This window comes from Bacillus sp. MMSF_3328, from assembly GCF_030733525.1.
GTDB lineage: Bacteria > Bacillota > Bacilli > Bacillales > Cytobacillaceae > Bacillus_AB > Bacillus_AB infantis.
Genome location: NZ_JASHIV010000001.1, coordinates 1 through 230,686, shown reverse-complemented (window position 1 = coordinate 230,686; position 230,686 = coordinate 1). Strand labels below are relative to the sequence as shown.

The 230,686-nt window shown below is 46.8% G+C and carries 220 protein-coding genes, 1 tRNA gene, 1 other RNA gene, 1 riboswitch and 4 other annotated features (1 of these 227 cut by a window edge); of the genes, 26 read left to right on the top strand and 196 right to left on the bottom strand.

Annotation, left to right across the window (positions count from 1 at the left end; genetic code table 11):
- Window positions 1-133, top strand: the 3' portion of a protein-coding gene (locus tag RBB45_RS01110; RefSeq protein ID WP_148949022.1) for a YqfQ family protein. Its footprint begins 440 nt before the window's first position; 133 of the gene's 573 nt are visible here — the last part of the coding sequence; the start codon falls outside the window, past its left edge; its stop codon occupies window positions 131-133.
- 195 nt (window positions 134-328) lie between these two features.
- On the top strand, window positions 329-1,270 hold the full coding sequence (locus tag RBB45_RS01105; RefSeq protein WP_009791417.1) for a 4-hydroxy-3-methylbut-2-enyl diphosphate reductase: 942 nt from the start codon (window positions 329-331) through the stop codon (window positions 1,268-1,270).
- Between the two features lie 36 nt (window positions 1,271-1,306).
- Here RBB45_RS01105 and RBB45_RS01100 read toward each other — a convergent pair whose 3' ends face one another.
- The 27 genes from RBB45_RS01100 to rpsU all read right to left on the bottom strand — a co-directional run bounded on the left by RBB45_RS01100 (window position 1,307) and on the right by rpsU (window position 27,119).
- A complete protein-coding gene (locus RBB45_RS01100; RefSeq protein WP_224951527.1) occupies window positions 1,307-2,422 on the bottom strand; it encodes a Nif3-like dinuclear metal center hexameric protein in 1,116 nt (371 codons plus the stop codon).
- A complete protein-coding gene (locus tag RBB45_RS01095) occupies window positions 2,409-3,131 on the bottom strand; it encodes a tRNA (adenine(22)-N(1))-methyltransferase (RefSeq protein WP_009791415.1) in 723 nt (240 codons plus the stop codon). Before RBB45_RS01095 ends, RBB45_RS01100 begins: the two co-directional genes overlap by 14 nt.
- A gap of 171 nt (window positions 3,132-3,302) precedes the next feature.
- Window positions 3,303-3,668 (bottom strand): cytochrome c550, encoded by a 366-nt coding sequence (gene cccA / locus RBB45_RS01090; RefSeq protein WP_009791414.1) that lies wholly within the window; start codon window positions 3,666-3,668, stop codon window positions 3,303-3,305.
- Between the two features lie 194 nt (window positions 3,669-3,862).
- On the bottom strand, window positions 3,863-5,002 hold the full coding sequence (locus RBB45_RS01085) for an acyl-CoA dehydrogenase family protein (protein ID WP_306009024.1): 1,140 nt from the start codon (window positions 5,000-5,002) through the stop codon (window positions 3,863-3,865).
- A 96-nt stretch (window positions 5,003-5,098) separates the two neighbouring features.
- The gene (locus RBB45_RS01080) at window positions 5,099-5,620 is read right to left on the bottom strand and encodes a hypothetical protein (RefSeq protein WP_035401200.1); all 522 of its coding nucleotides are present in this window, start codon (window positions 5,618-5,620) and stop codon (window positions 5,099-5,101) included.
- Between the two features lie 96 nt (window positions 5,621-5,716).
- Window positions 5,717-6,841, bottom strand: coding sequence for an RNA polymerase sigma factor RpoD (gene rpoD, locus RBB45_RS01075; RefSeq protein WP_009791410.1), 1,125 nt, complete (start codon window positions 6,839-6,841; stop codon window positions 5,717-5,719).
- Window positions 6,842-6,889: 48 nt separating this feature from the next.
- The gene (gene dnaG / locus RBB45_RS01070; RefSeq protein WP_009791409.1) at window positions 6,890-8,701 is read right to left on the bottom strand and encodes a DNA primase; all 1,812 of its coding nucleotides are present in this window, start codon (window positions 8,699-8,701) and stop codon (window positions 6,890-6,892) included.
- Between the two features lie 45 nt (window positions 8,702-8,746).
- Entirely contained in the window at window positions 8,747-9,214 is a 468-nt protein-coding gene (locus RBB45_RS01065; RefSeq protein ID WP_224951682.1) for a YaiI/YqxD family protein, read from the bottom strand.
- Window positions 9,215-9,492: 278 nt separating this feature from the next.
- Window positions 9,493-10,311, bottom strand: coding sequence for a pyruvate, water dikinase regulatory protein (locus tag RBB45_RS01060; RefSeq protein WP_009791407.1), 819 nt, complete (start codon window positions 10,309-10,311; stop codon window positions 9,493-9,495).
- A 24-nt stretch (window positions 10,312-10,335) separates the two neighbouring features.
- Entirely contained in the window at window positions 10,336-10,968 is a 633-nt protein-coding gene (ccpN, locus tag RBB45_RS01055) for a transcriptional regulator CcpN (protein WP_009791406.1), read from the bottom strand.
- Between the two features lie 190 nt (window positions 10,969-11,158).
- Complete coding sequence (gene glyS / locus RBB45_RS01050) at window positions 11,159-13,231, bottom strand: glycine--tRNA ligase subunit beta (RefSeq protein WP_306009023.1); 2,073 nt, start codon at window positions 13,229-13,231, stop codon at window positions 11,159-11,161.
- Window positions 13,218-14,114 (bottom strand): glycine--tRNA ligase subunit alpha, encoded by an 897-nt coding sequence (gene glyQ / locus RBB45_RS01045; protein ID WP_022544204.1) that lies wholly within the window; start codon window positions 14,112-14,114, stop codon window positions 13,218-13,220. Before glyQ ends, glyS begins: the two co-directional genes overlap by 14 nt.
- 722 nt (window positions 14,115-14,836) lie before the next feature.
- Window positions 14,837-15,598 (bottom strand): DNA repair protein RecO, encoded by a 762-nt coding sequence (gene recO / locus RBB45_RS01040; RefSeq protein WP_009791403.1) that lies wholly within the window; start codon window positions 15,596-15,598, stop codon window positions 14,837-14,839.
- A 29-nt stretch (window positions 15,599-15,627) separates the two neighbouring features.
- The gene (locus RBB45_RS01035; protein ID WP_009791402.1) at window positions 15,628-15,771 is read right to left on the bottom strand and encodes a YqzL family protein; all 144 of its coding nucleotides are present in this window, start codon (window positions 15,769-15,771) and stop codon (window positions 15,628-15,630) included.
- A gap of 156 nt (window positions 15,772-15,927) precedes the next feature.
- The gene (gene era / locus RBB45_RS01030) at window positions 15,928-16,857 is read right to left on the bottom strand and encodes a GTPase Era (RefSeq protein WP_009791401.1); all 930 of its coding nucleotides are present in this window, start codon (window positions 16,855-16,857) and stop codon (window positions 15,928-15,930) included.
- The gene (locus RBB45_RS01025) at window positions 16,850-17,248 is read right to left on the bottom strand and encodes a cytidine deaminase (RefSeq protein ID WP_009791400.1); all 399 of its coding nucleotides are present in this window, start codon (window positions 17,246-17,248) and stop codon (window positions 16,850-16,852) included. The genes era and RBB45_RS01025 overlap by 8 nt, the downstream gene beginning before the upstream one ends.
- A gap of 312 nt (window positions 17,249-17,560) precedes the next feature.
- Entirely contained in the window at window positions 17,561-17,956 is a 396-nt protein-coding gene (locus RBB45_RS01020) for a diacylglycerol kinase family protein (protein ID WP_224951532.1), read from the bottom strand.
- A complete protein-coding gene (ybeY, locus tag RBB45_RS01015; protein WP_009791398.1) occupies window positions 17,934-18,404 on the bottom strand; it encodes an rRNA maturation RNase YbeY in 471 nt (156 codons plus the stop codon). The genes RBB45_RS01020 and ybeY overlap by 23 nt, the downstream gene beginning before the upstream one ends.
- On the bottom strand, window positions 18,401-20,581 hold the full coding sequence (locus RBB45_RS01010; protein ID WP_101550337.1) for an HD family phosphohydrolase: 2,181 nt from the start codon (window positions 20,579-20,581) through the stop codon (window positions 18,401-18,403). Before RBB45_RS01010 ends, ybeY begins: the two co-directional genes overlap by 4 nt.
- Window positions 20,582-20,775: 194 nt before the next feature.
- The gene (locus RBB45_RS01005) at window positions 20,776-21,738 is read right to left on the bottom strand and encodes a PhoH family protein (protein ID WP_129612071.1); all 963 of its coding nucleotides are present in this window, start codon (window positions 21,736-21,738) and stop codon (window positions 20,776-20,778) included.
- The gene (yqfD, locus tag RBB45_RS01000) at window positions 21,735-22,928 is read right to left on the bottom strand and encodes a sporulation protein YqfD (protein ID WP_129612072.1); all 1,194 of its coding nucleotides are present in this window, start codon (window positions 22,926-22,928) and stop codon (window positions 21,735-21,737) included. The genes RBB45_RS01005 and yqfD overlap by 4 nt, the downstream gene beginning before the upstream one ends.
- 70 nt (window positions 22,929-22,998) lie before the next feature.
- Window positions 22,999-23,283 (bottom strand): sporulation protein YqfC, encoded by a 285-nt coding sequence (gene yqfC / locus RBB45_RS00995; RefSeq protein ID WP_022544206.1) that lies wholly within the window; start codon window positions 23,281-23,283, stop codon window positions 22,999-23,001.
- Between the two features lie 82 nt (window positions 23,284-23,365).
- Window positions 23,366-23,833: a hypothetical protein gene (locus RBB45_RS00990; RefSeq protein ID WP_306009022.1), complete on the bottom strand. Its 468-nt coding sequence runs from the start codon at window positions 23,831-23,833 to the stop codon at window positions 23,366-23,368.
- Between the two features lie 35 nt (window positions 23,834-23,868).
- Entirely contained in the window at window positions 23,869-24,867 is a 999-nt protein-coding gene (gene floA, locus RBB45_RS00985) for a flotillin-like protein FloA (RefSeq protein WP_009791392.1), read from the bottom strand.
- Window positions 24,868-24,918: 51 nt separating this feature from the next.
- Window positions 24,919-26,259, bottom strand: coding sequence for an NfeD family protein (locus tag RBB45_RS00980; RefSeq protein ID WP_094767035.1), 1,341 nt, complete (start codon window positions 26,257-26,259; stop codon window positions 24,919-24,921).
- Window positions 26,260-26,484: 225 nt separating this feature from the next.
- Window positions 26,485-26,928, bottom strand: coding sequence for a GatB/YqeY domain-containing protein (locus RBB45_RS00975; protein WP_009791390.1), 444 nt, complete (start codon window positions 26,926-26,928; stop codon window positions 26,485-26,487).
- A gap of 17 nt (window positions 26,929-26,945) precedes the next feature.
- A complete protein-coding gene (gene rpsU, locus RBB45_RS00970) occupies window positions 26,946-27,119 on the bottom strand; it encodes a 30S ribosomal protein S21 (protein ID WP_009791389.1) in 174 nt (57 codons plus the stop codon).
- 243 nt (window positions 27,120-27,362) lie between these two features.
- On the opposite strand from rpsU, the gene RBB45_RS00965 reads away from it, so the two are divergent.
- The gene (locus RBB45_RS00965) at window positions 27,363-28,283 is read left to right on the top strand and encodes a Na/Pi symporter (protein ID WP_148949015.1); all 921 of its coding nucleotides are present in this window, start codon (window positions 27,363-27,365) and stop codon (window positions 28,281-28,283) included.
- A gap of 49 nt (window positions 28,284-28,332) precedes the next feature.
- Here RBB45_RS00965 and deoC read toward each other — a convergent pair whose 3' ends face one another.
- The 13 genes from deoC to gpr all read right to left on the bottom strand — a co-directional run bounded on the left by deoC (window position 28,333) and on the right by gpr (window position 43,609).
- Window positions 28,333-29,004, bottom strand: a complete 672-nt coding sequence (deoC, locus tag RBB45_RS00960; protein ID WP_224951537.1) for a deoxyribose-phosphate aldolase — start codon at window positions 29,002-29,004, stop codon at window positions 28,333-28,335.
- A gap of 231 nt (window positions 29,005-29,235) precedes the next feature.
- On the bottom strand, window positions 29,236-30,588 hold the full coding sequence (gene mtaB / locus RBB45_RS00955) for a tRNA (N(6)-L-threonylcarbamoyladenosine(37)-C(2))-methylthiotransferase MtaB (protein ID WP_009791386.1): 1,353 nt from the start codon (window positions 30,586-30,588) through the stop codon (window positions 29,236-29,238).
- Window positions 30,589-30,593: 5 nt separating this feature from the next.
- The gene (locus RBB45_RS00950; RefSeq protein ID WP_009791385.1) at window positions 30,594-31,340 is read right to left on the bottom strand and encodes a 16S rRNA (uracil(1498)-N(3))-methyltransferase; all 747 of its coding nucleotides are present in this window, start codon (window positions 31,338-31,340) and stop codon (window positions 30,594-30,596) included.
- Window positions 31,341-31,483: 143 nt separating this feature from the next.
- Window positions 31,484-32,422, bottom strand: a complete 939-nt coding sequence (prmA, locus tag RBB45_RS00945; protein ID WP_101550344.1) for a 50S ribosomal protein L11 methyltransferase — start codon at window positions 32,420-32,422, stop codon at window positions 31,484-31,486.
- 21 nt (window positions 32,423-32,443) lie between these two features.
- A complete protein-coding gene (dnaJ, locus tag RBB45_RS00940) occupies window positions 32,444-33,565 on the bottom strand; it encodes a molecular chaperone DnaJ (RefSeq protein ID WP_094767031.1) in 1,122 nt (373 codons plus the stop codon).
- Between the two features lie 332 nt (window positions 33,566-33,897).
- A complete protein-coding gene (gene dnaK, locus RBB45_RS00935; protein ID WP_009796260.1) occupies window positions 33,898-35,727 on the bottom strand; it encodes a molecular chaperone DnaK in 1,830 nt (609 codons plus the stop codon).
- A 30-nt stretch (window positions 35,728-35,757) separates the two neighbouring features.
- A complete protein-coding gene (grpE, locus tag RBB45_RS00930; RefSeq protein WP_101550346.1) occupies window positions 35,758-36,381 on the bottom strand; it encodes a nucleotide exchange factor GrpE in 624 nt (207 codons plus the stop codon).
- A 133-nt stretch (window positions 36,382-36,514) separates the two neighbouring features.
- Entirely contained in the window at window positions 36,515-37,546 is a 1,032-nt protein-coding gene (hrcA, locus tag RBB45_RS00925; protein ID WP_009796262.1) for a heat-inducible transcriptional repressor HrcA, read from the bottom strand.
- 84 nt (window positions 37,547-37,630) lie between these two features.
- The gene (gene hemW / locus RBB45_RS00920) at window positions 37,631-38,770 is read right to left on the bottom strand and encodes a radical SAM family heme chaperone HemW (RefSeq protein ID WP_022544210.1); all 1,140 of its coding nucleotides are present in this window, start codon (window positions 38,768-38,770) and stop codon (window positions 37,631-37,633) included.
- A gap of 123 nt (window positions 38,771-38,893) precedes the next feature.
- Window positions 38,894-40,729 (bottom strand): translation elongation factor 4, encoded by a 1,836-nt coding sequence (lepA, locus tag RBB45_RS00915; protein WP_094767029.1) that lies wholly within the window; start codon window positions 40,727-40,729, stop codon window positions 38,894-38,896.
- Between the two features lie 141 nt (window positions 40,730-40,870).
- Complete coding sequence (locus tag RBB45_RS00910) at window positions 40,871-41,212, bottom strand: YqxA family protein (protein WP_224951539.1); 342 nt, start codon at window positions 41,210-41,212, stop codon at window positions 40,871-40,873.
- Between the two features lie 11 nt (window positions 41,213-41,223).
- Complete coding sequence (gene spoIIP / locus RBB45_RS00905) at window positions 41,224-42,414, bottom strand: stage II sporulation protein P (protein WP_094767028.1); 1,191 nt, start codon at window positions 42,412-42,414, stop codon at window positions 41,224-41,226.
- Window positions 42,415-42,484: 70 nt separating this feature from the next.
- Window positions 42,485-43,609, bottom strand: coding sequence for a GPR endopeptidase (gpr, locus tag RBB45_RS00900; RefSeq protein WP_009796267.1), 1,125 nt, complete (start codon window positions 43,607-43,609; stop codon window positions 42,485-42,487).
- A 294-nt stretch (window positions 43,610-43,903) separates the two neighbouring features.
- Between gpr and rpsT the strand changes: the two genes are divergently transcribed.
- Window positions 43,904-44,170 carry a 30S ribosomal protein S20 gene (rpsT, locus tag RBB45_RS00895; protein WP_009796269.1) on the top strand — a complete coding sequence of 89 codons (267 nt, stop codon included), beginning with the start codon at window positions 43,904-43,906 and terminating at the stop codon, window positions 44,168-44,170.
- Between the two features lie 84 nt (window positions 44,171-44,254).
- Here rpsT and holA read toward each other — a convergent pair whose 3' ends face one another.
- A complete protein-coding gene (gene holA / locus RBB45_RS00890; RefSeq protein WP_009796270.1) occupies window positions 44,255-45,295 on the bottom strand; it encodes a DNA polymerase III subunit delta in 1,041 nt (346 codons plus the stop codon).
- A gap of 301 nt (window positions 45,296-45,596) precedes the next feature.
- Here holA and RBB45_RS00885 point away from each other — a divergent pair, with 301 nt between their 5' ends.
- A complete protein-coding gene (locus RBB45_RS00885) occupies window positions 45,597-45,731 on the top strand; it encodes a YqzM family protein (protein WP_009796271.1) in 135 nt (44 codons plus the stop codon).
- A 107-nt stretch (window positions 45,732-45,838) separates the two neighbouring features.
- Here RBB45_RS00885 and RBB45_RS00880 read toward each other — a convergent pair whose 3' ends face one another.
- The 3 genes from RBB45_RS00880 to RBB45_RS00870 all read right to left on the bottom strand — a co-directional run bounded on the left by RBB45_RS00880 (window position 45,839) and on the right by RBB45_RS00870 (window position 49,505).
- Window positions 45,839-48,166, bottom strand: coding sequence for a DNA internalization-related competence protein ComEC/Rec2 (locus tag RBB45_RS00880; RefSeq protein ID WP_306009021.1), 2,328 nt, complete (start codon window positions 48,164-48,166; stop codon window positions 45,839-45,841).
- 17 nt (window positions 48,167-48,183) lie between these two features.
- Window positions 48,184-48,771, bottom strand: a complete 588-nt coding sequence (locus RBB45_RS00875) for a ComE operon protein 2 (RefSeq protein ID WP_009796227.1) — start codon at window positions 48,769-48,771, stop codon at window positions 48,184-48,186.
- Window positions 48,772-48,854: 83 nt separating this feature from the next.
- Window positions 48,855-49,505: a helix-hairpin-helix domain-containing protein gene (locus tag RBB45_RS00870; protein ID WP_022544212.1), complete on the bottom strand. Its 651-nt coding sequence runs from the start codon at window positions 49,503-49,505 to the stop codon at window positions 48,855-48,857.
- Between the two features lie 84 nt (window positions 49,506-49,589).
- On the opposite strand from RBB45_RS00870, the gene comER reads away from it, so the two are divergent.
- Window positions 49,590-50,414, top strand: coding sequence for a late competence protein ComER (gene comER, locus RBB45_RS00865; RefSeq protein WP_022544213.1), 825 nt, complete (start codon window positions 49,590-49,592; stop codon window positions 50,412-50,414).
- Window positions 50,415-50,524: 110 nt separating this feature from the next.
- On the opposite strand, the gene RBB45_RS00860 is transcribed toward comER, so the two are convergent.
- The 8 genes from RBB45_RS00860 to RBB45_RS00825 are packed head-to-tail and all read right to left on the bottom strand — an operon-like array spanning window position 50,525 to window position 55,563.
- Entirely contained in the window at window positions 50,525-51,271 is a 747-nt protein-coding gene (locus RBB45_RS00860) for a class I SAM-dependent DNA methyltransferase (protein ID WP_129612077.1), read from the bottom strand.
- Window positions 51,268-51,624, bottom strand: a complete 357-nt coding sequence (rsfS, locus tag RBB45_RS00855) for a ribosome silencing factor (RefSeq protein WP_009796232.1) — start codon at window positions 51,622-51,624, stop codon at window positions 51,268-51,270. Before rsfS ends, RBB45_RS00860 begins: the two co-directional genes overlap by 4 nt.
- Window positions 51,625-52,194: a bis(5'-nucleosyl)-tetraphosphatase (symmetrical) YqeK gene (yqeK, locus tag RBB45_RS00850; protein WP_248137429.1), complete on the bottom strand. Its 570-nt coding sequence runs from the start codon at window positions 52,192-52,194 to the stop codon at window positions 51,625-51,627.
- Window positions 52,184-52,753 (bottom strand): nicotinate-nucleotide adenylyltransferase, encoded by a 570-nt coding sequence (locus tag RBB45_RS00845; RefSeq protein ID WP_101550360.1) that lies wholly within the window; start codon window positions 52,751-52,753, stop codon window positions 52,184-52,186. Before RBB45_RS00845 ends, yqeK begins: the two co-directional genes overlap by 11 nt.
- A 45-nt stretch (window positions 52,754-52,798) precedes the next feature.
- Window positions 52,799-53,089, bottom strand: a complete 291-nt coding sequence (gene yhbY / locus RBB45_RS00840) for a ribosome assembly RNA-binding protein YhbY (protein WP_009796235.1) — start codon at window positions 53,087-53,089, stop codon at window positions 52,799-52,801.
- Window positions 53,083-53,922 carry a shikimate dehydrogenase gene (gene aroE, locus RBB45_RS00835; RefSeq protein ID WP_306009020.1) on the bottom strand — a complete coding sequence of 280 codons (840 nt, stop codon included), beginning with the start codon at window positions 53,920-53,922 and terminating at the stop codon, window positions 53,083-53,085. The genes yhbY and aroE overlap by 7 nt, the downstream gene beginning before the upstream one ends.
- A gap of 18 nt (window positions 53,923-53,940) precedes the next feature.
- Window positions 53,941-55,044 carry a ribosome biogenesis GTPase YqeH gene (gene yqeH, locus RBB45_RS00830; protein ID WP_009796237.1) on the bottom strand — a complete coding sequence of 368 codons (1,104 nt, stop codon included), beginning with the start codon at window positions 55,042-55,044 and terminating at the stop codon, window positions 53,941-53,943.
- Window positions 55,045-55,047: 3 nt separating this feature from the next.
- On the bottom strand, window positions 55,048-55,563 hold the full coding sequence (locus RBB45_RS00825) for a YqeG family HAD IIIA-type phosphatase (protein WP_101550594.1): 516 nt from the start codon (window positions 55,561-55,563) through the stop codon (window positions 55,048-55,050).
- A gap of 558 nt (window positions 55,564-56,121) precedes the next feature.
- Here RBB45_RS00825 and RBB45_RS00820 point away from each other — a divergent pair.
- The gene (locus tag RBB45_RS00820) at window positions 56,122-56,262 is read left to right on the top strand and encodes a sporulation histidine kinase inhibitor Sda (RefSeq protein ID WP_009796240.1); all 141 of its coding nucleotides are present in this window, start codon (window positions 56,122-56,124) and stop codon (window positions 56,260-56,262) included.
- A gap of 91 nt (window positions 56,263-56,353) precedes the next feature.
- Here RBB45_RS00820 and RBB45_RS00815 read toward each other — a convergent pair whose 3' ends face one another.
- Window positions 56,354-57,139: a phosphatidylserine decarboxylase gene (locus tag RBB45_RS00815; RefSeq protein ID WP_035403641.1), complete on the bottom strand. Its 786-nt coding sequence runs from the start codon at window positions 57,137-57,139 to the stop codon at window positions 56,354-56,356.
- 125 nt (window positions 57,140-57,264) lie between these two features.
- On the opposite strand from RBB45_RS00815, the gene pssA reads away from it, so the two are divergent.
- Entirely contained in the window at window positions 57,265-57,804 is a 540-nt protein-coding gene (gene pssA / locus RBB45_RS00810) for a CDP-diacylglycerol--serine O-phosphatidyltransferase (RefSeq protein ID WP_148949007.1), read from the top strand.
- A gap of 53 nt (window positions 57,805-57,857) precedes the next feature.
- Here the strand turns inward: pssA and RBB45_RS00805 are convergent, their stop codons facing one another.
- Window positions 57,858-59,654, bottom strand: coding sequence for a M3 family oligoendopeptidase (locus RBB45_RS00805; RefSeq protein ID WP_148949006.1), 1,797 nt, complete (start codon window positions 59,652-59,654; stop codon window positions 57,858-57,860).
- A gap of 107 nt (window positions 59,655-59,761) precedes the next feature.
- Window positions 59,762-59,902 carry a hypothetical protein gene (locus tag RBB45_RS00800; RefSeq protein WP_009796244.1) on the bottom strand — a complete coding sequence of 47 codons (141 nt, stop codon included), beginning with the start codon at window positions 59,900-59,902 and terminating at the stop codon, window positions 59,762-59,764.
- Window positions 59,903-60,391: 489 nt separating this feature from the next.
- Between RBB45_RS00800 and RBB45_RS00795 the strand changes: the two genes are divergently transcribed.
- A complete protein-coding gene (locus tag RBB45_RS00795) occupies window positions 60,392-61,360 on the top strand; it encodes a F510_1955 family glycosylhydrolase (RefSeq protein ID WP_148949005.1) in 969 nt (322 codons plus the stop codon).
- Window positions 61,361-61,401: 41 nt separating this feature from the next.
- On the opposite strand, the gene sigK is transcribed toward RBB45_RS00795, so the two are convergent.
- Entirely contained in the window at window positions 61,402-62,124 is a 723-nt protein-coding gene (gene sigK, locus RBB45_RS00790; protein ID WP_009796248.1) for an RNA polymerase sporulation sigma factor SigK, read from the bottom strand.
- 193 nt (window positions 62,125-62,317) lie between these two features.
- Here sigK and RBB45_RS00785 point away from each other — a divergent pair, with 193 nt between their 5' ends.
- Complete coding sequence (locus RBB45_RS00785; protein ID WP_009796249.1) at window positions 62,318-62,482, top strand: hypothetical protein; 165 nt, start codon at window positions 62,318-62,320, stop codon at window positions 62,480-62,482.
- 537 nt (window positions 62,483-63,019) lie between these two features.
- Here RBB45_RS00785 and RBB45_RS00780 read toward each other — a convergent pair.
- The 6 genes from RBB45_RS00780 to RBB45_RS00755 all read right to left on the bottom strand — a co-directional run bounded on the left by RBB45_RS00780 (window position 63,020) and on the right by RBB45_RS00755 (window position 67,445).
- Window positions 63,020-63,160 (bottom strand): YrzI family small protein, encoded by a 141-nt coding sequence (locus tag RBB45_RS00780; protein WP_009796252.1) that lies wholly within the window; start codon window positions 63,158-63,160, stop codon window positions 63,020-63,022.
- A gap of 450 nt (window positions 63,161-63,610) precedes the next feature.
- On the bottom strand, window positions 63,611-63,880 hold the full coding sequence (locus RBB45_RS00775; protein WP_262382929.1) for a YrhC family protein: 270 nt from the start codon (window positions 63,878-63,880) through the stop codon (window positions 63,611-63,613).
- A 116-nt stretch (window positions 63,881-63,996) separates the two neighbouring features.
- Window positions 63,997-65,133, bottom strand: coding sequence for a bifunctional cystathionine gamma-lyase/homocysteine desulfhydrase (locus tag RBB45_RS00770; RefSeq protein ID WP_009796254.1), 1,137 nt, complete (start codon window positions 65,131-65,133; stop codon window positions 63,997-63,999).
- A gap of 1 nt (window position 65,134) precedes the next feature.
- Window positions 65,135-66,058 carry a PLP-dependent cysteine synthase family protein gene (locus RBB45_RS00765; protein WP_101550375.1) on the bottom strand — a complete coding sequence of 308 codons (924 nt, stop codon included), beginning with the start codon at window positions 66,056-66,058 and terminating at the stop codon, window positions 65,135-65,137.
- A gap of 28 nt (window positions 66,059-66,086) precedes the next feature.
- The gene (gene mtnN / locus RBB45_RS00760; protein ID WP_009796256.1) at window positions 66,087-66,791 is read right to left on the bottom strand and encodes a 5'-methylthioadenosine/S-adenosylhomocysteine nucleosidase; all 705 of its coding nucleotides are present in this window, start codon (window positions 66,789-66,791) and stop codon (window positions 66,087-66,089) included.
- Between the two features lie 15 nt (window positions 66,792-66,806).
- On the bottom strand, window positions 66,807-67,445 hold the full coding sequence (locus RBB45_RS00755) for a class I SAM-dependent methyltransferase (protein WP_306009019.1): 639 nt from the start codon (window positions 67,443-67,445) through the stop codon (window positions 66,807-66,809).
- 216 nt (window positions 67,446-67,661) lie between these two features.
- Here RBB45_RS00755 and RBB45_RS00750 point away from each other — a divergent pair, with 216 nt between their 5' ends.
- Window positions 67,662-67,871, top strand: coding sequence for a YrzA family protein (locus RBB45_RS00750; protein WP_009796258.1), 210 nt, complete (start codon window positions 67,662-67,664; stop codon window positions 67,869-67,871).
- Between the two features lie 191 nt (window positions 67,872-68,062).
- Here RBB45_RS00750 and RBB45_RS00745 read toward each other — a convergent pair whose 3' ends face one another.
- The 23 genes from RBB45_RS00745 to RBB45_RS00635 form a co-directional block, all read right to left on the bottom strand.
- Entirely contained in the window at window positions 68,063-68,755 is a 693-nt protein-coding gene (locus RBB45_RS00745; RefSeq protein ID WP_022544215.1) for a DUF1510 family protein, read from the bottom strand.
- A gap of 106 nt (window positions 68,756-68,861) precedes the next feature.
- A complete protein-coding gene (locus RBB45_RS00740; protein ID WP_009791708.1) occupies window positions 68,862-70,622 on the bottom strand; it encodes a peptidoglycan D,D-transpeptidase FtsI family protein in 1,761 nt (586 codons plus the stop codon).
- Window positions 70,623-70,694: 72 nt separating this feature from the next.
- The gene (gene greA / locus RBB45_RS00735) at window positions 70,695-71,171 is read right to left on the bottom strand and encodes a transcription elongation factor GreA (RefSeq protein ID WP_009791707.1); all 477 of its coding nucleotides are present in this window, start codon (window positions 71,169-71,171) and stop codon (window positions 70,695-70,697) included.
- A gap of 166 nt (window positions 71,172-71,337) precedes the next feature.
- Window positions 71,338-71,973, bottom strand: coding sequence for a uridine kinase (udk, locus tag RBB45_RS00730; protein WP_009791706.1), 636 nt, complete (start codon window positions 71,971-71,973; stop codon window positions 71,338-71,340).
- Window positions 71,974-71,977: 4 nt separating this feature from the next.
- Complete coding sequence (locus RBB45_RS00725) at window positions 71,978-73,246, bottom strand: peptidase U32 family protein (RefSeq protein ID WP_101550382.1); 1,269 nt, start codon at window positions 73,244-73,246, stop codon at window positions 71,978-71,980.
- A gap of 47 nt (window positions 73,247-73,293) precedes the next feature.
- Window positions 73,294-74,223 (bottom strand): peptidase U32 family protein, encoded by a 930-nt coding sequence (locus RBB45_RS00720; RefSeq protein WP_148949000.1) that lies wholly within the window; start codon window positions 74,221-74,223, stop codon window positions 73,294-73,296.
- A gap of 5 nt (window positions 74,224-74,228) precedes the next feature.
- A complete protein-coding gene (locus tag RBB45_RS00715; protein WP_009791703.1) occupies window positions 74,229-74,867 on the bottom strand; it encodes an O-methyltransferase in 639 nt (212 codons plus the stop codon).
- 409 nt (window positions 74,868-75,276) lie between these two features.
- Window positions 75,277-76,410: an endolytic transglycosylase MltG gene (mltG, locus tag RBB45_RS00710; protein ID WP_101550386.1), complete on the bottom strand. Its 1,134-nt coding sequence runs from the start codon at window positions 76,408-76,410 to the stop codon at window positions 75,277-75,279.
- 369 nt (window positions 76,411-76,779) lie between these two features.
- Window positions 76,780-77,067, bottom strand: coding sequence for a DUF1292 domain-containing protein (locus RBB45_RS00705; RefSeq protein WP_009791701.1), 288 nt, complete (start codon window positions 77,065-77,067; stop codon window positions 76,780-76,782).
- Window positions 77,068-77,079: 12 nt separating this feature from the next.
- Complete coding sequence (ruvX, locus tag RBB45_RS00700; protein WP_094766997.1) at window positions 77,080-77,496, bottom strand: Holliday junction resolvase RuvX; 417 nt, start codon at window positions 77,494-77,496, stop codon at window positions 77,080-77,082.
- A 6-nt stretch (window positions 77,497-77,502) separates the two neighbouring features.
- Window positions 77,503-77,769, bottom strand: coding sequence for an IreB family regulatory phosphoprotein (locus RBB45_RS00695; protein ID WP_009796225.1), 267 nt, complete (start codon window positions 77,767-77,769; stop codon window positions 77,503-77,505).
- A gap of 127 nt (window positions 77,770-77,896) precedes the next feature.
- On the bottom strand, window positions 77,897-80,530 hold the full coding sequence (gene alaS / locus RBB45_RS00690; protein ID WP_306009018.1) for an alanine--tRNA ligase: 2,634 nt from the start codon (window positions 80,528-80,530) through the stop codon (window positions 77,897-77,899).
- Window positions 80,531-80,948: 418 nt separating this feature from the next.
- The gene (locus tag RBB45_RS00685) at window positions 80,949-82,019 is read right to left on the bottom strand and encodes an AI-2E family transporter (RefSeq protein ID WP_094766995.1); all 1,071 of its coding nucleotides are present in this window, start codon (window positions 82,017-82,019) and stop codon (window positions 80,949-80,951) included.
- A gap of 73 nt (window positions 82,020-82,092) precedes the next feature.
- On the bottom strand, window positions 82,093-82,227 hold the full coding sequence (locus tag RBB45_RS00680) for a YrzQ family protein (RefSeq protein ID WP_022544219.1): 135 nt from the start codon (window positions 82,225-82,227) through the stop codon (window positions 82,093-82,095).
- 17 nt (window positions 82,228-82,244) lie between these two features.
- A complete protein-coding gene (locus RBB45_RS00675; protein ID WP_009796221.1) occupies window positions 82,245-82,436 on the bottom strand; it encodes a hypothetical protein in 192 nt (63 codons plus the stop codon).
- Between the two features lie 55 nt (window positions 82,437-82,491).
- Window positions 82,492-82,965, bottom strand: coding sequence for a PRC-barrel domain-containing protein (locus RBB45_RS00670; protein ID WP_022544220.1), 474 nt, complete (start codon window positions 82,963-82,965; stop codon window positions 82,492-82,494).
- Window positions 82,966-83,315: 350 nt separating this feature from the next.
- Window positions 83,316-83,477: a hypothetical protein gene (locus tag RBB45_RS00665; RefSeq protein ID WP_009796218.1), complete on the bottom strand. Its 162-nt coding sequence runs from the start codon at window positions 83,475-83,477 to the stop codon at window positions 83,316-83,318.
- 61 nt (window positions 83,478-83,538) lie between these two features.
- Window positions 83,539-85,959: an SF1B family DNA helicase RecD2 gene (gene recD2, locus RBB45_RS00660; RefSeq protein WP_253619120.1), complete on the bottom strand. Its 2,421-nt coding sequence runs from the start codon at window positions 85,957-85,959 to the stop codon at window positions 83,539-83,541.
- Window positions 85,960-86,002: 43 nt separating this feature from the next.
- Window positions 86,003-86,653, bottom strand: coding sequence for a tetratricopeptide repeat protein (locus tag RBB45_RS00655; protein ID WP_094766993.1), 651 nt, complete (start codon window positions 86,651-86,653; stop codon window positions 86,003-86,005).
- 195 nt (window positions 86,654-86,848) lie between these two features.
- On the bottom strand, window positions 86,849-87,961 hold the full coding sequence (gene mnmA / locus RBB45_RS00650) for a tRNA 2-thiouridine(34) synthase MnmA (RefSeq protein ID WP_094766992.1): 1,113 nt from the start codon (window positions 87,959-87,961) through the stop codon (window positions 86,849-86,851).
- A 90-nt stretch (window positions 87,962-88,051) separates the two neighbouring features.
- A complete protein-coding gene (locus tag RBB45_RS00645) occupies window positions 88,052-89,194 on the bottom strand; it encodes a cysteine desulfurase family protein (RefSeq protein WP_306009017.1) in 1,143 nt (380 codons plus the stop codon).
- A gap of 94 nt (window positions 89,195-89,288) precedes the next feature.
- A complete protein-coding gene (gene cymR / locus RBB45_RS00640) occupies window positions 89,289-89,708 on the bottom strand; it encodes a cysteine metabolism transcriptional regulator CymR (protein WP_009796213.1) in 420 nt (139 codons plus the stop codon).
- The gene (locus RBB45_RS00635; RefSeq protein ID WP_009796212.1) at window positions 89,705-90,397 is read right to left on the bottom strand and encodes a YczE/YyaS/YitT family protein; all 693 of its coding nucleotides are present in this window, start codon (window positions 90,395-90,397) and stop codon (window positions 89,705-89,707) included. Before RBB45_RS00635 ends, cymR begins: the two co-directional genes overlap by 4 nt.
- 246 nt (window positions 90,398-90,643) lie before the next feature.
- Here RBB45_RS00635 and RBB45_RS00630 point away from each other — a divergent pair, with 246 nt between their 5' ends.
- Window positions 90,644-91,915 (top strand): replication-associated recombination protein A, encoded by a 1,272-nt coding sequence (locus tag RBB45_RS00630; protein WP_009796211.1) that lies wholly within the window; start codon window positions 90,644-90,646, stop codon window positions 91,913-91,915.
- Window positions 91,916-92,024: 109 nt separating this feature from the next.
- A complete protein-coding gene (locus RBB45_RS00625; RefSeq protein WP_129612098.1) occupies window positions 92,025-92,507 on the top strand; it encodes a Myb-like DNA-binding domain-containing protein in 483 nt (160 codons plus the stop codon).
- 587 nt (window positions 92,508-93,094) lie between these two features.
- Here RBB45_RS00625 and RBB45_RS00620 read toward each other — a convergent pair.
- The 5 genes from RBB45_RS00620 to RBB45_RS00600 form a co-directional block, all read right to left on the bottom strand.
- Window positions 93,095-93,859 carry a tRNA threonylcarbamoyladenosine dehydratase gene (locus RBB45_RS00620; protein ID WP_009796209.1) on the bottom strand — a complete coding sequence of 255 codons (765 nt, stop codon included), beginning with the start codon at window positions 93,857-93,859 and terminating at the stop codon, window positions 93,095-93,097.
- 208 nt (window positions 93,860-94,067) lie between these two features.
- Window positions 94,068-94,254: non-coding RNA, 6S RNA (gene ssrS / locus RBB45_RS00615), on the bottom strand.
- 63 nt (window positions 94,255-94,317) lie between these two features.
- A complete protein-coding gene (gene aspS / locus RBB45_RS00610) occupies window positions 94,318-96,093 on the bottom strand; it encodes an aspartate--tRNA ligase (RefSeq protein WP_009796208.1) in 1,776 nt (591 codons plus the stop codon).
- A gap of 3 nt (window positions 96,094-96,096) precedes the next feature.
- Complete coding sequence (hisS, locus tag RBB45_RS00605) at window positions 96,097-97,371, bottom strand: histidine--tRNA ligase (RefSeq protein WP_224951566.1); 1,275 nt, start codon at window positions 97,369-97,371, stop codon at window positions 96,097-96,099.
- Window positions 97,372-97,471: 100 nt separating this feature from the next.
- Window positions 97,472-97,711: a binding site (T-box leader), on the bottom strand.
- A 118-nt stretch (window positions 97,712-97,829) separates the two neighbouring features.
- A complete protein-coding gene (locus RBB45_RS00600) occupies window positions 97,830-98,006 on the bottom strand; it encodes a hypothetical protein (RefSeq protein ID WP_165352527.1) in 177 nt (58 codons plus the stop codon).
- Between the two features lie 205 nt (window positions 98,007-98,211).
- On the opposite strand from RBB45_RS00600, the gene RBB45_RS00595 reads away from it, so the two are divergent.
- Window positions 98,212-99,957 carry an N-acetylmuramoyl-L-alanine amidase family protein gene (locus RBB45_RS00595; protein ID WP_306009016.1) on the top strand — a complete coding sequence of 582 codons (1,746 nt, stop codon included), beginning with the start codon at window positions 98,212-98,214 and terminating at the stop codon, window positions 99,955-99,957.
- 70 nt (window positions 99,958-100,027) lie between these two features.
- Here RBB45_RS00595 and dtd read toward each other — a convergent pair whose 3' ends face one another.
- The 8 genes from dtd to RBB45_RS00555 form a co-directional block, all read right to left on the bottom strand.
- A complete protein-coding gene (gene dtd / locus RBB45_RS00590) occupies window positions 100,028-100,468 on the bottom strand; it encodes a D-aminoacyl-tRNA deacylase (protein WP_009796203.1) in 441 nt (146 codons plus the stop codon).
- A gap of 12 nt (window positions 100,469-100,480) precedes the next feature.
- Entirely contained in the window at window positions 100,481-102,676 is a 2,196-nt protein-coding gene (locus tag RBB45_RS00585; protein WP_009796202.1) for a RelA/SpoT family protein, read from the bottom strand.
- Window positions 102,677-102,990: 314 nt separating this feature from the next.
- Window positions 102,991-103,503 (bottom strand): adenine phosphoribosyltransferase, encoded by a 513-nt coding sequence (locus RBB45_RS00580; protein ID WP_022544223.1) that lies wholly within the window; start codon window positions 103,501-103,503, stop codon window positions 102,991-102,993.
- Complete coding sequence (recJ, locus tag RBB45_RS00575) at window positions 103,494-105,860, bottom strand: single-stranded-DNA-specific exonuclease RecJ (RefSeq protein ID WP_101550404.1); 2,367 nt, start codon at window positions 105,858-105,860, stop codon at window positions 103,494-103,496. Before recJ ends, RBB45_RS00580 begins: the two co-directional genes overlap by 10 nt.
- 109 nt (window positions 105,861-105,969) lie before the next feature.
- Window positions 105,970-106,290, bottom strand: a complete 321-nt coding sequence (locus tag RBB45_RS00570; protein WP_101550406.1) for a LapA family protein — start codon at window positions 106,288-106,290, stop codon at window positions 105,970-105,972.
- Window positions 106,291-106,308: 18 nt separating this feature from the next.
- Entirely contained in the window at window positions 106,309-107,169 is an 861-nt protein-coding gene (locus RBB45_RS00565; RefSeq protein WP_050767321.1) for a cation diffusion facilitator family transporter, read from the bottom strand.
- Between the two features lie 171 nt (window positions 107,170-107,340).
- On the bottom strand, window positions 107,341-109,602 hold the full coding sequence (secDF, locus tag RBB45_RS00560) for a protein translocase subunit SecDF (protein ID WP_009796196.1): 2,262 nt from the start codon (window positions 109,600-109,602) through the stop codon (window positions 107,341-107,343).
- A 265-nt stretch (window positions 109,603-109,867) separates the two neighbouring features.
- Window positions 109,868-110,161 (bottom strand): post-transcriptional regulator, encoded by a 294-nt coding sequence (locus tag RBB45_RS00555; protein ID WP_009796195.1) that lies wholly within the window; start codon window positions 110,159-110,161, stop codon window positions 109,868-109,870.
- 127 nt (window positions 110,162-110,288) lie between these two features.
- On the opposite strand from RBB45_RS00555, the gene spoVB reads away from it, so the two are divergent.
- Window positions 110,289-111,851, top strand: coding sequence for a stage V sporulation protein B (gene spoVB / locus RBB45_RS00550; RefSeq protein WP_129612103.1), 1,563 nt, complete (start codon window positions 110,289-110,291; stop codon window positions 111,849-111,851).
- A 42-nt stretch (window positions 111,852-111,893) separates the two neighbouring features.
- On the opposite strand, the gene RBB45_RS00545 is transcribed toward spoVB, so the two are convergent.
- Window positions 111,894-112,541: a DUF421 domain-containing protein gene (locus tag RBB45_RS00545; RefSeq protein WP_022544224.1), complete on the bottom strand. Its 648-nt coding sequence runs from the start codon at window positions 112,539-112,541 to the stop codon at window positions 111,894-111,896.
- Window positions 112,542-112,751: 210 nt separating this feature from the next.
- Here RBB45_RS00545 and RBB45_RS00540 point away from each other — a divergent pair, with 210 nt between their 5' ends.
- Window positions 112,752-113,141, top strand: coding sequence for a TIGR04086 family membrane protein (locus RBB45_RS00540; RefSeq protein ID WP_009796192.1), 390 nt, complete (start codon window positions 112,752-112,754; stop codon window positions 113,139-113,141).
- A gap of 74 nt (window positions 113,142-113,215) precedes the next feature.
- Here RBB45_RS00540 and yajC read toward each other — a convergent pair whose 3' ends face one another.
- From yajC to ruvA, 5 genes are read right to left on the bottom strand one after another with little or no spacing between them, the layout of a single operon-like run.
- Window positions 113,216-113,500 carry a preprotein translocase subunit YajC gene (yajC, locus tag RBB45_RS00535; RefSeq protein ID WP_022544225.1) on the bottom strand — a complete coding sequence of 95 codons (285 nt, stop codon included), beginning with the start codon at window positions 113,498-113,500 and terminating at the stop codon, window positions 113,216-113,218.
- A gap of 25 nt (window positions 113,501-113,525) precedes the next feature.
- The gene (gene tgt / locus RBB45_RS00530; protein WP_009796190.1) at window positions 113,526-114,665 is read right to left on the bottom strand and encodes a tRNA guanosine(34) transglycosylase Tgt; all 1,140 of its coding nucleotides are present in this window, start codon (window positions 114,663-114,665) and stop codon (window positions 113,526-113,528) included.
- Window positions 114,666-114,692: 27 nt separating this feature from the next.
- The gene (gene queA / locus RBB45_RS00525) at window positions 114,693-115,721 is read right to left on the bottom strand and encodes a tRNA preQ1(34) S-adenosylmethionine ribosyltransferase-isomerase QueA (protein ID WP_094766983.1); all 1,029 of its coding nucleotides are present in this window, start codon (window positions 115,719-115,721) and stop codon (window positions 114,693-114,695) included.
- A gap of 54 nt (window positions 115,722-115,775) precedes the next feature.
- Entirely contained in the window at window positions 115,776-116,777 is a 1,002-nt protein-coding gene (ruvB, locus tag RBB45_RS00520; protein ID WP_009796124.1) for a Holliday junction branch migration DNA helicase RuvB, read from the bottom strand.
- 51 nt (window positions 116,778-116,828) lie between these two features.
- Window positions 116,829-117,440: a Holliday junction branch migration protein RuvA gene (ruvA, locus tag RBB45_RS00515; RefSeq protein ID WP_009796123.1), complete on the bottom strand. Its 612-nt coding sequence runs from the start codon at window positions 117,438-117,440 to the stop codon at window positions 116,829-116,831.
- Window positions 117,441-117,573: 133 nt separating this feature from the next.
- On the opposite strand from ruvA, the gene RBB45_RS00510 reads away from it, so the two are divergent.
- Window positions 117,574-118,092, top strand: coding sequence for a hypothetical protein (locus RBB45_RS00510; RefSeq protein ID WP_009796122.1), 519 nt, complete (start codon window positions 117,574-117,576; stop codon window positions 118,090-118,092).
- A 55-nt stretch (window positions 118,093-118,147) separates the two neighbouring features.
- On the opposite strand, the gene RBB45_RS00505 is transcribed toward RBB45_RS00510, so the two are convergent.
- The 7 genes from RBB45_RS00505 to nadB all read right to left on the bottom strand — a co-directional run bounded on the left by RBB45_RS00505 (window position 118,148) and on the right by nadB (window position 125,900).
- Complete coding sequence (locus tag RBB45_RS00505) at window positions 118,148-118,672, bottom strand: intercompartmental signaling factor BofC (RefSeq protein ID WP_009796121.1); 525 nt, start codon at window positions 118,670-118,672, stop codon at window positions 118,148-118,150.
- A 267-nt stretch (window positions 118,673-118,939) separates the two neighbouring features.
- Complete coding sequence (locus RBB45_RS00500) at window positions 118,940-119,557, bottom strand: YhcN/YlaJ family sporulation lipoprotein (protein WP_224951570.1); 618 nt, start codon at window positions 119,555-119,557, stop codon at window positions 118,940-118,942.
- Window positions 119,558-119,644: 87 nt separating this feature from the next.
- Window positions 119,645-120,634 carry a phosphotransferase gene (locus RBB45_RS00495; RefSeq protein WP_224951572.1) on the bottom strand — a complete coding sequence of 330 codons (990 nt, stop codon included), beginning with the start codon at window positions 120,632-120,634 and terminating at the stop codon, window positions 119,645-119,647.
- Window positions 120,618-122,150, bottom strand: coding sequence for a SafA/ExsA family spore coat assembly protein (safA, locus tag RBB45_RS26415; protein WP_306009015.1), 1,533 nt, complete (start codon window positions 122,148-122,150; stop codon window positions 120,618-120,620). The genes RBB45_RS00495 and safA overlap by 17 nt, the downstream gene beginning before the upstream one ends.
- Window positions 122,151-122,390: 240 nt before the next feature.
- Window positions 122,391-123,497 (bottom strand): quinolinate synthase NadA, encoded by a 1,107-nt coding sequence (gene nadA / locus RBB45_RS00485; RefSeq protein ID WP_224951574.1) that lies wholly within the window; start codon window positions 123,495-123,497, stop codon window positions 122,391-122,393.
- Window positions 123,494-124,345 carry a carboxylating nicotinate-nucleotide diphosphorylase gene (gene nadC, locus RBB45_RS00480; protein WP_009796114.1) on the bottom strand — a complete coding sequence of 284 codons (852 nt, stop codon included), beginning with the start codon at window positions 124,343-124,345 and terminating at the stop codon, window positions 123,494-123,496. The genes nadA and nadC overlap by 4 nt, the downstream gene beginning before the upstream one ends.
- Window positions 124,314-125,900: an L-aspartate oxidase gene (nadB, locus tag RBB45_RS00475; RefSeq protein ID WP_224951576.1), complete on the bottom strand. Its 1,587-nt coding sequence runs from the start codon at window positions 125,898-125,900 to the stop codon at window positions 124,314-124,316. Before nadB ends, nadC begins: the two co-directional genes overlap by 32 nt.
- Before the next feature lie 104 nt (window positions 125,901-126,004).
- Between nadB and RBB45_RS00470 the strand changes: the two genes are divergently transcribed.
- Both RBB45_RS00470 and RBB45_RS00465 read left to right on the top strand, forming a co-directional pair.
- Window positions 126,005-127,162 carry an IscS subfamily cysteine desulfurase gene (locus RBB45_RS00470; RefSeq protein WP_224951577.1) on the top strand — a complete coding sequence of 386 codons (1,158 nt, stop codon included), beginning with the start codon at window positions 126,005-126,007 and terminating at the stop codon, window positions 127,160-127,162.
- A gap of 62 nt (window positions 127,163-127,224) precedes the next feature.
- Window positions 127,225-127,767 carry a transcription repressor NadR gene (locus tag RBB45_RS00465; RefSeq protein WP_224951579.1) on the top strand — a complete coding sequence of 181 codons (543 nt, stop codon included), beginning with the start codon at window positions 127,225-127,227 and terminating at the stop codon, window positions 127,765-127,767.
- Between the two features lie 63 nt (window positions 127,768-127,830).
- On the opposite strand, the gene pheA is transcribed toward RBB45_RS00465, so the two are convergent.
- From pheA to RBB45_RS00315, 30 genes are all read right to left on the bottom strand, one after another.
- On the bottom strand, window positions 127,831-128,709 hold the full coding sequence (pheA, locus tag RBB45_RS00460; RefSeq protein ID WP_129612107.1) for a prephenate dehydratase: 879 nt from the start codon (window positions 128,707-128,709) through the stop codon (window positions 127,831-127,833).
- A gap of 155 nt (window positions 128,710-128,864) precedes the next feature.
- Complete coding sequence (locus RBB45_RS00455) at window positions 128,865-129,320, bottom strand: ACT domain-containing protein (protein WP_035403585.1); 456 nt, start codon at window positions 129,318-129,320, stop codon at window positions 128,865-128,867.
- A 109-nt stretch (window positions 129,321-129,429) separates the two neighbouring features.
- Window positions 129,430-130,722: a GTPase ObgE gene (gene obgE / locus RBB45_RS00450; RefSeq protein ID WP_094766974.1), complete on the bottom strand. Its 1,293-nt coding sequence runs from the start codon at window positions 130,720-130,722 to the stop codon at window positions 129,430-129,432.
- A gap of 111 nt (window positions 130,723-130,833) precedes the next feature.
- Window positions 130,834-131,382 carry a sporulation initiation phosphotransferase B gene (locus tag RBB45_RS00445; protein ID WP_009796106.1) on the bottom strand — a complete coding sequence of 183 codons (549 nt, stop codon included), beginning with the start codon at window positions 131,380-131,382 and terminating at the stop codon, window positions 130,834-130,836.
- A 269-nt stretch (window positions 131,383-131,651) separates the two neighbouring features.
- Window positions 131,652-131,942: a 50S ribosomal protein L27 gene (gene rpmA / locus RBB45_RS00440; RefSeq protein WP_009796105.1), complete on the bottom strand. Its 291-nt coding sequence runs from the start codon at window positions 131,940-131,942 to the stop codon at window positions 131,652-131,654.
- A 12-nt stretch (window positions 131,943-131,954) separates the two neighbouring features.
- Window positions 131,955-132,287: a ribosomal-processing cysteine protease Prp gene (locus RBB45_RS00435; protein WP_009796104.1), complete on the bottom strand. Its 333-nt coding sequence runs from the start codon at window positions 132,285-132,287 to the stop codon at window positions 131,955-131,957.
- Between the two features lie 11 nt (window positions 132,288-132,298).
- Window positions 132,299-132,607 carry a 50S ribosomal protein L21 gene (gene rplU / locus RBB45_RS00430; RefSeq protein ID WP_009796103.1) on the bottom strand — a complete coding sequence of 103 codons (309 nt, stop codon included), beginning with the start codon at window positions 132,605-132,607 and terminating at the stop codon, window positions 132,299-132,301.
- 13 nt (window positions 132,608-132,620) lie between these two features.
- Window positions 132,621-132,705, bottom strand: a sequence feature (ribosomal protein L21 leader region).
- Window positions 132,706-132,787: 82 nt separating this feature from the next.
- Window positions 132,788-134,266 (bottom strand): Rne/Rng family ribonuclease, encoded by a 1,479-nt coding sequence (locus tag RBB45_RS00425; RefSeq protein WP_224951581.1) that lies wholly within the window; start codon window positions 134,264-134,266, stop codon window positions 132,788-132,790.
- A gap of 53 nt (window positions 134,267-134,319) precedes the next feature.
- Entirely contained in the window at window positions 134,320-135,186 is an 867-nt protein-coding gene (locus tag RBB45_RS00420; protein ID WP_101550413.1) for a M50 family metallopeptidase, read from the bottom strand.
- Window positions 135,179-135,955, bottom strand: coding sequence for a M23 family metallopeptidase (locus RBB45_RS00415; RefSeq protein ID WP_129612109.1), 777 nt, complete (start codon window positions 135,953-135,955; stop codon window positions 135,179-135,181). The genes RBB45_RS00420 and RBB45_RS00415 overlap by 8 nt, the downstream gene beginning before the upstream one ends.
- A 433-nt stretch (window positions 135,956-136,388) precedes the next feature.
- Window positions 136,389-137,192: a septum site-determining protein MinD gene (gene minD, locus RBB45_RS00410; protein WP_094766970.1), complete on the bottom strand. Its 804-nt coding sequence runs from the start codon at window positions 137,190-137,192 to the stop codon at window positions 136,389-136,391.
- 1 nt (window position 137,193) lies between these two features.
- Window positions 137,194-137,874, bottom strand: coding sequence for a septum site-determining protein MinC (gene minC, locus RBB45_RS00405; protein WP_224951583.1), 681 nt, complete (start codon window positions 137,872-137,874; stop codon window positions 137,194-137,196).
- Between the two features lie 425 nt (window positions 137,875-138,299).
- Window positions 138,300-138,824, bottom strand: a complete 525-nt coding sequence (mreD, locus tag RBB45_RS00400) for a rod shape-determining protein MreD (RefSeq protein WP_009796094.1) — start codon at window positions 138,822-138,824, stop codon at window positions 138,300-138,302.
- Window positions 138,825-138,827: 3 nt separating this feature from the next.
- On the bottom strand, window positions 138,828-139,694 hold the full coding sequence (gene mreC, locus RBB45_RS00395; RefSeq protein ID WP_009796093.1) for a rod shape-determining protein MreC: 867 nt from the start codon (window positions 139,692-139,694) through the stop codon (window positions 138,828-138,830).
- An 86-nt stretch (window positions 139,695-139,780) separates the two neighbouring features.
- Window positions 139,781-140,800, bottom strand: coding sequence for a rod shape-determining protein (locus RBB45_RS00390; protein WP_009796092.1), 1,020 nt, complete (start codon window positions 140,798-140,800; stop codon window positions 139,781-139,783).
- 158 nt (window positions 140,801-140,958) lie between these two features.
- Window positions 140,959-141,630 carry a RadC family protein gene (gene radC / locus RBB45_RS00385; RefSeq protein ID WP_009796091.1) on the bottom strand — a complete coding sequence of 224 codons (672 nt, stop codon included), beginning with the start codon at window positions 141,628-141,630 and terminating at the stop codon, window positions 140,959-140,961.
- A gap of 69 nt (window positions 141,631-141,699) precedes the next feature.
- On the bottom strand, window positions 141,700-142,275 hold the full coding sequence (locus tag RBB45_RS00380; RefSeq protein WP_224951586.1) for a Maf family protein: 576 nt from the start codon (window positions 142,273-142,275) through the stop codon (window positions 141,700-141,702).
- Window positions 142,276-142,452: 177 nt separating this feature from the next.
- Window positions 142,453-143,568, bottom strand: a complete 1,116-nt coding sequence (locus RBB45_RS00375) for a hypothetical protein (RefSeq protein ID WP_224951588.1) — start codon at window positions 143,566-143,568, stop codon at window positions 142,453-142,455.
- Window positions 143,569-143,678: 110 nt separating this feature from the next.
- Window positions 143,679-144,137: a type II secretion system protein gene (locus RBB45_RS00370; protein ID WP_224951590.1), complete on the bottom strand. Its 459-nt coding sequence runs from the start codon at window positions 144,135-144,137 to the stop codon at window positions 143,679-143,681.
- Between the two features lie 26 nt (window positions 144,138-144,163).
- A complete protein-coding gene (locus tag RBB45_RS00365) occupies window positions 144,164-144,970 on the bottom strand; it encodes a pilus assembly protein PilO (protein ID WP_224951592.1) in 807 nt (268 codons plus the stop codon).
- Window positions 144,967-145,590 (bottom strand): PilN domain-containing protein, encoded by a 624-nt coding sequence (locus tag RBB45_RS00360; RefSeq protein WP_224951594.1) that lies wholly within the window; start codon window positions 145,588-145,590, stop codon window positions 144,967-144,969. The genes RBB45_RS00365 and RBB45_RS00360 overlap by 4 nt, the downstream gene beginning before the upstream one ends.
- 2 nt (window positions 145,591-145,592) lie before the next feature.
- Window positions 145,593-146,564 carry a type IV pilus biogenesis protein PilM gene (pilM, locus tag RBB45_RS00355; protein WP_224951596.1) on the bottom strand — a complete coding sequence of 324 codons (972 nt, stop codon included), beginning with the start codon at window positions 146,562-146,564 and terminating at the stop codon, window positions 145,593-145,595.
- Between the two features lie 12 nt (window positions 146,565-146,576).
- A complete protein-coding gene (locus RBB45_RS00350) occupies window positions 146,577-147,323 on the bottom strand; it encodes a prepilin peptidase (RefSeq protein ID WP_224951599.1) in 747 nt (248 codons plus the stop codon).
- An 11-nt stretch (window positions 147,324-147,334) separates the two neighbouring features.
- Window positions 147,335-147,775 carry a prepilin-type N-terminal cleavage/methylation domain-containing protein gene (locus tag RBB45_RS00345; RefSeq protein ID WP_224951601.1) on the bottom strand — a complete coding sequence of 147 codons (441 nt, stop codon included), beginning with the start codon at window positions 147,773-147,775 and terminating at the stop codon, window positions 147,335-147,337.
- A 116-nt stretch (window positions 147,776-147,891) separates the two neighbouring features.
- Window positions 147,892-149,097, bottom strand: a complete 1,206-nt coding sequence (locus tag RBB45_RS00340; RefSeq protein WP_224951603.1) for a type II secretion system F family protein — start codon at window positions 149,095-149,097, stop codon at window positions 147,892-147,894.
- 1 nt (window position 149,098) lies between these two features.
- Entirely contained in the window at window positions 149,099-150,139 is a 1,041-nt protein-coding gene (locus RBB45_RS00335) for a type IV pilus twitching motility protein PilT (protein ID WP_224951604.1), read from the bottom strand.
- An 11-nt stretch (window positions 150,140-150,150) separates the two neighbouring features.
- Window positions 150,151-151,812, bottom strand: a complete 1,662-nt coding sequence (locus RBB45_RS00330; protein ID WP_148948978.1) for a GspE/PulE family protein — start codon at window positions 151,810-151,812, stop codon at window positions 150,151-150,153.
- A gap of 24 nt (window positions 151,813-151,836) precedes the next feature.
- Window positions 151,837-153,216 carry a G5 domain-containing protein gene (locus RBB45_RS00325; protein WP_224951606.1) on the bottom strand — a complete coding sequence of 460 codons (1,380 nt, stop codon included), beginning with the start codon at window positions 153,214-153,216 and terminating at the stop codon, window positions 151,837-151,839.
- A 21-nt stretch (window positions 153,217-153,237) separates the two neighbouring features.
- Window positions 153,238-153,996, bottom strand: a complete 759-nt coding sequence (locus RBB45_RS00320) for a PRC-barrel domain-containing protein (protein WP_148948976.1) — start codon at window positions 153,994-153,996, stop codon at window positions 153,238-153,240.
- Between the two features lie 78 nt (window positions 153,997-154,074).
- On the bottom strand, window positions 154,075-155,430 hold the full coding sequence (locus RBB45_RS00315) for a hypothetical protein (RefSeq protein WP_224951608.1): 1,356 nt from the start codon (window positions 155,428-155,430) through the stop codon (window positions 154,075-154,077).
- 157 nt (window positions 155,431-155,587) lie between these two features.
- On the opposite strand from RBB45_RS00315, the gene RBB45_RS00310 reads away from it, so the two are divergent.
- From RBB45_RS00310 to RBB45_RS00300, 3 genes are read left to right on the top strand one after another with little or no spacing between them, the layout of a single operon-like run.
- Window positions 155,588-156,103, top strand: a complete 516-nt coding sequence (locus tag RBB45_RS00310) for a type IV pilus modification PilV family protein (protein ID WP_306009014.1) — start codon at window positions 155,588-155,590, stop codon at window positions 156,101-156,103.
- Entirely contained in the window at window positions 156,087-156,692 is a 606-nt protein-coding gene (locus tag RBB45_RS00305; RefSeq protein WP_224951612.1) for a PilW family protein, read from the top strand. The genes RBB45_RS00310 and RBB45_RS00305 overlap by 17 nt, the downstream gene beginning before the upstream one ends.
- Window positions 156,682-158,673 carry a hypothetical protein gene (locus RBB45_RS00300; RefSeq protein ID WP_224951614.1) on the top strand — a complete coding sequence of 664 codons (1,992 nt, stop codon included), beginning with the start codon at window positions 156,682-156,684 and terminating at the stop codon, window positions 158,671-158,673. The genes RBB45_RS00305 and RBB45_RS00300 overlap by 11 nt, the downstream gene beginning before the upstream one ends.
- A 49-nt stretch (window positions 158,674-158,722) precedes the next feature.
- Here the strand turns inward: RBB45_RS00300 and RBB45_RS00295 are convergent, their stop codons facing one another.
- From RBB45_RS00295 to RBB45_RS00280, 4 genes are all read right to left on the bottom strand, one after another.
- Window positions 158,723-161,560, bottom strand: a complete 2,838-nt coding sequence (locus tag RBB45_RS00295) for a VWA domain-containing protein (RefSeq protein WP_306009013.1) — start codon at window positions 161,558-161,560, stop codon at window positions 158,723-158,725.
- A gap of 194 nt (window positions 161,561-161,754) precedes the next feature.
- Complete coding sequence (locus tag RBB45_RS00290; protein ID WP_318246885.1) at window positions 161,755-163,470, bottom strand: sensor domain-containing diguanylate cyclase; 1,716 nt, start codon at window positions 163,468-163,470, stop codon at window positions 161,755-161,757.
- Between the two features lie 127 nt (window positions 163,471-163,597).
- Complete coding sequence (locus tag RBB45_RS00285; RefSeq protein WP_224951620.1) at window positions 163,598-164,911, bottom strand: bifunctional folylpolyglutamate synthase/dihydrofolate synthase; 1,314 nt, start codon at window positions 164,909-164,911, stop codon at window positions 163,598-163,600.
- Window positions 164,912-164,989: 78 nt separating this feature from the next.
- Window positions 164,990-167,632 (bottom strand): valine--tRNA ligase, encoded by a 2,643-nt coding sequence (locus RBB45_RS00280; RefSeq protein ID WP_224951623.1) that lies wholly within the window; start codon window positions 167,630-167,632, stop codon window positions 164,990-164,992.
- A 71-nt stretch (window positions 167,633-167,703) separates the two neighbouring features.
- Window positions 167,704-167,941 (bottom strand) — a binding site (T-box leader).
- Window positions 167,942-168,105: 164 nt separating this feature from the next.
- On the opposite strand from RBB45_RS00280, the gene RBB45_RS00275 reads away from it, so the two are divergent.
- Entirely contained in the window at window positions 168,106-168,297 is a 192-nt protein-coding gene (locus tag RBB45_RS00275) for a hypothetical protein (RefSeq protein WP_009796068.1), read from the top strand.
- A 6-nt stretch (window positions 168,298-168,303) separates the two neighbouring features.
- Here the strand turns inward: RBB45_RS00275 and ysxE are convergent, their stop codons facing one another.
- From ysxE to hemA, 8 genes are all read right to left on the bottom strand, one after another.
- Window positions 168,304-169,374: a spore coat protein YsxE gene (gene ysxE, locus RBB45_RS00270; RefSeq protein WP_009796067.1), complete on the bottom strand. Its 1,071-nt coding sequence runs from the start codon at window positions 169,372-169,374 to the stop codon at window positions 168,304-168,306.
- A 117-nt stretch (window positions 169,375-169,491) separates the two neighbouring features.
- The gene (spoVID, locus tag RBB45_RS00265) at window positions 169,492-170,781 is read right to left on the bottom strand and encodes a stage VI sporulation protein D (protein WP_224951625.1); all 1,290 of its coding nucleotides are present in this window, start codon (window positions 170,779-170,781) and stop codon (window positions 169,492-169,494) included.
- A 201-nt stretch (window positions 170,782-170,982) separates the two neighbouring features.
- Window positions 170,983-172,272, bottom strand: coding sequence for a glutamate-1-semialdehyde 2,1-aminomutase (gene hemL, locus RBB45_RS00260; protein ID WP_306009012.1), 1,290 nt, complete (start codon window positions 172,270-172,272; stop codon window positions 170,983-170,985).
- Window positions 172,273-172,328: 56 nt separating this feature from the next.
- Window positions 172,329-173,309, bottom strand: coding sequence for a porphobilinogen synthase (gene hemB, locus RBB45_RS00255; protein WP_009796064.1), 981 nt, complete (start codon window positions 173,307-173,309; stop codon window positions 172,329-172,331).
- A 1-nt stretch (window position 173,310) separates the two neighbouring features.
- Window positions 173,311-174,090: a uroporphyrinogen-III synthase gene (locus RBB45_RS00250; protein WP_009796063.1), complete on the bottom strand. Its 780-nt coding sequence runs from the start codon at window positions 174,088-174,090 to the stop codon at window positions 173,311-173,313.
- The gene (hemC, locus tag RBB45_RS00245; RefSeq protein WP_009796062.1) at window positions 174,087-175,022 is read right to left on the bottom strand and encodes a hydroxymethylbilane synthase; all 936 of its coding nucleotides are present in this window, start codon (window positions 175,020-175,022) and stop codon (window positions 174,087-174,089) included. Before hemC ends, RBB45_RS00250 begins: the two co-directional genes overlap by 4 nt.
- Window positions 175,023-175,081: 59 nt before the next feature.
- Window positions 175,082-175,915, bottom strand: a complete 834-nt coding sequence (locus RBB45_RS00240; protein ID WP_009796061.1) for a cytochrome c biogenesis protein — start codon at window positions 175,913-175,915, stop codon at window positions 175,082-175,084.
- A gap of 15 nt (window positions 175,916-175,930) precedes the next feature.
- Window positions 175,931-177,280 (bottom strand): glutamyl-tRNA reductase, encoded by a 1,350-nt coding sequence (gene hemA / locus RBB45_RS00235; RefSeq protein ID WP_224951627.1) that lies wholly within the window; start codon window positions 177,278-177,280, stop codon window positions 175,931-175,933.
- A gap of 259 nt (window positions 177,281-177,539) precedes the next feature.
- On the opposite strand from hemA, the gene RBB45_RS00230 reads away from it, so the two are divergent.
- On the top strand, window positions 177,540-178,025 hold the full coding sequence (locus RBB45_RS00230; RefSeq protein WP_035403579.1) for a LiaI-LiaF-like domain-containing protein: 486 nt from the start codon (window positions 177,540-177,542) through the stop codon (window positions 178,023-178,025).
- An 89-nt stretch (window positions 178,026-178,114) separates the two neighbouring features.
- Here RBB45_RS00230 and RBB45_RS00225 read toward each other — a convergent pair whose 3' ends face one another.
- The 30 genes from RBB45_RS00225 to RBB45_RS00080 all read right to left on the bottom strand — a co-directional run bounded on the left by RBB45_RS00225 (window position 178,115) and on the right by RBB45_RS00080 (window position 212,454).
- A complete protein-coding gene (locus RBB45_RS00225; RefSeq protein ID WP_306009011.1) occupies window positions 178,115-178,852 on the bottom strand; it encodes an amino acid ABC transporter ATP-binding protein in 738 nt (245 codons plus the stop codon).
- 17 nt (window positions 178,853-178,869) lie between these two features.
- A complete protein-coding gene (locus RBB45_RS00220; RefSeq protein ID WP_009796057.1) occupies window positions 178,870-179,517 on the bottom strand; it encodes an amino acid ABC transporter permease in 648 nt (215 codons plus the stop codon).
- Between the two features lie 92 nt (window positions 179,518-179,609).
- Window positions 179,610-180,392, bottom strand: coding sequence for a transporter substrate-binding domain-containing protein (locus RBB45_RS00215; RefSeq protein ID WP_009796056.1), 783 nt, complete (start codon window positions 180,390-180,392; stop codon window positions 179,610-179,612).
- A 268-nt stretch (window positions 180,393-180,660) separates the two neighbouring features.
- Entirely contained in the window at window positions 180,661-181,248 is a 588-nt protein-coding gene (gene yihA / locus RBB45_RS00210; RefSeq protein WP_009796054.1) for a ribosome biogenesis GTP-binding protein YihA/YsxC, read from the bottom strand.
- Window positions 181,235-183,571 carry an endopeptidase La gene (gene lon / locus RBB45_RS00205; protein WP_094766943.1) on the bottom strand — a complete coding sequence of 779 codons (2,337 nt, stop codon included), beginning with the start codon at window positions 183,569-183,571 and terminating at the stop codon, window positions 181,235-181,237. Before lon ends, yihA begins: the two co-directional genes overlap by 14 nt.
- A gap of 710 nt (window positions 183,572-184,281) precedes the next feature.
- The gene (gene lonB, locus RBB45_RS00200; protein WP_224951629.1) at window positions 184,282-185,949 is read right to left on the bottom strand and encodes an ATP-dependent protease LonB; all 1,668 of its coding nucleotides are present in this window, start codon (window positions 185,947-185,949) and stop codon (window positions 184,282-184,284) included.
- A gap of 185 nt (window positions 185,950-186,134) precedes the next feature.
- Complete coding sequence (gene clpX / locus RBB45_RS00195) at window positions 186,135-187,400, bottom strand: ATP-dependent protease ATP-binding subunit ClpX (RefSeq protein ID WP_306009010.1); 1,266 nt, start codon at window positions 187,398-187,400, stop codon at window positions 186,135-186,137.
- Between the two features lie 530 nt (window positions 187,401-187,930).
- Entirely contained in the window at window positions 187,931-189,214 is a 1,284-nt protein-coding gene (gene tig / locus RBB45_RS00190; RefSeq protein ID WP_009796050.1) for a trigger factor, read from the bottom strand.
- Window positions 189,215-189,382: 168 nt separating this feature from the next.
- Window positions 189,383-190,408: a tetratricopeptide repeat protein gene (locus tag RBB45_RS00185; protein ID WP_009796049.1), complete on the bottom strand. Its 1,026-nt coding sequence runs from the start codon at window positions 190,406-190,408 to the stop codon at window positions 189,383-189,385.
- Between the two features lie 139 nt (window positions 190,409-190,547).
- Window positions 190,548-191,126, bottom strand: coding sequence for a 3-isopropylmalate dehydratase small subunit (gene leuD / locus RBB45_RS00180; RefSeq protein ID WP_009796048.1), 579 nt, complete (start codon window positions 191,124-191,126; stop codon window positions 190,548-190,550).
- Window positions 191,127-191,137: 11 nt separating this feature from the next.
- Window positions 191,138-192,556 carry a 3-isopropylmalate dehydratase large subunit gene (leuC, locus tag RBB45_RS00175; RefSeq protein ID WP_009796047.1) on the bottom strand — a complete coding sequence of 473 codons (1,419 nt, stop codon included), beginning with the start codon at window positions 192,554-192,556 and terminating at the stop codon, window positions 191,138-191,140.
- A gap of 95 nt (window positions 192,557-192,651) precedes the next feature.
- A complete protein-coding gene (gene leuB / locus RBB45_RS00170; protein WP_009796046.1) occupies window positions 192,652-193,761 on the bottom strand; it encodes a 3-isopropylmalate dehydrogenase in 1,110 nt (369 codons plus the stop codon).
- Window positions 193,762-193,784: 23 nt separating this feature from the next.
- Window positions 193,785-195,317: a 2-isopropylmalate synthase gene (locus RBB45_RS00165; protein ID WP_101550468.1), complete on the bottom strand. Its 1,533-nt coding sequence runs from the start codon at window positions 195,315-195,317 to the stop codon at window positions 193,785-193,787.
- Window positions 195,304-196,326 carry a ketol-acid reductoisomerase gene (gene ilvC / locus RBB45_RS00160; RefSeq protein WP_306009009.1) on the bottom strand — a complete coding sequence of 341 codons (1,023 nt, stop codon included), beginning with the start codon at window positions 196,324-196,326 and terminating at the stop codon, window positions 195,304-195,306. Before ilvC ends, RBB45_RS00165 begins: the two co-directional genes overlap by 14 nt.
- Before the next feature lie 47 nt (window positions 196,327-196,373).
- On the bottom strand, window positions 196,374-196,892 hold the full coding sequence (gene ilvN, locus RBB45_RS00155; protein ID WP_022544246.1) for an acetolactate synthase small subunit: 519 nt from the start codon (window positions 196,890-196,892) through the stop codon (window positions 196,374-196,376).
- Complete coding sequence (ilvB, locus tag RBB45_RS00150; RefSeq protein WP_306009008.1) at window positions 196,889-198,604, bottom strand: acetolactate synthase large subunit; 1,716 nt, start codon at window positions 198,602-198,604, stop codon at window positions 196,889-196,891. Before ilvB ends, ilvN begins: the two co-directional genes overlap by 4 nt.
- An 81-nt stretch (window positions 198,605-198,685) precedes the next feature.
- Window positions 198,686-198,940: a binding site (T-box leader), on the bottom strand.
- Window positions 198,941-198,957: 17 nt separating this feature from the next.
- Window positions 198,958-199,863, bottom strand: a complete 906-nt coding sequence (gene ilvE / locus RBB45_RS00145; RefSeq protein ID WP_022544247.1) for a branched-chain-amino-acid transaminase — start codon at window positions 199,861-199,863, stop codon at window positions 198,958-198,960.
- An 871-nt stretch (window positions 199,864-200,734) separates the two neighbouring features.
- Window positions 200,735-200,811 (bottom strand) — tRNA-Arg (locus RBB45_RS00140).
- Window positions 200,812-200,974: 163 nt separating this feature from the next.
- Window positions 200,975-201,499, bottom strand: coding sequence for a metallophosphoesterase (locus RBB45_RS00135; RefSeq protein ID WP_224951632.1), 525 nt, complete (start codon window positions 201,497-201,499; stop codon window positions 200,975-200,977).
- Window positions 201,492-202,106: an XTP/dITP diphosphatase gene (locus RBB45_RS00130; RefSeq protein ID WP_306009007.1), complete on the bottom strand. Its 615-nt coding sequence runs from the start codon at window positions 202,104-202,106 to the stop codon at window positions 201,492-201,494. The genes RBB45_RS00135 and RBB45_RS00130 overlap by 8 nt, the downstream gene beginning before the upstream one ends.
- 19 nt (window positions 202,107-202,125) lie before the next feature.
- Window positions 202,126-202,869 carry a ribonuclease PH gene (gene rph, locus RBB45_RS00125; RefSeq protein WP_101550476.1) on the bottom strand — a complete coding sequence of 248 codons (744 nt, stop codon included), beginning with the start codon at window positions 202,867-202,869 and terminating at the stop codon, window positions 202,126-202,128.
- Between the two features lie 115 nt (window positions 202,870-202,984).
- Window positions 202,985-204,055, bottom strand: coding sequence for a GerMN domain-containing protein (locus RBB45_RS00120; protein WP_094766933.1), 1,071 nt, complete (start codon window positions 204,053-204,055; stop codon window positions 202,985-202,987).
- Between the two features lie 219 nt (window positions 204,056-204,274).
- Entirely contained in the window at window positions 204,275-206,434 is a 2,160-nt protein-coding gene (recQ, locus tag RBB45_RS00115; RefSeq protein WP_187445328.1) for a DNA helicase RecQ, read from the bottom strand.
- Window positions 206,435-206,641: 207 nt separating this feature from the next.
- Window positions 206,642-207,442: a glutamate racemase gene (gene racE / locus RBB45_RS00110; RefSeq protein WP_101550482.1), complete on the bottom strand. Its 801-nt coding sequence runs from the start codon at window positions 207,440-207,442 to the stop codon at window positions 206,642-206,644.
- 10 nt (window positions 207,443-207,452) lie between these two features.
- On the bottom strand, window positions 207,453-207,914 hold the full coding sequence (locus RBB45_RS00105; protein ID WP_022544251.1) for a MarR family winged helix-turn-helix transcriptional regulator: 462 nt from the start codon (window positions 207,912-207,914) through the stop codon (window positions 207,453-207,455).
- 227 nt (window positions 207,915-208,141) lie between these two features.
- A complete protein-coding gene (gene gerE / locus RBB45_RS00100; protein WP_009796032.1) occupies window positions 208,142-208,366 on the bottom strand; it encodes a spore germination transcription factor GerE in 225 nt (74 codons plus the stop codon).
- A 260-nt stretch (window positions 208,367-208,626) separates the two neighbouring features.
- Complete coding sequence (locus RBB45_RS00095; RefSeq protein ID WP_022544252.1) at window positions 208,627-209,091, bottom strand: acyl-CoA thioesterase; 465 nt, start codon at window positions 209,089-209,091, stop codon at window positions 208,627-208,629.
- 121 nt (window positions 209,092-209,212) lie between these two features.
- Window positions 209,213-209,974 (bottom strand): succinate dehydrogenase iron-sulfur subunit, encoded by a 762-nt coding sequence (gene sdhB / locus RBB45_RS00090; RefSeq protein ID WP_306009006.1) that lies wholly within the window; start codon window positions 209,972-209,974, stop codon window positions 209,213-209,215.
- Between the two features lie 3 nt (window positions 209,975-209,977).
- On the bottom strand, window positions 209,978-211,738 hold the full coding sequence (gene sdhA, locus RBB45_RS00085) for a succinate dehydrogenase flavoprotein subunit (protein WP_129613948.1): 1,761 nt from the start codon (window positions 211,736-211,738) through the stop codon (window positions 209,978-209,980).
- Window positions 211,739-211,845: 107 nt separating this feature from the next.
- A complete protein-coding gene (locus RBB45_RS00080) occupies window positions 211,846-212,454 on the bottom strand; it encodes a succinate dehydrogenase cytochrome b558 subunit (RefSeq protein ID WP_009796028.1) in 609 nt (202 codons plus the stop codon).
- A 393-nt stretch (window positions 212,455-212,847) separates the two neighbouring features.
- Here RBB45_RS00080 and RBB45_RS00075 point away from each other — a divergent pair, with 393 nt between their 5' ends.
- Window positions 212,848-213,297 (top strand): YslB family protein, encoded by a 450-nt coding sequence (locus RBB45_RS00075; RefSeq protein ID WP_009796026.1) that lies wholly within the window; start codon window positions 212,848-212,850, stop codon window positions 213,295-213,297.
- Between the two features lie 112 nt (window positions 213,298-213,409).
- Here RBB45_RS00075 and RBB45_RS00070 read toward each other — a convergent pair whose 3' ends face one another.
- The 13 genes from RBB45_RS00070 to zapA form a co-directional block, all read right to left on the bottom strand.
- Window positions 213,410-214,642 (bottom strand): aspartate kinase, encoded by a 1,233-nt coding sequence (locus tag RBB45_RS00070; RefSeq protein WP_101550609.1) that lies wholly within the window; start codon window positions 214,640-214,642, stop codon window positions 213,410-213,412.
- A gap of 146 nt (window positions 214,643-214,788) precedes the next feature.
- A riboswitch (Lysine riboswitch) is annotated at window positions 214,789-214,968 on the bottom strand.
- 69 nt (window positions 214,969-215,037) lie between these two features.
- On the bottom strand, window positions 215,038-216,810 hold the full coding sequence (gene uvrC, locus RBB45_RS00065; protein ID WP_101550484.1) for an excinuclease ABC subunit UvrC: 1,773 nt from the start codon (window positions 216,808-216,810) through the stop codon (window positions 215,038-215,040).
- A gap of 259 nt (window positions 216,811-217,069) precedes the next feature.
- Window positions 217,070-217,384 carry a thioredoxin gene (trxA, locus tag RBB45_RS00060; protein WP_009796020.1) on the bottom strand — a complete coding sequence of 105 codons (315 nt, stop codon included), beginning with the start codon at window positions 217,382-217,384 and terminating at the stop codon, window positions 217,070-217,072.
- Window positions 217,385-217,655: 271 nt separating this feature from the next.
- Window positions 217,656-218,633: an electron transfer flavoprotein subunit alpha/FixB family protein gene (locus tag RBB45_RS00055; RefSeq protein WP_306009005.1), complete on the bottom strand. Its 978-nt coding sequence runs from the start codon at window positions 218,631-218,633 to the stop codon at window positions 217,656-217,658.
- A 38-nt stretch (window positions 218,634-218,671) separates the two neighbouring features.
- Complete coding sequence (locus RBB45_RS00050) at window positions 218,672-219,445, bottom strand: electron transfer flavoprotein subunit beta/FixA family protein (RefSeq protein ID WP_009796018.1); 774 nt, start codon at window positions 219,443-219,445, stop codon at window positions 218,672-218,674.
- A 151-nt stretch (window positions 219,446-219,596) separates the two neighbouring features.
- Window positions 219,597-220,370, bottom strand: a complete 774-nt coding sequence (locus RBB45_RS00045) for an enoyl-CoA hydratase (protein WP_022544255.1) — start codon at window positions 220,368-220,370, stop codon at window positions 219,597-219,599.
- Between the two features lie 52 nt (window positions 220,371-220,422).
- Window positions 220,423-221,007, bottom strand: coding sequence for a fatty acid metabolism transcriptional regulator FadR (locus RBB45_RS00040; RefSeq protein WP_009796016.1), 585 nt, complete (start codon window positions 221,005-221,007; stop codon window positions 220,423-220,425).
- A 283-nt stretch (window positions 221,008-221,290) separates the two neighbouring features.
- Window positions 221,291-222,994 (bottom strand): long-chain-fatty-acid--CoA ligase, encoded by a 1,704-nt coding sequence (locus RBB45_RS00035; protein WP_101550486.1) that lies wholly within the window; start codon window positions 222,992-222,994, stop codon window positions 221,291-221,293.
- A gap of 299 nt (window positions 222,995-223,293) precedes the next feature.
- Window positions 223,294-223,698, bottom strand: a complete 405-nt coding sequence (locus RBB45_RS00030; protein ID WP_009796014.1) for a DUF350 domain-containing protein — start codon at window positions 223,696-223,698, stop codon at window positions 223,294-223,296.
- A gap of 14 nt (window positions 223,699-223,712) precedes the next feature.
- Window positions 223,713-226,067 (bottom strand): endonuclease MutS2, encoded by a 2,355-nt coding sequence (locus RBB45_RS00025; protein WP_306009004.1) that lies wholly within the window; start codon window positions 226,065-226,067, stop codon window positions 223,713-223,715.
- An 88-nt stretch (window positions 226,068-226,155) separates the two neighbouring features.
- Entirely contained in the window at window positions 226,156-227,874 is a 1,719-nt protein-coding gene (polX, locus tag RBB45_RS00020) for a DNA polymerase/3'-5' exonuclease PolX (protein ID WP_306009003.1), read from the bottom strand.
- Window positions 227,875-228,151: 277 nt separating this feature from the next.
- Window positions 228,152-228,694 (bottom strand): CvpA family protein, encoded by a 543-nt coding sequence (locus RBB45_RS00015; protein ID WP_009796010.1) that lies wholly within the window; start codon window positions 228,692-228,694, stop codon window positions 228,152-228,154.
- Between the two features lie 8 nt (window positions 228,695-228,702).
- Window positions 228,703-228,963: a cell division protein ZapA gene (gene zapA / locus RBB45_RS00010; RefSeq protein ID WP_022544258.1), complete on the bottom strand. Its 261-nt coding sequence runs from the start codon at window positions 228,961-228,963 to the stop codon at window positions 228,703-228,705.
- Between the two features lie 220 nt (window positions 228,964-229,183).
- On the opposite strand from zapA, the gene rnhC reads away from it, so the two are divergent.
- A complete protein-coding gene (gene rnhC / locus RBB45_RS00005) occupies window positions 229,184-230,110 on the top strand; it encodes a ribonuclease HIII (RefSeq protein ID WP_129613936.1) in 927 nt (308 codons plus the stop codon).
- Window positions 230,111-230,686 lie beyond the last annotated feature (576 nt).

Below are 230,686 nucleotides of genomic sequence, written 5' to 3'. Positions count from 1 at the left end.
TGAAACTAAAAAAGCCCCCTCCCCGCCTGAGAAAAGAAAAACTGAAACAGCCGGGTCCCACCAGCCTTCAGAAGCTCCCAAACGTGCCAAAGCTCCTGGAAAGGGCAGTTCCTCACCCAAGCTGTATATTTAGAATCCGTGAAGAATGCAGCTTTTTGCGCATTCTTTTTGTTTTGGCCTCATTCATCCAGCTTTTGAAAAATGCAATGATTTTTACTGCCAATTGAATGCCCCCTTTTGTAATATCTCTACAAGTCTTATATAATGTAGGGGCAGTTGATTCTCTTAAAAATAAGTTTCAGTTCCACTGCAATGGGAGGATTGGAGAATGGATGTTTTAAAAATTTCGCCGCGGGGCTATTGCTATGGGGTTGTCGATGCAATGGTCATAGCAAGGAATGCCGCTTTGGATAAAAACCTGCCGCGGCCGATTTATATACTGGGCATGATTGTCCATAACAAACATGTCACCGATGCATTTGAAGAAGAAGGCATTATAACGCTGGATGGAGAAAACCGTAAAGATATCATTGAAAAAGTCGACAAAGGCACTGTCATTTTCACGGCGCACGGCGTCTCCCCTGAAATCCGCGAAATTGCTAAATCAAAGGGGCTCGTAACGATTGACGCCACCTGTCCGGATGTGACAAGGACCCATGATCTGATCAGGGAAAAAGACGCTGAAGGCTATCAGATCATTTACATCGGCAAAAAAGGCCATCCTGAGCCTGAAGGCGCCCTTGGAGTTGCTCCGCATGCAGTATCTCTTGTACAAACTGCAGAAGATGTCGGCAAGCTCACCCTGGACAGCAGCAAAATCATTGTTACCAACCAGACGACTATGAGCCAATGGGATGTCGTCACTGTCATGGATAAGATAAAAGAGAAATACCCTCATGCAGAGTTCCATAAAGAAATATGCATGGCTACCCAGGTGAGGCAGGAAGCGGTCGCTGAACAGGCAGGAGAAGCCGATGTACTGATTGTAGTCGGTGACCCAAAGAGCAACAACTCCAATCGCCTTGCCCAGGTGTCCGAGGAAATTGCAGGCACCACCGCATACCGGATTGCCGATCTTTCTGAACTGAAGATCGAATGGCTGAAAGATGCCAAAAAGGCGGCTGTCACAGCAGGAGCTTCTACTCCTACACCAATAACAAAAGAAGTCATCACTTTCCTTCAGCAGTTCGATCCTAATGATCCGGAAACGTGGAAAACCGAGAAGAAAGTGCCTCTCAGCAAAGTGCTTCCAAAAATCAAGAGAGCTTAAAGAAAAGAGCTGCAGCAATCGCTGCAGCTCTTTTCTTTATATAAATTTGAAAGGATCTGTATGCACTTCTGAGGAAATAAAATTCACATCATATCCCTTTTCCCTGGCCATTTTTTCAAGGATATGAGCCACACCCTTCTTCATGACCTTTTCTACATTATGGCCTGGATCAATAATGTTCAGGCCCATCATCATTGCATCATGCGCAGTATGATAATACAGATCCCCTGTTACATACACATCCGCGCTTTTGAACTTGGCCTGGGTAAAATATTTATTTCCATCCCCGCCCAGGACAGCCACTTTCCTGACAGGAGAGTTCAGATCTCCGACTACCCGGACCCTGTCAAGCCCGAATGCCTCTTTAATTTTTCCAGCAAATTCTTCAAGCGTTGTTTCAGGAATTGTTCCGACCCGTCCAAGCCCAAGTGATTGGCCTTTATTATCAAGGTGATAAATATCATAGGCAGGCTCTTCATATGGATGGGCTTTAATCATTGCAGAAATCACTTTCTTTTCCAGATGATCCGGAAAAATTGTTTCCACCTTGACTTCCTTTACCTTTTCCAAGCGGCCTCTGGTCCCGATGTAAGGGTTGGCTGAGTCCCCGGGCATAAACTGTCCGGTTCCTTCCGAAGAGAAGGCACAGAAGCTGTAATCTCCAATTGCCCCGGCACCTGCCCTGCCCAGCGCCTCTCTCAGAGCCTCAGCTGCTTCAAGCGGTACGAAAACAGCCAGTTTCTTCAGGCTGGTTTCATGTGTGGGCACAAGCACTTCTGTGTTCTCTAAACCAAGAGCTTCCGCCAGGAGGTCATTCACGCCGCCCTCAGCCACATCAAGATTCGTATGGGCCGCATATACGCTTATATCATGCTTTATGAGCTTCTCGATAATCCTTCCGGCTGCTGTATCCGTATTGATTTTCTGCAATGGCCTGAAGATCGGGGGGTGATGGGCGATGATGAGCTGCACATTCTTTTCGATGGCTTCATCAACGACCTCCTCCAGCACATCAAGAGCAATCATGACATTTTGCACCTTATTATTCAGTCCGCCAATCTGCAGTCCGATTTTATCGCCTTCCATTGCCAGGTTCTTTGGAGAGAACTCCTCAAACAAAGAGATGATTTGATGGCCGTTAACTTTTTTCACTCTTTACTGCCTCCTCTGCCATAGAGATTTTTTGACCGAGCTCCAGCCTCCTTGTCCGTGTTTCTTCCGAGTCTGCAGCTTTATCCAGTTCCTGCAGAATCCTTTGCCAATTTTTCATTTCATGCTGCCATTTTTTCTGGAAGGTATCCGTTTTTTGCGCTGTAAGGAAGGGGCCAAAAAGAAAGGCGCTATTCTCATCCTTCCCCTTGTAGGGACGGAGCGGCTCTCCATGCTCTGCAACCAGGATTTCGTATATCTTTCCATCCTCTTCAAGGATATCCTCTTCTATAAGCTCCCAGCCGTTTTCAATAAGCCATTTACGGATTGAAATGGCGCTTATATTAGGCTGAAGGACAAGCCTTTTCACTGAAGACAGCTTTTCTTTTCCCTCTTCAAGAATACTGGCAATCAAGGCGCCACCCATTCCGGCAATGGCTACACAATCGACTTCTCCGCCTTCAATCACTTCCAGGCCATTCCCTTTCCTGACAGCTATCTTATCGCCCAGCCCTTCCTGGTTGACTTGATTCCTTGCAGATTGAAAGGGACCCTCTGCCACTTCGCCTGCGACTGCGAAAGGCACTTTGCCCTTAGAGACTACATGGCATGGGAGATAGGCATGGTCTGAGCCTATATCAGCAAAGGCTGCCCCATCCGGAATATATTCAGCGACACGTGCCAGCCGCTGTGATAATTGTTCTGTATTCATCTCTTACATCACACCACTTTACATAGATTCAGGTACATAATTATTCTCTTAGTATAAAAAAGCCGGAAAGCAATGTCCAGCAGCCTGGCAGGACTTATATCCAGGAGTCTGATCGGAGCTCCAAAATAAAGAAAAGCCTTTCAAAAGAAAGGCTTTTCTTTAACTGTCACATTATTTCAGGCCTGCCAGCCATTCAGCCATTTCGCCTGCTTTTTCCTGCGGAACAAGCCCTGGCGGCATGGATCCTTTACCGTTAACAACGATGTCAGCGATTTCATCCTGTGAATAGCGGTCGCCAACGCCTGTCAAAGCAGGACCTACCCCACCCTGATACTGGTCGCCGTGGCAGCCGATACAGGTTTGTTTATAAATGTCTTCCGGGTTGGCTGCAACCTCTTCAGTCTGTTCTTCTCCGCCGCCTTCCTGCTCAGCCGCAAGGTCCTTAGCATCGCCCAGCCCTTTGAAGGAAACGAGGAACATAGCTCCAATGCCTAGCACAGCAATCAAAAGAAACGGAATTAATGGATTTCGGTTCATGTTTTAACCTCCCTTATGTAAGAACATCTCAGTCAAGTATATTATATAATACAAACAATCTCTATTTTACTTGAAAACCCATGGAAGGAAAAGCCCTAAACTGAACTTTGTCACAGTATGTTCGAAATTGGAAGATTCCGCCTCTGTTTTGCCAGCTAAATTAAAAAGCTCCATATAAATGGAGCCAGTTGTCCTTAACAGCCGATCTGCCGCGCAATCACCATACGCTGTATCTCTGACGTTCCCTCTCCGATTTCCGTCAGCTTTCCATCTCTCATATAGCGTTCTACATGATAGTCTTTCATATAGCCATAGCCCCCATGGATCTGGACTGCCTCGTCAGCCACTTCCATGCAGATTTCCGATGCATACAGCTTGCACATGGACGCTTCTTTCGTAAATGGCTTTCCCTGGTCCTTGAGCCATGCTGCTTTATAGACCATATTCCGGGCAAGCTCAATTTTCATCGCCATATCAGCGAGCTTGAACTGGATAGCCTGGAACTGGGACAGCGAGCGGCCAAACTGAGTCCTCTCTTTTGCATACTGCAATGCTTTTTCATAAGCAGCCTGGGCGATACCGACAGCCATGGCGCCTATCCCTATCCGGCCTCCATCCAATGTAATCAGGAATTGCTTGAAACCTTCGCCTTTTTTGCCGAGCAAGTGCTCAGTCGGCACACGCACATCTTCCATCACAAGCTCTGTGGTATTAGAAGCATTAAGCCCCATTTTTTCGTAATTATCGATTACCTTGAACCCTTCTGCATCTGTCGGCACAATGATGGCGCTGATTTCTTTATCCGCCCCGCTTCCCCCCGTGACCGCTGTAATGGCCAGATGCTTTGCATAGCTCGCATTTGTAATATAACATTTGCTGCCATTTATGATGAACTCCCCATCTTTTTCTGCCGCGCTCGTCCTTGTACCGCCTGCATCTGATCCCGCGTTAGGCTCTGTAAGCCCAAAAGCCCCGAATGATTCTCCAGTGCAGATCGGAACCAGATACTGTTGCTTTTGCTCTTCAGTCCCAAAAAGATAAAGGGGGGCCCCGCCAAGGGAAATATGGGCTGAATAAGTGATTCCCGTCGAACCGCATGCCCTGCTGAGCTCTTCAGTCACAATGGCAAAACTGACTGTATCAGCCCCTCCGCCGCCGTATTCTTCAGGGAACGGCAGCCCCATCACACCCATATTAGATAATTTGTTAAATATTTCTTTAGGGAATTCTTTCGTCCTGTCCCTTTCCAGTGCACCGGGAGCAACTTCTTCATCAGCAAACTCCCTGATCATTTTCAGAATCATATTTTGTTCGGCAGTCAATTCAAAATTCATGCAAATCCCCCTCGAAGTTTTGTATACGCTTTCATTACCATTATACGAGGAAGGGATTAATTTTCTCAACATTTAAAAACTTTAAAATTTAATTTATTATATGAAAATAGAAATAACAATGATGATGAGTCCTACCAGGCCGGATATTCCAAAATAGTGCTGACGGAATTTCCAGGCAGCCGCAATCCAAAGCAGACAATTAAGCATTAAAGCTCCATACAAGGCTGTATTATGATGCGGGAAAAAATGAGATGCCATTTCAACCGATATCAAAAGCAATATTAAAGCCGAAACAGCGAGAGGCAGTTGCGGCGCAATTCCTTTATTAGTAAAATAAATAGCAAGAGAAACTCCAGTAATTGTAAAAAAAATCAGAAGGCCCATTTGCAAAATGAAAGATAATTCAGTAAAATAAATGAATAACAGCGACAGAGGAATCAGCAGCAAGAGAATGATATTGAGAAAATAAAACCCTTTTGCCTTTCGAGCTTTATCCTTCGGCCGATTCCCTTCTGTATACAAAGCAAGCAGATAATCACAATAATGCTCAGGAAGCATGCGATTATCCTTCCAGTATAAAATTTCTTTTACAATCATGTCTTTTCTCGCTCTATCCATATCCACCCATCCCGTCCGGAAATCCAAAGGCATTTTTTTCAAAAAAAATAGTTTACCTCTATTTTAAGAAGTAAACTATTTTCTGACAATGTTTTTTTATTCGAGGAAGTCTTTAAGCCGCTTGCTTCGGCTTGGATGCCTCAGTTTGCGAAGTGCTTTCGCCTCGATTTGGCGGATACGCTCCCTGGTTACGCCGAAGACCTTTCCGACCTCTTCCAGAGTGCGCGTACGCCCGTCATCAAGCCCGAAACGCAGCCTCAGGACATTTTCCTCACGGTCTGTAAGCGTATCAAGGACGTCTTCAAGCTGTTCTTTCAGGAGCTCATATGCAGCATGCTCAGATGGCGAAGTCGCATCCTGGTCTTCAATGAAGTCGCCGAGGTGAGAGTCATCTTCTTCCCCAATCGGTGTTTCAAGTGAAACAGGCTCCTGGGCAATCTTAAGAATCTCCCTGACCTTATCCGGTGTCAGATCCATGTCTTCTGCAATTTCTTCCGGAGTCGGTTCGCGGCCGAGATCCTGGAGAAGCTGACGCTGCACCCTGATAAGCTTATTGATTGTTTCCACCATATGGACAGGGATCCTGATCGTCCTTGCCTGGTCGGCAATCGCCCTTGTAATGGCCTGGCGGATCCACCATGTTGCATACGTACTGAATTTGTAGCCTTTACGGTAATCGAATTTCTCAACTGCCTTGATCAGGCCCATATTCCCTTCCTGGATCAGGTCAAGGAACAGCATGCCCCTTCCGACATACCTTTTGGCAATGCTGACTACGAGCCTCAGGTTGGCTTCCGCCAGCCTTCTCTTTGCCTCTTCGTCGCCTTCCTCGATCCGCTTGGCCAGGGAAATTTCCTCCTGTGCAGAAAGAAGATCCACACGCCCGATTTCTTTCAGGTACATGCGGACGGGATCATTAATTTTAACTCCTGGAGGAACGCTTAAATCGTTTAAATCAAATTCCTCTTCACCCTTGGCAAGCTCCTGGACATTAGGGTCCGCATCATCGTTGTCGCCGACAAGCTCTACCCCCTGATCTCCAAGAAACTCATAAAACTCATCCATCTGATCGGAATCCAATTCAAAGTTGGAAAGCCTTTCCGCGATATCGTCATATGCGAGCACCCCGGTTTTCTTTCCTACTTCCGTTAACTGTTCCTTCACTTGCTCCATGGTCAACTCTGAATCAACCTCTTTTGAACGGGCTGACTTTTCAGCCATAAGTCCCCCTCCTTCCAAAAATCACAAACCAGTCGTATAAAAGCTTATCTATAGCAATTTACGCAGTTGAATAATTTCCATTGCAATCGATGCAGCCCTTGCAAAGTCATTCTGCCGTTCGGCTTCCTTCCCTTCAGCCTGCTTTTCCTTTATCATTAACATCTTTTGATAATTCAACACCTGCTTAATATAGTCATTGAGCTCCTGCTCAGTCAGCTCATCATTAACCGACATCATCTCGATATCCGCAATGATCCGCTTAAGCTTTGCATCTTCAACGAAATTTAAGAAGGCACTTGGATCGGGGCTATTCCCCTTTTCGTAAAAAGCAAATAAATAAGTAATGATAGCCTGATGATCATCAATGTTAAAGGTGCTGCCTCCGAGAAGCTCCTGGACTTTATAAGCAGTATCGCTGTTTCTCAGCATATGGGCAATCAATCTTCTTTCAGCTGTATGAAAAGCAGGCTTGAGCGAATCCTGGCGCCGTGAAACGATCATATGCTTCTTTTGTGCTGGGGCAGAACTGCCCTGGTTTTTTCGTTTCTCGGCAAAGTATATCTGCTTTTGCTCCTGCTTCAGCGCTTCCAGTGACAGAGAAAATTCATTAGCCAGCTGGCGCATGTAATGATCTCTTTCAACAGCCTTATCAAGAAGGCTGATTTCCTTAAGTACTTCTTCTATATATAGAAGCCGATCTCCTTCATCCTGGAGCTTTTTGCCCCTTCTATAATAAAGAAACTTGAACGCCATGTGGGTAATGCTGGACTCGATTACATCATTGCGAAACTTTTCAGCTCCGTGCTGTTTGATGTAGTCATCCGGGTCCATGCCATCAGGCAGCATGGCAACCTTGATGCCGCAGCCAGCCTCAGACAGCATTTTAGCGGCTTTAAAGGCCGCCTCTATTCCGGCATTATCCGAATCATAGCAAATGGTGACAGACTCAGTATTTCTCCTGAGCATTGCAACATGTTCAGGCGTCAATGCAGTCCCCATTGTGGCAACCCCGTTCTCAACAGAAGAACGGTCTGCAGCAATAACATCCGCGAACCCTTCAAAAAGGACCGCCTGGTGTGTCTTGCGGATTGCCGGTCTTGCCAGGTGGAAATTATACAAGATTTTACTTTTATTAAAGATTGCTGTCTCCGGACTGTTCAGATATTTGGGCTCATTTCCGGCCCCGAGCGATCTTCCGGAAAAAGCAATCGTGTTTCCTTTGCGGTCAAAGATCGGAAACATGATCCGATCGCGGAAGCGGTCAAAATAACTGCCATCTCTGTCCCTTTTGATGATAAGCCCAGCTCTTTCCATGAATTCAGGATTGAATTTCCTTTTTACAAGGAACTTGCATACAAAATCCCATGAATCCAGGGAATAACCGATCTGGAACTTCTCAATCGACTCTTTGGTAAAGCCTCTGTCAAGCAAATACTCCAGTGCGTGCTGGCCATCCTTTGTGTTCATTAACAAATGATGGTAAAATTTCCGGAGAAGCTCATGCGCCTCTATCATCTGCTGGAGATTTTCGGGCAGCGAGCTCTGCTTTGCGGATGCGGCTTCAATATCAAGCTGAATCCCCGCTCTTTCTGCAAGTTTGACAGCAGCTTCCTGAAAAGAATAGCCTTCATGCTCCATCAGGAACGAAAACACATTCCCTCCGGCTCCGCAACCAAAGCAATGGTAAATCTGCTTTTCCGGGGAAACAGAAAAAGATGGCGAGTTTTCTCCATGGAATGGACATAAGCCAAAATAGTTCCGCCCCTGTTTCTTGAGCTGAACATGATCACCGATTACATCGGCAATGTCTGTAGCCTGCCGGATTTCATCCAGTTTCGCTTCGGAAATTCGCTCTGCCATGAGAACAACTCCAATTTTACTTATGAGGTATTCGTGATAAAAAAGCTATTTTCCTGCAAGATTCGACAAAATCTTTGTCAATTGCTTCACAAACCTGCTCCGGTCTTCCTGGGTGAAAGGCTTAGGGCCTTTTCCATATTGCCCCCGGCGCCTTGCTTTGGCACTGAGATACCTCATATCCAGAGCTGTATGGATATGCTCTTCTTCGTATAAGGTTCCCCTGGGAGAAAGAACATAAACCCCTTTAGGCAGCAGCGTTGAGGCTAGGCCGATATCCTGTGTGACTGCAACGTCCCCCTTTTTCACATGATTCATGATGAACAGATCTGCTGCTTCTTTGCTTGAATCAACAAACTTCCAGACAGCCCCGCCAAAGTCATTTACCATATGTGCGTAGGAAGCGACGAAAACCGGTTCGATTTCAAAGCCTTTGGCAATTTCGACAATTTCCATCTTAACAGGACAAGAATCAGCGTCAACCAGGATGCTTCTTTTCCCTAATGTACTAGTAATTCTACATCACTCCGCATATTCCTTCTTTAATAGAGCAACTTTTCACAAGAGATTCATGTCGAATTTTTTTTAGATGCCTGCCTTGACTTCTCACAATAAATAGTTTATTCGTTATGTGGTAAGTCTAAACCTAATGATGAATATTTTTATCACAATTTTTTATTATAGTGCATAAAAGTCAGTTTTGCCATTATTTTTTACTGTACAGCCCTAATTTTCTCATTAACCGGAATGTACTGCCTAAAATTAGAAAAAGCACATATTCACAAGAGTATGTGCTACTTTGCAGAAATATTTCTCCGGTAAAGGTCAAAAATGACGTTTGCCGTTTCTTCCACTGCCTTATTTGTAACATCGACCACAGGACATCCGATCCTGGTTACAATCTGGTCAAAATAGCTGATCTCGCTTTTGATCCGTTCAAGATTGGCATAGCTGGCATTATCGCTCAAACCGAGTGAAATGAGCCTTTCCCTCCTGATATTATTCAGCTTTTCAGGACTTATTTTTAAGCCAAAGCACTTGGAAGGCGATACCTGGAACAGCTCCTCAGGCGGATCAACTTCCGGAACGAGCGGGACATTCGCGACTTTAAGCCGCTTGTGTGCGAGATATTGGGATAAAGGCGTCTTCGAGGTCCTTGAAACGCCGACAAGAACAATATCAGCCTTAAGGATTCCCCGTGGATCGCGGCCGTCATCATACTGCACAGCAAACTCGATTGCTTCCACCTTTTTAAAATAGTCATCATCCAGCTTCCTGACAAGGCCCGGCTCATACAAGGGGGTTTCCCCGCAGATCGACTGGATCCTGTCCATCAATGGCCCGATGATGTCGATCGCATAAATATTTTCCCTGGCTGCTGCTTCTGCCATATAACTGCGGATTTCAGGCTTTACCAATGTAAAAGCAATCATTCCCTGGTCCATTTTCGCGAGCGATAATACCTCATCGATATTAAATTTATCTTCAACATAAGGAAATCTTTTTATTGTCAGATCGCTGCCATTGAACTGGCTGATGGCCGCTTTCGTCACTAATTCTGCTGTTTCCCCCACTGAATCGGAAACAACATAGATGATCGGCACTGTACCCATTGCTCATCCATCCTCTCTTCTAAATCACCTTTGTTCTGCAAGAGCAAGGAACGCCCTTGTCAAATTGGTCTTTGTGATCCTGCCTGTTACTTCAAAGCCCTTATCGGTTTCTTTCACGACCGGCAAAGCGTCTATCTGTTTTTCGATCAGCAGATTGGCTATTTCAATCAGCAGATCGTCTTTTTTGCAGGTTGTAATATTAGGCATCCTCGTCATGATGATATTTACCGGAAGGGCTGTAAGCTCCTGATTTCCAATGCTTGCCCTCAGCAGGTCCTTCCTGGACAAGACGCCGACCAGCAGAGAAGATTGATCGACAACGAATAATGTACCGACATCTTCCAGGAACATCGTAACTATCGCATCATAGACCGATACATTTTCATTCACGACCACCGGGATGGACTGATAATCCTTCACCAGCAGCTTCTGCAGGCTTTCAGTCAGAAGCTGGGCACCTGTCTTGCCAGTATAAAAATAGCCGACCCTCGGCCTTGCATCCAGATAGCCCGCCATAGTTAATATGGCCAGATCAGGCCTTAAGGTTGCCCTTGTCAGGTTCAGCCTCTCTGCAATATGTTCACCTGTGATTGGTCCATTTTCTTTCACGATATCCAATATTAATTCTTGTCTTTTATTAAGCTCTATTGTCCTCACCACCTTGCTTGCCAGCTAATAATGTTATACTTTTATAAAAATATTATATACTATTTGCTATAAATGAAAAGAATGTTTTAACATTTTTAACCTGGCATATAGGAAAAAATTTCAAAGAGCCTGTCGGAATTTTTGACAGGCTCTCTGCATAATCATATCTTTTAGCAAGCTAAAAAGCAAAAATTACTTCTTACTTGACTACTATTTCGTTTACCTTGGCAAATGCCTGGATCAGTGATGCGATTTCGGCCATCATGCTTAAACGGTTTTCCTTCAAAGCAGTGTTATCGGCCATGACCATTGTATTTTCGAAATAGGCACCGATCTCAGGTCTCATAGATACGAGCAGCATATAGTATTCTTCCTCTTCAACACCATTGCCGATCTTTGCGGAAACTTCAAGGAAACGGCTGTACAGCTCCGTTTCTTCCTTATTTTCAAAAAGCCCCTGATCAACTGCTGCAGGGTGTTCTGCTTTGGAAGCAATATTCAGCACACGGCTCAAAGCCTCCATGCTCTCTTTAAAACCGTCTTCTCCTTTGTGGGCATTCAATACTTCCGCTCTCTTAATTAAAGAAGCCATTGAACCGATCTTTCCTGATAAAACGGCATCAATAATATCGTAGCGGATGCTGCGCTCCTGCAGAGTATGCTTGATGCGGAGTTTAAAGAAGGACAGCAGTTCATCATATACCTGCTCTTCCTCTTTCTTTCCGACGCCTGACTCTTTGACAAGTGCAAGCGACTTCTTGATCACTTCTTCAAGCTCAAGCTTCCATCCCTTAACAGCGAGGATCTGGACGATGCCTGCTGCCTGCCTTCTTAAAGCGTATGGATCCTGCGAGCCGCTTGGAATCATGCCAATTGCAAAGAAGGAAGAAATCGTATCCAATTTCTCTGCAACTGCAAGGACTGCACCTTCATTGCTTTCAGGTGCAGAATCCTCTGCATTCCGCGGCATATAATGCTCATTGATGGCTTTAGCAACAGCGGCATCCTCACCTTTTTGGGCAGCATATTTTTCACCCATGAAGCCCTGCAATTCAGGGAACTCATATACCATCTGTGACACCAGATCAAACTTGCTGATTTCTGCGGCACGGTCAACCGTTTTCTTTTCTTCAGGATTGAGAGAAAGCGATTCTGCCAGCTCATTGGCAAGCTTTCTAACTCGTTCAACTTTCTCAGCAAGGGTACCGATCTCCTCATGGTAGACGATGCTGCCGAGCTTCTGAAGCGCTGACTCAATATCCATCTTCTGGTCTTCCTGGTAAAAGAAAGCTGCATCAGCGAGTCTGGCGCGAAGCACTTTCTCGTTCCCCTTTGCCACTTGTTCAAGGTGGTTATGGTCACCATTGCGCACAGTGACAAAGTAAGGCAGCAGCTTTCCTTCTGCAGACTTGACAGGGAAATAGCGCTGATGCTCTTTCATGCTAGTGATCAGCACTTCCTCAGGAATTTCAAGAAACTCCTCCTCAAATTTTCCGAAGAGCGCCGTTGGATACTCAACAAGGTTTGTTACTTCCTCCAGCAGATCCTCATCCACTGGAATCACCCAGTTATTTTCCTCTGCCAAGCGTTCAATCTGGCTGCGGATCCCACTTTTTCTTTCTTCTGCATTGACAAGGACAAACTGGCCAAGCAGGCTTTTTTCGTATTCTGCAGGCTCAGTGAGCTCCACCTTTTCCCCAAGAAAACGATGCCCGAGAGTCCAGTTGGATGCAGGCACCCCGGCTATTTCAAACGGGATTACATCTTGGCCGAAAAGAGCCATAATCCATTTAATCGGCCTTACATACCTCATATCCCTGTCTGCCCAGCGCATATTTTTAGGGAAAGTAAGGCTTTCCGCGATATCCTTCAGCTCCGGCAGGATAGAAGCAGTCTCGGCTCCTTTAATGAACTTATTTACATGTGCATATTCAATGCCATTTATTTCTTTAAAATAAATATCATCCACGTCCATGCCCTGGCCCCGGGAAAAGCCGATCGCAGCCTTTGACCACTCTCCAGCCTCATTCTGGGCGATTTTTCTGGCCGGACCTTTCGCCTCTTCATGGATATCCTCCTGTGTTTCACTAACATCCTTTACAAGAACAGCAAGACGGCGGGGAGTTGAAAAGGCGCTGATGCCTCCGTGCGGCACCTTCTTTTCCTCCAGCCACTTTTCCACTTTGGAAGCAAGCTGGTTGATGGAATCTGTTACAAATCTTGCCGGCATTTCCTCAAGGCCGATTTCAAGCAATAAATCACGCTTCGCCATTTTCAATCTCTCCCTTCCGCTGTAAAATCGGGAAGCCTAATTTTTCCCGTTCTTCATAGAATGTTTTTGCGACCTTCCGCGCCAGGTTCCGGCAGCGTCCAATATAACCGGTCCTTTCTGTTACAGAGATGGCTCCCCTCGCATCAAGCAGGTTGAAAACATGGGAGCATTTCAGCACATAATCATATGCCGGATGAACCAAACCTTCTTCCATCTGCCTGTGGGCTTCTTTTTCATAAATATTAAACAAGTTAAAAAGCATATCCGGATCAGAGGTTTCAAATGTGTACTTGGAATGCTCATATTCAGGCTGCAGGAAGATGTCCCTTACAGTAAAGCCTTCAGTCCACTCAAGATCAAAGACATTCTCTTTATCCTGGATATACGAAGCAAGACGCTCGATTCCGTATGTGATTTCCACAGAAACAGGCTTACATTCAATGCCGCCAACCTGCTGGAAATAGGTGAATTGCGTAATTTCCATTCCATCAAGCCACACTTCCCAGCCTAATCCGGCACATCCCAGGGAAGGATTCTCCCAGTTATCCTCCACAAACCGGATATCATGCTCCAAAGGATTAATTCCAAGGGCGCGAAGAGAATCCAGATACAGTTCCTGGATATTGTCAGGAGACGGCTTCATGATCACCTGGAATTGATGGTGCTGATAAAGGCGGTTTGGATTTTCGCCATATCTTCCATCCGCCGGGCGGCGTGAAGGCTCTACATAGGCCACATTCCATGGCTCAGGCCCAATTGCACGCAAAAACGTGTACGGGCTCATCGTTCCTGCACCTTTCTCGACATCATAAGCCTGCATAAGGATGCAGCCCTGCTCTGACCAGTGCTTTTGCAAAGTCAGAATCATATTTTGAATATTCATCCTGGCACCTCCAATAGGTATTTGTGTAATCAGAGCATTGGGAAAAAGCACAAAAAAACTCTCGTCCCTATGCTCCAAAAAGCATAGGGACGAGAGTTACCCGCGGTTCCACCCTATTTGCTGCCATTCAATGCAGCCACCTTATGTGCCCAAAGCACGCAATCCGCTCAGGAACGCCCTTCATCCAACACCCATAATCCGGCTCACACCATCCCGGACTCGCTTCTACAGATCATTCGGACTACTTCTTTCCTTCATAGCAGAACTATTAATTATTGAGAATCATAAAACAAAACAAAATAAAAGTCAATACAGAAAAGCGGAAGGCGTTTGCTCAGCCCCGACAAGCTTAAGACGAGCAGAGCGGAAGGTTGTTCTTTAACCTTCTGATCTGATTGGCTTAAGACTCGAGGGGCTAACGCCTGCAGCTGGACAATATCGAAAAGCGGAAGGCGTTTGCTGTCAAGGAACGCAGACTAAAAACGCCACGTCCTGTGGCAACGTCTGCATGACCCGCGTCCTGCGGGCCTCAAGCATAAGACGAGCCGGACGGGAGGTTGTTCTTTAACCTCCTGGCCGGATTGGCTTATGACTCGAGCCGATGGCCCCTGCAGCTGGACAATCGAAATGCGGAAAAGACTCGAGGGCCTAAGCTTTCCAGCTGACAATCGAAACGCGGAGGGGGCCTGTATCGGAGAATGACTGTGAGCTCCCCTCAGGCATTATCCTTTTTCAAAGAAACCGCCCATCTTATCCATCTGGTCCAGGAACTTTCTGGTTTTCAGACTGAGGCCGGAGTATTCATTATAGTAGGCTGAGATAATTTTTTTCAGTTCCGCTTTGGTTTCCGGCTTTACTGATATATTCCCAAGCCTCGACAAATCAAAATAATAAAAAAGGCGCAGGAGTTTTAAAGCTGCCGGCGAAATCTTATAGTGGTACGGGTCTTTCTCCAGACAGCGGTGGCAAATGAGACCGCCCTCCCTGATGGAAAAAGAAAAATGCCCATCAGTGCTTCCGCAGACAGAGCATTTATCCAGGACCGGATAAAGTCCAAGGGAATTGAGCATTTTCATTTCGTAAATATTCACCATGATTTCAGGATCATAGCCTTCGTTCATATAATTCAAAGTCTGGTGAAGCAGTTCAAAATGGAACGGATTCGGCTTCTTCTCTTCGACTGTTTTATCAGTCAGATCCACAATATAGCTGGCATATGCCGTCAGGAAGATATCCTCCCTGATCGAGCGCATGGAGGAGACCATTTCCCCCTGCTGCATAAGCCCCAGCCCGCTGCTTCTCTGAACGAGGAAGTAGCCATAAGTAAAAGGCTGGGTGACAGCCGAAAGCCTGCTGTTAGGCTTTTTTGCACCTCTGGCCATCACGCCAACCTTACCCCATTCCCGGGTATAAAGAGTAACTATTTTATTGGATTCACCATAATTGACTGTTCTCAATACGATTCCTTCGCATTTTTCAAACACTTATGCCACCATCCCTGCAAGAGACAAACCTATGAGATGGGAAAATCAACTTCTGCTAGTTCATGTTCACTGCTTCCGGGCAAATCCTGAGTTTCTTTTTCAAGCTCCTTAAAAAGAAGATATGTGTCAATATTACCTGTCTGCTTGAAGACCTTCCAGGTAAAATCCAACATTGGAAACCCCACCTTTCGATTTTTAACTAGCAATTATTAATTCCATACCTTTATCATAGCCTGTCATTAGAAAATCATAAGACGTAATAATTGTTAATAAAAAGTCTGCATAATTCCAGTTGAGGTGAAATAGGTTAGTTATGGCTGAATCGCCCTTTAATATTCATCATCTCTGAATCCGAAATCACGCAGCTGGCTCATTTTGTTGCGCCAATCCTTCTGCACCTTTACCCATAGTTCCAGATAGACCTTCGAGCCCAGCAGATTTTCAATATCTGTCCTGGCCCGCTTGCCGATTTCCTTGAGCATAGCGCCCTGCTTCCCAATGACAATCCCTTTTTGGGAATCGCGTTCTACAATGACAGTAGCCATCACATTTATGACGTCCTTGTCTTCGCGCCTCTCCATCTTGTCAATCACTACAGCAAGGGAATGCGGAATCTCCTCCCTGGTCAAGTGCAAAGCCTTTTCCCTGATCAGCTCGGATACAATGAACCTTTCAGGATGGTCTGTCACCTGGTCAGCCGGATAGAATTGCGGCCCTTCCGGTATATACTGCTTGATCTGCTCCAGCAGCGTATCCACATTGTTCCCTTCCAGCGCTGATATCGGGATGATTTCCTTAAAGCCGTATTTCTCTTTATAGGATTCAATGATGGAAAAAAGCTTATCAGGGTGAATCTGATCAATTTTATTTATGACAAGGAAGATGGGAGTCTTCACATTCTGAAATTTCTCGATGATGAACTCCTCGCCGCGGCCGAAGCCTTCTTCGGCATTCACCATAAACAGGATAAGGTCCACTTCTTTCAGCGTATTCTGCGCTATCTTCATCATAAAGTCGCCCAGCTTATGCTTTGGCTTGTGGATCCCTGGTGTATCAATGAATATAAACTGAGCATCATTGGTTGTAAGCACACCCTGTACCTTATTCCTTGTGGTTTGGGGCTTATCGCTCATGATGGCGATTTTCTGGCCAATGACTCTGTTTAAGAATGTTGATTTACCAACATTAGGCCGTCCGATAATAGATATAAATCCAGATTTATGAGTTTGTTCGCGATTGCTATTCCATTCTTTATTCATTAAGGTCCTCCGGTGAAAAAGCTCCAGGCAGCAGCTCTTCTACTGTTAATTCATTTATATCCCCTTTTAAATTCGCCAAAACCACTTTCATCGTATTTGGGCATAATTCTGAAATAACCTGGCGGCAGGCTCCGCATGGAGGAACCGGACGCTCTGTATCAGCTACAACTGCCATTGCTGTATATTTTTTGTCTCCTTCGGAATATGCTTTGAAAAGTGCAGTGCGCTCAGCACAATTGCACATGCTGTATGCCGCGTTCTCAATATTGCAGCCATGGTATATTTTACCGTCTTCAGTCAGAAGGGCTGCTCCCACCGGGAAATTGGAGTATGGCACATATGCTTTGTCCCTTGCTTTTTTTGCTTCTTCAATCAACACTTCCGTCTTCATCAGTCATTCTTCCTTTCGAAGGAGGGGAGTATTCTCCTTCTTATATTTTACCTTATTTTTGCAAGATTTTCATTGATTGTAGCAAAATCGTAATAAAAAATTTGAATTTTCCAAAAACGGACACACTATCTCATTACATGCTCTGTCATTTTAACCAAATCAGACAGCGTTTTCAAGAAAGCCCAAAATCTATTCCCGCTTTTCTTTTATAAAATTACAGGCAAGTTTGTAAATATCAGTATTTGATTGTACATACGGTTTCATTTCATTATTTTCCCTAATTTAAAAAAGAACGGCATACTGGAGCCGCTCCTACTGAAAAAGTGACCATATCTTTGGGAGGAATATGATTACACCGAGTGCTGCCGACGCAAAAGCAAACACCAGCACAGCCCCTGCTGCAGCATCCTTGGCCTGCTTTGCCAGCGGGTGCCATTCTTCTGTTGACAGATCCACAGCTCTTTCAATGCTTGTGTTGATCAGTTCCAGCGCAAACATCCCGGCAATGGCCAATATGATGAACATCCACTCGATCCGGCTTAAGGAAAAGCCGGCGCCTGCTGCAATGACCACAGCTGATGAAAGGGCATGAATCCTCATATTCCTTTCCTGCTTCAGTGAATTGCCGATACCGGCAAAAGCTGCAGCAAAAACAGGCCACAAGCCTTTCCCGGCACCCGGCTTCTTATCGCGTGAGCCCGTACTCATCAAGGATGTCCTTCTGTCTGCCGAACATTTCTCTTTCTTCCTCATCTGTTTCATGGTCATATCCAAGAAGATGGAGGAATCCGTGAACAGCAAGGAAACCCAGCTCGCGTTCAAAAGAGTGTCCATATTCACCGGCCTGTTCTTCTGTCCTCTGAATTGATATGATGATATCGCCGAGCACCCTTGGAATACCTTCCCCGGCAATTTCTGTTTCTCCTTCCCCAAGCTCTTCCATGGCAAAGGAAATAACATCGGTAGGTTTGTCTTTATCGCGGTACTCCCTGTTTATTTCCTGGATACGGTCATTCGTTACAAAGGTTACGGACAATTCCGAACCAGCTTCAACATTTTCCTTTTCTGCTGCAAAATTCAGCAGCTTTTCAACCTGTTCAATATGGCTGCTTTTTACTTCATTTGTTTCATCCAAAAAATCAATATTTAAGCTCATGCTTGCTTCACCTTCTGTTTCGTGGATTCTGGATATTCAATTCTGGAATGGAAGATCCCCTTTAGAGTTTCACAAAAAGTGTGTGCAACAATTTCCAATTCCTTCAGTGTTAAGTCACATTCGTTCAGCTGTTCATCCTGAAGCCTGTCTGAGATGATATTCCTGACAAGCCCTTCAATTTGTTCAGGTGTCGGATTGGACATGGACCTGACCGCTGCCTCGACACTGTCGGCAATGCCGATGACGGCGATTTCCTTTGACTGTGCTTTTGGCCCCGGATAACGATAGTCCTCTTCATTGATATCCATACCGTTTTGTTTGGCCTTATGGTAGAAATATTTGAGCAAAGAGGTGCCATGGTGCTGTTCGGCAATATCGACGATTTCCTTCGGCATTTTGTGCTTTCTCAGCATTTCAGCTCCGTCGACCGCATGGGCAATAATGATATTTTTGCTTGTCTGCGGCGGCAGCCTGTCATGCGGGTTTTCGATATTCATTTGATTCTCAATAAAAAAATGCGGTCTCTTTGTCTTCCCGATATCATGATAATAGCAGCCTACCCTGGCAAGGAGGCCATTTGCCCCGATTGCTTCACATGCTGACTCAGCCAGATTTGCCACCATTACACTATGATGGTAGGTCCCCGGCGCCTCAGTCAGGATTTTGCGGAGCAGCGGATGGTTCGGGTTTGACAGCTCAATCAGCCGCATGGCGGAAAGGATGCCAAAGCTCCCCTCAAAGAACGGAAGCAGGCCGATGGCCAGCACAGATGAAGCCACACCGGAGATCAATGCTGTCACTAAGTGGAAGCTGTATTCAACCGCCTCGAAATGAGTATTTCTAAGCAGCATGAGGGCGATGATCACAACAAGGTTCACCCCTGCTGCAAACAGTCCTGCCTGAAGAATCTTGGACCTGTTGTTTTGCTTGTTTAAGAATAATATACCCGCAAAGCCTGAGCAAATGATATAGATGCCCATATTTATATTCAATGTTCCGGCAGTGCCTTCATTGAACATGACGCTTCCGCAGATGGCAAGGACTATCGTAATCAGAATGGCAAGCCTTTCATTGATCAGGATTCTGATCAGCATGGCTGCCATTGCAGCCGGAAATATAAAGCCAATTTCCGGATACTGGAGCAGCTGCAGGAGGCTTACGCATTTCATCAGCAAAAGCGAAAGGATGAAAATCAGGCTGAACAGCAGGAGGTAATTCTGTTTCAGCTCCTTTTGAACATTCAGCTCATAAAAGTAATAATAGAGTGCAGCCAGAATGATGGCTACAATCAGGCCCAGCCCCAGAAACGGCTGTATGCTTTTCTGGTTGTCCAGAAGCCCTGTAAGCTCCAGCTGCCTGTAGATTTCCCTGTTGATCAGCTGGCGCTCTTCCGCGATGATCTGGCCTTGGAGGATTTTGACCGGTTCTACATTCTCTACTGCCTGCTGCCTGAGTTCTTCAGTCGCAGCCGGGTCATAAAATTCGTTCTGGATGACAGCATATCTGCCAAGCTCAATAGCCGAGCTTCTCAAATTCGTGCTCAGACTGGTATATTTCAGCTCTTCCTCCACCCTCTTTTTGCTGTTTTCAACTTCATCAGCAGGGATTTTGCTGCCCATCACATTGTTAATCGCCGTTACAGTAAGGTCCCTTGCAATCGTAAGCTCGTCCTTGGACGCCTGCAGAAGCGGTGACAGGACCGCATCAGAGACTTCCTTCGTCACATTATCTGTCAGCTTTTCCTTGAGCATTTTCAGTTTTTCCGAAGAAGAAGGCGGAACATATGCAGTTTCCTGTTCTCCATCACCCTGTTCATTACCGCTTTGTGCCGCTTCCTCGCTTATCTCTTCGTTAACTTCCGCTGCGGAATCAAATATGGAAGTGACCAGATCGACACGGTTCTGATTGATTTCCTTTTTGACTATGTATACATCGGTCACCTGGTCGGCGGCCGCCTTCTTTTCCTTCTCGGTGTTCGCCTTGTCTTCTATTGTAATCGGTGAGCGGATTGTCTGTTCAGCCACAGAAAATAGGCTTATGTCGAGCTTTTCGGGCTTTACATTGCTGAACATGGCGGCATATAGTACGATGCCGAGCAGAAGAAATAAGACGACTCTAAAGAATGTCATATCCAACAGGTTTCTGACCTTTGCCAACTGGCGCTGTAATTTTTCCATGCTTCCCCCTCCTATCCAGGCATAAGCAGGGCCGGATAAGCTCACATTTAATTTGAACTATGATTATGTAAAATGATAACAGTTTTTCCGTCAAGTTTCACCCTCTATTCACATCAACTTGGCGAAACAGAGGGTTTGCCTGCCGGCAGGGCCTTTTCAGAAAGAATAAAAACCGCCCACCAGGACGGTTTTTATTATTGGTCTGTTTTTTCGTAAGCTGAAATAATCCGGGCTACAAGCGGATGGCGGACGACATCGCTTTGCTCCAGGTAAGAGAAGGAAATTCCTTTTACAGCAGACAGGATATCTTCTGAAGCAATAAGCCCGGAACGGACTCCCTTCGGAAGGTCGACCTGTGTACGGTCACCGGTGATGACCATCTTGGAGCCGAAGCCCAGCCTGGTCAGGAACATTTTCATCTGAGCCTGTGTCGTATTCTGTGCTTCGTCAAGAATGACAAATGCATCATCAAGCGTACGGCCCCTCATATAGGCAAGGGGGGCTATTTCAATGGTACCCCTCTCGATCAGCCTTTGAGTATGTTCGGCGCCAAGGATGTCATGCAGGGCGTCGTAAAGCGGCCGCAGGTAAGGATCGACCTTTTCTTTCAGATCCCCAGGAAGGAAGCCAAGGCTTTCGCCTGCTTCAACAGCCGGCCTGGTCAGGATTATTCTCTTTACATTCCCATTTTTCAATGCATTGACTGCCATCACAACAGCCAGATAGGTCTTGCCTGTACCTGCAGGGCCAATTCCAAATACCAGATCATTTGTTTTAATCGAATTTATATATTGGCGCTGCCCAAGCGTTTTTACCCTAATGGACTTGCCTTTTGCATTCTTCGTTATTTCCTCTTCATACAGGTCGCTGAAATATTCAAGTGTGCCTTTTTTGGCCATCTGGATACTGTACATAACATCCCTGCCGCTGATATTGATTCCTTTGCGGATCACATAAATGAGTTTGTCCAGGATTTGGCCGGCAAGCTCGACAGCATCTGCCTCGCCGGACACGAAAATCGTTTCTCCCCGTGTGACGACAGACACATTCAGTTCCTGTTCGATTATTTTCAGGTTGGCATCCGAATTCCCGATCAGTGCTATTGCTTCATTAGGATCTTCCAGATGAACATTCATGGTTTTTAAGTCTTCTGTCATTCTGTGTCTCCTTGGATAATGGATTGTCCTTCTGCAATATTCTCAATAATTTGGAAATGTATTGCTATAAATACTTTACCATTCTCTACGGATTGGTGCAAAATTTTTTCTCCCTTGATCTTAGCATCCTCACTCAAGCTGTTTTTTATATCTTTTCTGGCCAAATCTTTTGCCACTTCAAAGGCTTCCTCATTGGAGTAAATCCTTGTAACGGTTTCACTTTCCCGCATGGTCCTGCTTGTAAAGCCGAGAGGGAGGGTCCATTTCAGGAATTTAATGTCCTTTCTGTTCTCTTCTATCTCATATTCACTGAATTCCGGTTTGCCAAACCCCCAGACAGGAATTGAAAAATTTCCTATATCAAAATAATATTTCCTTTTTTCTCCTCCGCTGAACACCTGGAGGGTGCTCTTAAGCGGAAGTTTCACCTCGGATTTATACCAGGTCTCCCCCCAGATTTCCCCTTTTGCCGGTACTGTCTGTGTTTGGCCGTCCTGGCCGATGATGCCTGAAACCAGAAGCTGGCCAGGGATGACATGGTCATTAATGCTGACAACAGGCTTGCCTTCTTCCACGAACATGTCCAAAATCACAGCCTTCTTTTTGGCAACCAGGTGTCTTGGGCTCAAAAGCTCCGGCTTATCCGGCTCGTTTTTCTCCACCACCTGGAAGTGGTAGGTTGTCCCCTTGAGCTCCACACCTACCCAGGTGATCTCATCCACTTCGTTGGATAGCTCACGCTGGATTCCTTCTACATTTTTAACAAAAAACTGAAGTTTACCTTTGCGGATGCCCATTTCGTCAAGCTGCCTGCGGATTTTATATTCAGTAGCAGGATCTGCCCCTTTGATTTCAATTCCCCATACCATATTGGACAAAAGGATCAGGATAACAAGGAAAGAGGCGGCACCAAAAAGAAAACCGCTGTTTTTGAGGCTTCTTTTCAGCAGAAAGGGCAGGCCGGCTCGATGAAGGAATTCAATCCTGCATCCGCTCTTCCTTACTGACGCACGGAGCCGCTTTACGTCAGTCAGCTTTATTTTAAAGGTAACCGCTTGCTCTCCATGCCTTTTTACCTGCCAGACCATGATGCCGTTTCTGGTCAGTGAGTTGATCAGCCGTTCAATGCCGGAGCCCGCAGCCTTTACAGTGATTATTCCAGAATAAAAAGCAATCCATTGATTCTTCATTTTCCTTCCCTCCGGATCTCTTTTTCAGCCAGGCCTGCGGTTCAAAAGAATCACCGCATGGCGCTGGCCATTATTCGTCTATATACTGCACCTGGTCAATTTTGCCTTCCAGCAGTATCTCTTCAGGGAGTATGGTCTTAATGACAAAGGTGCTTCCTTTGATGAGCAGCTGCCCTTGCTTGAGCAGAAGCCTGAGCTCTTTATCACTAAAAGCAATCAGTCCGCGGTGGTTCTCAATATATATATGAATTTGCCCAATCATTGTTATCCGGGGTAAATCCATCATGACATCTTGAGGAAGCTCCATTTGGTTGGTCATCCAGCTGCGAATGTATTGTCCCCACTTTTTAGCCATAAAAAAAAGAACCCCCTTTCATCTCATATGTATGAGATGGAAGAAGGTTCTAGCACTCTTTTTATTCGTTAATGCCGCCCGTTCAGCGTCTGTGCAGCCTGCGCGGGTTCTTTGACCGGGGGGGCCCGAGGATTTCTGACCAGACTATTGCGTCCGCAAGCTTTTCCCGGCTTACTGCAGCCCGTCCGGCAGGTTCAGCTTTAGTGCTCTTCTCAGGTTTTCCAGCAGCATTGCGTGCATTCTGAACCCTTCTTTCCAGCAGATCCTGCCTTTCAGAAAGCCTCCTTGCGCGTTCTTCTGCCTGCACTTTTCTTTCCTGATAATAAGACTCCATGCTTTCGAGCGTTTGCCGTCCTGCTTCCTGAACCGGTACAGCCGGTTTTTCCTCCGGCTCATACCCGGCATCGGCATACGGTCCCGGTTCAGGCTCCGCATTCCCCTGCTGCTGTGCCGGTCCAGTAGTGCCGCCGCGTTTTGCCTTGCTGAAAAGTGAGGAGATGATGCCGATCAGCACAACTAGAATAAATGGATTTTCCAATAAGAATTCCAAGGAGAATCCTCCTTTCCCAGCATATTCCCGGCTAGTTAGTCATTATTTTTCCCATCCATGCCTGGATCTGTTGTTCTTCCAATTGAACCCCTCATATCCGTATCAGCAGATATATTCTGGATGTTCATGTAATCCATCACCCCGAGATTACCTGACCGGAGAGCTTCTGACATGGCAAGAGGGACTTTGGCTTCTGCTTCGACAACCTTTGCTCTCATTTCTTCTACTTTTGCTTTCATTTCCTGCTCCTGGGCAACGGCCATTGCACGCCTTTCCTCAGCCTTAGCCTGGGCGATCTTCTTATCTGCTTCCGCCTGCTCAGTCTGAAGCTCAGCACCGATATTCTTGCCGATGTCCACATCCGCGATATCAATGGACAGGATTTCAAATGCCGTGCCTGCATCAAGGCCCTTCGACAGAACTGTCTGAGAGATCATGTCAGGATTTTCAAGTACTTTCTTATGATTATCCGAAGAACCGATAGTCGAAACAATCCCTTCACCTACACGGGCTACGATTGTTTCTTCCCCGGCTCCCCCTACAAGCCGCTCAATATTTGCCCGGACCGTGATCCGCGCTTTAGCTTTGACTTCTATCCCATCCATTGCCACACCGGCAATGAACGGTGTTTCAATCACCTTAGGATTGACACTCATTTGTACAGCTTCCAGAACGTCACGTCCAGCAAGGTCGATAGCGGCGGTTCTCTCAAAGCTCAATTCAATATTGGCCCTGTGTGCGGCTATCAGTGCGTTTACAACCCTATCCACATTACCTCCGGCCAAATAATGGCTCTCAAGCTGATTTGTTGTAACATCCAGACCCGCTTTATGGGCTTTAATCAAAGGATTGATGACCCTATTCGGGATGACCCGGCGGAGCCTCATTCCAATCAACGTGAAGATGCTGACCCTGACGCCTGCCGCCAGGGCGGAAATCCAGAGTGCCACTGGTACGAAAGTAAACAGCACCGCCAGCAGAATAACGGCCAAAACCACGGCTACTAAAATAAATACAGTTCCTTCTCCTAACATTATGTTCCTCCTTAAAATCTATTTGTCATCCCTGTTTCCACGGGAGTCCATTCATTGATCGGCTTTTTTTTCCATATCAAGCATTTCTCTCACAACAATCCGGGAGCCTTCTGCTTTTACGACCCTTAACCTTGCCCCTTTCTGGATAAAACCGCCTTCGCTGACAACATCGATTCTTTCATCCTCGAGCACAGCCGTCCCGGCCGGCCTTAATGCAGTCAGAGCATAGCCTTCAAGACCGATAAGCTCTGCACGCGTCTTGTTTGAGATATACCCTTTCTCAGTGCTTGTCGAATCGCTCAATATAATTTTCCTGAAGAATTTCATTTTTTTACCAAACACCTTTATCATTAAGATGGATACCAAAATAGAAATGCCAATGGCAATCAAAATGGATACGGCCGTATGGACAACGTTGTCAGTTGCAAGAAACAAGCTTCCTACAACCGAAACAAGGCCTATTGCCCCGGCAATCCCTCCTGGAAGGAAAAACTCCAGTATGATCAGCCCCAGGCCGACCAAAAACAAAACGATGGACTCATATCCTGCCAGGCCTGCAACCATATGGCCGTAAAAAAACAGCAGGAGGGCAGCAAGTCCCATCGATCCCGGGATGCCGAATCCCGGCGAGTAAAGCTCAAGCACAAGTCCCAGGCTGCCGACAGACAAGAGAATCGGCACAACAACCGGGTGGGTGATAAAACGGGCTATTTTCTCTGCAAAGCTTTCATCCAGGCTCCTGATCTCTGCCCCTGAGTAGCCAAGAGTGTCCAGCAGTTCATCAAGAGATGAAACAGTGCCTTCAGAATACCCTGCCTGCTCTGCCTGCTCTGATGTCAAAGTGAGAAGCTTCCCTTTTGGGGCGCCATATTCCGGCAGATCAACCGACTCATCCGCCATGGCCAGTGCTATCTCCGGATCCCTGCCAGACTGGTTAGCAGCACTCTTCATTGCGCTCAGCCAATAGGATTCCGCTTTCTTTCCTGCGGTGTTCCCTGATTGATCGATAATGGCAGCAGATCCCATGACAGCACCAGGCACCATGTATATTTCATCCATATTCAAAGAGATATAGGCACCGGCCGACAGGGCCTGATTATTGACAAAGGACACCGTCTTCAATTCTGTTTCCGCAAGCAGCTTGCCTATTTTCCCGGCAGCATCCACTGCGCCCCCAGGTGTATCCATTTCAAAAATAATGGCAGAAGCCCCATTCTCTTCAGCGGTGCTGACAGCCCTGTTCAAAAATGCATAAAGGCCTTTTTCCACTGTTTCTTCAATGGGAACAACGTATACCACTTCATTATCAGCATTCCCTTTTTCGGGAATCAGCATAATCAGCAGGATGCCCAAAAACGCCAGCAGAGTGACTGCCCTTCTGAGAGCCACCATTTTCTCCTCCTTTCCCAAACAAAAGTTAATCTTCTTTTACTTACGTTTTAAAAAGAAAAAAGATTCATTTTTAGCACATTTTCTCTTTTCGGCATTATTTTTTCCTATGTAATAGTTTTTAACAGCGGCACACCTTCCATACGTACCCTGAATTTATTGCAGTATGCCGCTCACAAGCAATAAAAAGACCGCAGGCAGATTGCTTGCGGTCTTTTGGCATACTTTTCATGAAAGGTGTTGTTGTACAAGTTTATTTACAAGTGAGCCGTCCGCTTTGCCTTTTACTTTAGGCATAATGGCAGACATCACTTTTCCCATATCGGCTTTTCCTGATGCTCCAGTTTCTTCGATTGTCTCCTGGACAATCTTAGATACTTCATCCTCAGACAGCTGCTTGGGCATATATAGCTCGACGAATATCAATTCGTTCCGCAATTTTTCAACAAGGTCTTCACGACCTGCTTTTTCAAATTCATGGAGGGAGTCCTTGCGTTGTTTCACTTCGCGAGAAAGGACAGTTAACTCCTGCTCTTCGTTAAGCTCTCCGCCAAGCTTGATGGCTTCATTCTGCAGAGATGCTTTAATCATCCGAATGACAGTGAGTTTATCTTTTTCTTTGTTTTTCATCGCTTGTTTCATATCATCATTTAAACGCTCGAGAAGACTCATAGTTGATACACCCTCTCTTAGAACTTACGTTTTCTAGCAGCTTCGGACTTCTTCTTGCGCTTTACACTAGGTTTTTCGTAGAATTCGCGCTTTCTCGCCTCTTGTAAAGTACCTGTTTTAGATACAGAACGTTTGAAGCGACGAAGAGCATCTTCAAGCGATTCGTTCTTTTTAACGACTGTTTTAGACATTCTCTTTCCCTCCCTCCGAGCACAACACACTTACATCAGAAACATAGATTTCCATGTACCTTGCAATTATAATATAACAGTGATACAAGGTCAACTGTAATTCATCACGGGCAGGTGCAGTTTTTTTTTTGCAGGCTCTGTCCTTTCATTTAATTTACCATAGAAGCGGTAAAATTAAACCCTTTTCGCAAGGCATGTCCAGTCCCATTCCTTCATAGAGTTTAAATGAAGGAGTGAGAACGCATGCTGCTGATTATCCTGTTTTTATTGTTGATTATTTTTTTCATATACGGAATGGCACTGTTAAGATCAGGGTTATACGGACTTTCCGGTGATTCATTCAAGCGGAAGATCGCCGCTTACACCCATTTCCCCTGGCAGGGGATGCTGGCAGGAATGCTGATTACTGCTGTCCTGCAAAGCAGCTCTGCTGTTATGGTGTTGACTATCGGCCTTATTTCCGCCCGGATCCTGACCTTCCCCCAATCGATCGGCATCATCTTGGGAACAAATATTGGAACGACGTTTACAACAGAATTCATCACCTTCAATATCGAGTCTCTCATCATCCCCCTGGCAGCAGCCGGGTCTTGCCTTATCTTATTTGGCAGAAAGGCACTGAAGCATATTGGCATGGGAATCCTTGGCATCTCCATTGTACTTTCCTCGATGAAGGGCTTTGAATTTCTAGCTTCCCCGCTGCAGGGTGTCCCTTTTCTGACCGATATTCTCGGGCTTATGGAGAACAGCCATCTGACCGGTGCGGCAGTTGGCATGGTGCTGACAGCGATCATCCAATCCAGCACTGCGGCTGTGGGGATCATCATGGGGTTTCTGAACGGCGGGATCATAGAATTGGATACAGGCATAGCCTTTATGCTCGGAGCCAATATCGGGACCTGCCTCACTGCCTATCTTGCATCCATTGGCGCAGGGAAGGAGGCGCGCCTCACTGCCTTTGCACATATCTGGCTGAATATAGCGGGAGCAGCCCTTTTCCTCCCTTTCATAGCCTCCCTTTCCTCATTCGGCGAATGGGCAGCGGCCGAACCGGATGTCCAGCTGGCACATGTGAGTGTATTATTCAATGTGCTCACTTCTTTAATGGTACTGCCGTTTGCTGAACATTTTGGAAGGTTAATTATGAAGATCCATGACAAATAAAAAAAGACAGGCCAGCAATTGATGCTTACCTGTCTTTTCCATTTAGTAATCAGTAATCTGAATCGCTCGTTAATCCATTAACGATCGCCACTCCGGAGCTTGCACCGATTCTTGTAGCTCCTGCTTCAATCATCTGCTGAGCATCTTCGGTGCTGCGGACACCGCCTGATGCTTTAACACCGATTTCAGGACCGACTGTTTTTCTCATCAGCCTGATATCTTCAACGGTTGCGCCCCCAGTAGAAAAACCTGTAGAAGTTTTAACAAAATCTGTGCCTGCTTTTATAGCCAGCTCACATGCCAGGACCTTCTCTTCCTCTGTAAGGAGGGATGTTTCAATAATGACCTTTGTAAGTGCCTTCCCTTTTGCCACCTCAACGACTGCACGGATATCTGCTTCTACAAGATCACTGCTGCCGCTCTTTAATGCACCGATATTAATAACCATATCTACTTCAGTTGCGCCGTTCTCAATGGCATTTTTAGTTTCAAATGCTTTTACCTCAGGTGTTGACGCCCCCAGCGGAAAGCCGATGACAGTGCAGACATCTACGCCTGAACCCTCCAGCAGTTCACTCGCGTAGCTGACCCACGCAGGGTTAACACAGACAGACGCGAAACTGTATTCTTTAGCTTCTGAACAAAGTACCTCAATCTGTTCTTTTGTCGCATCTGCTTTCAATAATGTATGATCGATCATTTTTGCTACATTAGTTGCCATATCAATGGTTCTCCTTTCAACAAACAAGTTGTCCGTACCTCTACATCATACCATTGTCTTATCGAAAAAAGTAGCTGAAATTATGGGTTTTAATCGTTTTTTGCAATCGTTTTCTTCATCCCGTCTATTTTTTCTATATTAAAAGGGAAATATGTAGACCGAAGAATCCTCCGGCCGATTTTTGACAAAAAAAAGAATGGGGAATACTCCCCATTCTTTTTTATCACATACTTAGACAGCCGCTTCTTCGTATACAGCATCCTCGTCAACGACCCGGACAAACTGTCCTTCATTAAAAGGATAGCCTGCCTTGGATATCTTGACTTTCACGATTTTCCCTACCATCTCTTCTGATGCTGGGAATACGACTTTCAGGTAGTTGTCAGTATACCCGACATAAAGCCCGCTCTCAGGATCTTCCTTGTAAATTTCCTCAGGAATGACTTCAAGCACCTCATTTTCAAACTGTGATGCATATTCCTTTGCCAGCTGATCGGAAAGGGAAATAAGGCGGTGCACCCGCTCATTCTTAATTTCCTCATCAATCTGGTCTTCCATCCGGGCTGCAGGTGTACCGGTCCTTTTTGAATAAGGGAACACATGCAGCTCCGAGAATTTATGCTCTTTGATAAAATTGTAGGTTTCCATAAACTCTTCTTCGGTTTCACCAGGGAAGCCGACAATAACGTCAGATGTGACGGCAAGGCCGGGAAGCGCCTCTTTTAGGCGGTCAAGGCGCTCTGCAAAGAATTCCATTGTGTACTTTCTTCTCATTCTCTTAAGTACAGTATTAGAGCCTGACTGCAGAGGAATATGCAGGTGCCTTACGACCACTTCAGACTTGTCCATCACCTCAATCACTTCATCAGTGATCTGGCTTGCTTCGATAGAGGAAATGCGAAGACGCTTCAGGCCTTTTACCTGTGCCTCGAGATCCCTTAGCAGCATGGCAAGATTGTAATCCTTCATGTCTTCTCCATAGCCGCCTGTGTGGATGCCGGTCAGGACAATTTCCTTATAGCCTGCATCGACAAGCTGCTGCGCCTGGCGGATGACTTCCTGCGGATCGCGGGATCTCATCAAGCCCCGTGCCCACGGGATGATGCAGAATGTACAGAAGTTATTGCAGCCTTCCTGAATTTTCAGGGAAGCGCGTGTCCTGTCCGTGAAGGCAGGAACATCCAGTTCTTCGTACACACGGTTTTTCATAATATTTCCGACAGCATTGATCGGCTGGCGTTCTTGTTTATACTGTTCGATATACTCCAGCATCTTGACCCTGTCCTGTGTACCCACGACGATATCCACACCAGGTATGGCCATTATTTCTGCAGGCGAGGTCTGGGCGTAGCAGCCTGTTACACAGATTACAGCATCAGGATTCTTCCTGATCGCCCTTCTGATGACCTGGCGGCTTTTTTTATCACCTGTGTTTGTTACTGTACAGGTATTGATTATATATACATCGGATGCAGATTCAAAATCTGTCCGTTCGTAGCCTTCTTGCTTAAACAATTGCCAGATTGCTTCTGTTTCATAATGATTCACCTTACAGCCAAGTGTATGAAAAGCAACTGTTGCCATTGTATTCACCTCATTAGTTCAAAATGATAAGAAACAGCCGCAAGCGCATATAGCGGCGCTGTTTCAGTACGCAATATCCTCGGGCCAAGTCCGCATGACAAAAATCCATTGTCCTTTAAGAGTGCAACTTCCTTTTCCGAGAGGCCGCCTTCCGGGCCAAACACCATGAGAAGGGACTGCCCCTTTTCCATGCCCGACAAAAGAGATGCAAAAGCAGAGCTTTCCCCGTCTTTGGCATCTTCTTCATAGGCAATCACTTTACGGTCATAGCCCTTGCCCAGGTCTATCAGCTCTTTCATGCTCACAGGCTGGAGCACATCAGGCTGCAAATCTCTATGAGACTGCTCAGCCGCTTCTTTGGCGATTTTCTGCCAGCGTTCTGTTTTCTTTCCCGCTTTCTTCTCATCCCATTTTACAATCGAACGGGCTGCAGTAAAAGGGATAAACACTGAAGCTCCAAGCTCTGTCCCCTTTTGGATGATCAGCTCAAGCTTATCCCCTTTAGGCAATCCGCTCGCTATTGCAGCTTTGATTGGAAGCTCTGAGCTCGCTTCCTTCCATTGTACTACTTCCGCAATCACTTGTTCATCGGTAATTTCTTCAATCCGGCATACCGCACTCCTGCCGCCGCGGACGGCACAAATAATGCTGTCCCCTTCCTTCATGCGCATGACCCTTGTAATATGGTGGAAATCGTCGCCTGCTATGATGAATCTGCCATCCTTATCCCGATTTGTAAAATATCGCTGCATGGCTGCACCTGCCTACCTTTCCTTATTGCAAATGCCGTATGGCTGCTGCAAATCCGCCAAACGGAAAAAAGGGATTTTGAAGGACATGGGGTATATCCCAGCTTCAAGTACTCCCGTTTTTCCCGTCCAGTCAAATATTTGTCTTATTTATTTTTGGCAATGATGGCGACCCAGTCTTCCATCTGCAGGATTTCTTCAATTTCGAACCCGGCCTGGATGATTGCCTCTTTGACCTGCTGCTTTTTCTGCTGAATGATGCCAGATGCAATGAAGCGTCCGCCTTTTTTCACCGTTTTGGCCACTTCATCTGTAAAGCGCAGGATGACCTCGGCAAGAATATTGGCAACTACGACATCGGCCCCTTCCTGCACTCCGTTTAACAGGTTGTTCTGCGAAACACTTACAATCTCATGCACCTTATTCAGCTTAATGTTAAGCCTTGCAGACTTAACAGCCACTTCGTCAAGATCAAGTGCTTCCACTTTTTCCGCCCCGAGCATGGCAGCAGCAATGCTGAGCACACCTGAACCGGTTCCGACGTCAACGACTCTGTCCCCTTGTGCCACCGTACGCTCCAGCGCCTGGATGCACATGACTGTCGTCGGATGTGTCCCGGTGCCAAAAGCCATGCCCGGATCAAGCTCGATAATCAATTCATCGCTGCTTACAGGCGTATAATCCTCCCAGGTCGGCACAATGGTGAACCGTTCAGATATTTTAACAGGATTATAATATTTTTTCCAGGCAGTGGCCCATTCCTCTTCGTTCACTTCACTGATCGTCACTTTATTAAGCCCGATATCAATATTGTAAAGGATAAGGCCATTGATGGCTTCCTTAATTTCATCCACCGTCTCGCCCAGGAAGCTGTTGACCGGAAGATAGGCTTTCACAATAACGCCTTCCTCTGGGTAATCTTGCGGATTGAGCTGGTAGATTTCACCGAATTGATCTTCTCTGTCTTTAATCAAATCAAACGGATCCTCAATGACTACTCCGCTTGCTCCGGCTTCATGCAAAATGTTTGAAATCGGTTCAATCGCCTCATTTGTTGTATGAATGCTGATTTCTGACCATTTCATTCTCTACCAACTCCCATTCCTTTATTCACCCTTAAAGGCTCTTTTTACCTTTGCGAAAAAGCTTTCTTCCTGTTCACCCTGCGGCACTTGGCCGCTCACTTCGCCAAACTCCTGCAGAAGCTGTTTCTGTTTTTCTGTCAGTTTTGTCGGCGTGACAATCCGCACAAGTATGTGCTGGTCGCCATTTCCATAGCCCCTCACATTCGGCACGCCTTTTCCTTTCAGGCGGAAGCGGGTGCCTGTCTGAGTCCCGGCAGGAACCTTCAGTTTCACTTTTCCGTGAAGGGTCGGCACCTCGATCTCATCACCAAGTGCTGCCTGGACAAAAGTGATTGGCATTTCACAGTAAATATCGTCAGCTTCGCGTTCAAAGAATTCATGGCCCCTGACATGGAATACTACATATAGATCTCCTGGAGGACCGCCGTTAATTCCTGGTTCCCCTTGTCCGGTCACGCGCAGCTGCTGTCCGTCATCAATGCCGGCCGGAATTTTTACATGGATCTTCTTCCGCTTGGTCACTTTGCCTGTGCCGCCGCAAGTTTGGCATTTTTCTTTGATTTCTTTGCCTGTGCCGCTGCAGTACTGGCAGACCCTTCTGTTGACAATCTTGCCGAACGGCGTATTCTGCTCAACATTCAGCTGGCCGGAGCCATGGCAATGCCGGCAAGTTTCAGGCTTAGTGCCAGGCTTGGCCCCTGAACCGTCGCAAGTCTCGCATGTTTCTTCCCTCGGTATTTCAATATCAGTTTCTTTTCCGAATACCGCTTCTTCAAAAGAAAGGGACATTGTATATTGAAGATCGGCCCCCTGCCTTGGTGCATTCGGATCCCTTCTCCTTCCACCGCCTCCGAAGAAAGTACTGAAGATATCTTCGAATCCGCCGAATCCGCCTCCGAAATCTCCTCCTCCAAAGCCCTGGTTGGGATCTGTATGGCCAAACTGGTCATAGTGGGCGCGTTTCTGATCATCACTCAAAACTTCGTATGCTTCTTTTACTTCCTTGAATTTCTCATCTGCGTCCGCTTCTTTATTAATATCAGGATGATACTTTTTTGAAAGCTTGCGGTAGGATTTCTTTATTTCATCCTTGCTGGCACTTTTGCTGACCCCCAGGACCTCATAATAATCCCGTTTGCTCATGAATTTCACACTCCCCGGTCATTTCACATAAAGATTATTGTATCACTCTATAAAGAAAAAGTGCAATAGTTAAACTAAAAGCGGAGGCGGCTTGTTCAGGCCCGACAAGCTTAAGACAAGGAAGAGCGGAAGGTTGTTCTTTAACCTTCTGATCTGCTTGGCTTAAGACTTCGAGGGCCTAGCCGCCGGAGCTGGATAAACTAAAAGCGGAGGGCGCTTGCCCTAATAAGGAACGCAGGCTAATCACCTGGCCTAATCACTGCTCCAGATTAAGAAAAAAAGCCAAAGTCAAGTGGAACCTGACTTTGACTTTTATATCCTGCTGCCTGCTATTATTTTTTGTCGTCGTCGTTTACTTCTTCGAATTCTGCGTCCACGACATTGTCATCTCCGCCTTGGCCTTCAGCACCCTGAGCTGCCTGAGCCTGCTTCGCTGCTTCTTCGTAGAGCTTCATAGAAAGATTTTGCACGATTTCCTGAAGGGCATCCTTTGCAGTGCGGATCTCTTCCAGCTCGTTCTTTTCGATTGCCGCCTTCAGTGCATCCTTAGCTTCGTTCGCTTTCGCAACTTCCGCTTCATCCACCTTGCCTTCAAGATCCTTTAAAGTTTTTTCAGTTGTGAAGACTAGCTGGTCTGCCTCATTGCGAAGCTCCACTTCTTCTTTGCGCTTTTTATCTGCTTCTGCATTTTCTTCTGCTGCCCTGACCATTTGCTGGATTTCATCGTCAGAAAGGCCTGTGGAAGATTTAATTGTAATTGTCTGCTCTTTGTTTGTTCCAAGATCTTTGGCGCGTACATTGACGATGCCGTTTTTGTCAATATCGAAGGATACTTCGATTTGAGGTATGCCGCGCGGTGCCGGCGGGATATCAGTCAATTGGAAGCGGCCAAGAGTTTTATTGTCAGCTGCCATTGGGCGTTCACCCTGAAGCACATGAATGTCAACAGCAGTCTGGCTGTCAGCCGCTGTAGAAAATACCTGGGACTTGGAAGTCGGGATTGTTGTGTTGCGTTCGATTAGCTTTGTGAACACTCCGCCCATTGTTTCGATTCCAAGTGATAATGGCGTTACATCCAATAGGACTACATCTTTAACATCTCCGGAAATGACTCCGCCCTGGATCGCTGCGCCCATAGCAACAACTTCATCAGGATTTACGCCTCTATGAGGGTCTTTTCCAACTTCCTTCTTGATTGCTTCCTGAACTGCAGGAATACGGGTTGAACCGCCGACAAGGATGACCTTATCAATTTCTGATGGAGAAAGCCCTGCATCTTTGAGCGCCTGGCGCGTAGGTCCCATTGTACGTTCTACAAGGCCCGCTGACAGTTCATCAAACTTCGCTCTGGACAGTGTAACCTCCAGGTGAAGAGGACCTGCATCCCCTGCAGTGATGAACGGAAGGGAGATTTGTGTAGAAGTGACGCCGGACAAATCTTTCTTTGCTTTTTCAGCTGCATCTTTCAAGCGCTGAAGCGCCATTTTGTCTTTTGAAAGGTCGATGCCGTTTTCTTTTTTGAACTGTTCTACTAGATAATCAATGACTACCTGGTCGAAGTCATCCCCTCCGAGACGGTTGTCGCCGGCAGTTGATTTAACTTCAAAAACTCCGTCGCCAAGCTCGAGGATGGATACATCAAATGTACCGCCGCCAAGGTCATAAACAAGGATTGTCTGGTCTTCGTCCATTTTGTCAAGACCGTATGCAAGAGCCGCTGCTGTAGGCTCGTTGATGATGCGCTCTACTTCCAGGCCGGCAATCCTGCCTGCATCTTTTGTCGCCTGGCGTTCAGCATCATTGAAATATGCTGGAACTGTGATAACAGCTTTCTCAACCTTTTCACCAAGATAATCTTCTGCATAGCCTTTAAGATACTGAAGGATGATAGCAGACATTTCCTGCGGCGTATATTCCTTGCCTTCTGCTTCCACTTTATGGTCTGTACCCATATGGCGTTTAACAGAAATGATCGTGTTTGGATTTGTAATGGATTGGCGCTTAGCTACCTCGCCAACCTGGCGTTCGCCGTTTTTGAATGCGACAACTGATGGAGTTGTACGGTTTCCTTCCGGATTCGGAATTACTTTAGGCTCTCCGCCTTCTAGAACGGATACACATGAGTTTGTAGTACCCAAGTCAATGCCAATGATTTTGCTCATGTTCCTTACCTCCCGATATATGTAGTTTTATTATTGGTTTACTTTTACCATTGCCGGACGGATGACCCTGTCCTTTAGCATGTAGCCTTTTTGGAATTCTTCCACAACTGTGTTGGATGCAAAGTTTTCGTCTTCAACCTGCATGACAGCCTGGTGCAGATGCGGATCAAACTCTTTTCCGACAGCCTCGATTGCTTCGGCGCCTTCTTTCTTGATCGCCTCCGCAAGACTGCGGTAAACCATTTCCATTCCCTGCTGGAGCGTTTTGGCCTGCTCATTGTCAGTTTCCATTTTCAGCGCTCTTTCGAAATTGTCAAGGGCTGGAAGCAGTTCAGTGATCAGTTTTTGTGCTCTATATTTTTCAGCCGCCTCCTGGTCAAGCTTTGCCCGGCGCCTGGAATTATCAAAGTCTGCCTGAAGACGGAGATAGCGGTTTTCTGCTTCCCCCAATTTCGCCTCAAGCTCTGCAATTTTTTCGTGTGCAGCCTTCAGCTCTGCTGAGTCTTCCTGGCCCATAGATGGCTCTTCACCATTTTCACCAGTTTCAGATGGTGCAGCTGATTCTCCGAAAACTGCTTCGATTGGCTCATTGCTGCCTTGTGCAGCGGCTGCTTCTTGTTCTTCTTCCTTTAAAAAGTCCTTATTGTCTGCCAACTAGTTCACCTCCCTTAAAGGTTAAGCATGCCTGGCGTGACTTGCATGCCATAGGACGCTGATTGGATATAAATATTTACACGCAATGAAAGGGATGGAAGACAGCTTCCACCCATCATCAATATTACCCGCGTCAGCTCTTTTGATACAGCTTCGTCAGGACGTCAGTGAGGTCTGCGCTGATAATCTGCAGCAGGCTGATCACCCTGGAATACTCCATCCTCGTCGGCCCAAGGACCGCGATGGTCCCCAGCTGCTCTGCCCCCATTGAATAGGTGGCAGTAATGAGGCTGCAGTTTTCCATGGCCGAGTTCTCATTCTCTCTGCCGATTTTAATATTGATTCCTGATTTATCTTTGCGTATTAAATCATAGATGCTTTCTTCCTGCTCAATCATATTCATCAGATTCCTGATTTTATTGATATCATGGAATTCCGGCTGGCTGAGCATGTTCGTCTTGCCGCCGAAAAAGAGTTTTTCATTGGCTGACAGCTTTAATATGTCAGCAAAAGAATAGAGCAGGAGATCATAGTGATTGACATGCTGCCTGAGCAGTACAGCCACTTCTTTATAGATTTTATCGTTGAGATTATCTATAGGCACACCGGCTAGCCGCTCATTCAGGATATTGACCAGTTTTTCTATTTCCCCAGGGTGGATATTCTCAGGTATGCTGAACATTTTGTTTTCCACATGCCCTGTATCAGTCACAATGATGGCTATGGCCGTATCCTTGTTCAGAGGGACAATCTGAATTTTTCTCAGCTTGTTTTCTTTAACGGCTGGACCAAGGACAATTGACGTATAGCTCGTCAGTTCTGACATGATTCTGGCAGATTTCTGCACAATCTTTTCGAGCTCATAAATCCGCTCTGCAAAGAGGGACTTAATGGTGAATATATCCTGCTGGTTCAGCTTCTGGGGTGACAAAAGATGGTCAACATAATAGCGATAGCCTTTTTCAGAAGGAACCCTTCCGGATGAGGTGTGTGTTTTCTCGATAAAACCCAATTCTTCTAAATCAGCCATTTCGTTTCGTATAGTGGCCGAACTGAAAGAAATTTCTTCTTTTTTCGACAGGCTCCTTGAACCGACTGGCTGGGCAGACCGAATGAAATCATCAACAATCACCTGGAAAATCAATAATTGACGATCTGTTAACACGTTTATCACCTCTGTTAGCACTCTTCAACAGTGAGTGCTAAATCTAATAATAAATTATCAAATTTATAGGCGCGATGTCAATCATTAGATTACACCGATGAAGGATTGAAATACTTCGTTCCCAAGAAGGCGCCCTTTTCGCGTCAGCCGGATCGACTTCCCGCCAGCTTCGATCAGTTCTAATGTCTGAAGCCTTTCCAGCTCGCTCCTGAACAGCTGAAGGGGATCTTCTTCAAATTTCTCCATAAAGCGGGAAACTTCTACACCTTCCGTCTTTCTAAGCCCCAGGAACATTTCCTCTTCCATCCTTTCAGCTTTTGTCACAATATGCGATTCCATGACAGGAAGTTTGTTTTCCGACAAGGGCTCCATATATTTCTTCAGCGGCCCGTAATTGGCATTCCGGCTCCCGCCTGCATAGCCATGGGCCCCGGCTCCAAATCCATAATACTCTTCATTATTCCAGTATGTCAGGTTATGCCTGCTTTCAAAACCGGGAAGCGCAAAATTGCTGATTTCATATTGCTTAAATCCTTCAAGATCCATCCTTTCCATAAGAAGCTCATACATCGCTGCCTCTGCATCTTCACCCGGGGAAGGAAGCTTCCCTTTTCGCATAAGATTATAAAAAACCGTCTTCGGTTCAATGATCAGTGAGTATCCGGAATAGTGCTGGATATCCAGTGTAAAGGCAGTATCCAGCGTTTCCTTGAAGTCAGCGATGGTCTGGCCCGGCAAGCTGTAAATAAGGTCTACACTGATGCTGCTGAACCCTGTTTTTTTCGCAAGTTCAATTGATGCAAATACATCCTTGGCCCTGTGTGTTCTGCCGATCCTCTTCAGCAATTCTTCATTGAAGGTCTGGACTCCAAAGCTCAGCCTGTTTACCCCGGCATCATAAAGCGCCTTCAGCTTATCTTCAGAAAGATCGCCCGGGTTTGCTTCGAAGGTGAATTCTGCCCCTTCTTCAAGAGGCATATGCTTTCTGATTGATGCGCACAGCATCTCGAGCTGGCGTGCATCCAAGGCAGTCGGGGTGCCTCCGCCAACAAAAATTGAACGGAAAGGGCTTGAGGGACGATCCTGAAGGGTCAATTCCATTTCTTTTTCAAGGGCCTGCAGATATTCATCGACCGGCTGGCCTTTAAGAAACACTTTATTAAAATCACAATAATGGCATATATGTTCACAAAACGGTATATGGATATAAGCCGCATTTATCATACGTGTCGTCACAACCTTTAATAATTTGCTCATCGGCAGATCTTTTTTTCAATGAAAAAGAGGTTAGAGCTGCTTGTATGCAAGCATATCTAACCTCCGGCAACAAATCAAACCTGGAGCCTGTTACTTTTTGGGAGTCGTATCGTCCATTTTCAGGACTGCCATGAATGCTTCCTGCGGAACTTCGACAGAGCCGACCTGCTTCATGCGCTTTTTCCCTTCCTTCTGCTTTTCAAGCAGCTTTCTTTTCCGGGAAATATCTCCGCCGTAACATTTCGCCAATACGTTCTTCCTCATCGCTTTAATCGTTGAACGCGCAACGATTTTTTGCCCGATTGCAGCCTGGATCGGCACCTCAAACTGCTGGCGGGGAATCAGGTCCTTCAGTTTCTCTACAATCACTTTTCCACGTTCATATGCGAAATCTCTATGGACGATAAAGCTGAGCGCATCGACTTTTTCAGCGTTAAGCAGAATGTCCATTTTGACAAGCTTGGATTCTTTATAGCCAATCAGCTCATAATCGAATGAGGCATAGCCTTTTGTGCTGGATTTAAGCTGATCGAAGAAGTCATACACAATTTCCGAAAGCGGAATTTCGTACACAATGCTGACCCTGGTCTCATCCATATACTGCATATCAATGAAAATACCGCGTTTTTCCTGGCAGAGCTCCATGATTGCACCGACATAATCATTTGGCGCCATCATCGTCGCCTTTACATAAGGCTCCTCTACACGGTCAATTTTCTGTGCGTCAGGCATATCTGACGGATTGTCCACTTTCAGCAAAGTGCCGTCAGTCATGACAACATCGTAGATAACGCTTGGTGCAGTTGTGATCAGGTCTATCTTGAATTCCCGCTCAATGCGTTCCTGGATGATTTCCATATGAAGCAGTCCAAGGAATCCGCAGCGGAAACCGAAGCCCAATGCCTGGGAAGTCTCCGGCTCAAACTGAAGCGCAGAATCGTTGAGCTCCAGCTTTTCAAGCGCTTCGCGCAAATCATTGAATCTGGCGCTGTCAATCGGGTACAGGCCGCAGTATACCATTGGATTCAGCTTCCGGTAGCCTGGCAGGGGTTCTGTAGCTCCATTTTTCGCGCTTGTGATCGTATCGCCGACACGTGTATCGCCGACATTCTTAATTGCTGCTGTCAGGAAGCCTACATCACCTACAGAAAGCTCAGGCAGCGGAGTTGATTTCGGTGTGAAAACGCCTACCTCCGTGACTTCGAACTCTTTGCCGGTCGCCATCATCTTGACTTTATCACCGACCTTCACTGTTCCTTCAACAACACGGATATAGGCAACAACGCCTCTGTATGCATCATAAAGGCTGTCAAAGATCAACGCCTTCAGCGGGGCATCTGGATCTCCCTGTGGAGCTGGAACCTTCTCAACGACCTGTTCCAGAATCTCCTCAATTCCGATCCCTGCTTTTGCAGATGCCAATACAGCCTCACTGGCATCAAGCCCGATGACGTCCTCGATTTCACCGCGCACCCGTTCAGGATCTGCACTTGGAAGGTCGATTTTGTTGATGACCGGTACAATTTCAAGGTCATTATCAATGGCAAGGTACACATTTGCCAGAGTTTGGGCTTCAATGCCTTGTGCAGCATCCACAACAAGCACTGCGCCTTCACATGCTGCAAGGCTTCGGGACACTTCATAAGTAAAGTCTACGTGCCCTGGGGTATCAATCAGATGAAAAGTGTAAATTTCTCCATCTTTTGCTTTATATTTTAATTGCACAGAATTCAATTTGATTGTAATCCCGCGTTCTCTTTCCAGGTCCATGGAATCGAGCAGCTGGTCCTTCATTTCCCGCGCCGTCAAGGCATTTGTTCTTTCCAGGATTCTGTCAGCCAGCGTTGATTTCCCATGGTCAATATGGGCAATTATTGAAAAATTCCGGGTTTTCGATTGTCTTTCCAGTCTGTCTTCTCTATTCATAGCGTTCACTCCTACTATACTCGCGCATATACACTATTTTTGATTATATCAGCAGGGGTTGGAACATTCAAGGAAAAGCGGAAGCACTGAGAAGGCCACTAAAATAAAACAGCCATCTCCCGGATGGCCGATTGTTCTCTATTATTTTATCAGATCCGCCACTTTCTGTATGGCGGTGTCTGCGGCCTTTGATAGCCCTTCGGCAAGATCCCTGCCGGCAGAGGAAAAGAAATTATATGCCTTCATCTCTTCCAGCTTTTCTCTTTTCTTTTCCAGGTCATGCGAAGATACGTCCTGGCCGAGTATGGAGGCCTCCAGCTCCCCTGTACTGCTTTCATTAATGGAGAAAGCAGGATTCAGCCCTTTTTCATCATAGCCTCTCATAGCCCTCGTCCCCTCATTGGCATGCTGCATGCCAAAAAGGACGGAAATGAACATCAATGCTGCAGCAAGGAAAGCTTTTACCATAAACATTTTCATCATAATCACCTTTTTCATTCTTTGCCGGCAGGGATATTTCCGGAAGAATCTACTTTCTCTGCCTGCCAGTAATATTCACTGAAAACTTCTGCCAGAGCTTCAGCTGATCTGTACAGCTCCTCGAAGGTATTGTCCACCCCTCCGATTTCAACCAGAATCGCATGCTCGGATAAATCCTGATTGAATTTACCGTTCGTCAGGCTTCCTTCCTTTGTGAATGCCCCCCTGCTTAAGCCTTTATATTTTTTTTCCAAAAGATTATGAAGTTCATTGGCAAATGAAAGATTCTGCTCATAACCTTTATGCTCTGCACCAATGATAAAAGCGACTTTAGCAAAATCGACATCATCTATTTCCGTCGTGGTATCACTTTTCCTTTTGGCATCCCGATGGATATCAATTAAATAAGACAGATGTTGATCAGCTGCGAGTGCAGTTTCGACGGCTTCCCTTGACTGGTCATATGACTGTGAATAGCTCCAGCCTTTTCTGCTTAAGTCAGCCTGGATGTCAGTCTTGTCCACCGCTGCGCCAATGCCCTTTGCCTCCAGGGCTGATTTCAGGCGTTCTCCCACTTTGGTGATATTCTGTTCAGGATGAAATGCCTGATCAATATCCTTCACTCCATCCAAGTAAGGAAGGAAAGATTCACGATTATGCGAAAAATAAATATAAACGATCTTTTTGCCTCCGGTCGTCATCCTTGTTTCTTCATCGATACCCGCCATTTTTCCGCCGTTCATCAGGGAAGCTTCCTGTTCAGCCCGCAGCGATTCAATCGGAGGCGGGGATTCAATTGGCATATTGGGATTATTCGTTTCTTCACCCGCTGTGAGGAGTGCGCCTTCATAACCTCGAAAGGCAGGCAGTTCTCTTCCAAGCAGACTGCCCGGGTCATTCAGGCGTACATTCGTGGACAGTTCGAATAATAGGCCTGAAAGGGGAGGGTGCACCGGTCTATCCGGCAGCGCTGCATGGAAATGGTGATTCTCCAAACCAATCAGCTGGTACAGCCCCTCTGCTTTCATATTGGACAGCGCAGCCCTGATAGATTCAGGGACAGCCCTATATTCATTGCCCGGAAAAGCAACAGCCCCGCTTACTGCAAATACCAGGCCGGAAAACAGCAGACAGGCTGTGCTTGCCTTCAGAAATCCAGACCCAATCATGCCCGGGCGGTTATCAGTTGGTTTCGCTGTTTTCATAGGTCCACCTCTTCAGCTTAAGTCTAGTAAATCTTATGACTGTGCTAGAGTAGATAGAACCTCAAGAAGGCTACCTAGTATAAAAACCGGAATTTTCCTGGTTGATCCTGCTATGGAGGGCAGCATTCAGCCCATTGGCTACAAGATTGGACATATCCTCCATAAACACATCCACCTCTTTCGGTGTTACCATCAGATTATGGCCGATTGGAGAAAGCACCTCATAAATCAGCTTTCTCTTTTCTTCATCTGGAAGTGTGCCGACAATGCCAAGGAAAGTCTGCCGCTGCTGTTCTTCTGGCAGGTCTTCCTCTGTGAGCTTCTTCCTTTTCCCGAAATTCATGCCTGCAGGGGCCAGCGCCCGGGATGGCCTGTCACCTTCCTTAAGCTCCCTGCCGAAATGCTTAAGAATGAAATCAATTGTATCGCTTGTGATGCTGACTGCATCCACGACGGTCGGCACCCCAATTGCAATCACTGGAATCCCGAGAGTTTCCCTGCTGAGCTCCTTCCGCTTGTTGCCTACTCCTGAACCCGGATGGATGCCTGTATCAGAAATTTGGATGGTAGAGTTCACCCTTTCAATTGAGCGGGCGGCCAGGGCGTCAACTGCAAGCACAAAGTCCGGCTTCGTCTTCTCCACTACCCCAAAGATGATATCGCTTGTCTCGATCCCGGTCAGCCCCATAACGCCAGGGGCAAGGGCACTTACTGGCCTGTAGCCCTCTTCAACATTTTCCGGCTGAAGCTGATAAAGGTGGCGTGTGACCAAAATATTTTCACAAACCTGGGGTCCCAGTGCATCGGGCGTGACATTCCAGTTTCCGAGACCAACGACAAGGCAGCTTGCATCTTTCTTGATCCCCATCCCCTCAATGAAACGGGCCAATTCGCTTGAAAACACATTTTCGACCTTCTGCTGAAGCTCTGTGTCCTGCTGCCTGATACCCTGGACCTCAATGGTTAGATACTTGCCTTCTTTCTTCCCGAGGGATTTGGCGCCTTCTGATGTCACCTCAACATAAGATATCTTGAGATCATCTTCTTCTTTTTCTTTAATTATGACCCCTTCAAGCTGAGAGAGATTCTCTTCTTTCCCAAGGTTTTTTGAGCGTTCATCCATTACTATCTCCCTGGCTTCAATGGCAAGGTCGGTTCTTATTGAATAGCTGCTAAGATCTAATGGTTCTTTCACATTGCTGCCCTCTTTTCTTCAATCCGGCCTGGGCCGGTGCTTTTTCCTAGCTTTGCCTGAACCGCGCCAATTCATTCAGAAGCTGTCCCGCCTGGAGCCTATGTTCATTTGCTTCCCTAAAATGATCAAACTGCTTTTGGGTCCTTCCCGGCAAAAAGAATTGATTTTAAACTACAGTATTGCATTATTAGCATGCCTTTGATAAAATAGCACTTGTTCTTAATTATTGTTAATGAATGATATGAAAGTCGAGTTAATATAATCTCGATTGCTTTTTTCTAGGAGGTGAATGGAATGCCAAACATTAAATCTGCTATTAAACGCGTAAAAACAAGCGAAGCCCGCAATGCTCAAAACGTGACTGTTAAGTCTTCAATGCGTACTGCTGTCAAGAAAGCTGAAGCTGCAATCGTGAACGAAGATACAGCTGCTGCTAAGACTGCATATGCGAACGCAGTCAGCCAGCTTGACAAAGCTGCTGCAAAAGGCCTTATCCACAAAAACGCTGCTGCACGCAAGCAATCTCGTCTTGCTAAAAAACTAAACTCTTTGAACGCGTAATCGTTTAAAGATTCCCGGCTATCTTCACAGATAGCCTTTTCTTATGCCGTAAAAATGAAAAAAATGGCCTTTTGGGCCATTTTTTTATTTTGTCTGTTTGTGGAGGGCATGGTCGTGGAGCCTGAACAAAAACATCTCAATAAGCATTTCCTTGTTCATCCCCCCTGTTTTCATCTCATAATCTGCTTCTGCCAGAAGCTTCATGATGCGGGACAGTTCCTCATCTCCGAAAAGCTGGGCCTGTCCGGCTGCAAGCTTGACCCTGAAGGGATGGACCTTTAAGTATCCGGCCGTCTGCTGCTGGCCGTATCCCCTTCTCGACAGCTCCTTCACCTGGTAGATTAGCCTGAATTGGCCGGTCAGAATGGAAAGAATTTTAATCGGCTCTTCATTTTGCTTTAAAAGATCATAATAAATCCGCAGTGCCTCATCTATTTTTCTGTGGACCACCTTGTCGACAAGGGTGAAAATATTCTGCTCAAGCGACCTGGCAACCAGCTTGTCAACTGCCTCGGCATCAATCAGCTTTTCCTCGTCGGCATATAAGGCCAATTTATCAATTTCACCTGTCAGCATAAAGAGGTTGGTACCTGCCAGAGTCAGCATAAGCTGCACGGCATCCTCCTCAATCTGGACGCCGTTCTGGGCAGCCCTTTCCCTGATCCAGACTTTCAGCTCCTGCTCCCCCAGTTTTTTGGCCTCAAGGACACTTGCTTTTTTCTTCAGTTCCTTCGTAATCTTTTTTCTATCATCCAGCTTTTCATAGGGTGCCGCAAACACAATAATTGAATATGGCGACGGCTCTTTTAAATAGGATTCCAGCTTGGCCAGATTATGCTCAGTCTTCCCCTTTGTCTTTTCGGAAGTCAGAAAAGAGGGGTTGTGAAGAAAGATGAGCCTCTTATCCCCCATGAAAGGGAAGGTCTCTGCATCCTCAAGTGCCGCTTCTATTGGTGTTTCCTCCAAATCATATGTAGACAGATTAAAATCGCTCTCGTCTTCAGCCAGCACATTGTTGATAAGCAGCTGTTTTGTTTCATTAATCAAAAAGCCTTCTGTTCCGTATAATAAATATATCGGGGTGAATTGTTTGTTATTTATTTGCTTCCACACATCTAAAACCAATTGTCTCGCTCCGTTCAATACTTTTTTTCCTACTCCTATCCTAAAGAAGACCGGACGATTTGACAAGCATTCAAAGGAACCGGGCTCGCCGATGCCCAGTTCCCCATCTATATTGAACGTCGCCAGCCAAGGCCTAGGATACTTGATTGGCGGCGGTGCGAAAACATTGTGATGTTATTTTCTGCTGCGCGAAATCAAACTATTTGTGACAACTCCTTCTAGTCCAGGAAAACGCACACAGGAATTGTGGATTTTTTTTTATATATCGCTTATACTAAAAATGATATAGGAGGGGTAGACTGTGAACGAATTTGAAAAGAACGTCCAAAGCAAACGCAACGATGCTGTTGATTCCGGCGTAGGGTTTGCCGTATCTTTCGGCTTTTTCGCATTATTGTTTGTTATTGCAACAGTCATTAAATTCATTGGAGCGTAAAAACAGCTACATAGCGTAAATTTATGGAGACTGCATACACATGCAGTCTCTTTTCATTTCTGCTTATGAAGCCTGCGGTGAATGGGAAGGGCTTTCTTAATCTTATATTATGGGAGCTTGAGGGAAAACGTTCCTGCCTTTTCGGTAAATGTGTAGGTAATTGCCCCATGAAGATCAGTTCTCAAGATTTTTATTTTCTCGGAACTCAATCTTAAAAGTACTTCTTGGTGAGGATGCCCATACCGATTGTTCCTCCCGGCAGAGATGACGGCCGCTTTAGGCTCAATTTGCCGCAGAAACTGGCTCGAACTGGAGGAATTGCTTCCATGGTGCCCCGCTTTGAGTATATCTGCCTTTAAATGAGGATATTTTTGGATGATCCTGCCTTCTCCCTCCTCCTCAAGGTCGCCTGTAAAAAGCCAGCGCAACCCTCCGGCTTTCGCCAGGATGACAAGAGAACCATCGTTTTTACTTCCATATTCTCTGCCCTGGATGGGGGAGATGATTTGGAAGCTGCTGCTGCCAGCCTGCCATCCGCTCCCTGATTCAGCATAGACCACTGGTATGGACAGTTCATCCGCTCGCTGGATCAGCAAATTTTCAAGCTCCCCGCCCTCACCCCCTCTAGGGAAGACGATTTCATTGATTTTAATCTCATCCAGCACACCAGCTGCTCCCCCTATATGATCAGCATCCCCATGGGTCAGGATCAGTCTGTCCAGCCGGGAAATTCCTCTGCTCTTCAAAAATGGCACCACAATATCCTTCCCTGGATCAAATATATCTTTTCTTTTTTCCCATTCTTCGGTTTCAAACTGAAGCCTGCCGCCTGTATCGATTAAATAATCTCCCTTGCCATAGGGCAGGGAAACCAAAATGCTGTCACCCTGCCCTACATCCAGAAAGGTGATTTCCCCTTTTGGAGAGAATTTTTGTTCCAATGGCTGAAAGGAGAAAAGCAACAGCATGCCTGCGGCCATTTTAAGGGTAAAGTGCTCTTTCTTCCTTTCCCATATGATCAATAATGCTGGTACTCCTGTTATATACATGGCCAAAGCAGGCCCGGATGGCTTCCCCAGCACCAACACAGCACCAGGCAATGATCCAAGCTTTCCGGCGGCCAAATTGGCCATGCCTGCGCTCCACTCAAGCACCTGCAGGATCAGGCCGGCATTCCCACCTGAAAGTATATGCAAAAGGAATCCCAGCAGGATGCCAGGCAAGAGGATAAATGAAAAAAAGGGGATGTAAAGAAGATTGGCGAAGAGAGCGAAAAGCGATATCTCATAAAAGAAGAAGAGAATGATCGGGGCGGATGCAAGCTGGGCAGCCAATGAAACAGCCACGCTTTGGGATATCCAGTGGTTCAGATTTTTAAAGATTGAGGGGGCTGAGATAATAAGGGCAAAGCTGACACAAAAAGACAGCTGAAATCCGGGTTCGTAGACTATATGAGGGGAGAAGAAAAGGCAAACGGCAAAAACAGAGCTTACGGCATCAATCGGCTGAAGCTTCTTCTTTCCTCTTGCAGCCAGCGAATAGATCAGCATACACATCAACATCAGTACAGCCCTGGTGACAGAAGGAGCCCCGCCGGTCAGGACGGCGTAAACCGGCAAGAACAGCAGCAGCAGGAATTTCATCCTTTTACTGGGGACGCCTGCTCTTTTCCCTATATAAAGGATCATGGCTGCCAGGAGGCCGACATGAAGGCCGGATATCGCCAGAAGATGCACAATGCCGAGCTTCTGATAGTCCTCCAGCAGACTGGTGTCCATCAGGCCCCTTTCTCCAAAAACAAGGGCGGCTGCCAGCGGTGCAAGGCTTCCGGGGAATTCCGTTTCAATATAAGCGATCCCTGACTGCCTCAGCCTCTTTATTTTTGCAACAGGATGGCTTGCCGTGCCGGAACACCGGCTGAGCATCAGCGAATCAGCTTCAAGAATCCAGAACGTCTGCTTTCTTTCCAGATAAAGCCTGTAGTCAAATCCATTCGGATTAGCTGCCTGCATGGGCTTTTCGAGAATGCCATCCACGCGGCATACCAGCCCTGGAACCAGATTGTTCCGCAGCAGCTGCTTTTCTTTCTGTGAATCCAGCTTATAGGCAAGAAGCAGTTTTTCCCCTGTCTTTCTGTCGCGTGAGTTTACAGAAAGGCTGTTTCCATCAATCTTCATTTCTGACAGCTCCAGCTGAAACGTTTTCTCGGCTCCGCTTAATACACTGTGATTTCCCTTTTCTGCAAAATAACCTCTGCAGGCAAATATCAGCAGCGTAATAAATAAAAGAAGAATCAACATTTTTGAGAATCGTTTTATTAGTGCAAATAGGCACATAAGGAATACGGCAAATAGCGATAATGCTATGTTCCCTTCCAGCACGATCACCAGTCCAGCCAGGGCAGCAGCAGCAAAATAAAAAGAATTCCCCTTCACTGATACCTCCAGTCCAGTTACTTAGCTGTAATGCCAGCCCCGGTTCCAAAAAGCTCCCCGGCTTCTGCCTGAAGTTTATCAATCCGCTCATGGTCTGTCCCGTTTTGCTTCATCTCTTCCAACAGGTTTTTAATATATTCAGCCTTTTCCGCACGGTTAAATTCGAGAGAAATTTCTTTGTGCATTACCTGCTCCACCCTGACGCCTGCCTGTTCAAACAGCTCAATTGCATACGGATGGTTTTTGTAGGCTTCAGCGTAATACACTGTTGCAATGCCAGCCTGTATGATAGCCTTGCAGCATTGAAGGCATGGGAAATGCGTGACATAAATATCCGCTCCTGCAGTGGGCACACCGAATTTGGCACATTGCAGGATGCTGTTCATCTCAGCATGTATAGTCCTGACGCAATGATTATCGATGACATAGCAGCCGTGGTCGATGCAATGGTCTCCTCCTGCTATCGAACCGTTGTATCCGCCTGCAATGATGCGTTTGTCGCGGACAATTGTAGCCCCGACTGCCAGCCTTGTACATGTGCTCCTTAAAGCCAGCAAATGGCTTTGAGCCATAAAATATTGGTCCCATGATAAACGCTGTTCCATTTTTCTCCTCCTAAAATCTCTTTGTTATAGAATAATCTCCTGGTACAAGTTTAATCTCTTTTTCAAAAGCACGTCAATGAGGCTCATTTCAATTTTATATAAGATTTAAGCTTTTCAAAGGTTTTTTCACCTATCCCGCTAATCTGCATCAAGTCCTCAAGCGACTGGAACGGACCTTCCGTTTCCCTGTACTCAATGATGGCAGCTGCTTTTGATGGGCCAATCCCCGGAATATCCTGAAGCTCCTCACTCCCCGCACTGTTGATATTTACCATTCCATCTTCTCCCGAGGCTGCACTGATAGCCTGTGCTGGTTCAGTTCCACCTGACAATTCCTCCCCCTCCTCCGGTACGTAAATAACCATTTCATCGCCCACTCTCTGGGCAAAGTTTATCCGGGCCTCATCTGCGTTTTCTGTCAGCCCCCCTGCCTTCTGAATAAGATCAGCCACACGCTCTCCGTCAGCTGCTTCATATAAACCCGGGTTCCTCACACTCCCCTTCACATCAACCTTAATGACAGGCGGAGCAGCTTCTTTTTCTTTTTCTTTTTCTTTTTCTTTTTCCTCTTCCTCCCCCAGGCCAGGCAATGACTCCAGCTCCTCCTCCATCTGCAGACTTTCAAGCGGGTCACCATCCCCTTTGTTTCCCTGAAGAAAAAAATAAAACAGCAAAATTAATAAGAAAGCCGCACCAATCCCAGCCAGCGGGCGGCGCTTGATCCAATCCAGCATGATCGCATCCCCTTTCAAGGTATATTTGAGTTTTCAATTTCATATCGTTATATGAGATATCTTGCTGTCAAAGGAGGGTTATTTATGAATGTCGGATTTATCGGTACAGGGAATATGGGGAAAATTCTTATCCAGGCCTTACTTGATGCCAAAGCCGTTCCTCCCTCCTCTGTGACGATTACAAACAGAACTTTGGAGAAAGCGGCAGAGATACAGAAAGAGTACAGCGGCCTGAAACTTGCGGAGGGAGCAGCCGAAACGGCTGCCAATTCAGATTTGATTTTCATTTGTGTGAAGCCTCATGATTTTGCGGATGTGATCCAGGAAATCCGGCCATATTTAAGTGATGAGGATTGCGTGATTTCAATAACAAGCCCTATCAGCGCCGAACAGCTCGAATCTTTTGTCCCCTGTTCAGCAGCACGGGTGATTCCAAGCATCACCAACAGGGCACACGCCGGTGTGGCTCTTGTTACTTACGGGGAGCATTTCAGGGATGAATGGAAGCAGAAGCTCATGCCGCTTATCGAGGCCATTGCCAAGCCTGTGGAAATAGAAGAAGAAATAACAAGGGTATCATCTGACATCGTAAGCTGCGGACCTGCATTTTTCAGTTATCTGACACAGCAATTCATTAATGCGGCCGTTGCGGAAACAAAAATAAATCGGGAGACTGCCACTGTTCTTGCCAGCGAAATGCTGATCGGGATGGGAGAGCTGCTGAAAAAGGGGCATTATACCCTTCCTGCCCTTCAGCGGAAGGTCTGTGTTAAAGGAGGAATAACCGGTGAAGGAATAAAGGTGCTGGAGAAGGAATTAGGTGATGTTTTCCGGCATGTGTTCCAGGCAACACATTCTAAATTCGAGGAAGATCTTACACAGGTCAAAAAACAGTTCACTGTCCATTAACATTCTCTGCTTCCTTTCAAAATTCCTTCTGCTGCCGCTGACTTTTTTTGAACAGCCTTACAGGAATACGAAAAAAAGCAAAAGCCGCCCCCCATCGGGAGCGGCTTTTGCTAGTTTTTGCGGCAAATGAAAAAGATCCTTTCGGACTCTTGCGCCGGGAGCTCGGTCTCAAAATCCGCTGTTATTTCCAGCAGGGTAAACCCTGCTTTTAAAAGCCAGTCTTTATAGATATCTATAGGATAAGTGCGCTGCAGATGGAGCTCATCATATCTGTCATATTTCATGAGCGAAGGGTCCAGCTGAAAGAAAGTCAATTCATGTTCAATACTGAAAGGATGCTCCCCAGGGAAGCATTCCCATATATAAGAGATTTCATCTTCATTCAAGGCAAAGGTCTGATCCCTGAAGATATGCTCCATCTTATAGACTGAATGTACATCAAAGATGAACAAACCGCCTTCCTTCAGGTGCCTTCCCACACTTTCGAATGTCTGCTCAACCTCTTTTTCGCTCTGAAGATAGTTCAGGGAGTCACAGAAGATCCCTGCAATATCATACTCGCCAAGCCCCTCGAGTTCTGACATGTCCTGCTGATAGAAAGAGATATCTGCCCCCTGCTCCATCGCTTTTGCCTGGGCGACAGCGAGCATATCCTCCGATAAATCAACTCCGGTTACATCGTATCCGGCTTGTGCGAGACGGACAGAAAGCTCCCCGGTGCCGCAGGCAAGATCAAGAAGGCGCTTCCCTTCAATCCTGTACTTCTCTGTACTGCTTTTTACTGTTTCCACCCAGCCTTCATAAGGCACATCCTTCATCAGTGCATCATAAAGGTAGGCGAACTTCCCATAGGTCATTGTCCAAGCACGCTCTGGACATCCACTGAAGGTGCATCGCCCCACAGGCGTTCTAAGTTATAATAGCTTCTCTCATCCTTATGGAAAACATGGGCTACAACATCCCCGAGGTCAACGAGTATCCATCTCGCCTCGTCAAATCCTTCCATCCGGTTGACTGTATAGCCAAGCTCTTCGCTCTTTTCTTTCATTTCACGGGCGATTGCCTGGACTTGCTTATCAGAATTACCGTGGCAAATCAGAAAATAATCTGAGATGAGGGAAATCCCTTTCATATTCAATACCACAATATCTTCTGCTCGTTTATCATCGGCTGCTTTTACAGCCATATCTAATAAGGCGCGTTCACTCATTTAATCAGTCTCCTTTTTCATTACAAGATCATTATACGACAGAAAAGTCAGCGGAAACACCGGCTGATTCTTCTTCATTAAAAACGTGATAGTATTCTGCATTGCTTTTATTAAGGCTGAATCAAGATCTGTTTCAGCCAGTTTCCGGACTTCATCCACACCCGGAAAATGCCGGCCGGGTTCAATATAGTCGGCGAGATAAATGATTTTATCAAGTAAGGGCATTCGCGGCCTTCCTGACGTATGATACCGGATTGCATCCAGGATTTCAGGATCGGTCACCCCTGCCTCTGTTTCAGCAAGGTAGGCACCAGCAGGGGCATGCCAAAGCTCGCTGTTGTACATAAGGAGCTCCTCAGGCATTTTTTGCTCTATGATAATCCTCTTCATTTCATCCTTCGGGCGGAACTTGGCATAATCATGGAGAATAGCGGCCGTTTCAGCCTTCTGGATATCAGCCCCAAAGGTGCGGGCAAGGCCGATTGCCGTTTCCATCACACCGATTGTATGCTGGTAGCGGTGTTCTGTTAACTGTTTCTTTACTATTTTTAGATAAAATTCACGATCCATACAAACGATTCTCCTCAATATACTTCCTGACGCTTTCCGGAATTAGATAGCGCACGGTATCTCCCTGGCTGAGCCTTTCCCTGATCATGCTCGATGAAACATCCATCTGCGGCACATCAACCGGGACAACCGGATAGTCAGTACGGCTGCTATAGGAAGGCCTGCCGACGCCGGCAAAGACGGCAAGCTCAAGGAGGTCATTTATTTTATACCATTTCGGCAGATACTCAATCATATCAGCCCCGATGATAAAATAGAATTCGGTATCCTTATTCTGCTCTTTAAGCAGCTTCATTGTATCATAAGTGTAGGATGGCCCCCCGCGTTCCATTTCAATCGTCTGGATTTCAAAGCGCGGGTGCCCCTCAATTGCAAGCTCCAGCATTTCTACCCTTGCTTGATCAGATGCAGCTGAAGACTTCTTTTTATGCGGGGGATCCTGGTTTGGCATAAACCAGACCTTGTCCAATGAAAGGGAATGGAGCACCTCATTTGCAATCAGCAGATGGCCATGATGGGGAGGATTGAATGTACCTCCAAGAATGCCGATCCTCTTCACCTGCAGTCCTCCTTTTGCCGCCTCTTGGCTGCAAACATGCCTTCATTATGGCAGCTGGATTTGTTTGTTTTCTTTTGATTCTTTATAAAGGACGATCATATTGCCGATGATCTGCACCAGCTCTGCTTTAGTCCCTTTAACGAGCTTCTCAGCCACTTCGTCTCTATCTTCATCACAGTTCTGCAGGATGCTTACCTTCAGCAATTCCCTTGCCTCGAGCGCTTCCCCGATCTGTGATATCATATTTTCGTTCACCCCGCCTTTTCCAACCTGAAAAATCGGGTTCAAGTGATGTGCTTTTGAGCGCAATAATCTTTTTTGTTTTCCTGTTAACATGTTTGTCCTCCCAGTTGTGTAATAACGCCTGCTTCCATCCTGTCTGTATCCGGAAAGGTTCCAGTCCACCTTTCAAAGGCCAATGCCCCCTGGCAGACAAACATTTTCAGGCCATTCTGGATGGATGCACCTTTGTTTTTAGCTTCCCGCAAAAATTTGGTTTCAAGCGGGTTATATATTATATCGCTGACAAAAGCACCGGCCTTCAGATGATAAAGTCCAAAGGGCAATGCATTTACGTCGGGCAGCATGCCGATCGGTGTTGTCTGGATGATGATATCATACTCAGCCAGTTTTTCTTCTGCCTGCTGAAAGCCTAAAGCATCCGTTCTGACAGGAAAGGGGCATTTATCCGCAAGAGCCTCCGCCTTTGCCGCTGTCCGATTGCAGATATCTATTGCCTGAACGCCTTTTTGTGCGAGCGTATAATAGATTGCCTTTGCCGCTCCGCCTGCTCCGGCAATCAGGATTTTTTTCCGGCTGAAATCAGGCACCTCAGAAGCGAGGCCTCTTACATAGCCCTCCCCATCCGTGTTGTACCCAATCAATTTCCCATCTTTATTAAGGACAGTATTCACCGCCCCGATTGCCTCTGCCAGCTGATCGATTTCATCCAGGAATGGCATGATTTCTGTTTTATGGGGTACAGTGACATTAAACCCTGCAACCCCGATTGCCCGGAGCCCCTTCACTGCGTCCCCTAAATCTTCCCGTCTGACTTTTAGCGGAACATAGCAGGCATCCAGTCCATATATACCAAACAGATCATTATGCATCGCCGGCGACATTGAGTGGCCAATCGGATCGCCGATTACAGCAAAGAGCTTTTTCAAGTCCCTCTCCCCTTTCTGTTAAATCAGGGATTTCCTTACCATCGCCTGCACTCCTTTTGGTACATAAGCGGCAACCTTCGTTCCCGGCTCACTCACTGTAACCCAGCCCAAACCAGAAATCACAATATCGGTTTTCCCTTCTTTGACAGTGAATTCATGCCTGACAAGCTCAGGAAATTCATCCATCTGTTCAGGGCGGGGCGGCGTAAGCATTTCCCCTGCGTGCTTCTCATACAGTTCATCTGCATTCTCAAGCTTTGTGCGATGGATATTGATTTCGTTGGATACGTGGCAAATGAATGCCTGTCTGCTTCCGCTGATAAAATCAAAGCGCGCCAGACCGCCAAAAAATAAGGTCTGCCCTTCATTAAGCTGATATACCTTTGGCTTGATTTCCTTCTTAGGCATAATCACCTTAAAGTCACGCTTATCGACAAAGTGGGCCATCTGATGATGGTTGATGATGCCCGGTGTATCAACAAGAGCTTTGCCGTCCTCTAAAGGTATCTCGATAATATCCAAAGTTGTCCCTGGAAAATGAGAAGTGGTGATGATATCCCCTTCTCCTGTTACCTCCTTAAGGATCCGGTTGATGAAGGTTGATTTGCCGACATTTGTACAGCCGACTACATACACGTCCTTGCCTTCCCTGTACTCATCTATCGCAGAAGCCACCTCCTGGATCGACTGCCCTTTCGCAGCACTGACAAGGAACACATCTTCCGGCCGGAGCCCCAGATTTTTCGACTCCTGCTTCATCCAGTTGATCAGTTTATTCCGCTTCACTGATTTTGGAAGCAGATCTGCTTTATTGCCGACCAAAAGAACCTTGTTGTTCCCTGTAAAACGATGCAGCCCCGGAAGCCAGCTTCCATTGAAATCAAAGATATCGACAATCTTGACGATCAGAGCATCGCTTCTTCCGATTTCATTCAGTATTTTAAGAAAATCATCATCAGTTAAGCTGACATCCTGGACCTCATTATAATGCTTGAGGCGGAAACAGCGCTGGCAGACAATCGCCTCTTTCTCTAAAGCTGATTTTGGCGCGTAGCCGAGCTCCTCGGGATTTTCTGTCTGGACCTTCACTCCGCAGCCTATACATACATATTGTTCACTCACGCATTAATCCTCCCATTGAATCTTGCCTTTTTTTCTGAACCAATTTAGAATCCGCCTTTCGACTTTGCGGTTAAATCTTGTTACAAATCCGTCCGTCTGGGCAACCGGGACGACAAGGATCGTATGGAACCCGCTCCTGTTGCCGCCTAGAACATCAGTCAGCAGCTGGTCACCTATGACAACAGTTTCTTCTTTTTTCAGGCCCATTTCACCCAAGGCCCTGTTAAATGCCCTTGTCATCGGCTTGCGCGCCTGGAAGATGAACGGAATGCCCAGGGGCTCAGAAAAGGCCTTTACACGGTTTTCTTTATTATTCGAAACAATTGTCACCTTAATATTCTGATGCTTCATTTCCTCAAACCATTTGATAAGCTTCGGGGTAGCAAGAGGCCTGTCCCACTCAACAAGCGTATTGTCCAGGTCAGTGATGATTCCCTTTACTCCCTTTGCCTTAAGGCTTTCGGGTGTTATTTCAAATATATTCTTAACATGCTGATCAGGCAAAAAATGCTTTAACATTGAAAACACCTCATTATTTTCATCCATTTTTGCAATGTATCCATCATACCCAATTTTAACCGCCAGTTCAAAATAAATCTTGCAAAGAGTGATCCATTTCTAAAAAGATGCCTAACAGGCTGCAAATAGATGCTCGTCTTTATTCCAAAGGTTGTCTTAAACATTGTTGTTGATTTTGGGCTCATTTGAGCCGGATATTCAGCTGTGCTTTGAAATGAAATGCGTGTGAAACAGAGTTTCCCAGGAATGAGGCCAAAATCAGCATGAAGCAATGAGAAGGCCATTCCAAAAAATAACTAAATATTTTTCGACAAAATTCAAAGCGCTTCCAGCATGTGGATAACTTTATTCACAAAACCCACTATGTTTTATATAATATTTTCCCCTTTATAAACAAAATAATCACAGGTTATCCACCGGTCTATGTGGATAATCAGAACGGTTGTTCCTGCCGTTTATTTCTGATAGAGTAAGGGTACAACAAAACATCTTACATTATATGTATATAAATATGCTTTTTAGAACCGTTATTTTACCGGACAGGAGGTACGGATTTAAATGCGCAAGCTGTCGGACGAACTGCTGATTGAATCTTATTTTAAAGCCAGGGAGCTGAACCTCAGCCCGGACTTCATCCGCCTGATTGAAACAGAAATCCACAGGCGTTCATTGACACATAAGATAAGGGTTTCCTCTTAAACAACAATGATACATACACATTCCAGACAGCATGAAAGAACAGAGGGTGAGCCCAGGGCTCACCCTTTTGCTTTGCTCTATATATCAGGAATCACTGCTGCACAAATTCCCCTATTGCTTCCCCGACCTTGATATGCGCTGGAAGCTGAAGATTGTCCGCAGGCTTGAAGGTGCCTGCTTCAAATAGAAGGACCACGGTCGACCCAAAGGAGAAATAAGCCATTTCTTTTCCTTTTTCAAGCTGTTCTCCTCTATGTGTCGCTTCAATAGTATTGACAAACATCGCGCCAACCTTAACAATGGCCAGATGGCCAAAAGCGTGTGCTACCTCGGTAACAGTACGATAATTTTTGGATAGGGGAGCTTTACCATATTTCAGTCCATGCTTATTGACTGGATAGGATTTGCCGCCCAGGGTCCATTGCCCTTCTACAGTCCCTGTCACCGGGCTGTGAATGCGGTGATAATGGCTCGGGCTTAAGTAAAAAATCATATAATGACCATTCCTGTATTTCCCCAGGGCATCCTGATTGCCAAGCATTTCTTCAATGGAATAGACCTTTCCTTTTACGGTGATCATGTGGTCATCCTGAATGATCCCAATATCTTCGATCACTGCATCAACCGGGCTGCTTGCAGCAGCCGGACTTGCGTCCGCCGGGCGCAGCCCTCCCTTCAGCTGCCGGATGAAGAAGTCGTGAAGTGTAGGATATTCGTCGATGGACCTGTCCATTTCTTCCATATTAATATTATAGGCATTTGAAAATGGCCGAATCATGATGCGGCTCTTTTTCGAGCGTGCAAACCTGCGCAGAAGTGCAGAGGTTCCTTTGCCGTTAGTAAGTTCAATGAACATTCGATATATTGGACGAATCAAGGTTTCAGCCTCCAGTGTTTGAGAATGCTCTTTACGTACATGCATAAAAGACTTAAAATAAAATATTATTATATAACAAATCGAAAATAAGTTGTATCCTTTCCGGCTTATAAGGAGTGAAGAGATTGTTCTTATTGGAGGTTTTTGACAGCACGGTCAAAAAATTAAAGACCCAGACAGCGAATGCTTTAACACTTCTCAATCTTTCGCTCGGCGGGTTTGCCATCATTTACAGCCTTAAGGGCAGCCTGAATCTCAGCCTTTTGCTCATTTTTATCGCTGCGCTTGCCGACCGCTTTGACGGCATGGTGGCCAGAAAGCTGAATATTGAATCAGAGCTTGGCAAACAGCTGGATTCCATGAGTGATATTATATCATTTGGCGTGGCACCGGCGTTACTCATTTATCAATCTGTTCTGTTTGATTTCGGGGCTCCCGGCTCCTTTTTCACCGTCTTTTATATAGCATGCGGTGCTTTCAGGCTGGCCCGCTTCAATATTTCAGAGAATACCGGCTATTTTACCGGGCTGCCAATTACCGCGGCAGGCTGCCTGGCCACACTCAGTTTTCTTGCTGTCCCATACTTTCCGCAGCATTTTTATTTATACCTCATGATGCTCCTTTCCCTTCTGATGATCAGCCCATTCAGGCTGAGGAAAATGTAAAAGCTAAATTGTATTTAAAAAACCGCACAGAATATGTGCGGTTTTCTTTGTTATCACTTTTCAGTCAGATTCAGGAATTCTTCTACATCGTCCATACACAGCTTTACAGCTTTTTCCCAGAAATCAGGCTTAGTCAAATCTGCATTCAAATGCTTCATCGCCAGATCCTCGACTGTCATGGAAGCTGTATCTTTAAGCAGGCTGATATATTTTTCTTCATACCCTTTGCCTCCTTCCAGTGCATTAGCATAAATGCCAAGGGAGAAAAGATATCCGAATGTATAAGGGAAATTATAAAACGGAACCCCGGTAATATAGAAGTGAAGCTTAGATGACCAGAATGACGGATGATACTCATCCAGAGCATTGGCGTAGGCTTCTTTTTGGGCATTGAGCATCAGTTCATTAAGGCGCCTGCCGCTTACCATGCCATTTTTGCGCTCATTGTAAAAGCTTGTTTCGAAAAGGAAACGGGCATGGATATTCATCAGGAGTGCCACAGAACGCTGGATTTTGTCCTCCAGCAGGGCCAGCTTTTCCTCTTCTGTTGCCGCATTTTTAACCGCTGCGTCAGCCACGATCATTTCAGCAAAGGTAGAAGCCGTCTCCGCGACATTCATGCTGTAATTCCTGTTAAGCGGATGCAGATCTTTCATGGCATAAGTATGGAAGCCGTGGCCCAGTTCATGCGCAAGCGTGGACACGTTTGAAGGAGTCCCGGAATAGGTCATGAAAATTCTGGACTGGCTGCTTTCAGGGAAGTAAGTATGGAAACCTCCTGGACGCTTGCCGGGACGGTCCTCAGCCTCGATCCACTTATTTTCGAATGCCATTTTTGAGAATGAGGTCATTTCCCCGCCAAATTTAGAGAAATGATCCAGAATGAATTCCGCTCCCTCCTGATAAGGCACCTTAGTCTCTGTAGAACCAAGCGGAGCATCAAGATCATACCAGCTGAGTTTTTCAAGCCCAAGCAGGCTTGCCTTGCGGTTCAGGAATTTTACCAGCGGCTGTTTGTTTTTGGAGATAACTCCCCACATTGCATCCAGTGTTTCTTTTTTCATCCTGTTGATTTCAAGCGGCTCTTTCAGAACATCGTCCCAGCCGCGCATTTTGTAAACATTCAGCCTGAAGCCGGCAAGATGATTTAGTGTCTTTGCCAGATAATCCTGTTCTTTGTCCCAGGCATTTTCCCATTCTTTAAATACATTCTTCCGGACACTTCTTTCCGGGCTTGAAAATTTATTGGCTGCCTGGCCGACAGACAAAAGCTGTTCCTGCCCTTTATCACTGAAAGGAATCCTGATTTTTCCGACGATTACATCATACATCTGCCCCCAGCTGTGATACCCGTCGATACCGAGTGCATTGATGAGGGATTCCTCCTGCTTGGACAGCTTTTCGGCTGCCCTTTCCCGGCGCTCTGTCAGGACGAACTCGAGCTCTGACAATCCATCCGCCTGCAGGAGCTGCTTCCAGTCCTCGTCAGAAAAACCGGCCAGCTTCTCGTCAAAATCAGTCAGCGCATTCTGAAATCCTGCACTTAGTACTGTGACTGCAGCACGGAGCTCATTGGCTTTGCTGTCAGCCATATTCTGTGCTTCAAGGCAGCTTACAAAGGCTCCTGCCTGGCGCAGTTTCTTGGTGGTGCCTTCAAATTTCCCGATCAGATTCAGCAGCGTCTGCTGATCCTGCTCTGCCGATGATGGCTGCCAGCCTTCTGTCAATGCGATAAATTCATCGATCAGCTGTTTTGTCTGATCTATATGTACGGCAAAATCCCCGGAGGAGCTCCCCCCTTCGAAAAAAACATCCAAATCCCAAACTTCTGAATATAAAGCTGTTGCCATTGCAAGTCCCCCCTTATGTATTCTAATCTATTATAGGTTTATTTTTCCGAAATTTCTATCAATATGCATGATTATAAGGGAAGGCCGGTCCACCTTCCCCATCGCTGCTAGCAGTTGCCATAATAGGTCCATCCCCCGAACACGATCAGCAGGATCAGGAGTACGACAATCAGCGCATACCATGCGCCACCTGCCCTGTAATAAGGCACTGGCGGAGGCGGCGGATAGTACGGATATGGATAATACACTGCTCCCTTACCTCCCTTCAGACTACGCTTCCAGATGAAAATATTCAGACTTTCTGATGTATTTTATGCTGTACAAATGCCCCTGTTTGGGCAAACATGCCGGTTTCCGCTAAAAAGAGCACAAATTTGTAGCAATTCATGGCCGGGTGAATACCCTGCATTATAGCTCACTGGAACGGGGGGTATTCCATGAAGATCATTTCCATCTGCCGGAGATGCAAAGGAACAGGCCGGTCTTCAGCTTGCAGGCTGTTCAAGAAAACCTGCTCCCTTTGCGGAGGATGCGGAAAAATAAAAATCACCATCTCAGATCGGCAAAAAAGCACTGGGCACTCATAAAGTTTTTCCTTCCTATAGAAGTACAGATTTTCAAATGGACAAGCATATGGCATCTTTAGGCTCTTTTATGTCTTTTCTGATATAATATTGTCAGCGCACAGGCTTATTGGGAAGCCTGTGCGCTGACTATACATAGCTGGAGTGGATACAATGAAGCTGAGAATAGCATTAATTCTCCTGTTTTCCTTCACCATTCTCATCATGCTGACTGGATGCACCCCTGAAAAAGAGGAGCAAAACAGCAGCCAGGAGAAGGAGCAGGAAGTGACAGAGGAAGCTTATGACATTAAAAAGGCAGAAAAACAGCAAATCAGCAATATTTATGGCCTTGGCTATCCTGGTAATGATGACGCGCTTTATACAGCAGAAGAAGATGGCCTGAAGTTCTATAAAGACGGACAATGGTTTGAGCAAAATAAAAACAAGCATATGTATACGGGCTTCCAGGCAGTCGAAAACGGATTTATCTCAAGCGGAAAGCCTGCAGAAGGAGCTGGACTAAGAAGCCCGCTCGGCATTATCAAGAGCGATGATAAAGGAGCTACCCTGTCACAAATCAAGTTTTACGGCAAAGACCAGTTTTACTTCCTGGCCGCAGGCTTCAGCGGAGAGACCCTGTATATCATAAGCCAGGAGCCTGAATCAGAGCTTGGTGCCGGTGTTTTCCGTTCCACTGATAAAGGAGAGAACTGGGAGCCGGTGGAATTGGAAGGAATGGAGTCTGATACTCTAGGAATGATAGCTGTCCACCCTTCAAAGGAAGGCATGATGGCCATGTCTACCCGCTCAGGGATCTTCCTGTCCAATGATTTCGGAAAGACGGTCCAAAGAGTCTCAGATCCTGTCATGACAACTGCACTGGCATTTACGGAGGACCGTCTGATCTATTCTTCAGTAGAAAATGAAAAAATCCTTTTAAAAAGCCTTGACCTTGCCAGTTTGGAAACTGAGGGGCTTGATATCCCTTTTCTGAGTTATGACAACCCGATTACTTATATTGCTGCCAATTATAAGAAAGCCGGCACCATCTCGTTTTCCACCTATTTATATGATATATACGAATCTGCTGATTCCGGAGCACATTGGAACCAGCTGCTGAAGAACGGAAGAATTAAATAAAGAAGAGCACTATCCCCAGTGCCCTTCCTGTTAAGCAGGGATTATTTATCCCCGCTTTTTCTTTTCTCTTTTTCTGCCCGGTAAAATTCGTGGAACATTTTCATGAGCGCCCGCTTCTCAATCCTGGATACATAGCTCCTCGATATCCCGAGCTCCTTGGCAATTTCCCTCTGGGTCTTTTCTTTCTTTAAATCAAGCCCGAATCTGCCGATGATGACTTCTTTCTCCCGGTCATCCAGCACATCAATATACTCCTTAACCTTCTCCAGTTCCATATTCAGCTGAATCGTGTTAATAACATCCTCCGACTCAGACTTCAGCACATCAATCAGGGAGATTTCATTTCCTTCTTTATCCTGGCCGATCGGATCATGGAGAGAAACATCCTTCTTTGTTTTCTTAAGAGCCCTGAGATGCATGAGGATTTCATTTTCGATACAGCGTGCGGCATAGGTTGCAAGCTTTGTGCCTTTCCCTTCCGAATAGCTTTCGATCGCCTTGATCAGACCGATGGTGCCTATAGAAATGAGATCTTCTGAATCCTCTCCCGTGTTTTCAAATTTTTTCACAATATGCGCCACAAGCCGCAGATTATGTTCAATCAGCATATTGCGTGCATGGGCATCGCCTTCCGCCATGAGCCGCAGATACTTCCTCTCGTCTGCAGCTGAGAGCGGCTGGGGAAAAGCATTGTTTTTTACATAAGAGACAAGGAAAACAATCTCCTTTACCAAATAGCCAAGTGCTGTTGCAATTCCTGACATAAATGCACCCCCGCTTTCTAGGACTATTGCCTATAACTAATTCCTATGAAAGCGTAAGCCATGTTTTGTCTGTCCCACATATATTTTTCCAAACAATCTTGCCGGGCAGTGCTGCCCGGCCAGCTGTACAGCATTAGACAAAACAGCTTATTCTCTATAAAATATAAAGACATGATATGAAAGAGGTTAAGTTATGTCACCGCAAAAATTAATCATTTTATTGGTTCTTATTATAGTCTTATTATCAACCGCAGCGGAGTTTATCTTTGAAGGGATTTCGGCAAGGGGGCTCTTCCTGCTGGCAGCGACTGCCGGCTTGACGTTTTATCTGTGGAAGCGTCCGGAGAGAGAGAAATAAGCTTAAGCGGGGATTTTTCCCTGATGAAGCAGAATAGTGGTCCTACCTCACTCCGCTGGAACCGCTATTTCCGGAATAAAGCAAAATTGTGATCCCGGCTCACAATTCCCAATTCGCTGCTCAAAAAAAAGCACAAGCAGGTCCCTGGGTTATCCCCCCAGTCCCGCTTGTGCTTCTTTTCTGTCACTCCGCCCCTACCTCGGCTGATATGATCAGGCCGGCTGCACAGCAGACTACCAATCCCATTACAATCATGAACATGGTCAGCACTCCCTTGGTTTGTTATTTCCTGACTTGAATTTACCATATGGAAGCATCATGACAGCGCCCTTGTTGTGAAAGTTTTGTTAACCTTGTTTTTTAGCGGCCTTTTTCCGAAAATGCAATGTCAGCAGCAATACGTTCAATAGCATCATTCATTCCTCCCAACCGAACAGTTAGGTGGAGTCCTTCTCCACCCAAAAGATTGCTTGACGGCCTTGCATTAAATAAATCATCTAAAATTCCACCTTTCGCGAAGTATTTTTTCATTAAAGATTAAAATGGACGGTACATTGAATATTGGCGGTCTTTGTTTTGGTCATGGATCTTTTTCGCTTGCTCCTGCATCATAATTTCTTCTGCAGTCATCGTTCGCTTTCTGATCGTAATGGATAAAAATAGAATATTAAGTGTCATAATGTCTCACCTCCCTTGTCATATCCTGCGGGCACGCAAAAAGGCCGCAGAGGATTATCCCCTGCGGCCTTCAAATAGACATAAAAAGCCGCAGGGCACGATTCACCCTGCGGCACGGATATGCTAATTTATGCTATGCATTGAAATTAAGCGTTCCATTCCTTTAAGGCTGAATACGTGTTAAATTTAGTTGTTTTTGACTTCATTACAATTACATTGATCATTTCGTTCAGCCTCCTTTTTCCAGAAATATTCGCTTACATTGGTAAGTATATCCACTTTTAATCCTTTTGTAAACCTAAAATCTGCCTTTTTTTTAATTTTTATTTTTTTCTTATCAGGCAGCTGTAAAAAAGCAAGGAGAATAGCATTGGGAAGTATCAGGATAAGCTTTATAAAAAGTAAAAGGGCTCGGAGTATATCACCCCGAACCCTGCTATCTATAAATCTTTATTTTTTCATCAGAAATTCTTCGCCTTCATCCATCTCGCTGAGCTTGCTCCGCAGCTTTCTGGAAACTGAGAAGAAATATATAGAACCAAGCAGAAACACCATTGAAGCAGCAGCCATGATATTAAGGCTGGAAGCTTCCTTCGCTTCCTGCGGAATGATCACACCCAAATAGAAAAACGCGCCGACTGCCAGTAAAGCAATTGCAAACCTCTTATAATCTACCATTTTCTGATAAAGCTGTTTTGCATGTGTCTTCAATGCGTTCACCTACTTTTCTAAGCTATGCATCTACCATAACATAATTATGGCAGCTATTCGATGTAAATATCTGTTAAATTACTTTCTGATAAAAAAGGAGAGCCCTATTCAGGCTCTCCGCTGTTTTACTTTTCCAGTGCGTTTTTCAAGTCTTCAATCAGGTCTTCACTATCTTCAAGTCCGACAGAAATACGTACAAGCCCGTCTGTTATGCCGAGTTCAGCACGGCGCTCCGCTGGGATGGATGCATGCGTCATCCTGGCCGGCACTGAGATCAGGCTTTCAACTGCTCCAAGGCTCTCTGCCAGGGTGAAGTACTTTACCTTGCTGAGGAGCCTGTCGGCATTCTCCTCGCTGCCGACATCAAATGAGACCATTCCGCCAAAGCCCTGTGCCTGTTTTTTGGCCACTTCATGGTTTGGATGCGATTCAATGCCAGGATAGTAAACCTTGCTTACAGCAGGGTGGTTCTGCAGGAATTCAACAATTGCTTTTGTGTTTTCTTCTGTTTCTTCCATGCGCACCCCAAGTGTCTTGATTCCGCGCATAAGCAGCCAGCTGTCCTGCGGGCCAAGTACCCCTCCTGTGGAGTTCTGGACAAAATGAAGATCCTCTGCCAGCTTGCTGCTGTTCACGACTACGAGGCCGGCTACTACGTCACTGTGGCCTCCGATATATTTGGTGGCGCTGTGAAGGACAATATCCGCCCCAAGACTGATCGGTGTCTGCCAGTATGGAGTTGAGAATGTATTATCGACGATAGTCAGCAGGCCATGCTTCTTTGCAGCTGCTGCAGCCCCTTCAATGTCTGTGATTTTAAGAAGAGGGTTTGTCGGCGTCTCAAGATAGACAGCCTTTGTATTGGGCTTAATTTCAGCTTCAATGTTGTCAAGATTGCTTGTATCTACAAATGATGACTCTATCCCAAAACGGTTAAGTACTTTGGACATAACGCGGTAGGTGCCTCCGTATACGTCATCTGTCATGATGACATGGTCACCGCTGTCGAACAGCATCATAACGGCTGTAATGGCTGCCATGCCGGAACCGAAGGCAAATCCTGCCTCGCCTCCTTCAAGGTCCTTGATCAGCTCTTCAAGCGCATGCCTTGTCGGGTTTCCTGTCCTGGAATATTCAAAGCCCTTATGTCCCCCGACACCTTCCTGCTTATATGTGCTTACCTGATATATTGGAATATTGACGGCCCCAGTATGCGGGTCTCCTGCAATCCCGCCGTGTATGAGTTTTGTTTTTCTTTTCATATTAAATGCCTCCTTCGTAAATCTTCTTGCTCAAATAGCGTTCACTGCTGTCAGGGAATATCATGATGATATTCGTCCCCGGTGCTGCTTCCTTCGCTTCAGCCAGCGCTGCATGGAGGGCGGCGCCTGAAGAGCTCCCGACCAGGAGACCTTCTTTTTCTGCAGCCTCCTTCACAAGCCTGAACGCATCTGCATCAAGGACAGTATGGATGCTGCTGAAATAGGCTTCATCCATATAATCCGGCAAAAATTCCATGCCGATGCCCTCCGTTTTATGCGGCCCTGATTCTCCGCCATTCAAAATAGATCCCTCGGGCTCCACAATGACGGTTTTGATATCAGGATTTTGTTCCCTTAAGTATCTTGCCGTTCCCATGAAAGTTCCGCCAGTGCCTGCTCCTGCCACAAACACATCAACGTTTCCGGCCATCTGCTCCCAAATTTCGGGGCCAAGCGTCTTATAGTAGGTTTCAGGGTTGGCCGGATTGCCGAACTGCCTTGGACAGTAGGAGCCCGGAATTTCCTTCAATAGTTCATCAGCCTTTGCGATTGCGCCTTTCATTCCAAGCTCAGTCGGAGTATTGATAACCTCCGCTCCCAAAGCCCGCATCAAGTCCTGCTTTTCCAGGCTGAATTTCTCAGGTACGATTACTTTCACGCTAATGCCTTTATTCAGGGCTGCCAGAGCAAGGCCAATCCCGGTATTTCCTGCTGTAGGCTCAACTACCGTACCGCCTTTTTTCAGCTTGCCGCTTTCAAACGCTTCATTCAGAAGCTCCATCCCGAGACGGTCCTTCACACTGCCTCCGGGATTCATGAACTCCAGCTTGGCAAACAGCCTGACTCCTTCAGGCACTTCGAAATGCTGAAGCTCTATGATCGGTGTATTTCCAATAAGCTCATGGACACTTTTAAAAACTTTCAAAGAGGCTCTCTCCCTTTTTTCGCCTTCCTTATGCTTTCTCTTTAAGCGAAGAAACGATTTTCATAACGAGATTTGCTGAATGCAGGGCCGCTTTCTCCAGGAACTGATCGAATGAAACATCAGATTCTTTCCCCGCTATATCTGATAAAGACCGGATGACCACAAATGGAGTTCCAAATTGGTATGAAACCTGTGCGATTGCTGCTGCCTCCATTTCTACAGCCTGCAGATCCGTAAATTTTGTCCTTATTGCCTCGACACGCTCATGATCACTCATGAAGGAATCGCCAGTTGCAATCAGGCCCCTTACAGTTTGTATATCGCTGATTTCCCTGGCACAGTCCTCGGCAATCCTGATAAGATCCTGATCTGCCTCGAATGCTGCAGGCAGCTGGGGCACCTGTCCGTATTCGTAGCCGAACGCCGTAACATCGACATCATGGTGGCGGACTTCCGTGGAAATGACCACATCTCCGACATTAAGCTCAGGATTGAAGCCCCCGGCTGATCCTGTATTGATAATATAGTCGGGCTTGAAGCGTTCGAGAAGAATGGCACTGGACATTGCCGCATTTACTTTGCCGATCCCGGAGCGAAGGAGGATAACCTCGGCTCCATCCATTTTTCCTGAAGTGAATTCACAGCCGGCAATCGTTTCTGCTGCTGCCTCTGAAATATTTTCCCTTAATAGAGTCACTTCTTCTTCCATTGCTCCAATGATTGCTATTTTCATGATAGAACCTCTTTCTTAAATTTTTTCACCTTCCATCAGCCAGACAAAGTCATTGCAGCGGGAAAAACTTGCCTTAAAACCATTCTGTTCCAATATCCCTCTAAGGACCGGGATGGTTGTGTAGTATTCACGCTGCAGATCCTCTGCAAGATTGTGGAAGCCTTGGTCTTCTGCATCTGATATCGCTTTCTTATAGGCTTCTTCAGACTCATACATTGTATCCGCAAAAACTATTTTACCACCTATCGCAAGCAGGTGGCTATATGATGCAACCGCTTCGTTCTTTTCTGCATCGGTCAAATGGTGGAAAGCATAAGTAGACACAATCGTATTGACCGGATCCTGATCAGGATAGGATAGAAAATCTCCCTCTACGATAGACGCCTGCTCCCCAAGCTTTTCCCTCGCAATCTTCCTCATGGCAGGAGAAGGCTCAGCACCAGTTACCCGGAGCCCTTTTTCCAGAAGCTTTGCCGTCAGGTTGCCAGTCCCCGGGCCGAACTCCAGTACATGACCCGATGCGCGGCCGGCTACTGCATCCAGGATCCCTTCATAATTTCTGAAAACCTCTTTATATTCAAGATCATGTCCGGTCACACTGTCATCGTATGAATCCGCCCATTGCTCAAACAGCTCAATAAATTCTTTCCCCATTTTTTTCACTCCTGTTTTTGTATACTCATAAATCCTATAAGTATACTATGAATTAAAAAGTGACTTGTTCTCAATTTATCACAGACTATTTTTTTATTCAACAGAAATCATCCAGGAACTTTCTGCACAATCCTGTCCCAAATCTGGGCCGGACTGTACAAAATCTGCGGAACTTCCTGTAAAATAAAGGTGACAAAGCAAGAAGGGAAGATTCTCATGAACTTTCAATTTGATATGATTGAAGATAAGGTTGAATTTTTTGAGGCGGAGAAATTAAAGGATCTGGAGAAGAAAATAAACGATCAGATTGAAGTAAACAAAGCGATCCTGCTGACTGTCCACCATGTCTCCCATCAAATGCATGTGGATGAGAACGGAAGGACTTACTTTTCTGCCGTCGTTCTCTTTAAATCTAAACATAAATAAAAACCGGCCCCCCGGCAATCTGTTTATACAGATCACCCGGCGGGCCGGTTTTTCCTTTAGGCTTTTTTCGTTTAGATTGCTGCTTTCGGAAAAAGACTTTCTCTTTGTAAAGAGAGCAGCTCTTTTCTTATCATGATATTTCATGGTAAGCATTAATGGAAAACAACAAAGTTTAAGAAAAGAGCCTTACTTTATTGGACGCTGTTCAGCTCTTCCATTTTAACAGGCTTCCATCCTTGTCCGTCCACCCATTCAATATAGACACGGTATTTTTCCTGCTGGTCTTTGGTGGAGACGGTACCGACCGATTGATTGGGGCCGTTATTCCCTAAGAACCAGATGGTCATATTGCTCTCAGGTATTCCAGTGGCATAGGTGATGGCCTGGACCATCTCATTCCAGTCCACGCCTTCATAGACGGCTGTGTGCTCGCCTGTCTGGGAAGTGCCGACCGGCTGCCATGAAGGATTAACAATGGTCTTTTCGACATCAGGAGCACTGCCGCCGTCGGTGACCTCTGCATCTTCCTCAATATCCTGGTCTTCTTCCGCTTCTTCTCCATTATCCTCATCTGCATTTTCAGCATCTCCGCCATCCTGGGCGGAATCCTCAGCCTGGTCTGCTTCTTCTTCCTGGCCTGCTGTTTCATCAGATGTATTATTATCATTATCCTTATCATTATTTTCTGGATCGGCTTTTTCAGACGCCGGTGCCTGCTCGGCTGCTTCATCATCATTGCCGCCCAGGAATATCGCGGCAGATACAATAATGATCAATAAGAGCACAACCCCGATCAGCGTATTTAGAATAATATTGGTTTTTCTTCTTTTAGCCCTTTTCCCTGAGCGGGATGACCCGTTTGATTCTTCGAAATTGCCATTCACGTGTTTTTCTCCTCCCCATATATATGGTTGTCAACATTCTACCATGAGTGCCGGCAAAACATGAAGGAATTTGATGTTAGAAAAACTTGCCGGCTGCGGGCTTCTTCTATTCCATTTCTTCATCAAACCCATGGACAGCTTTAACCATATCCGCAAAAAGCGGATTGACTCCCCCTTCGTTCTCTTTGACTCCAAGATTGACTGCGACAAGGGCGTATTTGGGTTTTTCGTAAGGGAAGTATCCCGCAAACCATTTATTATGCAGCTGCTCTCCATCATCGAACTGTCCTGTCTCCGCAGTTCCTGATTTGCCGGCCACTGAATATGGAAGCTCTTTGAACCATCTTCCGGTTCCTTCTTCATTGACAACAACTTCTCTCAAAAGCTTCTGCAGTTTCATAGCCGTATAAGGGGATATTTTGCCTCCCCCTAAATCTTTGGACGGAAATTTCAGCAGCGAGGTTTCATTTTTATATTCAATTTCAGAGGCAACACGGATGCTTTCTTTTTTTCCGCCTTTGGCAATGGTGGCCATCATATTCGCCACCCCAAGCGGAGTGGCCCTCACTTCATGCTGTCCGATGCCGGTCAAGGCGACAAAATTGCTGTCCTTCTTGGCATCCTCTGAGTAAAATACCCGGCCTTCATCCTCCCGCGCGAGCTGATGGAAATCAGTGAAGTGATAGATATCCCCTTCCCAGCCTGACTTTCCTGTAAGAGACAGCTTTCCGGCATAGTCCTCCAGTATGGCAGGATCTATCTCTTTCAGTTCCTTGGCAATGGTTGCAAATGTATTATTGCAGCTCCTGGCAAAGCTGTCTGTAAAATTTAGCATTCCATGCTGGTAAATCGTGTCCGGCTGGCCATTGATTTTCCGGCTGCAGTCAAACTGCCTTTCCGGGCTGTCCAGGTTATAATCAATGGCTGCAGCTGCCACCACCGTTTTAAAAACGGATCCGATAATCTGCTGTTTGGTCATTGCATTCACCAGGCCCCCGTCTTTATAAGGGGCCGTCTTATTGATCTGCGGCCTGGACACCATGGCAAGGACTGTATTATTCTCTATATCCAACAAAACCATCCCCCCATTCCGGATTCCATGCACATCTGCCAGCCGTTCTGCTTCCTCCTGAAGGGCCGCATCCAGAGTGGTTTTGATGTTGACAGGATAAAAAGGATTTGCAGGCTCGACATATTTGACGTTTATCCCAAACAGCGGGCCTCCTGCCGCATCCACATGGTAGACAAGTTTGGATTCGCCATCGGGCATCAGAAACTCATCAAAGCTTTCTTCAAGACCGGAAACGCCGATCACGGTATCTTCAGGAAGGTTTTTGCCGGGATAGCGCTTTTGCACCGCTTCTTTATTCTGTCCGGTGATGCCGATCAGCTGTTCTGCCAGATTATTGGCTAGGCTGTATTTTTTTTCAACAGCAAATACACCAGGTATCTTAAGTGAATTGATTTGTTCAGCTTGTACATCGGTCAATTCAAGAGGCTTCGGCTTGCCATAGGCAAACGGCTCTTTTGCTCCTTTGATGCTATATAAAAGGGCAGTTTCCGATATGCCTGTGATGGAGGCGACCTTTTGCGAATCCCAATCCATATTTTTTAAAAATGGAAATAAAACCAGTACAGGTATTTCCTGATGGGTCAGGGGCTCGCCATTCCTGTCCAGGAAAGAGCCTCTCCCGCTGTCGATCACCATCTCCTGGGAACGCTGCCTGACGCTGGCATCCAGAAGATTGATATTATGAGCAGAAAAGTGTTCTGCTGAAACAAGCTGGATCTGGATGAGCCGCCCGATCAGCAGAACAATCCCCAGCATGAATATACTTATGACAATGATGGCCCTTTTTTTCCACATAAAAAACACCTCGTCAAAAGTGTTGACGAGGTGTGCCCATTTCAAACCATATTTATGAAAAAGACTGGTTCCTTATTTAATGCTTGTAATGCGGACGCTCATATCCCCGCCCGGTGTCTGAACTGTCACTTCATCCCCGACCCTTTTGCCCATCAGGCTTTTTGCGATTGGAGAATCATTGGAAATCTTTCCTTCAAACGGATCTGCCTCTGCACTTCCGACGATTGTGTAAGATTCTTCTTCTCCATCCGGAAGTTCAACAAATGTAACAGAGCGTCCTAGTGTCACTGTATCGCCGCTTGCCTCATCCTCTTCGATGATCTTTGCATTGCGGATCATATTTTCAAGGGTAGTGATGCGCCCTTCTACAAATGCCTGCTCTTCTTTCGCTGAATCATATTCAGAGTTCTCGGAAAGATCGCCGAAGCTGCGGGCGATTTTGATACGCTCTACAACATCTTTACGCTTTACTGTTTTTAAATGCTCCAGTTCCTGCTCAAGCTTTTCTTTTCCAGCCTGTGTCATTGGGAATACTTTTTCTGTAGCCAATATCCTTCACTCCTTCTAGAATCACAACCCCCATTTAGATTGTGCATTGGTAAGTATGTAAGCATCTGCTTTATTCGCAAATGCACAGGAGCGCGTCCTTTTGACAAAGGGCGCGCATGCTTTCTGTTCATTAGACTTATCTTAACATTTTTTCTATGCTATTGTTTCATAAAAATGACTTTTGTTCAAGAATTGTATGAATTTTTGTTACCATCAGGTCAATGGCCACATGGTTATGGCCGCCCTCCGGGATGATGATATCTGCGTATCTCTTCGTCGGCTCGATGAATTGGTTGTGCATCGGGCGTACAACATTGACATATTGCTCAATGACTGAATCCATCGATCTGCCCCGTTCCTTAATATCCCTGAAAAGGCGCCTGATGATGCGCAAATCTGCATCGGTATCCACAAAAAGCTTCATATCCATAAGGCTGCGGAGCCTTTCATCCTCCAGTACAAGTATGCCTTCTAGGATGATGACATCCTTTGGCTCCACATGGATGACGTCAGTGGACCTTGTATGCATGGCATAATCATAGACAGGCTTCTCAATGGGTTCATAGCTCTGCAGCTTTTCGATATGCTCAATCAGAAGGTCGTTATCAAATGCAAGCGGATGATCATAATTTGTTTTCAGCCTTTCTTCAAAGGGAAGATGGGTCTGATCTTTATAATAATAATCCTGCTCAAGCATTAAGATCGAATGACCCTTAAAGCTTTCATAAATCGCTTTTGTGACACTTGTCTTTCCAGAGCCGGATCCGCCGGCAACACCAATAACAACAGGTTTGCGATTCATTATGTTAAAACTCCTTCCGCATCATGTTGTTAGGGTATACCGGCTTGTCCAGTTTAAACTGGACGATTTGCAGCGGGTGGCGGGCAGCATCCAGTTCGTTGCCTTTTTCATCCCAGATTTTATCGACCACCTGTGTAAAGTTCTCGATTTCCGGGCCGAAAAATTCCACTTCCTGCCCCGGTGCAAATTTATTGCGCTGCTGAAGTGTGACGATTTGCGTTTCTTCATCATATCCAAGGACCAGGCCGGCAAAATCATTGGTCGTCTTTTTGCTATGATTTCCAAACATCTGCTCTTTATACCCTGGAACCCCTTCAAAGAAGGCAGGCGCCGTTTCCCTGTTCGCACACTTGTCCAATTCCTCCAGCCATTCCTGCCTGATCACAAAATTATCGGGATCCGCACAATAAGCATCAATAACCTTGCGATAAACACTGACAACTGTAGCCACATAATGGATCGACTTCATGCGGCCTTCAATCTTGAGGCTGTCGATGCCCAATTCAATCATGCGCGGTATCGATTCTATCAGCTTCAGATCCTTAGGGCTCATGGCAAAAGGTGCATCCTGTTCCTGGAATAACGGCACTTCCTCAGAGCCTTCCAGCTTGTACAAATCATAATCCCAGCGGCATGACTGGCAGCAGCCTCCACGGTTGGAGTCCCTTGCTGTCATGTGGTTGCTCAGCGTACAGCGGCCTGAATAGGCGATGCACATTGCGCCATGGATGAATGTTTCAATTTCAATATCCACTTTTTCCTTCATTTCACGGATTTCTTCGGCACTAGTTTCCCTTGCAAGCACAACCCGCTCAAGCCCTTCTTCCTTCCAGAACTGAACGGCCTTCCAATTTGAAAGTGACTGCTGGGTGCTCAGGTGAACCTCGATTTCAGGGGCAACCCTGCGGCAGGTTTCAATGATAAGGGGATCAGCTACGATAATTCCAGCCACTCCCGCTTCCTTGAGGCCGAGAAGATAGTCCTCAAGCCCGTCAATATTTTCGTTATGGGCAAAGATATTGGTCGTCACGTAAATTTTTGCACCATAGCTCTTTGCGAACTCTACGCCTTCCTTCATTTCCTCAAATGTAAAATTGCCGGCATTTGACCGGAGCCCATACTCCTGGCCGCCGATGAAAACGGCATCTGCGCCATAGTGGACGGCAATTTTCAGCTTTTCCAGGTTTCCGGCCGGAGCAAGAAGCTCAGGCTTTTTGACGATTACCCTTTTGCCGTCCACTATTTGCGAGATATTATCTTTAATTGCGTTCACGATAAAACCTCCTGATTATAAGTCAAAATAGGCTTAATAGTTTTGAATTAATATACGGTTTCTTTAAAGAAGAAGCCTGTATCCAGCGGCCTGCTGTCAGGCTGGATTTCTTCCGCCGCGTTCAGCAGATCATCTTTCACTTCTTCGTATTCTTCAGGACTTTCTGTGCACAAATCGATTGCTTTGCGGTAGAGCTTTGTGATTTCCAGGATATAATCTGCAGATTTTAAGATACCGTCAATCTTGAATGAATCCACACCGGCCTCGACCATTTCCTGGAGCTCATCAATAATGCAGATATCATTAGGGCTCATGATATGGGTCCCGTTTGCGTCTTCAAAAATCGGATATTTATTCTCCCGTTCTTTATCATGAAGGAACATATTCTGCTCTTTCGCCCGGTTTTCGACCTTCATCGCTTTTCCCTGGTATTCATAATAGTTCCCGAGAAGGGAGCGCTTAGATTGGAACATGGCAGTCATGCCGTGAACCTGGACCTCGATTTCAACTTCTGCGTTTTCCTTGATTTCAATAATCGAATCCATATTGATTTCACGGGCAAGCACAGAGCGCTTGGCACCTTTTCTTCCCCAGTAGTTGCATGTATACCAGTTTGTGGCTGTTGTTTCTGTATTCCAGTGCAGCTTCATGTCAGGTGCTGCCTCACGTGCTGCCATCAATACAGCCGGATCGCCGAAAATAACCGCGTCTGCCCCTGATTCCTGCACAAAACGGATATAATCGCCAAGCTCGTCCACTGTTTCATTATGGAAAATGGCGTTCATAGCCACATACACTTTTTTGCCTTTTGAATGGGCCAATGTGATTGCTTCTGCTACTTGTTCCCTGCTGAATTCGCCGGCCAGCCTCAGGCCGTATCTCTGCTCGCCAACTACAAAAGCGTCTGCCCCAGCTTCCGCAAGCGGGATGATATCTTCTGTACCTGTTGGAGTAACAAGCAATTCAGGTTTTTTCATTATGGTCACCTCTTTTTACTGATTGCAACGCCGTCGCCTACCGGAAGAATGACAGTATCATAATCCGGATGGTTCATCAGCCATGCGTTGAACTCGCTGATTTTCTTCACAAGACTGCGAATGCGCTTATTCTCGATCTCACTTTCACAGACTAGCCCTTTAAACAGGACATTGTCCGTTATGATCAAGCCGCCATCTGATAGCTGACGCGCATAGATCTCAAAGAATTTTTTATACTGGCCTTTTGCCGCATCGATGAATACCGCATCGTAAGGACCATATTTTAATGTTTCTCCCTCGAGCTCAAGGGCGTCACCCTCAAGCAGGGTGATCTGGTCTTCCCGGTCTGCAGCCCTGATATATCCGCGGGCCGATTCAATCCGCTCTTCATCCCTTTCAATTGTCACAATATGTGCATCAGGGATCGCGAACGACATCCGGAGAGCAGAGTATCCTATTGCTGCACCAACTTCAAGTATTTGCTTCGGCTTTTGAATCCTGAGCAGCTGGAGAAGCGCTTCTATCCCCGGCAGCTCCATGATGGGTACACCATTATCTTTTGCATACTCCTCCATCTCAAGGAAAAGTCCCGGCCGTTCAGGAATCAGTCCCTCTATATATCCATGTACTTTATCTGTCAGCAAGCAGTCTTCCCCTCCATCCTTTTACCGCCTGCAGCCCTCCGTTTCAGGCATGAAAAAATAGCGCACAACAGAGCGGATGTTTCGCAAAGCCTTAAGGAAGGCCGTACAGAAAAGGGCTTAAGTGAAGCCAATCCATGCTTGTCTGTGGTTCACGCTATCACACATGCGTATGAAGGATGCACAGGCTTACTGTGCAGAAAGATAATAATCGCTATATAGGCATCTGCCGGCAGTTCCGCTGCAGCGTGCCGGGCAGAAAGAATCCGCCAATTAAACAGTCTGTATAAAACACTTGAACTATTTTACCATAAACAAAAAGGGAATGCGAGTGTTTCCGCATTCCCTTTTTCTGGCCTCCCGAAACGCTTCTGAAGCAATTGCAGCACGTGCCGGGAGCCCTGAGTCATTTCTAATTATTTGTTATGTGTTCTGCTTTCTTCTCATTATGCTCATCAAGTGTGTTGGAGAATAGGACTTCTCCCTCCGGGGTGGCAAGGAAGTACAGGAAATCCGTGTCCTCCGGGTTAAGGGCCGCTTCAATTGACATGGTGCCTGCGTTGGCGATCGGACCAGGGGTCAATCCCGTGTTTTTGTACGTATTGTACGGTGAGTCCACTTCAAGGTCCTTATAAAGGACTCTCGACTTGTGTTCTCCCTTTGCATAAAGGACTGTCGGGTCAGTCTGAAGCGGCATGCCCGTTTCAATCCTGTTGTAGAATACGCTGGCAATTTTATTCCGGTCCACCTGCTGGGTAGCCTCTTCCTCGATGAGGGAAGCCATGGTCAAAAGCTGGTGCGGAGTCATATTCTGCTCTTCTGCCTGAGGGCTGTACTCTGCAAGCACCTCTCGTGTCTTATCGAGCATAACTTTCACAATCTCTTCCATAGTTGGATCTTCTTTATAAAATGGGTATGTTGCAGGGAAGAGATATCCTTCCAGCGGATATTTGATATTTTCATTCAGTATTTCTTCTGTCAGCACCTCTGGATATTGTTCCATCAATGTGCTGATGAATTCCTTATCATTAAGCTTGGCAAAAACATCCTCTTGCTTCTGCCCGGTTTTATCGGCAATAATACCGGATATCTGATCAAGCTGATTGCCTTCAGGAATAGCCAGCTTAAACACGGCTTCCTGCACGACCTTTCCAGTCTTCAAGCTTTCAATAATTTCAGGGATCGTCATTGACGGATTCAGAGGATAATCCCCTGCCATGAATCCGGATTCGTTTTTAAGCTTAACATAATACTTGAAGACGCGGGCATCCTTGATGAGCCCTTTATCCTCCAGCAGGCGTGAGATCTCGCCAACGGAAGACCCGATCGGCACTTCAACGGGAATTTTCTTCTTATTGCCCGGATCAGTTGGCTCAAGAGCCGACTTTATGTAAAAGTAGCCTCCTCCGGCAACCAGGCCGACTGTAAGCACAAGGACTGCCGCAATGATCAGCACAATCTTGCGGACTACCTTTGCCTCACTCTGACGCTCCAGCATCTTTTGCCGAATCAGGTCTTTTTTAGAATTCTTTTCTTCAGCAGACATCTAATCCCCCTCAGTGTACAGGATTCTAAGGCTGTTTGGCCTGTTCCTTTATATAATCTCGCATTATTATACTATACTTTCAAAATCAGCGTGCGAAATTTAGCGAAAAACCAAAAATTTTCCACTCTTTTCCTTGAGAAAAGCGTAAGCGCCTTGCTCACCCTTAAGGAACCCAGGCTAATAACGCCACGTCCTGTGGCAACGCCTGCATGACACCCATCCCCGGGGGCCTTAAGACCCCCCCCCCGGAAAGGCGTTCTTTTTGGGAGGATTGTCTTGTGACCTCGAGGGGGCAGGCCCAGCTGCTAGACAGTGATTAAATTAGAACAGAAAAGAAAAACCGGTCCCTCTAAAGGACCGGTTCAGCTCTTATTCTTCGCCTTCTTCTTCATCAAGGAAGGTATTGAGCATTTCCTCAATCATATCCCACTCTTCATCTGTTTCAACCGGCAGCAGGTCGCCTTCTTCACTTTCCCCAGGCACATATGCAGAAGCATGGATCTCGATGTCATCCTGATCATCTTCATCTGCTCCTACAGGATAGTATAATACGTAAGACTTGCCAAATTCCTCAGAGTCGAATGTGAATAGCACCTCACATAATTGTTCGTTGCCGTCTTCATCTACGATTGTAATGTTCTTTTCTCCGTGTTCCATTATGCCACCTCATCATTTCCGGCTGTCCAGATATCCTTGAAGGATCATGCTGGCAGCCATTTTATCGATTACTTTTTTCCTTTTTTTCCTGCTTACATCAGCTTCAAGCAGAACGCGTTCTGCTGCCATTGTAGTCAGGCGTTCATCCCAAAGGACGACAGGAAGCCCGAAGAGCCTTTCTAGCTCGCCGGCAAAAAACTGGCTTGCTTCTCCCCGGGGACCAATCGTCCCGTTCATGTTCTTAGGGAGGCCTACCACAATGGTGCTGACATCGTACTCTTTAATTATTTTACCTAATTGATCAAAACCAAACTCTTTTTCTTCTTCATTAATGCGGATGGTCTCCAATCCCTGCGCAGTCCAGCCAAGCTCATCGCTCAGCGCTACGCCTACAGTCTTGGAACCCACATCCAGCCCCATGCTTCTCATAATAGTCTATCCCTCTCGCTGCTGCTTTAAATACGATTTGACCAATTCTTCAATTATCTCGTCCCGTTCAAGTTTCCGGATGATATTTCGTGCATCTTTATGGCGCGGGATGTATGCAGGATCTCCTGAAAGAAGGTACCCGACAATCTGGTTAATGGGGTTGTACCCTTTTTCTTGAAGTGCTTCATAGACTTGCAGAAGAACATCATTTACATCATGTTCAAATGGCTCCTCAGGAAAATTGAATCTCATTGTCTTATCAAATGAGCTCATCACATTACACCTCGCTTTTCTGCATTGCGGCCGGAACCGGCACAGCTCATGAAGCTTGTACCGGCTTTTCGGCCCCGCACAGCAAATGTTAATAGTTACCTACATTCTACACTACTTTCAAACGATATCAAACGGATTTTACCCATTCTTCCACAAATTGAAGCGCACTTTCCAGTTTTTCAGGATCTTTTCCGCCTGCCTGTGCCATATCCGGACGGCCGCCGCCTCCTCCGCCGCAGCGTGCTGCCACCTCTTTGATGACTTTTCCGGCATGATAGCCTTTTTCGATATAGTCCTTTGTCACAGCTGCGATGAGATTCACTTTCCCTTCATTCACACTGCCAAGCACGACAACTGCCGAACCGAGCTTCTGCTTCAGATCATCCGCCATATTGCGGAGGTTGTTCATATCTGCTGCCTGAACCTTTGCAGCCAGATAAGTGATCCCATTCTCTTCCTTGGCTTTTGAAACAAGGCTTCCAGCTTCAATATTGCCCAATTTGGCTGAAAGGGATTCATTTTCGCGCTGAAGCTGCCTCATTTCGCCGAGAAGTGCATCCACCCTGGAAGCCACATCCCGCGGGCTCGACTTCAGTGAAGCTGCGGCTTCGGTCAGGATATTGACCTGTTCCTTAAGAAGCTTGTAAGCTGCTTCGCCAGTCGCTGCTTCAATCCTTCTTGTTCCTGCGCCTATTCCGCTTTCAGAGATAATCTTGAACAAACCAATGGCCGACGTATTGCGGACATGGCAACCGCCGCAGAGCTCAAGGCTGTAATCGCCCACTTGGACCACTCTGACAACATCTCCGTATTTCTCTCCGAATAATGCCATTGCCCCCATTGCCTTCGCTTCATCGATTCCTTTGTTTTCTATGACGACATTCAGGCTGCTCCAGATCTTTTCATTGACGATTTCTTCGATTTTTTCCAGTTCATCTTCCTTCACTTGCCCGAAATGGGAGAAGTCAAAGCGAAGGCGGTCCGGACCAACAAGTGAGCCTGCCTGGTTTACATGCGTGCCAAGCACATCCTTGAGAGCCTGGTGCAATAGATGGGTAGCTGTATGGTTCTTAATCACTTTGTTCCGGGAATCCGGATCGACTTTCGCCGTGACGCCGGCTTCGGTTTCCAGAATGCCGCTTTCCACTACTGCACTATGCAGGTTCTGGCCGTTCGGCGCTTTTTGGACATCTTTAATGATGACCTTAACCCCTTCGCCCTCAAGAACGCCTTTATCGGCAATCTGCCCGCCGCTTTCTGCATAGAATGGAGTCTGGTCAAGAATCAGCTGCACTTCTTCGCCTGCCCCGGCTGCTTCGGCCACTTGCCCGTCCTTGATGATGACAGCGACGTCAGATTTCGCTTCAAGTCCCTCATAGCCGACGAACCGGCTTTCAGTCTTGATGTCGCCAAGCACACCTTCCTGGACCTTCATAGAGCCGACGTCCTGGCGTGCTGTACGCGCGCGTTCACGCTGGCCTTCCATTTCAGCTTCAAAGCCGTCCTGGTCGATCTTCATGCCTTCTTCTTCGGCATATTCCTCTGTCAATTCAACAGGGAAACCGTAAGTGTCATACAGGCGGAATACGTCCGAGCCCGGAATAATATTGCTGCCCTTTTCTTTTTCCTTCTTAATGACAGATGAAAGGATGGAAAGGCCGTCATTCAAAGTCTCGTGGAAACGCTCCTCTTCATTCTTGATGACCTTTTTGATGAATTCGGCCTTTTCCGTTACCTGCGGGTAGAAATCTGCCATGATTTCCCCGACAACATCTACCAGCTCAAACATGAATGGGCGGTTAATATTGATCTGCTTTGCATAGCGGACTGCCCTGCGAAGGAGTCTGCGCAGTACATACCCTCTGCCTTCATTGGAAGGAAGGGCACCGTCCCCGATTGCGAATGCAACTGTCCTTATATGGTCAGCTATAACCTTGAACGCTGTGTCCTGTTCATTGCTTTCCCCATATTTGCTTCCTGAAATCTTCTCCACTGCATGGATGATCGGCATGAACAGGTCTGTATCAAAGTTTGTTGCCACGTTCTGGACAACAGATGCCATGCGTTCAAGACCCATGCCTGTATCAATGTTCTTCTTTGGGAGCGGTGTATAAGTGCCATCCGGGTTATGGTTGAACTCGGAGAATACCAGGTTCCAAACCTCGAGGTAACGCTCATTTTCGCCGCCTGGATAAAGCTCAGGATCATTTTGGTCATCCCCATACTCTGGTCCCCTGTCATAGAAAATCTCGGTGTTCGGTCCGCTCGGGCCTTCCCCGATATCCCAGAAGTTGCCCTCAAGGCGGATAATCCTTTCTTCAGGCACTCCGATTTTATTCGTCCAGATGCTGAAGGCTTCTTCATCTTCCGGGTGGATGGTGACTGACAGCTTTTCTTTGTCAAATCCAATCCAGCGCTCATCCGTCAGAAACTCCCATGCCCAGTCGATTGCTTCTTCCTTAAAATAGTCGCCGATCGAGAAGTTCCCCAGCATTTCAAAGAAAGTGTGGTGGCGCGCCGTTTTGCCGACATTCTCGATATCATTTGTGCGGATTGATTTTTGGGCGTTGGTAATCCTTGGGTTTTCCGGTATCACCCTGCCATCAAAATACTTCTTCAATGTTGCCACACCGCTGTTGATCCATAGCAATGAAGGATCATCGTTGGGCACAAGTGGCGCACTCGGTTCTACAGAATGGCCTTTTTCCTTGAAAAATTCTAAAAACAGCCGGCGTATTTCTGAACCTGTAAGATTTCTCATTAGAATTTCCTCCTGATCTTATTTTGCCGCCATTGCTTCAAGTGCAGGGCAGCGAAGAATTCTTTAAAAACAACACAAAAAGCCCTCATCCCTGGACAGGGACGAGAGCTTGCTCGCGGTACCACCCTGATTACGAAAGTAAACTTTCGTCTCTCAAGCTCCTTAACGCGGAGAACGGCAGGGATTAGCTGCACTCAGGATTAGCGTTCTGTTATTCTTCATCCGGAATCCTTTCAGCCGCGGAATTCCTCTCTGGTGCACCACTTATAAAAGAGATGCCAGGATGGTCTATAACATACTCGATCCTTCTTCATGTTGTTCTTATCTTCAATTATCGTATAGTCGCATTATACTGATATGAAAATTGATTTGTCAATCTGTTCTTTTCAGGCGGTTTCATTTTTACTCCTGACATCCGCTATTCGGCTGCCGGTTTTGCTGTAAAGTGCCTTCTCGCATGGATGGCGCCTACTTTAAGGACGGCCAGCACTGGAACTGCCAATATAAGGCCGGCAACACCGGCGATTTCCCCGCCTGCCAGCAGGGAAAACATAATAAGGAGCGGATGCATATGCAGGCTCTTGCCTACAATCAGCGGAGACAGGATGTTTCCTTCCAGGAATTGAAGAACCATGACGATGACTGCCGCAAAAATGATCATTTTCACTGACATGGTAGAAGCAATCAGTACAGCCGGCACCGCCCCGATGATCGGGCCAAAATAAGGTATAACATTCGTTGCCCCGATGATTGCCCCTAAAAGAAGCGGATACTTTATGCCAGCAATCCAGAAGAACAGGGAACTCAACGCACCGATGACTGCACATACAAGCAGCTGCCCCCGTATATAGCTTCCCAATGATTTATCAGCATCCCGAAGGAACAGGCTTCCGCTTTCCCTCCATTTTTTTGGCGTGAGATACCAGACTGCTTTTTTCATCAGCAGGAAGTCCTTCAGCATATAAAAGGATATAAACGGAATAATGATCAGAATCAAAGCAAAGTTCAGAATAGCCCCTGCAAATGCCATCGCCCTTGAGAGAAGCCTGTCAAGAGAGGCTTCTAGCGACTGGATTCCTTCATCGATCCTGAGCTGGACAGGCTCAGGCCATTGGGACGTCTTCGACTGGAGAAGAAGAAGCCACTCCCGGTACTGGTCGGCCAGCTGCGGAGCGTGCTCAGCCAGGTCCCTGATCTGGACTATAATGGCCGGAAGCCCCTTGTAAAGCGCATAGCCTGCTCCCCCAAAGAAAAGGGTATAGATGATGATGACGGCCAGGCCGCGATGGAGGCCTGCTTCATGGAGACGCTCAACTACCGGATGAAGAAGATATGTAATAAACGCTGCAGCTGCAAATGGAAAGATAATAATAAAAAGCGTCCTGATGACCGGGAGCCACAACGGCTGAAGCTTTAAAAATGTAAATAAGACAATGAAAAGCAGCAGAAGGAAACCAAGCCTGTAAAACCATTTCAACCGGATATCCATTTTTCCCACCTCATTTGTAGTGTGAAGCAGGAAGCTTAAAATATGCAAAAATCCCCCGGAATGGGGGATAGAATCATGAAAATGAACGAACAATCCTGTTTTGAAGTTTCTTCATCTGCCTTGAAGACATGATGTCATTTTTTTGTATATAATTTTGGGCTGCCATGCCGGCGCCGATGAGAAGAGCTGTTGTCATTAGTCTGTTCATGCTGTCACCTCTTCTATTCATAGTATATAGCGGCGGTCATCTTCATCAAACAGGTCATCCAGGGAGCTCAGGGTCCCGTCTTCCTCTACCTGATGGGTGCTGATGACTCCTTTTGACAAGGACAGCTCAATGAAGCAGCTCCAGCAATAATATTGGTTTATCCCGATTTTTCCAATATCTTTGCTTTGGCAGTTAGGGCATTTTAACATATGGTGGACACCTCGCATTGTTTGGCAAGCCAGCCTGTTCAGAAAGAGCAAACGGCTAATTCTTAGCGTTAACAATGATGGCATCTTTTCCAAATGCAGGCGGTTCATCTGAATTGACTACCTTTTTTCCTTCGGTTATATCCGAAAAGAAGCCATCTGATAACTCATACCCTACAATCGTGCCCAATTCTTCCAGAAAATATACATCCTCCAGAAGGCCGAGCTGCTCCCCCTCACGGGAAATCAGCATCTTACCGCAGATCCGATGCTGATTTTCAAAGGTATAGCCGGAAAGACGTTTTACCGGAGAAAGCCCGGAAGCTGTTTTAATCATCACTCCGCCGCTGCCAAAGCTTGCAATGGATGCAAAGGGAATCAGAAAATTTTTCTTCAGAAATGCGCCTTTGCGGAGGAGAAGACCGGTGATGCTTCCTTCCTCTGAAATGCATATATCATGCACTTCACCGACTGAAGTCCCGTTCTCCATGTCAAAGACAGGCATCCCTTTCAGCAAGGAAAAAGTCCGCAAAGATCGTCCCACCTTCCCGAACATTATTATTGTCTGCCCCCGCCCTTGAATTATGAGGCTAAAAATTTACCTTAACTAACAGGAACAAAAGCGTAAGCGCCTTGATCACCTTAAGGAACGCAGACTAAGAACGCCACGTCCTGTGGCAACGTCTGCATGACCCCCATCCTGGGGGCCTCAAGGCAAACCTCCCGGAAAGGCGTTCTTTGCCTTTTTGGGAGGTTTGCCTTGTGACCTCGGCGCAGCTGCTTGACGTGGATCAAGAGTTGGAAATTTTCCACAAGTCTTTCAAATTGTAAAATCTTTAACAGAAAAAACCTGCCAGGCGACTGCGCCGGACAGGTTCATTCTCATTCTTTTTCAGCTCTTTCAATGATTTCATTTCTTTCTCCGCCATCTGAAAGCTCTTCAGAAAATTGGAGTTCTTCTCCGTTTCCGATCAGCTCTGATGATTTAATTTCTGCTGCGGGGAGATTATTGTTCGGAGCGCTTTCCTGATTCCATTTTCTCATTTGCCAGCACCTCTATGACTGAAATAGTGATATTCTTCAGTCTGTTCAGGAATCTGCCTGATTATGCTTTCTCTTCCAAAAAGTCATAAGGAGTGATGGATCCCATGCCTATCATGGGATCTGCATTCATGAGCTTTACTTCGTATGGAACCTCTTCGGCTTCTTCGCCTGCTTCTTCCTGGCCTGTCTGCTCTGGAGCTTCCCCAAGAGCATCCTGAAGCCGTTTTGTCAGGGAAGTCAGCCTTGCCTGCTCATCCGCCCTCTGCACCCCGGATCTCAGCGCCGATTCTTCACCGCAAAGGATGAGAAACTGTCTGCTTCTCGTAATGGCTGTATAAATCAGGTTCCTTCTGAGCATGCGGTAATAGCTCCGGACGATCGGCATAATGACAATCGGAAACTCGCTTCCCTGTGATTTATGGACAGAGCAGCAGTAGGCAAGCGTGATCTGGCTGAGGTCCTGCCTTGTATAGGTTGCTTCGTTACCATCAAAAGAAACAACGATCATATCCTGCTTTTCGGTATTTTCCTTTGCATAGAAGACAGATACAATTTCGCCCATATCGCCGTTAAATACGTTATTTTCCGGCTGGTTGACCAGCTGAAGGACCTTATCGCCCACCCTGTATTTCACATCACCGAAAGATAGCTCCTTCCTGGTGCCATCAGGATTGGGGTTTAAAATTTCCTGAAGGATCTTATTCAGATTATCAATTCCTGCCGGCCCCCTGTACATGGGAGCGAGAACCTGAATATCCCTGGACCTGTAGCCTTTTTTCCTGGCATTCAGGACTACCTTTTCAACCACATCGGCAATCTGGGCAGGGCTGCACTTAAGGAATGATCTGTCGGCCTGCTGGACCGCGATATCATCAGGAAGACCGCCTTTTTTGATTTCGTGCGCCAGCTCAATGATGGATGAGCCTTCTGCCTGCCGGTAAATATCTGTCAGCCTGACAGTGGGCACTTTTTCTGAAAGAAGCAGATCCTTCAGCACCTGGCCGGGTCCGACTGAAGGCAACTGGTCTTCATCTCCTACCAGGATGACCTGGATGTTTTCCGGCAAAGCCTTGAACAGCTTGTTCGCCAGCCAGATGTCTACCATGGAGGTTTCATCGACTATCAGGATTTTCCCTTCCAGCGGATTGTCTTCATGGTGGTCAAAGCCTTCCGTTCCATTCCAGCCGAGCAGCCTGTGGATCGTTACAGCAGGAAGGCCGGTCGATTCGGACATCCGCTTGGCGGCCCTTCCTGTCGGGGCGGCCAGGAGGAACGGGAAAGGCTCTTCCTTTTTATAATCCTTCGGTTCCAGTGAGCAGCCATGCAGCTCAGCGTACAGTTCGACTATACCTTTGATGACTGTTGTCTTTCCCGTTCCCGGTCCCCCCGTCAGGATAAGCATGGGACTCATCAGAGCGGTCTGGATTGCTTCTTTTTGCGAAGGGGCGTACTGCACACCTATCCTTTCCTCAAGGCTGCCAAGGGCAAGCAGGAACTCCGACTCAGGGAATTGTTCATCATACTCGGTCTGCTGCAGCAGCCGCTTGATGCTCGTTACAAGCCCCTTTTCAGCAAAATAAAGCGAGGGCAGATAAATCTGCTTATCTTCTGCCATGATCTTGCCTTCTTCTTCGAGCTTGATAACTTCCTGGGAGATGGAGCTGTATTCTATCTGATCTCTTTTATTTTCTTCAAGAAGCGACCTGGCTTTTTCCAGGAGGGTGCGGGCATGCACATAAACATTTCCGTTCTGCATGCTTTCTGTTTCCAGGATATACAGGCATGCCGCCTTGATGCGGTCAGGATGGCTTCCTGAAATGCCAAGCTGGTAGCCAAGCTCATCCGCCCTGCCGAAGCCGATGCCTTCAATATCCTCAACCAGCTTGTATGGATTGGTCTGCAGAAGCTGGACCGTCTCATCCTTGTACATCTGATAAATCTTCATGCTCAGCTGGGGGCCGAAGCCATACTGATTCAGTGCAATCATTGCCTGTTCCAGACCCTGATGCTCCATAAGTGTGTCGTAAAGGAGCTTTGCTTTTTCAGAAGGAAGTTTCGGGATCTCGTCCAGGAGGGAGGGCTGGTTGAGGATTCTGGAAATCGCATTCTCCCCAAGTTTATCTACGATAGATTCTGCCGTCTTTTTCCCGATGCCTTTAAAAAGCTCGCCGGAAAGATAGCCTACTACGCCCTGCTTGGTCTGGGGGATATCCTTTCGGAAATGATTCGCCAGGAATTGAAGGCCGAATTTCGGGTGCTCCTTGAATTCCCCATAGAAAATATACGATTCATGGTCATGCACCTTCGGGAAATAGCCTGTGATGACAGCTTCCTTGTCGTCATATTCATGATTCGTCTCTTCCACCCGGATCCGGAGCACTGTATATAGATTTGATTCATTATGAAAAATAGTCACAAGATGCTTCCCTTTGATGAATTTGCCCTGTTCGGCAAAAAGATCCAGAGAATCCTGCTTCTCCATCATTATTCCCCCTTCCTAAAAGCAGGCTGATTTTTTCGTTTTGTCAGCTTTTTTCAATCAATTTCTTGCCATATCCAGCAAGCATGTGATCCGGCTGGATTTCCAGTGCTTTATCGAACATTGCAAGCGCCTTTTCAGCTTCTTCCTTGAATCCATATGCTACACCAAGATTGTAGTAGCCATCGGCATGATCAGGGTCAATTTCCACACAGCGGCTGAACTGGACGATTGCTTCGTCAATCAATTCCTGCTGGGCAAGGCAGAGTCCGTACTGGAAATGGGCTTCAGCATCCTCCCCATTCAGTTCAGTGCTTCGCTGCAGGTAAGGCAGAGCCAGCCTGGCCTGATCCAGCTGCATCAGTGTGAGTCCGAGCATGAAATAATTATCGGCTGATTCGAGCCCCTTTCTCATTGCCTGTTCAAACATATTTTTGGCCAAATCCAGCTGGTCTGCTTCGAAATAAAGATTGCCTGCACTGTAATAGGCAGCAGCGGCATTTTCATCAATTTCAATGGCCTTTTGATAAAATTTAAGGGCTTGTTCGTTTTCCCCAGCCGCGGCAAGAACATTGCCCAAATTTATATATGAAACAGGGTCAGTGCCATTTTCACTGATGGCCTCCATGAAGACCTTGGCAGCTTCCTCCCATTTCCCTTCTCTCATAAGCTCAATTCCATGCTGGTTTTTATCCATATAAACCACTCTCCATCTATGTAATGCAAGGAAGCACGCGCAGATGCGTCCCACCCTGTTTCCTTAAAAAGCAATATTGCACCATAAGGGCGTCTGCAGAAATTATATCATAAAGACGCGGCCGATTTCTGCTTGGCGTAAGCCGATACTTCATTCCAGAAAAAAGCCCCGATTCCTGCTGGACCGGGGCATTGCTCAGCCGACATATGTCAGCATTTGTTCATTGTTGAATACGCGGTCGATTGTTCCGCCTCCAAGGCAGACTTCGCCATCATAAAACACGACAGCCTGGCCAGGTGTAACAGCTCTGATAGGCGAATGGAAGGTTACCTTTGCCTGTCCATTCTCAAGCAGTGTGACTGTTACTGAATTATCCGGCTGGCGGTATCTGAATTTTGCTGTGCACTCGAAAGTTTCGCCTGGCGCTTTTGAAACCCAGCTGACCTTGTCAGCAATGATGGAATCAGAATAGAGCTTTTCATTGTCGAAGCCCTGGCCAACGTATAAAACATTGCGCTTCAGGTCCTTCCCGATGACAAACCAGGGATCGCCTGCACCGCCGATGCCAAGTCCATGGCGCTGGCCGATTGTATAGTACATCAAGCCGTCATGTCTCCCTACCGTTTCGCCTTCCATTGTTTCCATGCTGCCGGGCTGTGCAGGCAGATAGTTGCCAAGGAACTCTTTGAAATTGCGTTCGCCAATAAAGCAGATTCCTGTACTGTCCTTTTTCGCAGCTGTGGCAAGACCGGCCTTCTTGGCAATTTCCCTTACCTCGGATTTCTCTATGCTGCCGATCGGGAACATGACCTTGGAAAGCTGCTCTTCAGTGAGCTGGTTCAAGAAGTAAGTCTGGTCTTTATTTTCATCAAGTCCGCGCAGCATCTTCACGCCATTTTCCCCATGCTCCACTCTCGCATAATGCCCTGTCGCGAGGTAATCTGCGCCAAGGCTCATCGCGTGCTCAAGAAACGCTTTGAATTTAATTTCCTTATTGCACATCACATCAGGATTTGGCGTGCGGCCTGCTTTATATTCATCAAGAAAATACGTAAATACTTTATCCCAATACTGTTTTTCAAAATTAACAGCATAATAAGGGATGCCAATCTGGTTGCAGACCCTGATGACATCTTCATAGTCTTCTGTTGCGGTACAGACGCCGTTCTCGTCTGTATCGTCCCAGTTTTTCATAAAAATGCCGATAACATCATAGCCCTGCTCTTTAAGAAGCAGTGCGGCCACAGATGAATCGACACCTCCTGACATTCCGACGACCACCCGGGTATCTTTAGGGGATTTTGCCATCTTCCTCACCTCTCTTGTGTTTCGGCTTTTATCGTAAAGGGCAGAAATGTTTCCTTCTCCCCTTTGGCTGCTGCCAATATGACAGAGAGCTTATTTCCTAAGCCTCTGGATGATTTTTGCCGTTTCTTCCCCGGCTTTTGCAATCTGCTCCACGGAATTTGTAAATCCGAAGCTGAAGCGGATCGAATTGGCCAGCCGTCCGGAATTCTTTCCAAACATGGCTACAAGGACATGCGACGGATCGATCGATCCTGCTGTGCAGGCAGAGCCGCTTGATGCGGCTATCCCTGCCAGATCGAGATTGACGAGCATGCTTTCGACGTTAGTTCCGGGAAAGCTTAAGTTTAAAACATGGGGGAGCGTGTTATCAAGTAATCCGTTCGGGAAGAATTCCACACCGGCTTCCTCAAGCTTTGACATGAAGACCCGCTTGAATTCACGGTATTTCCGGACGCTTTCATCCCTGTTTTCGGAGGCAATGCTGACAGCTTCCTGAAAACCGGCTATAGAAGCAACATTTTCCGTGCCTGCACGGCGCTTCCTTTCCTGTTCCCCGCCATACATCCTCGGGGAAAACAGCTTTGCAGCCTTGTTTTTATACAGGAAGCCGATCCCTTTTGGCCCATTGATTTTGTGGGCCGATACTGAAAGGAAATCCACATTCAGTTCATTCACATCCAGTTTTTCCAGCCCGTATGCCTGGACAGCATCAGTATGGAAATAGGCAGGATGATCCTTCAGGAGTGCACCAATTTCCCTGATCGGCTGGATGGTCCCGACCTCGTTATTGCCGTACATGATTGTCACGAGAATCGTGTCATCCCTCAGCGCTTTCCGGACATCTTCCACTTTTATAATCCCGGTTTCATCTACAGGGAGAAAAGTGACTTCAAAGCCCTGCTGTTCAAGCTGCCTGCAGGTATGGAGAACCGCATGGTGTTCAATCTCAGTTGTTATGATATGCCCTCCGTCCGGGCGGCCTGCAGCAGTTCCAAGGATCGCCAGGTTATCAGCCTCTGTGCCCCCGCTCGTAAAGATGATATCAGTTGCATGCGCACCGATGCTCCTGGCAAGGGATTCCCTTGCTTCATCGACAATATTCCGTGCACTTCTTCCATAAAAGTGGATACTCGACGGGTTCCCGAAATCTGACTGCATTACTTCAAGCATCCGCTCAATGACGCGCGGATGCATGGGAGAGGTTGCAGCATGATCAATATAAATTCTATCCAATCCATTCACCTTCTAATTGAATTCCTTTTATACAGCTATGCCCAGCTGTGTGTTTTTTAAAATCCAGCCCGCTCGCAAAAAGCCGGTGCCGGGACTAAATATAAAACATATAAGCATCAGATTCGCCGCTGTCTGTATGGTTTGCCAGATCCTCCAGCGTCGTGCTGTCCAGCACTTCCTTGACAGCATCCCGGATCCTCATCCAAAGCTCTCTTTTCGCAGGCTCTTCGTCTTCAATGCCTTCGACTGGGCTGATCGGCCCTTCAAGCACCCTGATGATATCGCCTGAAGTGATATCGGCAGGCTCATGGCCAAGCACATATCCGCCATAGGCACCGCGAATGCTTCTGACAAGTCCGGCGTTGCGGAGCGGAGCAATCAGCTGCTCGAGATAGTGCTCGGAAAGATCATTTGTCTGGGCGATAGATTTCAAGGAGATCGGCCCTTCTCCATGTTTTTTAGCCAATTCAATCATAATAGTCAAGCCATAGCGGCCTTTAGTGGAAATCTTCATGAACTTGCACCTCGATCTTGTTCTTTTAATGAAGGAGCACTTATGCCTCCCTTTTTGCTGCGCAGCTTTTCAAGCCATTTATCTGTCAATGTCTGGCATTGCGGCAGGGCAAGCCCCACCAGCGGCCCGATGACAAGCGTATAAAGAATTGTCGCCCAGAAAATCGGTCCGCCGAGCAGCCAGCCTGCAGCCAGGACCAGCAGCTCCATAGCACCGCGGACATCGCGGATCTTCCGGCCTGTCTTGGCTGCCAGGGCAATCATCAAACTGTCACGGGGCCCTGCCCCGAATTGGGCGGAGATATAAAGCCCCATTCCATAAGCATTAATAATGATGCCAGCGACAAGCATAATTATTTTTCCACCCAGACTGCCTGGAGTCTGCATGAAAGGCAGCATCATGTAAAAATCAATGAACACTCCGATTAAAAGCATATTCAGAAATGCCCCGACTTGGGGGATCTCCCCTGAAAGCAAGGCAGCGGCCGTCAGAATGACGAGCCCTACAATGATTGACCAGCTTCCGATCGTCAGGCCTGCCTGATAAAAAAGGCCGACATGGAGGACATCCCAGGGTGTTGCCCCAAGCTCGGCCTTTATAAGGAGCACGATGCCAAGGGCCATAATGAGAAGGCCTGAAAAAAACACTGCAAAACGGGGCCCTGTCTGCCCCTTTCTTTTTCTTATCATTGGTTTCTTCTGCTCCCTGTGCCAGAATGGCTTTTATATTAAATTTTACCAAAATGCTTAGTAATTATATAGACTTTTGACATTATAGCATATTTTCGTGTCTTTATGCAGAAGGCGCCCGCCCTTCTGCTGCCGGCAGGAGCCTTCCTTTTTCCTTTAGAAACCCATTTGCGGTACACTAATGATAAGAATCGGATCGGGAAACCGCTCATCCGCTATCAACTACATTGGCTGGAGAGATGCATAATGAATACCAAGCCGCTTGCCTTCCGCATGAGGCCTAAATCAATTGAAGATATCATCGGCCAGGAACATCTGGTCGGCGAAGGGAAAATCATATACAGAATGGTGAAGGCAAGGCAGCTTTCTTCCATGATCCTTTACGGGCCGCCGGGGATCGGAAAGACTTCGATAGCCAGCGCCATTGCCGGCAGCACACAATTTGCCTTCCGGACATTGAATGCTGTTACAAATAATAAGAAGGATATGGAAGTTGTGGCTGCTGAAGCCAAGATGTCCGGAAAAGTCATACTCCTCCTTGATGAGGTTCACCGCCTGGATAAGGCCAAGCAGGATTTTCTCCTTCCTTACCTGGAGAATGGGATGATCGTGCTGATCGGCGCCACAACAAGCAATCCCTACCATGCAATCAATCCCGCAATACGGAGCCGCTGCCAAATCTTTGAGCTTAAGCCGCTTTCTGAAGAGGATATAAAGAAAAGCCTGCTCAGAGCCCTGCAGGACAAAGAAAACGGCTTTGGGAATGAAAAAGTTGAAATAGATGAGGATGCACTGTCCCATTTGGCTTCTTCCTCCAACGGGGATGTGCGCAGCTCCCTTAATGCCCTTGAGCTGGCAGTCCTCTCAACAGAAAAAGATGAAAATGGAGTGATCAGCATTTCTCTCGGTACTGCCGAAGAATGCCTGCAGCGAAAAAGCTTTGTCCATGATAAGGACGGTGATGCACACTATGATGTACTGTCTGGATTCCAGAAAAGCATCCGCGGCAGCGATGTAAACGCCGCCCTTCATTATCTGGGAAGACTGATAGAAGCCGGAGATCTTGTGAGCATCAGCAGGAGACTGCTTGTCATTGCTTACGAAGATATCGGGCTTGCAAGCCCGCAGGCTGGTGCCCGCACCCTCGCAGCCATTGAAACCGCTGAAAGAATCGGGTTTCCGGAGGCGCGCATCCCGCTGGCAAATGCAGTGATTGAATTATGCTTATCTCCCAAATCAAACTCAGCTTATTCTGCCCTTGATGCAGCAATCGCCGATATCCGGGCCGGCAAAAGCGGCGAAGTGCCCCAGCACCTGAAGGACGCCCATTACAAAGGCGCCAAGGAGCTTGGCAGAGGGATTGATTATAAATATCCCCATGATTTTCCCGGAGGCTGGGTGAAGCAGCAGTACCTGCCTGATAAAATAAAGAACAAAATCTATTATGAGCCTAAAACAACCGGTAAATTCGAACAGGCCCTCGCAGCTATATATGAAAAACTTAACAAAAGCAGATGAAGAATCTCAACTTACAAAGGGGCTGTCCACACACAGGGACAGCCCCTTTTGTTGAATAAGATCATTTGTGCAGGTGACGATAAGAAATAAAGGAAAAGGAGGGCGGAGCATGACAGCCAAAAATAAAAAATGGACTGCCGAAGAGGACCGGCTCCTCATGGAAGCAATCGAAGAAGGAACAAACCAGGGACGTACGAAACAGGCCTGCTATGAAGATGCCGCCCAAAAGCTTGCAAGAACGGCTACTGCCTGCAGGGCAAGGTATAACAGTCTGCTGAAATATCAGGACGCTCCTTCTGTGAAGCAGGATGATCGTGAAGATCCTGCTCCTGGAGATATCCTGGACCTCAGCAATGGATTAGCATTCCTTCAAAAGCTGCAGTCCTTAATTCCGCTCATAAATGAACAACAAGCACTGCAGGAGGAGTCGGCCAAACTCGCAGGAAGAAACAAGCTCCTGGAAAAGGATTTAGAAGACAAACATTCAAAACTTCAGGAATACCTTCAGAAATATGAGGAAATGTTCGGGATACTGAAAGAAGCGGGGATCATGGCCGAGGAAGCTGGAATTGGGGTTAAAGTGGTTCATTAAAATATTGTCTAATTTATAGTAACCAATTGGAATAGATTGCAGATCTTTTCATTACCGAATAAAGTTATCAAACCCTGTTGATTGGAGTGCAAGGCACGAAGACTCCTGCGGGAAATAGCGGAAGAGTTGAGACCCCGCAGGAGCTTGCTCCGAGGAGGCTCAACTCCGCCCCACGGAAAGCGAAATGCCTGGAACGCAAATCAACAGCCCCCCTCTAAAAAGGAGAATTTATTCTCAAATGCTCTCTCAACATTATACTTCATTTGCTAATGCCTCCAACCGAAGAACCAAAAGACTGAGATCATGCCTTATTTGTAAGCACTAAAAGATTTTAATTTAGGATCTTAGCACTGCCGAATAAAGTTAAAAACCCTGTTGATTGGAGTGCAAGGCACGTAGACTCCTGCGGGAAATAGCGGAAGAGTTGAGACCCCACAGGAGCTTGCTCCGAGGAGGCTCAACTCCGCCCCGCGGAAAGCGAAGTGCCTGGAACGCAAATCAACAGCCCCCTTCCAAGTGGAAAATTTCGTCTTGAACTCATATAAAAGAGCACCACAGTAACTGCAGTGCTCTTCAACAAGGCTTCCTTATTTATCATTAACCCTAACAATCTTAATATCCTTCAGCAGATCCCTCACCACATAGCTTGCCATGACCAGTCCGGCTACAGAAGGAACAAATGCGTTCGAAGAAGGAGGCATTTTCGCTTTGCGGATTTTGGCATCGTCCTTGCCTACTTCCTTCCTTACCTCCTCACGGATCACAATCGGGCTTTCATCTGAAAACACAACCGGAATCCCCTTGCGGATTCCTTCTTTGCGCAGACGGGTGCGGATCACCTTGGCAATCGGATCGGTATGCGTCTTAAAAATATCAGCAATCTGGAACCTGGTCGGATCCATTTTATTGGCTGCGCCCATGCTCGAAATCATCGGGATGTCCCTCTTCAGGCACTCCTTGATCAGGTGAATTTTATAAGAAATCGTATCACTGGCATCTACTACATAATCCAGCCCGTAAGCAAAAATCTCCTCATATGTTTCTTCTGTATAAAACATTTTTAAAGCAATCACTTCACAGTCAGGATTGATGTCCTTGATGCGTTCCTTCATTAAATCTGCCTTCGGTTTCCCGACAGTCGAAACCAAAGCAATGATCTGGCGGTTGACATTGGTAATATCAACATCATCCTTATCAATTAAAATGAGCTTCCCGACTCCTGAACGCGCCAATGCTTCTGCAGCAAATGAGCCCACTCCTCCAATTCCAAGGACTGCCACTGTACTGTTTTTCATTGTTTCAAGGCCTTCCTGGCCAATCGCAAGTTCGTTTCGTGAAAATTGGTGCAGCATATATCTCAACTCCATTTTCATTTTTTGAATAAATATGCCTGTATCAGGGGCATTTTTGCTCATACGGCCCCTTTATCTCTTATGTATCTATTACCCGATAATGAATATATCATACTTCATTATAAAAACAAGTATTTCTATGGGAATTAAGGGCAGTGAACAATAAAAAAACCACGCCTGTAAGCATGGTTTAGCATTCGTATGTAAGAAGAGTCCCAATTGTGCCGTCGCCTTGGATGCCTTCGTTTTGAACCCGCACTCAGCAGGTGGGTGCCCTATTCCCGCTTTTGTAAGTCCCCTAGCCAGAGGCGTTTACGCCGCAAGGAAATCCGGGCTCCCGAAGGAATAATGTTAGGTCAAAATGTCAGGTGAAACAACGAACACATTAGGACTCTTCTGTTATTGATAGTATAGTATCATATCCCGCCTGCCAGTATCAAGGAATAAGGGATAGGTAATTACTCACTTTTTTTCAGGTTAAGCTGCAGGTGAAGGTCGTTCAGCTGTGCCTCGCTTACTTCGCCGGGTGCATTGGTCAGGAGACAGCTTGCACTTGCCGTTTTCGGGAAAGCGATCGTATCCCTCAGGTTCGAGCTTCCGGCCAGCAGCATCACAAGGCGATCAAGGCCAAGCGCAATGCCGCCGTGCGGAGGAGTACCGTATTCAAACGCTTCGAGCAGGAATCCGAATTGCTCCCTTGCCTCCTCCTTGCTGAAGCCAAGAACAGAGAACATTTTTTCCTGGATCTCGCGTTCAAAGATACGCAGTGAGCCTCCGCCGAGCTCATATCCATTCAGCACAAGGTCATAAGCCTGGGCCTTTACCTTTGAAGGATCAGTATCAAGGTATTCCAGGTCTTCGCGGTTTGGCATTGTAAATGGATGGTGGGCAGCATAGTAGCGGCCTTCTTCTTCATCAAATTCAAGCAGCGGCCATTCTGTCACCCAAAGGAAATTGAAGAGGGACTGGTCGATAAGTCCAAGCTCTTTGCCAAGCTTCAGGCGCAGGGCCCCAAGTGCGTCAGCGACGACGCTTTTCTTATCGGCCACAAATAGGAGCAGGTCTCCTGTCTCGACTCCCAGCAGTTCTTTAATAGCTGCCTGCTCTTCCTCTGCAACAAATTTTGCAATCGGCCCTTTTAAGCCTTCTTCTTCTGCTTTCAGCCAAGCCAGACCCTTAGCACCATATCTTGAAGCAAATTCTGTCAGCGCATCAATGTCCTTGCGGCTGTATTTGGAGGCAGCGTCTTTCACATTGATTGCTTTGACTTCCCCGCCGGAAGAAATCGCACCTGCAAATACTTTGAAGCCTGAATTGCTCAGTGTTTCAGAGAGGTTGACCAGCTCCATTGCAAAACGGGTGTCCGGCTTATCAGAGCCGTAGCGGTCCATCGCTTCCTGATAGGTCATGCGCTGGATGGGCAGTGTGATATCAATGCCCTTAACCTCTTTCATCACCTTCGTCATCATCTGCTCTGTCATAGAAATGATGTCTTCCTGGCTCATAAAGCTTGTTTCAATATCGATTTGCGTGAATTCCGGCTGTCGGTCTGCACGGAGATCCTCATCACGGAAACAGCGGGCAATCTGATAGTATCTTTCAATTCCGCCCACCATTAAAAGCTGCTTAAAGATTTGAGGAGACTGCGGCAAAGCATAAAACTCGCCAGGATGGACCCTGCTTGGAACGAGATAATCGCGGGCTCCTTCAGGTGTACTCTTCGTCAGGATAGGCGTTTCAATATCAAGGAAGCCCTCGCTGTCCAGGTAATCCCGGATTGACTTTGTCACCTGGTGGCGCATCTTGAAGGTTTCGAACATAACGGGGCGCCTGAAGTCAAGATAGCGGTATTTCAGTCGCACATCTTCCGATACATCTGTCTGGTCAGCGATCACGAACGGCGGTGTCTTCGCTTCATTGATGATTGTTACTGCTTCTGCACTGACTTCAATCTTGCCTGTAGGCAGGTTTTCGTTAATTGTGCCAGGTTCCCTTGCAACAACCTTTCCTTCCACACTCAGTACATATTCATTCCTGATTTTTTCAGCTGCAGCGAGAGCCTCAGGGGAAGTTTCAGGATTGAACACTACCTGTACCAGTCCCGTGCGGTCCCTTAAATCAATGAAAATCAATCCGCCCAAATCACGGCGTTTCTGAACCCAGCCTTTAAGTGTAACTTTTTCACCTATGCTTTTTTCTGTTACTTCTCCGCAGAAATATGTTCTCCCAAACATACATTAACCCCCTATAAGCTCTTTTAATTGGTCTATGAATGAATCCAGGCTGACTTCGGTCTGATCACCGGTTTCCATGGACTTCACATTGATCTTGCCTGCTTTCAATTCATCTTCCCCAAGGACGGCTACATATTTTGCGTTCATGCGGTCAGCTGCCTTGAATTGTGTTTTGATCTTTCTGTCCAGATAATCTCTTTCTGCGGAAATACCTGCCATGCGCAGCTTATGCAGGAGGCCGACAGAATAATCCTTCGCCTCTTCCCCAAGAGCCACGAGATAGCAGTCGATTCCTTCATTAACAGGAAGCTTGATACCTTCTGCCTCCAAAGCTGACAGAAAGCGTTCAATGCTGAATGCAAAGCCGATGCCCGGTGCTTCCGGTCCGCCGATTTCCTCAGTCAGGCCATTATAGCGCCCCCCGCCGCAAAGAGTCGTGATTGCCCCGAAGCCTTCAGCATCACTCATAATTTCGAAGGCAGTATGGTTATAATAATCCAGGCCGCGCACGAGATTTGGATCGACCGTAAAGTCGATGGATACATCCGCCAGGTACTGCTGCACTTTCTCAAAGTACTTCTTTGAATCTTCATTGAGAAAATCGAGAATGGAAGGGGCAGTCTGCATCAATTCGTGCTCTCTGTCCTTTTTGCAGTCCAGAATCCTCATCGGATTTTTTTCCAGCCTGTTTTGGCAGTCAGAACAGAACTCTCCGATCCTCGGCTTGAAATGGGCAATCAGCGCCTCGCGGTGGCTGTTCCTGCTTTCTTTATCGCCCAGGCTGTTGATGACCAGCTTGAGCTTCTTCAGTCCCAGTTCTTTGTAGATGCTCATAGCCAGGGCAATCACTTCTGCGTCAATGGCTGGATCCGAGCTCCCCAGCGCCTCTACCCCGAATTGTACAAATTGCCTGAAGCGGCCTGCCTGAGGGCGTTCATAACGGAACATCGGGCCTGTGTAATAAAGCTTTACAGGCTGATTGGCATAGCCATGCATCTTATTTTCGACAAATGACCGTACAGTCGGTGCAGTGCCTTCAGGCCTCAGTGTCAGGCTGCGCCCGCCGCGGTCCTCGAAGGTATACATTTCTTTTTGGACGATGTCCGTTGTATCTCCGACCCCTCTCAGGAAGAGTTCGGTATGCTCGAAAATTGGCGTCCGGATTTCCTGGTACTGAAACCTGCTGCACAGCTCTCTCGCTTTTCCTTCAATATACGCCCACTTTTCCGATTCTCCAGGAAGGATATCCTGGGTACCCCTCGGTATATTCATTGCCATTTCCTGTTTCCTCCTAGCATTCCTATGTATACTAACAGGGCACACCGGGGACATGCTGCGCTTTTTAAATGCAAAAAACTCCCGTCCCTTGTATTCCCATACAAGGGACGGGAGTTAGATCCCGTGGTGCCACCCTAATTGAAGGCATAACCATCATGCACTTCCACTTTTACAGTTAACGCCTGTCAACGTTCAGCCCCTACTAAAACGGTCCGCTTTTTCAGGGAGAATCCTACGGAGTGTTCATTCATCAAGCTGCCATGCAGAAATGCTTTCAGCCCAGGGCATTTCCTCTCTTTTCACACATTTCTCAACTACTGTTCTCCATCATCAGTGTTCCATATGAATAGTGATTTTATTTATCTAATCATAAAGACCATTTCAGCCATTGTCAAGGGGTAAAAGAGACGGTGACAGTATTTCCGGAAGGCTCTTTCCCCTGTGCGGCTGCACCTGCTCTAGGAACGCTCAAGCTTCCTCTTCAGCTTCCTGACATCCCCGATGCTGAGGCCGAATTCCGAAGCAAGTTCGTACATGCCGGAACCCTGCTCCTTCTGGATGAAATCGTGAAAGTCCACTCCAAACAGCTGATTTCCGTTCTCATGGGCATGCATGCCCTTTTCTCCAAATCTCATCAGACCACCCTACCCGAAAAGTTTTTTATTCTTTCAGTATGTCTTGAAAGCCTCTTAAACATTCCCTTGGCAGCCAATTAAATTGCCTTTTCAGCTAATGGCTAAAATTGGACAGCAAAATTCCGATATTAACAGCAGGGGTTTTATGTTCTAAAATAGAACTTATATTTATACACTCCATGATTTTGCAAAAGGAGGGGACTTTTTGTTAAAAAGCAGCAACATATTACTATTTCTATGCTTCATCCTTTTAGCAGGGGGAGTATGGAGGCCATCCGAAAGCACTGCCGCATCCGGCGGAACAGCACTGATCGCAGACAGCGGAGTGAATATCCGCGGCGGCCCGGGGCTCAGCTATTCGATTGTCAAACAGGCAGCCAAAGGGGACCGGTATCCGATCCTGAAGGAAAGCGGGGACTGGCTGCAGCTCAACCTTGGCGGCGGATCGACAGGATGGGTTGCGGGCTGGCTGGCAGTGAAGGAAGCTGGAAAGAAAGAATCCGCCTCTGTATCTTCAGGCGGGACTGTCACAGCTGATGGATTGCGGGTCAGGTCAAATCCCGGTACAGATGCCTCGGTCATAGCTGTCCTGAATAAAGGGCAAAAGGCCGGCATTATTGAAAAAGAGGGAAATTGGGTCAGGATTACCGGCTCATTCGGAAATGGCTGGGTCTCCGCAGATTTTATCACAGAGGGAAGCAGCAAAGCCGAAGCAGCTTCTGCTGCTGAAGGAACAGTCACAGGTGATTCATTGAACGTCAGGAGCGCTCCCGGAACACAGGGCACGGTCCTCGGGAAGCTTCAAAGCGGTGACAGGGTCAGCATTGTATCCGATAACGGGAGCTGGACAGAAATTATCTTCCGCGGCAATCATGCATGGGTGAGCAGCGAGTTCATTTCTTCTTCCAAAAGCTTAAGCCAGAACCCAAGTGCCGGCAGCAGCGTGAAGCCATCAGAAAGACTGACGGGAACAGTTACTGCCCAGACCTTAAATCTCAGGGATACAAGCTCCTTGAATGGGAAAGTTCTCGGATCGGTTTCAAAAGGCGAAACCTATTCAATTATTGAAGAAAAGAACAATTGGGCAAAAATTGAGTACAAGCCCGGTTCATATGGCTGGATAGCAGCATGGTATCTCGATAAGTCAGAGGTTTCCCCTGCAAACGGCAGCAAACCGGCAAAAGGCAGCACCATCACCATACTACATAACGGAACAAATATCAGGAAAGATGCCAGCACAGGAAGCTCTGTGCTGCAATTGGCCAACGCAGGGGAATCGTTCGAGGTGCTGGGCCGTGAGAAAGACTGGTACAAAATCAGCTTGGACGGGAAGGCAGGCTATGTAGCCGGATGGATCGTTTCCTTGAGCGGAAGCTCGCCCCAGATCGAAAAGCCGGGCGCAGAGCTTCACCTGCAGGGGAAAACCATCGTCCTTGATCCCGGCCATGGCGGCCGCGACAATGGCACAACCGGAGCGCGGGGAACCCAGGAGAAAACTGTTACCATTCAAACAGCCCAGCTTCTGTACAGCAAGCTGAAAGCTGCGGGCGCCAATGTAATCTTAACAAGATCCACTGACTCCTATATCCCGCTCAGCTCGAGGGTCGGCTCCGCATCATACCATAATGCCGATGCTTTCATCAGCCTGCATTATGACAGCATAAATGACAAAAGTGTCCGCGGCATGACGGTTTACTATTATCATGGATTCCAAAAGCCTCTCGCCGAGAGCGTCCACAGCTCCCTGGCCGCCCAGACGAAGCTGAAGGACCGCGGTGTGCGGGCCGGCGATTATTTTGTCATCAGAGAAAATAATAAAAATGCCATTCTCCTTGAATTAGGCTATCTGAGCAACCCGGCAGAAGAAATGCTCGTTACCTCCCCTCAGTATCAGGAGGCAGCTGCAGCCGGCATTTATCAGGGCCTTGCCCGGTATTTTAAAAGATATTAATGCGATAGAGAGATCCTTCAAATTGAAGGTCTCTCTATTTTTTCAAAAAAAAAACAGCCTTCTCAGACTGTCATTTGCTTTCTATTATCAGTGTGACCGGTCCGTCATTCACCAGGCTGACGTCCATCATGCTGCCAAACTGCCCTGTTTCTGTTTTAATGCCCTTTTCCCGGAGAAGCCCATTGAACGCCTCATAGATTTGAAGGGCATGGTCAGGCCTGGCCGCTTCCATGAAGTTTGGCCTTCTTCCTTTACGGCAGTCGCCGTATAGAGTGAACTGGGACACAGAAAGAATTTCTCCCCCAACATCCAGCAAAGATCTGTTCATCTTGCCCTCTTCATCTTCAAATACGCGGAGATTGGCAATTTTATCAGCCAGATATTCAGCATCTTTCACCCCATCCTCATGGGTGACGCCCACTAGCAAAACAAATCCGCGGGAAATGCTGCCTACAGCCTTTCCTTCTACAGTCACACTCGCTTCTTTGCTTCGCTGAACAACTACTCGCATTTTGTATACCCCTTAGTTCATGATACGTCTGACAGAATAGATGTCAGGAATCTGCTTGATGCGGTCCACAACTTTCTGCAGATGGCTTACATTTGTGATGCTGATCGACATATTGATGGTAGCCATTTTATTGCGGTCCGATTTGCCAGACACTGCAGATATATTTGTTTTGGTTTCATTGACGGCCTGCAGCACTTCGTTCAGAAGGCCACGGCGGTCATAGCCGTTAATTTCAATCTCGACATTATATTCTTTTTTATCATTGAGGCCTGTTTCCCATTCAACCGGGATGAGCCTTGCTTTGGCATCGGCAGTATCAATATTGGTACAGTCTGAACGGTGGACAGACACCCCCCTGCCTTTAGTGATAAAGCCGACAATTTCATCTCCCGGCACTGGATTGCAGCAGCGGGAAAGTCGGATCAGGAGATTATCAATCCCTGAAACCCTTACGCCAGATTCCCTTTTCTTGACAGAAGGGAAGGATTTCAATTCCGAAACGGCATTGGAGATATCGGTAACCTGCTCCATATCACGCTTTTTCCGCCATTTTTCGGTCAGACGGTTTGCGACCTGCAGAGCCGTGACGCCATTATAGCCGACGGCGGCATACATATCCTCTTCACTGGCAAAATTGAATTTTTCAGACACTCTCCGGACATTCTCGGCAGTCAGGATTTCTTTGATGTCAAAATCCATATTGCGGATTTCTTTTTCAACCATCTCTTTGCCTTTTTCGAAGTTTTCGTCCTTCTGCTGCTTTTTGAAAAATTGGCGGATTTTATTTTTCGCCTGAGTCGTCTGGGCAAGCTTCAGCCAATCCTTGCTCGGCCCATAGGAATGTTTGGACGTGAGAATCTCAAGGATATCACCGGTCTTCAATTTATAATCCAGAGTGACCATTTTTCCGTTAACCTTTGCACCAATTGTTTTATTGCCGATTTCGGAGTGAATCCGATAGGCAAAATCAATCGGGACAGACCCTGAAGGCAGCTCGATGACATCTCCCTTTGGCGTAAATACAAACACCATATCAGAAAAAAGGTCAATTTTCAGCGATTCCATGAATTCTTCTGCATTCACGCTATCATCCTGAAACTCGAGGATTTCCCTGAACCATGTCAGCTTTTCTTCGAAAGAAGAGCCTTCATTGACAGTTTTGCCTTCTTTATATGCCCAGTGGGCCGCAATCCCGAACTCTGCGATTTGATGCATTTCGGTTGTGCGGATCTGCACCTCAAGCGGGTCGCCCTTTGGGCCGATGACCGTTGTATGCAGAGACTGGTACATATTCGCCTTCGGCATGGCGATATAATCCTTGAACCGCCCGGGCATAGGCTTCCAGCATGTATGGATGATGCCCAGGACAGCATAGCAGTCTTTAATGCTGTTGACCACAATGCGGACCGCAAGCAGATCATAGATTTCATTGAACTGCTTATTCTGAAGCGCCATTTTCCTGTAGATGCTGTATATATGCTTCGGCCGGCCGGAAAGATCGGCTCTGATGGACACTTCATCCATCTTGCCTTTCATTTCGCCGATGACTTCCTCCAGATAGAGCTCGCGCTCGGCACGCTTTTTCTTCATCAAGTTGACAATCCGGTAATACTGCTGCGGATTGAGATAGCGGAGCGCCGTATCCTCAAGCTCCCACTTGATTTTCGAGATACCTAGGCGGTGGGCAAGCGGCGCAAAGATTTCAAGCGTCTCATTCGATATCCTGCGCTGCTTTTCAGCAGGAAGATGCTTAAGCGTCCTCATATTATGGAGCCTGTCTGCAAGCTTAATCAGGATGACCCTAATATCCTGGGCCATGGCAACAAACATTTTCCGATGGTTTTCGGCCTGCTGCTCTTCCTGTGATTTGTATTTGATTTTCCCCAGTTTTGTCACGCCATCGACTAGCATCGCAACTTCCGGATTGAATGCCTCTGAGATATCAGCCAATGTGACTTCCGTATCCTCTACAACATCATGAAGAAAACCTGCAGCAACTGTCGATGGATCCATTTCAAGATCGGCCAGGATCCCTGCCACCTGGATTGGATGGATGATGTATGGCTCCCCGGATTTCCTATATTGTTCACGATGGGCATGTTTCGCAAATTCATAGGCCTTCCGTACGACTCCGGCATGCTCCTCATTTAAATATTCTTTTGTCCTCTCGATGACTTGATCGGCGGTCAAAACCTGGTCGTTCGCCATAGAATCACCTTTATCTATATAAAGTTTAATAAGAATCCAAGCTTGCCCGGATTCTCCCTAAAATCTCCGTTTACAACCATTCAATTAATGATAGAACTGAAAAAAGAATGATTGTTACTATTATCGAAAAAAAAACCGTGGATGTAAAGGGATTGGAAGTTATTTTTATATGGAATTGAAGATTTTTGTCGAAAAAGCTCTTTTTTTGCCGGATTCTTCTTATGTTTTATTGTAAACTTTGCAGAAAAGGAAAAGCGGCGCACTATGTTGATAGTGCCCCGCTTTTTTTAAACAATTTTTTCAAAGACTATGCCTCAGTAGTTCATTAATGTAAGGATGTCATATCCGTCAAGCTTGCTACGGCCGTCAAGGTAGGTTAATTCGATCAGGAAAGCAATCCCGGCGACAACGCCTCCAAGCTCTTCGACAAGCTTGATTGTTGCGTCAATAGTGCCTCCTGTTGCCAGCAGGTCATCTGTGATCAGGACGCGCTGTCCTGGTTTGATGGCATCTTTATGGATCGTCAGTACATCTTTTCCATATTCCAGGCCATAATTGACTTTGACCGTCTCGCGCGGAAGCTTCCCTTCTTTCCTGACAGGTGCAAAGCCTACGCCAAGTGAATAAGCAACAGGGCAGCCGATGATAAAGCCGCGTGCTTCAGGCCCGACTACAAGGTCAATTTGCTTTTCTTTCGCATATTCAACGATCTGGTCAGTCGCATATTTATAAGCATCGCCATTATCCATAAGCGTTGTGATATCTTTGAATCTAATCCCGGGCTTCGGCCAGTCTTCCACTATTGTTATATATTGTTTCAAATCCATTCTTCCATTGCCTCCTCAGTATGAACCGCCCCTTGAAGGACTGCATCGAACCAGCTTTTCAGCTCCTGGTATGAAGAATACAGCAAATCGTTTTCAAGGGTGTATTGTGCATGCTTCCTTTGATATGTCGGGGATTCTGTCAGGTCCCGCTTGTTTGCCTCTTTATTAAGGGCCAAGAGCCCATTTTCCATTTTAGCAAAGTCCAGCTCAAAAAACACCTTTGACATAAAATCAATTGTTTCCCTGCTCCATCCTTTATGCTTGGCAAGCTGGTCCCCGAATTTTCTTATGTCGAATTGGCCTCTTTTGGCCAGGAATGAATAAAACCACTTAAAATGGTCCCTGTTTGGGATCGTGCTGAAATACTCGCTTTCTTCCTTATAGAAGTGGGCATAGATCCTGGCAGGGGCTTTGCCCTGAAGGAGCTTTTCCAGCATCTGTTTTGAAGGAGGCAGATCTGCCAGAACTATATGCTCTTCTTCAATCACCAGAGCTTCCGCTTCCGTTTCAGAGCTTATGAAGAAAGTTGCATCTTCCGGCAATGAAGGAATCTTTTCCCGGCTTTGGCTGTCAAAGCATATCCACTTGGTACTTGATTCAGGAAGGAGTTCCTTTAGCTGTTCAAATCTCTTGATTCCTCTCAGATCAAAAAGCTGCCATTCGGCGACAGATAAATCGTGCAGAAAAATTTGCGGTTTTCTTATATTATTCCATTCATTTATAGATAATTCACCAATTACGGATATCCGGGAATCTGCCGAGATATGATGGAACAGCTCCCCAAGGCCGAATCCGATTCCGTCCAATGCGGATGAACCCTCGCCAAGTGCCATTTTAAGATGATTCTGGCCGGAGCCTATCTTTCGCATGCTGGCAATGGGGGCATCCTTGATCAGGACGCGCGGTTTAGGATTGTCCATTCCAAAGGGGGAAAGAAGCTGCATTTGTTCTATCGCAGGCAGGCTGACATCTTCAAGGCTTACCTCGGCATCGAGGCTTGCGACCGGTATGAAATCCTCGTCACTGAGCTGCTCTTTCGCGAGGCCGTTGAGCCTTTCCCGCAGCTCCCCCACGTCGCCAAGCCCAAGCGTCATCCCAGCAGCCATCGGATGGCCACCAAAATGGGGCAGGATGTCCCTGCAGGCTGACAGATTTTTATACAAATCAAATCCGGCAATGCTTCTGGCAGACCCTTTTGCCGTCCCCTTTTCTTTATCAAAGCTGAGGACGATGGCCGGCCTGTAGAATTTATCGACAAGCCTTGACGCTACAATGCCGATCACACCGGCATTCCAGCCTTCCTTCCCGATAACGAGAACAGCATTTTCCCCTGCCGGGTACTTTTCCTCGACTTCTTTGATTGCCTCTTCGGCAATCTGGCTGACAATGGACTGCCTCTCTTTGTTCATGCTGTCAATTTCTTCAGCAATCATAGCTGCTTCTTCCCGGTCATCTGTCAGCAGCAGATGGACGGCCGGATCTGCGCTGTCCAGCCTGCCGGCAGCATTCAGCCTTGGAGCAAGCATGAACCCTATGGTTTCTTCATCTACTGCAGCCTGCTCCACATTTGCCAGCTTGAACAGCGCGAGCAGGCCGGCCCTTTTAGTCACCTTCAGCTTCTTGATCCCTCTCTGGACAAGGAGCCTGTTCTCTCCCTTCAGAGATACCAGGTCGGCCACGGTTCCTATAGCAGCAATTTCCAGAAGCTCCTCGGGGATATTTCCCAATAGGGCGTGAGCTACCTTAAAGGCCACGCCCACTCCGGCAAGCTCACGGAAAGGATAAAGGCTTCCCTCAAGCTTGGGATGGATGATAGCCAGGGCCTCCGGGAGAACCGGACCGGGTTCATGGTGGTCCGTAATGATCAGGTCCATGCCCAGCTCTTTGGCAATTGACGCCTCATGGACTGCTGATATGCCGGTATCCACCGTAATGAGCAGCTTGGTGCCAATTTCCGCCGCATGCCTGAATGCTCCCTCATTCGGGCCGTATCCCTCCGTAAACCGGTTAGGTATGTAGAAATCTACATTGGCACCCAGGCTGCGGAGCGTTATCATCATAACAGAGGTGCTTGTGACTCCGTCTGCATCATAATCCCCATATATTAAAATCGGTTCATTTTCGTTTATCGCTTTATTTATTCGTGAGACTGCAGCATCCATCCCGGCCAGGAGAAAAGGGTCGTGGAACTCCCCATTATTTCCGTACAGGAAATCCTGTGCCGATTCAGGAGTATCGAGCCCCCGATTCACTAATAATGATGCCACAATTGGACTGATTTTCAATTCGCTGATCAGTGTGTCAGCTTTATCTTTATCCGATTGACGAACAATCCATCTTGTTTTTGACTTTAACATACGTTCACCCCTCAGCTTTTCTATTATACAAGAGGGCGTACCGGGATTCAATGAATTCCTGGGGTGTACAATCAGCAGAAAATAAAGGAAGCAGCAAGGCTGCTTCCTTCTAATGAATATCCCTTTTTAAATAATCTTCGTCACTGTCTGCTGCAGCTTCGGCGCTTCCCTTATCGGCGCCAGCCTTAAGAGCGGCGTTCTCTTTCTCAAGGGATCTGACCTTCCGCTGAAGGGCAAATACCCTGAATACACCTACTAGCCCGACGATGAGGCCGCCCATCAGCACTGAACCGAGGATGACCAGTATAAGCGGCCATTCACTTTCCCCAAAAACATAGTTGACTGTAACAGGATCCACATTAATAACAGCAAATACCGCGACAATAAGTGCAAATAGAATCCCGAATATCAAGGCCCACTGAACTTTCACTCCACATCTCTCCCATCTTTAATCTGGATTGCCGGGATTGTAAGGGTTGATATGCACAAAGACATTATGCACATTTTTCTCCTGCATCAGCTTCTCTTTTACTTCCTTTCCTACCCGGTGCCCCTCTTCGACTGTCATATGGGGGTCTACGGCAATCTTCAGGTCTATGATGACATAATGGCCATGCTCCCTTGCATGAAGCTGGTTGATCTCTTTCACTGCCGGAACAGACAGAACTGCTTTCCGCAGCTCTTCCGTATCCTCATCATGAAGCACATGGTCCAAAGTATTATGAATCGATTCTTTGCCGAGTGACCATGCCATTTTTATGACAAGCAGCGAGACCAGCAGCCCTGCAACAGGATCTCCGTATTCCAGCCATCCGATCCCGGCTTTTCCCCCGATGACAGCTGCCCCTATCCCCGCCAGGGCGGCAATGGAGGAATAAACATCAGAACGATGCTCATATGCATTGATGATTAATGCATCGCTATTAAGCTTTTTTCCCAATTTATACTTATAACGAAACATTGCCTCTTTTACAACAATGGAAATAAGGACCGCGGCAATAGCAATAGCCTTGGGCGGCTCGATTGGATGGAAAAAAGCCTCAAAGGAAGATTTGCCGATTTCAAACCCCACAAGCATCAGCAGGACAGCAACGATGATGGCTGCAATCGATTCAGCTTTTCCATGTCCATAAGGATGGTCTTCATCGGGCGGCTGCTTGGCAGCCCTGAGCCCAATATAAACGGCAAATGACCCCGCAATGTCTGAAGCAGAATGGACCGCATCCGCGATCAGTGCACGGCTGTTGGCATAAACCCCCACTCCATACTTGAGGATTGCCAGCACAATATTTCCCACAATCCCGATCATAGCCGCAAATTCAGCCTGTTTAAAACGATCTTTGTTAGTATCCAAGTCTCAACTTCCTTCCCCGCATTTTTATACTTATAGTGTATCCGAAAATCGGCAATCAAAAAGCACTAAAGGGATAAAACAGGAAAAAACACAGGAAAGGTTTTCCTGTGTTTTTTCTTAAGCGGATCAGACCTGCGGCTCGTCTGATGCTTTGCGTTTTACTTTTTCTGTTTTGATTACGCCTTTTTTCTTCAGCTCTTTATTTTTCCATACCAGCCATAGCTGGGATGCAATGAAGAGTGAGGAATATGTTCCGGCTACAAGGCCGATAAGCAGGGCGAATGAAAAGCTGCGGATCGATTCGCTGCCGAAGATGAGCAGACCGACAACCGCGATGACAACCGTAATGACGGTGCTAACTGATCGTCCGAGTGTTTGCCTTAAGCTCTGGTTGACAACATCAGCGATATCATCGAAGGTTTTAAGCCTCTTCTTCTTCTGCATGTTTTCGCGCATTCTATCGAACGTTACGATCGTATCATTGATTGAGTAACCCACAATTGTCAGGATTGCCGCAATGAATGTTATGTCCACTTCAAAGCGGATGATGCTGAAAAGGGCGATGATGAAGAATGCATCATGGAGCAGAGCTATGACAGCTGCAAGCGCCATGTAAATCTCAAACCTGATTGTTACATAAATGATGATGCCGACAGACGCAATCAGCAGAGCTTTGAAAGCATTCTTCGCAAGCTCTTTACCAACGGTAGGAGAGACGGTGCTGACATTCGGCTCCTGGCCGTACACATCATTCATATGAGTCTTCAGCTCAGCAATCTTATCCTTACCCAGCGGATCGGTGAATCGCGCTACGCCTATATTCTGGTCATCTCCTGAAATGATGATATCATCTGTTTCAAGTCCGACTTTACTGAGTTCTTCCTGAATTTCACTCTTATTCACTGATTGCCCCGCTGTGATTTCAACCCGCGTACCCGCTACGAAATCGATGCCGAGATTAAGCCTGAATACGGATAAGGCGATGATGCCGGCAACAGCCATGGCAATCGAGAAAATAAAGAACTTCCTGCGATGCTTTACAAAATCGAAACGGTCATATTTTGTAGGCAGGTCAAGCGTATCATAGTTTTCAGCAATATCTTTGATTTCACTCTTTTTGACTCCAAACCAAGTAGGCTTTTTCGTAAAGATCCTGCTGTTTACCCATAAGCCAAGCAGCAGACGTGAACCATAGACAGCCGTGATGAAACTGGCCAGAATGCTCAGGATGAGCATGGTCGCAAATCCTTTAACCGAGCTTGTCCCATAGAGGAAAAGCACGACAGCGGCAAGAATGGTTGTGATGTTGGCATCAAGGATTGTGGACAGGGAGTTTTTGTTTCCTGCCTGGAAGGCGGACTTGACTGACTTACCAACCTTCAGCTCTTCCTTGATCCTCTCATAGGTGATGATATTGGCATCAACGGCCATTCCGACCCCAAGAATCAGTGCTGCAATTCCCGGGAGAGTCAGTACACCATTCATCCAATCAAAGACAAGCAGAATCAGATAGATGTAAATTGACAATGTTATAGTTGCAATAAAACCTGGGAATCGGTAAAACGCAATCATGAACAGGAAGATGACCAAAATGCCGATGATACCGCCTGTAATGGTCTTCTGCATGGCATCTTCACCGAACTTGGCACCGACACTGGTGGAATATTCCTCCGTCAGCTCAACTGGAAGCGCCCCCGCCTTCAGCAGGGAAGAGAGTGTTTTTGCTTCTTCAAGAGAAAAATTTCCGACGATTGAAACTGTATCCTGGTTGAATACCTGGCTGACCTGTGGTGCAGAAAGGTATTTTGGATCTTCTTTCTGTGACTCTTCTTTGAAAGAATCGCCTTCTTCATAGTCGAGCCAGATGACCAGCAGGTTATTTGGCGCTCCCATATTGACAATTTCCTGTGTGACTTCCTTGAACTTCTCGGCACTCTTCAGCGTCAAGGAAACGCTTGGCTTGCCGTTTTCATCGAAAGTCTGTTTAGCTCCGCCTTCTACAAGGTCAGACCCATTCATCATTTCACGGTCATTGACATCCCTGAATGACAGATTGGCTTCTGTGGAAAGCATCTCACGTGCCTGGTTTTGGTCTTTTACACCGGCCAGCTGGACGCGGACCCTGTTGTCGCCCTCAATCTGGATGATAGGCTCATTTACACCAAGGGCATTGACCCGGCGGTCGAGGGCCTCAGCTGTGCTGTTTAGCACCTCTTTTGTGGCTTTCTTTCCATCCTTGGTCTTTACATCGTAAAGTACCTCAAAGCCGCCCTGCAGATCCAGGCCGAGCTTGATATTATTCAGTATGTTTTTGGTTGTGCCTCCCATCAGACTGCCGATCAGAATGACAATCAGGAAGAAGGCGACAATCCTGCTGCGCTTTACCATTGTGCTGTTATATCCCCCTTAAACTTCCGGCCCCTGCAGGCATGCCCTCTTTCAGAGCATGCTGCAGCGCCGGGTGCTGCTTGCAATCTTTAAGCCTGCTCCGCTTTACTGCGGGCAGTCTTTTTCTATAAATAGACCGAAAAAACCAACATATCCATTATGAAATAGAATGGAATGGCTGTCAATTTGTCCCTTCATAATAAACTGGCTCTTACATTAAAAAAATGAATTGTACATACCGCAACAGCCGCTTACAATCCTATCCTCACTCAAGCAGCTTCCTTCTGTCTTCCTCACTCAGCTCGCCAAGGCCTTTTCCTTTAAATGCCTCGACTGTCGCATAGCTGAAATAGTCAGCCGCTTTCACTTCCAGGATACCGCCCACTATTTCGAATAGTCTGGCATCTTCATGCGGTTTCCGCCATTTTTTTTCAGTCAGATACCTCCAAAGCTCATCTTCTGCAACAGCTCCATAATTCAGCAGCCGGAATTCCTCGAGCTTGCTTTGCAGTGCAGGCTGAACCTGCCGGCGAAACTTTTCATATACATGGCCTTTCATCACTAGGGCTCCTCTCCCGCTGTTCTATCAAAAATAGAAAAATCAAGAACTTGTCATGCTTTGTCCTAATCGCGGCATATAGTTAATTGTATATGATTATACCTATTTTGAGAAGGCAGGGAACAGGATGTCTAAGTTTTTAAAAGGAACGATTATTTTACTGGCTGCCGGCCTGGTGACAAGGGTTCTCGGATTCATAAACCGTATTGTGATTGCCCGCTTCATCGGTGAAGAGGGTGTCGGCTTATATATGATGGCATTTCCCACTCTGATCCTCGTCATTACAATTACACAGCTTGGCCTGCCAGTTGCCATCTCCAAAAATGTAGCGGAGGCAGAAGCCAGGGGCGATACGGCAAAAATCAAAAAAATACTGGCTGTATCTCTTGCTGTGACCATTTCTCTATCTGCCATTTTCACGCCGGCCTTGTTTCTGCTCGCTCCTATATTGTCTGAAACTCTTTTCACTGACCCAAGGACACATCTGCCATTGCTGGCAATCGCCCCCATCGTGCCGATTGTAGCTGTTTCTTCTGTCATAAGGGGATATTTCCAGGGAAGGCAGCAGATGAAGCCCGCAGCATATTCACAGGTTCTTGAGCAGATCGTGCGAATCGGGCTTATCGCCTTGCTGACGAAGGCTTTCCTGCCTTATGGCATCGAGTATGCCGCTGCAGCGGCAATGTTTGCATCTGTAATCGGGGAACTGGTTTCACTGGTTTATCTTGTGGCAGCTTTCAAACTGAAGAAAAGGTTCAGGCTGAGAAAAAATTTCTTCGGCTATGTCCAGTCCGGTAAAAGCACCTTCAGCGATTTGATGAAGATTGCTCTGCCGACTACGGGCAGCAGGATGATCGGATCGATTGCCTGGTTTTTTGAGCCTATTGTTGTCTCGCACAGCCTTGCGCTTGCGGGAGTAGCCGCCATCGCCGCCACAAAGCAATACGGGGCCCTGACAGGCTTTGCCATGCCTCTGCTGCTGCTGCCGTCTTTCGTCACCCACTCCCTTTCTACCTCGCTTGTGCCTGCAATCAGCGAGGCCAACTCACGAAAGGATATGAAGCTGATTGAACACAGGCTCCAGCAGGCACTCCGGTTCTCTTTTATTACAGGGGGAATGGCAGTCGTGCTTCTCTACGTTCTTGCCAGCCCTTTGATGGAGGTTATGTATGGAAGTTCAAGCGGAGACCAGTTCATCAAACTGATGGCTCCTTTCTTTCTGTTTTACTATTACCAGGGACCGCTTCAAGCCACCTTGCAGGCACTCAACCTCGCAAGGGCCGCCATGATCAACAGCCTGATCGGGTCAATCGTAAAAATCGCCGTCATTTTTCTCCTTGCCAGCCAGCCGGCATTCGGCATCAATGGGGTGGCTCTCGGCATCCTGGTCGGCTTTGTTCTTGTCACACTGCTTCATTTCGCAACCGTACTGAAGACCATCTCATTCACTTTTTATATTATGGATTATGTGAAAACCTTTGCTGTCATGGGCCTTGCTGGCTGGGGTGGCCATACTTCATTCAGCATGATGCCGGAGGAGATGCTTCTGGCCTTCAAGGTTATGATATCCACGCTGATCATGGGCATACTGTATCTGATTTTCCTGCTCATCTTCAGGCTGATTACAAAAGAAGATCTGCGGCGGATCCCGGTCATCGGCCAGCCTCTTTCAAGGCTAGCCTTCAAATAAAAAAATAAAAATGGCGTCCTGAACGCCATTTTTTTGACCATCTTATTTTTCATCGATGGGATCAATATAAAGATTTCCGTTAGAGTAGCTGCAAAAAGATATCTGCTGTATTTCATCATAGCCTTTTTTCTTCAGCTGTTCTGCCAGCCACTGGCGCGATTTATGGACTGAAGCAAGATTGGCTTCCTGAAGGTTTCCGTCTATGATCAGAGGATGGTCTATGTCGCTGCCTTTCATATTGTCCTTTTGAAACACAGAAAGCTTGCCTGAAGGCTCCAGGATCGCAAATTCGACGTCTGCTATATTTTTAATATCTTTGTCCCGCAGCTGGGTGAGAAGATCATCGAAATTATATCGCTGCTGCCTCATCGTATTTTCATCGATTTTCCCCTGATTGATGATAATAGAGGGCTTGCCGTCCACGATATCCCTGAATTTTTTGCTTTTGAGTGATAGGATGGCCAGAACGATTTGTATAACCATGAGGAGCATCATCGGAAGTATGTTCTTCACCAGGCTGCCGTCAGGATTTTCAATCGCCACCACTGCCATTTCGGCAATCATGATATATACCACTAAATCCAGCACGCTCAGTTCGCCTATTTCCCTTTTGCCCATCAGCCGAAAGATCAGGAGGATGACCCCATATAAAAAAAGTGTCCTCGCAATGATTATCATATATTCCGCCAAAACTGCCTCCTCCTCTTTCATCACATTCCAACATTAGTATGCTTCACGTCCAGGACTGTCATTAAGAAAGCTTTTTCCATTTGGCACTGATGCTTAGCCCCTCCATTCAGGAGGAAAAAGCCCGCTATTATGCTAAATATTTAATTCTAAAAAGCAGCTGCTGCGAATATGCTTGTACTAGGATTTATCGTTTGAAGGGAGAGGAAATCAATGGAAGAATCCAAACATATGGGGAGTGCGGTGCTATACGGGATAGGGAGCATCTTTATCATTGCGATTGCCAGCAGCCTGGTGTTCTCGCTGCTCTTGAAGTTCACTTCAATGGATGAGTCATCCATAAAGCTTCCCGCTGAAATCCTGGCTTTCATTTCACTGTTTGCCGGCGGCTTCATTTCCGGGGGAAAAGGAAAGCAGAAAGGATGGCTGCTGGGGGGGCTGACTGGCGCCATATATACACTGGTCATTTTCCTGTTCCAATATCTCGGGCATGACAGCCTGTTTTCCGCGGAGCAGACCATTTATCATACGTGTTTCCTGCTGGTCTGTATGATGGGCGGGATCCTGGGAGTCAACATGTCTTCAAAGTCAAGGGCAGCATAGATGCCTAAACTGAAACGCAACGGTTTTCTAAAGCCATAAAAAAAGAAGCAGAACAAGGTCTGCTTCTTTTTTTATTATGATTTTGCCAATGTTGTTTCGGCTGCTGCCCGCACTTCCCTGATCGCTGCGCGATCATATGTAAGTCTGCTGCCGTCACCGCATTTGATGACGATCTTATCTTCATCGATGGCATCGACAATGCCATGGAGGCCGCCGATCGTCACAATTTTATCTCCCTTTTTCAGATCCGACTGCATCTGCTGCACAGATTTCTGGCGCTTTTGCTGCGGACGGATAAGAAGGAAATAAAATAAGATGAACATCAGTAATAATGGTCCTAATGTACCTAAAATATCCATTCCTTTTTTTCACCCCTTTCGTGTATCAGAAATTTTTCGCATCCGGTTTATTGAAACCGTAACGTTCGAAAAATTCTTCTCTAAAATCACCCAGGCGATCTTCGCGGATTGCTTGTCTAACCTGTTCCATTAAGTTTACCAGAAAATAAAGGTTATGGTAAGTTGTAAGTCGTATGCCGAATGTTTCGTCAGATTTAATCAGGTGGCGTATATAGGCTCTGCTGTAATTACGGCATGTATAGCAGTCGCAATTTTCATCAATCGGGCCAAAGTCGCGGGCAAATTTGGCATTTTTAACGACAAGGCGCCCGTTGCTGGTCATCAGTGTTCCGTTGCGGGCAATCCGAGTCGGAAGGACACAGTCGAACATGTCGATGCCCCTGATGCTGCCATCAATCAGGGAATCCGGAGATCCAACCCCCATCAGATAGCGCGGCTTATCAGCAGGAAGAAGCGGCGTCGTGAATTCCAGCGCCCTGTTCATGACATCCTTCGGCTCGCCGACAGAGAGTCCGCCCACTGCATAGCCCGGGAAGTCCAGAGATACAAGGTCACGGGCACTCTGCTTCCTTAATTCTTCGTATTCTCCGCCCTGGACAATCCCAAAGAGGCCCTGGTCATTCGGGCGTTCATGGGCATTCAGGCAGCGCTCAGCCCAGCGCGATGTCCGCTCAACTGATTTCTTCATATACTCATATGTAGCCGGATAAGGAGGGCATTCATCAAAAGCCATCATAATGTCAGAGCCAAGTGCGTTCTGGATTTCCATCGCTTTTTCCGGTGAAAGGAACAGCTTATCTCCGTTCAGATGGTTCCTGAAGTGGACTCCTTCTTCTTCAATCTTCCTGAATTGGCTGAGGCTGAATACCTGGAAGCCCCCGCTGTCTGTAAGGATGCTGCCATTCCAATTCATGAATTTATGGAGGCCGCCTGCTTCCTTGATAATATCATGCCCCGGGCGAAGCCAAAGGTGATAAGTGTTGCTGAGGATGATCCCGGCACCCATGCCTGCCACTTCCTCCGGCGACATTGTCTTAACTGTGGCCAGTGTTCCCACTGGCATAAAGACAGGCGTTTCAAATGAACCATGCGGGGTGTGAACCCGGCCGAGCCGCGCCCCTGTCTGTTTGCATGTTTTAATCAATTCATACCGTATTGCTGTCAAGTTATTCGTTCTCCTTCCGTTTCCATGCTAGATGATCAGCATGGCATCTCCAAAGCTGAAAAAGCGGTAGCTTTCCTTCACTGCTTCATTATAGGCGTTAAGCACATTTTCCCGTCCTGCCAGTGCACTGATCAGCATGATCAGCGTCGATTTAGGCAGATGGAAATTGGTAATCATCCCGTCAATTGCCTTGAACTCATAGCCAGGGTAGATGAAAATGCTTGTCCATCCACTTCCAGCCTCGAACCTGCCTTCATTGGCGTCTGCAATCGTCTCAAGTGTACGTGTTGAGGTAGTGCCGACAGTAATGATCCTGCCTCCATTTTCCCTGACCTCATTCAAAAGCCTTGCAGTTCCTTCCGTGACCTGATAGTACTCGGCATGCATACTATGCTCATGGATATCCTCGACACTGACTGGCCTAAAGGTTCCAAGCCCTACATGCAGGGTAATAAAAGCGATATGCACACCCTTTTCCCTGATTTCATCCAGCAGTTCTTCAGTAAAATGAAGCCCGGCGGTCGGGGCAGCAGCCGATCCCCTTTCTTTGGCATACACAGTCTGGTACCGTTCGCGGTCATCAAGCTGCTCTTTGATATAAGGCGGCAGGGGCATCTCTCCAAGCTGTTCCAGCACTTCATAAAAAATGCCTTCATAGTTGAATTTCAGCAGCCTTCCGCCCTGCTCTTCTGTACCAGTGCAGACTGCTGACAGTAGGCCGTCCCCGAATTCGATCCTTGTTCCTTCCTTGACTCTTTTTGCCGGTTTAATGAGCGTTTCCCATACATCGCCTTCCTGCTGTTTCAGCAGCAGAACCTCAATTTTGGCGCCGGTCCCTTCCTTGGCGCCGAACAGCCTGGCAGGCAGAACTCTTGTATCATTGAGCACAAGGCAGTCGCCCGGATTCAAATATTCGGGCAGATTTTTAAATGTTTCATGCTGCAATGCTCCATCTTCCTTGTCGAGCACCATCAGCCGGCTGCTCGTTCTATCTTCTAGAGGAGTCTGGGCAATCAGCTCCTCTGGCAAATGAAAATCAAACATTTCTACTTTCATGGTGTTTCACCCTATCTGTTTTTTTAACTCAATTTTATTTTTCCAGTAACAGCTTCAAGCCTCTGGCAGCTCAAGGTTAAGGTGATGGTAGACAAGGTGCGTCACAATCCTTCCCCTTGGGGTCCTTTGTAAAAAGCCGATCTGAAGCAGGTACGGTTCATATACATCTTCGATTGTATGGGATTCTTCCCCGATTGTAGCGGCTATCGTCTCAAGCCCGACAGGACCGCCGCGGAATTTCTCTATAATTCCTCTTAATAATTTATGGTCAATATGATCCAGCCCTAAACGGTCGACCTGCAGAAGTTCGAGAGAATCATGGGCAAGGGCTGCATCAATACTGCCGTCGCCCTTGACCTGGGCAAAGTCCCTTACCCGCCTCAGGAGGCGGTTGGCGATCCGCGGGGTTCCCCGGGATCTCCTGGCAATTTCAGAAGCCGCCAGATCGTCAATGCCTGTTTCAAGGACATCGGCCGTCCTTGAAACAATATTTTTGAGCTGACTCTCATTATAATACTCAAGGCGGCAGAGAACACCAAATCTGTCTCTGAGCGGTGCTGATACTGAACCCGCCCTTGTCGTTGCCCCCACGAGAGTGAATGGAGGGAGATCGAGCCTCACAGACCGCGCACTCGGGCCTTTCCCGATGACGATATCAAGGCAGAAATCCTCCATCGCCGGATACAGCACCTCTTCTATCGAACGCGGCAGCCGGTGGATTTCATCGATGAAAAGAACATCACCCGGCTCAAGCGCAGTCAGTATGGCAGCAAGGTCCCCCGGCCTTTCAATGGCGGGACCGGCGGTTGTCCTGAGATTAACCCCCATCTCATTGGCTATGATGCTGGCCAGCGTCGTTTTTCCAAGACCCGGGGGGCCGTATAGCAGGACATGGTCCAAAGTCTCTCCGCGGATCCGGGCAGCCTGGATGAAGACCTCCAGGTTTTCCTTCACTTTATCCTGTCCGATATATTGCCTCAGAGTCTGCGGCCTCAAGCTCTGCTCAAAGGAGACATCCTGAAGGTCCGCTTCACCTGAAATGATCCGATCTTCCATAAGCTGTATTCACCCCTTGGCTGCCGGGCGCTGCAAAAGGAGACTTCCGTCCTACTTAAGCAGCAGCTGCAAGCCTTTTTTAATATATTCATCTGTTGTAAGCTTCTCTTTTTCCAATGCCGGTTTGATGCGCTTGACCTCTTTTTCCGAATAGCCAAGAGCCCTGAGTGCCAGGATGGCCTCCTCAAGAAGAGCAGCGCTTCCTGTAGCAGCAGGCCTGGCTGCATCAGGATTGAACAGATTGGGAAAGAAGTCCGGAATCGCCTCCTGAAGCTTGCCTTTCAAATCAAGTATCATCTGGCGCGCCGTTTTTTTGCCCACTCCCGGGAATTTGACCAGGAACGCTTCATCTTCGTCCTCAATCGCCTGGACGACCTGAGCAGGCTCTCCGGATGCAAGGATCGCAAGGGCTCCTTTTGGCCCGATGCCGGAAACGTTCAGCAGCTTTGTAAACAGCATTTTTTCCTCACGGGAATGGAAGCCGTATAAAGCGAAAATATCTTCCCTTACATAATGATAGGTGAAAATCTGGATTTCCCCTCCCTGCTTATTTGAATAGCTGAATGGGTTGGGTGTGCTAATCTGATAGCCTAATCCATTATTTTCGACCACTATATATTCAGGGCCGATAAATTCGACCGTGCCTTTTATATATTCAAACAAATGTCTCGCTCCCCAAATTTTCTGTACCTCATTCTATCATACTACAAAGATTTGCCGAAGAAAAAAGTTGCAATTTTCAGGGTTATTTCTATATAATGGGAGAGGTTTTAAAAAATGACTGGGGGTCACCGAATTGAAGAAACTATTATCTCTTTTAGCAATTTTCACACTATTATTTGCCGTTGCAGGCTGCTCTTCAAATGAAGATGAGGGCAAAGAAGAAAAAGCTGCTGAAGAAAAGACAGCTGAACTGAATGATGCTGCTAAATCAAAGATCTATAATAGCGTCCGCATTGCGGAGCTGAAGGTAAACGAAGTATTCAACAAAGAAACCGCTGCTGACGAAGAAACGATCGTCATCAACTCAAGCTTTGCAGATGAAAGCTCTGCATCCGCATTCCTTTCAAAATACTACAGTGAAGATCTGGCAAAAGAAATGTATGCGCACTATGCTACAGACCAGAAATCTGAAGATGGCAAGATGATAGTCAATACTGAGCCGTTCTTCAATCCTTCTTTCCTTGACACAACACAGGAAGACGTTAAGATTGAGGGCGATGCAGACAAAGCCACTGTGACAACTGCCGAAAATGCAGCTTATACAGTGGAAATGCAAGACGAAAATTATGTAATAACAGGCTATGAAAAGTAATGAAGCCGGCCCTGGCCAATTGGACCAGGGCTTTTCTATCTTCACTCTGCTTATGCTACTGGCCGCTTCCGCTTTTTGAATAAGACTGGAAGGCCTCCAGCACCTCCACATACCTGTTCTTCGTCATGATTGGGATGCCCTTTTCAAGCTGTTCCCTTTTCTTGCTTTCAAGCTTCCCTATATCAATCTGAAAAAATGACTGGATGATTCGGCTTTTGTCCGGCCTGCCGTTATAGATGGTCAAAATGCCTTCATCCGTCAATCCAAAATACCCGTTCGATTTTAATAAAGGTGAAATGTCGTCCACCTGCTGGCGGAAAACCATTTGGCCTTCATCCATTTCAACCAGCTGCCATTCGTCATACTTGGACCAGAAATCCTCCAGGGACCACACGGTTTCCTGAATTTCTTCTTCGCTCATTTCCCCGTCGAGATACACTCTCTCCAGTATGACTGAGAGCTCGAGCGGGCCGCTTTCAGATGCACGCACCAGGATTCCTGTTTCTGTACCTGCAATTACAGCAAACCATACAGCTATCAGGAGAAATGAGGCAAGCAGCCGGATTGGATTGGTTCTCATAACAGATCACCCCTGGTTTGGTTTCCAAAACTTTATTTTTATTGTTTCCAGCTTCACATTAAATATGCCAATTTTTTTTAGGGATAATAGGAGCTTCAATTTTAGAAAAACAGCCTCCTCAGCATGGATAACATTAAAAGGAAAGCGACGGTAAATAATATGACGACCAGAATTTTTTCCTGTTTATTTTCTTTTTTCAACTCCTTGTCCTCCCTTTATTTTTTTATGTAAAGAAAAAGCAAAGCCGCAGCTCTGCTTTTTCAAAAATCAGCGGCCATTGCCATTGAGCCTGTGCCTGAGCGAATGGAACATATCCTTGATGTCCAGGTCAATCTGCTCTCTTGGCCCGCCATCCCGCAGGTCATTGTCTATATTGCGGATGCGGCTGAAGGTGCCTTCGTCCGCCACCACTGTACAGGATCTGCCCCGCAGATAAGGGGACACAGCCTGCTGTATCTCCTGCTTTGTCTCCTCTTCCCTGCTGTAGTCGGCCAGATCGACTGCAATCAGGACATCGCTTCCGTAAACGACAGAACGGACGTCTTCCACATTGCTGACGGCTGCTGTTTCATCGCCTATCTTTTCCGCAAGCTGCCCTTCGTAAGCCGTATAATAGGATCTTTTTGCTTCCCTTGTATTATCATCAAGATGCCCGTGGTAATTGGCATCACTGTGGCTGAAGCGATTATCATGCTGGTAGAAATTCTTATCATAGGCTGCAAGCGGACTGGACGGATTCTTATCCCGGTCCATGCCTGCCCCAAGCGACTCTGTGCGATGACCCGATTCAGAAGCTGTATCTCCGCCGTTTCCTCCCATAGCGCAGCCTGCAAGGCCAAGGCTTAATAATGCTGCAAATGGTACTGCCAGAAATTTCTGGTTCAAGCGGGTGACCCCCTTCGCCAATTTTGAGCTGTGCTCATTAATAGCTTTCCGGCGAAGGTTTGATTTCATCCTGAAAGTTTTGTCCAGCTAATCAGGCAGGTCTTTCGCAAGGTCCATCAGCTCTTTGATGAAAGCCTTCCTTTCGGTAAACTGCCCTGCAGTCATATCGAGCAGCTGCCTTGTTTTATAAGGATCGTTGTATGTCCTTTCTCTGACTAATCTGTTCCATTCCCGGAAAATGTCGGAGGGAAACGCCAGAGCAAAAATAAACCCCTTTTTGCTGAGATACGGAGACAAAACATCATACTCTCTCAGCGCTTCGGCAGACCAGCCAATAAACGGCAGGATCCGGTTGGCATATTGAAGATAGTCCATGCATACTGCTCCGATGCTGATTAAATCAAAGTCGATCAAATGGACTTTACCGTTTTCATCCCTAAGAAAATTATGGTGGGCCACATCACCGTGAAGGACTGTTTCATTTTCAGCTTCAAAAAATGCTTTTTCCCGCTCCATGCCCTTCAGGGACCAATCCGCCCAGCCCATCAGCTCTTCAATCATTTCTTTCTGGACGAAAAATTTAACCACTGGCTGATTGTTCAGAAACAGCGCTGCCCTTTCACGCCATTTTTCAATCTGGCTGAAACGCGGCAGGACACGATCATAGCGACCGGCCACCTTCGCAGCTGTTTGGTGGTACCGGCATAACAGTTCAAGTCCGGCACTGCGGTCAGCTTCATCATGATAAGAAAAAGAGTCACCCGGGACAATGTATTTCATGACTCCATAGTAATACATCCCATCATAAAGCGGCTGGACGGATGACACTGTTTCAAAGCTGCAGGCAGAATCAAAACCTTCTTTTTTGAGGGAAGAGGTGAAAGCCTCCTGAATTTTAAGGCGCTGATAAGAGGAATACCCTTTCACCACATACATGTCCTGCCCGGTATCAATCAGCATGACATTGTTTCTGACCGGTGAGAGTTCTTTAACGGGAAAAGGGAGGATTTGGCGTAAATAGGAGAGGAGACGATTGCAATAAGAATCGTCTCCCCAGCTTTTAACCATTAAATTCATAGCTTTCATCGTCAAAGCGCGGCATTCCGAATGCCTGGCCGCCCATCGGGCCATATCCCTGCGGCTGGCCCATGTATGGCGATTGGCCGAAGCCCATCTGCTGTCCATACTGAGGCTGGTACGGGGCTCCATAGCCCATTTGCGGCATGCCCATCCCCATATGGTGCATTCCTGGCTGCATACCATGGTGCATGCCCGGCATCATCTGCGGCATGCCTGAGCCGCATCCGCAGTCATCAGACATTCCCTGGACGCCCTGCTGAGGCATGAGCGGCATCTGGGCTTCGGAAGGCATGAGCGGCATTTGGCTTTGCGAAGGCATTAATGGCATCTGGGCCATAGAAGGAGACTCATATCCCTCCATCGCTCCCTGTACCATAGGCTGCTGAGGATATCCGTATGGCATACCCGGTTCACAGGCACCATAGCCAGGGCCAGGCATTACTGGTGAAACCGGGTGAAGGCAGGCTGGGTATGGAGGAAATGGATATTGCTGCTGCATGGCAGGCATGGTCTGCGTCGGCTGGAGCGGAAGCTGCTGCTGGGACATAGGAGATAATGGCAGCTGCTGCTGCTGATCTGACATTCCCATTACACCTGTAGGCTGGGCATACATCGGATTCGTGTTTGCCATAGGCATAAAAGATGAAGATTCTTCATAATGGTGCTGCATCTGGCCGGCACCTTCCATTCCAGGCATCATGCCGTATGGCATCTGCTGCTGGTATGGCATCTGCTGCTGGTATGGCATGGAAGCCCCCTGAACCTGAGGATAATGGCCAGGCTGCTGATAACCATGCCCCGGGTTCACCGGAGATCCTTGATAATAGTTTGGCTGATAAGGGTACATAGGCTGTTTATAACCTCCTTGCAGCGGCATCTGCGCTGTTTCTGGACTTTCCATCTCAGGGCTTTCTTCACCAGCCGGTTTAATGCCGGGAAGAATATTCATTGGCTTCGGCGGCAGCTGCGGCTGCTGCTTTGGCATGGTGATCGGCATCTGGGCTGCCGGCTCTTCCAGAGGCTTCGGCTTGTATTCCTGTTTCGGCATGGCCTTTGGCTTTGGCTGCGGTTTTGGCTGCGGTTTAGGGGCAGGCATGTTCATCATATAGTAATTGTTGATATCAATATCCGGAATGATCGGCTGCGGCATTTTTGGAACAAAAGGTGCTTTTGGCTGTTCCATCTTTGGAGCCGTCACCTGCGGCTTTGGTGCTTCTTTCTTTGGCTGCGGCGCTTCCACAGCCTGCATTGGCTTTTCTTTTGCAAAAGGATGCTCTGTTGTTGGCATTTCCTTCTTCGCGCCCATATTGATTTTTGCTTCAGGAGACATTCCCATCGGGGCTTCTTTCTTTATACTTCCCCCTGCTGTAGGAACTTTTATCTTCATCCCGGGCATAATCATATCAGGGTTGCTGAGCTGCGAATTCATCTTCTTCAGCTCTTCAAAGTTCACGCCGTACTTCTTGGCGATCTTCCAAAGAGTATCCCCTTTCTGTACGATATGGATCTTCACTCTGATATCCCTCCTATGCATAAGTCCATACATTGTATGACGGAATGGGCAAATTGCTAATCATTATCAAAAAAACTTATGCGGTTCCGGATAAACTTTGCGCCTCAAGCCTTGCAGCGGTGCCATGCATCAATTGAAAAACTAAATAAAACAGTCCCTTCGTCTTCAATGATATGAATGGCAGGCTTGCCATATAACAAGGAAGAAGAGGGACTGCTGAAAACCTCCGATATTTATTTGTCAGGACCGTGCAAGCATCCTTTCAAGGGCAAGCCTTGCATTGGAAGCAACAGGCTCCGATACTGTGATCCTGTTCACAGCAAGTCCTTCCGCCGCCATCTCAAGCGACCAGGCCAAATGCGGAAGGTCGATTCTGTTCATGGTCAGGCAGGGGCACATATTCGGGTTGAGTGAGATGATCTTTTTGTCCGGATGGGATTGAATGATCCTGTTCACAAGATTCATTTCAGTCCCGATTGCCCAATGGGTCCCCGGAGCTGATTTTTCGATTGCCTGGATGATGAAATTGGTTGATCCGGCCAAGTCAGAACGTTCGACTACCTCTCTCCGGCATTCAGGATGCACGATGATTTTCATGCCAGGAAAGTCTGCCCTGACCTGCTCGATGTTTGCCACTGTAAAGTTTTCGTGGACAGAGCAGTGACCTTTCCAAAGGATAACCTTCACTTCCTCCAGATTGCCTTCGTATTCAAGAATTTCAGAGATGGGATTCCAGACGGCCATTCTGTCAAGCGGGATAGCTAGATTGAAGGCTGTATTCCTCCCAAGATGCTGATCTGGCAGAAAAAGCAGCCTTTCTTTTTGTGTAAACGCCCACTCCACCATTTCTTCTGCATTCGACGAGGTAACGGTGGCCCCTCCATGTGCACCTACAAATGCTTTGATCGCGGCTGTTGAATTTACATAAGTCAGAGGCAGCATCGTATCGCCGAACATGGCAGACAGCCGGCTCCACGCTTTCTCAGTCTGGCGGATATCGGCCATATCAGCCATGGAACAGCCAGCCCTCATATCAGGCAGGTAGACCTTCTGATTTTCTGTAGTCAGGATATCCGCTGTCTCGGCCATAAAATGGACCCCGCAGAAGACAATATGCTCTGCGTCTTTATTCTCAGCAGAGAGCTGGGCAAGCTTCAGCGAATCTCCGGTAGCATCGGCAAATTGGATGACTTCATCTTTCTGATAATGATGTCCGGGGATGAAGAGCTTCTTTCCAAGCCTGCTTTTTACAGCCCGGACCCTTTCCTCAAGCTCTTCTGCTGGCATTGTTTTATATTTTTCCGGCAGCATCTTTGCCCCTTGCTCTGCTATCTCAAAAATATTCATCCTTTTACCTCCTGAAGCATTTTGACTTTCACACTGATATCCAGCGATTTGACAGAATGTGTGAGAAAACCGAGCGAGATATAATCAACATCTGTTTCCCCATAAGCGGCAAGTGTCTCCATCGTAATCCCACCTGATGCCTCTGTTGTGATTCCTTCCGGGACGAGCGGCAGCCATTCCCGGATTTCTTTTGGTGACCGGTTGTCAAACATGATGACATCCGCCTTCACTTTAACCGCCTCAAGCACCTGTTCCTTCGTTTCTGTTTCAACCTCTATTTTCACCATGTGGCCAAGTCTCGACCTCACCGCTTCGACAGCATTAGAAATACTCCCTGCGAAGGAAATATGGTTATCCTTGATCATGACAGCATCATACAATCCATACCGGTGGTTAAAGCCTCCGCCTGTACGGACTGCATATTTCTCCAGCATCCTCAAACCCGGGGTCGTTTTTCTTGTATCCGTGATCCTCGTGCGGCTTCCGGCCATTAACTGTACGGCTTCATTTGTCCTTGTTGCAATCCCGCTCATCCGCTGCAGCAGATTCAGGATAACACGCTCCCCTTTCAGTAGGCTGTGAACCGGACCTCTCACCCTTGCAAGAGTCTGGCCGGCTCTTATCTGCCCGCCGTCCCTGGCGATTAAATCAATATCAATGCTGCTGTCCAGTAAAGGGAAGCCTGTCAAAAGGATATCAGCTCCGCAGAAAACGCCATCTTCCTTGGCCAAAAACACAATCTCCCCCTGCTCTTCTTCCCCAAATATTAATTCACTGCTCACGTCCCGGTCCCCGATGTCTTCAAGAAAAAATTGTTCAAGTAGCAGCCGCAGCTTTAATCTGTTCATTTTCCCCATCCTCTTCTTTTTGATCTTTCTGCTGGATTATTTGTACTCTCAGCCATTTCTGGTCATCCTCAAATGGAAAGTCGCTTCGGAAATGCCCTCCTCGGCTTTCGGTCCTTTTTAAGGCCGCTTCTGTGATGAGCCATGAGGCAATCAGCATGAAGATAACCTTCATATCCTCCCGGCGATACCCTTCAAGCGAAGCACTGACCCACTTTTCCGCTCCAAATCCCTGCAGCCATTCCCTTTGTGCAAGAAGGCCGGAGGCGGTCCGGACAATCCCGGCATTCATCATCATGCGCTCTTTTATTTCCCCGATATTGGGCAGGTATGGCAAAGGGCGGGAATCGTCTGTCTCTACGCTCCTGGATCCCGCCTCATTGGGCTGCACCCGACATGATAAGATATACCGGGCAAGCTGCCTTCCAAAATAAAGTCCTTCGAGCAAAGAATTGCTCGCCAGCCGGTTCGCCCCATGGACACCTGTACAGGCAGCCTCTCCTATGGCATAAAGGCCGCTGACTGACGTCCTGCCGTCCAGATCGGTCCTGATTCCGCCCATCAGGAAGTGGCTGCCGGGAATGACCGGCAAAAGCCCCCGTTCAAGGGATATCCCGTTTTGCCTGCACATCTCCGTTATTGTCGGGAACCGGGAAGCGAAATTCCCGATAGAGGTAATATCAAGAAAAATGTCAATTCCGCTATTTAAATACTCGAAAATGGTTTGCGACACGATATGGCGCGGAGCCAGATCCTTCATAGGGTGGACGTTCTCCATGATCGCGCGGCCATCAGCTGTGACAAGCCTTGCGCCTTCCCCCCTCACAGCTTCAGAGATCAGGCCTGCGCCTTTTCCGCCGATTGACAATAATGTTGGATGAAATTGAATAAACTCCATATCTGCAACCTCTGCCCCAGCCCTGTATGCCAAGGCGATTCCGTCCCCCGTGACAGTTGCGGCGTTGGAGGTATAACTATACAGCTGGCCGCAGCCCCCTGTTGCCAGCACAATGTGATCTGCATAAAATTCAGCCTGTTTCCCATCCTGCCCTATGCCCCTCACCCCATAACAGCCGGAATCATTTGTCAGAAGATCATAGACAAAAAAGTCTTCAATGATCAAAGCTTTTTCATTTGTTTGTCCCAGTAAAAACCCTATCAGCTTTTTTCCTGTTGCATCGCCGCCTCCATGGACAATCCGTTTTTCCCGGTGTGCCCCTTCCATTCCCAGGAGAAGCTCCCCGGCTGTACTTCTGTCGAATGAACAGCCGGATGCAAGCAATTCATTGATCAATCCGGGGGCGGCTTCTGTCATACGCCTTGCTGCGTCCTCATCATTATGCCAGCGGCCCGCTTCCAATGTATCTTTTAAGTGAAGAGAAGGGCTGTCCTTGCTGCCCAGAGCTGCCGCTATACCGCCCTGGGCCATATAAGAATTGCTATCTGTCGCTTTAGATTTTGTGAAAATAATCACATTCATATCACGGCTGAGCTCCTTTGCCATTTGCAAAGCCGCCACACCGCTTCCAATGATAATCACATCGGTGCGATTTGCCATATTTTCTTCCTCCTGTTTTACAGGTGTCTTGACACCTATATTTACATAGAATTAAACTTATGACAAGTGATTTTTAATATTCATAGATTGGAAGCTGGTTTACGATGAAATATTTTGATTATGCTGCGACGTCTCCATTAGATCAGGATGCGGCAAATGTATATGTAAAAGCGGCCGGGGAATATTTCGGCAATACAGGCAGCCTGCATGACACCGGCAGCCGTGCAGCTTCCCTTCTCGAAAGCTGCCGTTCCCAGCTGTCCCTCATGCTCGGTGCCGAGAAGGAAGGGATTTTTTTTACAAGCGGGGGAAGCGAGGGAAATTTCCTTGCCATCCATGCACTGCTTTCTGCTGCGGAAAAGAAAGGAAAGCACATCATAGCAGGCAAGGCAGAGCATTCTTCTGTCCACAGTACACTCAGGCGGCTTGAGGAAGAAGGCTGTGATATAACACTCCTGCCTTTTGATGAAAAAGGAAGAATCAGAATTTCCGACTTTGAAGCTGCTATAAGGGAAGATACAGTGCTGGCTGTCATTCAGCACAGCAATTCCGAGATCGGGACCATCCAGCCAATGATGGAAATAAGCGCACTTTGCCGAAATAATGGAATTCTGCTGCACAGCGATATGGTCCATTCTTTTGGAAAAATGGAGCTGGCCGGCATTCTTGGACATGTCGACAGCCTTTCAATTTCTGCCCACAAATTTTACGGACCGAAAGGGGCTGGAGCTGTATACATCAGACCCGATCTTTCCTGGAAGCCTTATTATCCAGGCAGTTCGCATGAGAATGGTTTCAGGCCCGGCACTGTAAATGTCCCAGGGATAGCGGCTATGACAGAAGCCGCAGGCAAGGCATACAGAACCATGGCTGACTTTTCGGCGCTTGCTGACAGGCAGAGGAAAGAATTTCTTGGCGTGCTGAAAGAGGCGGACCTGCCTATTTCGGTATATGGTTCCGGCTTTTCCGGGGAGCAGCTTGCCTCTACGGTCGGGCTTGGGATCAGCGGGATTGAAGGACAATGGGTGATGCTTGAATGCAATCGGAGAGGATTTGCGATATCAACAGGAAGCGCCTGCCAGACAGGCATGCAGAATCCTTCCAAGACCATGCAGGCGATGGGGATAGAAGATGCTGCAGCAAAGGAATTTATCCGTATTTCCTTTGGGCGGGATTCTTCCTTTGAGGAAATCAGAGAACTTGGCAGCACAATTGCCGGCATCATCAGGGATTACAGCCGGCACAAGCCTGCCGCTGAATGATCGCTTTCAGGAAAATGCTGTGTTAAAATGGTTCATTATAAAAGGTGTTAGGAGAGTTTTGTATGAACGGACAGAAAAAAGTTCTGGGGGATGAACGGCGCTCTATGCTGCTGGATCTCCTTAAATCCCGCCAGGAGCCAGTCACAGGGAGCGAGCTTGCCAGAAAAGCGAATGTTAGCAGGCAGGTCATCGTCGGCGATATCACTCTTCTTAAGGCAAAGAATGAGCCGATCATTGCCACCAGCCAGGGATACCTCTATCTTCAGCAGGTTCCTCCCGCCCAGCTGTTCGAACGGACGGTCGCCTGCTCCCACTCTCCAGACAAGACAGAGGAGGAGCTGAATCTGCTTGTAGACCACGGGGCAACTGTTAAGGATGTGAAGATTGAGCATCCTGTATATGGGGACCTCACAGCATCCATCATGGTTTCCAACCGGCGGGAAGTCAAACAGTTTTTGGAAAAAATCAGGAAAACCAAAGCTTCCTTCCTCTCAGAGCTTACAGGAGGCTTTCACCTCCATACCATCACTGCTCCTTCTGAGTCAATTCTGGATGCTGCAGAACAGGCCCTTTCGGAAGCTGCATTCCTCGTTGACCTTCCGTAGAGCGAATGTTCATCCTAATAGGCAAAAGGCCGGGCTTCAGCAGCCCGGCCTTTCTTTTAGTAATTAATGCGCATTGGACGCCTTATCCCTCGTTTTCCTGCCAATCTGGTAATACGGATAGCTTCCCAGTATTTTCACTCCGCATCCCAGCGCCTCCAGCTCTGCTACCGCTCCGGGTATCAGGATATCATCGGCTTCCATATCAATATCAATGATGAAAAAATAATTGCCAAGCCCCGTTTTCATCGGCCTTGATTCAATCTTGGTCAAATTCAGCTTTCTCCAGGCAAATGCAGATAAAACCTGATGAAGCGCACCTGCCCGGTCTGAGGGCAAGGTGGCCATAACGGTCGTTTTAAAGCCCAGCGCCTTTGTTCTATCAAGCTTGACAGGCTTTTTCGAAATAACAGCAAAGCGGGTGTGGTTATATTGAAAATCATGAATATCCCTTTTTACAATAACCAATCCATATTCCTCTGCCGCGAGTTCATTGGCAATGGCGGCTGCCTTCATTTCCGGATTCTCTTTCACAAATTGAGCGGCAGCAGCCGTCGAGGTCATATTTTCTGACGGGATGCCCCTCAAATCCTGGTGGAGGAATTTATGGCATTGGGCGATTGCATGAGAATGGCTGTAAATGATTTCAGTATCCTGCCACTCTTCTGCATGCTCCGGATGCACCATCAGATGCTGGCTGATTGGAGCCGTTATCTCCCCGCAGATCGGCAAATCTACTTCATGAACCAAATAATCCAGTGTAATATTGACAGATCCTTCAAGCGCATTCTCAATCGGAACAACCGCAAAATCAATTTCTTCATTCAAGACCGCGTCCATGCAGCCTGGAATGGTGCGGTAAGGGATAGATTCCGTCTCCGGAAACATCGCCCTTACTGCCAAGTCAGTGAATGTAGCCTTTGGCCCAAGATAGCCTGCTTTCATAGTCAATACTCCTCCCAAACAAATCCACAGTTCTTTTTATATACTTTAACACTTTACACTGTGTATGTCCTTAGTTTTCAAGATGGGAATGGATAAAACTCTACAAACCTGCAGGGGATGCCGCCCGGTTTTAAAAAAAGGCGCCGGGAATATGGCTATGCACCTGATCCCAGCACCTCTACTTTTTCAACAAATTCCAATTTTCTCAGCCTGGCCAAAAGCTCATCGATTTCAATTCCCATCCCGCTCGTATTGAGAGACATGGTGACATTCGCCCTGCTTTGCAGAGGGATGGTCTGATGAATCGTTAAAACATTGCAGCCTGAGGATGCAACAATCCCAAGCAGCTGAGATAATGTTCCTGACCTGTCCTCCAAATGGAAAAACAGGGTGATAAGCCGCTCTTTGATCACAGTATGAAAAGGGAAGACCGTATCCCGGTACTTATAGAAGGCACTTCTGCTCAAGTCGACCTTCTGGACAGCGTCCCACACCGATTCCGCTTTCCCTCTATCAATCATTTCCTTCGCTTCAAGCGTTTTTTTCATGGCTTCCGGAAGGACATCTTCACGGACCAAATAAAATTTCCTATCTGACTTATCCTGTCTCATTCCTTTCACCCCTTCGCGTAAAGCAGTGTCTATGTATGTAAAATTTTCCTTGAAAAAGCCATGAAGCCTGCGCCGGCCCGACACGGTTCCGGCGCAGCGGCTTTATATGCTATTCAACAAATTCAAATTCAAACTCAAGCAGCTTGATCGTGTCGCCATCCTTGGCTCCGCGTTCCCTCAGTGCCTCGTCCACGCCCATGCCCCTCAGCTGGCGCGCGAAACGGCGGACCGATTCTTCCCGTGAAAAATCGGTCATCTTGAACACTTTGATGACAGCATCGCCGGAAAGGACGAAGCTTCCGTCCGGATCCCTTGTGATTACAAACTCAGTCTGAGGCTTTTCATGCTTATAGACAACCCGGTTAATGCCATTATCCTCTTCTTCATCTTCCATGAGAGGAAATTCAGGCGTTTCCTCGATCTTATCTGCAACAGCAAACAGCAGATCCCTGAGGCCCTGCCTTGTAAAAGCGGAGATCGGGAAAATCGGGTGATCATCAGTCAGCCTGCTCTTGAATTCCTTCAGATTTTCTTCAGCTTCCGGCATGTCCATTTTATTGGCTACAATGATCTGCGGACGCTCTGTCAGGCGAAGATTGTACTCTTTCAGCTCTTTATTGATTGTCAGGTAATCCTCATACGGATCCCGGCCTTCCACTGCTGCCATATCAATAACATGGACAATGACACGGGTCCTTTCGATATGGCGGAGGAACTGATGCCCCAGTCCAACGCCTGAGTGCGCCCCTTCAATCAGCCCGGGCAGGTCTGCCATTACAAAGCTTCTTCCATCTTCTGTTTCAACCATCCCTAAATTCGGGGCGATTGTTGTAAAATGGTACTCGGCAATCTTTGGCCTTGCTGAAGACACAACCGAAAGCAGGGTAGATTTCCCGACGCTTGGGAATCCGACAAGCCCGACATCAGCGAGAAGCTTCAGTTCGAGGACTACTTCCCGCTCCTGGCCAGGCTCGCCATGCTCTGACAGCTCCGGCGCAGGGTTGGCAGGAGTAGCGAATCTGGTATTGCCCCGCCCTCCGCGTCCGCCTTTTGCGATGATGGCCCTTTGCCCATGCTCAGTCAGATCTGCTATAACTTCTTTCGTATCCGCATCGGTCACAACCGTTCCCGGCGGAACCTTGATAATCATATCCTTTGAATTTCTGCCATGCTGATTTTTGGACATTCCATGTTCCCCGCGGGATGCTTTGAAATGGCGGTTATATCGGAAATCCATCAGGGTCCGCAGGCCTTCTTCCACCTCAAACACAACATCTGCACCCTTGCCTCCGTCCCCGCCTGCAGGGCCGCCCTTAGGCACGTACTTTTCACGGCGGAAAGCAACCATCCCGTTGCCTCCGTCTCCGCCTTTCACATATATCTTCGTTTGATCGACAAACATATTAAAAACTCCTCCTGTCTGCTGTATGTACACAAAAATGCGAAGCTACAGCAGTAAAAATCTGCTTTGCCCTAAGCAAGGCTCAGCGAATCCCCTTCCGGGCGCACCCAGCTACTCCAATCCCCTGCTGAATGGCATAAACACTTCCAGGGCCAGCTCCTGCTCAGACAGCTCCTCCATCTTCATCCTGATGGCCTGGTGCTGCTCTCCCAGATAAGATCTGATCGATTCTCTCTCTGTTATTATTCCGCTAAAATCAAAAAACAAACGGATTCCATCCTCCTGAGGCTCTATCAATACCGATAAATGGTTATCATGAAAGGGTTTGACCGAATCGTCCAGCCTTGCAAAAAAGGACCTTGTCCAGCTCTCCAGGAACTGGTCATCCAGTTTTCTGCACTTGACATCATCCAGCACCTCATACTCAATCTGGAACGAATGGTTTTCCCAATTGTAGGTAAACAGCAGGGAGGCAAATTGGGGAATATTCAAGTTGGAAAGCTTTGCTTCATTCTGGGCTTCTACAACGATTTCATCGATGATTTCCTTGGCTCTGTCATATTTGCTTAGGGAAAGATTTCCTTTAATTAATTGTATTTTATTCATCCAGTCATGGCGTGCATGCCGCAAAACCTCAACTGTGCTCCAATCTTTTTCCATAAATGCACTCCTACACAATTATTAGTGTCATAAGATTGCCTGCTGATAGTATATCAAAAAAGAAGATGGGAGTAAGCAATTTCCTGTTAAAATTAAGAATTCAAGGCAGCCGGGCACAAGCCGGCGAACCGCGGAAAAGCCACGGCAGCCCGATGGGGGATCCATGCCCTTTCCGCGGTCCACGCTTGATCATCAGCCCTATCGCTGGAATCGCATCTAAAGGAAAAAAGAAAACTCTAACCTGTCGGTTAGAGTTTTCTGTGGTAAGCTTAAGCTTCTTGAGCAGCTGGATAAACGCTCACTTGCTTGCGGTCACGGCCTACACGCTCGAACTTGACAACTCCGTCCACTTTCGCGAAAAGAGTATCGTCGCCTCCGCGTCCAACGTTCACTCCAGGGTAGATCTTTGTACCGCGCTGACGGTAAAGGATAGAACCGCCGGATACGAATTGACCGTCTGCACGCTTAGCGCCAAGGCGCTTAGAGATTGAGTCACGGCCGTTCTTTGTAGAACCTACTCCTTTTTTAGAAGCGAAAAACTGAAGATCTAATCTTAGCATTTGTTTCACCTCCTATTTTTTGAAGGTTATTTTTATGTGCTTGCCATACTCACGCTCAATCGTCTCCAATGAAACAATCATGCCTTCCAGCAGAAGCTGGACTTTCTCTTGCGTCTCTTCAGGAAGATCCTGCGGAATGTCGCATCGGAGAAAGCCGCTGTCTCCCTGTTCGATGTCAGGCTCGACTCCTGTCAGCGCCATGATGCTGTTGATGGCACCGATGGACACTGCAGAAACGCCTGCACATACGATATCTTTGCCATGGTTGGCAAAAAGGGCATGCCCGCTCAATGAAAAAGACCTGACGCGGCCGGCTTCAGTACGAATAATCGTCGTATGGATCATACAGCCAAACCTTATGCGTTGATCTTTTCGATCACAACTTTAGTGAACGGCTGACGATGACCTTGCTTTTTACGATAGTTTTTCTTCGCTTTGTATTTGAAGACAATGATCTTCTTTGCACGGCCTTGTTTTTCAACTTTAGCCGTTACAGTAGCGCCTTCAACTACAGGGCTTCCTACCTTTACATTGTCGCCGCCTACGAATAAAACTTTGTCAAAAGTAACTGTTTCGCCTTCTACAGTGTCCAGCTTTTCGATGAAGATAGCTTGGCCTTCTTCAACTTTGATCTGCTTTCCACCAGTTTCGATAATAGCGTACATGAACTGCACCTCCTTATAGACTAAGACTCGCCAATTGCAGGCGTTTTGCAAAAAAGAGCAAAAGCTTGAATACCTGCTCTGAGCGGTTGTAGCTTGGTGCGCTACAAACATAACATAAGAATACTATCATATATTCAGAGAGTGTGTCAATACATTATCCCGGTTTTAAATCAGGAAGCTTTATTGCTTTTTATGCTTCGCTTCAATTTCCTTCAGGCTTCCCAGCTGGCGGATTTCATAAAAAGGAATCCCGGAGTCTTCTGCAGCAAAAAAGAGCCTGAGGCCGCATGTTTCTTCCAGCCTTTTCCGGTGAATGCCCTGCTCGCCCGAAAAAACATCCAAAACATCTGCAGAGAGCCTTATGAGGGCGGCTTCATAATCGCTTCCCCGCATTTCCCAAATTTCCCGCTCAAGCCGGAAGGCCGCTGTCTCTGCACTGACCATCCGCCCAGTCCCTTCACAGGCAGTACACTTGACCGTAAGCGATTCAGAAAGGGCAGCACGCGTCTTTTTCCTTGTAATCTGCAATATGCCTAGCGGAGTGAACCCGACGATCCTCGTCCTCCGCTCATCTTTGCGGAGCTCTTTTTCCATCACCCTTGAAATATGCTGCCGGTCTCTTTCCTCTTTCATATCAATGAAATCAATCAGAATCATGCCGCCGATGTCCCTGAGCCTGATCTGCCTTGCAGCCTCTGCCGCCGCCCATTCATTAGTCCTGAGAACCGTGTCGCGCAGATTTTCCCGGCCGGAGTATTTTCCTGTATTCACATCGATGACAGTCAGAGCCTCTGCTTCGTCAAAGATAAGATAGGCGCCGTTATCAAGCCAGACGATTTTTTTTAGCGCCCTATCGATTTCCTGGTCAAGATTATAGGCAGAGAAAATGCTTTCCTTATTATTGTAGTAACGGACTACAGACTCTGCCGCTGCTTTTTCCAGTTTCTGCTTTACAGCAAGGTCGTCAACCACCACCTCGCCGGCTCCAAGCCTGGCCATCTCTGCTGCCGCTTCCTCCAGGAAGGTTTCTTTTTCAGCAAGCTTTGCAGGCTTCTTTACCGAAGCAGCCTTTTTAGCAAGCTCACGGTGTTCTGCACGAAGCTCCTCCAGTTCTTTTTGGAAGTCTTCTTCAGATGCTCCTGCAGCAGAAGTACGGAAGATGAGCCCTTCTTCTTCTTCCTTTAGTTTCATCCCGAGCGTTCTCAGCTCTTCCCTTGCAGAGTCTTCCTCTATTTTCCTTGAAACGGCCACATACCGGCCAAAGGGCATATAAATCAGCTTTTCGCCCTGGAATTCAATGACATTGGTAAGCCGGGGACCTTTCGTGCCCGCAGCATCTTTTTCAACCTGTACAAGCAGTTTTTCACCTTCACGAACAAAAGAGGAGATTGATTTTTTGTCTTTCTTCTCTTTGTCTTCGGCTGAACGCACATATGATGCGAGCCTGTCGCGGTGCAGAAACCCGCTCTTTTCTTCCCCAATCTCAACGAAAGCAGCATTCATCCCAGGCAGCACCTTTGCGACCGTCCCGAGATAAATGCTGCCTACTGCGGATAGATTTTTCGGCTGGTCAATGATCAGCTTTTCCGGCTTGCCCGATTCATTCAGAACTGCATAACGTTTTTCCCTTGTTGCGTAATTGATGACTAATTTTTTCAACTTTATTCCCCGCTTTGATATATCTAAAAATCTTTGTCTATTATTATCAAGCTTTAATAGGCATAAAGCAAATCAGCCATTCGTGCTGTGGTAAGCTTTTCGGAAAAATAGGCATGAAGAAGCTCATTCTCATCAAGTGCTGCATGCTCCTTTCCATCCTTTTCCACAATAATCGGATGCTTGGTGCCGCGCTGGAAACGCTCAAGCACTTCGACAACCATCTCATCCTCTTTGACGATCAATGGCTTCAGTACTTTGAACTCATTCCGGTTTCCATAATACCGCTCAAGCAGGAATCTCATAAAAATAAACCGCCGCTGCTTCCATTCAAAATGCAGGGAAAAAAGCAGGAAGCCGAGCACAATCCAGACATTCGGATTAAGGGGCGCTGCCAGCAGCATAACCGCAGCAAAAATAAGGGCTGCCCCAAGTGAAATCCTTAAGGCCTGTTTGTGGGCATCTGGGAAGGCCTTCTTTTGGGACAGGTATAAAAACAGCAGCTTCCCCCCATCAAGCGGCCAGATAGGCAGAAGATTGAAAATCAGAATCATGATATTATATTGAAAAAAAAGCTCAAACAGTGCCCCGTCCAGCACTGACATACTATAAAGAATGTAGGAAAGGGCAATCAGCCAGACATGCTGGAGAGGCCCGGCCAAAATAACGGCCGCTTCTTCCTTCAGCGGCCTGTTTCCATGCTCATCCATTTCGGCTACTCCGCCAAATGGAAGCAATGATATTCTTTTAATTCGCCATGAAAAGCGGGCTGCCGCCCAGGCATGACCCATTTCGTGCACAAAGACAATCAGGAGGAGCATCATCACCTCCTGAAAACGGGCCGTTGCCACTGCCAGCCCGATGACAGCCCACAGCAGGGGATGAATGTGGATATACCGGAATAGACTGAGCATTTTAGTCAAATTGCATCACCTGGATCGGATCGATAAAATCATCGCCTTGCTTTAGCGCAAAATAAAAAGATCCTTTGCCGCTCTCCGGCACTTCAGCTGCTGTTCCCACTGCGACACCTTTGCCGATATAATCATAAAGATTGACCTTGATCTCGCTCAAATTTCCATACCATGTCTCAGTTTTATCAGCATGCTGGACAATGACGGTTTTCCCGAATCCTTCTTTATTGCTGGCAAACTTAACAAGCCCCTCTTCTACTGATTCCACATTTGCATCGATTGCGACCTCAATCGTCACCCTCTGGCCTGTCTCATCGAACTCCTCAAGGATTTTGCCGGAGGCTGGGAGCGCATATTCCTGGGCGGGAGCTGACTCGTCCCTCTCCTTTTTTGAATCCGTAAAAGGCACCAGCGCCAAAGGCTCCCCGAACTGCTCTTCATACCATTCCGACACAGCGGCAAACTGAAAGTCAGTCTCCATCGTTTTGGCCACAAAGTTTTTGGCCGGCTCAAAGGCAGCTGACGGATTTTTGAAAAGGATGGCTGTGACCAGCACCAGGCATGCAGAGGCCAGCAGCTTAAAGAAAAATACTTCTTTTTTAAAAAGGGGATGCTCTCCTTCAGGAGAGGAAGCTTCATAGGCAGGCATCTTTCCAAACCCGTGCTTTTCTTCCTCTTCTGCCCAGGGAAGCCTGTGCTGCAACTGTTTATTGATCCGTTCCTGGTCTTTTTTCCGCTTTTCGATTCTTTTGCGTATTTCATCTGCTCTTGAACGCATAATCTCCCCACCTGTCCCTAAACTGATTTGTACAAGTCTATGAGGGGTTTGGGGGGAGTATGACATTTTGGGGGAGAAAGAGGCGGAGAGATTGGGAGAATATCAACGATTGGGAACAGTTAAAAAAGCAAACAAAAAAAGCCGGAGATTACCGACTTTTTTGACTGAAGACCAATCGTATTAAACAGATTTTTTGTTGCGCTTAAGTATGAGGCTGTTGATTTGCGTTCCAGGCACTTCGCTTTCCGCGGGGCGGCGCTGAGCCTCCTCGGAGCGAGCTCCTGTGGGGTCTCAGCTCTGCCGCTATTTCCCGCAGGAGTCTGCGTGCCTTCCACTCCAATCAACAGGTTTTTCAAACTTATACGTGCTAAATCATAAGATCTCAAAGCAGATAGAATTTCTCAATTTAAAGCCCTTAATAACTTTGATACTCCTATTTTACACCAAAGAATCTTTTCAGTTTGGTGAACATGCCTGTGTTTTCTTGTTCGAGCTGCTGGAGCGGAACGGCTTCGCCGAGGATGCGGCGGGCGATGTTGCGGTAGGCGACGGATGCTTTGCTGTTCGGGTTGAGTGCGATCGGTTCGCCGTGGTTGGATGCTTTGATGACTTCGTCGTCATCTGCCACGATCCCGATCAGGTCGATGGATAGATGGGCCGTGATTTCATCGACATCCAGCATATCGCCATTTTTCATCATATGGCTGCGGATCCTGTTGATGACAAGTTTGGGCGCTTCGACATTCTCTTCCTTTTCGAGCAGGCCGATGATCCTGTCGGCATCACGGACGGCTGAGACCTCGGGAGTCGTGACGACAATCGCCTTGTCTGCTCCGGCAACGGCATTCTTGTAGCCTTGTTCGATCCCTGCCGGACAATCGATAATGATATAATCATAGTCCTGCTTCAGCTCTTCTACCAGCTTTTTCATCTGTTCAGGATTTACAGCGGTTTTATCACTTGTCTGGGCAGCAGGAAGCAAATAAAGAAGATCTTCAAAGCGCTTGTCCTTCACAAGAGCCTGATGGACCTTGCAGCGGCCTTCAATGACATCCACCAGATCATAGATGATGCGGTTTTCAAGCCCCATCACCACGTCCAGGTTGCGCAGGCCGATATCTGTATCGATAAGGCAGACCCGCTTCCCCTGCAAAGCCAAAGCTGTTCCGATGTTGGCGGATGTAGTCGTTTTGCCGACACCGCCTTTGCCTGAAGTAATTACAATAGCTTCTCCCACACTAGTGTCCCCCTTCCAATCTCGTTAAGTTTGGTCTGAGATGCATTAAAACCTGCAATCTATCAACTATCATTTGTTCATTTTCATCTATGTAGGCACATTCCATTTCCCTCATGTCCTCATCCTTGCTGTGATCAGGCGCCCGGTTGATGCAGTCGCTGATCCTTAGCTGGGAAGGCCTCATCATGCTTGCCGCTATGACTGCCTGCTTGTTTCCGTAGCAGCCGGCATGGGCAATTCCCTTTAAGCTGCCCATGATAAAAATGCTTCCTCCCGCCATGACAGTGCCGCCGGGATTCACATCCCCAATCAGGAGCAGGTCGCCAGGAACTTCAAGGACCTGCCCTGAGCGGATGATTTTTGCCACCGACATAATCTCATTTTCTTTCTTTTCCCTCTCCGCCTCTTCCTTAGTCAGAACATTTGAGCTGACAGAATCAACGACAAAGTTCTTCTTTGACCTGATCAAATCCTTCAGCTCTTCCTCCTGATCAGCGGTAAGATAGCGGTTTCCTGCCTGAACCCTTACAGACATAAGCGGACGGTCTACATTGGTTCTCGCGCTTTCGGAGAGCTTTCTATCAAGCTCCTTTTTCAGTTCCTCATAGGAACAGGAGTCGTCCAGATGAAGAGTCAGGCCGTCCTTTGTCCCTTTTATTGTCACATTCTGAGTTTTCTTCATTGCAAGATGTTCACCTCAATAAGAAAAGCGCAAGCGCTTTGGTCACCCCCTAAAAGCAGAAGGCGATCCTCCCGGAAAGGCGTTCTTTGCCTTTGTGGAAGGATTGGCTTCTGACCTCGAGGGGGCAGGCGCTGTGGCTAGACAGTGATCAAATTAGAAAAAATATAAACTTTCTTATCCTGATAAGAAAAACCTGGCATCTGCCAAGTCCTTACAGCCGGCTGACCGGCTTTCCAACCCTTCAGAACAGCTGTGCTGCCTCTGCAAAGGATACGAGCCGTACACCATACATAGAATCAATGTATGCCTTTTTTGCAGCTCCACATAATACAATTCGACATAAGCTCACAAAATCCTTTTTTCGCCTGTGCAGTTTTACATGCTGCCACAATATTTTTATCGGCTGCCCTCAAGCTTTTTCAATATCACTGGCCGTATTCATCAAGCTCGCGTGCAAACTTTTCGAAAAACTTCTTAAAAGGAAAGGATACCACAACAATGAAAGCGAGATTCAGCACAAGCGTCGGCAGCAGCCTCTGCTGCAGGAACACTGAAAACTCCATGTTTGTGCGGTGAATCAGGAAATTCATCTCGTACACACCCAGTTCCAGAAGCGCCAGTTCAAACAGAGTGATAAGGGCGACCACTGCAAGATTGGTATGCAGGATCCGGATGATTTTGGACGCAATATAGGCCAGCAGCGGCAGCATGAATAAATAGATGCCGATGATATCTGTATACACAATATCAAACAGCAGGCCGAAAATCAGTCCATAGATAATTCCATGTTTTTTACTGCCGTAGATGGTCAGGAAAATGATAATGACCGCCAGGAAATGCGGGACCATGATCCGTTTGCTGTTATACAATTCTGCAGACAGCAGCTGGACAAAAACGCTGTCCAGGACGAAAAAAAATAAAACGAGAAGAGGAAGAAGAAACCGTTTCATTCTCTATTCCTCCTCTTCTTCCAACTTGTCCAGGTCTGGCTTCTCCATTGATAGCTTTGCGACCATAACATGCTCTATATCATAAAAGTCTGCTCCAGGCTTTACATATGCAGTCTGGTTCAAGCCGAACTCATCGGGAACGACCTCTTCCACGACCCCAACAGGCAATCCGGATGGAAATACGCCGCCAAGTCCTGAGGTTGTGACGATTTCCCCTTTTTTAATTTTTGCGTCATATGGAATCCGCTTTAGCAAAAGAAGCTTTTTCTTTGTATCATAGCCTTCAATAGTCCCATAAATCTTTTCATTGATAACGGCTGAAATCCGGTTGGCTGGATCGGTGCTGCTAAGGAGCTGAACACTGGCGGAAAGATTGCTCGTATTTTTCACTTTCCCGATTAAGCCGCCGGCTGTTATAACAGCCATATCTTTCTTCAAGCCATCTTTTTCACCTTTATTGATAATCAGCGTCTCTTCCCAGCGGTCAGGATTCCTCGCAATCACAGTTGCCTGGATGGGCTCATATTTGCTTAAATCACCTTTTTTATCAAGTATTGTCTGCAGCTTTTCATTTTCATCCTTCAGGCGCTGCACATCGGCCTCAAGCATGGCAAGCTGATCAAGCCGGCCCTTCAATTCCTTGTTTTCTTCATATGTATTCTGCAAGTCTTTCACATTTTCGAAGAATCCGGCAACATAGCTTGCCGGCCGGGAAACGATGGTCTGCGCCCAGCTCGCTGTATCTTTCACAAATTGCTCTGCCCATGAAAGCTTTTCCCTTTCTTTCAGGGAAAATCCGATTAATGCCACCAGAATAATGATACTGACAAGCAGGATGATCAGGCGTTTATTCAGGAAAAACTGTGGCATGGTTCACACCTCTATTTCTTTAAAAAGAAGAGACTCCAGGATAAAAGCGAATGACTGCTTCATGCCCGGAGCCGCCCTTTTTGTTATTAATAAGAATCTTTGGATTTGTTTTTGAATAAGTGAATATGGTCGAGCGCCTTCCCTGTTCCGATTGCCACACAGTCAAGCGGATTTTCGGCGATCAGCACAGGCATTTTTGTTTCCTCTGCAATTACCTTGTCCAAATTGCGGAGAAGCGCTCCTCCGCCAGTCAGCACAATCCCCCGGTCCATGATATCAGCAGCCAGTTCAGGCGGCGTTTTTTCCAGGGTGACCTTTACGGCATCCACAATGCTATAGACAGTATCACGAAGGGCAGCGGCAATTTCCTCAGCTGTAATTTCTATCGTTTTTGGCAGTCCTGTCAAAAGATCGCGGCCACGGATTTCCATATTTTCAATGCCTTCAGGCTCACCGGCGGAGCCGATCTCCATTTTAATGCTTTCAGCTGTCCGGTCGCCGATCATCAGGTTATAAGTTTTGCGGATATAATTAATGATTGCATCATCCATTTCATCTCCCGCAATGCGGATTGACTGGCTCGTAACAATGCCGCCAAGTGAAATGATGGCCACTTCAGTCGTCCCGCCGCCGATGTCGACAACCATGCTGCCTGTCGGCTCCCAAACAGGAAGATTTGCACCTATTGCAGCAGCAAACGGCTCTTCAATCGGGTAAGCATCGCGGGCACCAGCCTGGCGTGTTGCATCAATGACAGCACGCTGTTCTACAGCGGTGATGCCTGAAGGCACACATACCATTACATACGGCTTGCCGGCAAAGAAGCCCTTTTTGACAGCCTGTCTTATATAATATTTCATCATGGTAGCCGTTGTTTCATAATCAGCGATAACGCCGTCCTTCATAGGACGCATCGCCACTACATTGCCCGGCGTACGGCCGATCATATTCTTCGCATCGTTGCCGACAGCGACAATGCTTTTAGTATCCGTCTGCATGGCAACCACAGATGGCTCCCTTACAGCGATTCCTTTTCCTTTTACATAAACGAGTGTATTGGCAGTCCCCAAGTCGATTCCAAGATCCCGTGTTCCGATTCCAAACATAGCTGTATCTCCCTTTCTGATACGAAATGCAATTTTTTAAGGTGATTTTTATATTCGAAGAAGGCTGAAAAAGCAGCCTGGTTAGCAGTTGGCAGACTTATTCTAGTCTAAAAAATCATAAATTATATTATATCCTAACAATCGGTAAAATCATAGTGTTATAAATAACCTTTTTCCTTTAAGCTGACATATTTGTTTTCCCCGATGATCAAATGATCGAGCACATCAATGCCGATGATTTTCCCGCACTCCGCCAGCCTCTTCGTGACTTCGATATCCTCCCTGCTCGGAGCAGGGTCGCCAGAAGGATGGTTATGGATGCAGATGATAGACGCAGCCGACCTTCTGAAGGCCTCCTTGAAAACCTCCCTGGGATGAACGATTGAAGCATTCAGGCTGCCGATGAAAATCGTCTGCTTATGGAGCACCTGATTCTTTGTGTTCAAGTAAAGGCAGACAAAATGCTCCTGCGAAAGGAAGCGCATGTCATTCATGACATATTTGGCGCCGTCCTCAGGTGAACGGATCACAAAGCGGTCATCATAGGAAAGGCTGGAAATTCGCCTCCCTATCTCGACCGCGGCCAGTACCTGAATGGCCTTGGCCATGCCGATCCCTTTAATGCTGGTCATCTCATCAAGCGTCGCATCCTTCAGGAGGCGGAGGCCTTCAAAATGGGTAAGAAGCCTGTTTGACAGCTGGAGCACAGACTCCTCTTTAGTCCCGGTCCTGAGCATAAGAGCAAGAAGCTCATGATTGGACAGGCTTTCCGGGCCATTCTGGATAAAGCGTTCGCGCGGCCTCTCATCCTGCGGAAAATCACGTATCATCAATGATTCAGTTTTCAATATGGTTCCTCCCTTGCCGGCGGGAAAGGGAGGCAGATGATCGTACAGTATTTAAAAAGGCAGAGTGAATCCCGCCTTTTTCAATTCTCTTGCTGTTCTTGAAAGCGGAAGCCCGACGACTGCGAAATAATCACCATCAATCCGCTTCACAAGCGTTGCACCAAGACCCTGGATTCCATAAGATCCGGCCTTGTCGAAGGGCTCGCCGCTTTCGATATATGCCGACTTTTCGTCATCTGTCAGCTCCCAAAATTCCACATCCGTTTTTTCGTAAAATTTAACTTTGCTTTTTTGCGGAGTAATAATTGATACTCCGGTATAAACCGAATGGACTCTGCCGGACAAACGAGTCAGCATATCGTATGCATCTCTGCGCCCATCCGGCTTCCCTAGAATAAGACCGTCTGCAAAGACAATCGTGTCCGAACCAATGACAAACGCAGCTGGATTTTTCCGGGCGACAGACTCCGCTTTCCTGGCCGCAAGCTCCATGACCACATTTTCGGGAAGCATTCCCGGTTCGAATGTTTCGTCCACATCACTGCTGGAGACTTCAAATTTCAGCTGAAGATTTTCAAGAAGTTCTTTTCGCCGTGGAGAAGAAGAGGCTAATATGAGGTTCTGCAAAAAAATCACCCTATCCTTTACTTGTATCATTTTGGGAGATACAAACTAATCGTACCAAAATTTATAGGTTCTAACAATTTTTAAAAGAGTTTTGTCAAAAAAAATGGGAGCTTGTCGAATGAAGTCCGACAGCCCCCTATAATGTGCGATATTTCCTGGAAAATATTCACCCTTTTATTAAAGTGCAGTGTACGCTGCAATGAATGACAGCAGATGCTGCTGAATTGCGTAATAGCCTTTTTCATCCGGGTTTTTCTGATAGCTGGCGATCAGTTCCGCTGCTTCTGAAAGCTCCTTCTGCATGACCCCCACACGATCCGCAGAAAGCTTTGCTCCATCAAATCCTGCAAGCTGTACTGATACATCGGCCGCCTGCTTTAATGCTTCTTCCGGAATCGCAGCTCCAGGTGAAGCAGCCCCAATTCCTGCAGCCATTGCCGAATATATCCCCGGGGCCGCTTGCAGGAATTTTTCATCTTCCTCCTGCAGCTTCTCCACAGTTTTTCCACCAGCAGCCAGTTCCTTGGCAAATGTATCAATGCCCTTGCTCTTATAATCTGTTCCAAGCTGTTTCGCATCTTCCAGCGACCCTGCAGCTCCAAGGAACAGATAAGATTTTCCTTCCATCTCCATCAGCTGTGCCGGGGCTCCTTTTTCAAAAATCGTGGTTTGAATCTTTTCAGCCGCATCCTTCGTTGAAAAGACACCGCCCTGAACAACAAAAACTGTAAGAGGCTCAAGGGCCAATGTTCCGTTTCCCGCTGAGCTTTCCTGATTGGTGCCGCTGGCAGTGCCTGCTGCTGTCTGCACAGCTCCTTCAGGCTCCTCAGCACTTCCATCATGTATTACCATCTTCAGCATTAAAAAACCAAGGCTTGTCCCGAACAGGACAGCAAAGAATACAGAAATGACAACTGAACGGACCAGCGCTTTCTGATTGGAAGGCTTCCCCGGTGAGCTGAATATACTGCTTTTCTTCCCGCTTCCTTTTTCTGTCTTTGAGGCAACCTTGTATTCCTTCGGTTCTGGATCCTCCTCCATGATTTCAGGGAGAATCCATTCAAACTCATCATCTGCCGCTTCCCTGGCAGGAGCTGCCTCCAATACAGCCAGGTCCTCGTTTGCTGATAGAACCTTCCCCTCTGCAGACTCTTCTTCCACATTCTCTATGTGCTGCACTTCTTCTGCAGGATCTCTTTCCTTTTGAGCCGTTTTGTCTTTCATATGCACAGCTTCCCGATCCTTGCCATTCAGCTTGATCGTAATGGTCCGTCCGTTCCCTCGGTTTTCCACAGCTTGTCCTCCCCGTGTCGATTGCTGGATTTGCATTCATCCTAACACAGGGGCAAAAAAAAATAACAAGACTTTTGTCGTCTTGTTATAGGATGCTTTCGTCAAATTTTTTAGTTGTCTTTCACAATCAAATCCACTGACAGCTCATGCACCGGAATCGGCTTGCCCGAAGCGCCATTATAAGAGCAAAGATTGCGATTTTCGCCGTACAGGCATACCGCCCTGATATGCTCCCCCTCTATTTCTACAAAGCTGGCGTCTGAGGGTTCAACATAATTGCCCGTATAGGGGTCTTTAAAAGCTTCCATGAAGCCGGCTTCTGAAACCATACTGAAAGTGATCCGCTGAGCGAGTGTATTGCCGCTGGTCACTTCATGCTTCACAAAATAGCCCGCTGCTTCATTCAGCGCATAGGCATTGCCGACAAAGGCTTTATCCCGTGAATTCTGAACCAGACTCAGTATGGAAGCAGTGGCGATTGCGGCAATAATGCCCAGGATTACGAGAACAGCCAGCAGTTCTATTAAAGTTAATCCCTTGTCATTCAGTCTAGCAAAGCTCTTCATCATACTAGACCCCGTTTCTATAGAATAGATTAAGGCTGAGTTTCTTCTTCTATCTCGACGTCCTCCTGGCTGGAGAAACCGCTCAAGGGGTTCTGCTTATTAGAAACAGCAGGAACGTCCAAAGGAGGCAGCTCTTTTTGGAGTTCTTCCAGATTAGGATAATAATATGCTGCAAGTGAGACTTCAAATTCTACATTCTCCGAATCCTGATCCACCGAATAAATTTCTGGCAGTCCGGTGAAGTTAAGGACCTCCACTTTAACGATCCGCTTCAGCGATTCCAGGCTCTTGATGAACTTTTCCATCTCAAAATAGGTTGCTGCTTCGCCGCTCAGCGTCAAGGAAATCTTTCGGATTCCATTGGGGAGGATCTCCTCTGCAGGTGAATTGACTTCACTTGTACTTTCATCGGAGGCTTCCTGATCATCGGCTGGTGATTTTTCCGGTTCCGCCCCGCCCTCTTCTGTTGCTGCTTCGGCAACAAGATCTATTTCCTCATCATCTTCTGTTCCGTCCAGCTTTAACTCTATGATATTTGTATCAGAAATAACTTCTGCTTTTTCAAGGTCAAGTAATAGCTGATCAAGCATCCGTTTGACAGGCACCTGCTTCTGCAGCTCCATTGTGCTGAGGATCGTCTTTTCACCGGTTTCAGCCAGTTTGTTTTCTATAATGGTCAATTCCTGGCTGGCCAGCTTCAATTCAGTTTGCTTTCTGTCTATCTGCTCATGGACAGGCAGTATGAGCAAATAATAGGCACCAGCGACTGCCCCGCCAAGTATAAGGATGGAGAGAAAAATGATCAGCAGATGTTTTTTGGATAATTGGAGGTTCAAGGGGCAGTCCCCCCTTCAGCTTCCTTCTCCTCAATTTCTTGCTTAAGCAAGCTGGAGTTTATCTGCAATTCATAAGCTGCAAAATAACGCGGCAGGATTTCTTCTTCAGCCGCAGAGGTCTCTTCATCATCATCTTTCAGAACATCTGTAGTTTTTGCCTCAGTCAAAACGGCCTCGTCGAGCCATCCCAAAGAGAGCAAAGAATTCAAATAATAGGCAGCCTGACTTTTAGTGTCAAACTGTACAATTTGCTTGATCTTGTTTTCTTCATCTTTTTCAAACTCAGTTATGTAGCCTCTTTCCGGAAGCAGCTTGGTCACTTCATTCAAGATGTAAACCACACTGAAAGGCTGCTCTTTTGCCCAGGAAATGGCATTTTCAAGTTCACCAACCGAATTGGAAGATTCATAATCAGCAAGTTTCACTCGTTGTGCTTCAAGAATTTCATTCGTCTGGGCTATTTGAGTTTCAACCTTTTTTATTTCCTCTTTTTGGCTGGCTAAGTAAACATAGAGGGACACAGACAAGATGACAGCTGCCAAACCTGCAGCTGCCAAAGAGATGTAAGCTGCTTTGCTTCTTTTTTCTTTTTGTGGAAGGAGATTGATATCTACAAGCATGTCTACACCTCTTTCAAGCCCAAACCAACATTAAGATTAAATTGGGGCTTAATTCTCTGTTCTGTGTTATGTTCCCCGCCCAGGACTGCCAGGGGGGCGTCAAACCTTTCCGCAAGACTTGAGCGGATGTCCTCCATCCAAGGGTGATCGCCATCAGCTAAAATCTTAGTGATTTGTTTATTGCCCTGGTTCAAAGAATATCTGTAAAAATTCATGACCCGGTCCAATTCTTTATAAATATCCTCGAGCGGAAGAAGAATCTCGCTTTTGTTGCCTTTATACACCAATCCGCTCCCCGGTTCTGCTTCCCACTTATCATGATCTGCATCAATCATAAGATGGCGCATAAAAACCGGTTCATGTCCTTCAAAAATACTGACATTCACCTGCTGGGCATCAAACTGCACCATCATGAGATGTTCATCAGGAGCCGGAAGGTCGTACTCATAATAGAGGCGATACAAGGCAAGACAGGAGATATCCGCAGAAGATGGCCTTAAACCAGCTTCTTCAAAAAGGGAAACATACTCATTTACAACCTCTTCAGGAGCTGCAAACAGCAAAATTTGCCTCTTTTCTGATTCCTCCTGCAAGGGGGCAAAATCAAAGACTGGATCCTCGAAAGGAAGATGAATGCTAGTCCCGAGCTCCATATACAGATAACCTTTAATTTCTTCACTCGTCACATCTTCGGGAATATCCAGTTTTCTAATGATGATAAAAGGGTCAGGCACTAAAAAGGAGATATTTCTTTTCTTGATCTTCCAGTCGCTCACGCATTCCTCAAGAATGCTGGAAAGTGTTTCAAAATCCTGGATCCTGCCTTCCCTAATAATTCCATTCGGCAAAAAACGCTCTTCACAGCGCAGAGGCTCGGGCTCATTACTGCTCTTCAGTTCGGCCATCCGGATGACATGATCCTTGATCGTAATATTGATGATTCGATTTTTCCCGAATGAAAATAGAGGGGCCATATCAATTTCTCCTTAAATGAATGAATAAAGATACCAATCCAGAATACGCTGGCCAAAAAAATAGGCAGTAAGGCTTCCTAGTGCTATGTATGGACCAAAAGGGATGGGCTTTCCTTTTTCCACCTTTCCAATCAGCATCCCCACAATGCCAAAAACCGCTCCAAATAGGGTTGCAAAGAAGAACGTCAAAAGGACAAGCTTTGTTCCAAGAGCCAGGCCGATTACGGCAAATAGCTTAATGTCTCCCCCGCCCATGCCCCCTTTGCTGATAACGGCAATGAACAGAAGAAGGAAAAAGCCGGCTGCCGCACCCAGCAGTGAATCCCACCATGGCGACAGAGGAAGGAAAATCCTTTCCAATAAAAAAATCACTGCGAACACAAGCAGGACTTTATCTGGAATAATCATATATTTAATATCCGATACAAACACAATGATCATCAGAGAAATCAGCGTCCAAGCGATGATCAGCTCCAGTGTCCATCCCATCAGGAGCGGGGCAAGGACAAATAACAGGCCGGTCGCCAGTTCAACAGCAGGATACAGAAATGAAACCGGCGCTTTGCAGCGCCGGCATTTCCCTCCCTGCAGCAGATAGGCCACTACCGGAATCAACTCATAGGGCCTCAATGTATGCTGGCAATATGGACAATGTGACCGCGGCTTGACTATTGACTGCTTTAGCGGCACTCGCAGGCCAACTACGTTGTAGAAGGAGCCTAGGAGGAGGCCGTAGAGGAAGGTAAGTGTATAAAACATAAATTAACTCCTTATTCAGGAATGTCTGTTTGTCCTTTTGGTGCTTCATCGATCATTTTAATTGTTGCATCTGTAAAGTTAACTGTAACTCCTGACTTACTACCTGAACCATTTAATTTGAACACTCCATCAGCAACTGTTACAGTTACTGTTTTAGCAGTAGCTCCTGTTCCGGTTGTTTCTTTAAAAGTCGTTACATCGTCTAGGAATCCACTTAGTTCTGCTAAAGTAATTTCTGAATCTCCGCTATCCTCAGCATACTTTATCTTTGCAGCATTAAGAATTTGGATTGCATCAGCCTTAACAGCATCAATCTTTGAATTCTCAATAATCTTTCCAATACTTGGAATTGCAATCGCAGCAATAATCCCCAAAATAACAATAACAGCTAAAAGTTCAATCAGCGTCAAACCTTTTTCATTCTTTAATTTTTGACCCAGTTTTTTCAACATCTTCTTTCCCATCTCCTTATGAATATTTGCCTATTACTTTAGTAGGTTAATCCTATTATACTAGATTATTACAATAACAGAAGTCGTATTTCAATGGTTTTTGTAAATTTATTGCACTAGCCGACATGATTGAATATTTGGAACATCGGGACCATTATTGATGTAACGATAGTTCCTACAATTCCGGCAAGGAATACAATCATTAAGGGCTCTATCAATGATTTAAGCCTGTCAGTCGAGCTTTCTACTTCCCGTTCATAAAAATCGGCTACTTTGGACAACATTTCATCCAGGGATCCAGTTTCTTCCCCGATGGCAATCATTTGAGAGACAAGGGGAGGAAAGACCCAATGCAACCGCATCGGCTCAGTCAGAGAGCGCCCTTCCTCTAAAGAAGTCCTGGACTTTTTTAGTACTTTTGAGACTACCTCGTTCTCCACAACATTCTCTACTATGGCAAGGGCCTGGAGAATAGGTACAGAACTGGCAAATAACGAACTTAACGTTCTTGTCATCCTGGCCAATGCAGCTTTTTGCAGCATCTTCCCGAAGATAGGTAGTTTAAGAAAAGCATAGTCCAGAAAGTACTTCGACTTTTTATTATTTCTAATGGCTACGAATCCAATAAACAAACAAATAAAGAATAAAACAACAAGCCACCAGTATGACTGCATAAACTCGCTGGAACTCAGAACAAACTGTGTGATGGCAGGAAGTTCTCCACCGAAATCCTTAAACATATCAACAAATGTAGGAACTACACTTACAAGCAGAAAAATGACTACCGCAACTGCAATGATTCCTACCGCAACTGGGTAGGCAAGGGCAGAAACAATTTTTTGCTTCGTAAAATGCTGTTTCTCATAGTGGACAGCTAGCCTTTCAAGCGTATCGTCAATATTCCCGCCGGCTTCGCCTGCCTTTATCATATTTACAAACATACTTGTAAAGATCTTTTTATGTTTGGCAGCCGCGTCAGATAATGGGTTACCTTCCCTTAAATCCTGCTCTACTGTTTCAAGGGCCCTTCTTAATGCTTTACTTTCTGTTTGCTGGGCAAGTATCCTTGTAGCATCCACCACCGTCACCCCCGCCCGAAGCAGCGTAGAAAACTGCCTCAGATAAATCACAAAATCTTGCAGCTTCACCGGGTTCCCTATGGAAAGCTCTTTGGTAAGCAGGGTTTCTGCTATCTCAGTAAGTTCAGTAACCCTGATGCTATCCTTCTTCAGCTGAAGCATAGCCTCCCGTTTTGAGGCTGCACTTATAATTCCGGACTTCTTCCCTTTCAGGTCACGGCCGCTGTATTTATACCGGGGCATATCAATTCACCTTTTCCTGGAGGTATGGCATGGCCGCCTCCTTGGATACTTGTCCTGACTGCACGAGTTCATTGATGCTTGCATCAAGGGTATGCATGCCCTGAGCCCTTGAGGTTTGCATGATGTTGGCAATCTGATGGACTTTTTCATTACGGATCAGATTGGCCACAGCCGAATTATTGACAAGGATCTCGGTTGCAGCCTTGCGCCCTTTACGGTCAATGATAGGGAAGAGCCGCTGTGATACGATTGAAACAAGTACAGAGGCAAGCTGAATCCTGATCTGTGCCTGCTGGGATGGCGGGAAAACGTCGATGATCCGGTTAATTGTCGCAGGTGCACTTGAAGTATGCAGTGTCCCGAAAACAAGATGTCCTGTTTCAGCTGCCGTTATCGCCGTCTGTATCGTTTCAAGATCACGCATCTCCCCGACCAATATGACGTCAGGATCCTGCCTGAGGGCAGCCCGCAGGCCATTAGCAAAATTATTTGTATCAAACCCGACTTCTCGCTGGTCAATGATGCAATTGCCATGCTTATGCAGATACTCAATCGGATCTTCGAGCGTGATAACGTGCTTCCTCATATTTTGATTCATATAATCAATGATGGAAGCCAGCGTGGTAGATTTTCCGCTTCCTGTCGGGCCTGTCACCAGCACCAGCCCCTGTGGTTTTCCTGCTACCTTCTTGAGAATGTTAGGCAGCTCCAGCTCATCAATCGTCGGGACTCTTGTTGGCACAACCCGGACCGCCAATGCAATGCATGAACGCTGATAATAGGCATTGACGCGAAAACGCGATACCCCTTGGACACCATAGGAAAAATCGAGTTCCCCTTTTTCCTTGAAGCGATCCCACATATTTTCAGGGATGATGGCTTTGGCCATGGACTCTGTATGTGCAGGCAGCAGATTTTCTTTGCCATATCGCTTCAGCTCGCCATTGATCCGGAATATGGGAGGCACTCCAACGGTCAGATGAATATCGGAGGCTTTCAGTTCAAAGCCGGCCCTTAAAAGAATATCAATTGCTTCAGTCATGGTCATTGCTCCTAATCAGGTATGGCGACACGAAGGACTTCTTCTGTCGTCGTAATGCCTTGTTTTACTTTCAGCAGGCCATCATCAATCAAAAATATAGTCTTATTCTTTATAGCAAGCTCACGAAGCCTTGAGAAGGATTCCCCGTTCATGATGACCCTGCGCATTTCATCATCGATCACAAGTACCTCGTGAATGGCAATCCTGCCTTTATAGCCTGTCATATTGCAGGAAGAGCAGCCTCTGCCGCGCTTGATTGTTTCTACCTTCATGCCGCGCCGCGCAAAAATTTCAATCTCCCTTTTTGTTGGTGCCTGAATTTCTTCACAATCCCGGCATACCCGCCTTACAAGCCTTTGGGCGACAATTCCGCTGAGCGAGGATGCCACCAGGAAAGGCTCTACTCCCATATCAAGGAGCCTCGTGATTGAACCAAGCGAATCGTTTGTATGCAGGGTGCTTAGTACAAGATGGCCTGTAAGAGAGGCCCTTATGGCAACCTCCACTGTTTCCTTATCCCGGATTTCCCCAACCATGATAATATTGGGATCCTGCCTCAGGATGGCCCTCAAGCCTTTGGCAAATGTCATCCCTACGTTGGAATTCACCTGAATTTGATTGATGCCTTCAAGCTGATATTCAACAGGATCTTCGACAGTGATGATATTGACTTCTTCGCTGTTCAGCTGATTAAGCGCTGCATAAAGCGTGGATGACTTCCCTGATCCTGTAGGGCCTGTCAGCAGGACGATGCCGGTCGGCTTATTGATCATAGAAGTGAAACGGTTCAAATTCAGCTTGTTGAATCCAAGCTTGTTCATGTCATTTAATGAACTGCCCAAATCAAGCAGACGCATTACAATTTTTTCGCCATAAACAGTCGGCAGCGTCGATATACGGAGGTCAATCGGATGGAAATCAAGATTAATCTTAATTCTGCCATCCTGAGGCACCCGGTGCTCTGTTATATCAAGGTTGGCCATGATTTTAATCCTGGCTGTCAGGACACTCTGCATATGCTTGGGCAGCACCCTCTCTGTCCGAAGTACTCCATCTATCCTGTATCTTACTGCCACCTTTGTTTCCTGAGGGTCAATATGTACATCACTTGCTTTCATGGAGGCAGCGTTTCCAAGGATTTGATTGACGAGCCTGACAATCGGTGAATCCTCATCGGCAATCTTATCGTCCTGCAGTTCTTTTGTGCCAGGTGAAGCGTCAAGGAGTTCCTCAAATCCTTCGTCCATATCATAGTACTTATTGATGGCACGCAGGATATCATCCTTTGTTGCAATGGCAGCCTCTACATGAAATCCGGTTGACAGACGCAGATCATCAATTGTGTAGAAATCCATGGGATCAGCCATGGCGACAAAAAGCTTTTCTCCCTCTTTCTTTAAAGGAATGATCAGATTTCTCTTCGCAAGATCTTTTGGCACCATACTGAAAAGCTTCACATCAAATGGATAGCGATAAAGGCTGACATGCGGGATTCCCAGCTGGAATTCCAGCACTTCTATCAGCTGCTGTTCTGTAATATAGCCCCGCTGCAGGAGGGCATCCCCGATCCTTTGATCTTTATGCTTTTCCGTCAGCGCCTGCTGCAGCTGTTCTTCTGATATCAGACCTGAATCAACAAGCAAATCTCCTAAACGCCTTCTTGTCTGTTTCATTGATATCCCTGCTTTTTCTTCATATTATTTGGCTGCTTCATTCGGCTTTCCCCAAAGGCCATCATCTTCTTTTTCTTGATCAGACTGGCTGGACTCTTCTCCGCTCTTAGAACCGGAGGGCTCTTCCACGGACCCGGCATTATCCGAAGATTCCTCTGGATCTCCAGCTGTGCCGTTCTGCTCTTCGGGAAGACTTCCTGATGTTTGTCCGCTGTTTTCCTGTACGCTGCCTCCATTATTCAAGTTAGCAGACTCCTTAACTGTCAAACTATGAATAATCACTGTATGCACCGGCGGATAAAAGTCTTCTGAAATGGCTTCTGTTTTAATGATGCTCCCATCGCGGTCTACTGTATCCCGGTAGACCTTAATAAGCATCCCGGCCACTCCTTCAACAGCGGTCCTTTGTTCTCCAAATCTCAGCTTTGCATCAAATTGGACGACCGTCTTCGGCTTAAAAGCTTCCTTATCCTTTAATTGGATATTATAAGAATAAACAAGGCTCTGTCCCTTGAGCGCTGTATAGAAGAGGCTGTCGTTATAAGAAAACTCAAGAGTGTAAGCCTGGTCATTGGGATTGGCAATAATCAAATCCATGTTTTTATCTTTGCTGACCTTTGCTTCAAACCCTGGTTCTGCATAATCGGGAAGATTCCTTCCGATATGTCTCTCAGCAAAAGTAAAATTGGTCGGCATAACAGCTTTATAAATGGTACTGGCTACAGCACCGAGAGATTGTTCGTTGTAAGTGACATTGCTTTCTTCCAGGAACTTAAGCAATGAAAAGGTCGATTGAGGCAAAATCTCTATCTTGGGGAATCTTTTGGCCCAGTCTGCCAGATCTTTGGCTGTTTGTTCATCCTTTAATACAGCCTCAGACAGTGTTGCCGCATCTTCTTGAAGCGGAAGGTAGTTTTCAAGCTTAATGGCATGTTCTCCAGACTGTAGCGCTGACGGGTATAATAACAGGTCTGACTTGAACCTGGAAAACTCAAAGCTTTCAGATGCCAGATCTGGAGATATCCCGGCCAAAGTATTCTTTATATCAGCTTCCTCTATATTGGCAATCAGAAGATTTTCTCCTCCTGATACTGCTGAGCCAATCGATTGCTCCAAATCAAAAGTAAAAAGATCTGAAGGCAGAGTGGTTTCCTTCTCTTTATATTTTAGAACCAGCTTCGTGCCACCGACCCACTCAGCAGTTTTGCCAGCCACTTTTTCCATTGCACCAGACGGATCTAATCCCGATATATCTGTATCGGCAATGATAGTGCCTTTTTCAAATGCTTCATTTGGATTCACAGCATTATTGAATGCCATAGCCCCAAATTTAGAAAACGAGAAGATATAAGCCGTGCATAGAATCAGAACAATTGAAAGCTTTACTATTTGTTGAGATTTCATAGCAAGATGCCCCCCCTTGCATTAGGCTTCGACATTCATGGACAATTCAACGACTATATTTGGGCCTTCCTCTTGTGCCTTATTGATAATTTCCCTAGTCAAGATCGTTCCCTGGCTTATGATCACTTCGCCATTCATACCATATATATCTTTTAATACAGCTTTGCCAGAAAGAAGTTCAACCTGTTTTTCCTTTAGAAGCTGGATTTCTTCATCGTTCTCGAAACTGCTGCCAGCTTCAGTGGCTGCCTCGTTGTTCTTTTCATGCGCAGACTGGTTTGGATCAAGAAGGGCTGCATCAATTAAAAAGCCATCAGCGGCATCTTCTTTTACAATAACGATGTCTTTGCCATATGTTAATACAAAATCAGAACGCAGGATTTGTTCACTGCCGCCGCTTTTAATGTCCATACCAAGGATATTGCCTGTTTCATCATCCACATAGAATTCGGAAATTTCGCCGATCAATTCCCCTTTTCGAGTCATGACCTTTGTATTGGTAATCCTGATTTTTTTATTTACAAGCTGGTTGGCAATAGGAATTTCATTCAAATCTATAACAGCATTATCACTTTCTACTGTTACAGCATATTCACCAATACCGACCACTTTTTTGAAGGGAATGGCTTTCACGCTCACTTGCCAGTCCTCGTGCTCTATTGTCAGGAAATCAATAGAGCCTTTTTCAGGATTAATTACTAAAGACTTTACTTTTCCTACCTGCTGTCCATCTGAAATACTTATAATCGGGAGACCCGTAATTTGTAAACTTGTTTTCAATTTATGTCACCACACCTATATTTTAAATTTGTTACATTCATAACAGTTATATTACAACTTTTTCCCACAGGCAACACTCTAATTCGATAAATATATTTTTTGTAAAAAATGGATTTCCTGTAAAATTACAGGATAATTACTAAATTTGGATTCCAAATCACCCAGGAGCAGCAGAAGCTTCTGATATTCTTTTGATGCTGCATAATGTTTTATGAGCAGATTTGCAAATGTATAATAATCAGGAAGCGGAAGGCTCGGGCTCAAACAGCTCTTTACCATCCCTTCATATTGACTCTGTCCAAGGACTCTTTTAGCTGCGTGCAATTGAGCCAGCAGGTTTTGAAGAAGCTGATTCTGCAGCATTGCCTGTTCACTTGTACTATTGTTCATTTCCTCTAAATCCAAATTGTCATATGGAGCATTGCTGTTTTCCAAGGCTGAATCCAGTTTTTCAATATCGTTAAATGTCAGAGCAGAATCTTCTTGGATAAGGTCTTCGCCATTATGAACGGCAATTTCATTTGAATATTCTTCTTTCTCAAATAGTAATTCCGCCTCAGCCTGTCTATTTATCTCATAGATCTCTTCAATATTATCTACTGTGCCAACCGGGATGTCAGATTCTTCAATAATAGGTATCTCTTCCTGCTGCACAAATGGAATATCAATTATTTCTTCACTGTCTTTTTCCCCTGGCAACTCAGTTTCTTCAAGCATCAGCTTTTCTAAATCTGCCATATATTCCGGAACAGGAAGATCGGATTCCACGATCTTGATCTCTTCACCTTGTTCATCTTCAACCCCTGTTAAGCTGAATTCGGGAAAAGGTTCTATTTCATCATCATTTAAGCTTGAATCAGTTAGAGCTAATTCTCTCTCTTCATCAGAGTAGAGATCTGTTGATGCAGAAAGTTCTTCGAATTCCTCAGCAGATTCAGTGTTTCTTCCTGAAAATAAATCTTCCAGCTCTTCTTCTTCCAATCCGACGCTGAAATCTGCAGAATCATTCGTATCGCCCGCTTCTTCCATAACCGGTTCGGTTTCAATTTGATACTCTGGCGCAGCTTGTTCGACTGCTTCCGCTTCTGGAGATGTTTCCAGATCAAGCTCAGACGCCAAAGCAGTTGACTCTTCATGAGGATAACTGAAGCCTGTAAAAGAATCTTCTGCTGTTTCTTCAGCAGAATCAGCAGAAAATAAGGCATTAGGCATTCTGCTTCCCATAAAATATGCCGCAGCCAGCACTAAAGCAAGCATAAGCAGTAAAATCTGCCACCAAAGAAAGCTTGCTTGTGCAGCAACCCCCATTAAAGCGAACAGCAGGGATGCAGAAATAGTAATCATTTTACCTTTCAGTGTCATGCCCAAAGGCAGAAAATAAATAATCGGGATGAGCAGCAATAAAGAAATCAACGCAAATATGTATGTGCTCAAAAACACTTCTCCTTCCAGCAGCAAGTAATATAGTCCTATTAATCTTTTCTTTCTTTATTCTCCTTATATATTTCACTTGTCTTTTTCGACCTTTTAAGACAAATATAGCTATAAAATATTGTATAATATAAGCAGAAAGAATGAAAGAAGGGTCTGAATGAAACTTAAAAAAATAATAAATAGTTCCAATGGACTAACACTTGTAGAAGTACTCCTTTCCCTTACAATCTTAAGCATCATTCTTTTGGGCTCAATGAAATTTTTCACACAGGCATACAGCTATACCAGCGGCAGCCAAAACAAAACTGCCGGAATAAATGTAGCAAGAAATGCTCTAATGTACATAGAAAATGAAAGTTTTATAGAAATCAGGAAAAAATTCACTGACGACCCGGCTGAGGAAATGAAAATAACAATCTGCGATGAGAGCTACAGGGGAGCATGGAAGGATGGAAGCAGCCTTCATTCGGCCGAGGCTGCAGGTGTTCCAAGCTGCATCCCCACTCCTATAGTAATCAATAATGTTGAATACGATGTTACAGTTGCGTTGCCAGAGGGACATATTCCAGAAACTGATGCCTCCTCCATCCCGCTTAGAGCAACCGTAGAATGGGTAGGCAGCGAAACTCCAGTAAAAATTGAAGGAGCCATAAAAAGTGAAGATCTTCGATAACAAGGGGTTTACCTTATATGAACTGCTCGCTGTTCTTGCGATAACAGCTATCGTTTTGCCGGTCATCTATGGCGTTTTCACTTCGGGCATTAAGCTTTATAACAAAATTCAGGTCGAAGGGCAGCTGCGGGATGATGCAGACTACACCTCCACGATGATTATGAATGCCTTTTACTCTTATCCCTTTGACTATGTAAAGAGCTGTGGTGATGATTGTATTGAACTGGTCAACTCAACGTTCACTGGAGTAGACAAAGTTGAAAATAACAGCAGCGGAGCAACATTCTATGGCGTGTATCGCAATAAGAAGAATACATTGGAAACCTCAGTTAGAATTGAATTGACAGAAAAGGCCACAGAAGATGGGACAGTGCGGGTTTTCGAAATCGATGGAAAACCGCTTGAAGTCGAATCTGATTTTAATAACTCAAAGCTTGTTTATAAGTGTGCTAATAACGCAGATGAGGCTGCATGCGGTAAAGGCATGATCAGCCTGGACTACAGCCTGGATAATAATCGTCTGGAAGAAGCTTTAGACCTTCACAGCAAATTTGGTTTTTCTGCAGGAGGGCCGCCTGATGAAGAGTGAACAAGGAAATGCTTTAATTACTGTTCTGCTCATTTCCCTTATCTTCACTATTCTGGGATTGAGCATCATTGCTTCTGCCATTGGAGGTGCAAAAAGGACAGAGACGAGGGAGTCGGACATCGACTTAACATATAGCAGCATAAAGGTGCTTGAGAACATGACCGCTGACCTTTCCCGCTCCCTGGCAGCTTTGGATCTGGAAGATTATATGGATTATGATAAAAAGAAAGTGGAAAGCGGCTATAATACAAGGCTGAAGAGTATTCTGGCAGATGTACTGGAAAAAAGCAGGACTGAGAATACAGCACAGCTTGAGTGCCTTAATATTATAGATATCAGCAAAGGTTCAGAAATTCCGATCGACCCTGCCGTTTCCTGCGGGAAACAGCTCTCTTTCGACCAGGCTGACTATGAAATTGACATAGGTTCCGATTTTACCAGGGTACTTGATTTAGTCTTAGTGACTAATAACCCCCAGGAAACAGAAGGCGAAATTTCCCGTACCATCAAAAAGCGGATCATTCTGTCACCGCTGCCAAGCTTTTTAAAGTATGCGGTCGGCTCAGAGTCGGATGAAGAGGATTCCGGCTTATTCTTAAATGGCTCCCCTAACATCGTTGGTAATACTTATGCGAATAGGCTGTATATCGACGAGGACGCTCACTACGAAGTTGACGGGGGCACAGAGAAAACTCATGGAACACCAATGCCTTCCCTGATGGGGAACTTGTTCAGCAGTTCATCCCATCTGCTCGACATAGTTAAAGATGAAGATAATTTCTACAAAGGGGACATCCCTCCATTAAAGCATGACAGCCAGTTTTTCAATATTGATTACGATAAAACCTTCAGGCAAAGTCTGCGGGATATGCTGAAGGATACTGAAATCAGCCAATCCGTCGCTGACGAAGGGACAAGCTTTAAAGAAAAACTCAGAAGCGAGATTTCGGCCTTGCCTGTAAGGGCTTATGAAATTACGGAGGATGGCTTTGTAAAAGTGATTGAAGGGCAAAGCAGCCCTTTATCAACCCTTGGAGAAAATATAACTCCTACGGCAGGAAGTTATATCATTGACAGCAGTGAACAGGGACTTTATATTTCTGACGATTTTAAGATTAATGGAAACCTTGTCGTCATGAGCACGCAGAATCCAATTATATTCGGCGGTAAATTGATTGTAGAAGGTGATCTGTACCTTACCAGCTATCAAAATCTGACGCTGATGGATAATGTATATGTAACGGGTAAAACCTACATTTTAAACTTAAACGGGAAGCTTGATATGGAGAAGAAAGTTATATCTGCAGATTCGATTATGGCCGAGTCTCATGAAGGCGCCAAATTAAAAGCAAAAGGCGATATACTTACAGGTGAAAGCCTGACCATCCAGCCTTCCAATACTTCTATAGAATTCAGCGAAAATATTATTGCTGCCAATGAGTTCACTGTCAAAGGGGAAAACTCTGATGCCGGCCAGGAGGACGACGCCGTGAAATTTGATTCCGTTGTTTACGCAGGCGGCAAAGCGTCCATTTCTAATGCCAATATTTTAGGTTTATCCAAAGATGGCGAGGAACAGCAGATTATCTTGATGGCCAAACAGGATTTAATGATTACAAGAATCGATGAATTTAACAATTATAATGATACAGATGAAGGTAAGAAACCATATCTTCCAGAAAATGATTCAAAAATCAAGCCGCTTAAAGGGTTTTTCTATACCGAAGAGAATGCCGTGCTTTACGGAGTAGGATCGCTGTTTTATATAAACGGTGGTATTTTTGCCAAGGAGAATTTGACAATTAATGCCATCCGGGGAGAAGTTGGTTCAAACATAGATTACCTGCCAACCTTAACACAGGAAGGAAAGTTCTCCAGATTTGTTGTAAAATACGACCAGGATGTTCTTCTAAAAAGGATTGAATTATTGCCGCTCGCTGAACAGCTGCAAATTTTCTCAGATGAACTGCTGGTAGAATAAGAAAGGTGCTGCACTTGCTGCAGCACCTTTCTTTTGTATGCTTTTTTATTTACCATCGGCCTCCGCTGCCTGTACCGTCATTTCCAGATCCATCCGGATTGACTACTTCAAATAAAGCCGAAGCTTTTGGCTTGGATTTATCCCGTTGTTCTTCGGCAACAGCTGTTACGGTTGTATAGCCGATACCTGCTGCTTCCAGATAAAAATCGTCTCCATCCTGTACAACTCTAACACTGCCATTCTTCGCATCGGCTGTGAAAACCTCAGTGATTTTCTTCTTTGTAGCCTTTTCTGGATTGAATATCAATAGTGATTCAATATTGACTTTCTTATTAATTTCCAGCTTATAGACTGCCTTTTTGAACTTAATTTCTTCAAGGGCAATGTATGGATCTTTAACGATGATTTTGACCCTTTTTTCAAGCTTTGAGCCATCAGTCGTTTTGACAATTAGTTCTGTTTCACCCTTTTTATGTCCATAAACGGAATCCTCTCCAACCAGGCTTGCAATTTCATTATCAACTATCGATATTTCCAATTTCTTATTGGTCGCCTGTGCAGGCAGGATTTCCACTTTGTATACCGCTGTTTTATCTATTTCCACTTCAATTGGATCAGGTGAAACATTGATTGATTCTATTCTTTTCTCAATTGTCAGTGATTTTGTAACTGGCTGATCAGTAGCAGAGAACCCGCCAATCGCTTTAATCTTTATGGTGTTTTCCCCAGGCTCTGTCAGAGGGATTTCTTCATCTGGTGAGAACTCCTTCCATTCGGTTGTGCCTTTTTCGTTTATAATCTTGTAAAAATATTTAACTCCCTGTCCTGCCACCAGCTTTGTCAGTTTAACATTGACATGTTCATTTGCCTTTTCGCTGCTGTTATAAGACTTGCCTGTGTCCACACCTGTCATTTCATAATCAAGTACCAGATAAATTGTAGCCTTGCTCCCATCACTGTATATAACTTCAATTGATTTATTGTTATCAGTAAAACGCATATCCATGATCGGCTTATTGAGCAGCCCGTGATCATTTGGGAATCCAGTCTGCGCCAGCTTTTTCCCATTGTCGCTAAGATCGATTTTGCTGATGATGCCTGCTGCATCACCATCATACGCCTGCTGCTTTGTCGTATCCTTCAGCCTGACTTTCATATTGATGACCTGGCTGGAGGCGGCGATTGTTGTCTGCTGGTTTCCAAAGCGGCTGTCCTTATAATATAAAATGGCAGCTGGCATCTTGACGTTGCTGAGCGCCCAGTCCCCCTTCAGCTTAAAAGCTCCTGTCACAAGGTCAGGAGTGAAACGGCCATTGCTGTAACCCACTGAGCCTGTAAACGATAACTCAATCGCTTTTCTGCCGTCCGGAAGATCGATAGCTGCTGCTCCTGCAGAGCTTACTAGTGATACCCCTTCAGGAAGCGGCTGGACAATCCTCAAATTCGTTAACGAGCCTTTTACAGTATTGTTTACAAGTCCAAACGGATTTAGCGAATAGTGCACCTCAAACTCATTGGTCTTCTCTGCCGATCCGCTAACTTTAATTAGATTGTCAGGAGTGTTGATTGACCCATTAAGATTCATTGTCCCCTTGAAGCCAGGCGGAGCATCGGCTTTGACCTCTATTGTCACAGAGCTATGAGGCTTGGTGATTTTTCGGCCGTTCAAGTCTGTATAGGCCATGCTGATATTATCGAAAGTATAAATCCCCAGCTCTTTAAAGCTTAGTGGAAGGTTTAAATCGATTGGCTGCGGTGCAGTTTGATTTATCGGATACGGAAGATTGAACTTTATGCTGGCAAAGCCGTTTTCATCAATCCTTGCCCCGCTGCCTTCAACCAAACTGACTTTATCACTGTATTTCTTCAAATCTACCTTTATCTCCCCGCTGATGGATGGAGTATCCATGTCAGCAGAAATATCACGGAAAATGGAAGCTATATTTTCCTGAGTGGCTTGCCTGGCCGCTACACCTGTTACAGACGAAAGGCTCCTCAAATAATTCATATCAACTTCAGTGTTATTGCCAAAACCAATGGAAAAAAGCTTGATATCCTTCTCTGCAAGTTTTTGAGCCACCCCGAGACCATGGGCCCTTATACTTTCAACTGTTTCGTTAACTGATTTGCTTATAGATGTTTTCTGGCTGCCATTATAGAAATAGACTGAATTGCTTAAGTTAGGTTTTTGTCCATATAGCTCATAATGCACTTCTTTCATTGCAGTAACATATTCACAGCCCCAGATTAGAAAAGAGCAGGATCTGTATGTAACCTTTTCATTCACGTTGGAAAACGTCGGCTCCCCATCCGTCATAAACAATACATATTTATTATTAGTGCTGTTCCCAAACATACCTAAAGCTGCTTCCAGAGATTGTGTGTAGTTGGTTCCTCCCAGTGCTGAAAGGCTATTCGAATTCGAGTTAATCAGATTAAGGCTGGCTATATTATTGTTGGGAGAAAATGTGACAACCTTCCCTGTTTCAACACCATCGTCAAACGGCACAAAGCCAAACCGGTCATTCGGCCCAGCATTTTCCTTGAAAAAGCTCACAGCGGCCGTCATGGCGTCTTTTGCGCTCTGAAATTTCTGCGGATTCCTGCCTGAGTCATTCATCGAGCCGGATTTATCAAACACAAACACTACATCAATCGGGTCGCGGTTTGCGTTAGTGGCTTTGCCTTTTGGCGTCAGGTGGAAGTCGATGCTTCCCTCGGCATTGCTGTTCTGCGGTTTAACGATGACAGATTGCGATGCCTTTGCGCTAAAATCCACCCCCGCTTCTTCTGCTGCCAATATATCCTTTCCTGTATAGGAAAGCATAAGGATCAGCAGCTGCAGCATCAGGATGGCAGATATAGCTCTGCTATACTTCCTCATCATGTTCCCCCTTTCTCATTTTCCTCTATATAAAACTCTCAGATGTCAACTGTGTCATTTTTACTATTATTATACCAATTTACCTATAGATTCCAAAGCTTTATCTTGCGGAATTTATCATATTTTGCAGTTTGATTCTTCATAACAGGAACTGCCAGAAAACAACAAAATAAAAAAATCCCCAACAGGGGATTTTCCTATTTCACATACTCCGCCACCCGATTCCTCCCTGCCCTTTTCGCGCCTACATACAAAGCGCGGTCGGCATGGCGGATAAGGGCGAGCGGATCATCTGCATCCACTGGTGCAGATGCAACGCCAATAGAGGCAGTGATGCTGACTGAGAGTCTGGAGCCGTCGCCGTCCATATGCTGGGTGATGGTAAAAGGCTGGGTGGCGATGGCAAGGCGGATGACTTCGGCAAGCTCGAGAGCCTCCTGCTTTTCCGCGTCAGGAAGCAGGACAACAAACTCCTCTCCGCCATATCGCGCTACAGTTCCGTATGGCTCTGTGAGCAAGGATAGCCTTTCTGCCAGTTCGATCAGGATCTCATTCCCGCTCTGGTGCCCAAAAGTATCGTTTACGCTTTTAAAGTGATCGATATCCAGGATGATGAGCGAAAGGACGCTCCGTTTTCCAGATTCCATCCTTATGAACTCTTCTCCAAGAAGCACGTCTAAATAGCGGTAATTATACAGCTTCGTCAATGCACAGCGTTCGCTGTTTTCCTTTGTTCTTTCATAGTTCCTGGCGTTTTCAATGGCGACTGCGAAATGGGAACAAAGGATGTCCACAATCATCAGCTGATATTTTTCATAGGCCCTTTTCTTTCGGGACGCGAGAAGGAGGACACCGACAACTTTGCTTGAGCGGGCGATCGGAACGCAGAGGACGCTTTCGACCTCCTTCGGCATATAGCCTTTGGCTGCTGTCTTCCATTCTTTTTTCGTACTGAAAAGGGCAGCTTTCCCTGTCGCCCATACAAGCCCGCTGATGCCCTCATTTCTGCGCAGCGGGAGTGCTGACGGTGTGGTCCGCTCTCCATCCTCCACCTGATAAAGAAGCTTGAGCTCAGACTCATCGACCACATCAAGGATATAAGCATAGTCTACCGGCAGCATGCCGATCAGCTTTTCGATAAAAAGCTCCATCACTTCATTCCTGTTGAGGCGCTCAGCAAGCTGATGGCCGATTTCGGCTGCTTTGTGCAGATAATCGTTCACCTTTTCGCTGGAATTATAGAGTCCCAGGATAATAGACAGGCTGGCAAAGGGTACGCCTACAAACAGGATGGATAATAGCCCCACTTCACGATAGAGGATATAGAGCATGAATCCGACCGGCAGCGTCATGATCGATGTAAGCGACTCCCATATAAAATCCTTCCCGAAAAAATTCGTTTTCTGCTTATGCAGGAAAAAAAGGATCAGGGAAAGGACAAGCTGATTCACAACATAATAGACAATCGGATACAGGATGGACAGCCATAAGGAAGGGCCGTGCTCCATCAGGTCGGCTCCCTGCTTTCCGCCAAGGGAATAATAAAAAACCCCGCTTATGAAGGAAACCACAAAGAACATAAATGAATTGAGCGGAAACCTGTAAGACTGGCTTTTCGGAAGCCGGAGCTTCAGAAGGAGAAAGATGACTGAAGCCTGTACAAGAAGCATTTCGATAAAGATGCCGAAAGTCAAAAAAACGGCAAAAGCCACCCACTGCAGCATAAACACGGGCACGTTATTGATGATGATCGGCATGGATGATACAAAAAACATAAGCAGCATAAATGCCAGGACATCGACGTTCAAAGCTGCAGGCTGCGGAGGATAGAGGGTATAGGTTAGCCAGACTCCGGCAGGCACAGTCAGCGCCCAGATGATCCATATGTATTTTATCGCTCCCTGCTTAACCATAATCCCCATCCTTCCGCCTCAAAATACCCAAGTATTTACAATATAGTAGAATAGTCACAAAATAAATATTATTGTATCAAATTTCCAAAAATTTGTCACTCTAATAATGCGCTGCTCTGCCAAAGCATCAACACCTTTTTCCAATCAGTGAATTCAGAAATGGTTTTGCGGCAGAGAGGAAATAGAGCGACCCTGTAATCACCAGAACATCAGCAGACTGCAGGTTCGACAATTCTGTCCTGATGGCCTCTTCCCAGCTGACACAGGCCGTTTTATTTCTGGATATACTAAGGCCGGCAAGCATTTCAGCATCCGCCGCCCTGGGGAAATCAAATTGGGTAAATGTAATTCTATCGGCAGCTCCATCAAGGATTCTGATCATTTTGTCCAGCTTCTTGTCTGACAATGCTGCGAAGACAACTGCTATTTTTTTGCCATCATACCTTTTGCCCAGCTCATCTGCAAGAGCCATGATGCCTTCTTCATTATGGGCTCCGTCCATGAGAACGACAGGATTGTCAGAAAGGAGTTCAAGCCTGCCTGGCCAATAGGCTTCGGACAGACCTTTCCTAAGATCTTTTTCTTCTATCATAAAGGAGTAGTACTGGTTCAGGATTCCTGCGGCCGCAGCTGCAAGCGCGGCATTCCTTGTCTGATGAGATCCCAGCATGCTGATTTCAAGGTTCTTATATTCCCGGAAAATCGTGCTGACGGTAAACCTTTCACCGTGGTCAGACGATTGATGATCACTGATTCCGATTTCGCTGCCAAGCCGGTACAGCTTCGCGTTCTTTTCTTTAGCTGTTTTTTCAATAACAGAAAGGGCTCCCTCTTGTGAAACAGCCGTCAAGGCAGGGACACCGCTTTTGATGATCCCCGCTTTTTCAAAGGCTATTTGTTCATAGGTATCTCCAAGGATCGCCGTGTGGTCGAGGCCGATGCTGGTGATGATGGACAGAAGCGGATGGACGATATTGGTCGAATCAAACCTTCCTCCCAGGCCGACTTCAAACAGGGCGATATCAACCGGATTTACGTCGGCAAAATAACGGAAGGCCATTGCAGTAATAACTTCAAACTCAGTCGGTGCCCCAAGCTCCGTCTTTTCCAGCTCCTCGCTGAGCGGGTAAATATCATTAACAAGCCTGAGGATTTCTTCATCCTTCACAGGCTGGCCATTCAGGCTGATTCTTTCATTGAATTGTTCAAAATAAGGAGAGGTGAAGGTACCAGTCTTGAATCCGGCACTCACAAGGATGGAACGCAAATAGGCAACCGTTGATCCCTTCCCATTCGTTCCTCCGATATGTACACTCTTGAGCTTTCTCTCGGGATGGCCCAATTTTTCCATCATCCATTCCATCCGCTTTAGCCCAGGCTTGATTCCGAGGCGAAGGCGGGAGTGGATCCAGGATATTGCTTCTTCGTACGTTTGAAACATAAGTATCTGCCTCCATACATAGGAAACCATACGGAAAGACGAATCCTTCCTGGATCCGCCTTTTCCGTTATGGGTGGTTTACCCTTTTAGTTCATTTAAGCGAGCTTCTACAATCGCTCTCTTTTCAGTATAGTCCTTTTCTTTGGCGCGTTCTTCTTCAATGACCTTTTCAGGCGCTTTTTTAACAAAGCCTTCATTGGAGAGCTTCTTCTGTACACGCTCAACCTCTTTGTTCAGCTTATCCCACTCTTTTTTCAACCGGGCAATTTCTTCATCGATGTTGATGAGTCCCTCCAGCGGAAGGATGATCTCAGCTCCGGAAACGACTGCTGTCATTGCCTTATCAGGTGTTGCGGCAGCAGGGCTGATCTCAAGCTCTTCCGGATTGCAGAAGCGCTCAATATAAGCTTTATTGGCTGTTAGAGTAGCAAGAACATCGTCATCATTCGGCTTCAGAATCATCTTGATCTTCTTGCTCAATGGTGTATTCACTTCTGCACGGCTGTTCCGGACAGAACGGATGATTTCAACAAGCAGCTTCATATCGCCTGCTGCCTTTTTATCAGTGTACTCTTCTTTCACCTTCGGCCACTCAGCGATCGTGATTGATTCACCGCTGTGAGGAAGGTTCTGCCAGATTTCTTCTGTAATGAAAGGCATGAACGGGTGGAGAAGCCTCATGGTATTATCCAGTACATATGCAAGAATCGAACGGGTCGTTTTCTTTGCCGCTTCGTCTTCCCCATAAAGCGGAAGCTTCGCCATTTCAATATACCAGTCGCAGAAATCGTCCCAGATGAAGTTATAAAGCACACGGCCGACTTCACCGAATTCATAGCGGTCTGAAAGCCTTGTTACCGTTTCAATCGTTTCGTTGAGCCTTGTCAGGATCCATTTATCAGCTACTGACTTTTCTCCTGTTAAATCGATGTCTTCAAATTTCAGGCCAGCCATATTCATAAGGGCGAAACGGGAGGCATTCCAAATTTTATTGGCAAAATTCCAAGTTGCTTCTACCTTTTCCATGCTGAAGCGCAAATCCTGTCCAGGCGAGCTTCCAGTCGACAGGAAGTAGCGGAGTGAATCGGCACCGTACTGGGCAATGACATCCATCGGATCTACACCATTGCCGAGTGATTTGCTCATTTTCCTGCCTTGCTCATCTCTTACCAGTCCGTGGATGAGTACATCCTTGAATGGGCGCTCTCCTGTAAACTCAAGGCCTTGGAAAATCATCCTGGATACCCAGAAGAAGATGATGTCATAGCCTGTTACAAGGCTTGCTGTCGGATAATAGCGCTTGAAATCAGGGTTTTCTTCATCCGGCCAGCCCATTGTAGAGAATGGCCATAGGGCGGAGCTGAACCAGGTATCAAGAACATCATTATCCTGGGTCCAATTCTCAGCATCAGCCGGAGGCTCGGAATCTACATACACCTCGCCTGTTTCCTTGTGATACCAGGCCGGGATGCGGTGGCCCCACCAGAGCTGCCTGGAGATGCACCAGTCGCGGATATTTTCCATCCAGCGGAGATATGTGTTTTCAAAGCGGTCCGGGATGAAGTTGACTTTGTCTTCTTTCTGCTGCAGCGCTACCGCTTCGTCTGCCAGCGGCTGCATCTTGACAAACCATTGTGTGGACAGATATGGCTCAACTACAGCTCCGCTCCGCTCAGAATGGCCGACAGAATGCATATGCTCTTCAATTTTGAAAAGTACACCCGCGTCCTGCAGGTCCTTCACGATCTGCTTGCGGCATTCAAAGCGGTCAAGGCCGTTGTATTTGCCGGCATTTTCATTCATGGTTCCGTCCTCGTTCATGACAAGGATGCGCGGAAGATCGTGGCGGTTCCCGATTTCAAAATCGTTCGGGTCATGTGCAGGAGTGATTTTAACCGCACCAGATCCGAATTCCTTATCCACATAATCATCGGCAACAATCGGGATTTCACGGCCGGTAATCGGGAGGACAACATTTTTCCCTATCAGATGCTGATAGCGTTCGTCTTCAGGGTGAACCGCTACGGCTGTATCGCCAAGCATGGTCTCCGGACGGGTTGTGGCAACCTCAATGGATCCTGAACCGTCTGCAAGCGGGTAGTTCATATGATAAAAGGCGCCCTGGACATCCTGGTGAATTACTTCGATATCTGAGAGCGCAGTTTTTGTGGCTGGATCCCAGTTGATGATATATTCGCCGCGGTAAATCAGGCCTTTTTTATAAAGAGAGACAAAAACTTTATTAACCGCCTTGGAAAGCCCCTCATCCATTGTGAAGCGCTCGCGGCTGTAATCAAGTCCCAGGCCGAGCTTAGACCACTGCTGGCGGATATGCTCTGCATATTCTTCTTTCCATTTCCATGTTTCCTGGACAAATGCTTCGCGGCCGAGATCGTAGCGGGATTTTCCTTCGCTTTTCAGCTTCTGCTCGACTTTCGCCTGTGTTGCGATGCCGGCATGATCCATGCCCGGAAGCCATAATACATCATAGCCCTGCATCCTCTTCATGCGGGTAAGGATATCCTGAAGCGTGGTATCCCAGGCATGGCCGAGGTGAAGCCTTCCTGTTACGTTCGGCGGCGGGATGACAATCGTATAAGGCTCTTTGCTTTGAGCATCCTTCGCTTCAAAAAATTTGTTCCCGATCCACCATTCATACCGTCCCTTTTCAATATTCCGGGGATCATACTTTGTTGGCATCGCCAATTCATTATTCTCCATTGTATTCCCTGCCTTCCTTGTATCTGTTAGTGTTGTGGGTACCTGAACAAATAAAAAACTCCATCCGTCAATAAAAGGACGAATGGAGCTGATTTCGCGGTACCACCTTTTTTCCGGGCAAGTAATGCAATCCTGCCAGGCGCTTAATCTGATAACGGTTTTCCCGTCTTTCGCTACTGTGAACATGTTCTGTTCGCGAAAGAAGCTCAAGGGCGACCTTCCAATGATTCTGCCTGGAAAACCTTTCAGCTTGGGGTTTTCCTCTCTTTAGGCAGCTTGCACTGTACTCTTCCCTGTCAATGCTTTTCTAATGATATTTATATATGATATAGTACCGAATTTCGCGGTTTATAGTCAATAAGTATCGGCAATATTTTTTAAAATCATACATCCGCCCGTACGATTCTAAAAAATAGGCACTTAACCTGGGGAAGGGACATAGAATGGTGTAAAAGAGATTAGGGGGAAAACAGATGAAAAGGAAATTCAATCCTTATACCCTGCCTCCATGGCTGAGGACCTTTAGAAGTGTTTGTGCCCAATTCATAATTCCCTTCTGTGTCTTTCAGGGAATACGGACCATTCTCATTCCTACGACCTTCGATGTTCTTTTGCTTTCAGTCTTTATCTTGCTGGCTCTGGCACTCCATCTTGAATTCATTTAGGAGCCCTCAGGACGAATTGTCCGGGGCTCCTTCCTGTTCGGCCTGGGCTTTTGCCGCTTCCTGTGCCTGCTGCTTCTGCCTTTCGATTTCGTCGATCCTCATGACGATGTACTCTGTATTCTTCAGAAGCCAGAATTGGCGCTGAAACTGCTGGACGAGCTTTCTTTCATCTGCAGAACCGCGGTTCTTATGGTAGTTTTCCGCCTCTCTCAGGACAGGGCCCGGGTGGGCAAGATAGCTCTGGAACAAGAGCATTTCATCCTGCTTGAACGGCATATATTTAAAGTAGGTATACAGCCACTCAACCGATTCATCGCTCCGCTTCGGGTAACTTCTTAAAGAGCGCGACAGAAACGGCAGGAGATCGTGGAGCGGGGAAGCCTGGCGCGATTTTTCAAAGTTGCTGAAATATCCGTAGCCTCTTTCATCATACAGAAAATGCTCTGTTGAAACTTTTCCATGGATGATGACAGTCCGCGCTTTTTCATCATCCTTCGTTTTTTCATGCCAATCCTTCAGCTTGCCTTTCGAAAATTTCAGCGCCTGGGTAATATCATGGTAATACAGGCAGAAAAGGAGCTCGAATGGCGCCATATACTGCTTTCTTTCACATTCATCAATAAATCCCTCGCAGAATTCTGTCTCCTTCTCCCAGGCGAGCAGGGTCTTTTCATAATGCTCCTGCCGCTCCTCGCTGGTGACATTGACTTCCTTCAATGACAGTGTGTGCAGCCGTGCCAGTTCCCGGAACATCTGCTGATGGCGTTCAAAACGGTTTTCTTTTTCTTCATTGGCGAGCCATGGCATTAAATAATACAGTTCACTCTCATGAAAAACAGCGTAGCGGCCGTCCGCAGCCGGATAGATCGGCACTATCCGGTTGTAGCCCTTCTGATAAAGGGACTGAACCTGCCTGATAAAATCGGTCCCATGCTTTGCTTTCAGCTTTTTCAGTGCAAAAACGCCTTTATCGGAATAGATCTTCCTGGTCCTGCCGTAGTCTTCCACAAAGTGGGGCTGGACGGCATAGTGCTTTAAAATCGGGGAAACCGCTGCTAATCTGTTGCTTCCTTCCATACGCGTATCCCACTTTCTTATTGGCGTAGTGATCCTCCGGAAATAAAAGAAACAGTTGAACAGGTACCTCCATACCTGCCCAGCCTGTTTCATACATGTCTTATTGCCTGCAGAAGGCTATTTCTGATAGGCATGCACAGGGACATACAGCACCTGGCCTTCATAAACGTCCTGGTTCAGCTCCAGGTGATTGACTCTCAGCAGCGCCGGAACAGGAACCTCATATCTTTCTGCGATAATATCGAGTGTATCGCCATGCTGAACGATGCACACTTTCATCCTGGCAGACTGCTCTTCTTCCTTTCGGGCCAGAAACTCAGCCAGTGACAAGCTCTTGCTTTTTTTCTTATTGGCTGCTTTCTTCTTTTTTGGAGCTTGGTCAGAAGAAGATTCACTTTCCTCCTGCTGGGCCTTGAAGCCGGTCAATATTTCTGCCGGCTGCATTTCCGGCTTTTGGTTACCGGCATAAGTATCTTCTGCTGCCTTTTCACTCCTGAACGTTGCAAAGCTATGGTCAGGCACTTGTTCTGCAGGTTCAGCATGGTAGGCTGCTTCCGGGACCGGAAGCTCATGATCTTTGATGGTGTCAAAAAACGCTGCCGGCTTTTCTTCTTTTTCAGCCTCCTCCGGCTGCTTTCTCGCTTCGGCAGTAAAAGGGGCAAACAGATCGGCAGCTTCTGCGTTCTCTGTTTCATCTTCCTCTTCCGCTCCTGCCCCGGCTTTATAAATAGAATCTTTGAAACCGGCATATTCCGGGAGCTGCACCTCTTCATTGTCCTCTATTATTAACTCTGCCGGCGCTGCCGAACGGAATAAAGGCTCCAGCTCCTTTTCAGTCTCCTCTTCTGCTGCAAGCAGTGGCTCAAAATGATCCTGCTGCTGCTCCTCTTCCTGAGCTTCTGCCTCAGCTTCCTCTTCTTCCGGCCTTTCATCGTGTTCCTGTGCTGCATCTTCCTCATCATACTCCGCGGCAGGATGCTGCTGTTCCCCGTAGAGGCCGGTGATGGTCAGATCTGCTGTCAGCCTCATGCAGCTTCTTTCCTGGAATTGATAGTCAAAAGAATCAATATAGACATCCAAATCATAGACGCTTCCTATCCTATTATTCGGAATGGTTATATCAACAGGGAAATGGTGAGAAAATTCACAGATCCCCCCTTCCCTCTCTTCGACGGATTGAATGAATTTTGGACTGGCAAAAGATTCTTCCAGTTCATCTTCTTCATTTTTCCGGTACTCCCCGGCCAGTTTCAGCGATCCTTGAATCGATACATATTGTTCATGTTCCTGGATGGTTATATTCGGATCAAGCGAAATAGAAACAAGCTCAGATACTTCCTGTCCTTTTTGGAACCAGACGGATTCTTCTAAAGAAAAGCGCAGGCATGATTGATCTTCCTGGGACAAAGCGACTCCTCCTTTCAGCTCTTTCACGTATAATCACTATGTCATTATCACTCTATGAACGGCTGATAGTAATTATGATTAGATTGTGAAAAGTTATGGAGCGCAGGAGAGTAGGGGGTGAATATTAATGAGGCAATGAGGGGGGATTCGTGTATAAGGACACACACAAAAAACAGGCCGGAGTTAACCGGCCTGCTTCCATCAGCCTTTCAGCTTGGAAAATGCAAGCTCGGCTGCGTTCAATGTTTTTTCAATATCTTCATCCGTATGGGCGGTTGATAAAAATAATCCCTCGAATTGCGATGGAGGCAGGAAGACTCCTTCATTCGCCATTTCACGGTAATAAGAAGCAAAATAGTCCAGGTTGGAGGTTTTCGCTTTTTCATAATTGATGACTTCTTCGTTTGTAAAGAAGAAACCGATCATTGAACCTGCACGGTTGACCGTCAGCGGGATATCATGCTTCTTCGCTGCTGCATAAAGGCCCTCTTCCAGCTTGTCAGCCTTCCGTTCGAATTCTTTGTACGATTCAGGAGTGAGCTGGCTCAGCGTTTCGTATCCGGCAGTCATGGCCAGCGGATTGCCTGAAAGTGTTCCTGCCTGATAGATCGGGCCGCTCGGGGCGATTCTCTCCATGATTTCCGCTTTGCCGCCATAGGCGCCTACAGGCAGGCCGCCGCCGATTACTTTGCCGAGGCAGGTAATGTCAGGGGTAACGCCGTAATAGCCTTGAGCGCAATGATAGCCGACACGGAAGCCTGTCATGACTTCGTCAAAAATCAGGAGCGTCCCATATTCACTCGTTATGTCCCTTAATGCTTCAAGGAATCCTGGAAGAGGAGGGACAACCCCCATATTGCCGGCAACAGGTTCTACGATGACCCCGGCAATATCTTCGCCGAATTGCTCAAAAGCATATTTTACACTTTCCATATCATTGTAAGGCACAGTAATTGTGTTCTTCGCAACGCCTTCAGGCACCCCCGGGCTGTCGGGAAGGCCGAGTGTGGCAACACCTGAGCCTGCTTTGATCAGGAGGGAATCGCCATGGCCATGGTAGCAGCCTTCAAATTTAAGGATTTTGTTGCGCCCTGTATATCCGCGGGCAAGGCGCAGGGCGCTCATTGTCGCCTCTGTACCTGAAGAAACCATCCTGACGATCTCGATGGACGGCACCCGCTCAATCACAAGCTTGGCCAGCTCATTTTCGGCAATGGTCGGAGCGCCGAAGCTTGTGCCAAGTTCCGCGATTTTCTTGATCCCTTCCACTACCCTGTCATTCGTGTGCCCAAGGATTAACGGCCCCCAGGAAAGCACATAATCGATATATTCATTGCCGTCAATATCATAGATCTTCGAGCCTTTTCCCCGCTCCATGAAGATCGGATCCATATTGACCGATTTAAAGGCACGGACCGGGCTGTTGACGCCGCCTGGCATCAGCGATTTCGCTTCATTATAGGCTTCGGCCGATTTAGTATAAGAACGCATGCTTTTCCCTCTTTTCTTCTTTTTAATCATTCAAGAATAGGATGGCTTTACTGGCATTACTGCTGTTCTTTAATCCATCTTGCAGCATCTTTGGCATGGTAGGTGATGATTAAATCTGAACCGGCACGCTTCATCCCGGTCAGCATCTCCATTACAATGTTTTTCTCGTCAATCCAGCCATTTTGCGCTGCCGCTTTCACCATTGAATATTCGCCGCTCACATTATAGATGACCATTGGCAGGTTCACTGCATTTTTCACGTCTCTTACAATATCCAGATAAGGCATTCCAGGCTTTACAATCAGGAAGTCTGCACCTTCTGCAAGATCAGCTTCTGCTTCCCTGAGTGCCTCCATGCGGTTGGCAGGGTCCATCTGATAAGCTTTCCGGTCGCCAAATTGAGGCGTGCTGCCGGCTGCATCACGGAATGGGCCGTAGAATGCTGAAGAATATTTGACTGCGTAAGACATGACCGGCACATCCTGGAAGCCTGCCTCATCCAGTCCGGCCCTGATGGCTGCAACAAATCCATCCATCATATTGGAAGGGGCGATGATATCAGCGCCTGCTTTCGCCTGGCTGACTGCAGTCTGGACAAGGAGCTCAAGGGACGCGTCGTTCAGGACTTTTCCATCCTCTATCAGCCCGCAATGCCCATGGCTTGTATATTCGCACAGGCAGGTATCGGCGATGATGACCACCTCAGGAAATTTGGACTTGATCAGTCTCGTTGCCTCCTGGACAATACCGTGATCGTGATAAGCCTGCTGGCCGCATTCGTCTTTTTCGAGCGGAATTCCGAATAAGAGGACTGATTTGATCCCTAATGATACAACCTCTTCCATTTCTTCCTCAATGCGGTCAAGGGAAAGGTTATACTGGCCAGGCATAGAAGGGATTTCCCTTTTAATATTTTCTCCTTCTGCGGCGAATATCGGATAAATCAAGTCTTCAATACGAAGATGATTTTCCCTTACAAGCGCTCTCATACTGGCTGTCTGCCGTAAACGGCGGTATCTTTTGAACTGCATATCCATTTCATTTCCTCCTCTGATTCAATTCAGCTGCTATGCTTTTTGCCAAATCTTCAATCGTATATCCGGCAGGGACCACATGGACACCAAGCCCCAGTTCTTCCGCTCTTTTCTGAGTAACAGGGCCGATGCAGGCCACAAGGCAGCCTTTGATAGCTGCTTCAGCACCCGTCTTGCGGACAATCTCCATAAAATGCTCTACAGTCGACGGGCTGGTGAAGGCCAGCACATCCAACGATCCATTTTTCAGCATGACTGCGAGCTTTTCTCCGCTATCTTCAGGAAATCCGGTTTCATATATAATGATTTCCTGCGGCTCTGCCCCTGCCCTTTTAAGCTCGTCTGCAATATAGCTTCTTGCTTTATTCCCTTTGGGGATCAGCACCTTCATGCCTTTTTCGACAAAGGGAAGGAACTCATCAATAAATCCTTCTGCAGCAAATTCCTCCGGAGTAAAGCTGACAGCAAGCCCTGACTCCTCTGCGGCCCTCTCTGTTTTTGTGCCAATGGCCGCAATCTTGGGAAAAACGGCATTTCTGCCGGCAAAGGATATAAAAGTTTCAAGGGCATTTTTGCTGGTAAAAATGACCCAATCGTATGTAGGAAGCTCCCTGACAGCATGAAGGATTTCTTCTGTTACCTCTGCCGGCCTGAAAGCAAGCAGCGGTATTTCCACTGGTATGCCGCCATAGCTGCGGATCAGCTCAGAAAAAGGTCCGGCCTGATCCTTCCCCCTGGGTACAAGCACTTTTTTGCCTGCAAGGGGAAGGCTCTCCCCGGTCATTCTCCGTCAAGCTCCTTTTTTACATCATCAATAAGCTTTTTGGCGCCTTTTTCAATCAGCTTTTCCGCAGTTCTCAGGCCCACTTCTACAGGATCAGCTCCAGTCACTTTTTCTTTATAAATCGTTTTTCCGTCCGGTGAAGCCACAAGACCTGTAAGCTCAATTTCATCCTTCTCATTCAGCACAGCATATCCTGCAATAGGAACCTGGCATCCGCCCTCCATTTTATGAAGGAATGCACGCTCGGCACGGACTGTCTGGTTTGTTGTCCCGCAAGTGAACTTGCTCAGCAGCTCAAGCAGCTCCTTATCGCTCTCGCGGCACTCAATGGACAATGCCCCCTGGCCAACGGCCGGCAGGCAGACTTCCGGCTCAAGGAATTCCGAAACAGTATCAGTTGTCCATCCCATTCTTGACAGACCTGCTGCAGCGAGAATGATGGCATCATACTCCTCTGTTTCAAGCTTTGCGAGCCTCGTATCAATATTGCCCCTGATCCATTTGATTTCAAGATCCGGGCGCTTTGCAAGCAGCTGTGCGCCTCTTCGCAGGCTGCTTGTGCCGACAACCGCTCCCGGCTTAAGCTGATCCAGTGTCTGATGCCCTTTTGAAATCAATGCATCACGGTGATCCTCCCTTTCAGGAATAGAGCCTATCACAAGGCCTTCCGGCAGGACAGCGGGCATATCCTTCATGCTGTGGACTGCCATGTCGATTTCTTCATCAAGCATAGCCTGCTCGATTTCTTTTACAAATAAGCCTTTTCCGCCAACCTTGGATAAGGTCACATCAAGGATCTGATCTCCTTTTGTCACGATTTCTTTCACTTCAAACTCGAAAGAATCGTCTATCTTCTTCAACTGGTCCATCACCCAGTTGGTCTGTGTTAATGCAAGCTTGCTGCGCCTAGAACCGACTATAATTTTTCTCATGACAGCCTCCTATGTATAGGGGGCAAGGCTTTTGCCAAGCCCCCTGATATAAATCATTATTATGAGCTCCAGAAGTGGAAGGATGAAAGCCTTCCAAACAGGAAAAAGTTGATAAGTACAATTAAAAAGGATGCGAGATTCCACAGGGCCAGCGATTTGCCTGAAAAGCCCCTTGCCACCCTCACATACAGGTATACGCTGTATACGCCAAGCACGATGAATGAGCCAATGACTTTCGCATCATACCAATGCATATCTGGTACCTTGATATAAGCCCATTGCGTCCCGAGGATCAGGCTTATAATCAGCATCGGTACACCGATTACATTTAATACATATGACATATGCTCAAGCTTTGACAAATCTGCAATTCTCAGGAGCCTGGATCCCCATTTTTTCCTCTTTAGCAGGTCATACTGAATAAGATACAGCAAAGAGAAGACAAATGACAGTGAAAAGGCGCCATATGAAAGGATTGCGACTGTTATGTGGATCAGGAGCAATTCCGAGACGAGTTGCTGGGCCATGACTTCAGATTCGTACTGAACGGGTGCAAAAGTGTGGATGGCCATGATGACAAAGCCGAGCACATTAGTGAAAAAGACGATAAAATCCACTCTCAGAAGGCGGTTGATTCCGAGCGAAAGAGTGATAAGCACCCAGGCATAAAAATATAGCCCTTCAAATATAGTCAGCACCGGAAAACGCCCTGTATTTTTCATGTACAAAAACAGAAAAACAGTCTGCAGAATCCACACAAATGCAAGTAACCAGAAGGCAACCCTGTTGGCCTTCCGGTTATTGTGAAGAAAGTCGATGAAGTATAAAAGCACGCATAAAGCATACAGAACGACTGTTAACTCATGCAGCCTTGTCATATAGATGTCAAACATTGCCCAGAACCCCGCTTATGACTGAAAAGAAGGCACGGCCGGCTTTACTGCTGCCCGCATTGGTTCTGCTGCCTTCACTTCATCATCATGTTCTGCAACAAGGTCTTCTATATTGAAGATTTTCACAAATAAATCCAGCGCTTTATCGGCATCAGCCTGTGCAGCCATTTCCTTGGCCTGCAGGATTGGGTCTTTCAGCATCTGGTTGATGATGCTCTTCGTGTGTTTGTTCAACACTTTTTTGTCGCGCTCACTGAGATGAGGCAGTTTTCTTTCAATGCTGTTCATGGTTTCGGACTGGATGGCCAAAGCTTTCTCACGCAGGGCGGAAATGACCGGAACAACCCCAAGGAGGTTGAGCCACTGCTTGAATTCCACAATCTCGCCTTCAATCAGCATCATGATAGCTGCTGCCGCTTTTTTGCGTTCCTGGAGATTGGCTTCTACAATGCCTTCCAGATCGTCAATATCATAAAGGAATACGCTGTCCAGCTCAGAAAGCTTAGGATCAAGATCGCGTGGCACGGCAATATCCACCATAAAGAGCGGTTTGCCTTTGCGCATCTTCTCTACATGGACCATCATCTCTTTCGTAATGACGAATTCCTTTGCACCTGTAGAGCTGATCAGGATATCAGCTTCCATTAAAGCGCACTGCAGCTCCTGGAGGGTCTTGGCTTCACCGTGGAAGCGGCTCGCCAGATCCTGGGCCTTTTCAAATGTGCGGTTGATGACAGTCACCTTGCTTGCCCCATTGGCATGCAGGTTCTGAATGGCCAGCTCTCCCATTTTCCCTGCTCCAAGGACAAGGACATGCTTCCGGTCAAGAGATCCGAATATCTTTTTAGCCAGCTCGACGGCAGCATAACTGACCGAAACCGCATTTGCGCCAATTTCAGTTTCAGAATGGGCCTTCTTGGCCAATGTAACAGCCTGCTTGAAAAGCTGATTAAATACAGTGCCTGTCGCCTGCTTTTCCTGTGAAGCCAGGAAGCTAGTACGCACTTGTCCAAGAATCTGTGTTTCGCCAAGAACCATGGAGTCCAAACCGCAGGCAACTTTAAACAGATGCTCTACAGCACCGTCCTGTTCGTAAACAAACAGATACGGAGAGAATTCTTCATGGGCCATATCAAACCACTCAGACAAAAATTCTTTTATATAATAGCGGCCGGTATGAAGCTGATCGACCACTGCGTATATTTCAGTGCGGTTGCAAGTAGAAAGGATAACATTTTCCAGGATGCTCTTTTTGCTGTTCAATGCCATCATGGCATCCCCCAGAGAGTCCGGATTGAATGTCAAACGCTCGCGGATTTCGACAGGGGCAGTTTTATAATTAAGACCTGCTACAATAATATGCATAAAGTGTTTGCACCCCCAGCTAAGTACGTAATTCAATACTATAATTATAACATTTTTTTCGTGTGAAATTGTGAACAGATAATGAACTCATATGGTAATATAAATGATTGAAAGGTGCTCTTGCTGCATGGCTCAAAAGAAGCCTGCAGGAGCAGAAAGCCTTAGCCCAAATTACATATATCGACAAAAAGGCTTACTTATGTACAGTACCAAAAATAAAGCCTGGATTCAAGTGAACCTTACTGGAAGTGGTGTAAAAATGAAAAACCAGCGGATTTTCCCAGGAATCATCCTTATAGGCTTCGGTGCCTATTTCCTGATGCAGCGCTCAAACGTACAATTATTCCAGGATTTCTATTCCTGGCCGACACTATTATTGATCGTCGGTATTGCTTTTCTATTCCAGGGATACGGAGCCAGAGATTATGAAGCGATCCTTCCCGGCGTCATCCTGGCAGGGTTTGGATTGCACTTCCATATTGTAAGCCGGCTCGAAGTGTGGCCTGACCATATCGGCACCTTCATCCTGATCATCGCCCTCGGGTTCCTGCTCAGAGCCCAAAAGACGGGGGCAGGCTTTGTCCAGGGGCTGCTTTTCCTGTCCATCAGCATCCTGCTTCTATTCAATGACAAAGCAGAAAACATTTTAGGACCATTGGGGCCGGGCCTATCATCCATCTTAAGATTCTGGCCGGCTGCGCTTGTGCTGGTGGGCCTGTACCTGCTGTTATCAAAGAAAAAGTAGGCTTATACTGCCTATCATTCCACACTTGCACAAAGATAAAACACCCGTCCGGGTGTTTTATCTTCCTTTATTCAAAAATCTCCACTGCCTTACAGCACAGAATCCAGGAAGCTTTTTGTCCGCTCTTCCTTCGGGCTCAAAAACAGCTGCTCCGGATGGCCTACCTCGACAATCCTTCCTTCATGCATATATACCGCAAAATCGGCGACTTCTCTCGCAAAGCCCATTTCATGGGTCACGACAATCATGGTCATCCCTTCCTTCGCAAGGTCCTTCATGGTGGCAAGCACTTCACCGACCAGCTCGGGGTCAAGCGCAGAGGTCGGTTCGTCAAACAGCATGATATCAGGCTTCATGGCCAATGCCCTTGCAATGGCCACCCTTTGCTTCTGCCCCCCTGACAGCTTGGCGGGATATACATCCTCTTTATCTGATAACCCCACTTTTTTCAGGAGCTCTTTTGCCTCTTGCCTGGCCTGCTCCTTTGGCACTTTCTTTACAAAGACCGGGGCCTCCATCACGTTCTCGAGGACAGTCCGATGGGGGAACAGGTAGAAATGCTGAAACACCATCCCCACTTTTGACCGGATCCTGTTAAGGTCATGCGTTTCTTTCTCAACCTTCTCCCCTTCAATGACAATGTTTCCGCTGTCCTTCATTTCAAGGAAGTTGAGGCATCGCAGCAGCGTGCTTTTTCCTGACCCGCTTGCCCCGATCAAACAGACTACATCGCTTTCTTTCACTGTCATATCTATATCCTTCAATACATGAAGGTCCCCAAACGACTTGTTCAGCTTCTCCACTTTTATCATGACTGCTTCATTCATCTGCCATTGCCTCCTCTTTAATCACTAATTGCCATCCGCTTTTCAATAATGCTGACCAGGAATGAGAATACGAGCACCAGTATGAGGTAATAGACTGCCACGATTAAAAGATAGCTCATATAGTCATACTCATTTGATCCATATGTGGTCGCCACATTGAAAAGCTCGTACATGCCAATGAATGAGGCAAGGGATGAATCCTTCAGCGCTATAATGAATTGATTGCCAAGAGGCGGCAGGGCCCTTCGAACTGCCTGCGGAAGAATGATGCGCCTCATAGCAAGCCCGGCTGACATGCCGAGCGACCTGCCCGCTTCCATCTGCCCTTTTTCAATGGACTGAATCGAGCCCCTGAAAATCTCCGCTATATAAGCGCCGTTATGGAAGGCGAGCCCAAGGACAACGGCCAGAAACTGCGAGATATTCAGAGATGTCAGCCCAAAGTAGAAGATAAATATCTGGACAACCAAAGGCGTTCCCCTTACAAGGAATATATATATATCTGCAATCCATTCAAGAACTTTTATTCGCGAGATTTTTAAAAAGGCAAAAAACAGCCCGATGAAGATGGCTATAAAAACAGAAACAATCGTCAATTCAAAGGTAAGAAGCATGCCCCGTAAAAATACGGGATATGTTTCTATAAACTTTCCTGCAAGTTCCATAGGCTTTTCCTCTCTTTAATTGTAATATGAAGCATTTCTTTTATGTACATAAAGAGGCGAATGCAAGTTGCATTACATTCGCCTTCTTCCCCTTATTCCTTTTCAGGGTCTTTTGTGATGTCCTCACCGATGTACTTCTTGCTGATTTCTGTCAAAGTTCCATCTTCATGAAGCTTTTCAAGCGCTTCATTGATTTGATCAAGCAGCTCTTCATTGTCCTTCGCTACGGCAATTGCCTGTTCACTGCGCCCAAGCAGCTCCTTGCCTTCGATTTCCATCCCGGAACCGATGGCCTCTTTGCCTGTGATGAAGTCAGTGATGACGGCATCATGCTTCCCCCTGCTCAATGCTTCGAGGGCGGTTACATCACTGTCGTAAAAAATGATGTTGTCTGTCACCTCTTCAGCAGAGTCTGCATAGGTTGAACCTTTGGATACAGCAATCTCCAGATCCTTCAGATCATCAAGGCTTTTCGCCGAACTGTCAGGACGGACAAAAATCTGCGGTCCTGAATAATAATAAGGAATGGAAAAATTCACTGCCTTCAGCCTGTCTTCATTGATGGTGTGGCTCGCTACCGCGGCATCAAAACGCCCTGATTTGACGCCTTCAACAATTCCGCCAAACTTAAATTTCTTCTGAACCGGTTCAAGGCCCAGCTCCTTGGCCACTGCTTCTCCGACTTCAATATCAAAGCCGGTCATGGTCCCATCCGCTTCTGTCACGCTGAAAGGCTTGAATTCACCTGAAGCAGCATATGTAAACTTACCTTCGTCTGCAAGCTCCATCCCCCCGGAGGATGCCTCTTTTTTCCCGCATGCTCCGAGAACAGCGGCACAGCATAAAATTACAACAGCTATGATCCATTTTTTCAATTGTTTTCCCCCTCAATGTTTTCTGAATTTCATTTCAAGCTTATTACCCTTATTACCATAACATTACACTTACTTTTGCCACAAAATTCAAATTTAGCTGTATTTTCAGTCATTAACCCCCATACTGGCCTGACAGCCGCTCAGCTGTACAATGCTATTAAATGGGGGCATATACTGCCCTCTTCTCCCATTTCCTCCCGAACGGCCGCCATACAGCAGCAAAAGAGCTGTTTTTGCAAAAAAAAAAAAAACGCCAAATCGGCGTTTTTTAGCTCTGCATATATTTCTTGAGAATCCCCCAGGCCTCATCCTTGCCTTCACCGGTCTCGGATGAGAACAAAACAATATCGTCCCCAGGTTCAAGCTCCAGAGTCTCTTTCGTGATTTTGAAATGCTTCTGCCTTTTTGTTTTAGGAATTTTATCAGCCTTTGTGGCTATGATGATGCATCGGATTCCGTGGTGCTTCAGGAAATCGTACATCATGATATCATCCTTGGTAGGAGGATGGCGCAAGTCGACGATCAGGACAGCTGCCTTCAGCTGCTCCCTGGAGGTAAAATAGGTTTCAATCATCCTACCCCAAGCTTCGCGCTCCTTTTTGGAAACTTTGGCATAGCCATATCCCGGGACATCGACAAAATGCATCATTTCATTGATCAGATAGAAATTCAATGTCTGGGTTTTGCCTGGCTTCGAGGATGTCCTCGCCAGGTTCTTGCGGTTAAGCATTTTGTTAATAAATGAGGATTTGCCGACATTGGATCTCCCTGCCAGGGCAAACTCGGGCAGGGACTCCTCAGGATATTGTGCCGGTTTGACCGCACTTATAACGATTTCAGCACTATTTACTTTCATTGCTGTGCACTCCATTCAGGGCGTGCTTGAGAACTTCGTCAACATGTGATACGAGAACAAAATCCAATTCGTCGCGGACACTCTCTGGAATATCATCAATATCTTTTTCATTATCTTTAGGAAGGATAATTTTAGTCAATCCCGCTCTATGGGCACTTAAAGTTTTTTCTTTCACTCCGCCGATCGGCAAGACCCGGCCGCGGAGCGTTATTTCTCCTGTCATCCCCACTTCTTTGCGTATCGGATTCCCCGACAGCGCTGAAACAAGGGCTGTAGTGATGGTAATCCCTGCAGATGGGCCGTCTTTTGGAACGGCACCTTCAGGCACATGGATGTGGATATCGTACTTTTCATAAAAATCTGCCTCGATGCCCAGCTCTTTCGCTTTTGAACGGACATAGCTGAATGCTGTCTGTGCAGATTCTTTCATGACATCCCCAAGCTTGCCTGTCAGGACCAATTTGCCTTTGCCTGGAGATAAGGATACTTCGATCTGCAGCGTGTCTCCGCCAACTGTTGTATAAGCAAGGCCGGTCGCAACCCCGATCTGGTCCTCGACCTCTGCCTGGCCATATCTGAACTTTGGCTTGCCAAGGAAGTCTTCTATATTCTTTTCAGAAATGATGACCTTCTTTTTCTCGCCTGAAACAATAATCTTTGCAGTCTTACGGCAGATGGAAGCCAGCTGGCGCTCAAGCCCGCGGACGCCTGCTTCTCTTGTATAATAGCGGACGATTTTCTGGATTCCGTCCTCCCTGATCTGCAGCTGGGATTTAGAAAGCCCGTGCTCGCTGATCTGCTTAGGCAGGAGATGGTCCTTTGCTATATGAATCTTTTCAAGCTCCGTATAGCCCGCAATCGTGATAATTTCCATCCGATCGCGGAGAGGGCCCGGTATGGTTGCCAGATTATTCGCTGTTGCAATGAACATAACCTTCGACAGGTCATATGTTTCTTCAATATAATGATCGCTGAAATTGTGGTTCTGCTCAGGATCCAGGACTTCCAGCATGGCTGATGAAGGGTCTCCCCTGAAATCATTGGACATTTTATCAATTTCATCAAGCAGGAACACCGGATTGATGGTCTCTGCCTTTTTCATGCCCTGGATAATCCGGCCCGGCATGGCGCCGACATAGGTCCTTCTATGTCCGCGGATTTCAGATTCGTCCCGCACCCCTCCAAGGGAAACGCGGACAAAGTTGCGGTTCAGCGACGCAGCAATAGACTTGGCAAGGCTCGTCTTACCGACTCCCGGAGGCCCGGCCAGGCAAAGGATGGGACCTTTCAGCGAATTGGTGAGCTTTTGCACAGCCAAATATTCCAGCACCCGCTCCTTGACCTTTTCAAGGCCGTAATGATCCCTATTCAGGATCCGCTCTGCATTATGAATGTTCAGGTCATCAACAGTTGCCTCAGTCCATGGCAGAGAAACAAGCCAGTCGATATAGTTGCGGATTACCGCGCTTTCAGCAGAGCTGGAAGGCACCTTTTCATAACGGTCAAGCTCTTTTAATGCAGCAAGCTTGACATGATCAGGCATCCCGGATTGTTCGATTCTATCATTGAGCTCGGCGATTTCGCCTGTTTTGCCTTCCTTATCGCCCAATTCCTTCTGAATCGCCTTCATCTGCTCACGGAGATAATACTCCTTCTGCGTTCTTTCCATGCTTTTTTTGACGCGCTGCCCAATCTTCTTCTCAAGATTCAGGACCTCTTTTTCATTGTGGATAATCTCTATGACCTGATTCAGCCTTTTTTTGACATCGATCATTTCTAGAATATCCTGCTTTTCCTTCAGCTTCAGCGGCAGATGGGAAGCGACGATATCTGCCATGCGCCCCGGTTCCTCAATATCGGATACTGAGGAATAGGTTTCTGCAGAAATCTTCTTGGATACTTTTATGTACTGTTCAAAGTACTCAAGCATCGTCCTCATCAGCGCCTGGTCTTCGGCATCCTTGTCTTCTCTGTCATCATAAGTCTCAACACTGACTGTATAATGATCTCCCTCATCGGTGAGCTCGGTAATTTCTGCCCTCTTCAATCCTTCCACCAGCACACGGATTGTGCCGTTTGGAAGCTTCAGCATTTGTTTTACACGGGTAAGAGTACCCATTTTGTATAAGTCATCTTCCGCCGGCTCATCTATTGAAATATCCTTTTGAGTCGTCAAAAAAATAAGATGGTCATCTACCATTGCTTTTTCAAGCGCCTGCACGGATCTTTCCCGTCCAACGTCCAGATGCAGGACCATTGTAGGGTAGACGAGCAAGCCCCGAAGCGGCAGGAGGGGGACGATGATGTCTTTCTTATTCGCCATAGTTTGCACCTCCAAATGCAAATCAAATATATTATCTGCCTCATCCTTATTCTTTGCACTAAGCCCGCAAAAAATGAGAAAGAGAAACCAAACAATCATTCCAAACCCGCATCATATCACAGGTCAAGCCTTTGTACAATTCTAACTTATTTATTTGTGGGTGTCTATTAAATGAAATGCGGAGGCGGCTTGTTCAGAGCCGACAAGCATAAGACGAGCAGGACGGAAGGTTGTTCTTTAACCTTCTGGCCTGATCGGCTTAAGACTCGAGGGGCTAGCGCCCGCAGCTGGACAACACGAAATGCGGAAGCGGCTTGCCCAGGGACGACAAGCATAAGGCAGACTGGATGAAAGGTTTGCTCTTTAACCTTTTAGCCAGGCTGACTTATGTCTCGAGTCCCTAGCCGCTGCAGCTGGACAAATCGAAATGCGCAAGCGGCTTGCCCAGGGACGACAAGCATAAGACAGACTGGATGAAAGGTTTGCTCTTCAACCTTTTAGCCAGGCTGACTTATGTCTCGAGTCCCTAGCCGCTGCAGCTGGACAATCGAAATGCGTAGGGAGCTTGCCCCATCCCCCTTATCTTATTGCTTTATTGCTTCATTGATTATATGACGAATGAATTCCTGTTAGACAGCTTATTTCTCTTTTATCCTGTCAGAATAAAATAAAACTCCGGTTTGAAGCATATGCTGCAAACCGGAGCTCCTTTAGATACTTTCTTTCTTAGAAAGCTCGATTGACGCTGTGAGGGACTGGTCTCTTGCATAGTCTTTCAGCAGGGCTGCAGTGAACACCTGGCTGAGGTGGCTGACAGGAATGATGTCGATTCCCTCTATCTCTTTCAAAATGCTTTGCATATTTTCTTCAGGGATGATAACAGTCCTGGCGCCGGCTTTCTGGGCAGCCTTTACTTTGGCATACACTCCGCCGATCGGCTTAACATGGCCGTGGATGCTGATTTCTCCTGTCATGGCCACTTCCCTGTTCACCGGCCTTTTATATATAGCCGAATAAATTCCGGTAGCCATAGCAATCCCAGCAGAAGGACCGTCAATTGGCACACCGCCTGGGAAATTCACATGGATATCATAATCTTCAGCAGGCACTCCCATTGTTTTTAAAACGGTCAAAACATTTTCAATTGAACCCTTTGCCATACTTTTCCTGCGTATTGATTTTCCGCGGTCCCCGATGCTTTCCTCTTCAACAATCCCGGTGATATTGATAGAACCTTTTTCCTTTGCAGGTATGACCGTCACTTCTATTTCCAGCAGGGCACCTGTGTTTGGCCCATATACAGCAAGTCCGTTTACAAGCCCGACTGCCGATTCTTCACTGATCTTTCTTTCCATCCTTGGAGAGAGCTGGCTTGAGTTAATGACCCATTCAATATCCTCATCCTTTATGTAATCCCTATCCTCGGTAATGGCAACCCCTGCAGATATCTGCACAAGATTTACCGCTTCACGACCGTTTCGTGCGTATGAGGCCAGTGTCTTTAAGCTTTTTCCGCTGATTGGCATTTTGACCTTATCCGCCGCCTTGCTGCTGATCGTTTCCACTTCATCTTCTGTGAGCTCTTTAAAAAATACTTCCATGCAGCGTGATCTGATTGCCGGCGGAATCTCACTCGGAGTCCTTGTCGTCGCTCCCACAAGCCTGAAATCTGCAGGAAGCCCGTTCTTAAAAATATCATGGATATGCTGAGGGATTTGTGTATTTTCTTCATTATAATAAGCACTTTCCAAAAAGACCTTGCGATCCTCTAAAACTTTAAGCAGCTTATTCATTTGAATCGGATGCAATTCGCCAATTTCATCTATGAACAGCACTCCCCCATGCGCATTGGTGACTGCTCCCTGCTTTGGCTGCGGAATGCCTGCCTGTCCCATAGCCCCTGCACCTTGATAGATGGGATCATGGACAGAACCGATCAGCGGATCTGCTATCCCCCTTTCATCAAAGCGGGCTGTTGTCGCATCAAGCTCAACGAAAACAGAAGATTTCCGAAATGGAGACTTGTCCTGCTTCTTTGCTTCTTCCAGCACCAGCCTTGCCGCAGCGGTTTTACCGACTCCAGGCGGCCCATAGATGATGACATGCTGAGGATTGGGTCCGCAGAGTGCCGCTTTTAATGACTTAATTCCATCTGCCTGACCGACGATATCTTCGAAGCTTGCCGGACGCACTCTTTCGGAAAGCGGTTCAGTCAGCCTGATGGAACGCATTTTTTTCAGCTGGTCCATTTCTTTTTTTGACTCCCGGTCGATCGACACCTTTTGAGTCCTCTGGCTCTTTAGCAGATTCCAGAAATAAAGCCCGATAATGATTCCGAAAAACAGCTGGATGAATAAAGCTATCCCGGTCCAACTCATAGTATCCCTCCTGCACTTTTGTTCAAGCTGATACTTGGTAGTATCTCCTTGTACAGGTTGGAATAAACAAGAATACACTGTAAAAAACTTCCTGAGCAAAGACTTGAACAGAATCTTAACGTGCAGCAGTGAATACAAAAAAGCCAGGCAGAGAAAACCCCGGCCTGGCTTTATTTATTCTGTTATCATGCAGAAGTTTTACGCTCTTCTTCCACAACCGTACCATCATTCAGCACAAGCTTTGGCACGCTGTTATCTGTAACTGTCTCTTTTGTGATGATGCATTTAGAAATATCATCACGGGACGGAAGATCGAACATAACATCCAGCATAATGCCTTCAATGATTGAACGGAGTCCGCGGGCGCCTGTTTTTCGCTCGATTGCTTTCTTCGCAATCTCATGCAGGGCACCTTCTTCGAATTCAAGCTCAACATCATCAAGCTCAAGCATTTTCTGATACTGCTTAACAAGAGCATTTTTCGGCTTTGTCAGAATTTCAATAAGAGCTTCCTCATCCAGCTGAGTAAGGCTGGCAATGACCGGAAGACGTCCGATGAATTCAGGGATCAGACCGAATTTCAGCAGGTCTTCAGGAAGAACTTTTGAAAGCAATTCCTTCTGGTCAAGCTCCTGCTGCTTCTGTTCAGAACCGAATCCGATCACTTTCTGGCCAAGACGGCGCTTAATGATCTGCTCGATGCCGTCAAATGCACCCCCGCAGATGAACAGGATATTAGTTGTATCAATTTGGATAAATTCCTGGTGCGGATGCTTTCTTCCGCCCTGTGGAGGAACACTTGCTACAGTTCCTTCCAAAATCTTAAGCAATGCCTGCTGCACACCCTCACCTGATACATCCCTTGTTATGGACGGGTTCTCAGATTTACGCGCCACCTTATCGATTTCATCGATATAGATAATGCCTTTTTCTGCCTTTTCCACATCATAGTCTGCAGCCTGGATCAATTTCAGGAGAATATTTTCCACATCTTCCCCAACATAGCCAGCTTCCGTAAGTGATGTAGCATCAGCAATTGCAAATGGAACGTTGAGAATACGGGCAAGCGTCTGGGCAAGGAGGGTTTTACCGCTTCCTGTCGGCCCGATCATGCTGATATTACTTTTTGAAAGCTCAACATCATCGATCTTGCTGTTTGAATTGATTCTCTTATAGTGGTTATAAACAGCCACTGACAGAGATTTCTTTGCCTGTTCCTGGCCGATTACATACTCGTCAAGAATATCGCGGATTTCTGTTGGCTTTGGCACATCCTTGAATTCCACTTCTTCCTCTGTGCCAAGCTCCTCTTCCACGATTTCCGTGCAGAGCTCGATGCATTCGTCACATATATATACACCTGGTCCGGCAACTAATTTACGTACTTGATCCTGTGTTTTCCCACAGAAGGAACACTTTAATTGCCCTTTTTCATCATTAAATTTAAACAATGCCTTCACCCCTTGAATTACTTCTGTGCCTTATATAAAGCTTGCGGATCACTGCAAACAATTTTTACTATTCAGCTTTTTCAGCTTATGGAATAACGGCTGGGAAAATCCCAAAACAGCCCCTGTGCCTTTATGTCCTTTTGATTGCTATTTGTCAATCGATTGGTTGGGAACAGTTCACACAGGAGAAAACTTTAACAGTTATGTATTGCATTGTAACACATTTAACAACTGGACAGGAAATGATAACTCTTAGAAAAGTATGTTTCATTTTTATCATGATCTGTCTGCTGATCCGCATTTAAAACTATGTACCCAATAAGCTTATCCATAAAACAGAGAGTTAAATCCCGATTAAGGGATATTTAATTACGGCGGTTATGTATAGAATTTTTCCTGTCCGTTTTAAGCCTTAATATACTATATGCTGCTTTTTATTGTATAAAACAAGGCACGATCAAATCGCGCCTTGTTTTATTAAAAAAGTTTATGCAGCCATTGCTGCTATTACAAACATTTATTTTTGGCTATTAAGCAGTTTTGCTGTTTTCGATAAGGAAGTCAACAGCTTTTTTCACTTTAAGGTCTGCTTTCACGCTGTCGAGGCTTCCAAGCGCCTGCTTGATTGCATCGGCAGTCATGTTGTACATTTCAGCCATTTTATCAAGCTCGGCAGTAACCTCTTCGTCTGTTACTTCAATGTTCTCTGCTTTTGCGATCTCTTCAAGAGTCAGGTTGATGCGTACACGCTTTTCGCCTTCTTCTTTCATCTGCTCGCGCAGGGCACTTTCGTCCTGGCCTGAGAACTGGAAGTAAAGCTCAAGGTTCATACCCTGCATTTGAAGGCGCTGTTCGAATTCCTGCATCATTCTGTCGACTTCATTGTCGATCATTACTGCAGGCAGGTCGATTTCAGCATTATCAGCAGCTTTTTCGACTACAGTGTCGCGAAGGTTGTTTTCAGATTCCTGCTTCTTGCTTTCTTCAAGGCGAGTCCTGATTTTTTCCTTAAGGGCATCAAGAGTTTCAACCTCTTCGTCAACATCTTTTGCAAACTCGTCATCAAGCTCAGGAAGCTCTTTGCCTTTGATTTCGTGAACAGTCACCTTGAATACTGCCTTCTTGCCGGCAAGCTCAGCAGCATGGTACTCCTCAGGGAAAGTCACTTCAACATCCTTGGATTCGCCAGCAGCTGTTCCTTCAAGCTGTTCTTCGAAACCAGGGATGAACTGGCCTGAACCAAGCTCTAGTGAATAGTTCTCAGCTTTTCCGCCTTCGAATGCTTCGCCGTCAACAAAACCTTCGAAGTCCATGACAACTGTATCGCCGTTTTCAGCTTTGCCTTCTTCTTTAACGACCAATTCAGCCTGGCGCTCCTGAAGGGAAGTGATTTCATTGTTTACATCTTCTTCAGTTACTTCTGTTTCAAGCTTTTCTACTTCAAGGCCTTTGTATTCGCCAAGCTTAACTTCAGGCTTAACTGTAACTGTTGCCTTGAAAATAAGGCTCTTGCCTTTTTCAATTTGCTCTACATCGATTTCAGGGCGGTCAACAGGCTCGATCCCTGTCTCATCAATTGCACTTGCATATGCTTCAGGAAGAAGGAAGTCAATTGCGTCCTGGTATAGAGATTCAACGCCAAAGCGTTTTTCGAACATCCCGCGCGGCATTTTCCCTTTACGGAATCCTGGCACGTTTACTTGTGCAACAACTTTTTTGAATGCAGCGTCCAGACCTTCTTTGACTTTCTCTGCATCTACTTCAATTGTGAGAACCCCTTGGTTCCCTTCTAGCTTTTCAAACTTAGCAGACATACTATAATTCCCTCCAACAATCTATTGTCATTACCATTTTTGCGGACTTTGTATGAATATTGCCTAAATATCATAGCATATTCATCTTTTTGATATGTAAAATAACTATTTTTACACATAACAGCCACTATATTATAACATACGTTATCTTTGTTTCAACAGAGATACTCAAATATTGGGATAAGAAATTTCTTCTATCTTCCCTATAAAAATCCTGGATGCCTCAAGAGTATCTTCTACCACCCCATATTGGCCGGCCATATCCCCCGGATCTCCATCCATGCCGTAAAATGAGCATCCGACAAGATGGTATGCAGCTGCCCAAAGGTCAGGCTGATCAGGCTGCAGCTTGAACGGGTACAACAGGAAGAACTGCCTCTGGAGCAAAGCGATGATATTTTCCAGCAGGACCGGATCTTCGTGTTCAAGTTTATCTTTAACCGCTGCTTCAATTGCCCTCAGCTGCTTATGATCATGAACGTCATGAAGTGCCGATGGGATGAACTCTTCATTCATCCCGAGCTTTTTTACAGTCACAGGCTTATCATATTCCTGCTCTTTCAGTATATTGATAATCATTGTTTTCAGGAAAGGATGCCCTTCCTCTGAAATCAGGTAAGACTTCAGCTCTTCAAGATATGGCCTGATGTTGATGTTTGCAAGCTTTGCCAGCAGCAGGACCTGCTCTTTGGGATCTTGATAGGACAGGAGGTTCAATTCCTTATCCCTGTATTCTTCGCGGAGCTGTTCTTCTGCAGCAGGATCAGGGCTTCCCTCCGCCATACGCCTGCTGAAGTGCAGCATTTTTGCGAAATGCTCCAGCTTATCCTTAGGGATCTCCCTTTCCTGGAGAAGGGCTTCGATAGTGGCGGCTATTTCCCCATATTCATGGAGCTGGACCATGATCATCAGATAAAGATCTACGATTTCAAAATAATCTCCGATCCCCTCCTGAAGCATGGATTTGGCTAGATTTTTGGCCTTTTTCAGCGCTCCGGCCTCAAAATACGCCAGGACAAGCCCTATATGTATATCACTGCTCTCCGGGTCAAGCTCTTTGGCGTCCTCAAACAGCTGGATTGCATCTGAAAACTTCTTTCCCTGGAGGCTCTCAAGCCCTTTCTCAAGCAAACGTTTTTCCAGACCGGGAAAGGGGATGATATTGCTGCTGTCGTTCTGGTTCCGCTTAGTCATGAAAAAACCGCCTTCCCTGTTAATATTGAAGATAGTATAGCACGCATGGAAAGAAAAAAGAAATTCAAAGAAGAGAGCCTTGAAAGGGGGAATAGATTAACTTCCGCAGTAAAAAAAGAAGATCCACATGAGAGTGGATCTAGCTTGTTTTTTCATACGCCTCTATTTCCTTCTCAAGCTGAAGCGTTATTTCAATTTCATCCCACCCATTAAGAAGCATCGTCTTCCAATAAGGCTGGATCGGAAAGCTTGCTGAGAACCCATCCTCACTATAGACAGTTTGTGTTTCAAGATCAACTGTCAAAATCAGCTCGGCTTCTGCTGCTTTCAGCAGGAGCTGTTCTGTCTCCCCCTGGCTCAGACGGATGGGCAGCAGACCATTTTTCAGGCAGTTCTGATGGAAGATGTCAGCGAAGGAAGGGGCAATTACGGCTTTAAATCCGAAGTCCTGCAGAGCCCAAGGGGCATGTTCTCTTGAAGAGCCGCAGCCAAAGTTTTCATTTGCAATCAGAATTTCCGCACCGCTGTTTTCAGGCTTATTCAATTCAAATGCAGGATCAAGCTGTCCATCTTTATAGCGCCAGTCATAGAATAGGTATTTCCCAAATCCGGTTTTCTCGATTCTTTTTAAAAATTGCTTCGGTATGATCTGATCAGTATCTACATTAACCCTGTCCAGCGCAGCTGCTTTGCCTGACAGCTTTTTGAAACCGCCCATTCTATCTCCTCCTACACTGTAATTGATTCTTCCATCAATGTTTTCCGGACATCAACAAATTTTCCATTCACAGCAGCAGCTGCTGCCATAAGCGGGCTGACAAGATGGGTCCTCGCACCTGATCCCTGCCGCCCCTCGAAATTGCGGTTTGAGGTTGATGCGCAATGCTCGCCCGGAGGCACGATATCATTATTCATGCTGAGGCACATACTGCAGCCTGATTCACGCCATTCAAAGCCGGATTCAATAAAAATATGGTGAAGCCCTTCCTTTTCCGCCTGCTCCTTCACGGCCTGTGATCCCGGTACTACAAGGGCCCTGACACCCGGATGGACTTTTTTGCCGGCCGCAAACTCTGCAGCCTGCCTAAGGTCCTCGATGCGCGAATTTGTGCACGATCCGATGAACACATGCTGAATGCTGATATCGCTGATCTCCTGCCCTTCAGAAAGACCCATATACCGAAGAGCCCGCTCAAGTGACGTCCGTTCTGTTTCGGTCTTGCAATCAGCCTCAGAAGGTATCCTTTCATCAACCCCCGCTGCCATGGAAGGATTGGTCCCCCAGCTGACCATCGGCGGGATCTCCCCGGCATCGAGCGTGATTTCTTTATCATAATTCGCATCAGGATCCGATGCGAGGGCCTGCCAATGAGCAAGGGAAGTATCCCATTCATTGTCTTTCGGTGCATATTTCCGCCCCTTTATATAAGAGAAGGTGGTCTCATCAGGACTGACCAGGCCAGCCCTTGCTCCTCCCTCTATCGACATATTGCATATGGTCATCCGCTCTTCCATGGACATAGACCTTACAGCCTCTCCGCAGTATTCAATGACATGTCCTGTTCCGAACCCGATGCCAAACCTGCTGATGATATACAGGATGACATCCTTGGCTGTAACCCCGCTTTCAAGCCGGCCATCAATCTGAAGCTTCAGTGTTTTCGGCCTGGACTGCCATAATGTCTGGGTTGCAAGGACATGCTCCACTTCACTTGTTCCGATGCCAAAAGCAAGCGAACCAAAAGCACCATGGGTGGAAGTATGGCTGTCCCCGCAGACAATGGTCATCCCCGGTCGGGTCAGGCCAAGTTCAGGGCCGATGACATGGACAATGCCCTGATCCGGGCTGTCCATTCCTGCAAGCGGCACACCAAATTCCCGACAATTTTTTTCAAGGGTGGTCATCTGTTTTTTGGCGACTGGATCATCTATCTGGCCGCGGTTGATTGTCGGCACATTATGATCCATAGTAGCGAAGGTTTTGTCCGGGCGCCTGACTTTCCTGTTTTTCATCCGCAGGCCGGAAAATGCCTGAGGGGATGTGACTTCATGCACTAAATGCAAATCGATATAAAGCAGATCAGGCTTGTCTGTTTCTGTATGGACGATATGCCGGTCCCAAATTTTCTCTACAATTGATTTGCCCATCTATTTTTCTCCCTCCATCTTTTCCGGGTCCTTCTCCCGGAATCTTTTATAAATAAGTACACGGCTGGAAAACCAGCCGTGATATCCTGAATCTGTCAGGCATATGCCCCCATTATCTGCAGAATGGCTTCATTATCCAGCAGAGCAGCTTTAATTTCCTCGGTCATCACCTTGGTAGAAGCTGCCTTCCCTCCTGAAGCCAGATCAGCTGTGCGAATGCCTGATTCGAGTACATCACTGACTGCCTTCTCGATTGCAGCAGCTTCTTCTTCCATCCCGAAGGAGAGGCGGAGCATCATGGCCGCGGAAAGAATCATTCCAACCGGGTTGGCGATGCCTTTGCCTTCGATGTCCGGGGCCGATCCGTGGATCGGCTCATAAAGATATGGCCCGCCTTCTGACAGGCTGGCAGATGGAAGCATGCCGAGCGATCCAGTCAGAACAGAAGCTTCATCACTTAAAATATCTCCAAACATATTCTCGGTAACAATCACATCAAACTGTTTTGGATTTTTAATGATCTGCATGGCTGCATTATCGACCAGCATATGCTCGAGCTGTATATCGGGATATTGGGCTGCAATTTCCTCTGCCGTTTCCCTCCACATCCTGCTTGATTCAAGGACATTCGCCTTATCCACGCTCGTTACCTTTCCGTCCCTTCCCCGGGCGAGTTCAAAGGCCAGCCTAACCACCCTCTGCACTTCTTCCTTTTTATAAAATAAAGTGTCCACGGCAGTTTCTTCACTGCCATTCCCGGCCCTTTCGCTCGGCTTTCCGAAGTAGAGTCCGCCCGTAAGCTCCCTTACCATTAAAAAGTCGGTACCTTCAATGACTTCCTTCCTTAAAGGAGAGGAATCTGCCACACTCGCAAAATAGCTGGTGGGCCGGAGGTTTGCATATAGATTCAGATCTTTACGGATTTTCAGGAGGCCGCGTTCCGGCCGGAGGCTTGGATGGAGCTTCTCCCAGCGCGGGCCGCCAACAGCTCCAAGCAAAATGGCATCACTGCTTTTACAGAGTTCGACTGTTTCATCCGGCAGCGGCACCCCGGTGGAATCAATTGCTGTTCCGCCAATTTTCCCATAGCTGAATTCAAATGTATGCCCAAATCGTTCTCCTGCAGCCTGCAGCACTTCAACTGCCCCTGCTGCCACTTCTTTTCCGATGCCGTCACCCGGCAGCACTGCGATCCGCTTCTTCATGCCTAATCCCTCCGTTGCAAGTTTTATAATGCCACTTTCGTCTTTTCCTCCAGGTAGATGACCCTGTTAACAGCGTTCAGATAGGCTTTCGCGGATGCTTCAAGTACATCCTGCGCAAGCCCCCTCCCGCTCGTTTCCCTGCCATTGTATTTCATTTTGACGAACACCTGCGCCAGGGCATCCCTTCCGGCCCCAACCGACTGGATCCGGTAATCCAGGAGGTTCACCGTACCATTCACTGATTTCTCCAGCGTATTGTACAAGGCTTCAATGCTTCCCGCCCCGGTTGCTGCCTCCTGGACGACTTCATTCTCCCTGCCTGAAAGTGTCACTGTCGCTGTTGGCACTTGATTGGTCCCGTACTGGACCTGGATCTGGAGCAGTTCATAGAATTGCTGATCCTTTGACAGTCTTTCCTCCAGTACGATGGCGGCAAGGTCATCATCTGTCATCTCTTTCTTTCTGTCTGCCAAGTCTTTAAAAATAGCAAACAGCGGCTTGATTTCCTCTTCCGGAACAGCGAGCCCAAGTTCTTCAAGGCGGGATTTAAAAGCATGTCTGCCAGAATGCTTTCCGAGAACCATGGAATTGGCGTGGAAGCCGACAAGTTCAGGCGAAATAATCTCATAAGTGGTCTTCTCTTTCAGCACGCCATCCTGGTGGATGCCTGATTCATGTGCAAAAGCATTTCTGCCGACAATAGCCTTGTTCGCCGGTACAGCCATACCGGTCAGTTTGCTGACCAGGCTGCTTGTTCTGCTGATTTCCTCAAGCTTGAGGCGGGTCCCTGCCTGATAATGGTCCTGCCGTATGTGCAGAGCGACGGCAAGCTCTTCCAGCGCAGCGTTCCCGGCCCGTTCCCCGATGCCGTTGATCGTCCCTTCAATTTGTCCAGCCCCATTTTCGATGGCTGCAAGGGAGTTGGCAATCGCCATGCCAAGATCATCATGGCAATGAGCGGATAATATGACTTTATCAATGGAAGGAACATTCTCTCTTAAATATTGAAAGACTTTCCCATATTCACCTGGCGAAATATATCCGACCGTATCCGGAATATTGATGACACGGGCCCCGGCCTGGATGACCTCCTCAACGATGCGGGCCAGAAAAGGCAGCTCCGTCCGGCAGGCATCCTCTGCCGACCATTGAATGAGCGGGAATTTCCCGGCTGCATATTTCACAGCAGAAACCGCCGTCTCAATAACTTCTTCCTTTGACTGCTTCAACTTATACTGCCGGTGGATGGGAGAGGTTGCGAGGAAGACGTGAAGCCTCGGATCCTCCCCCTCTCTCAATGCTTCCCAGGCTGCATCAATATCTGACATCACTGATCTTGCAAGCCCTGTAACCGAGCAATTCCTGATGAGGGTGGCGATTTCACGGACTGAAATAAAATCACCTTTTGAAGCTGCCGGAAACCCGGCTTCTATAATATCGACATTAAGCCTTTCGAGCTGTTTGGCAATTTCCAGCTTTTCAGATAGATTTAAGTTGACTCCCGCAGACTGTTCCCCGTCACGCAAAGTCGTGTCAAAGATGTTAATGGTTCGCACTGACAGCCACTTCTTTCTTTTTCTCTTTATTCACAAATGGCATCATTTTTCTCAGCTCCCTGCCGACCTGTTCAATCGGATGCTCATTTTCCCTTGCAAGGATACTGTTGAAGACCGGACGGTTTGCCTGGTTTTCCAGGATCCAGCCTTTCGCGAACTTGCCTTCCTGGATATCCTTCAGGACAGCTTTCATCTCCTGCTTCACTCTCTCATCGACTACTCTCGGCCCGCTGACAAAATCACCCCATTGCGCTGTATCCGAAATGCTGTAGCGCATGCCTTCAAGGCCGCCTTCATACATCAGATCAACAATCAGCTTCAGCTCGTGGAGACACTCAAAGTATGCCAGCTCAGGCTGATAGCCTGCCTCAGTCAATGTTTCAAAACCTGCTTTCACCAGAGATGTCAGGCCTCCGCACAATACAGCCTGTTCGCCGAATAAATCAGTTTCTGTTTCTTCCTTAAAAGTGGTTTCCAGCGCCCCTGCCCTCAGTGCCCCAATCGCTCTGGCATAAGCGAGCGCAAGCTCCTGGGCATCTCCCGTTACATCCTGATGGACTGCAAATAATGCCGGCACTCCTGCTCCTTCCTGATATGTCCTTCTTACCAGGTGGCCAGGGCCCTTAGGAGCCACAAGCAGGACATCACATGTCTTTGGCGCCACAATCTGATGGAAATGGATATTGAATCCATGCGCGAAAAGCAAGGCTTGATTTGTCAGATTCGGCTCAATTTCTTCCTTATAGACTTTAGGCTGAAGCTCATCCGGCAGGAGGATCATGACAATATCGCTTTGAGCAACAGACTCTCCAACAGAAAATACCGGGAACCCATCCTCTAACGCTTTATCCCATGAATTTCCTTTCCTCAGGCCGATTACTACATCAGCACCGCTGTCCCTCAGGTTCTGTGCATGGGCATGACCCTGTGATCCATAGCCGATTACCGCTACTTTCTTTCCATTCAGATATGCTGGATTTGCGTCTCCGTTATAATACATTTTCGCCATGATTTATTCTCCCTCTCGTTTTTGGAATATTTTTATTTAAATTATTTTTACACGATTGAATAATTCTTCGGCTGCCCCTGGCTCCTCTGGCTTCCTCTTGTGAAGGCTGTTGTCCCTGTCCGGGCAATCTCCTTGATTCCATACGGCTTTACAAGCTCAATGAAGGCTTCTATTTTTTCCGACTCGCCTGTAATTTGGATGACCAGGCTGTCTTTGCCAACATCTATCACCGATGCCCGGAAAGGCTCAATCAGCGAGTATAACTCACTCCTCGCCTGCGGAAGCGAGAGCACCTTTATGAGCGCAAGCTCCCTGGCGACAATCTGCTGGCCGCTTATATCATTTACTTTCAAGATATCAATCTGTTTATTGAGCTGTTTTGCAATCTGCTCTGCGGCCTCTTCATTGTCCACATGGACCGTGCAGGTAATCCGGGAAATCCCCTCCTGTTCAGAATGCCCGACCGAGATGCTTTCAATATTGAAGTTGCGCTTTGAGAACAGGTTGGTGATTCTATTGAGGACCCCCGGCCTGTTCATCACGGTTAAACAGATGATTCGTTTCATGGTTTTACACCTTCCATCTCATGGTGCCCTTTGCCCGGGGCGATCATCGGGAATACATTTTCATCAGGAGCTATCCTAAAATCGAATAACACCGGCTCATCGCTTTGGAGTGCTTCATCCAGCGCCTTAACAGCTTCTTCCTCAGTTCGGATCTCATAAGCTTTAATATCATAGGCTTCCGCCAGCTTGACAAAAGAAGGCTGATACTGGGCTTTGCTGTGCGAAAAGCGTGAGTCATAAAAGATTTCCTGCCACTGCCTTACCATCCCCAGCGCTCTGTTATTGAAAATAGCTATTTTTACCGGGAGATTAAGCTCACGGATCAGGCCGAGCTCCTGCGCGGACATCTGGAAGCCGCCATCGCCAACAATTGAAACGACCAGGGAATCCGGTGCAGCAAGCTGAGCTCCGATGGCCGCTGGCATTCCGAATCCCATCGTGCCGAGCCCTCCTGAAGTGACCCATCTACCAGCTTTCTTAAAGCGGTAATATTGGGCTGCCCACATTTGATGCTGTCCGACATCTGTTGTGACAATCGCATCTCCGCCCGTCTTTTCAAACAAGAGCTCCATGACCCGCTGCGGCTTCAAGTCAGCCGATTTGTGAAAATGATAAGGAAAATCTTCCTTCCAGCTTCTAAGCTTTGTCATCCATTCACCATGTTCAGGAGGCTCCCCCTTCTGGCTCACAAGCTGATTCAAAGCCTCTTTCGCATCAGCCACAACCGGAATCAGTGTTGGGACGTTTTTGCCGATCTCTGCAGGGTCGATATCAACATGGGCCACATCTGCCTTAGGTGCAAAATAGGCAAGATTGCCGGTGAGCCTGTCATCAAACCTCGCCCCTATATTGATGAGCAGATCGCATTCATGTAAGGCCATATTGGCTGCATAGCATCCATGCATACCGGCCATCCCGACAAACAGGCTGTGGTCTGCAGGAAAGCCCCCGAGTCCGAGAAGGGTATGCACGACCGGAAGCTGCTGCTGTTCGGCATATTCCTTAAGCAATCCGGAAGCCTTTGCATGGAGGACGCCCGCCCCTGCCAGGATGACCGGCCTTTTCGCACGGCTTACAGCTTCTGTCAGCTTGCGGATCTGAAGATAGTTTGGCTTTAGAGTCGGCTGGTAGCCCGGGAGGAAGATCTCTGTCTCCTCAGAGGGCTGTTCTGCGCCTGCAGCAATATCCTTCGGAATATCAATCAATACCGGACCCGGCCTCCCTGTAGAAGCAATATGAAAGGCCTCCTTCACAATCCTCGGAATGTCCGCTATGCTCCTTGCCTGATAGTTATACTTGGTTATCGGGGTGGTAATCCCGAGGATGTCAGCCTCCTGGAAGGCATCCGTTCCGATGACGCCTGTTGCCACCTGCCCGGTAATGACGACAAGAGGCAAAGAATCCATCATGGCATCGGCAAGGCCTGTTACAATATTGGTCGCCCCCGGTCCTGAAGTCGCGATGACAACTCCAGGCTTGCCGGAAATCCTCGCATATCCTTCCGCAGCATGGATGCCTCCCTGTTCATGCCTGGGAAGCACATGAAGTATGCCAGAATCATAGATTTTGTCATAAATCGGAAGAACAGCTCCTCCCGGGTAGCCAAAAATCACTTCCACCTGTTCCTTCTCCAGTGCCTGCAATAGCAGTTCTGCACCGGTTGCCGGCTTCGAGCCAGTCTTGTTTTCTGCAAAGGCAGCTTCCTGCAGCATTTTGAAATAACCTCCTTTTGATTCAAGAAAAAAAACAATATAAAAAGCCTTCCCATCCCCAAGAACGCCTGCATCAGCAGACGAAGGGATGAAAAGGCTTTGTCAGCCTGTTCCACGGTACCACCCTGATTCACGCAATTTGCGTGCACTTATGGACGGCAGCTGCCATCCTTTTTGATAACGGGTGCTCTCACACCCGGCCGGCCCTACTCGTCAAGCTTTCAGGCCGGCGCTCTGAGGGGAGTTCATGATGCGGCAGGAATGCCGGCTCTCAGCCTGCCCGGCTCTCTGTAAATCCTGATCCGCAAAACTACTTATCCTCATCCGCGCTTTTAACATATAGTGATTAGCTGTCAGCTTACATGGGGTTCAAAATGTTTCGATGCTACTTTAACACCTTCTGAAACTACTCTTTCCCTAAATTTCACCAGAAGCTCTTTTGTATGTGCCCCCGGATAGCCTTCACCGATTGTCCGTCCGTCCACCTTTACGACTGCAATGACTTCCGCTGCCGTCCCTGTAAGAAATACTTCATCTGCCGTATAAACATCGTGCCTTGTGAAGGGCTCCTCCTTCACTTCATAGCCAAGCTCCCTTGCAATTTCCATGACCGCATTGCGGGTGATCCCTTCAAGCGCCCCAACGTATCCTGGAGGTGTGTAAAAGCATTTATCCTTAATGATGAACACATTGTCAGCCGAACCCTCCGCCACATAGCCCTGATCATTCAGCATGAGCGCTTCACTGACATTTGCCAGGCGGGCCTCAATCCTTACCAGCACATTGTTCAAATAATTCAATGATTTAACTTTAGGGCTTAATACATCAGGTCTGTTCCTTCTTGTCGCTACTGTGACTATCTCAAGCCCTGTTTCATACAATTCTTTCGGGAAGATGCTCAGCGGCTCGACGATCACGACAACATTTGCTTTTTTGCAATTGTATGGGTCCAGCCCAAGGTCGCCTACTCCCCTGGAAACAACGACCCTGATGTAGGCATCTTCATACAAATTCTTTTCGACAGTGGCAACAATGATATCTGTCAGCTCTTCCTCCGTATATGGCATTGTCAGTAATATGGATTTGGCTGAACGATAAAGCCGGTCCATATGCTCTTTCATCCTGAAGATATTTCCGCTGTATACCCGGATCCCTTCAAAGATGCCATCGCCATACAGGAAGCCATGGTCATAAACGGATATTTTTGCATTCTCTTTCGTCACAAACTCCCCGTTTAAAAATATCAATTGCTCAGACACGAAAAACACCTCTTCGATTTAATGTATACACGCTTTAAACGGTTGAAATGACAGGTTAAAAAAATATGGGTTCCACACTTCCAATTCCCGTGTGGAGCGGTTTGTTTTATTATTTGAGGACTATCTTACGCTCATTTTTTTTGGGAGTCAACACCATTTTCAAGAATTATTTGATAATTTAGATTAATCTGATTTATTGAATGCGCTTACATTGCTTGTATATATGAATTTATTCAGCCAAGAAATTTTTTATTTTATTTTTCAATCCCTCGAGCATGATTCTCCGCTCTTTTTTATCAGCATCGAAAGATCCGTACTGGGGATATACTTAAGAATGCTTTTTCAATATAAAGATGGAGCATATAGAATTTAATGGCGCATTTTCAATGAACATATAATATAGAAGAAACCAGTTAATCATGTCAGGTTTACTAACATACAAAGAAGCGCTTTCATTTGACGGGAGGTATAATATTCAGCTGCAGCACTGAGTACTTTTATAAACCCTGTAACCTTAATCGGAGAAGATACAGATTTTTCGAGGAAGAACAAAGGTGTAAGTGCCTTGAACACAAAAAAAGCCCCGTCCTGGGGGCATCGAAACATCACCGGCATGAAAAGAGTGAGTCATGAATAGTAAGAGGCTTTATCTATGCATAATTGGCATGAAAAGTAGTGAGTCATGCATAGTAAAAAGTCTAATTGATGCATGACTGAAAAAAAAGAAGTTATTTTTAGGAAAGAGGCTTGTAACCCCCGAGAACCCCGGCACAGCGGCTGGACTCGGATCAAGGATTTCTAATTTCTTAACGACAAAAAAACCGCCATTTGATTAGAAATCAAACAGCGGTAATATAGGTGTATGTAGTAATGGCGTCCCAGGAGAGATTCGAACTCCCGACCGACGGCTTAGAAGGCCGTTGCTCTATCCTGCTGAGCTACTGGGACATTTTTTTAATTAGTTATCGCGAGGACATTTTTTATTATAGTAGACAAATAAATGAAAGTCAACAACTTCTCAGGAAAAATATAATAAACCTGGCATCTTTTTTTCCGGCCATATAAATCTGTTTATTGCAAGAGGGGTTCCCCCCTCATGCAATAAACGGATTCATGCCCTTTCCGGAATCTGAAAAGTCTGTGACAGCTTTTCAAGCTTTCCGGTTTCAAAGTCATATATATCCACACGGATTTCCCTCTCCGCCGTTTCCAGCAGAAGATAGGTTCTCTCATAGCGCCCTCTCGGCAGCCTCAAGCTTCCCGGGTTCAAAAACAGCCTGCCATCAATCATTTCTGCCCCAAGCTCGTGCGAATGTCCGAAGCAGATGATATCTGCTCCTTCCTCCTCGCCTTTATATTTCAGCTTCATAAGGCTGCTCTTCACTCCGTAGAGATGCCCATGGGTAACAAAAATCGTCAAACCTCCAAGGTTTTTGACAAGCTGGTCAGGATAAGCATCATCATAATCGCAATTTCCCCTTACTCCAGCAAAACCCGACATAGAAGGGTGTCCGGCAGGCAGCTCGGAATCCCCGCAGTGGATCATGAAATCTGCTTCTTTTCCATGCCTCTCAGCGAGCTGCGCCAGCTCCTCCTCAAGCCCGTGGCTGTCACTTACGATCAATATTCTAGCCATTGGCACCGTCCCCTTTAAAAAGGGCTCCCAGACTGTTTTCCAGCTTCACAAGGGCTTTGGCCCTGTGGCTGATCTGGCTTTTCTCTTCAGGGGGGAGTTCTGCCATGCTTTTATTTTTTTCAGTCACAAAGAAGATCGGATCATAGCCAAATCCATGGCTGCCCCTTTTATCAGTCAGGATCCTGCCCTCACACGCTCCGGAGACTGTGTAAGCTTCCTTGCCTGGCACCGAAACAGCCAAGGCACAATAAAATCTGGCTGTCCTCTTTTCTTCCGGCACACCTACTAGCTCTGCGAGCACCTTTTGCATATTTGCTTCATCACTTTTCGCTTCGCCGGCATACCTTGCGGAGTAGATGCCCGGACGGCCCTCAAGGGCATCGATCATAAGGCCGGAATCATCGGCAATGACGATTTTTCCAAAGGCTTTAGAGACAGCCTCTGCTTTTAGGACTGCATTTTCCTCAAATGTGCTTCCAGTCTCTTCAATATCCTCAAATTCAGGAAAGTCGAGAAGGGTTTTCACTTCATAGCCCAGCGGCTTGAACATCCTGCTGAATTCTTTCGCTTTCCCTGCATTTTTCGTTGCAATAATAACTTCCTGCACAGTTTTCATCTCCCTGGATTTACTTTGCGATCTGTGAGCTGATTTTTTCGCCGAGCACTTGCTTTTGAATATCAAACAGCCTGCCTACGCCTTCTTCCGCCGCTTTTAACAGCTCCGTCAGCTGGCTCGCTGAGAATGTTGCTTCTTCTCCTGTACCCTGAAGCTCCACAAATTCGCCATTGCCTGTCATGACCACATTCATGTCGACTTCCGCCTTGGAATCTTCAGCATAATTCAGGTCAAGGACTACCTGTTTGTTTTCAAGGATTCCCACACTTGTAGCTGCAAGAAATTGCGTAATCGGGAATTTTGACAATTTTTTATTGCTATACAGCTTTTCGACAGCAATTGCCATTGCGACAAATGCGCCTGTGATGGAAGCTGTCCTTGTCCCGCCATCGGCTTGGATAACATCGCAATCCAGCCAGATTGTTCTTTCACCAAGTGCCTCAAGGTCCACGACTGCCCTTAATGCCCGTCCGATCAAGCGCTGTATTTCCATTGTGCGCCCGGTTATTTTCCCCTTTGCGGCTTCACGGATATTTCTTTGCTCTGTTGCCCGGGGCAGCATACTGTATTCAGCCGTAATCCACCCTTTTCCTTCCCCTCTCATAAATGGGGGCACCCGCTCATCTATGCTGGCTGTGCAAATCACCTTTGTATTGCCCACACTGATCAGCACAGAACCTTCAGGATGCATTAAATAATTCGTTTCAATATGTATCGGTCTTAACTGCAGCTGTTCACGCCCGTCTTTCCGCATGTTCATTCCTCCTTCGAACCTGTTCCGGCATGTATCCGGAATCCAATAAAGAAGAGGCGGCAAATAATTGCCTACCTCTATCCTTGTCATTATATAGTATATCAAAAAAGTTTTTTTAAAAACTACCTGTATTCACATTTTCAGGCCGTGTAACCGGTTCTGTCAGCTTTTCGCCATTTTCATCTACCAGCTCTGCCTTTCCATTTACAGTGACTGCTACACTTTCAATGCCCTTTTGTTCAGTCAGGGACAGTACTAATGAATTAAGCAGGTGCTGGGAAATGATTTTTTCTTCAAAGCTGCCATAAACGGATTCATTGAAATCCAATGTTGCCAGACCGTTTTCGATCTTAGGGTCGCCGAGCAGCTCAACCTCCGGCATAAAGTCTGTAAACAAATTGGATGTGAAGCTAGGGCCTTTGACAAGCTCCTTCACTACCGCTTCAACCTGATTGTCTTCCTGTGCGCTGATGCGCTTTGTCACAGGAACATAATAGTAGGCGCCTTCTTCACCGCCCAGATAATAAACCGTCAGGGATTTTGTATTAGAAATATCCACTGCATCGGACGTGTCCATATTGATGCCCTTTGACCTGGACAGGGTTTCGCTGATCGGCGTCCCGTTTACAGGCATTTCTGTCAGAGCATGGCCATTCATCTGGAGCTTTACTTTCTCGATCGAATCGAATTGTGTGAGGGTCCAGGTAATAGATTCAAGAATTTTTTCTTCATCCTCGGCCTGATAGTCCCCGAACTCTTTCGAGAAATCAACGGTAGCCACCTTATCCTTCACGTTTACGCTTATTTTCGTATCTGCAGGAAGGACGGCCCTGAAGTCATTCGGCAGCATATCGGTAACTGGCCCGTTCTGCACGAGATACTCCAGCGCCTGTGTAGCAACAGACTCTGTTTTCGGCAGAGTTAGCGTCTGCGGAACTACATAGCCATTTTTATCAACCAGATATAATTCGGTCTGGACAGAACCCTCCACCTCTGCCTCTTCACCTGACTGCTCTGCCTCAGTTCCAGCTGTTTCCTCAACAGCTGTTTCATCCTCTGTATAGCTGACCTCTTTCGGAGGATCGATCTTTTCTTTTTCCCCGATCCCGAACAGCCCGCATCCGGATAAAAGCACAGAAGAAGCCAGTACGGCTGAAACCATTGTTGTCTTTTTATTTATAGACATATTGAATCCCTCCCAGAACAGTTTGTACTACATATATACGAGCCTTCCGGAAAAATAGACCCGTGAGAGAAAAAAAAATAGGACAACTGAAATGTGGAGGGCGCTTGTCCTATTAAGGAACGCGACTAGGAACTCCAAATCCAGCGCCATGCACATGCGCCGCTTTCTGCCCAATCCAAAAAAAGCAGACCCTGTAAAGGCCTGCTTGTTTTACCATATTCATGATGTGACGGCTGCTTCATTTTTAATCAGTACTGCTTTGATTGTAAAATAGTCGATTTCATCCCCGAGGAGCTCTTTAATGGGCTTAAGCTTTGTATCTCCGCTTTCCACGGCTGCCGACATGATCTTCTGCTCTGTTTCCTCATCAAACAGCTCAGACCAGTTGAAAGGATTCCCTTCAGTCACTGCCCGGAGGACATGGTTCTGGACGGTCACTAAAGAAAAGCCGCGCTGCTTGGCAATCTCTTTTATGCCCATCCCCTCCATATAGTGCTTGTAGGAAACCATATAGCTTGGCTCCTCATCAACCTTGAGCCTGTCCGCCTGTTTTTCCCCTTTCGGGGGGAGGGCAGACGGCGGTTCAATATTGTTTTCCCGCATATATAATTTGATTTCCTCAGCGAACATGCTGCCGTATTTATCATACTTCATCTGCCCGACGCCTTTGATCTGCAGCATAGACTCTCCATCAGCCGGGTAATACTTGCTCATTTCGCGCAATGTGCTATCAGGGAAAACAACATATGGCGGGATTTTCCCCTGTTCAGCCACCTGCTTCCGCAATGCACGCAGCCGTTCAAACAGGTCATGATCCCCTTCAGCTTCGGGCTTCTGTTCGATTGCCTTTGTTTTGCGCATCATGATCGTTTCCTGTCCCTTAAGAACCCCTTGGACCCTTGATGTCAGCATGATCACCGGATACTTCCCGTCTGTCAGGCTGAGGAAACCTTCAGCAAGCAGATAGTTAATAACAGCAGCAATTTCTTTTTCTGCACGATTTCGCATCAATCCATAGGTAGACAACTCATTGAATTTCATATCACGGATTCTTTTATTATTGGAACCTTTCAGCACCTGCGCTGTCAGACTCACGCCAAAGCGCTCACCCATGCGCTTTATACATGAGAAAATCATCTGTGCTTCAAGCGTAATATCAATCTTCTCTCTGTCATCCATGCAATTGCTGCATTTTCCGCAGCGGCTTTCATCGCTTCCATGGTCGAAGTACTCAATGATGTAGGATTGAAGGCATTGCTCTGTATGGCAATAGTTCACCATCCGGTTCAGCTTGCTGAATTCAAGCTCCCTGTTCCGGCTGTCAAGGCCGGTTTCCTCGATCAGGAACTTCTGCAGCTGGATATCCTGCTGGGCGAAAAGAAGGATGCATTCACTCTCCTCCCCGTCACGCCCGGCCCTGCCGGCTTCCTGATAATAGGCCTCAATATTCTTCGGCAGGCTGTAATGGATAACAAAACGGACATTTGATTTATCAATCCCCATGCCAAACGCATTGGTGGCCACCATGATGTCTGTCTGGTCATGGACGAAATCATTCTGGGCTGTTTTCCTGTCTTCCTCATTCATGCCGGCATGGTAGCGTGAAGCCGGGATGTTTTTCCCCTGCAAAAATTGCTGCAGCTGATCGGTTTCCTTGCGGCTCGAGGTGTAAATAATACCCGGCTGTCCTTGATGCTTACGGATATAACTTGCAATGAATTCTCTCTTGTTGACGCCTTTGGCCACTTTAAAAGCAAGGTTTTCCCTCGCGAACCCGGTAATGAATATATCTTCGTCCCTGATCTGCAGCAGCCCGCAGATATCATTGGCCACATCCTCTGTCGCAGTTGCGGTGAGCCCGACAAGGATCGGCCTGCCGTTCAACTGCCCGAGCGCAGGAATAATGGAGCGGTAGCTCGGCCTGAAATCGTGGCCCCATTGGGAGATACAATGTGCTTCATCGAATACAATCATCGAAATATCGATGGAATTCAGCAGATGGATGAATCCAGTGGAATCAAAACGCTCCGGCGCAGCATAAACCAGCTTATACTCTCCATTCCGGATCCCTGAGGTCCTTTCCATCAGCTCCTGCTGAGTGAGGCTGCTGTTTATGAAAGTGGCGGACACGCCTGCTGCAAGCAATGCGTCTACTTGGTCCTTCATTAAAGAAATGAGCGGGGAAATGACGATGGCGGTGCCAGGCATCGCGAGTGCGGGAATTTGAAATGAGAGGGATTTTCCTCCTCCTGTCGGGAGGATGCCAAGAGTATGGCGGCCATTCATGACATTCTGAATGATTTCTTTTTGGCCATTACGGAAGGTGGAATAGCCGAAATATTGCTTGAGCAGCTTTTCCGCTTGTTCTATCAATATCATCACCTTTTTCTTTTAGAGATACTAGAATTGTACCATTTTCGGAAGCCTTATGCCTTTATTTCTGCTATTAACTTTTGGCATTGTTAAACATTGCTGTTGATTTTGGGCTCATATCAGCTGTTCTGAAATGAGCCCAAAATCAACAAGGTACAATAACACAGCCTGACTTTTTAAAAAATTGAACAGCAAAAGCCCCCAAAAAGGAGGCTATGCTTCCAGCTTTATTTTTTCAATATGGTCAATCGGCCTTTGCAGCCATTGGCCCGCAATCTTCGTAAAAATGCTTATGGATCCTGTCGCAAAATATTTATGGACAGGCTCGTCCGCACTTTGATTGAGCAATCCCCGGTAGTCCAGTATGGTGCTGACTTCCCTTGCGGTCTCTTCACCTGAGCTGATCACTTTCACACCCGGCCCCATGATATTTTTAATCAAGGGTTCAAGCAGCGGGTAGTGCGTACACCCAAGGATCAGTGTATCAAGATCCTTGTTCCTTAAAGGCTTCAAGGTTTCAGCAACAATTTTCTTGGCTACAGCACTCCCATATTCCCCGCTTTCCACAAGCGGGACAAATTTCGGGCAGGCCAAAGGTTTCACACATACCTTCCGGTTGATTTGCTTAAGGGCCTTTTCATAGGCTTTGCTGTTGACCGTGCCGATCGTGCCGATGATTCCGATCTTATTGCTTTTGGATACCTTTAAAGCCGCCCTTGCCCCGGGATAGATGACCCCAAGGACAGGAATGGGGAGCTTTTCCTGTATTTCCTCAAGCACGACCGCAGTTGCCGTATTACAGGCAATCACAAGCATTTTGATATCCTGAGTCAATAAAAACTCAGTCATCTGCCATGTAAACCGCCTTACTTCTTCAGCCGTCCTCGGCCCGTAGGGGCACCGGGCAGTATCTCCCAAATAAACGATATTCTCATTCGGCAGCTGCCTCATGACTTCTTTTGCCACTGTCAAACCGCCGACCCCTGAATCAATGATCCCAATTGGTTGCTTCAAACATACCGCCTCATTTTTCGCGCATATCTTGGTGTAATTGCGTTAAGTTGTTCTTCAGTACGGTTACTTCATCCTTGGAGAAATTCTTGAGAACCTCGCGCAAGTAGATCTGCCTCTTCACGATAACCTCTTCGATGATCCGCTCTCCCTCCGGCAGCAGATGGATGCGGACGACCCGCCTGTCATTCGGGTCCTTCACTCTCTGGACGAGCTCGTTTTTTTCCATTCTGTCCACAAGGTCTGTCGTTGTACTGAAGGCTAAATACATTTTATTAGAAAGCTCGCCGATTGTCATGTCCCCTTCCTCGTGCAGCCACTGCAGGGCAACAAACTGTGGGGGCGTAATTGTATAATTGCTTAATATTTCCCGGCCTTTTTGCTTAATGATGCCGGATATGTAGCGAAGGTCTTTCTCAATATCTGCAACAATATCAATCGTTTCTTTTATGTCTTTATTATTTCCATGCGTCATCCCATACAACTCCCATTTAAGCAATTCCAGTCTTTATGCAGGCGGAAAGATTGCAGTTCTTTGCTTTATTGTCTACTTTTTTCATCCAATTTTCAAGATGGAAATCCAGGCAATGCAAAAAATGCGTCAATTCTGCAGACTGCACGTCCTGCCGGCAGGCTCTCCCCTGCAAAACTGCCCTATAAAATATGATAACCGGCAACCTTATCCAAGATTGCCGGCCATAATCAAAGTTCTAGCTCTCCCATTCGAAGGAGCTCTACAACGGCTTGAGAACGCCCCTTAACGCCAAGCTTTTGCATAGCATTTGAAATATGGTTGCGAACCGTCTTTTCGCTAATAAATAGTTCACCAGCGATTTCTTTCGTTGTCTTGTCTTGAACTAATAGCTCGAATACTTCTCTTTCACGTTTGGTGAGTAACGGCTTGTGAGTATATTCGTTCTCCTTCAAGTATTGTAACCCTCCTTGCCTTCGCCAGCTATGAACCGCGGGATGGGTATATATTTAGTCACCATATCATATGTAATCTGTACTGGCGGAGTGACTGCATTTACTGGAAGGAGAGATTATTTTTTCTAAAAGGGCTATTGCCTGGTTTAGTTGGGGGTCCGCGCCATACAGCCACATGATTTATGATTCATGCTCCATACACCTGCTCCCCCAATTATATGCAGCTGCAGGAGCAGGTGTGAAAGAACTGCTCCTGCGGCTTAAGCGTGGATGGTTTTTCCGGCTGTAAGAAGATTCCTCATTCCCTCGGTCCAGGGTACGCCTTTTCCTGTTTTCCTGGAAATTTGCACGATTGTCCCCCTGCCCGCAAAGCAGACTGCTCCATCTTTCCGTTTTGCCATATAATGAAGATCTGCTGAAGACCGCCCAATGCTTTCTGCTTTTACATGGATGCTGAGGCTTTCATCGAAAAATACCTGCTTCAGGAAATCGCACTGCAGATCGGCTACAACAGGAATCGTTTCGTTCCCAGGCTTCACCCATTCCTGCATGAAGCCGATGCTCTTGAAAAACTCTATTCTTGCTTCCTCAAAATATGTGAAGGGAACTGTGTTATTCAAATGGCCAAACATATCTGTTTCTGAAAACCGGACCTTGACAGGATGGGAAAACACAAAGCTTTCCTCCCAAGCCGCAAAGTCATCAACATAATTCATTTTACTCATGACGCGCCTCCAATAATGAATGAACATTCAGTCGTTTTATATTATTATAATTTCTTTCACCGGATTTGGAAACATCAAATGCACAAAAACCCCCTTTCAGCCTGAAAGGGGGTCTGTTCTATTAAGCCTGATCGCTTCCGAAGAAGCTTTTGAATGACTGGATTGTTGTATCCCGGTTCAATGCTGCGATTGAGGTAGTCAAAGGGATGCCTTTCGGGCAGGACTGAACGCAGTTCTGGGAATTTCCGCAGTTCGCCAGTCCGCCATCGCCCATGATCTGCTCCAGGCGTTCGGATTTATTCATTTCACCAGTTGGATGGGCATTGAACAAGCGCACCTGTGATAACGGGGCAGGACCGATGAAATCGGCTTTGCTGTTCACATTCGGGCAGGCCTCAAGGCAAACGCCGCAAGTCATGCACTTGGACAGCTCATAAGCCCATTGGCGCTTCTTCTCAGGCATGCGCGGTCCAGGTCCAAGATCGTATGTTCCGTCAATCGGAATCCATGCTTTCACCTTTTTCAGGGAGTCGAACATGCGGCTTCTGTCTACCTGAAGGTCGCGGACGACAGGGAATGTACGCATCGGCTCAAGCCTGATCGGCTGCTCGAGCTTGTCGACAAGCGCAGTACAGGATTGGCGCGGCTTGCCGTTTATGATCATTGAGCAGGCGCCGCATACTTCTTCAAGACAGTTCATGTCCCATGCAATCGGCGTCGTGCTCTCCCCTTTGGAATTTACCGGATTACGGCGGATTTCCATCAGTGCTGAGATAACGTTCATATTCGGGCGGTAAGCCAGTTTGAACTCTTCTTGATAAGGGGCTGAATCAGGCGAGTCCTGCCGGGTGATTTGAAATGTAACTGTTTTGTTTTCAGACATCGTTTATTTTCCCCCTTTCTTCTTCGTGTAATCACGTTTACGAGGCGTGATCAGGCCTGTATCTACTTCCTCATAATGGAATTGAGGCGCTGAATCAGGACCAGCGAACTTTGCCATGGTCGTTTTCAGGAACTCATCATCATTACGGTCAGGAAATTCAGGCTTATAGTGAGCCCCGCGGCTTTCATTCCGGTTATAGGCACCAATTGTGATGACCCTGGCAAGCTGCAGCATGTTTTGAAGCTGGCGTGTAAAGACAGCTCCCTGATTGCTCCATTTTGCTGTGTCATTGATATTGATATTTTTATACCGTTCAAGCAATTCTACGATTTTTTCATCAGTTTTCAATAGCTTATCATTATGGCGGACAACCGTTACATTATCTGTCATCCATTCGCCCAGCTCTTTATGGAGAACATATGCATTCTCTGTTCCATCAAGGGACATGATGCTGCTCCATTTTTCTTCTTCCTGTCTGACATACCTGTCGAAAACGGAAGAAGAAACATCTTCTGCACTCTTTTCAAGGCCGGCGATATATTCGAGCGCTTTCGGACCTGCAACCATTCCGCCGTAGATGGCAGACAGAAGGGAGTTGGCGCCCAGGCGGTTTGCACCATGCTGGGAATAATCGCACTCCCCTGCTGCAAATAATCCTGGGATATTCGTCATCTGATCATAATCTACCCACAGTCCGCCCATCGAATAGTGTACGGCAGGGAAAATTTTCATAGGTACCTTGCGAGGGTCATCCCCCATGAATTTTTCATAGATTTCAATGATTCCGCCAAGCTTGATGTCAAGCTCTTTAGGATCTTTATGGGACAGGTCAAGATAAACCATGTTCTCGCCATTGATGCCAAGCTTCTGATTGACGCAGACATCGAAGATTTCACGTGTGGCGATATCACGAGGCACCAGGTTTCCGTAGGCTGGATATTTCTCCTCCAGGAAGTACCATGGCTTCCCATCTTTATAGGTCCATACACGGCCGCCCTCACCGCGTGCTGATTCACTCATCAGGCGCAGTTTGTCATCCCCCGGGATGGCTGTCGGATGGATCTGGATGAATTCGCCGTTTGCATAATATGCTCCCTGCTGATATACAATCGATGCAGCAGACCCTGTGTTGATGACAGAGTTGGTTGATTTTCCGAAAATGATGCCCGGGCCTCCGGTTGCCATGATTACGGCATCCCCTGAGAACGATTTGATCTCCATGGATGTGAGATTTTGAGCAATTACCCCGCGGCAAATGCCTTCATCATCGACGACAGAGCCAAGGAACTCCCAGCCTTCATATTTTGTTACAAGGCCAGCCACCTCATGGCGGCGCACCTGCTCATCCAATGCGTACAAAAGCTGCTGGCCGGTCGTGGCGCCTGCAAATGCTGTACGGTGATGCTGGGTTCCGCCGAAGCGCCTGAAGTCCAGCAGTCCTTCCGGTGTACGGTTGAACATGACGCCCATGCGGTCCAATAAATGGATGATTCCCGGCGCTGCTTCAGTCATGGCCTTTACAGGCGGCTGATTGGCAAGGAAATCTCCCCCGTAAACCGTATCATCGAAATGCTCCCAAGGTGAATCTCCTTCACCCTTTGTGTTGACCGCTCCATTAATACCGCCCTGGGCACAAACAGAGTGAGAACGTTTAACCGGGACAAGAGAAAATAATTCAACCGGAGTCCCTGATTCTGCTACTTTAATTGTTGCCATCAAGCCGGCCAGTCCGCCGCCGACAACGATTACTTTTCCTTTACTCATCATGGCTCACTCCCTCAATACTAGTACAGCTCTATTTCAAACTAAGCCTAAGCGCATTTTCCCATGCGCTATGCTGAAAATTACAAGATTAAAGCACTCTGAAACTCTTAAACAAATGCCGTGATTGCGCGGATTCCAACGATGGAAAGGGCAATGAAAATTGCGATTGTAACATAAGTGGAAATCAGCTGTGAACGAGGAGTAACGGTGATTCCCCAGCTTACTGCGAAAGACCACAAACCGTTTGCAAAGTGGAATATTGTAGAAATAACGCCGACAATGTAGAACCAGAACATAAACGGATTCGACAAAATATTCTCCATCATCTGGAAGTTGACATCTGCGCCAAAAGCGGCTGCAACCCTTGTCTCCCACACATGCCAGGTAATGAAAATAAGCGTCACTACACCGGAAACACGCTGGAGAAGGAACATCCAGTTGCGGAAAAATCCGAATCTGCCAGCATTATTCTTAGCAGTAAAAGCAATATAAAGGCCATAGATCGCGTGGAACAGCAAAGGCAGGAAGATGACTACAGTTTCTAAGACATATCTGAATGGAAGCTGCTCCATAAAGTGTGCTGCCTTGTTAAACGATTCTTCTCCTCCTGTTGCAAAATGGTTCACTACAAGGTGCTGAACAAGAAACAGCCCAACTGGAATGACCCCAAGTAATGAATGCAGTCTGCGATTGAAAAACTCCCGATTACCTGCCATTGATTTACCCCCCCTGAATTTTGAAGAAATGATGAAAGGCCTTTTCTATGAAAATATTATTTCTGGAAAACAGGTCCTTTCCATCATCGAGAAAATGTTAATTATTCATTTTCTTACAATTAAGTGACATGTCCATTTTACTCCCATCGGAATAGAGCGTCAAGAAAACGGATACATAAAATATATGATATAAATAAAATTTTTAAAATATATTGATATTATATAAAGAACGAAAATCCTCTATTTGGCTATGATTCCTTATGTATAGGAGAATATATTGAAATAGCATTTTTTTCTTATAGGACTGAAGCTGTTTTTTCTTGAATCAGTGCTTTATTTTTATCTGGATTGTATATAATAGAATCATAGAAAGAGGGGAGACGATTGAGCAATATGACATCTGCAGAAACAAAGGCTGAGCACGGGCCGGAAACCGTCCCTGCTTTCGGCTATGAATTGATCCGGGAAGAGATTCTTACCGATATGCTCGGCAAGGATGCAGCCGAAATACTTTATTGGGCCGGCAAAAGGCTGGCAAGGAAATACCCGCTTGAATCAATGGAAGCAGTCATTGAGTTTTTTGAAAACGCCGGATGGGGAAATCTTGCTGTAAAAGAAGAAAAAAGGAGCGAAATGGAGCTCCAGCTTTCAAGCCCATTGTTCGCCAGGCGCTTTAAGGAAAATCCTGATTGCACTTTTCAGCTCGAAGCCGGTTTTCTTGCACAGCAGCTGGAATCCCAGAAAGAACTGCTCTCTGAAGCCTTTGAGCATCCCAAAAAAAGGGGCGGCCTTGTCCTTTTCACAGTGAAGTGGGATAAAAAAGACCGCATCAGCCCGCTATAATGGATAAGCTGCTGTAAGCATAAAAGAAGGGATGGCACGAAGCGCGGCGCGCATCCGGGAGGAGATCCTTCCCCGATGCATCCAGCCCGGCGCCTCTGCCATCTTTTTTGATTTACACGCTCTTTGCCGGAGTGCCTGACAGTTCGAACGCTTCGTGGAGGGCTTCCACCGCTTTGACCATAGAGCTGTCACTGATGACCGTTGACACCTTGATCTCTGAAGTGCTGACCATCTTGACCTGGATCCCATTTGAAGAAAGCACTTCGAACATCTCCGCTGCCACCCCAGGATTCGACACCATTCCCGAACCGACAATAGACACTTTTGCAAGTCCTGATTCTGATTCAATCCGGTCATATTTCAGTGTATCCCGATTGTTCTCCAGAACCTTAAGCGTTTCTTCCAGATCATCATTTTTAATTGAAAAAGACAGGCTTCCTGTTTGTCCTTCAGCAACACTCTGAATAATGATGTCAACATTGATGTGATGCGCAGCAAGTGTCGTGAAGACAGTGGACAGGCCCTTCAGGCTGTCCTCCAGCCCAAGGATTGCTACCTTGGTGATCGCATTTTCAAAAGCTACTCCCCGTACAACTAAATTTTCTTCCATCGTTGGCTCCTCCTCAATGATCGTTCCTCTTTCCCTTTCAGTGCTTGATCTGACTTCAAGCGGCACTTCATAATTCTTGGCAAATTCCACTGCCCTCGGATGAAGCACACCTGCGCCGAGATTCGCAAGCTCTAGCATTTCGTCATATGACAGGGACTGCAGCTTCCTTGCTCCTTTTACATAGCGCGGGTCAGTCGTATAGACGCCTGTCACATCTGTATAAATATCGCACTTATCCGCTTTCAGCACTGCTGCCAGCGCCACTGCCGTTGTATCTGAGCCGCCGCGTCCAAGGGTGGAAATGCTCCCATCTTCTGTTACTCCCTGGAATCCGGCAACCACGACGATCTTTCCTTGATTAAGCTGATTTTGGATTTTCTCCGGATCTATATGTACAATCCTTGCGTTCCCATGCACAGCCTCAGTTTCTATTCCTGCCTGCCATCCAGTGAAGGAGATGCTTTCATAGCCTTTTTCGTTCAAAGCCATGCTCAAAAGGCTGATTGTCACCTGTTCACCTGTTGTAAGGAGCATATCCATTTCACGCTTGCTGGGCGAAGCAGAAATTTCCCTGGCCAGGCCTACAAGCTGGTCAGTCGTTTTCCCCATTGCAGATACAACAACGACTACGTCATTGCCTCTCTCTTTTTCTTCAATTGCGCGCTCTGCTGCATTCATGATTCTTTCTGTGCTGCCAACAGAAGTCCCTCCGAATTTCTGGACAATTAATCCCATCGTTTCTCCTTCTTTCATCTGGATATCGTTTTTCCGGCCGCCTGACATGTAAAAGAGAGGTTATCCATTGCTGATTTGAACACAAAAAAGCAATGAGAATAACCATCCCATTGCTGTGTTTTAAATACATATAAAATATGCCCACACAGTGAGATAGCTCTCCAAGACGGCGCTGTCTTGACAATCCAGTATTTATTCAATACAGGACCAGAAAAGAAAGAAATGAGACTTCCTTTTCTTCGGCAAACATTCCCTTTCAAAGCTTTTCACGGAAACTCATCTTTCTCCAAGCTTTTACTGATGAAGTTTGCACCTCTACCTTCACTTTAATGCTATAAAGTGATATTGCTATAAAGTTGAAATCATTATATCATAGCGTTTTTTTTATATCAATGCTATTCAGATAATTTATTTTTTAATTCCTGTGCGACATTAGCCGGAATTCCGATAGCTGTAAATTCATCCAAGCCGGCTTCTTTCATTTTCTTTACGGATCCGAAGGTTTTCAAAAGCAGCTTCTTTCTCTTCTCGCCAATTCCGGGAATGTCATCCAACAATGACTGGAAGGCGCTTTTTCCGCGGAGCTGCCGGTGGAAGGTGATGGCGAAGCGGTGGACTTCATCCTGGATGCGCTGAAGCAGATAAAACTCCTGGCTGTTCCGCTCAAGCGGTATGATTTCCAGCGGATTCCCATACAAGAGCTGGGAAGTCCTGTGCTTCTCATCCTTGGCAAGGCCGGATATCGGGATATCAAGCCCGAGCTCATTTTCAAGTACATCCCTGACCGATTCAATATGGCCTTTCCCGCCGTCGACAATAATAAGATCCGGAATGGGCAGACCTTCTTTAAGCACCCTGGTGTACCGCCTCCGGACAGCCTCGCGCATGGATTCATAATCATCCGGTCCCTTGACTGTCTTGATCTTATATTTCCTGTATTCGCGCTTTTCCGGTTTGCCGTCTATGAATACAATCATGGCAGAAACCGGGTCAGTGCCCTGGATATTCGAGTTATCAAAAGCTTCAATGCGGTGCGGCGTATAAATGCCCAGCTGCCTGCCAAGATTTTCAACCGCTTTGATCGTCCGTTCCTCATCCCGTTCTATAAGGGAGAACTTCTCCTGGAGGGCAATCCTGGCATTTTTCCCCGCCAGCTTGACCAGATCTTTCTTCTGGCCGCGCTGCGGTTTGAGCACCTTTACTTCCAGGAGCTTTTCTGCCATTTCTTCATTGACCGTATCCGGCACCAGAATTTCACGCGGTTTAAAATGGTTTGCCTTTGTATAGAACTGGCCCATGAAGGTAAGCATTTCTTCCTCAGGCTCCCCGTAAACCGGGAACAGCGAAACATCTCTTTCAATCAGCTTCCCCTGTCTGATAAAAAAGACCTGGACGCACATCCAGCCCTTATCGACGGCAAAGCCGAATACATCGCGGTCAGTAAAATCGGTCGATGTCATTTTCTGTTTTTCCATCGTCGCTTCAATATGGGCGATCTGGTCCCTCAGTTCCTTCGCCCTTTCAAAATCCAGTTCCTCTGCTGCTGCCGTCATTTTGACTGTAAGCTCTTTCTTGATGTCTTTGTAGCCGCCGTTCAAAAATCGTGCAATCTCATCGACAATATCTTTATACTGCTTTTCGCTGACCGGCTTGACGCAGGGCGCCAGGCACTGGCCCATATGATAGTACAGGCAGACCCTGTCAGGCAGGGTCGAGCACTTCCTGAGCGGATAGATCCGGTCAAGCAGCTTTTTTGTTTCATTCGCCGCCTGGACATTCGGATATGGCCCAAAGTACTTCCCTTTGTCTTTTTTGACATTCCGGGTTGTGATCAGCCTTGGATGGCGTTCAGCTGTCAGCTTGATGAACGGGTAGCTTTTGTCGTCCTTCAGCATGACATTGTATTTTGGATCATACTTTTTGATCAGGTTCATTTCAAGAATGAGGGCTTCCATATCTGATGATGTGACAATATATTCGAAATCCTCAATTTCATTTACAAGGCGGAGCGTTTTGCCGTCATGTGAACCGGTAAAATAAGAGCGGACTCGGTTCTTCAGTACCTTTGCTTTCCCAACGTAAATCACGGTATCCTGCCTGTCCTTCATAAGGTAGCAGCCTGGCTGGTCCGGCAGCAGCATCAGCTTATTCTTGATTCTTTCGTTCATATTTTCACCCCCGGTGCAAAATCAATCTATATACACGCATTGCGTTACAATTTAGATGCCGCCCTTCCATTTTAATAAAAATTACAAAAGGAAAAAAGCAATAAAGGAAAGGAGGGCAAGATTACTATTATAAAAATTCCACAGGACTGCGTCAATATTTTCTTTTTTTATGAAAACTTCCAGCCTGGCATCAGGAGACATAAGGCAATATTATACATAACAAAACCCCGGCTCTTAGAACCGGGGCCATCTTCAATGTTTACGCGTGTTTTGAAAGAAGTTCTGAAAGAGCTTCTTTTGGCTGGAAGCCGACCACTTTGTCAACGACTTCGCCATCTTTAAGGACCAGCAGTGTAGGAATGCTCATGACACCGAACTTGCCTGCTGTTTCCTGATTTTCATCTACATCGATCTTGACGATTTTCACTTTGTCGCTCATTTCGCTGTCAAGCTCTTCAAGCACAGGTGCAATCATTTTGCATGGTCCGCACCATGGTGCCCAGAAGTCAGCAAGAACCAGGCCAGAGCCAGTTTCTGTTGCAAAAGTTTGATCAGTCGCATTTGTAATTGCCATAATATATGCCTCCTAAAAAGTATAGAGTTTGCCGGGAAGTCCCGTCTGGATTCAGATTGAACAATACAGTTTTCCCGGGCAGCATATCTATGCCTGGCTGCCCAATCAAACCGCCAGCTCGAATTCTAATGACAGTATATCACCGTTTCCCTGACGAAGCTAATAATCTGTTTCGTCCGTAATATACCCTTTTAACACTGTTATATTCATGGTTTGACCCAGAATTAAACCAGGGCCAAAAGAGAAAGAGCGGCTCGTGCCGCTCCCCTCATTATGCGTTTACAACGACCTTTCTGAATTCCTCGGTCAGCAGCGGGAGCACTTCAAACAAGTCTCCGACGATCCCGTAGTCTGCCACTTTGAAGATATTTGCTTCAGGATCTTTATTGATGGCTACAATCACCTTTGAATTGGACATCCCGGCTAAATGCTGGATGGCGCCGGAGATGCCGCATGCGATATAAAGATCCGGTGTAACAACTTTTCCAGTCTGGCCGATCTGAAGTGAATAATCACAGTACTCTGCATCACAGGCACCGCGGGAAGCCCCGACCGCTCCTCCAAGAAGATCTGCAAGCTCCTTCAGCGGCCCGAAGCCGTCTTCACTCTTGACGCCGCGGCCTCCTGCTACAATTACTTTCGCTTCAGAGAGGTCCACCCCTTCAGAAGCTTTTCTTACCACTTCTTTAATGATGGTGCGCAGGTCTTTGATTTCAACAGAAAGTGAAGCTGTATCCCCAGTGCGTGACTCATCCTTTTCAAGCGGTGCGATATTATTTGGCCTGATCGTTGCAAAGATCAGCCCGTCTGTGATGATCTTCTTTTCAAAAGCTTTGCCTGAATAAATCGGGCGTGTGAATACGATATTTCCGCCGCTTTCTTCAACGCTGACTGCATCAGAGATGAGGCCGGATTCAAGCTTTGCCGCAATCCTCGGCGACAGGTCTTTCCCAAGCGCTGTATGTCCGCACACGATCCCTTCCGGACCTTCAGAATCCACCACAGCCAGGAGTGCCTGTGAAAAGCCGTCTGAACTATATTGCTTCAGCTTTTCGTCCTCCACAGTAACAACCCTGTCTGCACCGTACTGGATCAGCTCTGCTCCCAGTGCGCTGACTGAATCCCCAATCAGAACGCCGACAACCTCGCCTCCTTCAGATGCAATTTTGGCAGCTGCAATCGCTTCGAACGATACATTCCGCAATGATCCGTCCCTGACTTCGCCCAATACCAATACTTTTCTAGCCATTTTGTGTACCTCCTGAGTATTTATTCTGTATCAATGAATTAAATGACTTTCGCTTCAGTGTGAAGAAGGCTGACAAGCTCTTTGACCTGGTCTTCAAGGTCGCCTTCCAGCACTTTACCGGCTTCCTTCTTCGGAGGGAGATATATTTCGATCGTCTTTGTCTTCGCCTCTACATCATCTTCTTCAAGGTCAAGATCATCCAGCTCAAGCTCCTCAAGCGGCTTTTTCTTCGCCTTCATGATTCCCGGCAGAGAAGGATATCTCGGTTCATTCAAGCCCTGCTGAGCTGTAGCTAGAAGAGGAAGGCTTGTTTCAATCACTTCAGAATCACCTTCAACATCCCGGACGATCGTTGCTGTTGTACCGCTGATGTCCAGTTTCGTGATAGTAGTGATATAAGGGATATCCAGCAGCTCTGCGACACGGGGGCCAACCTGGCCTGAGCCGCCGTCAATGGCCACATTTCCTGCCAGGATCAAATCGGCTTCTTTGTCCTTTAAGTATTCGGACAGGATCTTGGCTGTTGTGAACTGGTCTCCAGCTTCCACATCATCTTCCGTGTTGATCAGTACCGCTTTGTCAGCTCCCATCGCAAGTGCGGTCCGGAGCTGCTTTTCAGCTTCCTCCGTGCCTACGGAAATGACCGTGACTTCGCCGCCATGCTCATCCCTCACCTGGATCGCTTCCTCGACGGCATATTCATCGTACGGGTTAATGATGAATTCTGCGCCATCTTCATTGATCTGTCCGCCCGAAATGGAAATTTTCTCCTCGGTATCAAAGGTTCTTTTTAATAAGACATAAATGTTCATTATGTTCCCTCCCAAATTGATAGGTTAGATGAATCGAATAATTGTTTGCGTTTACATTTTAGAAAAAAATATCAGTTTAAAAGATTGGGAAAATTCAGGGCGGAGTAAATCCCCAGCCAAGAAGCTGAGGGAAACACTCTCTTTGCAGCAGTTATTTTCCTTTAAAAGCAGGCTCTCTTTTTTCAATGAAAGCCGAGATCCCTTCCTGCCCATCTTCAGAGGCGAACACTTTTCCAAAGAGTTCCGCTTCTTTTTCTACCCCATTATAAAACTCAGCATGCTTGGAATGGCTGAGAAGCTCAATTGCCGCTTTCAGCGCGATCGGGCTCTTCCTGGCAATTTTCTTTGCCATATTAAACGCATTCTCCAGCAGCTCTTCTTCAGGGAATGCATGGTTGGCCAAGCCATACTGGACTGCCTGGATGCCTGTGATCGGATCACTTGTGAACAGCATTTCCGCTGCCCGTGCAGATCCTACCAGCCTTGGCAGCCGCTGTGTGCCGGCAAAGCCCGGGACAAGACCCAGCTGAAGCTCTGGAAGGCCCAGCTTGGCTGTTTCGGAAACAAGCCTGAAATGGCAGCCCATGGCAAGCTCGAGGCCCCCTCCAAGCGCAGCTCCGTGAATGGCGGCAATAATCGGCTTCGGAAATGATTCCATCCTTTCGAACAGATCCTGGCCGAACTTGCCCAGTTTAGAAAAGTCGCCGCTGGACTCTACCTCTGTAAATTCTTTGATGTCAGCGCCCGCTGAGAAGAAACGGCCTTCCCCATGGATGAGGACCACCCTGACCTCGTCAGTTTCTTCAATTTCATCCAATACACCGGAAAGCTCTTTAAGCACGCCGGAAGAAAGTGCATTTGCAGGAGGCCGGCTGATTGCAATCTCGGCAACCATATCCTGATGCGACCAAGTTAAATACTCCATGTTTACCCTCCTATAATCGTCGGTTTACTCTTATTATCAGAGTCTGCCTGCCCTAACGGCTGGAACAGCCGTGCACAAGCAGTTTATGGACAGCAGGGGCCAGATCAGTCAGGCTGTACTTTTGGTCGTTCATGACCCAGGTCGTTACAGTTTCGTCTATTGTGCCAAAAATCATCTGTCTGGCCAGCCTGATATCAAGCGAGGGTGAAAATTCCCCGGTTTCAATTCCTGATGCAAGTATCTGATCGATCGCCTTCAAATAGCCTTTCAGCACGTCATTGATTTTTAAGCGCAAATCCTTATTGGACTGCCTTAATTCAAGCTGGGTGACAATGGCCAGATGGTGATCTTCAGATAAAAGCTTGAAATGATTTTCGACCATCATTAATAATTTCTCTGTGGCTGAGTCATTTCCTGCAATATTCTGTTCGATTTTTTCAACAAAAGATCCCATTTTCTCTTCAAAAAGTGAAATCAGGATATCTTCCTTATTCTTAAAATATAAGTATATCGTCCCGTCAGCCACCCCGGCCTGCCTCGCAATTTTCGAAACCTGGGCCTGGTGGTAGCCGTTTTCTGCTATAACCACTACAGCAGCTTCAATAATTTGCATATATTTTGGTTTATTCTTCTTCAACATTTTTCCCCCGTTCCATTTATCAAAAAGCGCAAAGAAAGGGATAATGCTGTCATGCAGATTGTTCCTTTGTGCTAAAATGAATGAATCATCATTCATATTTTTATAATAGTATTACAAGCAAAAGTTGTCAAGAATTTGTCATGATAAAATTTTCTTATCGGCGCTGAGGCGGACAAGCTCTATTTTTCAAAATAAAGAGTCCGAATGGAGATCCGGCCTCAGGAAGGATCTGAATCTGTTTGTTTATACTTTACTCTATTATCCGCTATTTTAAAAATGATCAGGCTTGCTTTTTCTGTTCTTCTTCCAATTTCTTTTTCTCTTCTTCTACAAGAGCCCGGCGCAGTATTTTTCCGACGGCTGTTTTCGGGAGCTCACTCCTGAATTCATAAATCCTTGGAACCTTGTAGGCAGCAAGATGTTTCCTCGCAAATTCATTCAATTCTTCTTCGGATGCCTCATGCCCTTCTTTCATGACTATATAGGCTTTGACCGTTTCCCCCCTGTATGGGTCAGGGATCCCTGCAGCCACAACTTCCTGTACGCCCGGATGTTCATAGATGACTTCTTCTATTTCACGCGGGTAAATATTGAAGCCGCCGGCAATGATCATATCTTTTTTGCGGTCCACAACATAGAAATAGCCTGATTCGTCCATATACCCAAGATCACCTGTGAGGAGCCAGCCATCCCTTAGAGTCTGGGCCGTATCTTCCGGACGGTTCCAGTAGCCTTTCATGACTTGAGGGCCCTTTACTGCTATTTCCCCGACTTCCCCGGGAGGCAGCTTTTCGCCATTTTCCATTGAGAACACCGCAGCATCTGTATCAGGCCATGGAACACCAATGCTTCCTTTAACCCGCGGACGGTCCCATAGATAGTTTGAATGGGTGACCGGCGAAGATTCTGTCAGCCCGTAGCCTTCAACGAGCTTTCCTCCCGTCACTTCCTCAAAACGCTGCTGTACTTCAACCGGCAGGGGAGCTGAGCCGCTGATGCAGGAATCGATCGATGACAGGTCATATTTCTGAAGATCCGGATGGTTGAGAAGCCCTATATAGATGGTTGGCGCTCCAGGAAACAGGGTTGGCCTTTGCTTTTGGATGGTTTTCAAAGTTGTCTCGGCATCAAATTTCGGCAGCAGGACCATCTTATATGCCTGCATAATGGAAAGGATCATCACAGTGGTCATGCCGTACACATGAAAAAACGGCAGCAGGCCGAGAACGATTTCTTCCCCGCGGCGGCATTTGTAAAGCCATGCCTGGCACATGGAAGCGTTGCTGACAAGATTCCTGTGGGTAAGCATGACCCCTTTGGGGAATCCTGTGGTCCCGCCTGTATATTGCAGCAGGGCGATATCTTCTTCATAGTCGAAGCTATGCTCCTTCAGGCTGCCGATGGGACGCTTCAATATTTCCTTCAGCAAGTGGTTATTTCCTTCATGCTTCACATTAACTACAATGCCATATTGCTTTTTCTGGATATACGGGTAGACAAGATTCTTCGGGAAAGGGAGAGCATCTTTGACAGCGGTTACAATAATATGCTTGATCTCTGTTTTTGGGACAGCCTTTGAAACACGCGGAAACAGAATATCAAGTGTAATGATGGCTTTTGCCCCGGAGTCTTTCATCTGGTACTCAATTTCTCTTTCCATATAGAGCGGATTGGTCTGGACTACCACCCCGCCCGCTATCAGGATGCCATAGTAGCTGATGACTGACTGCGGGGTATTAGGAAGCATGATGGCCACTCTGTCCCCTTTTTCGATGCCCAGCCCCTGAAGATAGGAGGCAAGCTTGAGCGCCTGCTCATACACCTCCTTAAACGTAAATTCCCTGCCCATAAAGTGAATGGCGCTTTTGGTTGGAAACTCCTCTGCTGCTCTTTTTAAATACTGCTGTACCGGTTCGTCTGTGTATGTCAAAGTCGGGGGGATATCTTCCGGATAGCTTTGAAGCCAAGGCCTTTCTTCTGTCATTTTTTTCCCTCCTTCAAAAATGATTTGTTAGAACATTCTAACTGTTCCCATTCATTATAGTATAAGGAAATAATCATGACAATCTGTATGAGCCAAAGGACCTGCTGTTTGGTTCCTGAAAAATAAAAAAACTGCAGGCATGCCCCGCATTAAGGGTTTGCCTGCAGTTTTTGCCGCCATATGCCGGCGGCTCTAACTTTATGCGATGAAAAATATATACACGGCTCCGATGACTATAAATAGCCCGCAAAGCACCAGAAGAATTTTCGCCAATTTTTCCACAGTTCTCCCGCTCCCTGTTAGATGCCTGCCCCGATGACATATGACAATCCGATTGAAATGACCATGGATATGAATCCGACCGCCTTGTTATTATTTTCGATTTCCTCATCGATCCTGAACTTCGGGGTCAGGAATTCATAAATGAAATAGCCTGCCAGCAAAAGGAAAAACCCGAAGACCCCCCAGCCGATCATGGTGAAAAGTGAATCATGCTGAGAAATGGAATGCCTGAAGATGTTGGCGATCCCGAATATCTTCCCCCCTGTTGCCATGGCTACAGCAATATTGCCTTTTTTGATTTCTTCCCAGTTTTTATATTTAGTGACAAGTTCAAAAATGGCCAAAAACACAATCATGCACAAAATGACGACGCTGTAATATGCCGCTGTCTGGATATACTCATTTTCCCAAAAACCGTTCATTCAGACTCTCCCCATCATTTGAACTCCACCACGGTTACGCCTGATCCGCCTTCACCCGCTTCCCCGAAACGGATCCGCTTTACAGACCGGTGGTTCTTCAAGTATTCCTGCACTCCCTGGCGCAGAGCCCCTGTCCCTTTTCCATGAATGATCGAGACCCGGGGATAATTGGACAATAGCGCATCATCAATATATTTCTCGACTCTGATCAGCGCATCCTCATACCGCTCACCGCGCAGGTCCAGTTCAAGGCCTACATGGGAGTCCCTGCCTTTTACGATGGCCATCGCCTTTGTTTCCTTCGGCTTTGGACTTTTAATAAACTCCAGGTCCCGTTCTTTTACCTTCATTTTCAGGATGCCGATCTGAACCTGCCACTCGTCTTCTGAAGCTCTTTCCAGAAGATGCCCTTTTTGGCCAAAGGTCAGTACCTTTACTTCATCCCCGGCTGCAAAATCATGCTTGTCAGACTTTCTTGCCTCTTTTTTGCTTTTGCTGACTTTCGGTGCAGCATCCTCCAGCTTCTTCCGGGCGTCGATCAGCTCATGCTCCTTCACTTCAGCATGCTTTTCGATGCGCATCTTTCTGAGATCACGGATGATCTCTTCTGCTTCCGCCTTCGCCTTCTCGACAATGTCAGCGGCTTTGGCGGCAGCCTTTTCCTGCATCTCGTCCTTTTGCTCATAATACTCCATCATCTGCTTCTGCATATCCTTATGGAGCATATCAGCGCCCCGCAGCAGCTCGTGAGCCTCTTCCAGCTCTTTTTCCGCCTGGCGCCTGCTGTCTTCAAGAGACGCGATCATGTTCTCGATCTGGCTGCTGTCCTCGCTCACATGGGAGCGTGCAGATTCGATTACAGAATTATCGAGGCCAAGGCGCCTGGAGATTTCAAAGGCATTGCTCCGGCCCGGTACCCCGATCAGGAGTTTATAAGTGGGGCTGAGCGTCTCAATATCGAATTCGACACTGGCATTGATAACTCCTTCCCTGTTATACCCGTAAGCCTTCAGTTCAGGATAATGGGTCGTCGCAATAACGCGGCTGCCCCTTTTGTATACCTCATCAAGGATGGAAATAGCAAGGGCTGCCCCTTCCTGCGGATCTGTCCCGGCTCCAAGCTCATCGAAAAGGACAAGGCTTTCAAAATCAGCCTTGGCTAAAATATCAACAATATTGACCATATGTGAAGAAAATGTACTCAAGCTTTGTTCAATAGACTGCTCATCCCCGATATCCGCATAGACAGCCCCAAATACAGACACCTCTGATCCATCCAGAGCAGGAATCTGCAGGCCTGCCTGGGCCATCAGCGTACACAACCCCACAGTCTTAAGCGTTACAGTCTTTCCTCCGGTATTCGGTCCCGTAATCACAATGGTTGTGTAGTCCCTGCCTAAGGAAATATCGTTAGCCACCGCTTCATCTATCGGCAACAGCGGATGCCTTGCCTTGAATAGATTGATCCTTCGCTCATTATTCACTTCCGGCTTGGATGCTTTAAGCCTCCTGCTGTACCTTCCCTTTGCAAACATAAAGTCAACCTCGGCCAGGACCTCGACGATCATATCGAGCTCAGGCTGATAGGCCGCCGCCCGTCCGGAAAGTTCAACTAGTATGCGCTCAATTTCCTGCTGTTCCTTCACCCTGATGCTCTGCAGCTCGTTGTTCAGCTGCACGATTGCCTGCGGTTCAATGAACAGCGTCTGCCCTGATGAGCTTTGATCATGGATGATTCCCCCGTAATGGCCGCGGTATTCCTGTTTGACCGGGATGACAAAACGGTCATTCCGGATGGTGATAATGGCATCTGACAGCATTTTCGCCGCATTGGAAGAACGGATCATGCTCTCCAGCCGCTCACGCACACGTGACTCCCTTGTGCGAAGCTGTGTTCTGATGGACCGGAGGGCATCGCTCGCACTATCCAGCAGTTCGCCGTTTTCATCGATTGCCATGCGGATGGCCTCTTCAAGCTCAGCCAGCACGATTACCCTATCCATATACTCAGTCAGTATCGGCAGTTCTGATTCTTCGTTTGAAAAATCATCAACAAAGCGCTTCAGCTGTCTGCTTGCATGGACTGTGCTTGCAATCTGCACCAGTTCCTGGGGGCTCAGCATGCCTCCAATCACTGATCTTTTTACATGGGGACGGATATCAAAAATGCCCCCAAGCGGAATATTGCCTTTTATCCGCAGCACTTTAACCGCTTCATCTGTTTCCTCCTGCAGCCGCACCACTTCTTCGTAATCGGCAGAAGGAAGGAGCACTTCTGCTTTGCTGCGTCCAAGCGAAGATGACACATGCTCAAGCAGCTGCTCCCTGACTTTATTAAATTCAAGCACCTTAAGCACCCGTGAATCCATGGAGTAATTCCTCCCTTTTTCTTTCTAGTCCTTCTCTATATAAGCCCTCAAGTCCGGCTGTAATTCTCCGCCTTTGACAAAGGGATCATCAATCATTCCGTTTAAGGAAGGAAAGAAGTTCTTCCATGCTGTAAGCATTTATCACATTTTCCTTCCTCAGCCATGCCTTTCTCCCTGCTGCAGCACCGATTTCCATATGGATGAGAGTGTCAAGCTTATGCGCATCTGTATTGATGACAAGCTTCACTCCCGCCTCCTGTGCCTTCCTTAAATGTTCTGCTGCCAAATCAAGCCGGTTCGGGTTGGCATTCAGCTCCAGGGCAGTATTTGTCTCCCTGGCAAGCTCGATCAGCATCTCCATATCCACCTGATAGCCTTCCCTCCGGCCGATCAGCCTGCCGGTCGGGTGGGCGATGATATCCACATGGCCGTTCATCAGGGCCGTCTTCAGACGTTCCATTATTTTATCCTTTGGCTGGCTGAAGGAGGAATGGATCGAGGCGATGACCACATCAACTTCTGCCAGCAAGTCATCTTCAAAATCGAGCGTCCCATCCGGAAGGATATCCATCTCGATCCCTGTCAGGATTTTGAAGTCGTCATATTTTTCATTCAAACTCCTGATCTCTTCCATTTGCTTTCTCAGTCTTTCCGGCGTCAGTCCATTTGCTACCTTCAGGTACTGGGAATGATCAGTGATGGCCAAATATTGATAGCCTCTTTTGCGGCATGCCTCTGCCATTTCTTCAATAGTGTGGGCTCCGTCGCTCCAGGTGGAGTGCATATGAAGATCTCCCTTTATATCTTCCAGGGAAATGAGCTCCATGCCTGCCTTAAAATATTCTACCTCACGGCCGTCCTCGCGGATTTCCGGAGGGATGAAAGGGAGGCCGAAATGCGCATAAAAGGCTTCTTCATCCTTGAAAGTAAGGACTTCGCCCGTTTCAGCATTCTCAACACCATACTCACTTATTTTTTCTCCGCGTTCCTTTGCCAGCTGGCGCATCCGCACATTATGGTCCTTAGAGCCGGTAAAATGATGAAGCGCTGTCGCAAATTCATCCTGTGATACGATCCGGAAATCAGCAGACACATCATACTGATGATCAAATGTCAGCGAGACCTTTGTGTCGCCTGCAGCAATGACATCCTTAATGCCCGGAAGGCTGAGCAGGGCTTCTTTCACTGATGAAGGATCATCGGAAGCAATGATAAAATCCAGGTCCTTGACTGTTTCCCGCATCCTGCGCAGGCTGCCTGCCCTGGAGAACCTGATGATCGAATCCACCCCTGCAAGCCTTGCTTCAATATCCTCTGCAATCGGAAGCATAAAGGCAGCCGGGAGACGGTCCGGCCTTTTACCTGCATTGGCAAGCGCTTCAAGGATCTTTTCCTCTGTTTTCTTTCCGAAGCCTGCAAGCGCCTGAACCCTGCCGTCCCTGCATGCCTGCTCAAGGTCTTCAGCGTCCTCGACCCCAAGCTCCTTATAGAGCTTCGCTATCTTCTTGCCGCCAAGTCCCGGCAGCTGGAGCAGCGGGATAAGGCCTGCAGGCACTTCTTCCTGCAACTCCTTCAGCACGGTTGATGTTCCTTCTTCGATATATTCCTCGATGACCGCAGCCGTCCCTTTACCGATACCGGAAAGCTTCGTGAAATCCTTTATTTCTGAAAACTTGTCATCATTTGCTTCCAGGGCTCCTGCAGCCTTCCGGAAGGCCGCGACCTTGAACGGATTTTCACCTTTCAATTCCATATATACTGCTATTGTCTCCAATAGTCTTACCACATCTTTTTTATTTGGGTTCATTTTCTGCACCTGCCTTTAGAACATTCTCTCTCCTTATCCTTACCCTGAAACAGCGATTATTCTCCCATTCCATCCAGGAGAGCATATAAGTATAATAGCAAACATAGCCTACTATCACGATTTTTTAAAAAAACTGTGCTAAACACGGCTGTTGATTTTGGGGAATCAGCACAGCTGAGTGGCGAGTTGAAACAGAGTTTGACATGAATGAGCCCCAAAACAGCATGTACCACTAACAAAGCATTATAAAAAGAAAACTTCTCTGCTCAAAGAGAAGTTATGCAGCCTTATATTCAATCCACATTTCCTTTAGCTGCTGCGAAAGTGCAGGTGTATGGTTTATGATGAACTTTGCGGTGCCTGAATCATCGATCGGCTGCTGGACTGCTTCCACAGGGAGCAGTGCTCCTATGTATAACAAGATAAAAATGATAAGATAGACTTCAGCAAAACCGAGCAGTCCGCCTGCCCAAACATTGAGCTGCTTCAGCACAGGCAGTGAAGATACAAAATCCAGCATGCTGCCGATGATCTGCAGAATGATCCTTACAGCAAAAAAAATCACGACAAAAGCAATGGCGCGATAATAGGCATCCTCCATATTGGCATTGTCGAAAAACAGCTGAAGGGAAGAATCGCTTCCAAAATTCGGATAGGGCACCCAGAGGTTCAGCTTGGGAGCGAGGTCATCATAGTACATATTTGCTGCAATAAAAGCAACGATGAAGCCTGCTAAATGGATGAGCTGAAGGATAAACCCCCTTTTTAATCCCATAAAAAATCCAAAAACCAGTAATATTAAAATGGCGAGATCCAACATGACCCTGTTCAGTCCTTTACTCTTTTTAATTCATCTTCAAGCCGTTCAAGGCGGTCTAATATCTTAATATAATCATTAACGGCATTGACTGCCGTCAGGACGGCAAGCTTGCTGCTGTCAAGTGAAGGATTCATGGAGCTTATTTCGCGCATCTTTTCATCAACCATAGAAGCGACAAGCCGGATATGGCCTGAGCTTTCCTGGCCGACGATGACATACTGCTGTCCATAAATATCAACACTTGTGCGGTTTTTCTGCGTATCTGACAACGCTAATGCCCCCATTCCTTCCAAATCCTAATCTATATGATAACATGAACGTAAAAGAGTGGGAAGTCAAAGCCTGTCAAATTAAGCCGTATCAAGGGGAATGCTGCTGTTTTTATGGATCATTTACATGAAGACTGATGCTGGAGTTGATCGGCGGATTCAATTTTGGCCTGTAAAGTTTTGTTTATACATATATATTTCTTTTCTAGGAGTGGTAGATATGAGCCATGTTGTACTTCAGAAACATCCCTCGGAAATCGAGGAAATGAAAGCTTACTATAAGCCGAACCTGTCCGGAAAAACACCACAGGGAGGCATTTTTGCCGCCAAAACGGCAAATTGCAGTATAACTGCATATAAATCCGGGAAGGTGCTTTTCCAAGGGGCCGGCTCTGCATCAGAAGCGGCAAAATGGGGAAGCCCTGCCGAAAAAAAGGCGGCATCACCCAAAAGCCCCCAAGGCTCCCACCTTCCGCCTTCTTTTGAAAGCCTTTCTGTCATCGGATCAGATGAGGTCGGGACAGGCGATTATTTCGGTCCAATCACTGTTGTTGCGGCATATGCAAAAAAAGAAAGCCTCCAGCTGCTGAAGGAACTTGGCGTAAAAGATTCAAAACATCTGAAGGATGACCAGATTATCAGGATTGCCAAGGAAATAAAAGAGGTTGTTCCGTACAGCCTGCTGACGCTTAAAAACAGCAAATATAACCAGCTTCAGCAGTCAGGCATGTCCCAGGGGAAGATCAAAGCGCTGCTTCACAACCAGGCAATCGGCAATGTGCTGAAAAAGATGGCACCAGAAAAGCCTGAAGCCATCCTGATTGACCAGTTTGCAAAAGAAGATGTCTATTATAGACATCTTCAAGGACAGTCAGTGATCCAAAGGGAAAATGTCTTTTTCAGCACAAAGGCTGAAGGCATCCACCTCTCGGTCGCCGCCGCCTCCATTCTGGCCCGCTACGCCTTCCTGCGGTATTTCGACAAGCTCAGTGAAGAAGCCGGATTTACCCTGCCAAAAGGTGCCGGGGCTCAGGTGGATAAAGCTGCGGCACGGCTGATCAAGGCTAAAGGAAGGCAGGTTCTGCCTGATTTTGTGAAATTGCATTTCGCTAATACAGAGAAAGCTTCGCGGATTGCAGGCATTTAGCCTGAGACTTAAAAAGGAAGCTGCAGCTAATTGATTCTGCAGAAAAAAGGGGTACGGAATCTTCCGTACCCCTTTTTACGCTTATGCGACCTTTATTCAACAATGTGTCTCCTGTATTAATTAAATTATCCGGGGTGCAGAGCTGAAATCATAACTTTCGTAACCCTGTTAATCGGATTGGAAGGCACGTAGGCTCCGGCGGGACTGCACGGGCAATTTTCACACAATCCGGGCGCAGCGGGAGAAAGCCCAACTTATCCTAAGGAGCAACGGACTTTAATCAGACATCTGCAGCCTCTTTAATTGGCCCTGCAAACTTACCCAACTAATTTTAAGAACCCTGTTGATTGGAGTGCAAGGCACGCAGACTCCTGCGGGATTGCAGCGGCAATGCTGAGACCCCGCAGCGCGCAGCGGGAGGAGGCTCAGCGTCGCCCAGCGGAAAGTGAAGTGCCTGGAACGGAAATCAACAGCCCCATTAGCTGAGCCTGCAAACTTGCCCAACTAATTTTAAGAACCCTGTTGATTGGAGTGCAAGGCACGCAGACTCCTGCGGGATTGCAGCGGCAATGCTGA

Excerpts from the sequence above, each read along its gene's own strand:
- RBB45_RS01105 (WP_009791417.1), top strand. The coding sequence starts at position 329 with ATGGATGTTTTAAAAATTTCGCCGCGGGGCTATTGCTATGGGGTTGTC.
- RBB45_RS01095 (WP_009791415.1), bottom strand. The coding sequence starts at position 3,131 with ATGAATACAGAACAATTATCACAGCGGCTGGCACGTGTCGCTGAATAT.
- cccA (WP_009791414.1), bottom strand. The coding sequence starts at position 3,668 with ATGAACCGAAATCCATTAATTCCGTTTCTTTTGATTGCTGTGCTAGGC.
- RBB45_RS01085 (WP_306009024.1), bottom strand. The coding sequence starts at position 5,002 with ATGAATTTTGAATTGACTGCCGAACAAAATATGATTCTGAAAATGATC.
- RBB45_RS01080 (WP_035401200.1), bottom strand. The coding sequence starts at position 5,620 with ATGGATAGAGCGAGAAAAGACATGATTGTAAAAGAAATTTTATACTGG.
- rpoD (WP_009791410.1), bottom strand. The coding sequence starts at position 6,841 with ATGGCTGAAAAGTCAGCCCGTTCAAAAGAGGTTGATTCAGAGTTGACC.
- dnaG (WP_009791409.1), bottom strand. The coding sequence starts at position 8,701 with ATGGCAGAGCGAATTTCCGAAGCGAAACTGGATGAAATCCGGCAGGCT.
- RBB45_RS01060 (WP_009791407.1), bottom strand. The coding sequence starts at position 10,311 with ATGGGTACAGTGCCGATCATCTATGTTGTTTCCGATTCAGTGGGGGAA.
- glyS (WP_306009023.1), bottom strand. The coding sequence starts at position 13,231 with ATGGCGAAGCGTGATTTATTGCTTGAAATCGGCCTTGAGGAAATGCCG.
- glyQ (WP_022544204.1), bottom strand. The coding sequence starts at position 14,114 with ATGAATATTCAAAATATGATTCTGACTTTGCAAAAGCACTGGTCAGAG.
- RBB45_RS01035 (WP_009791402.1), bottom strand. The coding sequence starts at position 15,771 with ATGTTGGATTTTACCTGGAAGGTCTTCAAGCAGACAGGTAATATTGAC.
- era (WP_009791401.1), bottom strand. The coding sequence starts at position 16,857 with ATGAATAAAGAATGGAATAGCAATCGCGAACAAACTCATAAATCTGGA.
- RBB45_RS01025 (WP_009791400.1), bottom strand. The coding sequence starts at position 17,248 with ATGAAGACGGAAGTGTTGATTGAAGAAGCAAAAAAAGCAAGGGACAAA.
- RBB45_RS01020 (WP_224951532.1), bottom strand. The coding sequence starts at position 17,956 with ATGAGTACGGGCTCACGCGATAAGAAGCCGGGTGCCGGGAAAGGCTTG.
- ybeY (WP_009791398.1), bottom strand. The coding sequence starts at position 18,404 with ATGAGCTTAAATATTGATTTTTTGGATGAAACAAATGAAGTAAAAAGC.
- RBB45_RS01010 (WP_101550337.1), bottom strand. The coding sequence starts at position 20,581 with ATGGAAAAATTACAGCGCCAGTTGGCAAAGGTCAGAAACCTGTTGGAT.
- RBB45_RS01005 (WP_129612071.1), bottom strand. The coding sequence starts at position 21,738 with ATGACAGAAGACTTAAAAACCATGAATGTTCATCTGGAAGATCCTAAT.
- yqfD (WP_129612072.1), bottom strand. The coding sequence starts at position 22,928 with ATGAAGAATCAATGGATTGCTTTTTATTCTGGAATAATCACTGTAAAG.
- yqfC (WP_022544206.1), bottom strand. The coding sequence starts at position 23,283 with ATGGCTAAAAAGTGGGGACAATACATTCGCAGCTGGATGACCAACCAA.
- floA (WP_009791392.1), bottom strand. The coding sequence starts at position 24,867 with ATGTTAGGAGAAGGAACTGTATTTATTTTAGTAGCCGTGGTTTTGGCC.
- RBB45_RS00980 (WP_094767035.1), bottom strand. The coding sequence starts at position 26,259 with ATGGTGGCTCTCAGAAGGGCAGTCACTCTGCTGGCGTTTTTGGGCATC.
- RBB45_RS00975 (WP_009791390.1), bottom strand. The coding sequence starts at position 26,928 with ATGAGTCTTCTCGAGCGTTTAAATGATGATATGAAACAAGCGATGAAA.
- rpsU (WP_009791389.1), bottom strand. The coding sequence starts at position 27,119 with ATGTCTAAAACAGTCGTTAAAAAGAACGAATCGCTTGAAGATGCTCTT.
- RBB45_RS00965 (WP_148949015.1), top strand. The coding sequence starts at position 27,363 with ATGCTGCTGATTATCCTGTTTTTATTGTTGATTATTTTTTTCATATAC.
- deoC (WP_224951537.1), bottom strand. The coding sequence starts at position 29,004 with ATGGCAACTAATGTAGCAAAAATGATCGATCATACATTATTGAAAGCA.
- mtaB (WP_009791386.1), bottom strand. The coding sequence starts at position 30,588 with ATGGCAACAGTTGCTTTTCATACACTTGGCTGTAAGGTGAATCATTAT.
- RBB45_RS00950 (WP_009791385.1), bottom strand. The coding sequence starts at position 31,340 with ATGCAGCGATATTTTACAAATCGGGATAAGGATGGCAGATTCATCATA.
- prmA (WP_101550344.1), bottom strand. The coding sequence starts at position 32,422 with ATGAAATGGTCAGAAATCAGCATTCATACAACAAATGAGGCGATTGAA.
- dnaJ (WP_094767031.1), bottom strand. The coding sequence starts at position 33,565 with ATGAGCAAACGGGATTATTATGAGGTCCTGGGGGTCAGCAAAAGTGCC.
- dnaK (WP_009796260.1), bottom strand. The coding sequence starts at position 35,727 with ATGAGCAAAATCATTGGCATTGACTTGGGTACTACAAACTCATGTGTA.
- hemW (WP_022544210.1), bottom strand. The coding sequence starts at position 38,770 with ATGATAAATGCGGCTTATATCCATATACCGTTTTGTGAACATATATGC.
- lepA (WP_094767029.1), bottom strand. The coding sequence starts at position 40,729 with ATGAATAGAGAAGACAGACTGGAAAGACAATCGAAAACCCGGAATTTT.
- RBB45_RS00910 (WP_224951539.1), bottom strand. The coding sequence starts at position 41,212 with ATGATGAAAATGTTTATGGTAAAAGCTTTCCTTGCTGCAGCATTGATG.
- spoIIP (WP_094767028.1), bottom strand. The coding sequence starts at position 42,414 with ATGAAAACAGCGAAACCAACTGATAACCGCCCGGGCATGATTGGGTCT.
- rpsT (WP_009796269.1), top strand. The coding sequence starts at position 43,904 with ATGCCAAACATTAAATCTGCTATTAAACGCGTAAAAACAAGCGAAGCC.
- RBB45_RS00875 (WP_009796227.1), bottom strand. The coding sequence starts at position 48,771 with ATGGAACAGCGTTTATCATGGGACCAATATTTTATGGCTCAAAGCCAT.
- RBB45_RS00870 (WP_022544212.1), bottom strand. The coding sequence starts at position 49,505 with ATGCTGGATTGGATCAAGCGCCGCCCGCTGGCTGGGATTGGTGCGGCT.
- comER (WP_022544213.1), top strand. The coding sequence starts at position 49,590 with ATGAATGTCGGATTTATCGGTACAGGGAATATGGGGAAAATTCTTATC.
- RBB45_RS00860 (WP_129612077.1), bottom strand. The coding sequence starts at position 51,271 with ATGACCTATGGGAAGTTCGCCTACCTTTATGATGCACTGATGAAGGAT.
- rsfS (WP_009796232.1), bottom strand. The coding sequence starts at position 51,624 with ATGAGTGAACGCGCCTTATTAGATATGGCTGTAAAAGCAGCCGATGAT.
- yqeK (WP_248137429.1), bottom strand. The coding sequence starts at position 52,194 with ATGGATCGTGAATTTTATCTAAAAATAGTAAAGAAACAGTTAACAGAA.
- yhbY (WP_009796235.1), bottom strand. The coding sequence starts at position 53,089 with ATGTTAACAGGAAAACAAAAAAGATTATTGCGCTCAAAAGCACATCAC.
- RBB45_RS00825 (WP_101550594.1), bottom strand. The coding sequence starts at position 55,563 with ATGTTAAAGCATTTTTTGCCTGATCAGCATGTTAAGAATATATTTGAA.
- RBB45_RS00820 (WP_009796240.1), top strand. The coding sequence starts at position 56,122 with ATGCGCAAGCTGTCGGACGAACTGCTGATTGAATCTTATTTTAAAGCC.
- RBB45_RS00805 (WP_148949006.1), bottom strand. The coding sequence starts at position 59,654 with ATGGCAACAGCTTTATATTCAGAAGTTTGGGATTTGGATGTTTTTTTC.
- RBB45_RS00795 (WP_148949005.1), top strand. The coding sequence starts at position 60,392 with ATGAAGCTGAGAATAGCATTAATTCTCCTGTTTTCCTTCACCATTCTC.
- sigK (WP_009796248.1), bottom strand. The coding sequence starts at position 62,124 with ATGTCAGGAATTGCAACAGCACTTGGCTATTTGGTAAAGGAGATTGTT.
- RBB45_RS00785 (WP_009796249.1), top strand. The coding sequence starts at position 62,318 with ATGTCACCGCAAAAATTAATCATTTTATTGGTTCTTATTATAGTCTTA.
- RBB45_RS00780 (WP_009796252.1), bottom strand. The coding sequence starts at position 63,160 with ATGACACTTAATATTCTATTTTTATCCATTACGATCAGAAAGCGAACG.
- RBB45_RS00770 (WP_009796254.1), bottom strand. The coding sequence starts at position 65,133 with ATGAAAAGAAAAACAAAACTCATACACGGCGGGATTGCAGGAGACCCG.
- mtnN (WP_009796256.1), bottom strand. The coding sequence starts at position 66,791 with ATGAAAATAGCAATCATTGGAGCAATGGAAGAAGAAGTGACTCTATTA.
- RBB45_RS00755 (WP_306009019.1), bottom strand. The coding sequence starts at position 67,445 with ATGGGGAAAGAATTTATTGAGCTGTTTGAGCAATGGGCGGATTCATAC.
- RBB45_RS00750 (WP_009796258.1), top strand. The coding sequence starts at position 67,662 with ATGAACTTTCAATTTGATATGATTGAAGATAAGGTTGAATTTTTTGAG.
- RBB45_RS00740 (WP_009791708.1), bottom strand. The coding sequence starts at position 70,622 with ATGTGGAAAAAAAGGGCCATCATTGTCATAAGTATATTCATGCTGGGG.
- udk (WP_009791706.1), bottom strand. The coding sequence starts at position 71,973 with ATGAATCGCAAACCTGTTGTTATTGGTGTTGCCGGCGGATCCGGCTCT.
- RBB45_RS00720 (WP_148949000.1), bottom strand. The coding sequence starts at position 74,223 with ATGAAAAAACCTGAATTGCTTGTTACTCCAACAGGTACAGAAGATATC.
- mltG (WP_101550386.1), bottom strand. The coding sequence starts at position 76,410 with ATGTCTGCTGAAGAAAAGAATTCTAAAAAAGACCTGATTCGGCAAAAG.
- RBB45_RS00705 (WP_009791701.1), bottom strand. The coding sequence starts at position 77,067 with ATGGAACACGGAGAAAAGAACATTACAATCGTAGATGAAGACGGCAAC.
- ruvX (WP_094766997.1), bottom strand. The coding sequence starts at position 77,496 with ATGAGAAGCATGGGGCTGGATGTGGGTTCCAAGACTGTAGGCGTAGCG.
- RBB45_RS00695 (WP_009796225.1), bottom strand. The coding sequence starts at position 77,769 with ATGAGCTCATTTGATAAGACAATGAGATTCAATTTTCCTGAGGAGCCA.
- alaS (WP_306009018.1), bottom strand. The coding sequence starts at position 80,530 with ATGAGAAATCTTACAGGTTCAGAAATACGCCGGCTGTTTTTAGAATTT.
- RBB45_RS00685 (WP_094766995.1), bottom strand. The coding sequence starts at position 82,019 with ATGGATATCCGGTTGAAATGGTTTTACAGGCTTGGTTTCCTTCTGCTG.
- RBB45_RS00680 (WP_022544219.1), bottom strand. The coding sequence starts at position 82,227 with ATGAACAGACTAATGACAACAGCTCTTCTCATCGGCGCCGGCATGGCA.
- RBB45_RS00675 (WP_009796221.1), bottom strand. The coding sequence starts at position 82,436 with ATGTTAAAATGCCCTAACTGCCAAAGCAAAGATATTGGAAAAATCGGG.
- RBB45_RS00665 (WP_009796218.1), bottom strand. The coding sequence starts at position 83,477 with ATGAGAAAATGGAATCAGGAAAGCGCTCCGAACAATAATCTCCCCGCA.
- recD2 (WP_253619120.1), bottom strand. The coding sequence starts at position 85,959 with ATGGAGAAGCAGGATTCTCTGGATCTTTTTGCCGAACAGGGCAAATTC.
- RBB45_RS00655 (WP_094766993.1), bottom strand. The coding sequence starts at position 86,653 with ATGGATAAAAACCAGCATGGAATTGAGCTTATGAGAGAAGGGAAATGG.
- mnmA (WP_094766992.1), bottom strand. The coding sequence starts at position 87,961 with ATGGCAAAATCCCCTAAAGATACCCGGGTGGTCGTCGGAATGTCAGGA.
- cymR (WP_009796213.1), bottom strand. The coding sequence starts at position 89,708 with ATGAAGATTTCCACTAAAGGCCGCTATGGCTTGACTATTATGATTGAA.
- RBB45_RS00635 (WP_009796212.1), bottom strand. The coding sequence starts at position 90,397 with ATGATAAGAAAAAGAAAGGGGCAGACAGGGCCCCGTTTTGCAGTGTTT.
- RBB45_RS00630 (WP_009796211.1), top strand. The coding sequence starts at position 90,644 with ATGAATACCAAGCCGCTTGCCTTCCGCATGAGGCCTAAATCAATTGAA.
- RBB45_RS00625 (WP_129612098.1), top strand. The coding sequence starts at position 92,025 with ATGACAGCCAAAAATAAAAAATGGACTGCCGAAGAGGACCGGCTCCTC.
- RBB45_RS00620 (WP_009796209.1), bottom strand. The coding sequence starts at position 93,859 with ATGCTGCACCAATTTTCACGAAACGAACTTGCGATTGGCCAGGAAGGC.
- aspS (WP_009796208.1), bottom strand. The coding sequence starts at position 96,093 with ATGTTTGGGAGAACATATTTCTGCGGAGAAGTAACAGAAAAAAGCATA.
- hisS (WP_224951566.1), bottom strand. The coding sequence starts at position 97,371 with ATGGCAATGAATATACCGAGGGGTACCCAGGATATCCTTCCTGGAGAA.
- RBB45_RS00600 (WP_165352527.1), bottom strand. The coding sequence starts at position 98,006 with ATGAGATTTGGAGAAAAGGGCATGCATGCCCATGAGAACGGAAATCAG.
- dtd (WP_009796203.1), bottom strand. The coding sequence starts at position 100,468 with ATGCGAGTAGTTGTTCAGCGAAGCAAAGAAGCGAGTGTGACTGTAGAA.
- RBB45_RS00585 (WP_009796202.1), bottom strand. The coding sequence starts at position 102,676 with ATGGCGAACGACCAGGTTTTGACCGCCGATCAAGTCATCGAGAGGACA.
- RBB45_RS00580 (WP_022544223.1), bottom strand. The coding sequence starts at position 103,503 with ATGGATTTGAAACAATATATAACAATAGTGGAAGACTGGCCGAAGCCC.
- recJ (WP_101550404.1), bottom strand. The coding sequence starts at position 105,860 with ATGTTAAAGTCAAAAACAAGATGGATTGTTCGTCAATCGGATAAAGAT.
- RBB45_RS00565 (WP_050767321.1), bottom strand. The coding sequence starts at position 107,169 with ATGATCGGGATTGTGGGAAATATTGTGCTGGCAATCCTCAAGTATGGA.
- secDF (WP_009796196.1), bottom strand. The coding sequence starts at position 109,602 with ATGGTAAAGCGCAGCAGGATTGTCGCCTTCTTCCTGATTGTCATTCTG.
- RBB45_RS00555 (WP_009796195.1), bottom strand. The coding sequence starts at position 110,161 with ATGAAAGGCCATGTATATGAAAAGTTTCGCCGGCAGGTTCAGCCTGCA.
- spoVB (WP_129612103.1), top strand. The coding sequence starts at position 110,289 with ATGTCTAAGTTTTTAAAAGGAACGATTATTTTACTGGCTGCCGGCCTG.
- RBB45_RS00540 (WP_009796192.1), top strand. The coding sequence starts at position 112,752 with ATGGAAGAATCCAAACATATGGGGAGTGCGGTGCTATACGGGATAGGG.
- yajC (WP_022544225.1), bottom strand. The coding sequence starts at position 113,500 with ATGGATATTTTAGGTACATTAGGACCATTATTACTGATGTTCATCTTA.
- queA (WP_094766983.1), bottom strand. The coding sequence starts at position 115,721 with ATGAAAGTAGAAATGTTTGATTTTCATTTGCCAGAGGAGCTGATTGCC.
- ruvB (WP_009796124.1), bottom strand. The coding sequence starts at position 116,777 with ATGGAAGATCGGATCATTTCAGGTGAAGCGGACCTTCAGGATGTCTCC.
- RBB45_RS00505 (WP_009796121.1), bottom strand. The coding sequence starts at position 118,672 with ATGAGAACCAATCCAATCCGGCTGCTTGCCTCATTTCTCCTGATAGCT.
- RBB45_RS00495 (WP_224951572.1), bottom strand. The coding sequence starts at position 120,634 with ATGAATTTAATGGTTAAAAGCTGGGGAGACGATTCTTATTGCAATCGT.
- nadA (WP_224951574.1), bottom strand. The coding sequence starts at position 123,497 with ATGAATATTTTTGAGATAGCAGAGCAAGGGGCAAAGATGCTGCCGGAA.
- nadC (WP_009796114.1), bottom strand. The coding sequence starts at position 124,345 with ATGAACAGATTAAAGCTGCGGCTGCTACTTGAACAATTTTTTCTTGAA.
- nadB (WP_224951576.1), bottom strand. The coding sequence starts at position 125,900 with ATGGCAAATCGCACCGATGTGATTATCATTGGAAGCGGTGTGGCGGCT.
- RBB45_RS00470 (WP_224951577.1), top strand. The coding sequence starts at position 126,005 with ATGAAATATTTTGATTATGCTGCGACGTCTCCATTAGATCAGGATGCG.
- RBB45_RS00465 (WP_224951579.1), top strand. The coding sequence starts at position 127,225 with ATGAACGGACAGAAAAAAGTTCTGGGGGATGAACGGCGCTCTATGCTG.
- pheA (WP_129612107.1), bottom strand. The coding sequence starts at position 128,709 with ATGAAAGCAGGCTATCTTGGGCCAAAGGCTACATTCACTGACTTGGCA.
- RBB45_RS00455 (WP_035403585.1), bottom strand. The coding sequence starts at position 129,320 with ATGAGACAGGATAAGTCAGATAGGAAATTTTATTTGGTCCGTGAAGAT.
- obgE (WP_094766974.1), bottom strand. The coding sequence starts at position 130,722 with ATGTTTGTCGATCAAACGAAGATATATGTGAAAGGCGGAGACGGAGGC.
- RBB45_RS00445 (WP_009796106.1), bottom strand. The coding sequence starts at position 131,382 with ATGGAAAAAGATTGGAGCACAGTTGAGGTTTTGCGGCATGCACGCCAT.
- rpmA (WP_009796105.1), bottom strand. The coding sequence starts at position 131,942 with ATGCTAAGATTAGATCTTCAGTTTTTCGCTTCTAAAAAAGGAGTAGGT.
- RBB45_RS00435 (WP_009796104.1), bottom strand. The coding sequence starts at position 132,287 with ATGATCCATACGACGATTATTCGTACTGAAGCCGGCCGCGTCAGGTCT.
- rplU (WP_009796103.1), bottom strand. The coding sequence starts at position 132,607 with ATGTACGCTATTATCGAAACTGGTGGAAAGCAGATCAAAGTTGAAGAA.
- RBB45_RS00415 (WP_129612109.1), bottom strand. The coding sequence starts at position 135,955 with ATGCGTTCAAGAGCAGATGAAATACGCAAAAGAATCGAAAAGCGGAAA.
- minC (WP_224951583.1), bottom strand. The coding sequence starts at position 137,874 with ATGAAGAAAACTCAGAATGTGACAATAAAAGGGACAAAGGACGGCCTG.
- mreD (WP_009796094.1), bottom strand. The coding sequence starts at position 138,824 with ATGAAACGGTTTCTTCTTCCTCTTCTCGTTTTATTTTTTTTCGTCCTG.
- mreC (WP_009796093.1), bottom strand. The coding sequence starts at position 139,694 with ATGCCACAGTTTTTCCTGAATAAACGCCTGATCATCCTGCTTGTCAGT.
- RBB45_RS00390 (WP_009796092.1), bottom strand. The coding sequence starts at position 140,800 with ATGTTTGGAATCGGAACACGGGATCTTGGAATCGACTTGGGGACTGCC.
- radC (WP_009796091.1), bottom strand. The coding sequence starts at position 141,630 with ATGATACGTGATTTTCCGCAGGATGAGAGGCCGCGCGAACGCTTTATC.
- RBB45_RS00370 (WP_224951590.1), bottom strand. The coding sequence starts at position 144,137 with ATGATGAAGAGCTTTGCTAGACTGAATGACAAGGGATTAACTTTAATA.
- RBB45_RS00360 (WP_224951594.1), bottom strand. The coding sequence starts at position 145,590 with ATGCTTGTAGATATCAATCTCCTTCCACAAAAAGAAAAAAGAAGCAAA.
- pilM (WP_224951596.1), bottom strand. The coding sequence starts at position 146,564 with ATGGCCCCTCTATTTTCATTCGGGAAAAATCGAATCATCAATATTACG.
- RBB45_RS00350 (WP_224951599.1), bottom strand. The coding sequence starts at position 147,323 with ATGTTTTATACACTTACCTTCCTCTACGGCCTCCTCCTAGGCTCCTTC.
- RBB45_RS00345 (WP_224951601.1), bottom strand. The coding sequence starts at position 147,775 with ATGTTGAAAAAACTGGGTCAAAAATTAAAGAATGAAAAAGGTTTGACG.
- RBB45_RS00340 (WP_224951603.1), bottom strand. The coding sequence starts at position 149,097 with ATGCCCCGGTATAAATACAGCGGCCGTGACCTGAAAGGGAAGAAGTCC.
- RBB45_RS00335 (WP_224951604.1), bottom strand. The coding sequence starts at position 150,139 with ATGACTGAAGCAATTGATATTCTTTTAAGGGCCGGCTTTGAACTGAAA.
- RBB45_RS00330 (WP_148948978.1), bottom strand. The coding sequence starts at position 151,812 with ATGAAACAGACAAGAAGGCGTTTAGGAGATTTGCTTGTTGATTCAGGT.
- RBB45_RS00325 (WP_224951606.1), bottom strand. The coding sequence starts at position 153,216 with ATGAAATCTCAACAAATAGTAAAGCTTTCAATTGTTCTGATTCTATGC.
- RBB45_RS00310 (WP_306009014.1), top strand. The coding sequence starts at position 155,588 with ATGAAACTTAAAAAAATAATAAATAGTTCCAATGGACTAACACTTGTA.
- RBB45_RS00300 (WP_224951614.1), top strand. The coding sequence starts at position 156,682 with ATGAAGAGTGAACAAGGAAATGCTTTAATTACTGTTCTGCTCATTTCC.
- RBB45_RS00295 (WP_306009013.1), bottom strand. The coding sequence starts at position 161,560 with ATGATGAGGAAGTATAGCAGAGCTATATCTGCCATCCTGATGCTGCAG.
- RBB45_RS00290 (WP_318246885.1), bottom strand. The coding sequence starts at position 163,470 with ATGGTTAAGCAGGGAGCGATAAAATACATATGGATCATCTGGGCGCTG.
- RBB45_RS00285 (WP_224951620.1), bottom strand. The coding sequence starts at position 164,911 with ATGTTTCAAACGTACGAAGAAGCAATATCCTGGATCCACTCCCGCCTT.
- RBB45_RS00280 (WP_224951623.1), bottom strand. The coding sequence starts at position 167,632 with ATGGAGAATAATGAATTGGCGATGCCAACAAAGTATGATCCCCGGAAT.
- RBB45_RS00275 (WP_009796068.1), top strand. The coding sequence starts at position 168,106 with ATGAAAAGGAAATTCAATCCTTATACCCTGCCTCCATGGCTGAGGACC.
- ysxE (WP_009796067.1), bottom strand. The coding sequence starts at position 169,374 with ATGGAAGGAAGCAACAGATTAGCAGCGGTTTCCCCGATTTTAAAGCAC.
- hemL (WP_306009012.1), bottom strand. The coding sequence starts at position 172,272 with ATGCGTTCTTATACTAAATCGGCCGAAGCCTATAATGAAGCGAAATCG.
- hemB (WP_009796064.1), bottom strand. The coding sequence starts at position 173,309 with ATGGATATGCAGTTCAAAAGATACCGCCGTTTACGGCAGACAGCCAGT.
- RBB45_RS00250 (WP_009796063.1), bottom strand. The coding sequence starts at position 174,090 with ATGACCGGGGAGAGCCTTCCCCTTGCAGGCAAAAAAGTGCTTGTACCC.
- hemC (WP_009796062.1), bottom strand. The coding sequence starts at position 175,022 with ATGAGAAAAATTATAGTCGGTTCTAGGCGCAGCAAGCTTGCATTAACA.
- RBB45_RS00240 (WP_009796061.1), bottom strand. The coding sequence starts at position 175,915 with ATGTTTGACATCTATATGACAAGGCTGCATGAGTTAACAGTCGTTCTG.
- hemA (WP_224951627.1), bottom strand. The coding sequence starts at position 177,280 with ATGCATATTATTGTAGCAGGTCTTAATTATAAAACTGCCCCTGTCGAA.
- RBB45_RS00230 (WP_035403579.1), top strand. The coding sequence starts at position 177,540 with ATGAAAAACCAGCGGATTTTCCCAGGAATCATCCTTATAGGCTTCGGT.
- RBB45_RS00225 (WP_306009011.1), bottom strand. The coding sequence starts at position 178,852 with ATGAATGAAGCAGTCATGATAAAAGTGGAGAAGCTGAACAAGTCGTTT.
- RBB45_RS00220 (WP_009796057.1), bottom strand. The coding sequence starts at position 179,517 with ATGGAACTTGCAGGAAAGTTTATAGAAACATATCCCGTATTTTTACGG.
- yihA (WP_009796054.1), bottom strand. The coding sequence starts at position 181,248 with ATGAAAGTAAATAGTGCTGAAATCGTTATAAGTGCGGTCAAACCGGCA.
- lon (WP_094766943.1), bottom strand. The coding sequence starts at position 183,571 with ATGGCGAATAAGAAAGACATCATCGTCCCCCTCCTGCCGCTTCGGGGC.
- lonB (WP_224951629.1), bottom strand. The coding sequence starts at position 185,949 with ATGAGTTGGACCGGGATAGCTTTATTCATCCAGCTGTTTTTCGGAATC.
- tig (WP_009796050.1), bottom strand. The coding sequence starts at position 189,214 with ATGTCTGCTAAGTTTGAAAAGCTAGAAGGGAACCAAGGGGTTCTCACA.
- RBB45_RS00185 (WP_009796049.1), bottom strand. The coding sequence starts at position 190,408 with ATGACTAAGCGGAACCAGAACGACAGCAGCAATATCATCCCCTTTCCC.
- leuD (WP_009796048.1), bottom strand. The coding sequence starts at position 191,126 with ATGGGCGGTTTCAAAAAGCTGTCAGGCAAAGCAGCTGCGCTGGACAGG.
- leuC (WP_009796047.1), bottom strand. The coding sequence starts at position 192,556 with ATGGGCAAATCAATTGTAGAGAAAATTTGGGACCGGCATATCGTCCAT.
- leuB (WP_009796046.1), bottom strand. The coding sequence starts at position 193,761 with ATGAAGAAGCGGATCGCAGTGCTGCCGGGTGACGGCATCGGAAAAGAA.
- ilvC (WP_306009009.1), bottom strand. The coding sequence starts at position 196,326 with ATGGCGAAAATGTATTATAACGGAGACGCAAATCCAGCATATCTGAAT.
- ilvN (WP_022544246.1), bottom strand. The coding sequence starts at position 196,892 with ATGAAACGAATCATCTGTTTAACCGTGATGAACAGGCCGGGGGTCCTC.
- ilvB (WP_306009008.1), bottom strand. The coding sequence starts at position 198,604 with ATGCTGCAGGAAGCTGCCTTTGCAGAAAACAAGACTGGCTCGAAGCCG.
- RBB45_RS00135 (WP_224951632.1), bottom strand. The coding sequence starts at position 201,499 with ATGGCTAGAATATTGATCGTAAGTGACAGCCACGGGCTTGAGGAGGAG.
- rph (WP_101550476.1), bottom strand. The coding sequence starts at position 202,869 with ATGCGGAAAGACGGGCGTGAACAGCTGCAGTTAAGACCGATACATATT.
- RBB45_RS00120 (WP_094766933.1), bottom strand. The coding sequence starts at position 204,055 with ATGTCTATAAATAAAAAGACAACAATGGTTTCAGCCGTACTGGCTTCT.
- recQ (WP_187445328.1), bottom strand. The coding sequence starts at position 206,434 with ATGATATTGATAGAACAAGCGGAAAAGCTGCTCAAGCAATATTTCGGC.
- RBB45_RS00105 (WP_022544251.1), bottom strand. The coding sequence starts at position 207,914 with ATGACGCATGGAAATAATAAAGACATAAAAGAAACGATTGATATTGTT.
- RBB45_RS00095 (WP_022544252.1), bottom strand. The coding sequence starts at position 209,091 with ATGAGTAAAATGAATTATGTTGATGACTTTGCGGCTTGGGAGGAAAGC.
- sdhB (WP_306009006.1), bottom strand. The coding sequence starts at position 209,974 with ATGTCTGAAAACAAAACAGTTACATTTCAAATCACCCGGCAGGACTCG.
- sdhA (WP_129613948.1), bottom strand. The coding sequence starts at position 211,738 with ATGAGTAAAGGAAAAGTAATCGTTGTCGGCGGCGGACTGGCCGGCTTG.
- RBB45_RS00080 (WP_009796028.1), bottom strand. The coding sequence starts at position 212,454 with ATGGCAGGTAATCGGGAGTTTTTCAATCGCAGACTGCATTCATTACTT.
- RBB45_RS00075 (WP_009796026.1), top strand. The coding sequence starts at position 212,848 with ATGACATCTGCAGAAACAAAGGCTGAGCACGGGCCGGAAACCGTCCCT.
- RBB45_RS00070 (WP_101550609.1), bottom strand. The coding sequence starts at position 214,642 with ATGGGATTAATTGTCCAGAAATTCGGAGGGACTTCTGTTGGCAGCACA.
- uvrC (WP_101550484.1), bottom strand. The coding sequence starts at position 216,810 with ATGAACGAAAGAATCAAGAATAAGCTGATGCTGCTGCCGGACCAGCCA.
- trxA (WP_009796020.1), bottom strand. The coding sequence starts at position 217,384 with ATGGCAATTACAAATGCGACTGATCAAACTTTTGCAACAGAAACTGGC.
- RBB45_RS00055 (WP_306009005.1), bottom strand. The coding sequence starts at position 218,633 with ATGGCTAGAAAAGTATTGGTATTGGGCGAAGTCAGGGACGGATCATTG.
- RBB45_RS00050 (WP_009796018.1), bottom strand. The coding sequence starts at position 219,445 with ATGAACATTTATGTCTTATTAAAAAGAACCTTTGATACCGAGGAGAAA.
- RBB45_RS00045 (WP_022544255.1), bottom strand. The coding sequence starts at position 220,370 with ATGGAGTATTTAACTTGGTCGCATCAGGATATGGTTGCCGAGATTGCA.
- RBB45_RS00035 (WP_101550486.1), bottom strand. The coding sequence starts at position 222,994 with ATGACAGAAGAAAGGCCTTGGCTTCAAAGCTATCCGGAAGATATCCCC.
- RBB45_RS00030 (WP_009796014.1), bottom strand. The coding sequence starts at position 223,698 with ATGAACGGTTTTTGGGAAAATGAGTATATCCAGACAGCGGCATATTAC.
- RBB45_RS00025 (WP_306009004.1), bottom strand. The coding sequence starts at position 226,067 with ATGGATTCACGGGTGCTTAAGGTGCTTGAATTTAATAAAGTCAGGGAG.
- polX (WP_306009003.1), bottom strand. The coding sequence starts at position 227,874 with ATGAACCCAAATAAAAAAGATGTGGTAAGACTATTGGAGACAATAGCA.
- RBB45_RS00015 (WP_009796010.1), bottom strand. The coding sequence starts at position 228,694 with ATGTTGGATCTCGCCATTTTAATATTACTGGTTTTTGGATTTTTTATG.
- rnhC (WP_129613936.1), top strand. The coding sequence starts at position 229,184 with ATGAGCCATGTTGTACTTCAGAAACATCCCTCGGAAATCGAGGAAATG.